210 protein-coding genes and 14 pseudogenes (1 of these 224 running past the window's edge) are annotated in these 227,405 nt (G+C 70.7%); 118 read left to right on the plus strand and 106 right to left on the minus strand.

Annotated features, from left to right (window positions below; genetic code table 11):
* Positions 1-316: 316 nt before the first annotated feature.
* A complete protein-coding gene (locus OG472_RS00005; protein WP_405940584.1) occupies positions 317-538 on the minus strand; it encodes a hypothetical protein in 222 nt (73 codons plus the stop codon).
* A 281-nt stretch (positions 539-819) separates the two neighbouring features.
* Between OG472_RS00005 and OG472_RS00010 the strand changes: the two genes are divergently transcribed.
* A complete protein-coding gene (locus tag OG472_RS00010; RefSeq protein ID WP_405943125.1) occupies positions 820-3,318 on the plus strand; it encodes a Helicase associated domain protein in 2,499 nt (832 codons plus the stop codon).
* Positions 3,319-3,381: 63 nt separating this feature from the next.
* Here OG472_RS00010 and OG472_RS00015 read toward each other — a convergent pair whose 3' ends face one another.
* Complete coding sequence (locus OG472_RS00015) at positions 3,382-4,059, minus strand: DUF6308 family protein (protein WP_405940585.1); 678 nt, start codon at positions 4,057-4,059, stop codon at positions 3,382-3,384.
* 99 nt (positions 4,060-4,158) lie between these two features.
* Positions 4,159-5,034 (minus strand): nucleoside triphosphate pyrophosphohydrolase family protein, encoded by an 876-nt coding sequence (locus OG472_RS00020; protein ID WP_405940586.1) that lies wholly within the window; start codon positions 5,032-5,034, stop codon positions 4,159-4,161.
* Positions 5,035-5,176: 142 nt separating this feature from the next.
* On the opposite strand from OG472_RS00020, the gene OG472_RS00025 reads away from it, so the two are divergent.
* From OG472_RS00025 to OG472_RS00040, 4 genes are all read left to right on the plus strand, one after another.
* Positions 5,177-5,419 (plus strand): acyl carrier protein, encoded by a 243-nt coding sequence (locus OG472_RS00025; RefSeq protein ID WP_405940587.1) that lies wholly within the window; start codon positions 5,177-5,179, stop codon positions 5,417-5,419.
* Entirely contained in the window at positions 5,416-5,844 is a 429-nt protein-coding gene (locus OG472_RS00030; protein ID WP_405940588.1) for a helix-turn-helix domain-containing protein, read from the plus strand. Before OG472_RS00025 ends, OG472_RS00030 begins: the two co-directional genes overlap by 4 nt.
* The gene (locus tag OG472_RS00035; RefSeq protein WP_405940589.1) at positions 5,841-6,752 is read left to right on the plus strand and encodes an ImmA/IrrE family metallo-endopeptidase; all 912 of its coding nucleotides are present in this window, start codon (positions 5,841-5,843) and stop codon (positions 6,750-6,752) included. The genes OG472_RS00030 and OG472_RS00035 overlap by 4 nt, the downstream gene beginning before the upstream one ends.
* A gap of 80 nt (positions 6,753-6,832) precedes the next feature.
* Positions 6,833-7,678 (plus strand): hypothetical protein, encoded by an 846-nt coding sequence (locus OG472_RS00040; RefSeq protein WP_405940590.1) that lies wholly within the window; start codon positions 6,833-6,835, stop codon positions 7,676-7,678.
* A 15-nt stretch (positions 7,679-7,693) separates the two neighbouring features.
* On the opposite strand, the gene OG472_RS00045 is transcribed toward OG472_RS00040, so the two are convergent.
* Complete coding sequence (locus OG472_RS00045) at positions 7,694-8,728, minus strand: nucleotide kinase domain-containing protein (protein WP_405940591.1); 1,035 nt, start codon at positions 8,726-8,728, stop codon at positions 7,694-7,696.
* Between the two features lie 49 nt (positions 8,729-8,777).
* Here OG472_RS00045 and OG472_RS00050 point away from each other — a divergent pair, with 49 nt between their 5' ends.
* Positions 8,778-9,179: a hypothetical protein gene (locus OG472_RS00050; RefSeq protein ID WP_405940592.1), complete on the plus strand. Its 402-nt coding sequence runs from the start codon at positions 8,778-8,780 to the stop codon at positions 9,177-9,179.
* 109 nt (positions 9,180-9,288) lie between these two features.
* Here the strand turns inward: OG472_RS00050 and OG472_RS00055 are convergent, their stop codons facing one another.
* Positions 9,289-9,852, minus strand: coding sequence for a hypothetical protein (locus OG472_RS00055; RefSeq protein WP_405940593.1), 564 nt, complete (start codon positions 9,850-9,852; stop codon positions 9,289-9,291).
* A gap of 238 nt (positions 9,853-10,090) precedes the next feature.
* On the opposite strand from OG472_RS00055, the gene tap (OG472_RS00060) reads away from it, so the two are divergent.
* Positions 10,091-12,217, plus strand: a complete 2,127-nt coding sequence (tap, locus tag OG472_RS00060; protein ID WP_405940594.1) for a telomere-associated protein Tap — start codon at positions 10,091-10,093, stop codon at positions 12,215-12,217.
* Between the two features lie 7 nt (positions 12,218-12,224).
* On the plus strand, positions 12,225-12,779 hold the full coding sequence (tpg, locus tag OG472_RS00065) for a telomere-protecting terminal protein Tpg (protein ID WP_405940595.1): 555 nt from the start codon (positions 12,225-12,227) through the stop codon (positions 12,777-12,779).
* A 172-nt stretch (positions 12,780-12,951) separates the two neighbouring features.
* On the opposite strand, the gene OG472_RS00070 is transcribed toward tpg (OG472_RS00065), so the two are convergent.
* Positions 12,952-13,494: a hypothetical protein gene (locus tag OG472_RS00070; RefSeq protein WP_266608984.1), complete on the minus strand. Its 543-nt coding sequence runs from the start codon at positions 13,492-13,494 to the stop codon at positions 12,952-12,954.
* 20 nt (positions 13,495-13,514) lie between these two features.
* On the opposite strand from OG472_RS00070, the gene OG472_RS00075 reads away from it, so the two are divergent.
* Positions 13,515-14,393, plus strand: coding sequence for a hypothetical protein (locus tag OG472_RS00075; protein WP_405940596.1), 879 nt, complete (start codon positions 13,515-13,517; stop codon positions 14,391-14,393).
* A gap of 253 nt (positions 14,394-14,646) precedes the next feature.
* On the opposite strand, the gene OG472_RS00080 is transcribed toward OG472_RS00075, so the two are convergent.
* Complete coding sequence (locus tag OG472_RS00080) at positions 14,647-15,981, minus strand: XRE family transcriptional regulator (RefSeq protein WP_327167127.1); 1,335 nt, start codon at positions 15,979-15,981, stop codon at positions 14,647-14,649.
* A gap of 259 nt (positions 15,982-16,240) precedes the next feature.
* Here OG472_RS00080 and OG472_RS00085 point away from each other — a divergent pair, with 259 nt between their 5' ends.
* Genes OG472_RS00085 through OG472_RS00115 form a run of 7 tightly spaced genes read left to right on the plus strand, consistent with a single transcriptional unit; the run spans position 16,241 to position 22,717 of the window.
* Positions 16,241-17,419, plus strand: a complete 1,179-nt coding sequence (locus OG472_RS00085) for a radical SAM protein (protein ID WP_331723248.1) — start codon at positions 16,241-16,243, stop codon at positions 17,417-17,419.
* 16 nt (positions 17,420-17,435) lie between these two features.
* A complete protein-coding gene (locus OG472_RS00090; protein ID WP_331723249.1) occupies positions 17,436-18,389 on the plus strand; it encodes a radical SAM protein in 954 nt (317 codons plus the stop codon).
* Positions 18,390-18,423: 34 nt separating this feature from the next.
* Positions 18,424-19,185 carry a creatininase family protein gene (locus OG472_RS00095; protein ID WP_331723250.1) on the plus strand — a complete coding sequence of 254 codons (762 nt, stop codon included), beginning with the start codon at positions 18,424-18,426 and terminating at the stop codon, positions 19,183-19,185.
* A gap of 56 nt (positions 19,186-19,241) precedes the next feature.
* Positions 19,242-20,444, plus strand: coding sequence for an arylsulfotransferase family protein (locus OG472_RS00100; protein ID WP_331723251.1), 1,203 nt, complete (start codon positions 19,242-19,244; stop codon positions 20,442-20,444).
* The gene (locus OG472_RS00105; protein ID WP_405940597.1) at positions 20,441-21,403 is read left to right on the plus strand and encodes a glycosyltransferase family 2 protein; all 963 of its coding nucleotides are present in this window, start codon (positions 20,441-20,443) and stop codon (positions 21,401-21,403) included. The genes OG472_RS00100 and OG472_RS00105 overlap by 4 nt, the downstream gene beginning before the upstream one ends.
* Complete coding sequence (locus tag OG472_RS00110; RefSeq protein WP_331723253.1) at positions 21,390-22,115, plus strand: class I SAM-dependent methyltransferase; 726 nt, start codon at positions 21,390-21,392, stop codon at positions 22,113-22,115. The genes OG472_RS00105 and OG472_RS00110 overlap by 14 nt, the downstream gene beginning before the upstream one ends.
* A 23-nt stretch (positions 22,116-22,138) precedes the next feature.
* Complete coding sequence (locus tag OG472_RS00115; RefSeq protein ID WP_266608999.1) at positions 22,139-22,717, plus strand: ATP-binding protein; 579 nt, start codon at positions 22,139-22,141, stop codon at positions 22,715-22,717.
* 155 nt (positions 22,718-22,872) lie between these two features.
* On the opposite strand, the gene OG472_RS00120 is transcribed toward OG472_RS00115, so the two are convergent.
* The 5 genes and pseudogenes from OG472_RS00120 to OG472_RS00140 all read right to left on the minus strand — a co-directional run.
* Positions 22,873-23,595 (minus strand): Ku protein, encoded by a 723-nt coding sequence (locus tag OG472_RS00120; protein ID WP_331723254.1) that lies wholly within the window; start codon positions 23,593-23,595, stop codon positions 22,873-22,875.
* 204 nt (positions 23,596-23,799) lie between these two features.
* The gene (locus OG472_RS00125) at positions 23,800-25,008 is read right to left on the minus strand and encodes a hypothetical protein (RefSeq protein WP_331723255.1); all 1,209 of its coding nucleotides are present in this window, start codon (positions 25,006-25,008) and stop codon (positions 23,800-23,802) included.
* Between the two features lie 642 nt (positions 25,009-25,650).
* A complete protein-coding gene (locus OG472_RS00130) occupies positions 25,651-28,746 on the minus strand; it encodes an ATP-binding protein (RefSeq protein ID WP_405940598.1) in 3,096 nt (1,031 codons plus the stop codon).
* Positions 28,747-28,782: 36 nt separating this feature from the next.
* Positions 28,783-29,175 (minus strand): hypothetical protein, encoded by a 393-nt coding sequence (locus OG472_RS00135; protein WP_405835037.1) that lies wholly within the window; start codon positions 29,173-29,175, stop codon positions 28,783-28,785.
* Positions 29,176-29,460: 285 nt separating this feature from the next.
* A pseudogene (locus OG472_RS00140) lies at positions 29,461-29,586 on the minus strand (double zinc ribbon domain-containing protein); the annotation flags it as partial.
* A 647-nt stretch (positions 29,587-30,233) separates the two neighbouring features.
* Here OG472_RS00140 and OG472_RS00145 point away from each other — a divergent pair.
* From OG472_RS00145 to OG472_RS00155, 3 genes and pseudogenes are all read left to right on the plus strand, one after another.
* Positions 30,234-31,625 (plus strand): annotated as a pseudogene (locus OG472_RS00145) (PHP domain-containing protein); the annotation flags it as partial.
* 61 nt (positions 31,626-31,686) lie between these two features.
* Positions 31,687-31,905 (plus strand): DUF6368 family protein, encoded by a 219-nt coding sequence (locus OG472_RS00150; protein WP_405834716.1) that lies wholly within the window; start codon positions 31,687-31,689, stop codon positions 31,903-31,905.
* A 353-nt stretch (positions 31,906-32,258) separates the two neighbouring features.
* A complete protein-coding gene (locus tag OG472_RS00155) occupies positions 32,259-32,474 on the plus strand; it encodes a DUF6207 family protein (RefSeq protein WP_331723258.1) in 216 nt (71 codons plus the stop codon).
* On the opposite strand, the gene OG472_RS00160 is transcribed toward OG472_RS00155, so the two are convergent.
* From OG472_RS00160 to OG472_RS00175, 4 genes are all read right to left on the minus strand, one after another.
* A complete protein-coding gene (locus OG472_RS00160; RefSeq protein WP_331723259.1) occupies positions 32,471-33,028 on the minus strand; it encodes a hypothetical protein in 558 nt (185 codons plus the stop codon). The genes OG472_RS00155 and OG472_RS00160 overlap by 4 nt on opposite strands.
* A 269-nt stretch (positions 33,029-33,297) precedes the next feature.
* The gene (locus OG472_RS00165) at positions 33,298-34,140 is read right to left on the minus strand and encodes a replication-relaxation family protein (RefSeq protein ID WP_405943126.1); all 843 of its coding nucleotides are present in this window, start codon (positions 34,138-34,140) and stop codon (positions 33,298-33,300) included.
* Complete coding sequence (locus OG472_RS00170) at positions 34,052-37,570, minus strand: tetratricopeptide repeat protein (RefSeq protein ID WP_405940599.1); 3,519 nt, start codon at positions 37,568-37,570, stop codon at positions 34,052-34,054. The genes OG472_RS00165 and OG472_RS00170 overlap by 89 nt, the downstream gene beginning before the upstream one ends.
* A gap of 7 nt (positions 37,571-37,577) precedes the next feature.
* Positions 37,578-38,012, minus strand: a complete 435-nt coding sequence (locus tag OG472_RS00175) for a hypothetical protein (protein ID WP_331723261.1) — start codon at positions 38,010-38,012, stop codon at positions 37,578-37,580.
* A gap of 386 nt (positions 38,013-38,398) precedes the next feature.
* Between OG472_RS00175 and OG472_RS00180 the strand changes: the two are divergent.
* Positions 38,399-38,506, plus strand: a pseudogene (locus tag OG472_RS00180) (IS5/IS1182 family transposase); the annotation flags it as partial.
* A 3-nt stretch (positions 38,507-38,509) separates the two neighbouring features.
* Here OG472_RS00180 and OG472_RS00185 read toward each other — a convergent pair.
* The 3 genes from OG472_RS00185 to OG472_RS00195 form a co-directional block, all read right to left on the minus strand.
* Entirely contained in the window at positions 38,510-38,809 is a 300-nt protein-coding gene (locus OG472_RS00185; protein WP_033220913.1) for a DUF6506 family protein, read from the minus strand.
* Between the two features lie 165 nt (positions 38,810-38,974).
* A complete protein-coding gene (locus tag OG472_RS00190; protein WP_331723262.1) occupies positions 38,975-40,456 on the minus strand; it encodes a helix-turn-helix domain-containing protein in 1,482 nt (493 codons plus the stop codon).
* Between the two features lie 3 nt (positions 40,457-40,459).
* Positions 40,460-40,732, minus strand: coding sequence for a hypothetical protein (locus OG472_RS00195; RefSeq protein ID WP_405826948.1), 273 nt, complete (start codon positions 40,730-40,732; stop codon positions 40,460-40,462).
* 615 nt (positions 40,733-41,347) lie between these two features.
* On the opposite strand from OG472_RS00195, the pseudogene OG472_RS00200 reads away from it, so the two are divergent.
* A pseudogene (locus tag OG472_RS00200) lies at positions 41,348-42,365 on the plus strand (IS110 family transposase); the annotation flags it as partial.
* On the opposite strand, the gene OG472_RS00205 reads toward OG472_RS00200, so the two are convergent.
* Positions 42,362-42,790: a hypothetical protein gene (locus OG472_RS00205; protein WP_331723264.1), complete on the minus strand. Its 429-nt coding sequence runs from the start codon at positions 42,788-42,790 to the stop codon at positions 42,362-42,364. The pseudogene OG472_RS00200 and the gene OG472_RS00205 overlap by 4 nt on opposite strands.
* A 480-nt stretch (positions 42,791-43,270) precedes the next feature.
* On the opposite strand from OG472_RS00205, the gene OG472_RS00210 reads away from it, so the two are divergent.
* Positions 43,271-43,873, plus strand: a complete 603-nt coding sequence (locus tag OG472_RS00210) for a hypothetical protein (RefSeq protein ID WP_405826949.1) — start codon at positions 43,271-43,273, stop codon at positions 43,871-43,873.
* Positions 43,874-44,049: 176 nt separating this feature from the next.
* A complete protein-coding gene (locus OG472_RS00215; protein WP_405940600.1) occupies positions 44,050-44,439 on the plus strand; it encodes a hypothetical protein in 390 nt (129 codons plus the stop codon).
* Positions 44,440-44,519: 80 nt separating this feature from the next.
* On the opposite strand, the gene OG472_RS00220 is transcribed toward OG472_RS00215, so the two are convergent.
* The 9 genes from OG472_RS00220 to OG472_RS00260 form a co-directional block, all read right to left on the minus strand.
* Positions 44,520-44,765: a hypothetical protein gene (locus OG472_RS00220; protein WP_405826951.1), complete on the minus strand. Its 246-nt coding sequence runs from the start codon at positions 44,763-44,765 to the stop codon at positions 44,520-44,522.
* A gap of 505 nt (positions 44,766-45,270) precedes the next feature.
* On the minus strand, positions 45,271-46,008 hold the full coding sequence (locus OG472_RS00225) for a dienelactone hydrolase family protein (protein ID WP_405826952.1): 738 nt from the start codon (positions 46,006-46,008) through the stop codon (positions 45,271-45,273).
* Positions 46,009-46,354: 346 nt separating this feature from the next.
* The gene (locus OG472_RS00230) at positions 46,355-48,571 is read right to left on the minus strand and encodes a pentapeptide repeat-containing protein (protein ID WP_405826953.1); all 2,217 of its coding nucleotides are present in this window, start codon (positions 48,569-48,571) and stop codon (positions 46,355-46,357) included.
* Positions 48,572-48,808: 237 nt separating this feature from the next.
* A complete protein-coding gene (locus OG472_RS00235) occupies positions 48,809-49,264 on the minus strand; it encodes a cysteine hydrolase family protein (RefSeq protein WP_405826954.1) in 456 nt (151 codons plus the stop codon).
* Between the two features lie 148 nt (positions 49,265-49,412).
* Positions 49,413-49,982, minus strand: a complete 570-nt coding sequence (locus OG472_RS00240) for a restriction endonuclease (RefSeq protein ID WP_405940601.1) — start codon at positions 49,980-49,982, stop codon at positions 49,413-49,415.
* 231 nt (positions 49,983-50,213) lie between these two features.
* The gene (locus OG472_RS00245; protein WP_405940602.1) at positions 50,214-51,026 is read right to left on the minus strand and encodes a pentapeptide repeat-containing protein; all 813 of its coding nucleotides are present in this window, start codon (positions 51,024-51,026) and stop codon (positions 50,214-50,216) included.
* Between the two features lie 253 nt (positions 51,027-51,279).
* The gene (locus OG472_RS00250) at positions 51,280-51,894 is read right to left on the minus strand and encodes a DUF402 domain-containing protein (protein WP_405834718.1); all 615 of its coding nucleotides are present in this window, start codon (positions 51,892-51,894) and stop codon (positions 51,280-51,282) included.
* Positions 51,895-52,838: 944 nt separating this feature from the next.
* Complete coding sequence (locus tag OG472_RS00255; RefSeq protein ID WP_405940603.1) at positions 52,839-54,215, minus strand: hypothetical protein; 1,377 nt, start codon at positions 54,213-54,215, stop codon at positions 52,839-52,841.
* A 170-nt stretch (positions 54,216-54,385) separates the two neighbouring features.
* Positions 54,386-54,604, minus strand: a complete 219-nt coding sequence (locus tag OG472_RS00260) for a hypothetical protein (protein ID WP_405826958.1) — start codon at positions 54,602-54,604, stop codon at positions 54,386-54,388.
* 218 nt (positions 54,605-54,822) lie between these two features.
* Here OG472_RS00260 and OG472_RS00265 point away from each other — a divergent pair, with 218 nt between their 5' ends.
* Together OG472_RS00265 and OG472_RS00270 are read left to right on the plus strand one after the other, a co-directional pair.
* The gene (locus OG472_RS00265; RefSeq protein WP_405834719.1) at positions 54,823-55,566 is read left to right on the plus strand and encodes a 2OG-Fe(II) oxygenase; all 744 of its coding nucleotides are present in this window, start codon (positions 54,823-54,825) and stop codon (positions 55,564-55,566) included.
* Positions 55,567-55,714: 148 nt separating this feature from the next.
* A complete protein-coding gene (locus tag OG472_RS00270; protein WP_405826959.1) occupies positions 55,715-56,605 on the plus strand; it encodes a hypothetical protein in 891 nt (296 codons plus the stop codon).
* A gap of 428 nt (positions 56,606-57,033) precedes the next feature.
* On the opposite strand, the gene OG472_RS00275 is transcribed toward OG472_RS00270, so the two are convergent.
* Positions 57,034-57,657, minus strand: coding sequence for a LysE family transporter (locus OG472_RS00275; protein WP_405826960.1), 624 nt, complete (start codon positions 57,655-57,657; stop codon positions 57,034-57,036).
* A 37-nt stretch (positions 57,658-57,694) separates the two neighbouring features.
* Positions 57,695-58,507 (minus strand): helix-turn-helix domain-containing protein, encoded by an 813-nt coding sequence (locus OG472_RS00280; protein ID WP_405940604.1) that lies wholly within the window; start codon positions 58,505-58,507, stop codon positions 57,695-57,697.
* An 801-nt stretch (positions 58,508-59,308) separates the two neighbouring features.
* Here OG472_RS00280 and OG472_RS00285 point away from each other — a divergent pair.
* Both OG472_RS00285 and OG472_RS00290 read left to right on the plus strand, forming a co-directional pair.
* On the plus strand, positions 59,309-60,427 hold the full coding sequence (locus OG472_RS00285) for a DUF6192 family protein (protein ID WP_405940605.1): 1,119 nt from the start codon (positions 59,309-59,311) through the stop codon (positions 60,425-60,427).
* Positions 60,428-60,431: 4 nt separating this feature from the next.
* Complete coding sequence (locus tag OG472_RS00290) at positions 60,432-60,860, plus strand: RacP protein (RefSeq protein WP_405826963.1); 429 nt, start codon at positions 60,432-60,434, stop codon at positions 60,858-60,860.
* Between the two features lie 404 nt (positions 60,861-61,264).
* Here OG472_RS00290 and OG472_RS00295 read toward each other — a convergent pair whose 3' ends face one another.
* The 3 genes from OG472_RS00295 to OG472_RS00305 all read right to left on the minus strand — a co-directional run bounded on the left by OG472_RS00295 (position 61,265) and on the right by OG472_RS00305 (position 62,765).
* Positions 61,265-61,648, minus strand: a complete 384-nt coding sequence (locus OG472_RS00295; RefSeq protein WP_405826964.1) for a hypothetical protein — start codon at positions 61,646-61,648, stop codon at positions 61,265-61,267.
* 191 nt (positions 61,649-61,839) lie between these two features.
* Positions 61,840-62,214: a hypothetical protein gene (locus tag OG472_RS00300; RefSeq protein ID WP_405826965.1), complete on the minus strand. Its 375-nt coding sequence runs from the start codon at positions 62,212-62,214 to the stop codon at positions 61,840-61,842.
* Between the two features lie 149 nt (positions 62,215-62,363).
* Positions 62,364-62,765, minus strand: a complete 402-nt coding sequence (locus tag OG472_RS00305) for a hypothetical protein (protein ID WP_405826966.1) — start codon at positions 62,763-62,765, stop codon at positions 62,364-62,366.
* 427 nt (positions 62,766-63,192) lie between these two features.
* Between OG472_RS00305 and OG472_RS00310 the strand changes: the two genes are divergently transcribed.
* From OG472_RS00310 to OG472_RS00325, 4 genes are all read left to right on the plus strand, one after another.
* Positions 63,193-64,947 carry an immunity 49 family protein gene (locus tag OG472_RS00310; RefSeq protein ID WP_405940606.1) on the plus strand — a complete coding sequence of 585 codons (1,755 nt, stop codon included), beginning with the start codon at positions 63,193-63,195 and terminating at the stop codon, positions 64,945-64,947.
* 480 nt (positions 64,948-65,427) lie between these two features.
* The gene (locus tag OG472_RS00315; protein WP_401614857.1) at positions 65,428-65,703 is read left to right on the plus strand and encodes an isoamylase early set domain-containing protein; all 276 of its coding nucleotides are present in this window, start codon (positions 65,428-65,430) and stop codon (positions 65,701-65,703) included.
* A 67-nt stretch (positions 65,704-65,770) separates the two neighbouring features.
* Positions 65,771-66,151 (plus strand): hypothetical protein, encoded by a 381-nt coding sequence (locus OG472_RS00320; RefSeq protein ID WP_405940607.1) that lies wholly within the window; start codon positions 65,771-65,773, stop codon positions 66,149-66,151.
* Positions 66,152-66,319: 168 nt separating this feature from the next.
* Positions 66,320-67,330 (plus strand): quinone oxidoreductase family protein, encoded by a 1,011-nt coding sequence (locus tag OG472_RS00325; protein ID WP_401614854.1) that lies wholly within the window; start codon positions 66,320-66,322, stop codon positions 67,328-67,330.
* Between the two features lie 359 nt (positions 67,331-67,689).
* Here OG472_RS00325 and OG472_RS00330 read toward each other — a convergent pair whose 3' ends face one another.
* A complete protein-coding gene (locus OG472_RS00330) occupies positions 67,690-69,048 on the minus strand; it encodes a DUF4157 domain-containing protein (RefSeq protein ID WP_405940608.1) in 1,359 nt (452 codons plus the stop codon).
* Between the two features lie 608 nt (positions 69,049-69,656).
* Between OG472_RS00330 and OG472_RS00335 the strand changes: the two are divergent.
* Positions 69,657-69,846 (plus strand): annotated as a pseudogene (locus tag OG472_RS00335) (hypothetical protein); the annotation flags it as partial.
* A gap of 472 nt (positions 69,847-70,318) precedes the next feature.
* Here the strand turns inward: OG472_RS00335 and OG472_RS00340 are convergent.
* Positions 70,319-70,627: a DUF6247 family protein gene (locus tag OG472_RS00340; protein ID WP_405826969.1), complete on the minus strand. Its 309-nt coding sequence runs from the start codon at positions 70,625-70,627 to the stop codon at positions 70,319-70,321.
* A gap of 269 nt (positions 70,628-70,896) precedes the next feature.
* Positions 70,897-71,550: pseudogene (locus tag OG472_RS00345) on the minus strand (transposase family protein); the annotation flags it as partial.
* A 366-nt stretch (positions 71,551-71,916) separates the two neighbouring features.
* Here OG472_RS00345 and OG472_RS00350 point away from each other — a divergent pair.
* Positions 71,917-72,282 (plus strand): hypothetical protein, encoded by a 366-nt coding sequence (locus OG472_RS00350; protein WP_405826970.1) that lies wholly within the window; start codon positions 71,917-71,919, stop codon positions 72,280-72,282.
* A 133-nt stretch (positions 72,283-72,415) separates the two neighbouring features.
* Here OG472_RS00350 and OG472_RS00355 read toward each other — a convergent pair whose 3' ends face one another.
* Both OG472_RS00355 and OG472_RS00360 read right to left on the minus strand, forming a co-directional pair.
* Positions 72,416-73,186: a hypothetical protein gene (locus OG472_RS00355; RefSeq protein ID WP_405826971.1), complete on the minus strand. Its 771-nt coding sequence runs from the start codon at positions 73,184-73,186 to the stop codon at positions 72,416-72,418.
* A 514-nt stretch (positions 73,187-73,700) separates the two neighbouring features.
* A pseudogene (locus OG472_RS00360) lies at positions 73,701-74,011 on the minus strand (transposase family protein); the annotation flags it as partial.
* A gap of 233 nt (positions 74,012-74,244) precedes the next feature.
* Here OG472_RS00360 and OG472_RS00365 point away from each other — a divergent pair.
* From OG472_RS00365 to OG472_RS00385, 5 genes and pseudogenes are all read left to right on the plus strand, one after another.
* Positions 74,245-74,654, plus strand: a pseudogene (locus OG472_RS00365) (spore-associated protein).
* A 299-nt stretch (positions 74,655-74,953) separates the two neighbouring features.
* Complete coding sequence (locus OG472_RS00370) at positions 74,954-75,790, plus strand: helix-turn-helix domain-containing protein (protein ID WP_405826972.1); 837 nt, start codon at positions 74,954-74,956, stop codon at positions 75,788-75,790.
* Positions 75,791-75,872: 82 nt separating this feature from the next.
* Positions 75,873-76,343, plus strand: a complete 471-nt coding sequence (locus OG472_RS00375; RefSeq protein WP_405826973.1) for a cupin domain-containing protein — start codon at positions 75,873-75,875, stop codon at positions 76,341-76,343.
* Positions 76,340-77,059, plus strand: a complete 720-nt coding sequence (locus tag OG472_RS00380) for an SGNH/GDSL hydrolase family protein (RefSeq protein ID WP_405826974.1) — start codon at positions 76,340-76,342, stop codon at positions 77,057-77,059. The genes OG472_RS00375 and OG472_RS00380 overlap by 4 nt, the downstream gene beginning before the upstream one ends.
* Positions 77,060-77,337: 278 nt before the next feature.
* Positions 77,338-77,526 carry a hypothetical protein gene (locus tag OG472_RS00385; protein WP_405826975.1) on the plus strand — a complete coding sequence of 63 codons (189 nt, stop codon included), beginning with the start codon at positions 77,338-77,340 and terminating at the stop codon, positions 77,524-77,526.
* Between the two features lie 289 nt (positions 77,527-77,815).
* On the opposite strand, the gene tpg (OG472_RS00390) is transcribed toward OG472_RS00385, so the two are convergent.
* The gene (gene tpg, locus OG472_RS00390) at positions 77,816-78,370 is read right to left on the minus strand and encodes a telomere-protecting terminal protein Tpg (protein WP_405834720.1); all 555 of its coding nucleotides are present in this window, start codon (positions 78,368-78,370) and stop codon (positions 77,816-77,818) included.
* A 688-nt stretch (positions 78,371-79,058) separates the two neighbouring features.
* Between tpg (OG472_RS00390) and OG472_RS00395 the strand changes: the two genes are divergently transcribed.
* From OG472_RS00395 to OG472_RS00410, 4 genes and pseudogenes are all read left to right on the plus strand, one after another.
* Positions 79,059-79,583 (plus strand): peptidylprolyl isomerase, encoded by a 525-nt coding sequence (locus OG472_RS00395; RefSeq protein ID WP_405826976.1) that lies wholly within the window; start codon positions 79,059-79,061, stop codon positions 79,581-79,583.
* A 1,244-nt stretch (positions 79,584-80,827) separates the two neighbouring features.
* Positions 80,828-81,472, plus strand: coding sequence for a hypothetical protein (locus OG472_RS00400; RefSeq protein ID WP_405826977.1), 645 nt, complete (start codon positions 80,828-80,830; stop codon positions 81,470-81,472).
* Positions 81,473-82,172: 700 nt separating this feature from the next.
* The gene (locus tag OG472_RS00405; protein WP_405826978.1) at positions 82,173-82,580 is read left to right on the plus strand and encodes a hypothetical protein; all 408 of its coding nucleotides are present in this window, start codon (positions 82,173-82,175) and stop codon (positions 82,578-82,580) included.
* Positions 82,549-82,928 (plus strand): annotated as a pseudogene (locus tag OG472_RS00410) (transposase); the annotation flags it as partial. The gene OG472_RS00405 and the pseudogene OG472_RS00410, both read left to right, overlap by 32 nt.
* Before the next feature lie 15 nt (positions 82,929-82,943).
* Here OG472_RS00410 and OG472_RS00415 read toward each other — a convergent pair.
* A complete protein-coding gene (locus tag OG472_RS00415) occupies positions 82,944-83,435 on the minus strand; it encodes a hypothetical protein (protein ID WP_405826979.1) in 492 nt (163 codons plus the stop codon).
* Positions 83,436-83,662: 227 nt separating this feature from the next.
* On the opposite strand from OG472_RS00415, the gene OG472_RS00420 reads away from it, so the two are divergent.
* Complete coding sequence (locus OG472_RS00420) at positions 83,663-85,216, plus strand: alpha/beta hydrolase (RefSeq protein WP_405826980.1); 1,554 nt, start codon at positions 83,663-83,665, stop codon at positions 85,214-85,216.
* A 641-nt stretch (positions 85,217-85,857) separates the two neighbouring features.
* On the opposite strand, the gene OG472_RS00425 is transcribed toward OG472_RS00420, so the two are convergent.
* On the minus strand, positions 85,858-86,373 hold the full coding sequence (locus OG472_RS00425; RefSeq protein WP_401614918.1) for an SRPBCC family protein: 516 nt from the start codon (positions 86,371-86,373) through the stop codon (positions 85,858-85,860).
* A gap of 140 nt (positions 86,374-86,513) precedes the next feature.
* Between OG472_RS00425 and OG472_RS00430 the strand changes: the two genes are divergently transcribed.
* The 3 genes from OG472_RS00430 (at position 86,514) to OG472_RS00440 (ending at position 88,561) form a co-directional block, all read left to right on the plus strand.
* Entirely contained in the window at positions 86,514-87,416 is a 903-nt protein-coding gene (locus OG472_RS00430; RefSeq protein WP_401614915.1) for a helix-turn-helix domain-containing protein, read from the plus strand.
* Between the two features lie 387 nt (positions 87,417-87,803).
* Positions 87,804-88,403: a helicase associated domain-containing protein gene (locus OG472_RS00435; protein ID WP_405940609.1), complete on the plus strand. Its 600-nt coding sequence runs from the start codon at positions 87,804-87,806 to the stop codon at positions 88,401-88,403.
* Positions 88,328-88,561 carry a hypothetical protein gene (locus OG472_RS00440; RefSeq protein WP_405835038.1) on the plus strand — a complete coding sequence of 78 codons (234 nt, stop codon included), beginning with the start codon at positions 88,328-88,330 and terminating at the stop codon, positions 88,559-88,561. Before OG472_RS00435 ends, OG472_RS00440 begins: the two co-directional genes overlap by 76 nt.
* Positions 88,562-88,877: 316 nt before the next feature.
* On the opposite strand, the gene OG472_RS00445 is transcribed toward OG472_RS00440, so the two are convergent.
* Complete coding sequence (locus OG472_RS00445) at positions 88,878-89,963, minus strand: lytic polysaccharide monooxygenase auxiliary activity family 9 protein (RefSeq protein ID WP_405826981.1); 1,086 nt, start codon at positions 89,961-89,963, stop codon at positions 88,878-88,880.
* 336 nt (positions 89,964-90,299) lie between these two features.
* Between OG472_RS00445 and OG472_RS00450 the strand changes: the two genes are divergently transcribed.
* The gene (locus tag OG472_RS00450; RefSeq protein WP_405826982.1) at positions 90,300-90,476 is read left to right on the plus strand and encodes a hypothetical protein; all 177 of its coding nucleotides are present in this window, start codon (positions 90,300-90,302) and stop codon (positions 90,474-90,476) included.
* On the opposite strand, the gene OG472_RS00455 is transcribed toward OG472_RS00450, so the two are convergent.
* The gene (locus tag OG472_RS00455; RefSeq protein WP_405940610.1) at positions 90,477-92,831 is read right to left on the minus strand and encodes a glycosyltransferase; all 2,355 of its coding nucleotides are present in this window, start codon (positions 92,829-92,831) and stop codon (positions 90,477-90,479) included.
* Positions 92,832-92,931: 100 nt separating this feature from the next.
* Positions 92,932-93,480 (minus strand): hypothetical protein, encoded by a 549-nt coding sequence (locus OG472_RS00460; RefSeq protein WP_405940611.1) that lies wholly within the window; start codon positions 93,478-93,480, stop codon positions 92,932-92,934.
* A 95-nt stretch (positions 93,481-93,575) separates the two neighbouring features.
* Between OG472_RS00460 and OG472_RS00465 the strand changes: the two genes are divergently transcribed.
* Positions 93,576-93,920: a hypothetical protein gene (locus OG472_RS00465; RefSeq protein WP_405940612.1), complete on the plus strand. Its 345-nt coding sequence runs from the start codon at positions 93,576-93,578 to the stop codon at positions 93,918-93,920.
* Positions 93,921-94,234: 314 nt separating this feature from the next.
* On the opposite strand, the pseudogene OG472_RS00470 reads toward OG472_RS00465, so the two are convergent.
* The 3 genes and pseudogenes from OG472_RS00470 to OG472_RS00480 form a co-directional block, all read right to left on the minus strand.
* Positions 94,235-94,566 (minus strand): annotated as a pseudogene (locus OG472_RS00470) (HNH endonuclease family protein); the annotation flags it as partial.
* A 108-nt stretch (positions 94,567-94,674) separates the two neighbouring features.
* Positions 94,675-95,529 carry a class I SAM-dependent methyltransferase gene (locus tag OG472_RS00475; protein ID WP_405940613.1) on the minus strand — a complete coding sequence of 285 codons (855 nt, stop codon included), beginning with the start codon at positions 95,527-95,529 and terminating at the stop codon, positions 94,675-94,677.
* Positions 95,530-95,670: 141 nt separating this feature from the next.
* Positions 95,671-95,961: a hypothetical protein gene (locus tag OG472_RS00480; protein WP_405940614.1), complete on the minus strand. Its 291-nt coding sequence runs from the start codon at positions 95,959-95,961 to the stop codon at positions 95,671-95,673.
* A gap of 681 nt (positions 95,962-96,642) precedes the next feature.
* Here OG472_RS00480 and OG472_RS00485 point away from each other — a divergent pair.
* The 3 genes and pseudogenes from OG472_RS00485 to OG472_RS00495 all read left to right on the plus strand — a co-directional run.
* Positions 96,643-97,578 (plus strand): PIG-L family deacetylase, encoded by a 936-nt coding sequence (locus OG472_RS00485; RefSeq protein ID WP_405940615.1) that lies wholly within the window; start codon positions 96,643-96,645, stop codon positions 97,576-97,578.
* Between the two features lie 480 nt (positions 97,579-98,058).
* Positions 98,059-98,859, plus strand: coding sequence for a maleylpyruvate isomerase family mycothiol-dependent enzyme (locus tag OG472_RS00490; protein WP_405940616.1), 801 nt, complete (start codon positions 98,059-98,061; stop codon positions 98,857-98,859).
* A gap of 437 nt (positions 98,860-99,296) precedes the next feature.
* A pseudogene (locus tag OG472_RS00495) lies at positions 99,297-100,004 on the plus strand (IS5 family transposase); the annotation flags it as partial.
* Positions 100,005-100,039: 35 nt separating this feature from the next.
* Here the strand turns inward: OG472_RS00495 and OG472_RS00500 are convergent.
* Positions 100,040-100,602 (minus strand): annotated as a pseudogene (locus tag OG472_RS00500) (hypothetical protein).
* A 155-nt stretch (positions 100,603-100,757) separates the two neighbouring features.
* A complete protein-coding gene (locus OG472_RS00505) occupies positions 100,758-101,258 on the minus strand; it encodes a hypothetical protein (protein ID WP_362241918.1) in 501 nt (166 codons plus the stop codon).
* Between the two features lie 895 nt (positions 101,259-102,153).
* On the opposite strand from OG472_RS00505, the gene OG472_RS00510 reads away from it, so the two are divergent.
* Positions 102,154-102,639, plus strand: a complete 486-nt coding sequence (locus OG472_RS00510; protein WP_401614744.1) for a hypothetical protein — start codon at positions 102,154-102,156, stop codon at positions 102,637-102,639.
* Here OG472_RS00510 and OG472_RS00515 read toward each other — a convergent pair.
* The 3 genes from OG472_RS00515 to OG472_RS00525 all read right to left on the minus strand — a co-directional run bounded on the left by OG472_RS00515 (position 102,632) and on the right by OG472_RS00525 (position 104,631).
* Complete coding sequence (locus OG472_RS00515; protein ID WP_405943259.1) at positions 102,632-102,865, minus strand: hypothetical protein; 234 nt, start codon at positions 102,863-102,865, stop codon at positions 102,632-102,634. The genes OG472_RS00510 and OG472_RS00515 overlap by 8 nt on opposite strands.
* An 831-nt stretch (positions 102,866-103,696) precedes the next feature.
* Positions 103,697-104,386 carry a hypothetical protein gene (locus OG472_RS00520; protein WP_405940617.1) on the minus strand — a complete coding sequence of 230 codons (690 nt, stop codon included), beginning with the start codon at positions 104,384-104,386 and terminating at the stop codon, positions 103,697-103,699.
* On the minus strand, positions 104,383-104,631 hold the full coding sequence (locus tag OG472_RS00525; protein WP_405940618.1) for a hypothetical protein: 249 nt from the start codon (positions 104,629-104,631) through the stop codon (positions 104,383-104,385). Before OG472_RS00525 ends, OG472_RS00520 begins: the two co-directional genes overlap by 4 nt.
* A gap of 107 nt (positions 104,632-104,738) precedes the next feature.
* Between OG472_RS00525 and OG472_RS00530 the strand changes: the two genes are divergently transcribed.
* Positions 104,739-105,398: a C40 family peptidase gene (locus OG472_RS00530; protein WP_405943127.1), complete on the plus strand. Its 660-nt coding sequence runs from the start codon at positions 104,739-104,741 to the stop codon at positions 105,396-105,398.
* Positions 105,399-105,420: 22 nt separating this feature from the next.
* Here OG472_RS00530 and OG472_RS00535 read toward each other — a convergent pair whose 3' ends face one another.
* The 4 genes from OG472_RS00535 to OG472_RS00550 form a co-directional block, all read right to left on the minus strand.
* Entirely contained in the window at positions 105,421-106,248 is an 828-nt protein-coding gene (locus tag OG472_RS00535; protein WP_405826991.1) for a hypothetical protein, read from the minus strand.
* 547 nt (positions 106,249-106,795) lie between these two features.
* Positions 106,796-107,050 carry a hypothetical protein gene (locus tag OG472_RS00540; RefSeq protein WP_405826992.1) on the minus strand — a complete coding sequence of 85 codons (255 nt, stop codon included), beginning with the start codon at positions 107,048-107,050 and terminating at the stop codon, positions 106,796-106,798.
* Positions 107,051-107,137: 87 nt separating this feature from the next.
* Entirely contained in the window at positions 107,138-107,281 is a 144-nt protein-coding gene (locus OG472_RS00545) for a hypothetical protein (RefSeq protein WP_405940619.1), read from the minus strand.
* Positions 107,282-107,478: 197 nt separating this feature from the next.
* Positions 107,479-108,699: an alpha/beta hydrolase family protein gene (locus tag OG472_RS00550; protein WP_405940620.1), complete on the minus strand. Its 1,221-nt coding sequence runs from the start codon at positions 108,697-108,699 to the stop codon at positions 107,479-107,481.
* Positions 108,700-109,142: 443 nt separating this feature from the next.
* Between OG472_RS00550 and OG472_RS00555 the strand changes: the two genes are divergently transcribed.
* Both OG472_RS00555 and OG472_RS00560 read left to right on the plus strand, forming a co-directional pair.
* Positions 109,143-109,751 (plus strand): ferredoxin, encoded by a 609-nt coding sequence (locus OG472_RS00555; RefSeq protein ID WP_405940621.1) that lies wholly within the window; start codon positions 109,143-109,145, stop codon positions 109,749-109,751.
* A gap of 689 nt (positions 109,752-110,440) precedes the next feature.
* Positions 110,441-111,136 carry a hypothetical protein gene (locus OG472_RS00560; RefSeq protein WP_405940622.1) on the plus strand — a complete coding sequence of 232 codons (696 nt, stop codon included), beginning with the start codon at positions 110,441-110,443 and terminating at the stop codon, positions 111,134-111,136.
* A 287-nt stretch (positions 111,137-111,423) separates the two neighbouring features.
* Here the strand turns inward: OG472_RS00560 and OG472_RS00565 are convergent, their stop codons facing one another.
* From OG472_RS00565 to OG472_RS00580, 4 genes and pseudogenes are all read right to left on the minus strand, one after another.
* Positions 111,424-111,651 carry a hypothetical protein gene (locus OG472_RS00565; RefSeq protein ID WP_405940623.1) on the minus strand — a complete coding sequence of 76 codons (228 nt, stop codon included), beginning with the start codon at positions 111,649-111,651 and terminating at the stop codon, positions 111,424-111,426.
* A gap of 158 nt (positions 111,652-111,809) precedes the next feature.
* A complete protein-coding gene (locus tag OG472_RS00570; protein WP_401614768.1) occupies positions 111,810-112,250 on the minus strand; it encodes a hypothetical protein in 441 nt (146 codons plus the stop codon).
* Positions 112,251-112,444: 194 nt separating this feature from the next.
* Positions 112,445-112,837: a hypothetical protein gene (locus OG472_RS00575; protein WP_405826996.1), complete on the minus strand. Its 393-nt coding sequence runs from the start codon at positions 112,835-112,837 to the stop codon at positions 112,445-112,447.
* A gap of 122 nt (positions 112,838-112,959) precedes the next feature.
* Positions 112,960-113,307, minus strand: a pseudogene (locus tag OG472_RS00580) (serine/threonine protein kinase); the annotation flags it as partial.
* On the opposite strand from OG472_RS00580, the gene OG472_RS00585 reads away from it, so the two are divergent.
* On the plus strand, positions 113,278-113,694 hold the full coding sequence (locus OG472_RS00585) for a MarR family winged helix-turn-helix transcriptional regulator (protein ID WP_405834722.1): 417 nt from the start codon (positions 113,278-113,280) through the stop codon (positions 113,692-113,694). The pseudogene OG472_RS00580 and the gene OG472_RS00585 overlap by 30 nt on opposite strands.
* An 801-nt stretch (positions 113,695-114,495) precedes the next feature.
* Here OG472_RS00585 and OG472_RS00590 read toward each other — a convergent pair.
* Entirely contained in the window at positions 114,496-115,053 is a 558-nt protein-coding gene (locus tag OG472_RS00590; protein ID WP_401614772.1) for a carboxymuconolactone decarboxylase family protein, read from the minus strand.
* 132 nt (positions 115,054-115,185) lie between these two features.
* On the opposite strand from OG472_RS00590, the gene OG472_RS00595 reads away from it, so the two are divergent.
* Positions 115,186-116,049 (plus strand): AraC family transcriptional regulator, encoded by an 864-nt coding sequence (locus OG472_RS00595; protein WP_405826998.1) that lies wholly within the window; start codon positions 115,186-115,188, stop codon positions 116,047-116,049.
* Positions 116,050-116,199: 150 nt separating this feature from the next.
* On the opposite strand, the gene OG472_RS00600 is transcribed toward OG472_RS00595, so the two are convergent.
* The 3 genes from OG472_RS00600 to OG472_RS00610 all read right to left on the minus strand — a co-directional run bounded on the left by OG472_RS00600 (position 116,200) and on the right by OG472_RS00610 (position 119,585).
* Positions 116,200-117,081, minus strand: coding sequence for a helix-turn-helix transcriptional regulator (locus OG472_RS00600; protein ID WP_405940624.1), 882 nt, complete (start codon positions 117,079-117,081; stop codon positions 116,200-116,202).
* A gap of 69 nt (positions 117,082-117,150) precedes the next feature.
* A complete protein-coding gene (locus tag OG472_RS00605) occupies positions 117,151-117,945 on the minus strand; it encodes an SDR family NAD(P)-dependent oxidoreductase (RefSeq protein ID WP_405827000.1) in 795 nt (264 codons plus the stop codon).
* Positions 117,946-118,613: 668 nt separating this feature from the next.
* Positions 118,614-119,585: a helix-turn-helix transcriptional regulator gene (locus OG472_RS00610; RefSeq protein ID WP_405827001.1), complete on the minus strand. Its 972-nt coding sequence runs from the start codon at positions 119,583-119,585 to the stop codon at positions 118,614-118,616.
* Positions 119,586-119,682: 97 nt separating this feature from the next.
* Here OG472_RS00610 and OG472_RS00615 point away from each other — a divergent pair, with 97 nt between their 5' ends.
* On the plus strand, positions 119,683-120,318 hold the full coding sequence (locus tag OG472_RS00615) for a TIGR03086 family metal-binding protein (RefSeq protein WP_405827002.1): 636 nt from the start codon (positions 119,683-119,685) through the stop codon (positions 120,316-120,318).
* Between the two features lie 337 nt (positions 120,319-120,655).
* On the opposite strand, the gene OG472_RS00620 is transcribed toward OG472_RS00615, so the two are convergent.
* Positions 120,656-121,099, minus strand: a complete 444-nt coding sequence (locus OG472_RS00620) for a hypothetical protein (RefSeq protein WP_405940625.1) — start codon at positions 121,097-121,099, stop codon at positions 120,656-120,658.
* 65 nt (positions 121,100-121,164) lie between these two features.
* Here OG472_RS00620 and OG472_RS00625 point away from each other — a divergent pair.
* A pseudogene (locus tag OG472_RS00625) lies at positions 121,165-121,599 on the plus strand (winged helix-turn-helix domain-containing protein); the annotation flags it as partial.
* Positions 121,600-121,836: 237 nt separating this feature from the next.
* Here the strand turns inward: OG472_RS00625 and OG472_RS00630 are convergent.
* On the minus strand, positions 121,837-122,370 hold the full coding sequence (locus OG472_RS00630) for a DUF3887 domain-containing protein (RefSeq protein WP_405827004.1): 534 nt from the start codon (positions 122,368-122,370) through the stop codon (positions 121,837-121,839).
* 440 nt (positions 122,371-122,810) lie between these two features.
* Between OG472_RS00630 and OG472_RS00635 the strand changes: the two genes are divergently transcribed.
* Both OG472_RS00635 and OG472_RS00640 read left to right on the plus strand, forming a co-directional pair.
* Positions 122,811-123,197 carry a hypothetical protein gene (locus tag OG472_RS00635; RefSeq protein ID WP_405940626.1) on the plus strand — a complete coding sequence of 129 codons (387 nt, stop codon included), beginning with the start codon at positions 122,811-122,813 and terminating at the stop codon, positions 123,195-123,197.
* A complete protein-coding gene (locus tag OG472_RS00640; RefSeq protein ID WP_405940627.1) occupies positions 123,194-123,334 on the plus strand; it encodes a hypothetical protein in 141 nt (46 codons plus the stop codon). The genes OG472_RS00635 and OG472_RS00640 overlap by 4 nt, the downstream gene beginning before the upstream one ends.
* A 396-nt stretch (positions 123,335-123,730) precedes the next feature.
* Here OG472_RS00640 and OG472_RS00645 read toward each other — a convergent pair whose 3' ends face one another.
* A complete protein-coding gene (locus tag OG472_RS00645) occupies positions 123,731-124,243 on the minus strand; it encodes an EF-hand domain-containing protein (RefSeq protein ID WP_405940628.1) in 513 nt (170 codons plus the stop codon).
* A gap of 332 nt (positions 124,244-124,575) precedes the next feature.
* Here OG472_RS00645 and OG472_RS00650 point away from each other — a divergent pair, with 332 nt between their 5' ends.
* Positions 124,576-125,754 carry a CapA family protein gene (locus tag OG472_RS00650; protein WP_405940629.1) on the plus strand — a complete coding sequence of 393 codons (1,179 nt, stop codon included), beginning with the start codon at positions 124,576-124,578 and terminating at the stop codon, positions 125,752-125,754.
* A gap of 407 nt (positions 125,755-126,161) precedes the next feature.
* Here the strand turns inward: OG472_RS00650 and OG472_RS00655 are convergent, their stop codons facing one another.
* A complete protein-coding gene (locus OG472_RS00655) occupies positions 126,162-126,704 on the minus strand; it encodes a hypothetical protein (RefSeq protein WP_405940630.1) in 543 nt (180 codons plus the stop codon).
* A gap of 1,508 nt (positions 126,705-128,212) precedes the next feature.
* Complete coding sequence (locus OG472_RS00660) at positions 128,213-128,560, minus strand: hypothetical protein (RefSeq protein WP_405827012.1); 348 nt, start codon at positions 128,558-128,560, stop codon at positions 128,213-128,215.
* A 268-nt stretch (positions 128,561-128,828) separates the two neighbouring features.
* Between OG472_RS00660 and OG472_RS00665 the strand changes: the two genes are divergently transcribed.
* The gene (locus tag OG472_RS00665; RefSeq protein ID WP_405940631.1) at positions 128,829-128,963 is read left to right on the plus strand and encodes a hypothetical protein; all 135 of its coding nucleotides are present in this window, start codon (positions 128,829-128,831) and stop codon (positions 128,961-128,963) included.
* A gap of 50 nt (positions 128,964-129,013) precedes the next feature.
* On the opposite strand, the gene OG472_RS00670 is transcribed toward OG472_RS00665, so the two are convergent.
* The 4 genes from OG472_RS00670 to OG472_RS00685 form a co-directional block, all read right to left on the minus strand.
* On the minus strand, positions 129,014-130,213 hold the full coding sequence (locus OG472_RS00670) for an SMI1/KNR4 family protein (protein ID WP_405940632.1): 1,200 nt from the start codon (positions 130,211-130,213) through the stop codon (positions 129,014-129,016).
* A 103-nt stretch (positions 130,214-130,316) separates the two neighbouring features.
* Positions 130,317-130,871 (minus strand): telomere-protecting terminal protein Tpg, encoded by a 555-nt coding sequence (gene tpg / locus OG472_RS00675; RefSeq protein WP_405827015.1) that lies wholly within the window; start codon positions 130,869-130,871, stop codon positions 130,317-130,319.
* A 95-nt stretch (positions 130,872-130,966) separates the two neighbouring features.
* A complete protein-coding gene (tap, locus tag OG472_RS00680; protein ID WP_405940633.1) occupies positions 130,967-133,075 on the minus strand; it encodes a telomere-associated protein Tap in 2,109 nt (702 codons plus the stop codon).
* 116 nt (positions 133,076-133,191) lie between these two features.
* Positions 133,192-133,797, minus strand: coding sequence for a hypothetical protein (locus tag OG472_RS00685; RefSeq protein ID WP_401614730.1), 606 nt, complete (start codon positions 133,795-133,797; stop codon positions 133,192-133,194).
* A gap of 673 nt (positions 133,798-134,470) precedes the next feature.
* Between OG472_RS00685 and OG472_RS00690 the strand changes: the two genes are divergently transcribed.
* Positions 134,471-135,091 carry a hypothetical protein gene (locus OG472_RS00690; protein ID WP_405827018.1) on the plus strand — a complete coding sequence of 207 codons (621 nt, stop codon included), beginning with the start codon at positions 134,471-134,473 and terminating at the stop codon, positions 135,089-135,091.
* A 610-nt stretch (positions 135,092-135,701) separates the two neighbouring features.
* Here OG472_RS00690 and OG472_RS00695 read toward each other — a convergent pair.
* From OG472_RS00695 to OG472_RS00720, 6 genes are all read right to left on the minus strand, one after another.
* Positions 135,702-136,346 carry a response regulator gene (locus tag OG472_RS00695; protein WP_401614726.1) on the minus strand — a complete coding sequence of 215 codons (645 nt, stop codon included), beginning with the start codon at positions 136,344-136,346 and terminating at the stop codon, positions 135,702-135,704.
* Positions 136,298-137,605 carry a histidine kinase gene (locus OG472_RS00700; RefSeq protein ID WP_405940634.1) on the minus strand — a complete coding sequence of 436 codons (1,308 nt, stop codon included), beginning with the start codon at positions 137,603-137,605 and terminating at the stop codon, positions 136,298-136,300. The genes OG472_RS00695 and OG472_RS00700 overlap by 49 nt, the downstream gene beginning before the upstream one ends.
* A 22-nt stretch (positions 137,606-137,627) precedes the next feature.
* A complete protein-coding gene (locus OG472_RS00705) occupies positions 137,628-138,503 on the minus strand; it encodes a CPBP family intramembrane glutamic endopeptidase (protein WP_405940635.1) in 876 nt (291 codons plus the stop codon).
* A 135-nt stretch (positions 138,504-138,638) separates the two neighbouring features.
* Complete coding sequence (locus OG472_RS00710; RefSeq protein ID WP_405940636.1) at positions 138,639-139,109, minus strand: flavodoxin family protein; 471 nt, start codon at positions 139,107-139,109, stop codon at positions 138,639-138,641.
* A gap of 145 nt (positions 139,110-139,254) precedes the next feature.
* The gene (locus tag OG472_RS00715; protein ID WP_401614718.1) at positions 139,255-139,908 is read right to left on the minus strand and encodes a CE1759 family FMN reductase; all 654 of its coding nucleotides are present in this window, start codon (positions 139,906-139,908) and stop codon (positions 139,255-139,257) included.
* Positions 139,905-141,005 carry an LLM class flavin-dependent oxidoreductase gene (locus OG472_RS00720; RefSeq protein WP_405940637.1) on the minus strand — a complete coding sequence of 367 codons (1,101 nt, stop codon included), beginning with the start codon at positions 141,003-141,005 and terminating at the stop codon, positions 139,905-139,907. Before OG472_RS00720 ends, OG472_RS00715 begins: the two co-directional genes overlap by 4 nt.
* Positions 141,006-141,205: 200 nt before the next feature.
* Here OG472_RS00720 and OG472_RS00725 point away from each other — a divergent pair, with 200 nt between their 5' ends.
* From OG472_RS00725 to OG472_RS00760, 8 genes are all read left to right on the plus strand, one after another.
* On the plus strand, positions 141,206-142,120 hold the full coding sequence (locus OG472_RS00725) for a DUF4344 domain-containing metallopeptidase (RefSeq protein WP_401614714.1): 915 nt from the start codon (positions 141,206-141,208) through the stop codon (positions 142,118-142,120).
* Between the two features lie 284 nt (positions 142,121-142,404).
* Positions 142,405-142,989 carry an ECF RNA polymerase sigma factor SigK gene (sigK, locus tag OG472_RS00730; RefSeq protein WP_405827024.1) on the plus strand — a complete coding sequence of 195 codons (585 nt, stop codon included), beginning with the start codon at positions 142,405-142,407 and terminating at the stop codon, positions 142,987-142,989.
* Positions 142,986-143,732, plus strand: a complete 747-nt coding sequence (locus OG472_RS00735; protein ID WP_405940638.1) for an anti-sigma factor domain-containing protein — start codon at positions 142,986-142,988, stop codon at positions 143,730-143,732. Before sigK ends, OG472_RS00735 begins: the two co-directional genes overlap by 4 nt.
* A gap of 157 nt (positions 143,733-143,889) precedes the next feature.
* Positions 143,890-144,321 carry a hypothetical protein gene (locus OG472_RS00740; RefSeq protein WP_401614708.1) on the plus strand — a complete coding sequence of 144 codons (432 nt, stop codon included), beginning with the start codon at positions 143,890-143,892 and terminating at the stop codon, positions 144,319-144,321.
* Between the two features lie 349 nt (positions 144,322-144,670).
* The gene (locus tag OG472_RS00745) at positions 144,671-145,459 is read left to right on the plus strand and encodes a peptidoglycan recognition family protein (RefSeq protein WP_405940639.1); all 789 of its coding nucleotides are present in this window, start codon (positions 144,671-144,673) and stop codon (positions 145,457-145,459) included.
* A 334-nt stretch (positions 145,460-145,793) separates the two neighbouring features.
* Complete coding sequence (locus OG472_RS00750) at positions 145,794-147,275, plus strand: lipase family protein (protein ID WP_405940640.1); 1,482 nt, start codon at positions 145,794-145,796, stop codon at positions 147,273-147,275.
* Positions 147,276-147,351: 76 nt separating this feature from the next.
* Entirely contained in the window at positions 147,352-148,797 is a 1,446-nt protein-coding gene (locus OG472_RS00755; protein ID WP_405940641.1) for a hypothetical protein, read from the plus strand.
* 167 nt (positions 148,798-148,964) lie between these two features.
* A complete protein-coding gene (locus OG472_RS00760; protein WP_401614701.1) occupies positions 148,965-149,747 on the plus strand; it encodes a lysophospholipid acyltransferase family protein in 783 nt (260 codons plus the stop codon).
* A gap of 18 nt (positions 149,748-149,765) precedes the next feature.
* Here the strand turns inward: OG472_RS00760 and OG472_RS00765 are convergent, their stop codons facing one another.
* Positions 149,766-150,677, minus strand: a complete 912-nt coding sequence (locus OG472_RS00765) for a LysR family transcriptional regulator (protein ID WP_401614699.1) — start codon at positions 150,675-150,677, stop codon at positions 149,766-149,768.
* 70 nt (positions 150,678-150,747) lie between these two features.
* On the opposite strand from OG472_RS00765, the gene OG472_RS00770 reads away from it, so the two are divergent.
* The gene (locus OG472_RS00770; protein WP_405940642.1) at positions 150,748-151,686 is read left to right on the plus strand and encodes an NAD-dependent epimerase/dehydratase family protein; all 939 of its coding nucleotides are present in this window, start codon (positions 150,748-150,750) and stop codon (positions 151,684-151,686) included.
* 13 nt (positions 151,687-151,699) lie between these two features.
* Positions 151,700-152,584: an aldo/keto reductase gene (locus OG472_RS00775; RefSeq protein ID WP_405940643.1), complete on the plus strand. Its 885-nt coding sequence runs from the start codon at positions 151,700-151,702 to the stop codon at positions 152,582-152,584.
* 21 nt (positions 152,585-152,605) lie between these two features.
* Here OG472_RS00775 and OG472_RS00780 read toward each other — a convergent pair whose 3' ends face one another.
* Together OG472_RS00780 and OG472_RS00785 are read right to left on the minus strand one after the other, a co-directional pair.
* Positions 152,606-153,349: a class I SAM-dependent methyltransferase gene (locus tag OG472_RS00780; RefSeq protein WP_405940644.1), complete on the minus strand. Its 744-nt coding sequence runs from the start codon at positions 153,347-153,349 to the stop codon at positions 152,606-152,608.
* Positions 153,350-153,533: 184 nt separating this feature from the next.
* A complete protein-coding gene (locus tag OG472_RS00785) occupies positions 153,534-154,310 on the minus strand; it encodes an SDR family NAD(P)-dependent oxidoreductase (protein ID WP_405940645.1) in 777 nt (258 codons plus the stop codon).
* A gap of 34 nt (positions 154,311-154,344) precedes the next feature.
* Between OG472_RS00785 and OG472_RS00790 the strand changes: the two genes are divergently transcribed.
* Positions 154,345-155,289 carry an NAD-dependent epimerase/dehydratase family protein gene (locus tag OG472_RS00790; protein ID WP_405940646.1) on the plus strand — a complete coding sequence of 315 codons (945 nt, stop codon included), beginning with the start codon at positions 154,345-154,347 and terminating at the stop codon, positions 155,287-155,289.
* 78 nt (positions 155,290-155,367) lie between these two features.
* Here the strand turns inward: OG472_RS00790 and OG472_RS00795 are convergent, their stop codons facing one another.
* On the minus strand, positions 155,368-156,354 hold the full coding sequence (locus OG472_RS00795) for a ScbA/BarX family gamma-butyrolactone biosynthesis protein (RefSeq protein WP_401614687.1): 987 nt from the start codon (positions 156,352-156,354) through the stop codon (positions 155,368-155,370).
* A gap of 460 nt (positions 156,355-156,814) precedes the next feature.
* Between OG472_RS00795 and OG472_RS00800 the strand changes: the two genes are divergently transcribed.
* The 6 genes from OG472_RS00800 (at position 156,815) to OG472_RS00825 (ending at position 163,046) form a co-directional block, all read left to right on the plus strand.
* Positions 156,815-158,101 carry a cytochrome P450 gene (locus OG472_RS00800; protein ID WP_401614685.1) on the plus strand — a complete coding sequence of 429 codons (1,287 nt, stop codon included), beginning with the start codon at positions 156,815-156,817 and terminating at the stop codon, positions 158,099-158,101.
* A 183-nt stretch (positions 158,102-158,284) separates the two neighbouring features.
* Positions 158,285-158,962: a ScbR family autoregulator-binding transcription factor gene (locus tag OG472_RS00805; protein WP_383577403.1), complete on the plus strand. Its 678-nt coding sequence runs from the start codon at positions 158,285-158,287 to the stop codon at positions 158,960-158,962.
* Positions 158,963-159,195: 233 nt separating this feature from the next.
* Positions 159,196-159,873, plus strand: a complete 678-nt coding sequence (locus tag OG472_RS00810; RefSeq protein WP_405940647.1) for a TetR family transcriptional regulator — start codon at positions 159,196-159,198, stop codon at positions 159,871-159,873.
* A gap of 239 nt (positions 159,874-160,112) precedes the next feature.
* Complete coding sequence (locus OG472_RS00815) at positions 160,113-161,000, plus strand: BTAD domain-containing putative transcriptional regulator (RefSeq protein WP_401614681.1); 888 nt, start codon at positions 160,113-160,115, stop codon at positions 160,998-161,000.
* Between the two features lie 103 nt (positions 161,001-161,103).
* On the plus strand, positions 161,104-161,790 hold the full coding sequence (locus OG472_RS00820) for a ScbR family autoregulator-binding transcription factor (protein WP_401614679.1): 687 nt from the start codon (positions 161,104-161,106) through the stop codon (positions 161,788-161,790).
* Positions 161,791-162,212: 422 nt separating this feature from the next.
* The gene (locus OG472_RS00825; protein WP_405827034.1) at positions 162,213-163,046 is read left to right on the plus strand and encodes a BTAD domain-containing putative transcriptional regulator; all 834 of its coding nucleotides are present in this window, start codon (positions 162,213-162,215) and stop codon (positions 163,044-163,046) included.
* Between the two features lie 54 nt (positions 163,047-163,100).
* Here OG472_RS00825 and OG472_RS00830 read toward each other — a convergent pair whose 3' ends face one another.
* On the minus strand, positions 163,101-163,877 hold the full coding sequence (locus tag OG472_RS00830) for a MerR family transcriptional regulator (protein ID WP_405940648.1): 777 nt from the start codon (positions 163,875-163,877) through the stop codon (positions 163,101-163,103).
* Between the two features lie 252 nt (positions 163,878-164,129).
* On the opposite strand from OG472_RS00830, the gene OG472_RS00835 reads away from it, so the two are divergent.
* From OG472_RS00835 to OG472_RS00855, 5 genes are all read left to right on the plus strand, one after another.
* Entirely contained in the window at positions 164,130-165,311 is a 1,182-nt protein-coding gene (locus tag OG472_RS00835; protein ID WP_405940649.1) for a serine hydrolase domain-containing protein, read from the plus strand.
* A 407-nt stretch (positions 165,312-165,718) separates the two neighbouring features.
* Positions 165,719-167,035 (plus strand): helix-turn-helix domain-containing protein, encoded by a 1,317-nt coding sequence (locus tag OG472_RS00840; protein ID WP_405940650.1) that lies wholly within the window; start codon positions 165,719-165,721, stop codon positions 167,033-167,035.
* 68 nt (positions 167,036-167,103) lie between these two features.
* Positions 167,104-168,066, plus strand: coding sequence for an SRPBCC family protein (locus OG472_RS00845; protein WP_401614669.1), 963 nt, complete (start codon positions 167,104-167,106; stop codon positions 168,064-168,066).
* Positions 168,067-168,164: 98 nt separating this feature from the next.
* Positions 168,165-169,082, plus strand: a complete 918-nt coding sequence (locus OG472_RS00850; RefSeq protein ID WP_401614734.1) for a 4'-phosphopantetheinyl transferase family protein — start codon at positions 168,165-168,167, stop codon at positions 169,080-169,082.
* A gap of 119 nt (positions 169,083-169,201) precedes the next feature.
* Positions 169,202-171,244 carry a condensation domain-containing protein gene (locus OG472_RS00855; RefSeq protein WP_405940651.1) on the plus strand — a complete coding sequence of 681 codons (2,043 nt, stop codon included), beginning with the start codon at positions 169,202-169,204 and terminating at the stop codon, positions 171,242-171,244.
* A gap of 51 nt (positions 171,245-171,295) precedes the next feature.
* On the opposite strand, the gene OG472_RS00860 is transcribed toward OG472_RS00855, so the two are convergent.
* Positions 171,296-172,117: a BTAD domain-containing putative transcriptional regulator gene (locus OG472_RS00860; RefSeq protein ID WP_405940652.1), complete on the minus strand. Its 822-nt coding sequence runs from the start codon at positions 172,115-172,117 to the stop codon at positions 171,296-171,298.
* Between the two features lie 248 nt (positions 172,118-172,365).
* The gene (locus OG472_RS00865; RefSeq protein WP_405827039.1) at positions 172,366-172,545 is read right to left on the minus strand and encodes a hypothetical protein; all 180 of its coding nucleotides are present in this window, start codon (positions 172,543-172,545) and stop codon (positions 172,366-172,368) included.
* 363 nt (positions 172,546-172,908) lie between these two features.
* On the opposite strand from OG472_RS00865, the gene OG472_RS00870 reads away from it, so the two are divergent.
* The 4 genes from OG472_RS00870 to OG472_RS00885 all read left to right on the plus strand — a co-directional run bounded on the left by OG472_RS00870 (position 172,909) and on the right by OG472_RS00885 (position 176,951).
* Positions 172,909-174,123, plus strand: a complete 1,215-nt coding sequence (locus tag OG472_RS00870) for an aminotransferase class V-fold PLP-dependent enzyme (protein WP_405940653.1) — start codon at positions 172,909-172,911, stop codon at positions 174,121-174,123.
* Positions 174,124-174,273: 150 nt separating this feature from the next.
* Positions 174,274-175,848, plus strand: a complete 1,575-nt coding sequence (locus OG472_RS00875; RefSeq protein WP_405827041.1) for an acyl-CoA carboxylase subunit beta — start codon at positions 174,274-174,276, stop codon at positions 175,846-175,848.
* Entirely contained in the window at positions 175,845-176,078 is a 234-nt protein-coding gene (locus OG472_RS00880; protein WP_405827042.1) for an acyl-CoA carboxylase epsilon subunit, read from the plus strand. The genes OG472_RS00875 and OG472_RS00880 overlap by 4 nt, the downstream gene beginning before the upstream one ends.
* A gap of 66 nt (positions 176,079-176,144) precedes the next feature.
* Positions 176,145-176,951: an SDR family NAD(P)-dependent oxidoreductase gene (locus OG472_RS00885; RefSeq protein ID WP_401614655.1), complete on the plus strand. Its 807-nt coding sequence runs from the start codon at positions 176,145-176,147 to the stop codon at positions 176,949-176,951.
* Positions 176,952-177,043: 92 nt separating this feature from the next.
* Here the strand turns inward: OG472_RS00885 and OG472_RS00890 are convergent, their stop codons facing one another.
* Positions 177,044-178,042, minus strand: a complete 999-nt coding sequence (locus OG472_RS00890) for an AMP-binding protein (RefSeq protein WP_401611368.1) — start codon at positions 178,040-178,042, stop codon at positions 177,044-177,046.
* Positions 178,043-178,363: 321 nt separating this feature from the next.
* On the opposite strand from OG472_RS00890, the gene OG472_RS00895 reads away from it, so the two are divergent.
* The 4 genes from OG472_RS00895 to OG472_RS00910 all read left to right on the plus strand — a co-directional run bounded on the left by OG472_RS00895 (position 178,364) and on the right by OG472_RS00910 (position 181,612).
* Entirely contained in the window at positions 178,364-179,182 is an 819-nt protein-coding gene (locus OG472_RS00895) for an NAD(P)H-binding protein (RefSeq protein WP_401611369.1), read from the plus strand.
* 170 nt (positions 179,183-179,352) lie between these two features.
* Positions 179,353-179,988: a hemerythrin domain-containing protein gene (locus tag OG472_RS00900; RefSeq protein ID WP_401611371.1), complete on the plus strand. Its 636-nt coding sequence runs from the start codon at positions 179,353-179,355 to the stop codon at positions 179,986-179,988.
* Positions 179,985-180,479, plus strand: coding sequence for a DUF1772 domain-containing protein (locus tag OG472_RS00905; RefSeq protein ID WP_401611373.1), 495 nt, complete (start codon positions 179,985-179,987; stop codon positions 180,477-180,479). Before OG472_RS00900 ends, OG472_RS00905 begins: the two co-directional genes overlap by 4 nt.
* 134 nt (positions 180,480-180,613) lie before the next feature.
* Positions 180,614-181,612, plus strand: a complete 999-nt coding sequence (locus OG472_RS00910; RefSeq protein ID WP_401611375.1) for an AraC family transcriptional regulator — start codon at positions 180,614-180,616, stop codon at positions 181,610-181,612.
* Between the two features lie 68 nt (positions 181,613-181,680).
* Here the strand turns inward: OG472_RS00910 and OG472_RS00915 are convergent, their stop codons facing one another.
* The 6 genes from OG472_RS00915 to OG472_RS00940 form a co-directional block, all read right to left on the minus strand.
* On the minus strand, positions 181,681-182,289 hold the full coding sequence (locus tag OG472_RS00915; RefSeq protein ID WP_405940654.1) for a 4'-phosphopantetheinyl transferase: 609 nt from the start codon (positions 182,287-182,289) through the stop codon (positions 181,681-181,683).
* An 87-nt stretch (positions 182,290-182,376) separates the two neighbouring features.
* Positions 182,377-183,213, minus strand: coding sequence for an alpha/beta fold hydrolase (locus OG472_RS00920; protein ID WP_405827044.1), 837 nt, complete (start codon positions 183,211-183,213; stop codon positions 182,377-182,379).
* Positions 183,210-183,683, minus strand: a complete 474-nt coding sequence (locus OG472_RS00925) for an SRPBCC family protein (protein WP_401611378.1) — start codon at positions 183,681-183,683, stop codon at positions 183,210-183,212. Before OG472_RS00925 ends, OG472_RS00920 begins: the two co-directional genes overlap by 4 nt.
* A 97-nt stretch (positions 183,684-183,780) precedes the next feature.
* Positions 183,781-185,307: an FAD-binding protein gene (locus OG472_RS00930; protein ID WP_401611379.1), complete on the minus strand. Its 1,527-nt coding sequence runs from the start codon at positions 185,305-185,307 to the stop codon at positions 183,781-183,783.
* Positions 185,308-185,320: 13 nt separating this feature from the next.
* Positions 185,321-186,883, minus strand: a complete 1,563-nt coding sequence (locus OG472_RS00935; RefSeq protein ID WP_405940655.1) for a flavin-containing monooxygenase — start codon at positions 186,881-186,883, stop codon at positions 185,321-185,323.
* A gap of 10 nt (positions 186,884-186,893) precedes the next feature.
* Positions 186,894-187,790: a class I SAM-dependent methyltransferase gene (locus OG472_RS00940; protein WP_319732791.1), complete on the minus strand. Its 897-nt coding sequence runs from the start codon at positions 187,788-187,790 to the stop codon at positions 186,894-186,896.
* A 206-nt stretch (positions 187,791-187,996) separates the two neighbouring features.
* Between OG472_RS00940 and OG472_RS00945 the strand changes: the two genes are divergently transcribed.
* The 3 genes from OG472_RS00945 to OG472_RS00955 are packed head-to-tail and all read left to right on the plus strand — an operon-like array spanning position 187,997 to position 189,998.
* The gene (locus OG472_RS00945) at positions 187,997-188,251 is read left to right on the plus strand and encodes a hypothetical protein (RefSeq protein ID WP_030390264.1); all 255 of its coding nucleotides are present in this window, start codon (positions 187,997-187,999) and stop codon (positions 188,249-188,251) included.
* 11 nt (positions 188,252-188,262) lie between these two features.
* Positions 188,263-189,249 (plus strand): 3-oxoacyl-ACP synthase III family protein, encoded by a 987-nt coding sequence (locus tag OG472_RS00950; protein WP_401611382.1) that lies wholly within the window; start codon positions 188,263-188,265, stop codon positions 189,247-189,249.
* Positions 189,246-189,998, plus strand: coding sequence for an SDR family NAD(P)-dependent oxidoreductase (locus OG472_RS00955; RefSeq protein ID WP_401611384.1), 753 nt, complete (start codon positions 189,246-189,248; stop codon positions 189,996-189,998). The genes OG472_RS00950 and OG472_RS00955 overlap by 4 nt, the downstream gene beginning before the upstream one ends.
* A gap of 196 nt (positions 189,999-190,194) precedes the next feature.
* Here the strand turns inward: OG472_RS00955 and OG472_RS00960 are convergent, their stop codons facing one another.
* Positions 190,195-191,100 (minus strand): BTAD domain-containing putative transcriptional regulator, encoded by a 906-nt coding sequence (locus OG472_RS00960; protein WP_383577043.1) that lies wholly within the window; start codon positions 191,098-191,100, stop codon positions 190,195-190,197.
* Between the two features lie 294 nt (positions 191,101-191,394).
* Here OG472_RS00960 and OG472_RS00965 point away from each other — a divergent pair, with 294 nt between their 5' ends.
* From OG472_RS00965 to OG472_RS01020, 12 genes are all read left to right on the plus strand, one after another.
* Positions 191,395-192,606, plus strand: coding sequence for an aminotransferase class I/II-fold pyridoxal phosphate-dependent enzyme (locus tag OG472_RS00965; RefSeq protein WP_405827046.1), 1,212 nt, complete (start codon positions 191,395-191,397; stop codon positions 192,604-192,606).
* Between the two features lie 41 nt (positions 192,607-192,647).
* Positions 192,648-193,901 carry a beta-ketoacyl-[acyl-carrier-protein] synthase family protein gene (locus tag OG472_RS00970; RefSeq protein ID WP_401611388.1) on the plus strand — a complete coding sequence of 418 codons (1,254 nt, stop codon included), beginning with the start codon at positions 192,648-192,650 and terminating at the stop codon, positions 193,899-193,901.
* Entirely contained in the window at positions 193,898-194,758 is an 861-nt protein-coding gene (locus OG472_RS00975) for a MaoC/PaaZ C-terminal domain-containing protein (protein WP_401611390.1), read from the plus strand. The genes OG472_RS00970 and OG472_RS00975 overlap by 4 nt, the downstream gene beginning before the upstream one ends.
* Positions 194,755-196,371, plus strand: coding sequence for an AMP-binding protein (locus tag OG472_RS00980; RefSeq protein ID WP_401611392.1), 1,617 nt, complete (start codon positions 194,755-194,757; stop codon positions 196,369-196,371). The genes OG472_RS00975 and OG472_RS00980 overlap by 4 nt, the downstream gene beginning before the upstream one ends.
* Positions 196,368-196,625 (plus strand): phosphopantetheine-binding protein, encoded by a 258-nt coding sequence (locus OG472_RS00985; protein WP_401611394.1) that lies wholly within the window; start codon positions 196,368-196,370, stop codon positions 196,623-196,625. The genes OG472_RS00980 and OG472_RS00985 overlap by 4 nt, the downstream gene beginning before the upstream one ends.
* A 45-nt stretch (positions 196,626-196,670) precedes the next feature.
* Positions 196,671-197,714 carry a hypothetical protein gene (locus OG472_RS00990; RefSeq protein ID WP_405940656.1) on the plus strand — a complete coding sequence of 348 codons (1,044 nt, stop codon included), beginning with the start codon at positions 196,671-196,673 and terminating at the stop codon, positions 197,712-197,714.
* On the plus strand, positions 197,707-198,591 hold the full coding sequence (trpA, locus tag OG472_RS00995; protein ID WP_405940657.1) for a tryptophan synthase subunit alpha: 885 nt from the start codon (positions 197,707-197,709) through the stop codon (positions 198,589-198,591). Before OG472_RS00990 ends, trpA begins: the two co-directional genes overlap by 8 nt.
* Before the next feature lie 75 nt (positions 198,592-198,666).
* The gene (locus OG472_RS01000; RefSeq protein WP_030721055.1) at positions 198,667-199,041 is read left to right on the plus strand and encodes an ectoine synthase; all 375 of its coding nucleotides are present in this window, start codon (positions 198,667-198,669) and stop codon (positions 199,039-199,041) included.
* A gap of 58 nt (positions 199,042-199,099) precedes the next feature.
* Positions 199,100-200,245: an acyl-CoA dehydrogenase family protein gene (locus tag OG472_RS01005; RefSeq protein ID WP_405827051.1), complete on the plus strand. Its 1,146-nt coding sequence runs from the start codon at positions 199,100-199,102 to the stop codon at positions 200,243-200,245.
* A 5-nt stretch (positions 200,246-200,250) separates the two neighbouring features.
* Complete coding sequence (locus OG472_RS01010; protein WP_405834726.1) at positions 200,251-201,003, plus strand: N-(5'-phosphoribosyl)anthranilate isomerase; 753 nt, start codon at positions 200,251-200,253, stop codon at positions 201,001-201,003.
* Positions 201,000-201,722 (plus strand): indole-3-glycerol-phosphate synthase, encoded by a 723-nt coding sequence (locus OG472_RS01015; protein WP_401611400.1) that lies wholly within the window; start codon positions 201,000-201,002, stop codon positions 201,720-201,722. Before OG472_RS01010 ends, OG472_RS01015 begins: the two co-directional genes overlap by 4 nt.
* Entirely contained in the window at positions 201,719-202,555 is an 837-nt protein-coding gene (locus OG472_RS01020) for an alpha/beta hydrolase (RefSeq protein WP_405827052.1), read from the plus strand. Before OG472_RS01015 ends, OG472_RS01020 begins: the two co-directional genes overlap by 4 nt.
* A gap of 129 nt (positions 202,556-202,684) precedes the next feature.
* On the opposite strand, the gene OG472_RS01025 is transcribed toward OG472_RS01020, so the two are convergent.
* The 3 genes from OG472_RS01025 to OG472_RS01035 all read right to left on the minus strand — a co-directional run bounded on the left by OG472_RS01025 (position 202,685) and on the right by OG472_RS01035 (position 205,484).
* Positions 202,685-203,320, minus strand: a complete 636-nt coding sequence (locus OG472_RS01025; RefSeq protein ID WP_383577067.1) for a DUF6875 domain-containing protein — start codon at positions 203,318-203,320, stop codon at positions 202,685-202,687.
* Positions 203,317-203,919, minus strand: a complete 603-nt coding sequence (locus OG472_RS01030; RefSeq protein WP_401611403.1) for a hypothetical protein — start codon at positions 203,917-203,919, stop codon at positions 203,317-203,319. Before OG472_RS01030 ends, OG472_RS01025 begins: the two co-directional genes overlap by 4 nt.
* A 170-nt stretch (positions 203,920-204,089) precedes the next feature.
* The gene (locus OG472_RS01035; RefSeq protein ID WP_401611405.1) at positions 204,090-205,484 is read right to left on the minus strand and encodes a pyridoxal phosphate-dependent decarboxylase family protein; all 1,395 of its coding nucleotides are present in this window, start codon (positions 205,482-205,484) and stop codon (positions 204,090-204,092) included.
* Between the two features lie 315 nt (positions 205,485-205,799).
* Here OG472_RS01035 and OG472_RS01040 point away from each other — a divergent pair, with 315 nt between their 5' ends.
* The 7 genes from OG472_RS01040 (at position 205,800) to OG472_RS01070 (ending at position 216,469) form a co-directional block, all read left to right on the plus strand.
* A complete protein-coding gene (locus OG472_RS01040; RefSeq protein WP_401611406.1) occupies positions 205,800-207,269 on the plus strand; it encodes a multicopper oxidase family protein in 1,470 nt (489 codons plus the stop codon).
* Positions 207,270-207,477: 208 nt separating this feature from the next.
* The gene (gene metK, locus OG472_RS01045; RefSeq protein ID WP_405834711.1) at positions 207,478-208,686 is read left to right on the plus strand and encodes a methionine adenosyltransferase; all 1,209 of its coding nucleotides are present in this window, start codon (positions 207,478-207,480) and stop codon (positions 208,684-208,686) included.
* 151 nt (positions 208,687-208,837) lie between these two features.
* On the plus strand, positions 208,838-209,818 hold the full coding sequence (locus tag OG472_RS01050; protein ID WP_405827055.1) for a carbohydrate kinase family protein: 981 nt from the start codon (positions 208,838-208,840) through the stop codon (positions 209,816-209,818).
* Complete coding sequence (metH, locus tag OG472_RS01055) at positions 209,815-213,279, plus strand: methionine synthase (protein WP_405940658.1); 3,465 nt, start codon at positions 209,815-209,817, stop codon at positions 213,277-213,279. Before OG472_RS01050 ends, metH begins: the two co-directional genes overlap by 4 nt.
* Positions 213,280-213,307: 28 nt before the next feature.
* Positions 213,308-214,270, plus strand: coding sequence for a methylenetetrahydrofolate reductase [NAD(P)H] (gene metF, locus OG472_RS01060; RefSeq protein WP_405940659.1), 963 nt, complete (start codon positions 213,308-213,310; stop codon positions 214,268-214,270).
* Positions 214,271-214,275: 5 nt separating this feature from the next.
* A complete protein-coding gene (gene ahcY / locus OG472_RS01065; RefSeq protein ID WP_405940660.1) occupies positions 214,276-215,694 on the plus strand; it encodes an adenosylhomocysteinase in 1,419 nt (472 codons plus the stop codon).
* Between the two features lie 157 nt (positions 215,695-215,851).
* Positions 215,852-216,469 (plus strand): anthrone oxygenase family protein, encoded by a 618-nt coding sequence (locus OG472_RS01070; RefSeq protein ID WP_401611416.1) that lies wholly within the window; start codon positions 215,852-215,854, stop codon positions 216,467-216,469.
* Positions 216,470-216,607: 138 nt separating this feature from the next.
* Here the strand turns inward: OG472_RS01070 and OG472_RS01075 are convergent, their stop codons facing one another.
* From OG472_RS01075 to OG472_RS01085, 3 genes are all read right to left on the minus strand, one after another.
* On the minus strand, positions 216,608-217,105 hold the full coding sequence (locus tag OG472_RS01075; protein ID WP_401611418.1) for a DUF1772 domain-containing protein: 498 nt from the start codon (positions 217,103-217,105) through the stop codon (positions 216,608-216,610).
* Positions 217,106-217,267: 162 nt separating this feature from the next.
* The gene (locus OG472_RS01080; protein ID WP_405940661.1) at positions 217,268-217,927 is read right to left on the minus strand and encodes a nuclear transport factor 2 family protein; all 660 of its coding nucleotides are present in this window, start codon (positions 217,925-217,927) and stop codon (positions 217,268-217,270) included.
* A gap of 189 nt (positions 217,928-218,116) precedes the next feature.
* Positions 218,117-218,314 carry a hypothetical protein gene (locus OG472_RS01085; RefSeq protein ID WP_405827060.1) on the minus strand — a complete coding sequence of 66 codons (198 nt, stop codon included), beginning with the start codon at positions 218,312-218,314 and terminating at the stop codon, positions 218,117-218,119.
* A 200-nt stretch (positions 218,315-218,514) separates the two neighbouring features.
* Between OG472_RS01085 and OG472_RS01090 the strand changes: the two genes are divergently transcribed.
* Together OG472_RS01090 and puuE are read left to right on the plus strand one after the other, a co-directional pair.
* Positions 218,515-219,231, plus strand: a complete 717-nt coding sequence (locus OG472_RS01090) for a hypothetical protein (protein ID WP_405940662.1) — start codon at positions 218,515-218,517, stop codon at positions 219,229-219,231.
* Between the two features lie 251 nt (positions 219,232-219,482).
* Positions 219,483-220,397, plus strand: coding sequence for an allantoinase PuuE (gene puuE / locus OG472_RS01095; protein WP_405940663.1), 915 nt, complete (start codon positions 219,483-219,485; stop codon positions 220,395-220,397).
* 2,292 nt (positions 220,398-222,689) lie between these two features.
* Here the strand turns inward: puuE and OG472_RS01100 are convergent.
* The 5 genes from OG472_RS01100 to OG472_RS01120 all read right to left on the minus strand — a co-directional run.
* A complete protein-coding gene (locus OG472_RS01100; RefSeq protein ID WP_405940664.1) occupies positions 222,690-223,145 on the minus strand; it encodes a transglycosylase SLT domain-containing protein in 456 nt (151 codons plus the stop codon).
* 2,070 nt (positions 223,146-225,215) lie between these two features.
* A complete protein-coding gene (locus OG472_RS01105; protein WP_405827064.1) occupies positions 225,216-225,968 on the minus strand; it encodes an ASCH domain-containing protein in 753 nt (250 codons plus the stop codon).
* Between the two features lie 386 nt (positions 225,969-226,354).
* Positions 226,355-226,600: a transposase gene (locus tag OG472_RS01110; RefSeq protein ID WP_405827065.1), complete on the minus strand. Its 246-nt coding sequence runs from the start codon at positions 226,598-226,600 to the stop codon at positions 226,355-226,357.
* A gap of 370 nt (positions 226,601-226,970) precedes the next feature.
* Complete coding sequence (locus tag OG472_RS01115) at positions 226,971-227,291, minus strand: hypothetical protein (RefSeq protein ID WP_405940665.1); 321 nt, start codon at positions 227,289-227,291, stop codon at positions 226,971-226,973.
* 97 nt (positions 227,292-227,388) lie between these two features.
* Positions 227,389-227,405, minus strand: partial view of an Ohr family peroxiredoxin gene (locus OG472_RS01120; RefSeq protein ID WP_401614576.1) — the final stretch only. 439 nt of this gene lie beyond the right edge of the window; the window shows 17 of its 456 coding nt (coding positions 440-456); the start codon falls outside the window, past its right edge; it ends in the stop codon at positions 227,389-227,391.

Here is a 227,405-nt window from a genome sequence, read left to right on the forward strand (position 1 = left end):
ACCTGAGCGCTGGCGCGCTCAGGATCGACGCCCTTCGCTGCGCTCCGGGCAGGCTTCGCTGACGCTTCGCCAGATTCCCCGCGCGAGCGCGGGAATCGACGTCCGCAAGCGGACGTCCAGAGAGAAGGGCTGGCGCAAGCGCCAGCCCTGGTGGCGCTGACGCGCCACCAGATGTCCGCGCAAGCGCGGACATCGAAGGGGTGTCCGCTGACGCTCCCACCCCTTCAGGTCCTTCCGGCTCCGCCTCCAGGACCAAGCCCGCTGTCGCGGGCCGGCTGGCAGCGGTGACGGGTGGGGTGGCTTGTCACTGTGCTCGTCACTCCCAATAGCAGCCACTGATGTAGACGCTCGACAGGCCCGCAGTGTGCTCATTGAGCTGGACGTCCCAGCGGTCAGCTGCCTCGGCGTATGCGGCCTCCACTTCTTCGGACGGTCGGCAGCAGTGGGTTGTCGCCACTTCCTCCCACACCATGCGGATCCTGGCTGCTTCCTCCACCAGGTGCAGAAGGCGTGTCGTGTCCTGTGCACTGCGCTGCATGGCACTCCCCCATCGGTGTGTCGGCGCATCCATCGTCCACGGGTGACCCACAGCTGCGGTAGAGACCGCTCGTTTCCGGTACGGAATCCGGTGATGTCTTGTTCCGGACGCCGTCGTGGGTGTAAGCGCGGTACAGTCTTCAGTGTGCATCACACCAGAAGTGATGCGTGTAGCTGTGTAGGATCCCGAGAACATCGCTATTCCCTCCCCGGCGGGTCTGTCCGCCGCTTCGAGTTCATTCGAGTTCAGCGGAGTGCCGAGTGCAGAAGTCTGGTGACATCGTGCTGCGTCCTCATCAGGAGGAGGCGGTGGAGGCCATTGTCCGGGGGCTGGATATTCCGCCGGGGAAGCGGATTCCGGAGGCGGGTCTGCGGGCAACGGTGGTGGCGGCGTGCGGGACGGGGAAGACGTTCATGGCGGCCGCGGCGGCGCTCCGGCTGGCGCGGCACGGGCGGGTCCTGGTGCTGCTGCCGACGCTCGATCTCCTGACACAGACGGTGCGGGAGTGGCGGCTCGCCGGGCACACCGGGCCGGCGGTCGCGGTGTGCTCCCTCGAGGACGACCCGCAGCTGTGGCAGCTCGACGTACGGACCACGACATCGGCCCCGCAGCTGGGGCTGTGGCACGGGCGCGGCCCGGTGACGGTCTACGCCACGTACGCGTCGCTGCCCGTCATCACCGAGGCCCACGAGGGTGCGTACGGGCTGCCGATGGACGTGTTCGACCTGGTCGTCGTCGACGAGGCGCACCGGACGTCAGGTTCGGCGGGGAAGGCGTGGGCGGACGTGCACCGCCAGGACGTGATTCCGGCGATGCGCCGGCTCTACATGACCGCCACCCCCCGGGTCTGGATGGAACGCCCGCCCCGCACGCGGGCCCAGGAGCGGGAGATGGAGGAGGCCCGCCGGCTCGCGGAGGAGAAGGAGCGTGAGGAGGCGGAGGCCGAGGGGCGGGCCTACGTCAGCAGGCCACGCTGGGACCGGCTGCCGAAGGAGCTGGCGTGCTCGATGGACGACCCGAAGGTGTTCGGGCCCGTCGTCTACGAACTCTCCCTCGCCGACGCCATCTCCCGCGGACTCTTGGCGAAGTATCAGATCGTTGTCGCCGAGCTCACCGACCCGGTCGTCACCCCGGACCGGCTCCTGGGTGAGGAGCGGTACGAGGAGCAGCTGCGCGGCCAGCGCCTCGCCGCCATGCAGACCGCTCTCCTGGAGACGATGGCCGCCCACGGGCTGCAGACCACGATCACCTTCCACCACCGCACCGTGGAGGCAGAGGCCTTCGCCGCCGGGCTCGACCGCGTCGCCCGCCGGCTCCACGCCGTCGACCCCCTGCGGCATCCGGAACGGGTGTGGTCGGGATGGCTGTCCGGGGAACACGAAGGCACCCACCGGCAGACGGTACTCGCCGACTTCGGACGCCGGGCCGGCCGCGCGGTGCTCTCGAATTGCCGGGTTCTGGGCGAGGGAGTCGACATCAGAGCCACCGACAGCGTGGCCCTGATCGACCCCAAGGGGTCTGCCGTCGACATCGTCCAGGCCATCGGGCGGGCCCTGCGGCAGAAGCCCGGTGAAGGAAAGATGGCCACCCTCATCGTCCCCGTATTTCTACGGAAGGATGAAAAGCCTGAGGACATGCTTTCGTCCAATTCGTATCGGCCGCTGGTTCGAGTTTTGGCGGGACTACGGGCGCACGATGAAAAGGCTGTGGAAATGCTTGCTATTCCACAGGAGAACCAGAAAAGGATCGTAGACCCGTCTCGGCCGGTCGGGAAGGCGCCGGAGGAGGGCGAGGAGGAGTCACGGCTGCTCCTCCGGTTCGCGACGCCGCGGGACCCGGCGCTGATCGCGAAGTGGATCAGCTACCAGGTGATCAACACCGAACGCCAGGACTGGCGCCGGGGCGCTGAAGCCGCGCTGCGCTACCGGCAGCGGGAGGGCGATCTGGAGGTCCCGTACGAACACGTCGAGACCGCGGGAGCCTTCCCGCTGGGGCGGTGGCTGTCCGACCAGCGGCGCACCTACCGGGCCGGGACCATGACCGGCGAACGCGCGGCCGAACTGGAAGAACTCGGGATCGTCTGGGACACCGCCGACGCATCATTCGAGGCCAACCTCGGCGCGGCGCGGGCCTACTACGAGCTCCACGGGACCCTGGCCGCGCCGCGGGGCGCGGCGATCATGGACGTCCAGGTCGGACAGTGGCTCACGAACATCCGCCGGCCCGGCGGGCTCGGGAAGGACCCGGTACGCGCCGAGCGGCGGGCAGCGGCGCTCGCCGCGATCGACCCGGACTGGAACCCGGGGACGCTGGGATGGACGGTCGACTGGCAACGCCACCACGCCTACCTCACCCAGCTCCTCGCGGGCGGCGCCCGCCTGACCTCGATCATGCCGGGCGTCACCCGGCATGGCGAGGACGTCGGACGGTGGCTCGCTTCGCAACGGCGGGGCTGGGACCGGCTAAACGAGGAACAGCAGCGCCGACTCGCCACGCTCGGCGTGAAGAAGACCCCACGAACCCGCAAGACGGCAGCGAAGACCGCCGTGGCGTCCGGGCCGCACGCGGGCGGCGAGGCGTTCCAGAAAGGCCTCCAAGCCCTCCAGCAGTACATCGAACGGGAGGGTGGGATGCCGGGGCGGGCCGTCGTCGAGCGGCTCCCCGACGGCACCGAACACCGCACCGGCATCTGGCTCGCCAACCAGAAAGCCCGCCGCGACCGACTCGACGCCACCCAACTCGCAGCCCTCGCCGAGCTGGGTGTGGAGTGGGCGCAGTAGCCGTGTCGAACAGGTTATGTGGCGCTGCTGCCTTCTGATGGCCCCGAACTCGGCATGGCGGAGTCAACAAGGACAGGCGTGGCCCTCCGCCCGGTGCCTCATCCACAGCACCACGTCGCACACCCGCAGCGCGCTGACGCTCTCCGGCACCTCGGCAACCTGGCGCAGCGCGAGCAACTGACGGTGCAGGGCTCGGTCGTCCGCGCGCAGCGCGGCATGCAGCGCAAGCCAGAACGAGGGGCGCGGGCGGCCCAGAGCGCAGCGCACCACCTTGTCGTAGACCGGCAGCAGCCGCGGACGCTTCCTGGCCAGGAGCTTCCCCGCGATCACCCATCCGACGTCGCGCTGGTCTTCGAGCAGTTGCCAGGCCCGGGCCGCCGGCGAGCCTTCGGCCAAGACCGCGGCTGTGGCATCGGCCATATCGATGTCTTTGGGGATGGCCTGCAGCAGACCGGACAGCCGCTCGCCGAGAGGGCCCTCCAACATGTCCAGCGCGACCGGCACTGGAACGGTCACCGACAAGGTCTGCACCGCGACCAAGTCCTCCGCCGTGATCCGGTCGGCGACCTCCGGCAGGTCTCCCCCACCCGCCAGATGCTCGAACCGGCTGCCGGTGAACGGCAGCGCACCGGGCGGAAGATTGATCCCGAAGTAACGCCGCAAATCCACGACCGCCTGACGAGCGGTGATGTAGCCGTGTATCCGTTCCGCGCACGGCGGCGGAAGGGTGGAGCTGGGCATTAGCGACTCAATTCCAAGCAGCGATGTGCCGTCGCGTGGCCTTCTCGAGGTGACCGCCGACCAGGAGGCCTCTGATCACCTCGGCAGGGCGCGTGCGGGTTACTGCTCGACCGTCAAGGTCTGCCGGTCCAGATCAAGTTTCAAGGTCCCGCCGCCTTGGGTGCGCAGTTGACGCCAGGCGGCGTACCCGGTCGTGATCGCCAGCTCCCAGTCTGCGGCGCGCAGGACACTGACTTCAAGGTGCGAGGTCATGGATGCGATGGTTTTGAGGAACTCGTGGTCGATGTGGCGAACGTTCTCGAAGTAGCCATGGCGAGCTGCGTAGGAGAACACGAGGGCGGAGATGCCCTCCTCAATCGCCATCGCACGTCCGCCGTCTTCGGCCTCGTCGGTCTTGGGGTCGCTCTTGCGCTTGCAACCCATGAGAAAGCGGGAGACAGGGGACCATCCGAGGACGGCAGCATGAGCCAGGTGGAAGACATCATGGAAGCGGTAGTCGTCGTCGATGTGGGAGGCGTCGGTTAGGGGGTCTCCGCAGCGCACGCCGTCGCGGGTAAGCACGGCAACAGTGCGGCCGTCGCTCTCGCGTTGCTGGAGGGTGAAGGTGAGGGTGGCCTGCCGCGGGAGCTGCTCGGTCTCGGGGAAGCCGGTGTCGAAGACGATGCGGTCGCGCTGGGGGGTGGGGTGCCACCGATCGCCGATCTTGACGAGATTGGCGGCCGCGACATCCTCGAGGTCGAGGTCGAATCGGTGGGCTAGCGCGGCGATGTACCAGAGGACGTCGCCGAGTTCTTCGCGCAGGTGCTGCTTGCCTGAGGCGAGGCCGGGTCCGTCGCGCAAGCGCTTCTTGTAGGCGGTGGCGAGGGAGCCAACCTCGCCGACAAGGCCGAGCAGCGGCACCGTGACGGGATCTGTGCCAGGGGCGGACTCTTGGAGGGTCTTGATGGCAGCTTGCTGGTAGCGGTTGAAGTCCACAACTTCCTCCTGTCGGAAAATCCGGCATCGAGGTCGGAAAATCCCGACCCGTGTCGTATGCTAGAGCAGCGCTGCTGGAAAATCCGACGAACGGGAGAGTCTCCTGAACGCGATCGAGCCGTCCTTCGAGGACATCGTCACCGTGGTCGTGGAGTTCCTGGCCGAACTGCAGGATCGAGATCCCGATGAGCTGCGGATGGAGCTGGAGGAGGCGGGCGAGGAGCTGCCGGTCGATTCCATCCTCGTCGTCGAGATCCTGACCCGCATCGAGGAGCGATACGGGATCAGCGTCCCCGCGGACGAGGAGGCCGCCCGCTCCACCCGGTCGGTACGCACCTTCGCGGCCACCGTCCTGAACGTGATCAACGAGAGGCAGAAGTCATGAACCCCCAGCCCGCCGAACCCCGCAGCCGCGACCCGGAACTGGAACTGCTCGGGGAGCGTCTGCGCAACACCCGCGACTACCTGGGCATGTCGCAGCAGCACGTCTCCGACATGACCGGCATCCCCCGCTCGGCGGTCAGCGACATCGAACGAGGCGCCCGCCGCGTGGACAGTCTGGAACTGAAAAAGCTCGCACGCCTGTACATGCGGCCGGTGTCCTACTTCCTCGACAAGGAGGAGGACGTAGACCTCGGGGCGCACGCGCTCGCCGGACTGCCCCGCGCCCTGGTCGGACTGACCGACGGCGACTGGGAGGAAGTGCTCAGCTTCGCCGAGTTCCTGAAGTTCCGGCGCGCTGGTGAACAGGAGCAGGCAGCGGAGCAGGGGGCAGCCAGTCCATCGCAGGAGCAGGAGCGCCTCGAGTGAACTGGGACGTGGCACACCAAATTGCCGCGATGTCAGCGGTCAAGGCGCACCGCGACCTTGGTGCGGATCGCAACGCGTACATCGACGTGTACGCCGCGCTATTCCGTGCCGGGGTCGTCGGGATGGCACGGCCCATGCCTCGGCTGTTCGGGGTGTATGCCTCGCCACAAGACAACGGGCCGGCGGTGCTGCTGAACGCGAGCCTGGACATCGTGGCGCAGCGGCACACCGCGGCGCACGAGCTTGGGCATCACTTGTCCGGGCACGGTACGGCACTGGACGAGGAGCTGGACCGTGCCCGTAGGTGGGGGGACGGATCCTGGCCGGACGAGGAAAAGCTGGCGGAGGCGTTCGCGGCGTGGTTTCTGATGCCGCTGCCGGCAGTTCAGGCCGCATTGACGCGAATCGGGATAGGCCACCCCCGGGTTCCAGAGCACGCCTACAGGGTGGCCCGCTGGCTGGGCACCTCCTATGCGGGGACCGTGAATCATCTGCACCGGCTGCGGCTGGTGACGCGGGCGCAGAAGGCCGAATGGCTGCGGGTCAAGCCCGCGGCCATCAAAGCAAACCTGGCAGGCGGTGCGGCACCTGGCAAAGCCCACGTCCACGTCATCGATACGGGCGCCCACGGTGCCACCGTGCGTGTCGACGCAGGGGACCTGATCGTTCTTGGCGATACCGGGGCCCGCTTCGATTGGCTGCCCCACGAGCTCCAGGCGCCCCAAGATGTGGCCGGACAGCTCCCCGTGCGCGAAGACCCGGCCACCGTGGTGGCCGCGGAGGTAACCGGCGCGTTCACCGGGGCAGCCTCGGTCACGGTGCGCGTTCCCGGGGCCGCCGAACTGCTGGGATTCACACTGGAACGCCAGGCCCCGCGCGTTGGCGTCCAGAACCTCTGGCCCACCTGACGACTTCGTCCGGCGCACTTCCCGACACCGCTCCACCTATGAGACTCCCCTGCTGATCGACGCGCACATGAGGAGCATCGATGCTGTCAACTTTCGTTGTCCAGGGAACGAATACCTCACTGGCCTGGAAGGCCGCCTGCCTGGAGCTGGATAGGCCCGGGAACCCGAAGCGGGACGCCTTCCACACCGTAGTCCGGATCGAAGACGCCGCCACGGAGGACCCGCAGCTACGCGCCGAGTTCGACAGGATGCGGGAGGAGACGGGCTATGCGCCGATCGAGACAGTGGCCAACACCCTTTTCCCCGCACAGCTCGCAGCCGTCTCCCACACCCCTGCGGATCTGGTGCGCCGGTACCAGGAGATCTACCCGCGGATACGGCGCATCGACCGGGCCAACGCGACCGGCACCTACTTCGGGCGCGTCGTGGCCTACCCCGGACAGGACGGCCCCGTCGATCAACTGACCACACTGATCGATCGGATCCGCCGACAGGCGGCAGGCAAGGGGCCGATGAGCGCCGCATACGAGATGGACATCGCCCATCCCGACGATGTGGACCAGGACAGCACAAACGGCACGGACGGCAACGGCGGGGCGGCGACCGGCGCGAGCGCCTGGTCCACGTCGATACATGCCGCCGGGAAGGACAACGGGATACGGGGGTTCCCCTGCCTGAGCCACTGCTCGTTCCAGTTGCAGCGCGGCCGGGTCCTGCACGCGGTGGCTCTGTACCGCAGCCACTACATGGTCGCTCGTGCTTACGGTAACTACCTGGGGCTGGGCCGGCTGCTGGCCTACCTGGCCCAGCACGCCGGGGTGCACCCCGGCAGCCTGACCGTGGTCGCCGGGCACGCTCAGATAGAAGGGGACATCAAGGCGTTGCGGCCTGTACTCCAAGGCCAGGGCCGCCTCCAGCTGGCCTGAACCACGCGAAGGCTGTCAAGCCTGGGGGGCCTGAGAGTTGATGCCCCACTTGGGCGGGAACCAGGCCGTCAGCTGGGCACCATCGGCGCGGTACAGCTGCTTGATACGGCTTCGGCCACTGATTCCGACGATGTCCGGGTGGACCACACGTGCGTACTTGTCGACCTCGCAGAAGAGGTTCTGGCAATCGATCAGCTGCAGCGGGCGCCCCCGTAGCCCCGTGAAGGTGAGCCCGAGGCGGGCGAAGTGCTCCTGCTGCGTGTCGGACATATAGCGGATCGCTTCGGCTTCGATGCCGCCTGCGGCGGCGCCGAAGCACTTGCGGATGCCGTCACGGGCGCCTGGCCCGGGAACGACGAAGTCCATTTCGGAGAACGACAGCCCGGCCGCGTAGTTCAGGTCGATCAGGTATTGGTAGGCCAGGAATGGGCCGAGTGCCGGAAAGCTGAGCAGCACCTGGTACGCCTCACGCATGGAGGCAGCCTTCCGAACCCGCTCCGGCGCCCCCTGGCCCATCATCAGTTCGACCAGACGCAGGTGATTACGGTGCTTACGCTGCTCACCCAGTTGCGGCGGCGGAGTGATGTAGGCGGCCGAGTACAACCGCTCCCCGGCCGTGAACGCCCGCGACAACACTCGGTCCAGAGACCGGTAGTCGTAGCGGTGCCAGGCGACTTCACCCAGGTGCTCCTCCAGCAATTGCCAGGTCTGAATCTTGTTGAAGAACTTGAACAGCAAGGTACGGAAGAACACCTCCTGCCATTCCTGGTCTCCGCGATAGGACACATGGCCGATCAGATATTGGCTGACCCGGTCGGCCGCCCGGAAGCAGTTGGTGAACCGGTGCTGCGCGAGCACAGGGTCAGGAACCGCCGGCTTCGGCGCCTCCCCCAGCCGCGACAGGTACACCTGCTGCCGGGCAGCCGCGAACCGCCAGTAGGTGTCGAACACCGGCGTGGGCTGCAGCACCCGCCCCGCAATCCGCACCTTGGCGGGAGGATCGAAGTCTTCCGCCGGGCGGCTCGCTCGGGCTTGCAGCATGGTCACCATGAGGTCAATATATATTGAATATAGATTCAACCGCCAGAGGGGACGAGGCATGGAACTGCTATGGCGCACCCAACGCAGCAACGCTCTCGTCACCTGGCCTGACGCCGTCAACGAGCGCTTGGACCAGTTGGTGGCTGCAGGGCTTGCAGCCGGCGAGAATGCCAACCGCTCCCAACTGCTCGCAGCCCTCGTGGTTCAAGCTGAACTCTCCCCCGCGTTCGTCTCCGAGGTCCTGCAGTCTTACCGCAGCCTGAGCACAGACGCCCTCGACGCGGCCAACCGCTCCGCTGCCGAGCAGTGGCCGCAAGTCCGCCGCACCGGACCACGCCGCGAGACGCGCCGCCCTCCCGCCCGGGGCAACGGCCAAAGCACAGGGCGCAGCGAGGACTCCTTCACCATCAACGACGCACCCCGCGGCCCCGACACGCCTAATCCCGAGGTTCACGCTTAGAAGGATGGTGAACTCACCGCATGGCCCACGTGAGGCATGAGAGCCAAGCGGAACAAACTGGGGCACCGCTGACCCGCCCACTCCTGGAACGCCGCTGTGGTGCGTGCCGTTACCTGTCCTGCGCGGTCAGGAGCAGGACCAGGGCCTTGGAACGGGTTGTCCCGAGCGCGGTGGCCACCGCTTCGGCAGACATACCCTCGTCGCACAGCACGCCGGCAGCCTCCCGGCCCACCCGGGCCGCGATCCGCTCCAGCACACCGGCAGCGCGCAGCGCGGCCAACGGCGTGTCCGCGGCCGTCACGGTCAGCTGCCCGGCCATCTCGACCAGGAGCGCGACCAGCGGGTCGGGCAGCGGCACCGCCACGTCGCGGACGACAGACAGGTGCGCGGTCCAGTCCGCAAGCGGTCCCGAGAGGTCGATGTCCGCTTCGTACAGGGGCTGGTCGCCGATCGTGTCCCAGTCGAGGGGGTACTGGGCGGCGCTGCGCCATCCGCACGCGCACACGGCCCGGAGGGTCTCGGCGCGCGGGCGGCGGGCCCGGCCGTCGTAGGCCGACCAGTGCGTACTCGACGGCACGTTCGGCCCGCTCCCGACGTCGAAGTACACCGGGCCTGGCTCGCTGCCGCCGACGAGTACACCCGCCGCGCCCGCGTGCGCGTCCCCGAAATCCACCGTCCACCAGTCCCAATCCAGCGCACCATCCTCTCCTACGTTCCTGCCGACAGGCCGGCCGGATCCCGTCTGCGACCTTGCCCCGTCCGCGCACGCGCCCACACCTGGGCAGTCCCAACAACCGGGGCGGTTGGGTACCGGGCCCCGCCACACATCCCGAAAACACGACACCCCGATAGGGTTAAATCCAATATCCTGGTGGGGTTAATTTTGCTAGGGTTCGGGGTGGAGGTGGGCCATGCCGAGCCAGGAAGAACTGTTCGACGCGGTGGACGCGCTGCTGGAGGGCGAGCCGCAGTTGCCGTCTCCGGCGGAGCGGGCGCGACTGCGTGAAGCCGCGGGTGTCACGCAGGCCCGGCTCGCGGCCGCTCTGAAGTCGACACCGCAGACGGTGAAGAACTGGGAGAACGGCCGCTCCGAGCCGCGGCCACCGCGGCTTCAGGCCTACCTGCGACTGCTGGACGGCTGGGCCGAGCGGTACCCCGCGCCGGCCGCGACCAAGTCCGCGTCCGCTCCGGTTCCCGTGCCCGCTCCGGTTCCGGAGGCGTTCACCAGCCCCGTGGAGCAACCCACCGAGCCGGCCGGACACGCCGCGGCCGCCAGCCCCGCTGCACCGGGTCCGGTCGTGAAGGCACCCGTGGAGGCGGCCAAGCCCTCGGCTCCGTCGCGCCGCCCGGCGGGGAAAGCCGCTGCGCAGCCGGCCGTCGACCCGCGGTTCCTGCACGGCCCGCTCGCGGTCCTGGACGGCGACAGCTCTGCCTACGGCGTGGACGGGATCGTCCTGGACTGCCCGGCCACCACCATTCCGCAGCTGGTGGAGTGGACGCTGCAGGAGTCCGGGCTCGGCACGCCGCGGTTGAACCGCAACGGCAAGGACTCCGACCCCCTGGTCGTCCTCACCGCGGCGGCCGCCGTGAAGCTGGGGCTGCCCGAGCGGCTAGAGGGCCCGGAGGCCCGCCGTTCGCTGCGGCTGCCCGACGACCACCCGGTCGTCAAGCAGCTCGCGAAGGCGAAGTGGAAGCTGACGCAGCGCGGCTTCGGCCCGTGGGCGCGGATCTACCGGCCGGCGCAGGCCGGGCAGCGCCAGTGCGTGCAGCTCGCGATCCTGTCGTGGGAGGCGCTCGATGCCCGGTCCTGGCCGGGGGTCGCAGGCATGGAGCCGGCCGAGGTCGCCCGGGTGCTGGGCACGTACGCGGCCCGGGTGATCACCCCGCGCGGCTCCACCGCCACCTCCGGGCTCGAGCTCATGACCGCGTTGCGGCCGCCGACCCGCGCCCTGAAGAACGAGACCACCGGCGCGTGGGAGTCCGCCTACAACCCGGGCTCGCTCGGCACCGAGCCGATGGACCCCGCCCCGCCGGAAGCCCCGCAGGAGCACCCCGTCGCGCAGGGATGGACCGGCGGCTTCCTCGACGAGGAGGCCTACCAGTGGGTGCGGGACCCTCAACTGCTCACCGACGAGGAGTGCCTGCTGCCGTACGCGGTCGGCCTGGACCTGAACACCGCGTTCCTCGCCGCGGCCGCTCGCCTGGTCGTCGGCCTGTCCGCACCCGACCACTTCCACCGCCCGACCTTCAACAAGAAGATCCCCGGCTCCTGGATGGTCGACCTCTCACACATCGAGCTGGACCCGCGCCTGCCCTCGCCGTTTACCCCCTCCGGGCAGCGGCCGACCGGGCCGGCCTGGTACCAGACCCACACCCTCGCTTACGCCCAGGAGCTCGGCCACGACGTCGCGCCGATCGAGGCGTTCCTGCGCCGGGAGACGGGTGCGTACCTGGATCCGTGGCACGACCGCCTCAAGACCGCGTACGTCGACACGCTCGCCGATCTGGGTGTGACTGCCGAGCTGGACGACCGGCAGTTCCTCGCCGCGATGGAGCAGCACAAGCAGGTGGATCCCGGGATGGCGGCCGTACTCGCCGCGATCAAGGCCACTGTCAAGGGCGGCGTCGGCAAGCTCCGCGAGCGCCCCCAGGGACGGCACTACCGGGACGGGGAGCGGTGGCCGGCGCTGGAGCGGCCGACCTGGCGCCCCGACATCCGCGCCGCGGTCATCTCCAAGGCACGGGTCAACATGCACCGCAAGATGGCCAACACCGCGAAGGCGACCGGCCAGTACCCGCTCGGCGTGCTCTCCGACTGCGTCGTCTACGCCAGCCCCGGATCCTCCCCGCTCGACTTCCTGCCGTACACCACCTCCGGCAAGCCCCTCCCCGGCTCCTTCCGCCTCGGGACGACGCCAGGCCTCGCGAAGCTCGAAGGCCTCCAGGAGATGGCGTGGGCCGTCGACCTCATGGAGAAGGGCCTCAACCCGGCCCGGCACATCAAGGGCGGCGACGCCGTCCTGGACGAAGGAGAGTAGGTAGACCGTGGGGGACATCGATGACGCCCTGGAGCGCGCGGGCCGGGAGACGTTCACGCGGGAGCCGCCCAAGACGCTGAAGGGCCGCATCAACTTTCTGATGGGCAAGCTGAAGACCACCAGGGCCGTGGCCGCCGAGCTCGGCGTCAGCCAGCGGTCCATCGAGCGCTACCGCACCGGCGAACGCAAGACCCCGCCCAAGGCGATCACCGACCGGATCGACACCGCCGTACGCGCCCGATGGCAGCCCAAGGTCCGCGACCGCCGCCGCAAGGAAGCCGCCACCCGCACCGGGATCACCGTCGAGACCCGCGCCCGATTTGGATACACCGCGCCCATCGGCACCACCGACGACGGCCGGATGCGACGCCTCACCGTCCACCTCCCGCCCGCGTACGCGCAGCGCCTGTTCGACGCCCAGCAGCAGGGCGCCCAGGATCCGGAACTGCGCGCGATCGTCGCCGAAGGACTCCAGGACATCTACTTCAAGGACGGCGGAACCCGCGCCGACCAGCTCGAAGTCGAATTCACCGACATCGACTACATCGACGTGTCGTTCTGAGAGGAAGGGGTGGCCGGCGCACTTGTAAGCCGGGGCCGCCGTGGCGGTGGGAGCGGCCGGCGCCGCCACCGCAGCCACCGCCGCGCGCTTGATGCGCCCCGAAGCGCGCCGCGCACGGCGCCCTCCTTGACGCCGTCTCTACGTGACCGCGGCCCTGCCGGAACCTGCCCGTTCAAGCAGCTTGGGCAGCGGCTGAGCCGAAGACGTCGTCGAAGGGGTGGGCGCGGTGTGTGCTGACGAGGTGGTAGGCGCCGCTTGAGTGGCGCAGGGCGTGGTCGGTGTAGTGGAGGACTTCGGCGGGGGTGAGGACTTTGAGGTCGCCGAAGACGTAGTAGAGCGGGGTGGGGGCATGGATGGCGGTGAAGTGGAGGCCGGCGTTGATGGTCGTGGCACTGATCGAGTAGCGGCTCGTGTCGGTGCTGGGCATGCGGTCTTTCGCGTCGATGGTGACGACGTCGGCACCGCGGGCGGCAATCAGGTCGGGGAACTGCCTCAGGGCGGAGCGGGTACAGCGCAGGGCTTCGCGGACAGCATGGGGGTAGGTGCCCTGTCCGCAGGGGTGGACGGTCCAGCCTCTGGCGCGCAAGGCGGCGGCGACTCGCTGTTCGTGCAGGTCCCCGACAGCCTTGCGGTGCTGCCACTGCGTCACGGTGGTTCCCCCTTCGACGAGTTCTGCATGCGTGATACGAACTGCCTTCTTTTCGTATTCCCTCATCTCTGGCTATGATGCCGCACATGGAGGCATACGTTGACCCACGCTTTCGTCCCACGCTGTGGCCCGGAACACCCGTTCCCGCACCGCAGTTGAGCCCCCTCACCGACGCGCGGGCAGAGGGCGAGTGGATCGTCTGGAGCCCCCGGCTCCGCTCCCCCGGCGATGGCACGGTGTCGCTGCCCGAGGACTTCTACCTGCGCGAATTCATGGAGCTCGACCCCGCCGACCTCGAGGCGGTCGCCGCCATGATGCGCGCCTACGGGCATCTGGGAGGCCGCGTCGGGTCGTTGAGCCTCGACGTCGAGGAACACGATCACTTCACCGCGCTGACGGACAGCCTCCACCCCGAGCGCGGCCCGTTCGCCCTTCACGGCGAGCTGGCGACGCTGTTCGTCTCCGAGGCTCAGGACGCCATCGCCACCTGGCTGGCTCTGCGTCACGAGGGCGGACTGGACGCACTCGTCGAAGCCGAGGCCACCGAAGAAGAGCTCGCCCGGTGGCAGGCCGCCAACAGCGACAAGGCGGAGACGTGGCCGCGCGACCTCAACCACATGCGCGAGGAGCTGCTGGCGCTGAAGGTCAGCGACCTGGCCAGCACCCTCAACGCGGCTCTGGAGCCCTTCAGTATCGGCATCGGCGGCCTCGAAGACCGCTACCCCACACTCCTCGCCGTGGCGTTCCTCCAGCTCTACAACCACCTCGCCGAGAACGCCACCATCCGCGAATGCGCCAACGAGAACTGCCGGCGGCCCTTCGTCCGGCAGCGCGGCCGTGCCGAGTACGGACAGAACCGCACCACCGGCGTCAAGTACTGCACACGCGAATGCGCCCGCGCCCAAGCCCAGCGCGAACACCGGCGCCGCCGGAAACTGCAGCCCGCCCCAGACCAGCCCAGCTGACATGTGCGAGATCCGGGCCGAGCCGCTGCACTGGCCCCGCCCCGAGTGTCACCACCGACCGCCGACCCAGGGGCCGCCTCCTCCGGTCCCGGCCGTATCAGAAGAGGACATGGCGGGCCCCTCGTGAGCGCGTCGCGAGGTCTTCGCGTCACGCCTGTGGCAGCTTTCGTTGGACACCTGCGAAGCCCCGACACCCCAGTGCCAGGAGCAGGCTGTTCCGGCTGATGGCCTGTGTTCGCGGCCGGGCGCGTCGTCAGGCAGCGGCAAGGGCCAGGAGTTCCGGGACACCGGCCGCGGTGCGGTAGGGCCGGAACTCGGGCACGAGTTCTTGGACGAGTCGTTCGCAGCGCGGGGCACCGATTCGGCGGGAGAGCCCGAGGGCCTCTCCGGCGGCGTGGGCTGCCAGTTCAGGTTGCTTGAGCTTCAGGTGGCTGGCCGCCTGGTAGGCAAGGAAGATGCCTCGGGTCTTGTCACGGGCAGCCGGCAGGAGAACTTGGCCTTCTCCGATGAGTTGGTGAGCGCGGGCGGCGTCGCCGAGGTCGAGGAGGGCCTGGCCGGAGTCGACCGCGAGGTCGGCTTCGGACATCCACGCGCACCATGCTGGCAGAGGCCGGCCGGACGATGCTCCGAGGTGGTGCTCAGCTGCCGCCAGGGCGCGCAGGGCGGGCTGCTTCTCCTGCTGGGCAGCGAGGGTGCGGGCGAGGCGGAGGTGGAGGAGGGACCGGGCAGCGGGGTGCTGGGTGCGTTTGAGCGCGTGCTGGAGGATTCCGGCGGCGGTGGCGTGGTCCTTGCGCCATGCGGCCTGGTACGCGAGGTCACCGAGCATGGCGGCGCCGAGGTCGGGGTCGTCGGTGGCGTGGGCGCTGTGGAGTCCGGCGATCCAGAGTTTGCTGGCGGCGGCGTGGTGGCCGTGGTCGAAGCGGTGCCAGGCGACGGTCTGGGCGAGGGTCGCGGCCAGAGTGTGGAGGCGCAGGCCGGTGGTGCGGTCGTAGCGACTGTGGGCGATCAGTTCTGTGACGGTGACGAGGTGGGCATCCAACAGGGCTGATACGTGTTGGCGTTGTTCGGTGACCAGGCTGTTGAGCTGACGGCTGGTGTTCTCCAGCAGGGTGACCGTGTCCTGGCCGACGAGTCTGCCGCCCTCCGACTGCGCGGCGAGCGCGATCCCTCCGCTGGTGGCCCAGGCGGCGGCCAGGGTGGTGAGGGCGGTGCCGGAGATGGTGAGGAAGGTGCGGCGTTCCAGGCGTTCCATGGCTGTGTTGAGGGCCTCTCGCAGGGCTGTGACGGTGCTGGACGGGCCGAGGGGGACGACGCCTCCGTCGCTTCCGGGCAGCCAGTTCGGCCAGTTGTCGGGGTCGACCAGCTCGACGGGCAGCCCCAGCGCTTCCGCGATGTAGACCTGCGTTTCGGCTTCTGGGGTGACCGCCAGGACCTCCCATTTGCGTACCCGGTGCTTGTCTGTGCCCGAGCGCAGGCCTCGCCGCTGCGCCGCCGCGCCGATGAGGTTCGCCAAGTCGACCCGGGTCAGATTCTTGAGCGCGCGCCGGTAGGCCAGCGGATGCGAGTGCTCGGTCACGTAGTCAGTCAAGCACTCTCTGTCTTCCACAGGGTGTGGTTCCCGAGGCGGGACCCCCGCGGGACCCCCGCCGGACCATCGCGTTGGACGTACAGCTGACCGAAGCTCGATCTTCCGAGCGATCGGACCAGTCGGCTCGGCCGGTGCCTGGTATTGGCGCCTGTCCCCCTCGCCATTGAAGGGACATCTCATGCCGTTTTCCACCGTTGCCCGCCCAGACGGCTTGCCGCGCACCTACGGAGGTTGTCGGTCCGGGATTGCGGCGGCCGTGATGCTGCAAACCTCGCCGTACCTCTCCAGCGTCCGTCCGGGCACCGGCCCGGACCTGGTGTACCTGTCGGACAGCAGCGGGCCCCAGGCCCCCGTCGGCGCCCCGCCCCTGGGGAGCACCGTGTTCGGGGTTGTAGGGCTGGACCGGGTGATCGTGTGGCAGGACGATGCCGTGGTCCTTGAGCTGCTGCGGTACGCCTCCGAACGTCCCCACGACAGCGGTGAGCTCTCGGCCCGGTTCGGGGCCGGCCGCGTGGAGGCGGCGGTGGCGCGAGGGTGGCTGCAGGATCCTGTCGAGCTGTGCCGGTCGTACCGGGTCGAGTCCGGGGAGATCGAGGTGACGGCCCACTGCAACTGGGGGTGCGTCTCCTGCCCGGTGGCGGCCGACCCCAAGCCTCGCCGGACCATGCCGATGGGCCTGTTCGAGGAGATCGTCGGCAAGCTCGCCGCGGCCGACGCCTCGTACGTGACGTTCCAGTTCTTCAACGAGCCGACCCTGGACCGGTACTTCTCCCGCCGCTTGGAGGTCCTGTCCCGTCACGGGATGCCGTTGGCTCTGTACTCGAACGCCTCCGCGCTGACCACGGCGAAGATCGAGGATCTGAAGCAAAGCGGGGTGCTGAAGGATCTGATCGTGAACATCCCCTCGGTCGACGAGGCCGAGTTCGCCGGGCTCACCGGGTCACGGAGCTACCAGCACACGGTGGGCAACACCGAGGCTGCCCTGCGCGCCGGGCTGCCGGTGCAGGTCGTCGTCAACGGGGTCGGCGCGCGTGGGGAGCGCAACCTCGAAGGGGTCGAGCGGCACTTCGTTCCGCTTGGCGCGCAGGTGTACCCGAGCCTGACGTGTGACCGGGCCGGTGAGCTGGGCGGCGAGTACGCCCAGGACGTCCAGGTGGAAGGGCGGCTGACCGGCTGCGGCTGGCCGGTGCAGCACGTGAACATCTCCGTGACCGGGGCCCTGTTCCTGTGCTGCAACGACTACTACCAGCGGGAGGTGTTCGGGCACGTCGGGGACGGTTCGATCGACGAGCTGATGTCCGGCGAGCGGGCGGTCGCGCTGCGCCGCAAGGTGTTCGGCGTCGACGAGGCCCCGGAGGACTTCCTGTGTCGGCGCTGCCACAACCAGCTGCGCGACTTCCCCGGCAGGGACTTCAGGCCGATCGCGACCTTCGGATAGGAAGGGGGAGGCTCCTATGCATAATCCGGTGCGGATCTGGTACGTGGCCGGCCAGCGGCTGTGCAATCTGGCCTGCGACTACTGCGTGTCCATCGGCGACTGGGCCAAGAGCCGTCGCCACGACTGGAAGAACCCTGAGGACCGCGAGGTCTACGACAGGGTGGTGACCTGGATCGGGACGCGCCCCTACCCGGTGAAGGTCCGGCTCGGCACCCTCGGCGAGCCGTTCGCGAGCCCCCTCTTTCTGGAGAAGGCAGCCTGGCTGACCCGGCAGAGCGGCGTCGAGCATGTCGAGCTGGTCTCCAACGCGGTCCTGCTGCCCCGTCGGCTGCCCAGGCTGGAGGCAGCGGCCAACTTGGGCAAGCTCTCTCTGTGGCTGACCTGGCACGATGGCCAAGCCGACCTTGGCCGGTTCATCGCCGCCGCGTCCTTCGCACAGGAGACCTTCGGCTGCTTCGTCGTCGTCAACGCCCTGCTGTTCGAGGACAACGTGGACGCTGTGGCCCGCGCCGAGGAGGCCGCCCGCGCAGCCGGGCTGCGGTTCAACGTCGACCTCGGCTACGACCCGACCGCCCCCACCGACCCGCAAGATCCGTCCCATGCGGTTCCCGCCCTCAAGGCCGGCAGTGCCCTGGAAACCCTGGCCCGCCTCGGCGGAAACCGGGCGCTCGCCGAGACCGCCCTGATCGCACTGACGTCCTGCCAGGGCATGCCCTGCAGGGCCGGCCACGACGCGGTGTTCATCGACATCCATGGCCAGGCCTACCGCTGCTCCAACTATTCAGCCCAGCAACGCCCGCCGCTGGGCAGCGTCCTGACCGACGGCTTCGAGCTGCCGCTGCGTCCCGACCCCTGGGCTCCGTGCGCGGCCGCCGGCGGCTGCGGCAATAAGGAGGACTTCCTCAACCTCCAGATCGCCGCCCCGCTGCGCCCCGAGACGGTCCCCAGCCTCGGCTGGACCGACGCCTGATCCACCGCACTGCTCTGGAAGGGAATCCGCTCTCGTGCTCATCAGCGACCTGGTCTGGCCCGACCTGCAACCCGGACCCGAAGACCACGTCATCGTGCCCATCGGCGCCCTTGAACCGCACGGCCCGCACCTGCCGCTCGGCTCCGACACCATGATCAGCGACCACTTCGCCCACCAGCTCGCCCACGACATCGGCGGTCACGTCGCCCCCACCCTCGGCTACGGCGTGGCCACACCCTCCCAGCGGCTCGGCGGCACGTTCCCCGGCGTCATCAGCATCAGCGGCGCCACCTTCACGGCGGTGGTCACCGAGGTCCTGGCCTCTCTGGCGCGTCACGGCTACCGCCGCATGGTCCTGGTCAACTCGGCCATCGACAACATCAGCTTCCTGTGCGAGGCCGCCCGCGACCTGACCGAACGGACCCCCGGCGTGCGGGTGATGGTCGTGAACTGGTGGGACGTCGTCGGCGAGGACTTCCGTGACGCCCTCGCCCGCGAGAGCGGCACTGCCCGCCGGGATGACCACCATGCCGGGATGGTCGAGTCCAGCCTCGTCATGCACATCAACCCGCGCACCGTCCGCACCGGCCGGCTGCCCGTCGACGGCGGCATGGAGCAGCCCCGCCGGATCAGCTACCACCTCTACCCGCAGCCAGCCGACACCGCGACCAGCAGCGGCATCGTCTACTCCGCAGCCGGGGCGGGCGCCGAGCTCGGCGATCGGGTGGCCTACCAGGTCGCCCGGCAGCTCGCCGACGCCGTGCGCCGCGAGTTCGCCGCACCCCTTCCGTCATGACCCCGGACACCGCCCGGGCCCGCCCGGGAACGTCTCACAAAAGGAGAGCCACTTCGATGCCGTCTTCCAGCGACCAGCTGTACGTGTTCTCCCCATCAGCTTCCTATCCCCGCCCGTTCGCGTGCGTCATCGACGACCGGGCGCGGCTCGTCCACGCCTGGTCCAGCCCCATCGGCCAGCCCGACATCGAGACCAGCCCGCCGTCCTACCTGCGGGGCTGGAACCACGTCGAGGTCGGGCCCGACGGCAGCCTGTACGCGATGGTGCCGCTGCACGCCCTGCTCAAGCTCGCCCCGGACTCCGCCCTCACCTGGCGGGCCGATCTCCCCGCCCATCACGACCTCGCCCTCAGCCCCGCCGGTGAGATCTACGTCCTGACCGAGGAACCCCGTCCTGTGCCCTGCACCGGCGGCTCCCACGTCCTGCTGGACAATTCCGTCACCGTCCTCGGTCCGGACGGGCAGCTGCGGGCCGCGCATTCCCTGTACGAGATCCTGACCACCGACCCCCGGTTGGAGGCTCTGATCACCGGCGTGATCGACGAGCATCGCGCGGCTGGACGGACCGCGGACCCTGCCGCCCTCGCCCCGCGGCTGGAAGGAGCGAACGGCTGGAGGCGCGGCCGCGATATCTCCCGCCTGCTGCGGGCCCGGCCCGGATCGCCCAGCGACATCCTCCACACCAACACCGTCGAGATCCTCACCACCGGCCACCCCGCCGGGCTGTGGGCGGCCGGGAACGTCTTGGTCTCGCTGCGCAACCTGAACCTGATCGCCGTTCTGGACCTCGGCGCCCGCGCGGTGCGCTGGTGGTGGGGGCCCGGCGAACTGTCCGGCCAGCACCAGCCCTCCGTGCAGCCCGACGGCACGATCCTGGTCTTCGACAATGGCCGGGGCCTCGGCCGATCCCGCGTCCTGGAGATCGACCCGCTCGCCCAGGGCATCACCTGGCAGTACGAGCTGGGCCTGTTCTGCGAGATGGCCGGCGGCTGCGAGCGTCTGGACGACGGAACTGTCCTCATCAGTGACGCTCAGGCCGGCCGCGCCCTGATCGTCGACCGCGACGGCCGCGAGCGGTGGACGATTCATGTCTCCACCCGCGCCACGTCCGCCGGACGTTCCCGCGCGGAGTTCTACCGCCTCTCCGCGATACCCCGCCGCGCCGCCCGCTTCTTGGGTGCCGGTGACCGGCCGGCCCGCACCCTGGCCGAGTCCCAGGTCAGCTGCCACGTCCGCCAGAGCGTCCAGGGTGCCCTGTGATCAGCGTGATCGTCCCGACGCGGGACCGCCCCGGGCCGCTGCACCGCGCCCTGCGCAGCCTCGCCCGCCAGACCTACCGCCGCTTCGAGGTCATCGTCGCCCGCGACGGCGGCATGCCCGTCGAGCAGGTCATCGCCCGCTGGCAGCGCGAGATGCCCATCACCCTCCTCGACGGCGACACCCCGCATGGGGTCTCCCATGCTCGCAACCGCGCTCTGGCCGTGGCCCAGGGCGAGAACGTCGCGCTCCTGGACGACGACGACGTGTTCCTGCCCCACCACCTCCTCGCCGCCGACGACGCCCTGCGCACCGGCCGGGCCGATACCGTCTACGGCCAGGCCCTCGTCAGCCCCACCTGGATCGAGGACCTGCCCCGCGGCGCCCACGGCCTGCCACGCAAGGACTACCCCTTCGACGCCACCTTCCTCGGGGTCGCGAACACCATTCACACCGGGTCGATCGTCGCCCGCAATCCTGCCGCCGACCCGGTTCGCTTCGACGAGACGCTGCAGCACTGCGAGGACTGGGACTTCCTCCTCGCCCTCCACCACACCGCCGGCCATCGCTTCGCCCGCCTCGACAGCATCACCAGCGTCTACCACCAGGTCCCCCGCCCCGGCGCGGTCGCCTCCGCCTACCGGACGAGCCCCACCCCCTTCACCCTCGCCCGTGACACCCTCTACCGACGCTGGCCGGCCGTCGGAGGCCTCGCGGAGGAGTACCGGCAGTGGTTCCGCGACTTCGACCAGCGACTCGATGCCCGCATCGCCCTGGGTTTGCCCGCCTCGGCCCACGTCTACGAACACGCCGTCCGCGGCCTGCATGCCACGTTCACCGCGCACCGCCCGCCCGACCCTGCCCTCCTCGAGGGTCTACTCCCCCACAGCCTCGCCTCCTGGCCGAGGCAGAGTGCCGAGGCCGACATCTCGCTGAAGGGGGCTGTGCATGGATCCCGCTGACGCACCGTACGACGGCTTCGCCGACACCTTTGCCCGCGAGGCCGCCGTCAGCCCTTACAACGCGCACTACGACCGCCCCACCGTCCTCGGTCTCCTCGGCGACGTGAACGGCCTGCGCATCCTGGACGGCGGCTGCGGCCCGGGCCTGTACCTCTCCGAGCTCGCCGCGCGCGGAGCCGACACCGTCGGCATCGACCAGAGCGCGGACATGGTCCGCCTCGCCCGCGAGCGCCTCGGTTCGCTCGCCCAGATCCGCCAGCATGACCTCGACGCGCCCCTCACCTGGGCAGCCGACGCCAGCTTCGACATCGTCCTGCTCGCCCTGGTCCTCCACTACGCCCACGACCGCGTCCGCACCCTGACCGAGCTCACACGCGTCCTACGGCCCGACGGGAGGATCATCATCTCCACCAGCCACCCCACCGCGGACTGGCTTGCAGACGGCGGCAGCTACTTCGACGCCCGCCACGTCGAGGAATCCTGGTCCGACGGCATGACCCACCGCTACTGGCGTCAGCCCCTCCAGGCATGGTTCGACGAGTTCACCGCCGCAGGCCTCGCCGTCGACCGTCTAGTCGAAAACCGACCCGCCCACTCGATGGTCCGCCACCACCCGACCGTGTACGAGAAACTGGCCCACCAGCCCGGGTTCATCGCCTTCCAGCTCCACAAGCCGCCAGGTGCCCCTGATCTCCGTCCTGACCAGTCGTGATTGCCTGCATCGGAGTGCCGCCCATGCAAAACCGCCCGACCCTCGTCGTAGTCAGCGGCCCTCCCGCCACTGGGAAGACCACGCTCGCCCGCGCCCTCGCCCAGCAGCTGGGCTGCCCGGCGGTCATCCGCGACGAGATCAAACAGGGCATGGTCATGAGCACCCCAAATCACCAGACCGCTGGCGACGACCCTCTCAACATCCCCACGCTGGACGTCTTCTTCAAGACCATCACCGTTCTCCTTCAGGCAGGGGTCACCCTCGTCGCGGAGGCGGCCTTCCAGGACCGGCTCTGGCGACCAGGCCTGGAGCCCCTCCTGGGCCTCGCCGACCTGCGCATCATCCGGTGCACCACACCCACCTCGACCATCACCGAACGCATCACCGAGCGCGCCCGCACCGACAGCCACCGGGCGGCCCACGGCGATGAGGCCCTGCTCGCCGACATGGAAGCCGGCACTTACGACCCCGAGCAGTTCAAGGCCATCAGCCTCGACGTCCCGACCTTGGTCGTGGACACATCGGACGGCTACACGCCCGGAACCTCCGAGATTCAGGCATTCCTGCGAACACCACAACCGTCACTCAACCCTCGGCGATAGACCCTCGCCAGGATGAGTCCGTACGGGCTACGCCGACGGCCCCGACGCACCTGAAAGCTGGAGATCCGTGCGACCCGTGTGCCTGACCTCCCCTCGATCGGCAACCCACACAGGGCTTGGGGAGGTTCCCTGGCCGCGCCGCGACAAGCGGGGAATCAGGGCGAGCAGCTCTGGGTGCAGGCAAGCACGGTAGGGAAGTTCAGGGAGCCCCCAACAGTGCGGGCGCTACCGATGGTGCTGTCCGGGTTCGCGTTCCGTGCGGTGAACGGCGAGGGCATGGCCTCGATGAGCTGCTCGGCCATCTGTACTTCTTTGGCGGTGCCCTTGGACTTGCCGGGCAGGCCTGCTATCTCGTCCTTGGGGTTTCGGATCTCGTCGGCCCAGTGGAGGGTGTGCAGGGTCAGAAGGCCGTCCTCGGCCTTCACCGCGACCAGGTACTCGTGCTGTCGCATCACGAACGTCGCGATCCCTGCTCGGCCGGTCTTGGCGAGGGCCTGTTCGAGGAGGCTGTAGACCTTCTCGTACTCCTTGCCGCGCGGGCCGAGGTAGTAGGTCTTGTCGAAGAAGATCGGCTCGACCTCTTCCAGGTCGACGAAGCCGGTGATCTCCAGGGCCTGGGAGCGGCCTGGGGCGATCTCGTCGAGTTCCTTCGGCTCGACGAGGACGTATTCCGCGCCGGTGTCGTAGCCCTTGACGATGTCGCCGAGGTCGACCTCTTTGCCGGTGCGTTCGTTGACCCGTCGGTTGCGGATCCGGTCGGAGGTGCCGCGCTGGAGCTGGTGGAAGTGGATCGTGTGGCCGTCGGTGGCCGTGTAGAGGCCCACGGGCAGGCTGACCAGCCCGAATGACAGGTTTCCGGCCCATACCGGTCGTGCCATGGCCGTCACCGCCTTCCGCTCCCGTCCTGGACTTCCAGCTCACCGCCTCCGGGTGGTGTGACTGAGCAGCGTAGATGGCCCCTCTGGCCAACTGTGCGCTCAGAGCACCATGACTGCTCAGTCGATGACGCCCGGCCACGCCATCGGCGCCTTCCTCGCGCCGCAAGGTACGCCGCCGGCCTCCCCTACCGGCGGACGCGAAGGTCACGGATGCTTCGCGCCCTTCGGGGTCGTCGTATCGGTCTCCTTCGTCGTTGTTTTTCCTATGAGGTCCGTGTGGGTCGTCGTGGTGTGGGTGTGCTCGTTTCCTTTCGTGTCCTTGTAACTGTCCGTCTTGACGTTGGTGGTGCCTTCCGGCGTCTTTGTGGTGGTATCGGTGTGGACGTGCCCATCCGATACCCAGGCGCTACCCTTCTCCGAGATGCCGGTCTTTGTGTCGCTGATGCTGTAATTGAGTTTGCCGTCCGCGCTCCTCCAAAAATCGTCCGTTGCGATACGCGTAGTGTTCCCGTTCTTATCCGTCCAGGTAGTTGTGCTGGTCTTCGAGCCGTCCTCGCTCTTCGACGTCACGGTCTCCTTGGTTTGGCCGTGGTCCTGGGACCTCTGATGTTCGTTTCCCCTGTCGTCTGTCCATCTCTCGGTGCCGCCGCGCCCGCTCTTGGCCTGACTGTCTCCCCGGTACCCGTCGCCGCGGTCCGAACCAACCGGGCGGGTTGATTCCGACTGCCGGTTATCCGTCTTCTGCGTCCAGTCCCTCATCTCGCCCATCGCCACTGTGCCGGCGGCCTGAACCGCGGGCCCCTCCACGGACCGAGCACCGGCGCCCACGAGGGCTTCGGGGACCCCGCCCACTGTGACGTCGCCATTCCCTCCGCCTTCAGGTTTCGCGGTGGGCTCCTGGTCCGGTTCAGGGGTCGCTTCCGGAGCGCCGCCACCTTTCACATCTGAGGACGCACCGAGCTCCGGGCGCTCACCCTGGTGGGCACCCCCGTCCCACGAGGCTTCCGGCGCGGGGTCGGTGGCCTTGTCCGTCGGGTTCTCGGCACCCGGCGTTTGCTGGGGCCCACTTGATGAGGATCCGGCGTCTATGCCGGTGTCCGGATAGGTGGTGGAGGATCCGGCGTCTATGCCGGTGTCCGGATAGGTGGTGGAGGATCCGGGGTCGCTATCACCGGGGTAAGGACCTGTGCCCTCGATTCCGGGGTGCGTATCTCCCGTATTAGGCCCGTCCGGCGTAGCACTCTGTCTATCGGGCGCCGGGGGCCCTTCCGGCGTATGCTCGCTCGATTCGCCAGCGCGTTCGGGTTTCGTCGCGTCCGGCTGGTTGGTGCCGAGTTCCGGTCGTTCGCTTTGGTGAGTTCCGCTTCCTGAGTCGCTTCCCGTTGGCGTACGGTCCGCCGCGTCCGGCTTCATGTCCGAGGTGGAGCCGGCCAACTCGGGCCGCTCGGAGCGGGAGGAGACATCGGACGTCTGTTGCGATTGCTCGGTTGTGGTCGAGCGCTCCGTTTGACCTTCGGACATGGTTGGTTGCCTCTGATCAGCCGCGGAGGAACTTGGTCATGAAGGATGTCAACTGAGACAGATCGGACGGCGCCATCGCCTGCGGTGCCAGTGGTTGAGAAGGGAGCGAGACAGGATCCGACCCCGCCGCGTGGAGCCGGGCATCTTCAAGCCTTTTATCTGGCAGCTCTGTTGAATTCCCTGGTTCCCGGCCGGCACGCGGGTTGAACTGATGGGACAGTGTGGGATTATCGTAACCGCCTAGCCGTGCCGCCTCGCCCTCGTGTGGTGCTCCAGAGATGTCGGGTGATGTGAGGTCAACTCCCTTTGTCAGGTATCCCTCACTTGACCGCGACTCCGTCGATCCCCATGTTGGCAGCGAGGTGCCAGATTGGGCGGAGTCCGCCAAAAAGCTTCCGCTCCAATGTTTGCCCCCGTCTTTCGGAGGACCTAGGCCGGCAGCGCGGTTCATTGCTTCGGTTTGTTCTTCGTTGCGTTGTTTGGTCTCGGATATGGCTCTATCGTTCTCAGCGCGAAGTCTGTCGAGACTTCCCATCACAGACCCGCTTCCTTCAACACACGTGCCAGGATCCGTCGTGTTGTTCGGGGCACCTTGCGGCGGTCGTCGGCGAGCATCTGCTGTTCGAAGCAGAGGCAGACCCGTCGGGCTGTGGTGTCCAGTTTCTTCCTTGCTTCCTCCGGTGCGTCTTCGGTCGGGAACTCGACGAGTTCGTACGCTGCGTCCTGGCAGACCTCCCAGGTGCGAACGCGCCGCTTGTCTTCGGAAGCGCCGTCGTTTTGGTCCGCTTCGCTCCACAGTGGGTGGTAGCGGCGGCCGGCGACGAGGTCGGCCACGGCGGACCGGTAGAGGCACAGTGGCGGGTCCTGGGTGCATACCAGGTGGCATGCCGGGTACGGCTCGAACTGGCGGGCGTGGAGGCGGTGGACGGTGGCCTTGAATGCGGCTGTCAGGGCGGGGGCGTTCAGCCCCCCGGTGTCGAGCCGGTCGAGGAGCATGGCGCGCATCCGGGCGCGGAATTCCTCGGTGTCGGTGTAGGTCCAGGAGCGTTGTGCTCCTCGTCGGGTGGCCAGCCAGTCGGTTCCGTGGCCTGCGTAGGCGTGCAGGAGGTCATCCAGCGGGACGGCGGGTGGGCGTCTGGCGCCGATGGCCGTGGTGAGGTCCTCCCACAGCCGGGCCAGGGCTTCGGGCTCGTCGGCCGTCGTGGTCATGATGCGCGACAAGGTGCGTTGGACGTATTCGTCGTCGGCGAGTGCTCTGGCCGCTGCGCATGCGACCTGGGAGGGGCAGGTCTCGGCGCAGAACGTGCGTGACCTGTAGAAGTCGGTGTAAGAGCCCGCCTGCCTCCAGTTGTCCATGTGGGCCTGGACGTCATCGTCCGGGGGCGGGTGCGGGGCGAGCGGGTCCTTCACGGCCGGGACCTGGACGAGGAGGGGGGCGTCGTCGCCGCCGCTGAAGACTGCGGCTTCGCCGACTCCCAGGGTGGTGAGTGCCTTCGCCTGCACCTCGTCCATGGCCATGGCGCCGGCCAGGACCGCACGGTCGTCCGCCGAGATGATCCGGTGGGCGATCTTCAGGTTGGTGTTCTTGATGACGTCGGGGGCGAGACGAACGGGCACCTGGTCGGCGATGACGACTCCTTGTCCGTAGGCGCGGATCTCCGACAGCAGGTTCGAGAAGGTTTCCACTGCCTGCCCGCGGGGGTTGGCGGACTCCTCGGACGAGGGCGAGGGCACGTTGGCCAGCAGCCGGTGGGCCTCCTCCACCACCAGCAGGTGCACGAGGTCGCGCGACTGTCCCTGAACGCGCCGGTACTCGGCCAGGCGGATCAGAAGCAGGCCGGTGAAGAATGCCTTGTCCCCCTCGTCGCCGAGAGCTTCGAGTTCCACGACCGTGGGGCGCTGGAAGAGAACAGCGACGGGCAGCGAGCGCGAGACGTCGAGCATCGCGCCTTTGGCACCTCTGCGCAGGGACTCCAGCCGTGTGACCAGGGCGGCCCGCATGTCGCCTGCGATGCGTTCCTCGTATCCGAGCGTAGGAATGACTTCGCTGACCTTGGCGATCAGATCGGAGAGGGTCGGGAATGCGTCCGAGGGATCGGCCGCCGTGTCCAGCCGGCTGTTTGTGTTGGCCCGCAGGTCCCATCCACGATCGACGTACACCTCGTGCAGGCAGTGCTCGAGGATCTGAGGCAAGGGCGCCCACATGCCGAAGGATGCAGTGAATACCGCCCGCAGGAGATCGAGGTGCTCGCTGACCGTTGTGCCGACCGGCACCTCGAAGGGGTTCAGCACGAACGGGCCCACAGTCGCCTTACCTGCGGTGAAGATCTGCAGGTGCGGCCCGAGGACGGGATGGGCGAGCAGCGACCGGTACTCGGCCTTGGCGGGTTCAATGACCATGAACGGCACACCGTGAGTGCTGATCTCCAGCAGCAGCCCCATGATCGTGTTCGTTTTTCCCGATCCGGTCGTCCCGGGAACGAAGACGTGACGGGTGAGGGACCGTAGCGGGACCTGATAGCGCCCGGGCGTCGTCCGGTGGTGGTTGAGGACCTGTCCGACGAGCAAGTGGGGTTCCTGTGTGCTCACGGCCGGCGCCACGATGTCGAACCGCGGCACCGGAGTGATGGCGAAGCCCAGCGTCTCGATATTGGGTAGGTGCACGTACGCCGCCAGCTGCGCCGAGCTCAGCAGGGTCTGAGCCGCGAAGGGGTGCTGGTAGGCATTGGGGCCAGGCCGCTCGGGATCATCCGGAAGCGCCCAATGGACCCCCAGGTCCACGACAGCGGGATGCTCGATGGTCCGCACCGGTTCGGGGACCGACGTGGCGCCCGAGAACACCGCCCGCCAGGCACCGCTGACCGCCGCCAGGTCATCAGGATGCTCTCCGAACAGATAGACGCCCGTGCGCCACCCCCCGCGGGCCTGGGCATCGGCGAGGGCATTCAGACGCGCCTTGAGCAACCTCAGGTAGTGCTCGGCCAGGGGACTGCTCACACCGACGGCCTCCACGGCACTGGAGACCATCCGCATCTCGTTGAGAACCCGGTTACGGTCAGCGCTCAGCTCTGCCGCGCCCAAGGGCTGCGCGAGCACGAGCGCTGCCCAGGTCTGCCCCTCTACCGACCTCAGGAGCCGGTCCACGGGCAACCCGCCGTCACGAGGATCAACCGATGGCCCCCCAGGCACGCCCAGGGCAATCGCACTGCACGCCAGTGCCGGCGTGGCCACACCGGCGGCCGATACGTCCACCGCCGGGTAGCAGCCGCCGAGTACGGACAGGAGCGTCACTTGTCGAGCGTCCGCGAGCGTGTCGTCCTCGTGTGGGCCGGCCCAGGTGCCCAGGCGGACGGAGACGCCTTGCCGGGTACCGTCGAGCAGCAACGCGATAGGCGTGCGCGCACCTGCGAGCGCTACAAGTAGCGGGAGCGTGGGTGGCTCGAACTTCGTCGTCTCGTCGCGCCCCTCCCCCTCCCCACGAATGGCTTGGGGGATGGGGGCCTGCACCGGCTGCCCGATCCTCGTCACCCGTACAGCGCGCCGGGCGGCGAAGGGAACCGCGGTGCCGGTGCTTAGCAAGGGAGGGGTGATCGCGAGGCGCTGAAGGTAGTCGACTGCCTCGGTGCTCACCGGGTCGCTACTCATCGAGACGGCCTCCAACTGGGATCAGGGCTCCGGCGGCCAGTCCGCGGGCGGTCCTCCGGTATCGGAAAGGCCGCTGATCACAAGGGTTACGATGCCGATCACGACAGCCAGCGCGATGAGGACGATGATCACCCGAGCCGCTATCAGCTGGCCCCGGTAGGCCTTGTTGTGTACCCGGGCATGAGTGGTCAGGTTGCTGAGCTCATCAACACGCAACGTCCCATCGCGCCATCGGCCGGCAAGCTGCACTTCGTCTCCATTGCTCACCGAGCCCGAGAAGGACAGCGCCCGCATCTCCACCGGGATCGGCTGGAGCGCGTTACCGTCTGCGTCGTGGCGGGTGAGGCGGAAGTGCCAGACTTCCTCGCTCCCGCCGTTGCCCCACTGCTCCCGTTGCGTGCGGAAGTCGTTCACCACCCCGGTGTACTCCCCACGAGTACCTCTTTGGGGTGCCTGCTGCTGGGTTCCGCCGGTGCTCCATCGCGGCGGGTTGCCAGGGTGAGGTGGGGTGTGGCTGTCCGGGCCTGGGTTCTCTCGACGGGGGCCTGTCTCGGGTTGCCCATCTCGTGTTCTGCTGCTGTTCCATCGCGGGGGGTCGCTGCGGGGCGGGGTGCTGCCGCCGTCGAAGGGCGGCGGGTCAGCGGGAGGTGGGAGCGCGGCCGTGTGCGGTGTCGGGCCGGTCGTCGCACCGCAAGCCGGACAGATCTGGGAACCTGCTGGTACTGGCTCGCCGCATGTCGCGCAGGGCCTGGTCAGCGGCCCCTGGCACCGCTGGCAATAGGCGGTACCAGGGGGATTCTCGTACTCGCACACACTGCAACGCATGGCATTGATCCCTCAGCTCCACGCTAATCCCGCAGGCGCGGACACGCGTGTCGAAGGCCCTGGGGCCCCCTCAGCGCTGGATGACGGCAGAGGCGGAGCCGGTCGAAGGGGGCGGCGCAGGCCGCGTCCCAGCCTCCGCCCGGCCGGTAGCGGCATTGCGCCGGGTGCACGCGGACGCCCGGCGCCGGGACCAGCTGGGACAGGCGCCACCTTCCGCTGCCCCGGTAGCCGTTGGAGAAGGCGGGTGCCCCACACGCCGGCTACCGCCAGTCGTGGTACCGGTTGTGCCGCAGGCAGATGAAGGTATGCGGGAGCCGCCAGGACCTCTCATCGAAGCCAAGCAGTGAGACCACACGCACCCCGAACCATCACCAGGCATGCCAACAGGACAACCGAACGGAACACCGCGAATCCGGCAGAACCTAGAAGACAGCCTGATCAGGATGATCCACCCGCTACCCTGCGGGCCAAATATCACGCTCAGGGGCCAACCAGCGTCCTCAAGGGCCAACTATCCCGCTCAGTCTCACCGGTGATCGCATCCCTACTTCGGAGTAACGGATTCGCGCTGTTCGATTTTAGTTCGATACCGTGGAGGGAGAAGTTCCGGCCATATCGGCTGAAACTGTTCGTTCGTGGAGGTGGGCATGCGTTATGGCGTTCACCTCCACGTGGCGAGTGGCTACTCGGCCCGCTACGGCGCCTCCCACCCCCGCGACCTGGTGCGACGGGCCGCCGAACGCGGGATCGGCGTGCTGGCGCTGACCGACCGGGACACCGTGACCGGCGCGGTGCGTTTCGCGAAGGCGGCCACCGCCGCCGGGATCCGGCCCGTCTTCGGCGTCGACGTCGCCGTCGCCCCCCACTCCCCGCCCCGCACCGGCTCCACAGGAAGGTCCCGTACGCCGGTGCGCGGTGGCGCGCACGTGGTGGAGCCGCCGCTGCGGGTCACGCTGCTGGCGCGGAGCGCCTCGGGGTGGGCGCGGTTGTGCCGGCTGGTGTCGGCCGCGCATGCGGGCGCCGGGGACGGGCCGCCGGTGGTGTCCTGGGAGACGCTCGGGCAGTACGCCGATGAGGAGCTGCTGGTCCTGTTGGGGCCGGTCTCCGAGCCGGTGCGCGCCCTGTCGGCGGGTCGGCCGGACCTCGCCGAGCGACTGATTGCGCCGTGGCGGGAGCTGGTCGGTGCGAACCTGCGGTTGGAGACGGTGTGCTGGGGTGTTCCCGGTACGGGGCCGGGTTCGCTGCGGCTGGCCGCGCGCACGCTCGGTCTCGCCGACCAGCTTGGCGTCCCCGCGGTGCTGACGAACGCGGTGCGGTACGCCGACTCCAGCCAGCACCGGATCGCGGACGTGCTGGATGCGGGCCGGCTGCTGCGGCCCATCGACCGCCGAAAGCTGGACTGCGGTGAGCGCTGGCTGAAGGACCCCGCCACGATGCGGGTCGACGCGGAGCGGATCGCGGACGCCTCCGACGCCGGTCCGGGGCGCGCTGCCGCGCTGCTGGCGGAGACAGTGCGTGCCGGGGAGGAGTGCGTCCTCGATGCGGTCGCTGATCTGGGGCTGGGGCGGCCGCACTTCCCCGAGCCCGAGGTCGTCGGCGCCGAGCCGGGGCCCGGCGGGGCGATGCGGCTGCTGCGCCAGCGGTGCGAGGCGGGCATGTTCGCCCGCGGTCTGGACCGGGACCGGCGTGCGGTCGGGCAGCTGGAGTACGAGCTGGGGGTGATCGGGAAGCTGGAGTACGAGGCGTACTTCCTGGCCGTTGCCCAGGTCGTCGCGGATGTTCGCGCGATGGGCATCCGGGTCGCGGCCCGGGGGTCGGGGGCCGGGTCGATGGTCAACCACAGCCTGTTCGTGGCGACGGCCAATCCGCTCGACCACGACCTGCTCTTCGAGCGGTTCCTGTCGGTGCGGCGCCGCTCGCTGCCGGACATCGACGTGGATGTGGAGTCCGCGCGCCGGCTGGAGGTCTACAACCGGATCATCGAGCGGTTCGGCACCGACCGGGTCGCGGTAACGGGCATGCCGGAGACCTACCGGGCCGGGCAGGTTAACCACATCCTGCTCGGTCACCTCGCTCGCGTTCGCCCGACGGCTCAACGCGGTGATCGATTTCGACGGCGTCCTCGGATTCATCCCGGGCGATCGGATGCACGAAGCCGCAGACCTGGCCCGAGCGCGGGCGCTGGTGGCGTCGCTCCCGGGCACCCTCAGGGAAGTCTCCTACGACACTGGCGGTGGCGACCGCTGGATCCGACATGTCGGCGACCGGGAATTCCTCACTGCCTGGCTGCAGCACCCAGACTTCCACCTCATCAAGTAAGCCCGCCCATGCCGCACCGCACTTCGGCATGACTCCCTCCAGGTTGACACTCACACCGGCCTCCAACTGGGCACGTTCATCCGTACCTCACTGAGCACTCTCATGAGTACGCGGACAGACGCCCGCCCCTTGAAGCGGATCGCGGCCTCTCACGGACAGCCGCCCCGGTGGCTTCGGCGGCGGGGTACGTTCGGAAGTACGGGGTGCGGCCCTGGCCACCAAGGCCGCGACGGGGGTCGCACCCCGACATCGCGAGAGCGTCCTGCCAGCAGTGCCCGCCATTCCAATACCTCGTGTGGGTGGAGCAGAGGTCGCCGGCAAACCGCCCCACTTCCAGCGCCGTCGCAGCGGTCATGAAGCCAATCAACGAGCAGCACATCGCGGAGCCCGGCCTGGTGGTGCTGGACATCACCGGCGGGGACGAGGACACCGTCCAGGCCGTCATGGCTGCGCTGCAGGAGCGCTGGGCGACTTCGGGCATCGGCCCAGTGCGTCGGGATCCCGGCGAACCCGGGGTGCGCGCCCGGGTCTACGCCGACGTCCTGCGCCCGGGGCGGGAGGGCCCCTAGTTGGCAGTCTGGGCAAGCCCTGCGTCGGAAGGGCTTGCCCAGACTCTCCTAAGGCTTGCCCAGTGCTGAGCGCGCCCACAGCGGCCGGCCCTGGCCACTCCCACCGCAGTGGGCGCAGCGTCCCGAGCGTGCGATGCCGGGCGCGCCGATGGTTCGTCGGCGTCGAGCAGGAGCCTGGTCAGCCCCCTCAGGTGGTCCTTGTGCAGGGCCAGGTCCTGGCGCTTGCCGACCATGACGTCCAAGGCGATGTCCGGGCCGAGAGTCCGGGAGTCCCAGCTGATGCCGTGGGTGGCAGTGGCGATCATGTCGTGTATTTCACTCGCGGTCCGCGCCCCGGTCAGCTGGACTCGCGACGCGAGAATGACGTCCGATGCCTGGGCGAAGGACAGGATGCCTGCGGGCCGGGCGAACGGCCCGCTGGTGACGACCGGGTCGCGATGTGTGCCTGTGAGCCGGGCCATCGCGTGCCACAGGTAGTCGCCCGGCCCGTACGGCCAAGCCGCTGCAGCCGCGGGGTCGAAGTCCTCGCTCTTGTCTTGCTTCTTTCGTCTCATGACTCCGGTGTACGGCCGACGAGGTGGTGTCGGCCGGCTCGAAGCTGCCACCTCCCAGAGGGTGACGCGGCGGCTTCGGGGGGCGTCCCGCCCTGCGGCCCGGCGCCGGGCAAGCCCTCCGTTCGGTACGGCTTGCCCACCTGGCCCGTGACCGGTCGGCGGTCCGAGCGTGACCGATCCGCATCCCGCGATCCGTCAAACAGCACGTCAGCGTCGTGACCGACCCGTGCAACTCCCGACCGAGCCGGTGACCGGTCATCGGTCACCTGTCATCGGTCAGCCACAGCCTCGCTGGGACCCCGGGCGGACCGTGACCGACGCCGCCCTGCCGGCGAGCCCCGGCCGGGTGGGCAAGCTCGGTTCGGGGTGGCTTGCCCAGGCTCCCCTTGGGCTTGCCCAGCGCCGGTCAGCGGCCGACCGCTTCGGGGTAGCGGGCGCGGCGCCGGTCCGGGTCGTCGACGCCGATCTCGTGCGAGGGCTCGCCGCGCTGGAGGCCGAGGCAGGGTGTTCACCCACACCTCGATGGTGATGCCCTGCACGTCGGCGGTGAGCGCCTGCAGGCGGTTGTCGAGCAGATGCTCCGCCTTGCCCGCCAGGACGACGTGCAGCCGCGGGAAGGTCTTCGAGCGGGTGTAGCGGTGGCGCTGCCAGAACGGGTACGTCCCGCCGATGGTGCCGCGGGCTCCCTCCCAGACGCGGGGCCCGGCGTAGCGCTCGTAGTCCCAGACCTCCTTGGCGAGGCGGGCCTGGGGCATGCTGCCGTTGTCGAGCTCGAAGAGGCGCACCTCGCTGGTCCTGGTCGGCACGGCGAGGACGGCGTCGGTGTTGAAGCTCAGGCCGGTCTCCTTGATGGCGTGGTTCACCTCCACCTGCCAGTCGGTCAGGTACTCGCGGCGGCCGAGGACGGTGTCGGTGTCGGTGTCGGTGTCGGTGTCGGTGTCGGTGTCGGTCACCGCGACGGCGTGCGGGCCGAACCCGGCTCGGACGGCCTTCGCTCCGGTGCCAGCCTTCGGCCGGAGTTGGTCACTGTGATCCTCGACGTCGGTTCTGAAGCTCTGTGAGTGCCTCCGCGGCGTGGGGGTGCCCGGCCTCGACGGCGGTTCGGTAAAGATCTTCGGCTTCCGCCTCCCTACCCGGCTGGTGCGAGAGTAGGAAAGCGAGGTTGCCCGCAGCCAAAGCGTCTCCTGAGCTCATGGCGACGCGGAACAGCTCCTCTGCCTCGTCATCGCGGCCTTGTTCAGACAACAGCGCTGCGAGCGTGTTGGCGGCGCTGCCGTCTCCCGCAGCGATCGCGTGTGTGTACACGGCCTCGGCATCCGCCTGCCGTCCCTGTTGCCACAGGAGGAGGCCGAGGTCGTGGAAGGCATCTGGGTGCCCGGCCTCCATGGCTGCGCGGAAGAAGCTCTCGGCCTCGGCTTCACGGCCTCCTTGTCTGAAGAGCAGGAGGCCGAGGTTGTAGAGCGCCTGTTCGTCTCCGTCCTCCGCGACAGAGCGGAGCAGGACTTCGGCTTCGGGTTCCGCCTGCTGTCCGCCCTGCCAGACCAACAGGACGGCTAGGTTGTGGCGCGCATCGTCGTTTCCATCTGCCACCTCCTGGCGATAGAGCTCTTCGGCTTCGCCTTCGCGGCCCTCTTGCTTCGACAGGAACAGAGCCAACTGGGAACGAGCATGGTCGTCGCCTGCCGCGATGGCAGCGCGGAAGAAGTTCTCGGCTTCAGGCTCCCGCCCTTCCTGCTTGCACAGGAGTATGGCGAGGTTGAGGATTGCGTCTGTACCGCCCGCCTCGATGTCAGTGCGGTAGAGATCCTCGGCTTCGGCAAGACGCGCTTCCTGCGTGGACAACAGGGTGGCCAGGTTCAAGACAGCGTAGGTGTGGCCCGCAGCGATGGCGTCGCGGTATAGCCGTTCGGCTTCTTCTCGACGTCCTGCCTGGGTGCTCAGAAGCAGAGCAAGATTGAAGCCAGCGGGTGTGTACCCGGCTTCCAAGGCGTGGCGGTAGAGGTGCTCGGCTTCCGTCTGACGCTCTGGCTGCGAGCTGATCAGCTTGGCAAGATTGTGGGCAGCCTCGGCCATTCCGGCGCCCATGGCGGTTCGGTAGAGGCCTTCGGCTTCGGCTTGCTTGCCTGGATGCGACGCCAGGCTTGCGGCGAGGTTGTAGGCACATCTCGGACTCCCCTCGGCGACTCCTTGGCGGTACAGAGCCTGGGCTTCCTCCTCACGCCCGGGCTTTTCCTGCAGGAACGTGGCGAGGTTGAAACGGGCATCGGGATCTCGGGCAGCGATGGCCTCGTGGAAGAGCCGTTCGGCCTCGGCTTCCCGGCCCGGCTGCTTGGACAGAACTACGGCCAGGTTGTTGAGGGCGTAGACGTTCCCCACCGCTATCGCGCTGCGGTAGAGCGCTTCCACCTCCGCCTCTCGCCCCTCCTGACCTTCCAGGAAGCCAGCAAGATTGTGGGCCGCGTTGACGTCGCCAGCCTCTATCGCAGTGCGATAGAGCTCCACGGCCTCTGCCTCCCGGCCATCCTGGCCAGCGATGAGCAGAGCAAGGTTGTTCGCCGCTGGGACATTGCCGGCCCGAATGGCGCGGCGGTACAGCTCCTCGGCCTCCGCTTCCCTGCCGCCCAACCGTGCCAGGAGGATGCCCAAAGTGTTGCAGGCTCTGACATCTCCACGGCCGACGCAGGTACGCAGAATGTTTTCGGCCTCGGCCTCCCGTCCTTCCTCGCCGGCAAGGAGGGTGCCGAGGCCTATGAGGGCATCCTTACGACCCTTGCGAAGGACACGCCGGTAGAGCTCCTCAGCTTCCTGCCCTCCGCCTTCCCTGCGGGCCAGGATCCCGGCGAGGGCATACATGGCGTCGACGTTCCCCACCGCTATCGCGCTGCGGTAGAGCGCTTCCACCTCCGCCTCTCGCCCCTCCTGACCTTCCAGGAAGCCAGCAAGATTGTGGGCCGCGTTGACGTCGCCAGCCTCTATCGCAGTGCGATAGAGCTCCACGGCCTCTGCCTCCCGGCCATCCTGGCCAGCGATGAGCAGAGCAAGGTTGTTCGCCACTGGGAGATTGCCGGCCCGAATGGCGCGGCGGTACAGCTCCTCGGCCTCCGCTTCCCTGCCGCCCAACCGTGCCAGGAAAATACCCAAAATATTGCAGGCTCTGACATCTCCACGGCCGACGCAGGTACGCAGAATGTCCTCGGCCTCGGCCTCCCGTCCTTCCTGCTGAGTCAGCAGGAAGCCAAGATCCACCATGGCTTCGGGATAGGTGGCGGCAAGCGATCTCCATGCCATCTCGGCGATGTCGAGTTCATCCGCGCTTTGCGCGGTGCGGCCGATACGGACGAGCCCTTCATCCGTAGCGTGCTTGAGAGCCGTCAGCCATGTGAGCCGGCTGACGGGGGTGGCGGTGTGGTCGATGAGGTAGTCAAAGACATGCCAGTAGTCGGCACGGCTAGTGGGAAGGAGGAGGCTGGTAACTCCGCAGCGAATCTCGGCTGCCCATGCCACTGCTTCTTCCAGTGACTCCGGACGCAGAGGCGCGCCTCCCGCAGCGGAGAGATGCTGGAAGTGGAGCGCAATGATGAGGAGCAAGGGGTGGGGCGGCGGGATCCCCGTACGCGCTAGGTCGATCGCTGCTGAGACCAGGGCAGCTCCGCGGGCATGAAACGCGGCAACATCCCGCGCTTGAGTGAGCTCGCTCAGGAGACGAGGTCCTGCTGCGAGGTACTCAGCAATGCCGTAGGGGCCGTGGCGGGCTACGGCCTCCGAGATGCGGGAGTCCTCGAAAGCCCCAGCGCGGTCTACTTCGTCGACTGACCAGATCCGGCTGACTGTGACAGGGGTGACTGTGTTCAGGACCTGGGCGCCAATCAGAGCACTCTCAGCTCTTACCGGGTCGGAGGCAGCAAGGTCGCGGACGCGAGGGCTGAATATGTCGTACTGCTGCAGTCGCATAGTGGCGACCACGGGAATGTGTAGGCGGATCAGTTCATCGAGCAGCGAGAGATCGAGTCCCTCTGGTCCCAGGAAACGCTCGAGGTCGTCCAGCCACAGGACGCAGGGCACACCGGCGTGTTCGATCACTTCCACGATGACCGGCAGATCCTTGCCGCTGCGGGGCCGCGCAACTCTACGGTTCGAAAAGGTTGTCCGTACCGCCTCGTAGGCGCTTCGTGTCTTGCCAGCGGTGGAGTCACCGATCAACAGCACTACACCGCCGTCTTCCCCAGCACGGCGCAGCTGCTTGGCCAGCGAATGGTCGAAGTCACGGCGTACGTATGGGGGAACCACGCTCCCCTCACTGTCGGATTCGGAACGGTGAGTGCCAGCTTGCAGCGGGTCCCACCGGTCGGCCTGGGGCCAGCGGTCCGGATTCTGAAGGTAGCGGGGCACCGTCACCCCTGAAGCGGTCACAGTGATCGGCCCACTGATCGTTCCGGCCATCACCACGTTGCCCCGATTGGGGCCGACGATCGTGTTGGCGTTCCCTTCCACGACGTCGCTGGCGGCCGGCTCATCCACAGGATCACGCGGGGCTTCGGTCACTGGCGGTTCACCCCTCAGGGTCGCCAGGAGGAGAGGGAGGCGGCGTGGTGAAGCTGATCGGCCCATGCACGTCATCTGCCATGAGCAGGTTGCCGTAATTGCTGCCGCGGACGGTGTTGTGAGTCTGGCCCTCGCTGCTGCCACGACTGTGCCGTTGCTGCCACGCCAGGAGACTCTGCCGGAACTCGGGATCCTCATCGGCGCGCAGTTGAAGTGCGGCAGCCAGGTCCTGTGCGCGAGCACCATCGGTGGGGCTGTTCTGCAGTGCCTGCAGCTCGTTCACCCCGGGCGCCGGCTGCACGGACTCAACGCCGCCTTCTGCGTTCCGTCGCTGGAAAGGGCGATGAACGAGTTCCGTGAGGGCGACCCAGCCCTGGGCTGCAACGGCACCGCCAGCCCCGCCAGCCAGCGCGAGCAAGATCTGCACTGTGATCGGATCCATCACCAATCCCCCCACAGCCCGCTGACACCCCTCCCACGGATGCAGCAGGCCCACAGGCGCCGAGCGGTAGTGACACATGCACAGCGCGGGCGTTTCAGCCACTGTCTCATCCACCGCCTTGTGCAGGCTCTCTACCCGATGTCCCACGACATCACACGAACTACTTGTTGGGGCCGCCGTGCGCCTGCTCGCGAACCGCGAGACCGGCACGTACCGGCGCTGCGCCCTGAGTCCGACGGACCGTGCACAGGCTCCGTGAGCAGGCAACCCGTGATCCCGCCTCGGTCGTCGTCAGGCCACCGGCACTGATCAGCAGTCAGGCAGGGGGTTAGGGCCTGTCCGACGGATCATGTGACCTGTCCCGGGTTCAAGTCGTTGGCATGTCCATGGGGCGGGGAGATCTCACGAATGAGGAATGGTTGCGGCTGAAGCAGCATCTGCCGAAGTGCGGGCAGCGGGGCGGGCGTTGGGAGAGTCATCGCAGGGTGATCCACCCGTCACGAGAAAATCGCGTGCACCTGATCGACCGCTTCGGGTCCGTAGCCAACCGCGCCCACGGGGACGGCGCCGTTGATCGCCTCGATCACACGCCCAGCCCATACCGGCCCGAATCCCCCGCACAGTTCAATCAGCTGCACGCCCTCGCCCACCAGGCGGCGCGCGGCCTCGATGCCCTCCTCGGGCTTCTCCACCCCGACGAACACACTGCGGCACGTACCCGTGTCCACGACGCTGACATCGCCACCTGCCGCGCTGCCGTCCGCCGTGTAGATGAACCCCCAGTGTGTGAGCGCCATACGTATCGACCTCCTGTGATCGTCAGAGCCACCAGCCAAGCAGAGCCAGGGCGGGAATGGCCTGGAACGGAGACAAGCCGTGAGTGATCTACGCCGCACTCCGGATGCCCGCACCGTCCAAGTACAGCAACACGGCCCGCTAGCGCATGATCCGCCGGACAGCTCCTAAGCAGCTCTGCCCGAGCGGTGCGGCCCCAGATCGTCAGCAATGTGGTCGAGCCCTGCTTCGCTTTGGTTGAGGATCTGCCGGGCTCTGGAAAGCGCGATGTCGATGTCGTCGTGGTCGGGCGCGGCGGGAACCTGGCCGGTCCCCGTCAAGAGTTCGAAGGGCTCAAGGCGCTCCTGCGGCCCGCTGGCGTGCTCGAGCTCGGAGCGGAGAACTGCGATCTGCTCTTGGAGTCGCAACGAAAGTTCTTCGGCCCTGATCCTGGCTTGCTGTGCGCGCTTGAGCTCTTCCTTGGCTCGCTCGGTTTGCTCTTGGGCCCGACGCAGGCGGTCTGCAAGGTCGACGTAGGAGGGTGATGTGTCGCGCAGGCGGAATCGCATTTCTTCGAAGGTGGCGATGTCCACTTGGAGCTTGCCGATCATGGCCATGAGAATGATGGCCAGCTTCTGTGCGTTCTCCATCGATTCACGCAGAGCCTGCTGCTGTTCCAGCGACGCCGTGAGCCGCTCGTACACCTCCATCTCACGTGAGCCGGTTCGAACGACTGCGCCGCGCGAAACCGCAGGCCCCCTTGAGCTCGGCTTCATGGCTCGGTCCCACAGGGACATGGCGTGGGCGAGTCGGCGTTCGGCGACTGCGGGAGGGGCGACTGCCCTCACCAGGGCGACGACGAATTCGTGGGGAGGGATCCTGCCAGCGAGGTAGTCAGAGATCCGAGGTTTGGACATACGCAGCCTTCGGCTCAACTCGAAGGTTCTGATGCCAGCCTCGTCCACCAGGTGGCGCAGAAACGCCGCGAGATCGTGCGCCTCGCGGGTGGCCGCCCGGATGGGGCGGCGCGGTCGGCCCCTGTGGCCCACGTGTTTGCGCTCGAGTGGGGCACTGTGTGCGCCGGGCTGCTCGATGGCCGGGCGAATGCGTCGGAGGGCTTGCGTCCAGTCCTCATGGCGGTGGGTGGGGACCTCGCATGCGGTCAGGTAGCTGCGCATCTGACGCTCGGAGATCGGCAGCGTCCTTCCCAGGCTGATGCGATGCGCGGTCGATCGCGGGAGAATGCCGATGCCGCCAGCCTCTCCTTCCATGGAGCGCATGGTCGGGCGGCCTGCCCACAGGTGCAGGTCACGCAGGCTGTTGCGCAGGTCGTCTGCCGTGGCGCAGAGTTTCGGATCGGGTGCGTGGTAGCTGTAGCGGGGCAGGATTGAGGCGTAGCGCGCCTTCTTCCACAGAAGCCGCGCCTGGGCCACGTCTGCGTCGCAGGCCGCTCCGGGCGGTGTTGAGGCCATGACGTAGACGAGAACGGTGCTGAGTTTGGGCACGCCAGCTCCCGAGGCAGCCCGCTTGAGGGTGGATGGTGACAGCTGGGCCACAGATGCGAGCTGGCCGTAGGTCACCTGAGAGGCGGCCCTGAGGGCGCGCAGGAAATCGGCTAGGGCGGCGTGCTCGGGGACACGCCGGTCCACGGGCTTTTCGGGGCGCGCCACTGCCTACTTCTCCGGTCCCAGCAGGGCTCGCAGCGCGGCGCCGAACCGTCCGGCCCCTCCGGTGACGGTAAGGAGGACGACGCTCGAGCCGATGGCTCCGGATCCACCGATCAGCCACAGCACGTCGGCGACGGGCATGTGGAGAACGGCCAGCAGAGCGGCGGTGACGAGGAAGGCAATGATGACGGCTGCATGAGCGGGACCGAATCCGGTCGCGGCCTGGGGCGACGGGGGCGGGGAAGAGCTCGCAGGGGAGGAAGAGCGGGAACGAGGCATGGCGCAATCTCCTGATCGTGCGTCCTGCCGACAGGGATCGCATGCCGACAGGACGAGGGCTACTGGCTCCAAAGGCGTTGCTTCACAGGGCGGTTGGCGCCGCCGGATGTGATGCCTGGAACTGAGCATCCCAGCTACTGAGCCGTTCGTGGATAGCACCAGAAGAGGGCGCGGGCGGTTGGCTCATGGGCGTCCCGCCCCGGACTCTTTTCCCCGCTGGCAGGTTCTGGCACACCACCCCCTGCAACCAGGGAGGACGTAACGAGTACCGCTCCGATGCGACCGGTTGGGCCCGCTCGTTGGCTCGGGCGCGTCCCAGTTGCACTTGCCTGCGCCAAGGTCCGATGAGACGGTCTCTAACGTGGCAGGCGCCTCACACGGCACCCCGCCCGTCATCCCTGATTGCTACTGGCTCCAGCCTCGGTGAACAGGGACAATCGCAGGCCCATGTTGGCGCATGACCTGCAGTGCACGAGACAGGCACCTCCGCCGACGCGGTGGGTGCCTCTCTCATTTCCTAACTCTTCGCGGATCGCGCCTCATAGCCAGTGCGGGCCTCATGAAGCGGCAGCGTGTGGACGACTCAGCCAAGCATCGCCCCCAACACCATTCAGAGCCTCGATCGGTGCCCTGCCGCTGGCGGTCGCGAGGGACATGGGCTGCCCGATCGCCTACCTTCCGGGCCTCACGATGCGGCGGATCGCCGACCTCTACCCAGGTGAGGCGAAGACGGATGCGATGGACGCGTTCATCATCGCGGACGCCGCCCGGGCAATCCCTCACACGCTGCGGGCGATCGACGGCGAGGACGAGACGATCGCCGAGCTGGAGATGATCGTGGGCTTCGACGACGACCTGGCCGGCGAAGCGACCCGCGTCGCGAACCGGCTGCACGGCCTGCTAACGCAGATCCACCCGTCGCTGGAACGAGTGCTGGGGCCGCAGTTGCAGCACCCTGCCGTTCTATCGCTGCTGGAGCGGTTCGGGTCACTGGCCCAAATCCGTAAGGCCGGCAGGCGCCGACTGGTCACGCTGTTACGGCCGAAGGCCCCGAGGATGGCCGAGCGGCTGGTCGACGACATCTTCACCGCCCTGGACGAGCAGACCGTCACCGTTCCAGGCACCGAGGCGGCCGCTCTGATCGTCCCGAGCCTGGCCAGATCACTGACCGCGGTCCTTGACCAGCGCAAGCTGCTGGCCGGGCAGATAGAGGAACTCCTGGAGGCCCGCCCTCTTTCCAAAGTCCTGACGTCGATGCCTGGAGTCGGCGTCAGGACCGGAGCCCGGATTCTGATCGAGGTCGGTGACGGCAGCACTTTCCCGACCGCCGGCCACCTCGCCGCCTATGCCGGTCTCGCCCCGGCGACCCGCAGTTCGGGGTCGTCGATCCGTGGCGAACAGCCGTCCGGAGGGGAAACAAGCAGATCAAACGGGCCTTCTTCCTCTCCGCGTTCGCGGCCCTGGGTGCCCGGCATCGCGGGCCTACTACGACAGGAAGATCGCCCAGGGCAAGCACCACACCTAAGCTCTGCTCTGTCTCGCCCGGCGCCGGGCAGATGTTCTCTTCGCGATGCTCCGCGACGGCACCTTCTACGAACCGCAGCCGGTCCGGGCCGTCGCTCCGCAGCCCTAGACCATGGCCAGAAGGTGATCCGTGGGGCCGTAGTCGATCTTCCAGTCGGCATAGACCCCACAGAATCCGTCCTTGATGCACCACAGGCCCACGGTCACCCAGCGGACCGATCCGTCGTCGCCGAGTGAGAACGCGACCGCGGCCTCGAACTCCTCTCTCCCGCAGGGGCAGCCGGCCGCACCGGGCTCGCCGTCCTCCCAGTACTCCTCGTTCCAGTACTCCTCGCTATCGGCGATGAACGCGCGGCTGCCGCAGCCAGAGCACTCCCGTTCCGCTCCGAACGCATTGACCAGCACGAAGAACACCCGGCCACCGCACCCACACACGGAAGGAGCGATCTTCACCGGGCGTCCGTCAACCGCACCCCGGAGGAACCCCGCGAGCTCCGTGGGGACACCCTCATCAACCTGATCATCAGCATGCACGGACACATCGTTCCAGATGCCCCGGAATCACACCCGACCAGCTTGACCAAAGAGATAGGGGCCCCCGGCCGGTTCTCCACAGGCAGACGGAACCGCCCGCCTGCTGCCGGTCCCGCCAGGCGTGCCGATCGGTGTAGATGGATTCGGCTTGGGGCGATCGAGGTGGACGCGCTCCCCGGATGCACACTGCGGCTGTACACCGACGGAGTGGTCGAATCCCGGCTCCGGCCCGTGGAAATCGGGATGGAGCGGCTGCGCACTTGGCGCAGCTGGGGGCTGCGGGTCGCTGCCGCGGTCACGAGCGCTCGGCCCGTGCAGCCTGTGCCCTGCGTTCCTTCTCGTCATCGGCCATGCCCGCAGTGTGCCCGACCGCGCCGCCCGCGTGCGGCCGTTGGTCCAGTGACAGCGAACCTGGACCGAAGTCTTGCTGACCCCGTCGCGCCCTTCGCAAAATCCGGGCCCGGCCCGAGAATGGGCGCCATGGCCGACAACACGCTGTGGGTAGGCGTACTGACCGCGGGCACCGCGGTGGTGGCGAGCTGGGTGACCAGCCAGGGTACGGCGCGTGCCGCCCGGATTCAGGCTGAGACGACGGCGGCGGTCCAGCGGGCGGATCAGCGGCGCACCGCGCGGCGCACCGCCTACGCCGACGTCATCGAGCAGGCGCAGAGGATGGGCGACCTGTACTGGAAGGTCAACGACGCCCACGCAGAACCGGATCCCGAGTCGCGCACGGCCATGCTCAAAGACCTGCGGCTACGGTTGCGCGACGCGTACGCGACGCTGCGCCACCTCGTACGAGTGGTGGAGCTGGAGGGGCCTCAGGAGGCCGCGGCGGCCGCCGACCGGCTGCGGCGCTCGACGTCTGACAACTACCAGGCGCTGGAGGACATGATCGGGGGCGAAGCGGACGCGATCCAGCGGTTTAACGAGTGCTACGCCCCTTTCTGGGAACGGGTCGTCGCCCTCGTGGCCATCGCGCGGGAGGTGCTCCAAGAGGGTGCCGTCCCGGCGCCGGTTCCCGCACCCGCCCCCCGGGCACGCCGGCCATGGCTCAGGCATCGGCCGGGGGCAGGAGGATGAGCAGGCCCGTCACCCGTCAGTTGTTCGCGTAGGGATAGCAGTCGGTCCAACTTCGGTGGCAATTGGTCCAGGTTCGATGTCAGAGGACAGCGCAGCACGCCGCGTGCGGGTCCGGCCGTGACGGCGGGGGCGCGGGCCTGATACGGTCCGCGCCCGAGACGAGAGGCGACGCCCGCATGGCCACCGCACCCCGCCAGGTCCCCAAGACGTATCCCGCCGGTACCGGCCGGCCCACCGAACGGAAACTCACCGACGAGAAGGTCGTCAGGACGGTGAACGTGGCCGGGACCGTGTGGGATGCGGGGAAGAAACGCGCTGGTCAGGACGAGGTCTCGATCTCCCATGCCGTCGGGCTGTTCCTCGAGGCGTACGCCGCCGGCCTCCTGGACCTGGACGCCATCACCGCGCAGCTCGACGCGCTCGCAGCCGGCGAGGACCCTGGAGCTGTACCCGGCGTCGGCGCGTGGACGGAGGAATCGCCTCCCGCCTTCCCGCACCCCAGTTGGAGCAGCGGGGACGGCGTCCCGCGCGCACTCGACATCCTCGACGCCGAGGACAGGCCCTGACCTGCACACTCGTACGCCCCGCCCGGAAACCCGGGCGGGGCGTTTGTCGTTCACGAGCAGGCCCGTCATAGGGCCGCGGGTCATCGCCGGCGGGCGGCGACCGCGACGCCGACCGCCGCGGCCAGAGCCCCGGCCACCGTCGCCACCGTCGCGATCGGCCCCGTCAGCGACGGGTGGGCGACGCACATGTAGCCGGCCGTTGCGAGGACCAGGACGCCGAGGATGACCAAGCACAGCGTCAGGAGCGGGTCCGTGGCCGGCTGCTGCGGCGGCCGCGGGGGCCGCTGCTGCAGGGTCTGGGGCTGCGGGTCGGTAGCAGTGGACATGAGGTTCCCTCCCGGTAGGTCTCCGCGGATGGTCCACGGACATGGTGCTGCACACCTCTCCGGGGGTTGCAGTCTGCGCACTCCGGTGAGGGGCAAACAGCACAGTGCGGGAGCCATGGGATAGCGGCGCAACCTCACCTCTGCGCGGCCGAGGGCGGTCGACCGACCGGAACAGACCTTCGCGCAGACGTTTCCACGTGCGGCCGCGCGCGAGGCGGGCCCCGGCCAACTCCCCTTGCGACCAGCGCAGGACACTGTCCCGGTGACTATTCGCCGCGCCCTGGGCACAGGCCCCCGAGCCTCCGTCCTCTCCCCCGAACCCCGCAGGACCCGCCTCGCCGCCGAGGGGGCCGAGCCGGCTCCCCCAACCGAACCTGTACCTGCGCCCGAACCCGCACGCGGCCGCCGCACACTCGGCGAAGGCCCCGCCCATCGCTGAGGCGTCCGGGAAGGAACTGTCAGTGCCCGACGCGGACCAGGCCTGGTGCCAGGCTGTCTGCCTGGGTCATGCCTCCAAAGCCTCCGTCACGGGCAGGCACTCGGCGAGCAGGTCGACGACGTCGCGCCAGGCTCGCCGTGCGTGCTGTGGGTGGTAGCCGACGCCGGGGACCGTGGGGTGGCCGACCGGCGGGTGGTGGAAGGCGTGCAAGGCGCCGCCGTAGACCGTGAGGCGCCAGTCGACGCCCGCGGCCTGCATCTCAGCGGTGAACGCGTTCCGTTGCGCGGGCGGCATGATCGGGTCTTCCGACCCGACCCCGGCCCACACCGGGCAGCGAATGCGCGCCGCCTCGCCCGGCCGGCCCGTGGTAGTTGCGTTGACTGTCCCGATCGCGCGCAGGTTGACGCCGCCGCGCCCGAGTTCCAGCCCGACGGCACCCCCGGTGCCGTAGCCGACGGCGGCGATCCGGTCGGGGTCGGTCCGCGGTTCGGTGCACAGCACGTCGAGCGCCGCATGGCCGATGCCCCGCATCCGGTCGGGATCAGCGAGCAACGGCAGGCAACGGGCCAGCATCTCCTCGGGGTCACCCAAATAGCGCCCTCCATGAAGGTCGAAGGCCAGCGCTACATAACCCAGCTCGGCGAGAGCGTCGGCCCGGCGGCGCTCGACGTCGCTGAGCCCCATGCCCTCTGGTCCGAGCAGCACCGCGGGCCGGCGGTCGACACCGGCCGGGAGCGCGAGGTGCCCGATCATCGTCAAACCGTCCGCCGGATATTCGATCGTTCGCGTCGAAATCGTCGTCATGAGACTGGACTGTAGTGATCATCGAGGCCGGTCCGGCCGGTGTTCTGCCGCTGGCCGAACAGCGCGCGTGTCCCTCTGAAATAGGGGGGCCGGGCTCAGGGCTTCAAGATCATCCCGTTGCCCCTCTGGCACGTATCTCGGTCACACCCCCAAATGCCGAATCCCCGTGAACACCTGGCACGACAGCCTCGCCGACACGCCTCCGGGACCGAACCGCCCAGCCCGGGCGGGCACCCGGGGGCAAACCCACCCGCCGAGGGACGGCGCCCACTCCAGGAACTGCCCCGCCGGCGCCTGAGGAGACCCGACACCCCCGGCAGCACCAGATCCTGTTGCTGAGCCTGGCTCAGCGTTTGACGCGTCCGCGTACCGCGAGGACGGCCAGGGCGAGAAGTGCTGGTTCGAGGAGGCGGGAGGCCATCTCGATGTAGGTGCCGGCGGTGGTGAGGTCCTGTCCGCTGGATCGGAACACGACCGAGTTGAGGGTGACGCTGAGGGCCTTGTCGAAGCGCTTGACGGTGAGCCTGTCCCCGGTGGGGTTCTTCAGGTCCTCCTTGTCGATGACGAAGCTGACCCTGCCGCCGCCAGCCGGAATGGTGCCTGTCGCCTTCTGCTTGGGCCCCTCGGCGGGCAGGCCCCACAGCATCAGCACCAGGATCGTCACGGACATCGCGGCCAGCAGCCAGGTCAGGGCGCGGGAGGCGCGCAGGCCGTAGCCGGAGAGCAGCCAGTAGGCGTGCAGGAGTCCGCGTTCGCCGGGCGGGGTGCCGGTGCCGTCGTCGCGGCGGTCGTGGCGGCGCATCTCCATCTCGCCGTAGTAGAAGTCGGATGCCCCGGGCTCGTTCTTGCCGTCTTCGAAGGCCTTGCGTAGCTGCCGGTAGGTGGCGGCCACGTCCTCGGGGTCGGGGGTGAGGGCGGCGTCGGGGTGTCCGGGGCCGGTACGCCAGGCGTACGGTGCGGGCGGCCGGTTCGGGTCCATGGCGGGCTGGCCGGCGCAGTGGGCCCGCCAGTGGTGTTCCTCGGCCAGCGTGCGCCTGCGGGTCCACCGTGCTGGCAGGATGCCCCGACGGTGCCAGCCGCGGGGGGTGGTGGCGAAGGTGCAGCGGCCTTCCAGACGGAGCTGGTCGAGGTGGAAGGCGCCGGCGAAGAGGCAGTCGGACAGGTCGATGTCGGTCAGGAGCAGGTGCGCGGCGTCCACGCCCTGGACCGACGCAACCCTGACGCTAGGGGAGCCGGGGAGCAGGCCTTCGTCTACGGGCCCGCGGAAAAGGCTGAAGCGGGTGGGGTGGGCGGCGACTGCGACCGGGGCCGACAGGACGGCATCCGTGAGGTTCACGGAGGCGTATCGCAGGCGCAGTGTTGCGGTCGATTCCCACCGTGTTCGAACGCACGACACGCTGGGCGCAGCGATCTCCAATGTCACGGGCGCTTCGAATATCGCGCCCGATAGGCCGACGCCGTGCGCGGCCACCAAGGGCCCGAACCACGACAGGGTTGTGAATCTAGCGTTGCCGAACCTGGCCATGTCGGCAAATAGCGCCCCGCTGAAGACGGCCTCCCCGGCGAACTGGGTTTCTTCGAATGCGGCTTCCCCGGCAAATCGCGCCCAGCCGAATCCTACTCCGCCGGAGAACTGTGCCCTGTCGAAGCGGACCTCGCCGCCGAAGGAGGCCCCCATGAACACCGTCTCCCCGGCGAATTGGGCCCCGTCGAACGTTGTGTCGAGGGCGAAGTGCGTCCTGTCGAACCCGGCTGAGCCGCTGAACCGTACTCTTTCGAAACTAACGTGGCCGTCGAACCGCGCCCTATTGAAGCTGGCTGCGCCGCCGAACTGAGCCCCGTCGAATCCGGCCCCGCTGCCGAACCGGGTCTCGCCGAACTCGGCATCCTTGGAGAACTGTGCCATGTAGAAGTCTGAGCCGTCGGCAAAGTACGCCATCTGGAACACGGCGGATCCTGAGAACTGTGCTGCATCGAACTCCGCTCGCTCGGAGAATTGCACTTCGCTGAACAAGGCGGGATCAGAGAAACGTGCCCCTCTGAAGGTCGCGCATGCACCGAACTGGGCAGCGGAGAATACGGCGAGCGAGGAGAAGTGACTCTGGTCGAACGAGGCCTCCTCGGAGAACCGTGTTCCGGCGAACTTGACGTCGCCCGAGAATTCCGCCCCGCCAAATATGGCCTCTCCAAAGAACTGGGCGCCGTCGAATCCGGCATCTCCAGTGAACCGCACGCCATGGAAGACAGCGTCCCCGGAGAACTGCGCTCCCTCGAAGCGCGCGTCGTGAATGTGAGGTATTCGGGTGGTGGCGTCGCGCAGTGGTTCTAGCAGCGTTAGGAGGAGTGATTCGGTGAAGGGGGTACCGCGATGGTCGATCCGAGCGCCCGGCGCGAGGGTGGCGAGGTAGGTAGTGCGGTCTGGATCGGTCAGATGGGCAAGGCACGCGGTGTTGCCGGGTACATGGATGCCGGGGCAGCCGACGGGGTCCGTGGTTGGGTCAGCGCCGTACGCGCAGTGCCGCCAGGACGGTGTTGTCGGTATCGGTGACGGTGGTGTGCTCATGTGGTGGCGACTCCGCGGGCATCTCTCATGGATGGGCATTGAGCAGGCCGTGCGCCTGGCCGTGTGTTGGCACTGCCATCGTGAGAGGAGTTCGCTGGTGATGTGGCTGGTTCTGCTGAGGGCGTGCGTGGAGCATGCAGATTTTGGTTTCTGTAGTCACCAGGTTTCTCCCCACCGCAGGTCACAGCCGTGCGCAGGCCCCGGTGAGGGGTGGTTCCCTTCGTACTCCCGATCCCTTCAAAGCTCGGTCCGGGGCCGGCTGGTGATGCTCAGAAGCGTCGCGTCGTCAGGAGGTTCTGGGTGCTGCCTGCGAGGAGGCGGGGCATAGCGAGTGTGGGCCGCCGGGTCGGAGTTCAGCACGGTATGGATCCCGCGCTCTTGAAGCAGCTCGGGCAGCGGGCAGCGGCCAGGGAAGAACGCGCTAGGCGCCGACTTCTCCACCAGGAGATCGTCCGCACCGACGGCAAGACCGTGCCACAGCCGGTCTCGCAGAGGACCAGTGCCGCCGGCGTTGCGGAACATCTCGGCGGCTTCGGGTCCGTGGAATTCGTCGCCGACCGGGGTGCGGTCAACGCGGGCAGGAAGGACCCAGACGACCGTTCCTCCGGCAGACCGGAGGCGCTGGGCGAGGCGCTGGATGTTCGGGACGATGCCGCGGGCGTAGGGGTTGGCGCCGACGAAGAACGGCACCATGTCAATGACCACGAGAGCGGTACGGGTGGGATCGTGTTCGTGTACGCGTACCGGCGCCCCCGTCGTTCCTCCTGGCGCCGGTACTCCCGCTCATCGATGTGCCAGGCGTGGAGGAGGGCCTTGGTGTCAGGCATGACAACTGCTCCTGTCAGTCGTGGTCGGGCTGGAGCTTGCGGTTGGTGCCGGACCGTCCGATGTCCAGGTCCAGGTGCGCTGTCAGGGGCGTACCGCTGTTCCAGAAGCCCAGCAGGTCGACGTCGAAGAGCACCAGGCTGCGTCGGGCGGCGAAGGCGCGGGCCTGCTTGGTGAACTTGCACGAGGCGACGAAGAGCGGGACGTCCGCTCCGTGTTCGTCGCGGACGGTGCCGTTGAACTTCTGGAGGTCCGGGCTGCCGACCGTGCGGTGCTTGGCATACCGCTTGCACTGCACCACGATCTTCCTGCCGTCCGGCAGCCGGCCGATCACGTCGGCGCCCAGATCGTTCGCGCCGCCCACCCGGCGGACCTCGGTGCACCCGTCCCGGCGACACAGCTCCGCGACATACTCCTCGAACTCGCGGTCGCCCAGGAGCCAAATCGCCTCCATCGACCGCAGTGCCTGGACCCGCGCCTGCTCCGCGAGCCGGATCTTCTCCGCCTCGGCCTCGCGGCGCCCGGCGCGCACCAGCGTCCCCGTCACACCCCCTGCGGCCAGGACCGCTAAGACCACCAGCAGCACCGTTCCCGTTCCCGTGCTCTGTCCCCTCCGTGGATCCGGCTGTCCGTGCGCTCTACAGCTCCCCAGCCGCGCGCGGATCCATCCGGGTGTGCTGCTCGGAACACCTGAAGTCATTGATTTCAGTACCGCGTCGGCGCTGTGGGAGGACAAGGACGCACTGGGCAAGCGGCCAGCCCATCGCCGATCGGGCACCCGGGCAAGCCGCCTGGAGGGGAGACCCCGGGCCCCCCTCTAGCTACACCTAGCTGGCTTGGCCCCTGAAGCCGCCTTCTTCTTCAGCTCGGGGTCACTTGCCAAATGCGCAGGCAGGGCAGTGGTTGCGTCAATCTCCGCAAGCATCAGCTGGTTCTTCTTGACGATCGCGGTCTCGAGATACGCGCCATTGAGCCTCGCGCAGGTCAGGTCCGCCCGGGTCAGGTTTACGTGGTCCATGATCGCGGTACGTAGGTCTGCGAAGCCCAGGTCCGCGCCGTCCACAATTGCCTGCTTCATGCTCACGTTGTACAGCTCCGCGCTGGTCAGCACCGCGCCGGTCAGGTTCGCGTGCTTCAGGTACGCGAAGTTCAGATGCGCATCGAGGAGAAACGCGCGGGTCAGGTTCGCCTCGTGCAGGTTTGCACGGTCCAGGATCGTGCCAAAGAGGCGGGCGTCCGTCAGATTCGCGTCGCTCAGGTGCGCGTTGGTCAGGTCCGCGTTGGTCAGGTCCGCGAACGTCAGATTCGCTTTTGGCAGCTGGGCGAAACTGAGGGCGGTGTTGTGCAGGGTGACGCGCACTCCGCCGTCGTGACGGCTGTCCCTGTGCGTGAGGACGGCGAGTGCGGCGGTGGTGTCACTGGGGAGTGGTGCGTTGATGTGCTTGGGCAAGGGCCTCGGCTTGGCCCCTGGCTCCGGTCTCGGGTTGTGCGCACGGACGAAGGTGGAAACGACGTTGATCACGGTGGGCTGATCGCGGTGAGAGTCCTGCATGACCCGCTGGAGACCATAGAGCCCGCCCAGACGCACCTCTTCGGATTCCCTGTCACCGAGGAGCTCGACAGCGGCCATGTACCGATCGGTGATGTGCCCAGAAACGCGTCACCGTGCGGCAGCTCATCCAACGAGGATCCCGAACCCGACGGGCCCCCGAGGGCAGAACGCGCGAGGACCGGCCGGCGCCCAGCGCCACCAGTCTTTTCAAAGACCTCGCGCGGTCGGAGGTGTCGTAGGGGTCACCACGGCACCGACCGGACCACACACGTCCTGCCCTGGGCTGGACAACGCCGCCCCAGGCCCCTCAGAGATCCAGAACCTCTAATTACTAACGAATTAGAGGTGTCGTCGACGCGGACAGGCTTGCCCAGTAGGGCTGACCTGGCACAACGGGCGGTGTCCGATTTGCCGGGCTCCCACTCCCGGTCACACCTTCGGTCCCCCGCTGAAAGCAACCGTCCAGGCAACCGTTCAGCCCCCTTCCGGTGCAACCCTCTCCGCGCCTGCTGTGGGCCGGGGAAGGCAGGGGTTGGCCAGGCCGGCTCCCACCTCCAGGCCGCCCACCGCTCGGCCTGCGCGAAGATCCCGGAGCGTTCGGCGAGCATCGCCAGGACCTCACCGCGGGCGGCGTCGACGGCCTGGTGCTCGGTGTCGGAGACGATGCCGAGCCGTCGCACGTGGGCGTACTCGTCTTCGTCCTCCGCTCCCAGCGGGTGAGATCGGGCGTGACCACCAGGTCCACGGTGAGGTCGAGGGTGTCGAACCCGTCCGTGGTGCGGCGGGTGGGGTGCTCGAAGTTGACGTACCAGTTCCTCACCCTGCGCCCGTCCCCGTCGGGCACGAAGAAGGCGTTGACGCTGAACCAGGCCGCGGGCGGCTTCCACAGCAGCAGGTCGGTCTCCTGCCACACCGCGCCCGCGAGCTCCCACTCCCCCGTCGCCATCGCGTCGAACGCCTCCGTGCGCACCGACCGGTCCCCCTCCGCGCGGGCCTGCGCGTACAGGGCGGGCCACCGGGCCTGCGCTCCGGGCACGCAGGCGGTCACCAACGCCTCCCCGGTGTCGGCCACGACCCGCAGCGCCTGCTCGCTCCACACCCGGCCCAACCGGTGCACGTCACGCCGCACGACCGTCTGGCCCGTCTCGAAACCGCGCACCGCGCCCTCCTCCGGTCCGGGACCGTGCTGTCGGCCTGGCCTGCCCACCTCAGCCCACCCCGGCCGGGGTGGGCAAGCCGCCGTCCGGGGGTGGCTTGCCCAGCCAAGCCTTCGGCTTGCCCACCCGACAGATCGGTCACCGGGGCAGGCATGACCGATCGCCTCGGTCCATCGGTCAAACCGCACGTCAGCGCCCGTGACCGACCCATGCAACTCCCCCGCCGACCGGTCACCAGCCCTCGGTCAGCCGCAGCCTCACCGGGAGACTCCGCAGCGGAGCCACGACCGACGCCGCCACGCCCCTCGTACTCCGAACAGGGTGGACAAGCCACCGGCCGAGGCGGCTTGCCCAGGGTCCCCTTGGGCTTGCCCACTCCCCCGGAACACCCCGTTGCGGCAGTGCGCGCCGGGTAGCCTCCGGGCTCAATGCGCTGAGCTTGGGGGTGGGCGTTGAAGTTCACGATCGACACCGAGTCCGACTCGTACGAGGACGCTGATGGTCGGCGTGAGAATGACGTGGCTATTCGTCACTCGTGTCAGCACCAGTGCGTCATGGCCTGTCAGTGTGAACTACCGCTGACACTCCCCCGCAGACCATCACCCACCTCTCAGCCAGCTACATGCGGTCAGCCCGCCCGCTTCTACGCAGCCGGATGGCGATGCGATCCGCACCGACCGCGCAGCTTCTGGTGACCCCAGGCCCTCCCGCACCCTCAAGACGTTGATCCGAGTCAGTAGGCGCCGTACGGGCTCCAGCCCTGGAGGAACGGTTTCAGATCGTCGGCGCGGGGTTCGGGGATCTCCGGGAGCCGAAGCTGCTGAAATATCGGATGGGCACGCGCCACGTGTTCCGTGGCCCACAGCATCCACTCTTCAGCCGCCGTTCTTTCCGGTCCAGGCCGAAGCGTCGCCACGTGCGCACGGGCGGCTTCCAAGTAGTCGCCCAGGCGCGTCGCGCGGCGCCAAGCGGCCTCTTGCGAGTCCAGCTGTCGGACTCGGTAGTCCCCGGCGTACTGGTCGCGGGCCTCGGCCATCGCGGCTTCCCAGCGCAAGCGCCTCTGCCGCGCCTCCTCGAGCTCGGCCAGGCGCTTACGCTCGGCCGCCTCACCGCGCAGTCCGATCTCGTGGACGATCTCTGGGAGCTGCTCCTCCAGGAGATGCTCCGTGCTGTCGACCCACTCGGACCCGTGATGCCACTGGCCGCCACTGAGGGCAACGCGCAGCCGCTCAGACGGCCTGTAGTCGTACCGCGGGATCCTGATCCATGAGGACTTCTTGGCTTCTGCGAGCTCCTTGTCCGTCGGAATGTGTTCGCTTCGCTCCTTCTCCTGCAGCAGCCGGAATTCGATCGTCTGCCCTTGGGCTTTGATCGTGAAGTGCGCACAGGCAGGGAGGCGACGGTGAGGCAGCGTTGTCGCGCCAACGGTGCCAGCAGCACAGGTATGACCGTGACGTTCGGCGGCAGTGAGCAGCGCCTGCACGATCCGTAGAGCGCGTTGCTGGACTGACCGTGTCAGCCCGAGCGGCTGGGTCGCCTTCTGCATAGCCCGGACGACAGCATGCGGATGGGTCAGCCGTGCCGGCACCGCCACCGGTTCGAGAACGGCCAGGCGCCACGCGGGAATGTCCACAAGCTTGATCTCGACGCCCCCCTGGCACCGCCCCCAGTGCAGCTCCTTGGCCTTCGGGATCCGTCCAGATCGACTCGCCGAGGCGGCACGGCTCAACCAGGCGTCGGCGTCGGGGCCCGACTTCAGGATCCTGCCACCGGCTGCCTCCAGCTCCTCCAGGAGCTGGTCGGTGTACGTCTTACGCGGCTGCGGCGGAACACCGGGCGACGAACGTGGGGCAGTGGCTTTGGGCAGCCGGGGGATGGGAAGCGCTCGCGCCGGGGCTTTCGGCGCCGGGTAGGTGCCATGTGCCAGGTAGTGGCGTCCTGCGTCGGTCAGCACCGCATTCCACACCCCATCGCGCCTGGCTACTTTGGCTAGCCCTCGGTTCTGCAGAGCCTGACAGCTGGTCTTGTAGGTGGCGGAGGTCCCCTCGGGGCAACCTTTTCCGACCCACTCCAGCACCGCCAGCTGCCGTTCGTTGAGTGTCTGCTTCATGCCGCGCGCCCTCTACCGGTCGACGAGTTCGGGCCGGATGCTGCCAGGGACAGAACCGGTCGGTGCGCCGTACCGGAGCTGATTAGCCCGAAAGGATGTGCTCGCGGGCGACCCGAGCCGGACTCGTCAACCGGCTGCAACAGCCGAGGCAGCTGGCCTGGCCGTTGTGGTCACCCCGCGGTTGCGGCCGGGCCCCCGCCGAACCGGGGCACGTCATCGACAGCCGCGTCCAGGCGCAGGCGCACGTACCGGATCGGGTGACGGTAGACGCCGCCCCGGTCGACGGAGGTGTCGGCGCTGATCTCCGCGACGAGTTCGGGCCGGACCAGGGTGGTGTCGAGGACCCCTTTCCGCCGCGTTGGGTCGTCCTGCTTGCTTTGTGGGCTCACCCCGGCCTAATATCGTCATCATGACGATAACCGCCCGGTGGCCCCCTTCCTGCAGGCATTGACTCCAGGGGCTTCGAGTCCCTCCACGGACTTGAAGCGCACAAGTACGTGGCCCGCGGTCCCGCCGTCCACCTCAACGCGCTGCCCGCGGCCGTTCCGGGCGGTGGGGCCCACGACCACGTTGGGATCGACGACGGCCTCAGCACGGAGAAGTGATCATGTTCGAAATGCCGGTAAACCCCTTTGAGCTCTCCGAAGAAGCGCTGAGCCGAATATCTGCCGATGACTCATGGACCCCGATCGAGTCGGAGATCCCAAAGGCCAACGCCAAGGTGATTCGCCATTTCCTCACTCCGGCCGAAGTGGAGGCATTCGCGACCGAACTGGCTGCCCAGCGCTTTGCCCCGGTGGGCCGAGACGGCATTGCCGCCAACTATGCAGAGGGAGATCCGGTCGCTCATCTCCGCGCCACGGCCGAATCCACCGTCCTGGCGGCTGAATTCTACCGCAGGCTGCGGACGCTTCTATCGCTTGAAGTGGGATCGGGCGATCCGACAGATTCGGACGGAAGGCCCTGGAGGCCGACGGCCGTCAATCCGCGTATGCGCTTCATCACGTACGAACACGGCGGATTCATTGTCCCGCACTACGATTCGCCCTATTTCGCCCCCGACGGAAGGCGCACTCTCCTGACGGTCGTCGTCTACCTGTCGTATGAGGCCGTGGGCGGAGAAACGCGGTTCATCGCCGATAAGCAGAACGATCTTCCCTTTGCGCAACGTGACTTCTCTGACTGGCCGCGGCTCGCGAAGCCTGAGGAAATATTGAGTGCCCACCGCCCCGAACCGGGCGATGCGCTCCTCTTCTGGCATCGGACACTTCACGACTCGGCCCCGCTTCTTGAGGGTACGAAAACAATACTCAGAACCGACGTGCTCTACGAGCCCGTAGATGTGCCTTGAGCAGCGGCAAGGCCACCGTCGCGTTGTCCCTCACCCCGGAGACCGACGTCCGGCACGCCGTGATCGCCCACCTCCGGGCCGGGCGGCATCGGGCCCTGCCCGCGGCCGGGCATCGAATCCACTCGCACCGAACGGCAGGGATAGCAGCATGATCAACGGGAAGATCCGCACCGACTGGGTGGAGACGGTGTCTCAGGACGGCCTGCACCTGATGCAGACGCGCTTGGAGGTGAGAGTTCCTACGTCTGAGGGTCGCAAGTTCATCACCTGCGGTCTGGCCCGGAAGACGTACGTGGTGAAGGACGGTATTGCCTGTCGGGTTTCGTCCTACACACTCGGCCGCGACCTGGGCAGCCCGGGCAACTACGACTTCGAGATCGTTTCCGCGACGGGGGGCCCTGCGATCCAGAGGTTCTTCAACTGTGACGGCGTGCCGGCCGAGATACGCGAGGGCGCTCTGTTCGACGCGCATGAGGGGCTTGACGATGGCGAGTACATCGTCCGGATCGCGGCGGGAATGACGACCAGCTGGGACGGCGGGACGGGACAGAGCATCGAGCTCCCTGTCCCGCGCCACGAGCTCGCATTCGTCGTGGTGGGATCCGCACCCCAGGAGGTGCGCGCGAGTACCGGCGGCCCGTGGGCGGCGCGGCCCTCCGTGGAGATCCCCGTGGTCGATTGGCGCGATCAGCCCACGGCGGAGGCGGCATGGGAGGCCTACCTGAACGGGAACAGAATCAGTCTAGATGCCTACGGGATCTTCTCCCCAAAGCATCTGATGAGGAATCAACGGGATACCGCTCTGGAGATTCTCCGGAGCGAGGGCTACTCCATACCGCGACCGCGAACCCCCGAACCCGCCGAGACGCCGGGGACCTGGCTGGGCCACTGGGGTGGAGCATGGATGCCGGCCGATGTGCTCGCGGCCCTTCACACCGTGCCGGACGACACCGCGCAACGTGCGTGGTATCAGGGAGCGAAGGAATCCCTGGACATCGCATGGGATATGCACGTCCTGTGGACCACCGACGTGTTCTGACCGGGCCCGCGCTCCGTCCATGACCACCGTGGCGAGCCATCGGCAGTCACCCTGCACCTTGTGGTGCTGCCGAGTACCGGCCGCGGCCCGGTCCGCCTCCGGCCTGACTGCCGGTCGCGGCCCGGGCGAGGATGTACGGCAGCACCACAAGGTGCGCCCGCGAGGTTGCGCCAGCGCGGCATCCGCCACCGCATCGCCCGCATGGCTTTGTTCACTTTCAGCAGCAGCGTTTGTCGATGAGTTCCAGGAGCGGTTGGTCATCAGCCGGCTCGAAGATGTTCACGAGAAGGGAAGGCAGCGCCATGTCGCTGACGCGGTCAGGCCGATCGGCACTCGCCGACCGCATAGGCCGCGGCGTTGCCGCGATTCGATCGCGTCAGGGCGTCAGAGGCGTTCCAGCCGCTCAGGCAGACACAATTCCGGGCACGTCACATGAGCCGACACAGCTGGATGATGGCGAAGACCAGGAGCGCGATACCGCAGCATGCCTCCAGCACGCGTACGGCCACTGGCGGCAGCGCCCTGCGCAGCACCACGATGAGCCCCGCCGAGATCAGACACCAGAGCACTGAGGAGGCCATGAACCCGGCGAAGAAGACGCCCAGCTCCGACGCTCCGCCCGGTCCCAGTACAGCGCCCACCCCGCCGGCCGCGCCCGACCAGTAGACAACGTTCCATGGGTTCGCCAACGACATGCCCGCCCCCACAGCCATGGCCTTGCGGTCCTGTCCTCCCTGCGGTTCCGTCATCGGGTCTGGTCGTCCCTTTCGCGCGGATGCGTCGCGCAGGCCTACCACCCCCAACCACGCCAGCAGCAAGCACCCGGCAACCGTGAGCGGCACACGCAAGGCCGGCACGGCGAACAGTGCCCCGGCCCCCGCCAGACCGAGGGCCGCCCAGACGGCATCGCCCACCAGCGATCCGACCTGGACCGCGAAGGCCGGCCCGAACCCGCCCCGGATCCCGCGCCGTAGCGACTCGCTGAACACCGCACCCGGTGCCGCGTTGAACACCAGCCCCAACCACAGAGCCACCATGAAGATCTCGATCATGGCGGCCACTGTGCCGGGGGTTCTCCGTGCGGTCTTGTCAGATGTTGATCTGGGACAGCCGACGGAACCGACCGGGTGTGATGGCATACGCCGCAGTGAAGTGGCGGTGGAAATGCGCCTGGTCGGCGAAGCCCAGCAGGTGAGCGACGTCGGCGACGGGCTCGCCCTTGCGCAAGCGGCGCCGCGCCTCGGCCAGCCGGGCCGACAGGTGCCAGGCGTAGGGCGGGGTACCGGTGGCACGGGTGAACGTCCGGATCAGGTGCTCCCGTGACATCCCCGCTTCAGCGGCCAGCTCGGCCAACCTGGGCACGTCGGACAGGTCACGCAGGCGGTCAAGGACCGCTGCTATCCGGGTGTCGGCGGGCTCGGGAGCACGCGCGCGCCGTCCCGCGGCCAGGTCGATCAGCCGCGACAGCACAAGTTCCAGCTGCTCCTGGAGCAGAGCTGCGGATTCGGCCGGCGCGGAGTGCCCGTCAGCCGTGAACTCGCGGAAGGCCTTGGCGGCAGCAAGGAGCTCGCCGCGAAGGTAGGGCGAGCGGACGACCGGGCGTTCGAAGTCGACCAGGTCCTCGCCGGTCAGCGATTCCACCAGCGCCGGCGGGACGTACCAGCTCACGGCCGTGAAGCAGGTATCGGGCGGGGCCTGCGTGGTGCACGACTGGACCTGGCCGGGGTTGTAGACGGTGACCTCGTCCAGGCACACGTCGAACGTGGTGCGATCCAGCCGGACCCGCTCCAGGCCACAGAGGTTGACGCTGATCACGTACTCATCGTGGCTGTGCCGCGGAAACCCTCCCGAGGCGGGCCGCACCACCGCCAGCTGACCTCCACCCCATTCCGTGTCTCGCATGCCCAAAAACTACTGCAGGGCATGGACATGGCCGGACGGGGGCGGTCCGCGGCTCCGTCCAGACGGAGTTCGCCGCCCACCGCACCGTCCGGTACGTCACCCCCACAACTCGACCTTGGACATCTGCGGCATGACCAGGACCCTTCACCAGAAGCACCCCGATACTGCCCTGGCAAGTACCCCAGTGCCGTCAAATCTCGTGCACATCACCCGACCATGGATCCGGGTGCCTCCCGAACCCATGAGCAACTGACGGCACTACTCGTGAATAGGTACCTGTTCTATATCCCGGTTTTCGAGGTGTCCGGAGCTCTAGCCTGTAGTGGTGTCCGAGGGTTCCGGGCGGCTCGGGGTGCAGGTGTGCGGAGGCTGTGGTGACCGGTTGAGGCCGGCCGCACGGCCGGACGCGCTGTTCTGCTCGGCGGCGTGTCGTGCCAGGTCGTGGCGGCGGGATCGTCGCTTGCGGCGCCGGGTGGTGGCGGAGTTGAACAGGGCGGGTCGGGTGGAGTGTCCCGAGTGCGGGACAGCCTGGGTGGCCGGGGTGGATCGACGTTCAGACGCCGTTTTCTGCTCGCGGCGGTGCCTGATGAGGGCTTGGCGGTCGCGGAACGAATCGTTCGGAGAACGGTCACAGTGACCTGTCCACGAACGCATCCGAATTGGGCCTTCGGTCGGATTCCGGTTTTTCCAGTCATCCGTTGTGACCTTCGGCAGGTGGGTTCGACTCTCGGTTACGACAGCGGGCCGCGTCTTGTCACGGCCGAGGGGGCGTGCCCCGGCCCGTTCAGGGTGGTGAGAACCATGCCCGAGAAGATCGAGAGTGCCGACAAGGTCGGCAGCGTCAGCGCCCACCGTTACGAGCAGATCGTCGCGGAGCTGCGCAAGATCGTGGAGGCCCAGACCCGGGGTCAGTTCGCGATCGGGGACTACGCCTTGGAGATCGAGCCCATGCGAGAGCAGGGCCCGCAGGACAGGGGCGAGGAGTTGTTCACGGTCAAGGACTCGCTGTTCCGCTTGGCCGAGGACATCGGCTTGTCCTACTCAGCCGTGAACGGGGCCCGTTGGGTCGCTTCGCGGTGGCCCAAACAGCACCGGCAGGCCCGCGTGTCCTTCACGGTGCACCGAATCCTGGCGGCTATCTCGAACGAGGAGGAGCGGTTCACCGCGATCCTCACCCCACCGGGCGGGAAGGCCCGGTGGACTCCCGACGACGCGTCGCGGAGGGTCGGCCGTCAGGTCGAGAGGCCGATCACCCCGCAGGAGAAGGTCAGTGCGATCCACACCCTCGCGAGGGACGAGGCAGTCGCCGCGGTCGTCACGGGTGACCTGCTGCGACGTCCGTCCGTGGTCGCCCAGGTCCGCCAGGAGGACCGGATCAGCGCGGCCCACGCGCTGGTCGAGGACGAGCAGATCGCCGCGGTCGTCACTGGCGACCTTCTCAAGCGGCCCACGGTCGTCGCGCAGGTCCGGCAGGAGGACCGGGTCCGGGCGGTCGAGGAACTGACCCGCGACGAGGGTGTCGCCGCGACGGTGACCACGCGCCTGCTGCGGCGGCCGGACGTCGCCTTCCGGGCGATGTCGGACGACACCGCCCGCCACCAGGTCAACCACGCTCAGGTCGAGCGGGGCCGACAGGCCCGCGAGGACTTCGAGCGCACGAGTCCGGTCGCGCCGGCGGTGAAGCGGATCGACCGCTCGGTGGAGTTCCTGGGCCTGATCACCGCCTGCCACGCGTTCGTCGCGGCCTCCGGACGGGTCGTTCCCGGGATGCGGGACCGCCAGCTCAGCGACGACGAGAAGTTGATCATCCACGAGAACGTCGCCCGAGTACGGGCGACGCTCGACTGGATCGAAACGGCCGTCGATACCGGCAAGGTCGACGTCGACGGCGAGCTGACCCGCCTGCTGCAAGGCGAGTAGTGGGATGCCGCGCGCGTCGCAGCGCCGGTCACCGGCGGCCCAGCGGCACGCCGACACCGTCCGCTTCATCCTCTTCGAGGCACGGCCCGCCGGCCTGGCCTTCAACCAGTTGGTCAGGTCGAGCGAGCTCTCCGCCCATCAGGCCCGCTCGGGCCTGGCCTGTCTTCGGGACACCATCGCCGAACACGGCTGGCCGCCCCTGATCTGGACGAGAGCGGACGGCTACAAGTTCTGTTCCGACCCCACCGAGCTCCAGGCCTACGAGGTTGCGGTCATCCGCGAGAAGCTCACCGAGATCCGCCGGTTCATCACCGGCGTCGTCGCCCCGCACGCCGTCCTGCAGCCCAAGGGCCGGTGGATCCGGCACCTGAACACCCAGCTCAACTCCGTCGAGTCCACGCTCGATGTGATCGCCGACTACATCGACGCGTGACGCGGTGGGGCCGGCCGCTTCGCGGCTGGCCCCACCCCCGTGGAGGGAGGGGAACGTTGGTCCGGCGCCGCTGTTACCCCTCGGACACCTACGACGACGAGTGGGCCCTGATCGAACCGCTCCCTCAAGTAGGAGCGATGACAATGAACCCCGTCATGTCACCGAAAGGCGTGACTTGACGGGAGAGACCCCCCCGCCAGTGGAGGCAGCCAACGACCATCCACGAGTGCGGGGCAAAATCACCCTCCGGCTCCATCTGCTCCTCCCGACCGGACCCTCCCCGCGGGGCGCGGGGTCGACCTCGGCCACTGCCCAGTGCTCCGGGGGTGGAAGCGTTTGACCTGGCCCGGTGCGCCCTTCCGGCACCTCGCGAAATCAGCCACGCTGGGGTGAGCGCGGAAAGCTCAGCCGAACCGCCGACATCGGCCCATGCGTTGGGTAAGGCGCCAAGCGCCGTAGCGAACAGCACTCAACGACCACAGCGACGACCAATAGACGGAGAAGCTCATAAAGAACAGGATCGCCACACCGAGCACATCACCGACGGCGGCCGATGGCTGAATTTTGAACAGTAAGACAAAAATCAGCGCAGCCGCGACCAGAGAGGCTGCAGGTGCACACACCGCCAGTACCTTCCATACACGACCGCCGCGCGTGACCAACCGTTCAAACCCAAAGGCAACAGGAAAAACGAGAAGACTTGCGGCAAACCCCACACCAGCGGCAACCAGAACGACTTTGGCGTAATCCCTGGCGATAAAGTCATCGTCAATGAAAAAGACTGCCACAATCGGTAGGGTAACGACCATGAATGCCAATACGATGACTGCTGTCGTAATGGCGATGGACAGTGAGTGCCGAAGGACCGCCCACCCTCGAGACTCAGGATTATAGACAGGTGCGGGGTTTTCGAAGGCGGCGGTGACGTGTGGATTCGTCGGGGGTTCGCCAGGCAAAATTCACTCCTTCACGCTGGGTCTCACAGTCCCTGACGCATCCGCCCGCCTCCGCGGTTGCTGCGGGACGGGCCGACGGGCCGGTCCGGTCCGGCGGTGGCGGAGCGGGGCGCGGGCGAGTACACCGGTACGGGCCCCGCGGGCAGCAGGCCACGGCCCGCAGTGCGCGTCACCCGGCCGGTGCACGGCTTCGGGCCCGTCCCCAGCGGGCGGCTGCCGGTCAGGCTTGCCACCTCGCACAGCAGCACGGCCACCTCCGCGGCTGCTTTCGCCTGCGCCCGCAACTCCTGCGCCCGGTGCCAGGAACCGGCCGCCTCCACCGCCTCCACGAGCACGATCAGCAGCGTCAGCACCACCGCGGCGCCGCCGCCCCGGCCCGCGAGCGGCGCATGCTCCAACGCCCGCGCCGACTACCGCCAGCCCGCGCGGGCGCGGCCTCCAGACAACGGCACCGGGAGCGCGGGCGGCCTGCTCGAAGGCATCGGCCGCCGCCCGGACACGGTCGCGGACCAGGGCCGGGGAGTGGGTGGCGGCCACCGCCAGGAGGTCACCGAGCGCGAGCGACGTCACTGGCGCCGGAGGCTTGTCCGGCGCGGCCCAGGAGTGCGGACGCCTCCCGGATCCGGTGCCCGGCCAGCGCCCAGTCCGCGGGGGCGACGTGCGGAAAGAAGCGCTCACGGACCCACGGCAGCGACAGGTCGTAGGCGAGCGTCGAACCCGCGAACCACACCGGGCGGGAGCTGCAGACCGCTCGGTCACCAGGCAGCGCGGCCGCGTACCCGACCAGGGCGCCGTCATCGCCCGGGCGCTCGCGGACGCGCAGTCCGGTGTCGCGGAGGCGCTCCAGGAAACCCGCGTCGCCCTGCGCGAGCGCGGCCGCGGTCCGGACAGTGCGCTGCAGGGACTCCCGGGCGGTCTCGACCAGGCCGCGACAGGCGGCCTTCTCCACCTCGCCGTGGAATGGGCCGGCCGATCAAAGCCCTCATAGTCGCGTAAGTCGACTTACGCGACGCCGGTAGAGCGGCCTGAGGCCGAGCTCGGAGCGTGGCACGCGCCCGCGCACCGGCCGGCGTACCGGCAGCCGCACAGCTGGGTGAACGCGCATGGCGCGGCCGACCGGGGAGGAAGCGGACCACCCTCACGTGTCACACAGGGAACCGACAGGGCTCCCCGGTGCGCTGGTTCGTATGCCGAGGCGGCTGGCGATGCCCAGCGGGTCAGAGTGCTCCGGGGACTGGGCAGGCCGTGAGAAGCAGTCGGGCGCGGTTCCGGAGGGCTTCGTCCTCCCGGAGCTCACCGGACCATCCCCGCGGGCGCGGGGTGGACCAACCGCGGGCCTAGGCTGGACGCAGAGATTCGATCAAGGAAGCAGGGTAGTGCGAATAGAGCGTCACCAGGTGGGCGGCGCCGTCGTGTCGGCGGCACTCGAGGACTTCACGAACCGCATCGGGGGTCAGGTGCGGTCCATGTCGAGGGGCGGCCGGATGGCCACCTACGAGTGGCAGTCGATCGCCGACGAGTTCCTCGACTACCTGGGCGCCCTGTCCGTCGAGACGCCCGGTCTCGACACCGCGGAGGCCAAGATCGCCCTCAAGGACGCCTCCGAGGCCGCGGCCGGCGCCGTCGCGTACGCGGCGTACCACCCGCACTGCGGCTTCAACGTCTTCCTGGAGTACGTGAACTTCGGTATGAGCTACGACCCGGGTGATGACGCACCCGAGGAGAGCGTCACGCCTGGGGAGTGGATCGACGCGCTCTGCCTGTCGGCCCTCAGGGACAAGGCCAAGTGGCACGGCGAGGAATTCACCTTCGCCCGGCAGAAGTTCGCCGAGCAGGCGAAGGGAACGCCCGCTGGCGAGCTCGCCACGGGGTTGACGGCCGTGGCCCTGGACGACGCCGGCGACGGCGAGTACCCGCCGAGCACGCAGGCCAAGCTGGCCGCCGTCGACGCGGCCCTGGACCGGATCCGTACCCGTGCGGCGGAGACGGGCGAGCCCCTCCTGGACCAGCCGAACGGCCTGGCGCTGCGGACGCTGCGGACGCTGGCCGCCGAGGACCGCCCGGGCTTCGACGCCGCACTGGCCGAACTCCTGGTCAGGCACAGCGCTCTGCACGGTCCGGCGGACTCCCCGAGCAGCCTGCTCCCGCTCGTGCCCATCGCCCTGGCCGCGATCGCGTACCGGACCCTGGGCTGGGCACCGGCTGTTCGCACCGACTACCTCCCGCACGCGCTGGTCACCGGCTTCGAGAGCCGGGGGCCGCGAGTCGGAGGGCTCGGCCGGAACCGGCGTCCGGACGCGGTCGCCGCGCTCGCCGCGGGCCCGCTGGTCGTGGAGCGGCCCGCCTGTGAGCGCGAGGGGATCGCACGGATCGAGGCCATGTACGAGGAACACCTCCACGAAGCGTTCGCTCCCGTCGACGGCAAGCCCCTTGCTGTCTGGCATCTGGGCAGCGTGCTGGAGGACCAGCAGCGCCTGTTCCAGTGGCGGGCGGGAAATCCCGGCGACGTTGCGGACGCCCAGCTCGCCACTCTTCGCATGGCCTCTCAGATGGGGGCGGCCCTGTTCCGCATCGCGCTCGCGGAGCCGGACACCGAGGTTGAGGTGTCCATCGGCGGGCGCACCCTGCGCTACCCCGCCAAGCGGGGCAGGGAAGCCGGTGCCGGGTACTGGCAGGCGGCCACCGCCTTCGCCCTGATCACCGGCGCACGCGAGGACCTCGCCCCGCTGGTCCTCACCGGCCCCACCTTCGCCCGCCCGGACGGCTCCGCCTTCACCGCGTACCGCGAGGCCCTCCACGCCTATCTGAAGGGCGCCGACCCCGAAGCGGCCGCGCAGCGGGCGCTTCACGAAGCCGAGAAGGCCAAGGACTGGGGCTTCGCGATGCCGCCGGCCGTGCTGCTCTCTCAGCTGGTGGAGGGCGACGAGGAGAGCTTCAACCTCGCTCTGGCCGACGCGCTGGAAGCCCACCGCGCGTACTACGAGGTCGGCGACCGCTCCGACTATCCGGAGGTCTCCGTCAACCTCGACGTCCTCGCGCTGGCCTGCCACGCCCGCCGTCGCGGCTGGAACATCCGCGTCGAATCCCCCTACCTCCCGCAGGACCTCCTGCGAGCCGCCGAACCCTGCTAGGCCGTTTGCTGACCAACGTCGCCATCGCGGAACTGGGCGGACCGTTCCCCACCGACATGCCCAGCTGGCTCTGGTAGATGAGGCCCAAGAACTGTCCCTCGGCACGCCGTGCGCCACCGCGCCGGTCTTCCAACCAGTCACGCTTCGGGAAGCCTTCCGTCCTCGGCTCATACACGATCTTGTCGTGAAAGCCTTCTGACACATCCGAGTCAGCCGCTTACGCTCGCCAGCAGGTTCGCCGGACCCTGGCAATCGCCACCAGCAGCGACCTCAGCTGTGACGAGCAGGGGAACAGCGATGCCGTCACGGACACTCAGCGGGCCGTTCCCGACGGGAGGCCGGTGTGACACGCGTGCGTGGGTCCCGGCGTGCCGTGTGTGGCGGGCGGGTGACCCAGCGGCGCCGTCAGCGTGAACCGCTCAGGCACTGCACCGAGCATGGTCCCGTAACTCCGGTCCCCCTGTCTGTCAGGAGCCTTTCGTGCTGGAACGCGCCCTTCGCAAGAACACGGCCACGGTCACCTTCGTCCTTCCCGCCGGCATGCCTCCGGCGGAGGTGAGCGTGGTCGGTGACTTCAACGACTGGCGTCCCGGAGTCCATCCCCTGACCCCGCGCAAGGACGGCAACCGGGCAGTCACCGTGGACCTGCCCACAGGCCGCAGCCACTCCTTCCGCTACCTCGCCGCCGGCGGCCACTGGTTCAACGAGGAGGCCGCCGACGGCCAGGACGGCCCCAACAGCCTCATCCACACCTGAACACCGCCCTACGGACCCTTCACCCCCGGGCGCGGAAAGCCATGCGCTGCCGTTCCAGGGTCGCGCCATGAATGATCAGGGCGAGGAACTACTGGCCCGCGTCCGCACGGTGCTGTCCGACGCCGGCTTCGAGGAAATCGCCCCCGGCTCCGAAGGCGTGCACCTGATCCGGCACGCCCGCGGAGTCATGGTCGGCTGGCTACCCGAAGACACCAGCCCACCTCCCCGGCGGCGCGGCCCCCACCGCCGCCGCCCCTCGCCCCACGATCTGCCCGGACTCCGGCACGCCTTCGGCCTCGCCATGGCCGCAGCACTCCGCGCAGCCGGCCTGACCGTGGAGACCCGCGGCGATGAATGGCTCCTGGTCCTCTTCGACCACCCCGCCGGCCCCCCCACCCCCGAAGGTGGCGGGGCCGGCGGGCTGAGAGCGTCTACGGGGCGGGGGTGACCTCCACGTCGGTGCCGCCGCAGCCGGCAGCGATGTCCAGCAGCCGGTCCCGCTCCAGCTCGTCCACCGCGAGGTTCTCAGCTCTCGGCGGGGGCGGCGGGCTGGTCTTGCCGGGAATCGGATCGCCATCAACGGGGTTGGTGGGGGATGAGCCGATATTGGAGGGTCATGCGAGCGATTCAGGTGTACGAAGTGGGCGGTCCCGAGGTGCTGCAGGAGGCCGAGGTGGACCAGCCGCGGCCGGGTCCGGGCGAGGCGGTCGTGGAGGTCGCCGCATCCGGGGTCAACTTCCTCGACGTCTACCACCGCGAAGGCCGGTACAGCCTCCCGCTGCCCTTCACCCCGGGCGCTGAGGGCGCCGGCACGGTCGTCGAAGTTGGACCCGGCGTCGCTGACGTCGCAGTCGGGGACCGGGTCGGTTGGGTGGAGATTCCCGGCACGTATGCCGAGCGGGCCGTCGTGGACTCCTCCCGGCTGGTGCCGCTGCCCGACGATATCGGCTTCGAGACAGCCGCCGCCGTGCTCCTGCAAGGCATGACCGCGCACTATCTCGTCAAGGACGCCTACCCGGTTCAGGGGGGCGACACGGTGCTCGTGCATGCGGCTGCTGGTGGCATGGGGCTGCTTTTGACCCAGCTCATCACCCATCTCGGCGGCAGGGTGATCGGCACGACGTCGACCACGGCGAAGGCCGAGCTGGCGAAGCGTGCCGGGGCCGCTGAGGTGATCCTTTCCTCCGCAGTCGACGATCTCGCAGCCGAGGTGAGGCGGCTCAACGGCGGTCAGGGACTGCCGGTTGTCTTCGACGGCGTCGGCGCGCACACCTTCGATGCGAGCCTCGCCAGCCTGCGAACCCGCGGCCATCTCGTGCTCTTCGGCGCGGCAAGTGGTGCCGTGCCGCCGTTTGATCCGATTCGGCTCGCCCACGGCGGTTCGCTGACCCTGATCCGGCCCAGCCTCGGGGACTTCATCGCCGATCGGTCCGAACTGCTCCGACGGGCCGCCGATGTGTTCGAGTGGGTGCGCTCCAAGGCGCTTGAGGTCACCGTAACGGGCCGCTACGCGTTGTCCGAGGCCGCCCAGGCCCACAGCGATCTGGAGGCTCGGCGTACCACCGGCAAGCTGCTCGTCGTACCCGATGCGGCCGCTATTGGACGCCGCGGGGAGACGCAGAGCTGATCGCGGGTGACGAGGTCGGGGATCTTGGAGACTGAGATGTCGAGGGCGTGGCCGACCGTCATCGCCAAGATCCCCGACAGCGTCAGGCACTCAGCAGGCCAAGATCAAGTTCTGGCGGGTTTCTGGCGTATCCGGGTCACACCCCTTCAAGATCCCTCAGCCGAGGCCTGGCTCACCCGTCCACAGCCTCCCGGGACAGAACACCTAGTCGCTGCGCGACGACTACCCCTTGCCCTTGAGTCCGTTGCGCCTCTTCCGGCCCGACCCGCGCGTCTTCCTTCACAGCCTGGCGCGGTTGCCCGAGGTTCGGCGGGCGTGGTTGCGCGGGCTTCACGGGCGGGTTCGGGCGGTCTCCTGGCCTAGGCGACGTTCGGGTTGGCCGGCTGTTCTGAGCCCGCCGTCACCCGGCGGCCCTTGCCGCGCTTGACGAGGACCACTGTCTTCATGGTGACCCCCGGGTAGTTCGGGGTGTAGTACGCGCCCGTCCAGTAGTCGTGGAAGGAGGCCACCGTGCCGATCGTGTACGTCATCGGGTTCGCGGACGTCTGGCCGCTTCCGGCGAAGGCCTCCATCGTCACCGTGTCCTGGCCGTCCATGCCCACCACCGCTGCGGCGTGGTACTGCGACATGATCTGCTCCCCGGGGTTCATGGCGAGCATCAGGTAGGACTGTCCCACCACCGGGCTGGCGTCGCGGTCCGTCGCCCCCTGGAAGTCGCCTGCGCGGTCGCGGTTCTGCTCGTCCGACATGCCGAAGGCCTTGAGCCCGGCGCTCGTACGGACGTTGCTGTTCGCGCCGTCGGCCAGCTCTCCGACGGCGTTGTGCATGATCTCCTCCGCCGTGTGGAGGCAGTCGTCCAGGATGTTCCGCGCCAGCTCGTGCTCCTGGTACAGCTCCGTGCCGCCGAAGAGGGCCTGCTGCGCCGTGCTTGTCGGGCGCAGGGCCGGGGAGTAGGACCCCGCGGGCGCGTTGACGCGGATCCAGATCGACGTGGCGTCGTCGCTCGGGACGGCGAAGACGCCGTTCGCCGAGACCGTCATGTGCTGCTGGTTCGGGCCGGCCTGGGCCGCCCAGCGCTGGACCGACCTCTGGGCCGCCCCCTGGTCGGCCCGGCCCGCCTCCTGTGCGTGCTGCTCGGTCCTCGGCGCCGCCCCGCTCATGGCGCGGCGCGCGTTGCTCTCCGCCTCCCGCTCGAAGCGGTCGGAGGGGTCGGAGACCCGCAGGCCCGCTCCGTTGTCCGTACCCGCCACGGGGCCCTGGCGCTGCTGGATCACGTGGGTGAGTTCGTGGGCGAGCGTGAGCTTGTCGGCGCCGCCTTCCCCGATCACCACGTGGTTCCCACTGGTGTACGCCCGAGCGCCCACCTCGGCTGCCGATGCCTTCGCCGCGCTGTCGTCGTGGATGCGGACGTCGGAGAAGTCGGCGCCCAGCCGGCTCTCCATGTCCGCGCGCGTGCTGCCATCCAGCGGCCTGCCGCCGGCCCGCACCACGTCGTGGACGGCCGAGCGCTGGACCGGCGCCTCCTCCGCCTCGTGGCCGCACCCCGCACCGTGCCGGTGCGGCTGCTGCTTCAGACGCTGGGCGACCACCGCGTTCCCCACCGTCGCCTGCAGCCCGAGGAGCCCGGAGGCCTGTGCGGGTGGTGCGGTGACCGGCCTGCGGACCGTCGACCGGGGGTCCTCGGTGGCGTTCGACCTGACCTTCGCGTGGTCCTGCACTGGCGCTTCCTTCGTCGGAGAATCGGAGCCGTGCGTGATGCCTGTGTCCTGCGTACGTCTCGCGTACGTCCTTGTCCTGGATACGCCGGGCGACCCCGCGGACGCCAGGTACCCGAGGGCAGACTCGACCGGCCGTGAGGGCAGTCTCAGTTCCTCCTGAAGAACTCGACCTCCACCGGCGCCACATGACGGCCCGGGGTGAGCCCCGCCGCCTCACGGATCACCAGCCGCACCGACACCACGTCGCTGTACCCCGTCTGGATCGTCTGCGGGCCCGGCTTGCCGGCGAGGGTGAGCCCCTTCGTCCGTACGGTGCCGTCCGCCGGCCGTCACCACCAGGTCGAGTTCGCGGGTGTCCCCGGCCGGCCCGCGCCACCGCCCTGGTCGCCCTCGCCCAGGACCTCCCCCCAGCGGTCCTCGGACCGATGCTCGGCCTCCACCCCGTCACCGCAGCCCAATGGCGACAGCGAGCCGCCACCGACTGGACCGCCTACCTCGGAGTTCTTGTCGATCACCCGAGGCCTGACGGTACGACGGGCTGACTACCTGGTCGTAAAGGTCGGTTGTGAGCCTGGTACGACGGCTCGTCGAGCTAGAGAAGAGGCGACGTGACTACTCTTCTGACACCCGCGACCCCGCTGACCGGTGCGATCGTTGCGGCGCCCAGGCATATCTGCGCGTCGTCCTGCTGAGCCGGGGTGAACTGCTCTTCTGCGCCCACCGCGGTCGCAAGATCGGGCCGGAACCGCGGAAATACAGGGTGGGACCGAGCGGCTCACGGTGACCGTGTCGGCAGCAGGTTCAGGAGGAGCAGCACGCAAGGGCTCCAGGTCCCAGTCCATCGCCAGGACCGCTTGCCGTTGGCCGCCGGGATCCAGGCGGTGTTGGCCAGCGCCATGATGCGGCCCGTGCCGCCCTTGTACGCGTAGAAGGTGTGATGTGCCCGTGACGGCCGTCCCTGCTGTCACGCACTGAGCATCGTCGCCGCGGTACCGCCGCGGCGGCCAGGATCTAGCCGAGCCAGACGATGTCCAGGACGGACAGGTGCCGCAGCGCCCGGTTGGCGAAGTAGATGACGGGCAGGCGGCCGGCGGACGCGATCCGGACGTCTTCGCCTTCGGGGTCGTCGGGGTCCCACTGGCGGAAGCCCCATGGGTCGGCCGCGGCGGCGTCGAGGAGGTCCCAGACCGTCTCTTCGGCGTGCTCGGGGAGTTCGCGGCGAGGACCTTCGCGGCCGGGGTCGAGAGGCGGACCGCGTACGGGGGCAGGCTCACCGGCGCCGCCGGCCGCGCAGCTCGGCCATGTCCATGAACCCGGACCCGTCGTGGCCGGACTCCACGAATCCGTCGACCGCGGGGGCGGAGGCGAGCCGGGCCTGCCAGACGTGGACGACCTCGTAGAGGGTGTTCAAGGAGAAAGTCCGGCGCGACTCCTCCAACGCGGACGCCCACTCCCGCTCGAAGGCCGGCACCCACCGCTCGGCGCGCCGATCGGCCCGGAGCTGGGCGAGGAGTTCGGCCGGCGCCCCGGGTGCGGGCGCGTACGGGGCGGCGGGGGTGTGGTCGGGCTGGGCGCTCATCGGCTCCTCCTCGGCGGAGTGCTACCGCCACGTAGAACGACGGGAGCCGGGCCGTGAAGGTCCGGGCGGACGAGGAAGTCCGAACTGCCGTCCCGGGCACCCGCGGCGCAGCGGCCCTCTTCGCCGGGTACAGCGGGGTATCGCGCGTTCGGGCGAGCTCGGCGTGCGCACTGTACGAGCCGGGCGCAGTCTGTCCGCGCCGGGCAGCCACAGCGGCGGCCCACGGACGAAGGAGGCGTCATGGCCGACAAGCCGGATGAGACAAAGGTGTGCTCGACGCGGGCGCGGACCCGTCGGTGTTCGGCGTTGTCCTCCTCCTGGCCGCGCAGGAGGGGACGTCCGGCTCGTCTGCGGTGCGGGACGATCAGGCCGGTGCCCAGGTAGGCGCCGTCCGCGATGACCGTCGTCCCGGCCGCCGCGGCTGGCAGACCGGACTCACGCCAGACGTGGGTGTCGACCTTGTTCCCCGGGGCCGGGCGGGCGCTCGCGACGACCAGGCGGGTTTCGGCGTCGATGATGACCTGCACGTTCGCCGAGAACCGGTAGTTCCTCGATGAGGCGCCGACCGTACGGTCCCGGACCGGGATCAGGGTTCCGTCCACGATCCACAACCGGTCCGCGTCGGCGACCGGCCTCGGGGCCGGCTCCAGCGCCAGCAGCGGCCGCAGGCGCTGGATCACCCGGCAGACCGCGGCCGGGGAGATCCCGAACAGCGGTGCGAGCTGCCGCATCGTGAGGTTCCTGTGGTAGTAGGCCGCCACCAACAGGACTCGGTCAGCCAGCCGCAGGCACCAGGGCCGGCCACCACCGGTCCCGTTCCCGCCGCGCTCCCGCACCACGTTCACCAGCCTCGCGAACCGGTCCATCCGCAAGCCGGTGAACGTCTCCACCCCCACCGACTCAGCCCGCAACACCCCACCCATGCAGGCAAAATGCCCAAACCTGAGCCTTCTGGAACACCCTTTGGGCCGAGGAGGATGGGTTCGGTGAGGCGGGAGGCCATCTCGATGTAGGTGCCGGCGGTGGTCAGGTCCTGGCCGGCTACGTAGGCCCAGATAGAGAAACGGTTGTAGCCGGATTCCGGGAGCGACCGCGGGCGGCTGCTCTGGGAAATGTCGACGAGAAGCAGGAACAGGGTTCTGCGCGTTGCAGGCCGAGGCCGATACGAAGGGCCCCACCTGGCAAGCCGTTGAGGCTTCTGATCTTGCCGGACACCCATTCCTTCCATGGCATCCCCGACTACGCTTGCCATGGTCACGGCCAAGATCGAACGAGGGGGGGGTACACCCATGCCGTACGAGACCGGCGCCAAGGTGAAGCTGACCAGGGATGTGCAGCTCACCGCAAACGACACGGCGGCCAGGATCGGCTTCCCCGGTCCGCTGTGCCTGGCCGAGGGCTTGCAGGGCATCGTCACGGGCTCGGCAAAGGAAGCCAGCGGCGTGGCCCAGGACGGGCTCGCGGAATTCGAACGGCGAGTCCGCGGCGTCCAGTTCGATGGCCACACGGCCGGCCTGATCGACAGTCTCCGTCAGCAGATCATCCGGCACGGAGGGCTCGACGCCGGAGTCGGCGCTCAGATCAGATACAAGGTGCGCTTCGAGAACGGGTTTGTTCTGGGCGGTCTTGAAGAAGGCTGGCTGACCGAAGCCTGAGTACCTGCCACCGCGCCCCCGCCGGCTGACGGGGGCGTCGCGGTCTCTGGAGCCCTTCTCACCAGCCTCGCCCGAATGGCGGACGGAAATCGGCGAAGAAGCCTCACCGGCCACCGTGCCGGTGCGGTCCTCCTCAGCCCGGGTATGCGATCGAGCCCAGCGGCGGGCAGGGAATGAGCATGGTGCCGGCGCCGGGACGTTCGACGAAAGCCCGGGCCTCGGCGGCCCGCAGGCGCTGGGAATCCAACTCGTCGGCGTCCCAGGCGTCGCGCCTAGCACGGGCGTAGTCCCACGAGTCGTCAATCAGACTGAGGCTGGTATTGCCGGAGCTGCGCTGGAACTCCGCCTTCAAGGCTGCCTGTTGGAGTGCGGTCTGGGTCGCCGCGAGGTCGATGCGGGTGATCAGGACGCCGAGGGTGTTCGGTTCCCGGGTCGGCATGGGGGCCTGCGGAAGCGGGGACACCCCCGTGTCGAGACGGCCGATGTTGTCAACGGCCGCTGTCTGGGCGTCCCGCACCATGAGCTGCGTTTCCTGGTGCAGCCAGAAGAACTCGTCGAGGTCCGCCTGAGTGATGCGCATCCGCTGGTACAGGGCCCGGAAGCGGGGATCGTCGTGCAGCGGACGCAAGGGAGCGACGTGAAGCGCCACGCAGTCGTTGTAACCGGCTGCCACCGCGGCGTCGAGGTGGAAGATTCCCTGGTCCGCCTCTCCGCGTAGGACGGCCATGACGCCGAGGCTCGAGTGGCCGGCGGCGACGAGCCACGTGCCGTCGGGGCCGAGCGCCGTGGCGCGCGCGACGACGTCGTGGAAGCCCGCGGTGCCCACCGCGGCGGGACCATTGGTCATGGCCTCAACCAGCAGTTCGTGAACACGGGCGGCCAGTGAGTTGACGGTGTCGACCATGGATCTCCTCGAACCTCGGTGGTGAAGAGCGTAACGGGTGTTGATTCTCTGGCAACTCCCGTGAACATGACGGGCGGACGGGGTGAGCGGTTCCTGCCCGGGCCGGGCCGTGGCCACGAGTGGCATCGGCGTCTGGGCCTGCTCGACCGCCGCGTCGCTCTTGGCAGACAGCCGAGTCCACGCTCACGTCCCAGCAGGTCGGTCCATCTCGTCGCCCCCGGCGGTCAGCAGCAGTCGCATCGGGGTCGCGCAGGACTCGCAGTAGATGGCCATCGGCCCCGTCGAGGCCCGGCGTGGGCGAGACCCACGAAGGGCACCGGTCCTTCCTCCTGGGGTGGCTGGCCCGGGCGCATGGCCGGCTCCGCGGCGATTCGCCCGCGGTCCGGGCGATGCGGATCTCGTCCGGGGCGCAACCCTCAGCTTCGCGCTGGTGGGGCTCGTGGCGGACCGGCCACATGTCGCTGTCCGGCCACAGCACTGGCCCGCCGACATGACTGAGCCTTTTCCAGCCTCGGTTTGAGCAGGTGAGGTGGAGGGTGAGGACGGCTTGGACGAGGCCGGTGATCCGGGTTGTCGAGCATCGCAGCTTGCGTAGTAGCCGCCAGGTCTTGGGGGTGGCGATGGCGGGTTCGACCAGGGCTCGGATCTTGGCCTGCGAGCGGTTCACGGCCTGCTGGCCACCGCGGGAAAGGTTCTCCCAGCGGCCTCGGTAGGGCACACAGCCGGGCCCGCACCCTGGTAGCCCTTGTCCGCCCAGCAGTTGACGTCTGCTGCGGCGAGGGCGGTGAGGATGCCGTGTCCGCGTGCGGCTCGGATGTGGTGAAGCCGATCCACGCGATCACATCGCCAACCCGGACATCTGCGCGGAGCCCGCGCTGGCCGGAGCGCGTCGTCGAAGCCGACGGACGGCAACGCACCGAAGGCCGACACCAGACGGTGCCGGCCAGGCGCTGGGCGGGCGCGGGCCAACGCGCTCGCCGGTTTCCTGCGGTTCGGGCTTGCGACCAGTCGCCGTCAGGAGGACACCGCCGTCATCCGGTCGGTGTCGTCGCTGCGCACTGTCTACTGATGGGGCACGGGCCGCAACCGGGCGGGGACTAATACTGGGCTCCGCCGGCCCTCGCCGGCCTGCCGCCGGGGGCGCAACGTCCCGCGGCCTGCAGCCCGCGGCCGCCATCGGCTCGCTGGGCACCGTCTACCTGACGTACAACGCCTCGAACGGCAAGAACTGCGTCGCGACCATCCGCAACAATCCGGGTGCGGCCGTGGACATGGCCCTCTGGATCGAAGTTCCCGAAACCTGGGGGGCGAGGACTACGGCCGGTACACGTCGTACGCGGGCCCGGCCTACGTGTACGGCAAGGGCCACTGCGTCGACTGGGGCGGGGGCATCAGCAACGTGCACGTGCAGGTGTACAACTCCAACTGTGGCGCGCTCAAGGAACACCGGGTCACCGAGGTCCGCTGACCCGAGCTCCTCCTGACCGCGGCGTTCCGTGCCGTCGTGCGGTCGTCGGGGGCAGGATCTGCGACCCGCCCACCGCACGGAAACCGCCGCGGTCCGGCTCGCCCCGGCAGACTCGCCGAGTTCTGCCGGGGCGGGGGTCCCTGATAGGCCCTGTTCTCGTTTAGCTACGGCCAACGGGCATGTAGCGCTGCGTGACGGGGTGCCGGTAAGAACCGCGTCACCGTCACCAGCCGCAAACGGCGGTGATCAGTCCTTGGATGGTGATCTTCCTGGGCTGGGCGGCTCGTACACTGACGAAAATGGAGGACCACACGGCCACCGGGATCGGTGCACGTCCGGCGCCCGTCTTGCGGCAGTACGTCGACTCGTATGTCGGCTTCGACCTCCGCGGGCTCCCGACGGGGGTGCACTGCGGCCCGCCGGGCCGCGCGCTCACTGCGGTGATCAGCCTGTCAGATCCTTTGGAGGTGGCGGCGGGCGTTGACGACGGGTCACCGGTCACCCGATTCGGCAGCGTGGCCGGCGGTCTGATGTGCCGGTCCGTCGCGATTCACCACGACGGACGCCAGCAAGGTGTTCAGGTATCGCTGACACCGCTCGGGGCCCGGGCCATCTACGGCATGCCGTCCGCCGAGCTCGCCCACCGACTGGTCCCGCTTGACGAGCTTCTCGGAGCGCTTGCCGTCGAGCTGGTCGACCGGCTCCGATCGGCGACGACATGGGCGGCGCGGTTCACCGCGCTGGATGAATTGCTGCTCCGGGCTGTCGGTCGTGGCGCCTGCGGCGACCATGTGCGCTGGGTGCGCCCGGAGGTAGCCGAGGCGTGGCGCCGCCTCGTCGCCGCGCGGGGTTGCGTCCAGGTTGGTGCGGTCGCCGCGGAACTCGGCTGGAGCCGTCGGTACCTCACCGAGCGGTTTCGCGGTGAGGTGGGCCTGTCGCCGAAGACCTTCGCCCGAGTCTTGCGCTTCGAGCACGCGCACGAACTGGCGGCGGTGCAGGACCCGCTCCCGTGGGGCGATGTGGCAGCCGTCTCCGGCTACGCCGACCAGGCCCATCTCGTTCGGGACTGGCGCGAGTTCACGGGCCGATCGCCGACGGCCTGGCGTCGCAGCGAAGTCCTCCTCGGAGCTGGGTAGCCGCCACCCGTCTGCCCTTCGCGTCGGCTTCTCTTCCCTTTTCTTCAAGACCGCCCGATCGCTGTCGTGGACGATCGTCGGCATGAGACTCGTCAACCACGAACGCAATGCCATGGACCTGCGGACCACCCCCGTGCACCTCGGACTGGGATCGAGAGCGAAACCCGTCGCGGGCTTCACCTGGGACCCGGAGGTGCTCCAGGCCTACAGCGCCGCGGTCGCGGCAGACGGCGCCGAGGGCCGGATGGTGATGATCTTCGACGGCGACGGGCTCGGCGACCATTGGGAGAGCCACCCTGCAGGCGACGAACTGGTCGTTTGCCTCAGCGGGTCCGTGACGGTCACCCGCGACGTGGACGGGGTGCCCGACCGCGTTCTGCTCGGGCCGGGCGAGGCCACCATCAACCCGGCCGGGGTATGGCACGTGGTCGACATGGAGGGGCCGACGTCCATCCTGGCCATCACTGCGACCCTCGGCACCGACCACCGTCCTCGGACCGGCACCCGCCCGACCGAACGCGTCGGCACGCCCAGCCCGGAGGAAGCGCCGTGACGACACGCATCGCGTGCCTCGGCGACAGCCTCACCCGCGCGCAGTTCAGCGTCGACTACCTGGATCCACTCGGACGACGCCACCCTCCCGGTGACGTGCAGCTTGCCCGTTTCGGCGCCAACGGCGACTTCGCCTACAACCTCTTGCAGCGCCTCGATGCCGTCGTCACGAACCCACCCGAAGTGATCACCGTGTTGATCGGGACCAACGACGCCCGAGCGAGCCTTGCCGGCTACCCCGTCGAGCAGGCCATGAAGCGCAAACAGCTCCCCGATCGCCCGTCGGCCGGCTGGTTCCAACAGTGCCTGGGAGCCGTCGTCGCACGGCTGCGAGCGGAGACCGACGCGACGATCGGTCTGCTGTCGCTACCGGTACTCGGCCAACAACTCGACGGAGCAGCGGCACAGGCATCGCAGGCGTACAGCCGGATGATCGCCGAGGTCGCCGCCACCAACGAGGTGGCCTACCTTCCGCTCCACGAACGCCAGATCGAGGAACTGCGCCAAGCGGACCCGTCGCCGATTTCATACCGGGAGGTGACGCCCGCAGCGGTCGTCGGCGTCCTCGTCCAGCACGCAGTGCTGCGCCGCAGCCTCGACACGATCTCGCGGCGGCGAGGTCTCGTGCTCACGACCGACCACATCCACCAGAACAGCCGCGGCGCCGCCCTTATCGCTGAGGTCATCGACGCCGGTTTGCTGACCCAGAGCGCGTAGCTGGTTCCGGCGCCCGGCCAGTCGGATGCCATCTACCGCGGAGGCGGCATCCGATCCAGGCGGTGAACGCCTACGGCATCCGGCTCGTCTGGCTGCGTGGCCACCGCGAGGGCACCTGGGTCACGGTCCCGTGGCGGCTGCTGTCGTCCACGCGACCCCATTCGGCGAGCCGGTGGCTCTGTCGATGACGAGGAGCAGCGTTTCTCGGGCGGTCCGGCGGGAAACGCGTCGGCGTCCACCTCGCCCACCACGAGCACGGCTTTCTCAAGACGGTCCACGTGGACGACAAGATCCTCGTCATGGTCCTCAACCACCAGGCCGGCGAGCTGGACGATGCGGGACCCGCTCCGGCGGAGGTGGCGGTACTGCGCACCGTCGACGCCTGCGGCAGCCACACCGACCACGACGGCCACGCCTGGTGGGCGCTCCTCGACGCCCAACCCCGGCCGAAGAAGCACCTGGCGTAGCACCACAGGCCAGAACCCGGTCTGCCCCGGCGGTTGCCGGAGTGGGACTGGATGCTGCCGACCGGGGCGGTGACCGGCGACGTGTGACGGCAGCCGGGTTCCTGCCCGCGGTCGGCAGCGCCACGGGGGCTGGGAGCAGCCCATCCGAAGGCGGATCCCCGCAGTGGCTATTGCACCCCTCCGCCGGGTGCAGTGCGCCGTTGACGCACTCGAACGAGACGGCATCCCACCCGGCCAGAGTGCTCGCGTCCGGGTGTACTGCTGCCGGGGTGTGGCCCGGCGGCGGGGTTCAGAAGGAGACGTCGAAGTAGTCGATGTCGGTGAACTCGACCCGGAGCTGGTCGGCCCGGGTCCCGCCGTCCTTGAAGTAGATCTCCTGCAAGCCCTCGGCGACGATCGCGCGCAGTTCACGGTCGGCGGCGCCCCGGGCGCGGGCATCGAACAGACGCTGGGCGTAGACGGCGGGGAGGTGGACGGTGAGGCGGCGCACCCGGCCGTCGTCGGTGGCGCCGACGGGGGCGGTGTAGCCGAAGCGGGCCCGGGTCTCCACCGTGATGCCGGTGCTGGCGGCGGCCTCCTTGCGGCGCCGGCCCCGTACCACCGGCTGCCAGCGCGCCCGCACGGCCGCGTCGATACGGTCCGCGACAGGCCTGGGCGGGGTCTTGCGGTCGCCCTTGCGGTAACGCTCCACCGACCGCTGGCTGACCCCGAGCTCCGCGGCGACCGCGCGGGTCGTCTTCAGCTGCTTCAGCAGGAAGTTGATCCGGCCCTTCAGGGTCTTGGGCGGGTCCCGCGTGAACCCTTCCCGGTCCGCACGGAGCAGGGCGTCATCGATGTCCCCCACCAGCTGCATTGCCTTCCTCTCGGCCCCATACGGGCGCAGCGCCGGGGCGGGGGTGCCCCCACCCCGCTCCCGGCCGCTGGGCTGGCCGCCGCCGTGTGCAGGGCGGTCTCTCATCGTCCGTCGTGGTGGCAGTCTGCCGGACCGCGGTGTAAGGCCGCCGTAGAAGCTGCTCGCTTCGAGCTGCGAGAGGTCGAAGGAGATGAATTAGGTCGGCCGCCGGGCGGCCAGGGCCGGGGCGCTGCGGGCGCGGGCGGCGGCGCTGCAACGCCTGGAACGACAGCCGGCCGACCGCGGTGTGCCAGACGACGAGCTCGCTTGAGGACCAGGCCGCCGGGGCGCTGCCCGGCGGCCGCCACCAGGTCCGACCACTGCGGTCCTGGACCAGCGCCCCTCGCCGGCCTCCTGTCGTTGGCCATTCCCGCCGACCACACCACGCCCTAGACTGCGACCGCTCCAAAACCTGGCGATCATCAGGAGGGCGCGCAAGATGAATCGAGCACTGATCAGCGCATTTGCGGCCGTGACGTTAGTTGTGTCCGGGGGAAGTGCCGCCACCGCTTCCGACGGCGCTCCGCCGCGCACCACGCACGGCCCTTGCCAGTACACACAGACCCCGGACGAGCCGCCCGCACGTCATGTTCCGCTGCCGCCTGACCCGCGGCGCACCCCTAGCCGTGGCACGGTTGACATGGCTGTTCCGACCAGCCAGGGTCCGCTCCCGCTGCGTTTGGACCAGGCCAAGGCGCCGTGCACGGTCCAGAGTTTCCTGCACCTGGCACGGCATGGGTTCTACGACCGGACGGTGTGCCACCGTCTGACGGCGTATCCGACGCTGAAGGTCCTGCAGTGCGGCGACCCGACCGGGACCGGTGAGGGAGGGCCCGGGTACAAGTACAAGGACGAGCTGCCGGTGGATTTGCCACCCGCACCGACCGATCCGACCGGCGCGCGCCGTCTGTACGGGCGCGGCCTGCTGGCGATGGCCAACGCCGGTCCGGACACGAACGGCTCACAGTTCTTCGTCGTCTACGGCGACTCCGCACTACGCCCGAACTACACGGTGTTCGGCACGGTCGGCTCCGACGGCCTGGCAACACTCGACAAAACCGCCGCCGGAGGAATCGAGCCGACCGCGGAGGACCCGGCACCGGTCGACGGCACACCCGTGCTGCGGACCGAGCTGCTCCGCGTCCGGCCGTCCTGCTGGCATTGACTCCCAGCGGCCCGCGCCGAAGCCGCGGCCGCTGCGGTGGCGTCTGTCCGGGGGCCCACGGTGGGGGTGGGGGTGGTGGAGCGGCAGCGGGCCGTCATCGGGGAGACCCACAGCCGGGACGCGGGCGCGGGCCGTGCGGTCAGCGGCGTGGTGAGGGCGTGGAGGGTGGCGTCCACGAGGCGGCCCATCAGGGCCGTGCCGGTGGCCTGCTTCCAGGAGGTGTCGGCCGTCAGGCGGTTCAGGTGCTGGGCGACGGTGTGTGTGCTGTCGCTCTCGCGGATGTTCTGCATGCGGGCGGCCGGCAGCTGCCACTGGCGTGAGCCGACCAGGAGACCCGCTTCCCGCGCCGGCAGGATGTCCATGACCAGCGACACCATCTGCGAGTGCGCGGCCGGGTGCACCCTCAGCTGCTCCAGGGCACGGCCCGGTCGCCGCGGCCGAGGATGACTTCGCAGACAGGGACACAGCAGCACCGCGTTGCCGCGCGCATGTTGCACGCGACAGGGCCGACCCGCGCCCGCCGGGCTGGCCCTGTCCGCATTCCCGGCCCCGCACCCCCGCACCCCCGCACCCCCGCACCGCTCCGTGAACCGGTTCACGGACCTCCACATCCCCGACCCCACCCCATGGCGCTCCGCACAGGAGCGGGTAGCCGTGGCCCGGCGGCGGGTTCTCGCGGCCCGGGAGTCCTGCAACGCTGTGGAGGGCGATCCGCCCGAACTCCGGCCACACCCCCGCCATGCCGGCGTTGTCGGCGCCGGCTTCGTCGATCGCCTGCAGCAGGCGCAGCGACCGCTCCCGGTCCGCCTCCCGGCGGGCCGAGCCCTCCGGCCGCCCAGCGGTGTCCGGCGCCGGCGGAGCGGGGGCGCGGAGGGTACAGGGCACCCGCGCCACGCGCTGGCCAGCGCCACCGTTGCGGCCAGCAGGCACAAGGACAGGACGACGGTCTCGTACCCGGCCCTGTCGGCCCACGAGCCGCACGCGCCGCCGTCCCCGCCGGCACAGCGGCGCCGGTACAGCGCCGCCTGCCCGTCATCACCACCGCTCCCCCGTCCAGCGCCTACCGGCCGCGTCCCGCAACACTCGAACCACCGGGCCCGTCATCACCAGGCTCTTGCGTCACCACCATGTCCCGGTGCTGTAAGGGAACTGGGTTCGGGGCACCCGCCCGCCCAGTCGGCCACTAGCGTGCGGCCATTGGGCCCAGCAGCCCAGCCGACCACCACACCCCGGGAGACGCTGCCATGCCCATCCTTGGTCCCCGCACCCTCCTCGCCACGATCGCCCTCGCAACCACGCTGACGCTGACCGCCTGCGACCCCGCAGCCGAAGCCGAAGCCCCTCCCGCTCCTCCCGCCCCTCCCGCCGCCTCCGCCACTGTCTCCGCGCCCGCCTCCTCCAACTCGCCCGCCGGTTCGGGCAAGCACACGCTGGCCGAGGCCGCCACCGCCGGCGGGCTCACCAAGGCCACCGGTGCCAGCGCGGTCTCCGATGTCCCGGTTGACCCGGGCGAGATGCGTGACGGCATGCACCTGGTGGTCGCTGACTACAACCGTGCCGGGCAGACCTCCGGCCGCCGCATCCTTTTCGTTGGCGTCGACGGCGTTCCCGAGGACCCGAACAAGCGTCGCGAGCACCTTTGGCGCGGCCTGATCGACTACGCGCTGCAGAACGGCTCCACCGGCACCCCCACCACCGCCAAGCCGTACCAGCCCGGCCCATTCGGCGGATCCCTCGAGTGCCTCAGCCTGCCCGAGTCCGCCAACACCACCGACGTCATCTGCGGCTGGTCCGACACCACGACCGCCGCTGTCGCACTCTTCCCCCGCACCACCCCGGCCGACGCCGCCCGCCTCTTCGCCGCCATGCGCGCCGACCTCGAACACTGACCGCCCCGTCTACCGCACCCCCATGGCAGGGGCGTCGCGCAGGCAGCGGCGCCGCTGGTGATCCACGCCAGGGTGCGTTCCACTATCCAGCGTTTGGGAATGGCCTTGAAGCCCTGGCTCTTGCGGCGGCCGGGGTGATCGGGGATCTCCAGGTCGAGGCCGAGGGTCCGGCGGCTCCAGAGCACGAGTTCGCCGTCGTAACCGTGGTCCGCCCAGACCTTGGTGCCCTGCGGCCTTGATCGACTGCGCGTCGATGATCGCGGCCGTCGGCTGCTCGGAGCGTCCCGCGCGGCGGCGGACCTCCTTCACCAGCGAGGCTCCGTAGCCCTCGGCGAGCTGCGGCGATCATGGCGGTCTTCCTCATGGTGGGGTTCCCTCCCTGAGGCGGTGTCAGCGCACCGCCGTGGCGTGAGCAGCGGCTGGTGGGTCCCGGGAAGGGGGCGGTCGGCTGCCTCACTGGAGATCAACGGCGGGCTGGCGAGAACGGCATGGCCGGCCCCCGCCCGTTCCAGCGGCGCCGCACCCGCTCAGCCGCATGGCCGCGTCCCGTGACAGTCCCACCCCCAAGGGGCTGCGCGGCCTGCGGCTCGGCGGTCCCCACGATGGGGCCCGAGCGGGGTGTCCTCGCACGGGTACACGGTGGACGACTGTGGTCGATGCCGGTGCGCTGCGGTGGTCAACGGGCGTAGCGTGGTGGGGTATGAGCGAGGTTGTGGAAGCCAGGGGCCCGAAGGTTCCGCCGCCTCGGAAGAAGCCGGTGGAGCCGCCGCGGCCGCAGCCGGCGACGAAGCCGAAGTCGCTCACCGGGGTGCCGCCTAGGCTGGTCGTCACCAGCCGGCGGGCGAGGGTGCTGGCGTTCCGTGCGGACCAGTGGGCGGCCAAGAAAGCCGCTGCACAGGCTGCGCTGGCCGTCGCCGATTGGGACTACCCGCTGCTCGACGAGCACGACTTCCTCAAAACGGTCCACGGCCTCGTCCACACGGCCGTGGCAGCCAGCGGACAGAGTGCTCGCGTCCGGGTGTGGCGCCGGTACGCGCGGGTCACAGGTTCAGAAGGAGACGTCGAAGTAGTCGATGTCGGTGAACTCGACCCGCGCCGCCGGGCCTGACGGCGCACCGATCTACGTGATCCTCGACAACCTGTCTGCCCACAAGGGCACCGGCATCCGCCGCTGGGCGAAGAAGAACAAGGTCGAGCTGTGCTTCACCCCGGCATACGCGTCCTGGGCCAACGCCATCGAGGCCCACTTCGGACCGCTCCGACAGTTCAACATCGCCAACTGCCAGCCGCCCCAACCACACTGTTCAGACCTGGGCCGTGCACGCTCACCTGCGCTGGCGCAACGCCAACGCCCGCCACCACGACGTCCTGGCCGCCGAACGCTGTGAAACGCGCCCGCATCCGCAGCAAGAAAGGCATCCGTTGCGGCGGACGCCCCCTCAAATCCGCGGCGTGATCCCACTCGGCGGACCTATGCGGTCATTGGACTAGACGTACCGCAATTCTCAGTCACGGTGCCGTCAGGCCAGAACTGCAGGAGGAAGCACGCCCCCACGAGATCGCTTGTGGCTGCCTCCCATGGAAGTTCCTCAGGGGCTTCACGTCGGCTGATTCGCAGCCGCCAACGGCCAGGCGATGATAGGTGCGGTCCCTTGTCCGAGCCCGCGTCGCTTTGATCCACGAAGAAGCGCGCCGTGGGCAGATCCAGCGACATGCACACCTGATCAGGCCAGTACCCTTCATCGATCTCAGCGGATCCGTCCCACACCTCGACCCGCAGCCGCGCTTGGATGATCAAGCTGTCAGCCGTCTCCAGGAACACCGAGCCGGAACTGGCATGGACCCAATCGCTTCCTGGTAGGCGGTCCGGCAGTCCTTCGCCCGCACACGCTTCATCAACCAGACCAAACATGCCATCCACGACATATACGTCTTGCTGCATGGCGATCGACATCAATGCCACCCAGATCTCCTCCTGTCAACAAGAAGGCGTACCAACACCGCACATCATGATCGCAAACCGCCATACGCCGCACGGTCCAACCCGGCGAACCTATGCGGTCACAGCACTAGCCAGGCCGGGGTGGTGCTGGCACCACCCCGGATACGGGCAGTGGGGTGGTCGTCCGGTGGGCCGGGTTCTCGGAGGATCGGGGTGTACCGAACCGCTCCGACCGGGGGACCACTCACATGCACCTCTTCAAGAAGCCCGCGCGGTGGGCCACGGCCGCCGCGTGCGGGCTGCTCGCTTTCGCCGCCCTGCCCGCGTCGCTGGCGAGCGCCGCCGGGGCCGGGGCGAAGGGCGGCGCGCCGGCCGTGCCCGCGCGGTACGCGCAGCAGCGCCTCGACTGGCAGCCGTGCCAGTCCGGTGCGCTGGAGTGCGCCTCCATGACGGTGCCGCGCGACTGGTACCACCCGGGCACGGGGGCGGACCTGACCGTCGCGGTGTCCCGGCACCGGGCTGCGGACCCCGCCGCGCGGCGGGGCGTGCTGATGATGGCGGCCGGCGGGCCGGGCGCCTCGGGGCTGGGCCGGCCGGCGGGGCTGGCGGCGTACTCGCCCACGGTGGCGGCCGCGTACGACGTCGTCAGCTTCGACCAGCGCGGGGTCGGGGCCAGCACGCAGGTGGTCTGCTCCGACCAGGACGTGGTGGACGCCCTGTTCACCAGCGGCGACCTGCGCGACCGCTCTCGCCGGGCCGTGGACGCTACCGTGGACCGGGCGCGGAACTTCGTACGGGACTGCGAGCGGCGGTCGGGCGATCTGCTCCCGTACATCACCACCGACCAGGCCGTGCACGACATGGATCTGTTCCGGGCGCTGCTCGGCGAGTCGAAGGTGTCCTACTACGGACCCTCGTACGCCACCTTCCTCGGCGCCTACTACGCAACCGAGTTCCCGCACCGGGTCGACCGGGTGGTACTCGACAGCAACATCGGCTTCACGGGTAGTTGGCAGAAGTTCCTGACGGGCCAGCCGATGAGCTTCCAGCGCCGGTTCGAACAGGACTTCCTGCCCTGGCTCGCCGCGAACGACGCGACGTACCACCGGGGCCGGACCGCCGAGGAGGCCAAAGCCTCGTACGAGCGGCTGCGGCGCGCGCTGGGCGAGCACCCGCTGGACTTGGAGGGGACGACGGTCACCCCCAACCACCTCGACGCCGCCGCCACCTCCATCATCTACAGCGGCGACCGCTTTCCCGATCTGGCAATGCTGCTCGATGTCCTGGAGCACCCGGAGGCGGCTCCGCCGGCCGCCCGCAAGGCCCTGGCCGAGAAGCTGAAGCACCCGCTGGGGGCGCAGTTCGCGGCAGACTTCTTCTCCGTCATCTGCCAGGACACCCCGTGGAACCACGACAGCGCCTTCTGGGTCCGCCGCAGCGCGGCCGACGGCGCCGCGTACCCGATGGCCGGGGCCCGTGAGCTGACCTTCGCCTCGGTCTGCGCCGCCTGGCCGCGTTCCCAGGCGCCCCGGGTGCAGGTCACCGGGCGGGGGCTGCCGCCGATCATGATGCTCAACTCGCTCCACGACCCGGCCACTTACTACGAGGGCGCGCTGCGGGCCCACCAGGGGACGGCCGGATCCCGGCTGATCACCGTCGGCGGCGGCGACCATGGCGTCTACCAGTCGCACAACCCCTGTGTGGACGCGTACGTCGAGGGCTTCCTCGTCGACGGCCGGATGCCGACCGAGGATGCCTCGTGCGAGGGCAAGCCGCTTCCCGACCCGACCGCTAGCCGGTAGGTCGTCTCCTTCGGATCTTGCCGGTCAACCCTTCTCGAACACCTTGTTCAGCGACCGAAGCGCCCCCTGCTGAGGCCTGCCTGTCCGGCACTGGATACGCAGCAGCCGTCCACACCGCCTCACTCCTGCGCCCTTGAGGCTCCGACCACTCCCTCGGCCAGGGCGGGGGCTCTGCCCGGGGCGGATCAGTCCTGGAACCGCTCGGTCTCGGAGATCCTCGCGACGTACGACCGGACCTCGTCCGACTCGGGCACCCGCGGCCGGGGAAACCCACCCGGGGTGCGAGAAGGCCGGCCGGGGCCGAGGGCCCCATGCGGACGCAGGTTGCCGCGAGGACCACCACAGCGGCGAGGAGCAGCGTCCAGGCGGGCCGGGCCGCGTAGGGCGGCGGGCGAGGCTGGCGGGCCCCTCGTGGCCCGGGGCCGGCAGTTCGCACCCTCGCAGGACCGGTTGTCGCGGCCCCGGACGTCGATGCGGTGGCTAGGTGGTGCTCGGCATTTGGGGCGATCGCCCGGCAGCGGAGCGCGGCGTGCAGAATGTCGTCGGTGATCACCGGTGGCCGGCCGCCGCGGTTGCCTTTGCGGGCTGCGGAGTACCTGCGGATCGCGAGACGGTCCAGGTGTACCGCGCCGCGGGGTCGTTCACCCGGCCGGTGTTTCGGCGATCCACTGGGCGAGGGAGAGCAGGGTGGTTTCGACGCTGCTGGTCATGTAGTCGCGCAGGGCGTCGAGGTCGCCGCGGGTGGCGCCGAGCACAGGGTCGAGGCGCAGGAGTTGCCAGGACTGCTCGACGACGGTTCCACGTCCCTGGGGGTGGCAGGTCCAGCTCCATTGCACGATGCCGTCCTCGGCACCGCCGACCACGAAGGCGAAGGAGGCGCCGGGGTCGGCCCTTACGACCTGGGAGCGGGTGGTCCACTGCTTGCCGTCCTTGTGGTTGCGGCCGCTGAACCAGGCACCGACCCGGGGGCCGGCGCCCTGGTCGAACGTGACGTCGCTCGCGTTGGGGCTCCAGCGTCCGATGGCGGACACGTCACTGACCAGGTCGTAGACACGGGCGGGCGCGGCAGCGACCCAGGCGCGCCGGGTGAAGCTGAAATCCGATGCGTCCAGGACCTCGAAGACGTCGTGTTCGCTGGTGGTGGCGCTGGCGTGCAAGGTGTCCTCCTGGACAGGTGTGGTGGGGTCATGTCGGCAATGCCTACGTCACCACCGCTCCCGCCGGGCAGCCAGACCCGCTGGTGCCTATCCGCGCCAGGGTCAGGCTGTGCGGTCGGGCCCGGCCCATACTCGGATCCATGAACGGAAAAGTGCGGCTCGGGGAGTTCCTGCAGACGCGGCGCTCGCAGCTGCAACCGGAGGATCTCGGTATACCCGGCTACGGGGAGCGGCGCCGTGTGCCGGGTCTTCGACGAGAGGAGCTGGCGTCGCTGGCGGGTGTCAGCGTCTCGTACTACACCCGGCTGGAACAGGGGCAGTCCTTGAACGCCTCACCGCAGGTGCTGGACGCGATCGCCCGGGCCCTGCGGCTGGAGGAGGCCGAGCGCCTGCACTTGCACGACCTGGCCCGGTCGTCGGCCACGGACTCAGGCCGAGGCCGTCGGCCCGCCCCGGAGCGGGTGACGGAGGCGACCGGCCAGCTGCTGGAGGCACTGGCCCACGTCCCGGCCATCGTGACCGGCCGCCGCAGTGACGTCCTGGCATGGAACCGGCTGGGCCACGCGCTGTTCGCCGGACACCTGGACCCGGGCGCCCCGGACCGGCCGGCGGATCAGCCGAACATGGCCCGGCTGGTGTTCCTCGACGCGCACACCCGTGACCTGTACGCCGACTGGCCTGCCAAGGCCAGGGCCGTGGTGGGGAATCTGCGCCTGGTGGCGGGCCGGCACCCGGACGACACTACGCTCCACGCGCTCGTGGGTGAACTGAGCTCGAAGAGCGCGGAGTTCGCCTCGATGTGGGCCGACCACCGCGTCACGGCGTGCGCCGTCGCGACCTACGAGATGCGGCACCCGCTGGTCGGCCCGCTGACCGTCACCCAACAGACCCTGAGTCAGGGCCTGGGTCCGGACCAGGGGCAGAACATCGTGGTCGCCACCACCGAGGCCCACTCGACTGCGCGGACCACGCTGGCCCTGCTCGACCAGGTCACGCCGCAGCACGACCCGGCGCGACAGGGAATCCGGGCCGGCTCCCGCTGACCTGGCGCACCCCACAAGCCCCGCAACCCCCAACCCCCGCATCGGCGTACCGCTGCCGCATGCCCGAAAACAGTGAAGGAACCGTGTTCAAGAACAAGTTCACGTTGTCCAAGACCGCTGCGGCACGTCGTACTGACCGCGGCAGCGGTCGTCGCGGCCACCCCCGGCGTCGCGTCTGCCGCCTCCGCCCCACTGAGCTGCGCCCGCATCGCCGCGCACCGGTCGCCGGCAGCGCCACACCCCCACCGATCAGCGCCACAGCAGCAGCGCCCAGCACGACACGACGGTTGGAAATCTTGAACATCGGAATTCTCCCCAAGTCATCAGGAGGGGTGGGATTTCGGCCCCATCTCGCCCGAGGATTTCCCCGAAGAGCACCTGCTTCAAATGAATGCCACCCCAGTCGCCCCGTCATGTCCCCGAAATTCGTGTCTTGACAGCCGCCCCCGCCCATGCCGGAGAGCACCCGCGCAGCCTGCCCCCTGGCAACGGGACAGGCAGGCCCCTACCGATGCCGCGTACCGCTACCGGCAGCGTGAGGGGCACCTCGACGTCCCCTACGAGCACGTCGAGGTGGTGGGGGCGTTCCCGCTGGGGCGGTGGCTGTCGGATCAGCGGCGCATGTTCCGGGCCGGGGCCATGACCGGCGAGCGCGCGGCCGGGCTGGAGGAGCTGGGGATCGTCTGGGACACCGCCGACCACGGGTTCGAGACCAACCTCGCCGCCGCCCGCACCTACTACGAGCTCCACGGGACCCTCGCAGCCCCACGGGGGGGCCATCATCCCCGACATCCAGGTCGGGCGGTATCTATCGAACATCCGCCGCCCGGGCGGGCTGGGCATGGACCCCGTACGGGCGAAGCGGACGGACCGCGGCGCTCGCAGCGATCGCCCCGGACTGGAACCCGGGGGTGCTGGGGTGGACGGTCGGCTGGCAGCGGCGCTACGCCTGCCTCGCCCAGCTCCTGGCCGGAGGCGCCCGCCTGACCGCGATCGTGCCGGGGGTGACGCGGCACGGCGAGGACATCGGCCGGTGGCTGGCCACCCAACAGCAGGGCTGGGACCGGCTGAACGAGGAGCAGCGGCGCTGGCTCGGCGAACTCGGCGTGAAGAAGGCCCCACTCGCCCGCCAGGCGGCGGCTTAGACGGCTGCGGTGTGCGGGCCGCGCGCGGGCGGCGAGGCGTTCCAGAGGGGTCTCCAGACCCTCCAGCAGTACATCGCGCGGGAGGGCGCCCTGCCGGGGCGGGCCGGTGTGCAGGAGATGCCGGACGGGGACATTCGCCGCGTCGGGGTGTGGCCGGCCAATCAGAAGCAGCGCCACGACCGGCTCGACCAGGCGCAGCGTGCCACTCTGGCCGAGCTGGGCGTGGACTGGCCGGGTAGCGCGCTCCCGCCCGGGACCGACCGCCGGGGATCGACCGCCTGGAGGAGGCGGTCGATCAGGAGGTGCGGTGGCTCGGCTACCGCAGGATCACGTCGGACACGGACAGGAAGAACTCGCCGGTCATGCCGCCGTTCTCACCGTTCGGGGTGTCCGGTCCTCCGTGGCCGCCCCAGATGTCCACGATCGCCGCCCGGCCGGTCCGGCGCGGGATTGAGGCGAACTCCCAAGCGGTGGATTCCTCTTCCCGGGGCGCACCGTGCACCTCGACCAGGAAGGGAATCGGCTCCAGGTCCTTCCAGCTCAGGCCTTCCGAGGGAACCCAGCCGGGGCGGGTGATGAACCACCGGTGGGACCAGCTCTCGCCCTGGTGATACGCCATGTAGTCGTAGGTGAAGGTCTGGGTGGGGGCCGAGGTGTCCAGTTCCGTCACGGGCCAGTCCCCGAGGGTGTCGTCCGGGGCCAGATCCAGACCGCGGAACGCCGGGTTCCCCGCGGACGCAAGGGTGCTGCCCTCGAAGAACTTGCGGTACTCCAGGTACTTCTGCGCGTCGTTCCACGGGTAGTCGGCGAGCATCCTGTCAGCCCCCGGCACCACTTCGTGCCAGTCGGTGCTGGTGTTGACGCGGCGCGCCTCGGCGCAGATCCGTGAGGGGTCCAGGTCCCGGATCGCGGCGCCGGCCCGGCTGCGCGGGTGGTTGGCCGTGCCGTGCCGCGGATCCACCGGGCCGGTCTCAGGTGTCTTCTCGCGGGGCAGGCGCACCGCCCACTTCTCCAGGCCGGCCCGCTCCGAGCCGATGGCGACCACATTGGTGAACGGCGTGAACTGATCGCCTGCCTTGGCACGGATCTTGACATGGAGCTGCCCTGTCGGCTCCTCGTCCCCCAGGTCGACCCAGTGGGAGTTGGACTGCATCCAGTTCCATGAAGACCAGTGGAGGAAGACCGTCTGCCGCAGCTCGTCGTTGAGCCACACCTCGTACAGGTGCGGGTAGGGCGCGTCGCCCTCGTTCCAGTCCGCCGGTGGTGGCCAGGCCTCATGATCGGGGGCGTTGTCCCCGATCTGCCAGCGCAGGCTGATCCCGTACATCGTGTACTTGCCGTCATCGCGGTACCTGATGTCCGCGCGAAGGTCGGACGGAGCAGTCGTCTGGAAGTTGCTCACGGCGTCCCCTTCTCCTCGATCGAATCCATCCCTGAGGCCATCACCACGGAGCAGCACACACAACCGACAGTTACAGGCCGTGACAGAAAGTCACTGTAGATCATCCGGGGCCACCCGGACAGACGGATCACGGCCACCCAAGCCGAACATTCAGCCCATCAGGTGCCGTTCCAGACCTCTGGAACGGCCGCTCCCGCCCGGGGCCGAACGCACGGCTTCGGCGATCGCCAGGTGCACGGCTCCTTCGAGTCGGGCGGCGGCCAGCAGCGGCGGCGTTTCGATTCGGGCCCAGGAGGCCGTTCAGCAGGGCGGCGGTCAGCGGCTTTGGGGTTCGCGGTGCTCGGACGCGGGTCGGTCCGCCCGCTCGCCGGCGTACATCAGGACGTGCCGGGGGTGGTCCTCTACGAGGAACACCTGCGGTCGGGCTGGTGGTTGCTCCCCCGGCTGCTGGGCATCGCCCTGATCTGCGCGGGGGTGCTGGCCCTCGCGCGGGCCGGGGACGACGGGCCCTGACTACAGGTCGCGGTGCACCTGTGAGGGCCAGATGTGGTCCTGCGGGCTGTGCGGGATCGGTGCCGAGGCGTGGGGCGCCCAGGCCGGGTCCGCCTCGTAGCCGCCGTGCGGCTCCGCCGCGGGACCGTCCCAAGCCCCGGCAACCTGCGGCGCCCCGGGCGCGGGCGGGCGGCCGTACGGAGGGGCGGAGGGCCGGGACGGCACCGCGGTCAGCGGCTCGGAGGGAGTGGCGGGTACCTGCAGGCTGCCGTAGCGCTCCATCCGCTGCCAGCGCAGTCGGGAGCCGGCGACGGCGGTGAAGACGGACTGGATCACCACCAGGTACATGAGCTGGCGGTAGACGAACTGTTGCAGCGGCAGGCTCCACAGCGGGCCCGGCCGCTCCCCGTCCAGGCGGAACGCGTACAGGCCCATCAGGACCTGGAGGAGCAGGAACGCCGTCCACAGGCCGAGGATGCGCAGGGGGTCGAGGAAGACCAGGCCGTAGACGGCGAAGACGTCCACGACGGGCGCGAGCAGTGGCAGCAGGACCTGGAACATCAGCAGGTAGACCAGACCGCGTCGCCCGAGCTTGCCGGCCTGCCCCCGCTGGGCGAGGGCGCCCCGGTGCTTCCACATGGCCTGGAGGGTGCCGTAGCACCACCGGTAACGCTGCTTCCACAGGGCACCGAGCGAGGCGGGCGCTTCCGTCCAGGCCTTGGCCCGCTCCTCGTAGACAACGCGCCAGCCGTCCCGGCACAGGGCCATGGTGAGGTCGGTGTCCTCGGCCAGGGTGGTGTCGCTGACACCGCCGACCCGCAGCAGTGCCTCGCGGCGGAACGCGCCGACGGCGCCGGGCACGGTGGGCATGCACTCGGCGAGGTCGAACAGGCGGCGGTCGAGGTTGAAGCCGACGACGTACTCGATGTGCTGCCAGCGTCCGAGCAGCCCGCCCCGGTTGACCACCTTGGCGTTGCCGGAGACCGCGCCCACCCGGCGCTGGGCGAAGGGCTGGACGAGCATGCGGACGGCGTCCGGTTCGAAGACGGTGTCGCCGTCGACCATGACGAGCAGATTGCAGGAGGCGGCCGCGATACCCGTGTTGAGGGCGGCCGGCTTTCCGGCGTTCTGCTGCCGGATGACCCGTACGCCGGGCAGCCGGAGGGCCTCGGCGATGTCGGCGGTGCCGTCCGTGGAGCCGTCGTCGACGACGATGACCTCGAGTTGGTGGTCGGAGGCCACGAGGGAGCGGACGGCCGCCTCGATGCCGGCGCTCTCGTTGTATGCGGGGACGATGACGCTCACGGGTTCGGTGACCGGAGCGCCCCAGGGCCTGCGGCGCATCCGTACGTGCCGGCGTGCGGCGACGAAGACGGCGACCGCACGCAGCAGGCTGATCGCGCCCGCTGCCCACAGCAGCCACATGAGGGCTTCGAGGATCCAGTCGCTGGTACGGATCGCGGTGATCAGGGCGAGGCCCTGCCACCGGTCCGTGGTCGCGGCGGGCTGCACGGCCCCCCGGAGGGCGACCGCATCGCCCACCGTGGCGAACGTCCAGCCGGAGGCCTTCAGCCGCGGCACGAGCTCTTCGAGCGCGGCGACTGTCTGCGTGCGGTCTCCGCCCGCATCGTGCAGGAGCACGATCTGCCCGGCGGTGTCCTTGGGGGTGGCGCCGGCGACGATCTGTTCCACGCCCGGGCGTCGCCAGTCCTCGCTGTCCAGGGTCGTCAGGACGGTCAGGTACCCCTCCTGCCCGGCCTGGACGACGGCGCTCCAGTCGGCGTCGTCGAGCGCCTTGCCGGTGGAGGAGTACGGCGGGCGCAGCAGCGGCGTGGTGACGCCGGTGGCGCCGGCGATGACGAGCTGGGTCTCGCGCAGTTCCAGGGAACGCCGCCAGGCGGAGGCGGCGCCGAGATCGGTGTGGGTGAAGCTGTGCAGGCCGATCTGGTGGCCCTCGTCGACGATCCGGCGGGCGAGGTCGGGATTCTCGGCGACCCGGGTGCCGACGGTGAAGAAGGTCGCGGGCACGGCGTTGCGGCGCAGCACGTCGAGGATCTTCGGGGTCCAGACGGGGTCGGGGCCGTCGTCGAAGGTCAGAGCGATCGTGCGGGCCGCCGGGGCAGCGGTGCGGGCCGCCTTCCCCTCGATCACCGGCCCGCCGGAGCTGATCTCCGCCGGTACGGACGTCCCCGGATCCTGCTCACGGTGAGCCCCGTCGGGGGTGGAGTCGAACAGGTGCTGGGTGTAGCCCTGGAGGAGCAGCGCCGCCGAAAGGGTGAGCACCAGGGTGGTCAGCAACAGCCAGTGGGTGCGCAGGGGGACGTTGCGTACGGTGCTGTGCCTGCCGTGGGGGCGGCGGCGACGGTTCTTCGACAAGGGGTGGGACTTCCTGCCTGCTGCGTGGGGCGGTGCGGTGCCGGCTGCCTGCACTGTGCTGGGCCTGTCCGGTGTGACGGACGTGGCGGACGTGGCCGGCTCAGGGACGGCCGGTGGACTTGCCGCCCCCCTGTCCGGGGGGAGCGGTGGCGCGGCCGCGACCGCGAGGCGACGGAGCGGGGTCTGCCGGTCCGGTCGCGGCCTTCGTCGGGCCCTGGCCGGTGCTGGGCGTCCCCTTGTCGGTCACGGTCGTGGCGGCCGGGGAGGGTGCGGCGCGGCTGTGCGAGGCTGCCGGGGCGGGGCGTGTGCTGCTCGCCGGACCGCGGGTGGAGGGGCCTGCGGTGCCGGCCCCTGCCGTGCCCCCGGGCAGGGGGGTGTGGGGAGCCTGGGCGGAGGGCAGGAAAGGCGACTGGAAGGTGGGGCCGCCCAGCAGGGTGCTCATGAGCAGCACGACATAGGCGACGGCTGGTACCACCAGCAGGTAGCCCCAGCGACGCACCCGGCGCTGTCTGCGCCCCGACGTGTCGACGAAGACGGGGGGCTCGGCGGCGGCCGGGACCGGCTGCACCTGTGCCGTGCCGTACGCATCGATATCACCGGGGAAGAGCTCCATCGTGTCCTGATCCGGGATGCCGAGGGGTGGGTGCATGCGTGGTGGCCTCTGGATCGGGAAGCGGAGCGGACTGATGCCGGGGGCGCGCTCGAGAGGGCGCCCCATGCCGTTCAGCGCTGGAACCACCTTCCGTGTCACTCCCGGTGCTGAACCGGTCCCTTTCCGTGCGGTGGCGACCGGGATGCCCCGGTCGGCGCCGATCCACCCGCTCCGCCCTGGTTGACCGGCCGGCCGGGCGCTTCGTCCCGTTCGCCCTGGCAGACGAGGCCGTACTCGCCGGTGCACTGCTCGGCGCCGGGCTGGCCGCTTCCCTGACCGTCCTGATCCTCGCCGTGCCCGGGATCCGCCGCGCCGACCGCCAAGGCGTGCTGGACCGGAGGCGGCGCAGCGAACTGTGGTCGCTGCCGAACGCCGTCGAACGCCGGCTCGCTGTCCCCCTCCTCGGCGCCGGCGACGGGGCACACTCCGGCGCCTGAGCACACAGCCAGGGACCGGCTCTACATCCCCACGGGTCAGCGAAGACGGTCGGCGCTCAGAGACTGACCACGGCTGATCAGCGTGCCCGGCGTCCGGCACACCCGCAGGTCACACCGCAACAGCGACGGCAAAGGCGGCCGTCGGCGCATACCACCCCTCCTCCGCCCCGGACTGCACACCAAACTGATCACCCCCGCCGGCCCCACAGCGCACGTCGTTGGACCCGCCCGGGCATGCCGCGGTCACGAGCAGCCGAGGAGCACGGCGAAGAGCCGCCACTTGTCGAGGCGGCGGCCCTCACCTTCGGGCTGTCCTATGGGGCGGGGGTGAACTCCACGTCGGTGCCGCCGCAGCCGGCCGCGATGTCCAGCAGCCGGTCCTGCTCCGCCTCGTCGACCGCGAGCCCCCAGCGGAGCTTGGTCGCGGTCCACTCGGCGCCGTACCGGCACAGCGCGTCCGCGGACGGCGGCAGCCACTCCGCCGGGTCCTGGTCGGCCTTGCTCTTGTTCGAGCGGGCTGTCACCGCGACCAGGGAGGCCGGCTGGCCCTGGTCGTTCGCGTACGCCTCCCGCCGGGCCGGGGGCCATCCGCCGCCCCTGAATCCCAGGCCTCGGCGAGCGGGATCATGTGGTCGATCTCCAGGCCCGGCCGAGGGCTCGCCGGACACCTCCACATCCCCGGTCTGGAAGCGGAGGCGGGTGAAGGCTGGCCGATGTCACTGAACCTTGACCGGCCAGCCGCTGGGGCCATATGTCAGCGCGCGGTGACCGAATACGCGGCGAGCGCACGGTTGCCGCGCGGCTTGGCGATGGCCCGGAGAACGTCGGCCTGGCTCAGGACGAGCTGTCTCACCGGCTCGGGCAGCGCGGCCAGACGCTCCTCCGTTCCGACCAGGTCGAGGCAAGCAGCGATTTCCCAGTCACCGTCCTGAAGGTCTTCGGTATCGACCGACCTGCCGCCGTCAGCTGTCCAGCCGGCCTCAGGCAGGAGCCGCAGCAGCCCCTCGCGGGAGAAAGCCGTGCGGACGTTGCCCTGGCCATGCGATCCTGCGGCCTCGGCCTGCCCCTGGATCAGCACGGCGAGCAGGTGCGCCAGCTGGTCGCCAGATGCAGGCGTCAGGTCCCACTCGGTGAACCACAGCCGCCGCGCCCACGGCCGTACCCGGGCCAGTGTGTCGCGCAGTTGTCCGAGCGATGCGAAGTACCAGGAGCAATGTGCGAGCACCACGTGGTCAAAGGTGCTTTCGGGGAAGTCGACTGATCGGTCGAGGACGTCGGTGCCGAAGCGGAAGTCGATGCGCGGCCCGAGAGGGCCCGCCGCGAGCCGGGCTGCCGATTCCCCGAGCGTGACCGGCGTCCCATAGGAGGGGTCGGCCACGTCAATGGCCACCACGCGCCCATGGGGGCCAACCGCCTCTGCAAGGACGGCGGTCATGTCGCCCTGGCCGCAGCCCAGTTCGAGAACAGTGGAGCCTGGTGCGATGTGCCAGCTCGCCACGAGCGCGGCGCGGTGGCGAGTCTGGGACAGCTGGATGTCCGGGCTGTGATCGGCGGCGGCCATGCCGGCTGCGAGCGACGGGGCCTTGGCGCGGAGATCGGAGTGATTCACAAAGTCCTTGGTGATACTCGGCGGTCGGTGCGAGCCGATGGTATGAGACGCGTGGGCAGTGGCGCCTGCGACTTCCTGGGCATGTGCTGTGGTGCCGCAGTCTGAGCAGATTGGAAGCACGCGCTCACGGCCCGGGGCGGATCAGTCCTGGGGCCCAGGGCCGTCGGAGATCCTCGCAGCGTACGAGCGGATCTCGTCCGGCTCCGGCACCCGCGGCCCGGGAAACGTACCCGGAGGGCGTGGCGGCCGGCCGGGGCCGAGGGCCATGCGGACGCAGGTGACCGCGAGGACCACCACGGCGGCGAGGAGCAGTGTCCAGGAGGCCGGGCCGCGCAGCCCGGCCCAGGGGCCGGCGTAGTGGTGGACGGCCCAGCCCGCGGCGCTCAGCGCGGGGCCGAGCGCGGTACCGCTGTAGAAATGCCGCGGGTCCACCGCGGATTCTCCCTTCCACCCGGGGGTCGCGTTCCACCGGGTCGTACCCGTGCTGACAACGCTCCGCACCCGGGAAAGGACCCGGCCCCCCGGCAGCCCGCCGTGCCGGCTTCCTGGCCCCCGGGGAGCAGCACCGGGCACCCCAGCCCTGCCCGTGCCTACCTGGTGCTTTGCGCGTCAGAAGCACCCCCTCTGCGCAGCGTCATGGGCGGCGGTACCACGGGCTGGTCCAGCGCTTGCGGCCGGTTCATGGCGCTGCGCGCCCAGCAGGGTGCCCGTTGCCCACTCGCCGCTCCGGTACTGCGGGACGATCCGTGCTCGCCTTCGTCCACCGATCGGCCCGCCCATGTCGCGAGTCTGGCGGGCTCACTCGTAGCATCGTGCACAACGTGCGGGATGCGCATGGCGCCGCTCGTGGCAATTTGGCGACGAGTGAGTCCGCCGAAGGGGTCCGAGGTGAGGTCCGAACCGCTGAACGAAAGCGCGTATGCGGGTCCAGGGGGCACCAACCCCGCGCCACGTGGAGTCCGATGGCGCCAATCGCCGGTTCTTCCGGTGGCTCTGGGCCTGCTGCTTGGCTCGATCGCTTCCTTCCTGCCGACCGGGACCGCACATGCGCACGACGTGGGGGCCCGCCGGGGCGTGGAGCCGGACACGCAGTGCCGGCCCACGATGGTTGGCGTGGCACACCAGGACGATGACCTGCTCTTCGTCGGTGCTGAGGTCCAGAGACTGATACGCGCCCGGTGCTTTGCCGGCACCGTCTACCTGACGGCCGGTGACGCCGGGCGCCCGTTCACCGGCGACGACTCCTACATACTCCGGCGAGAACAGGGTCTGCGTTCGGCCTACGCGCTGATGGCGGGAGTCCCGAGCCACTGGCGCCGGGCCGATCTTACGGTGCGGGGCCGCAGCCTCGTGTCCTTCGTCCTGAACGGCCGCCCCGGCGTACGGCTCGTCTTTCTCCGGTTGCCCGACGGATTCTCGAGGGGTGTCGGCAGTCCGCAGTACTCTCAGCAGAGCCTGCTGAAGCTGTTCCGCGGGCAGATCGCCTCGATGAGGCCGGTGGACGGCACAAGATCCTTCACGGCGGCGAACCTGACCTCGGTGCTGTCCGAGGTGCTCACGCTACGCAACGCGGAACGCGTTCTGACACTGGACTACGACAGCGCCACGTTCGGGGTCGGCCCGCCTCATCCGGCCGATCACAGCGATCACGAGATGGCCGGGCGGATATTCAGGCGGGCGGCATTCGGCTCCCCCGCCCGACCTACCGTGACACCGTACATCGGCTATGGTCTGCCGCTCCTGCCGCCAAACCTTACAGCGCGCCAGCAACGCGACAAGAAGGCTGCCTATTACGCCTATGCCGCATACGCAGGGTGTATCACACTGCCCTGCTCCTCCCGGTTCACCCTGAGCCGGAGCTTTCGTCTGTGGATGGAGAGGGAGCACCGCAGGCTGCACCGGCAGCCCCGTCCCGGGGAGACCTTGTCGGTCATCGGTCGTACTCCTGCGCGGACAGCCGTCGAGCACTGCCTCACGCGCAGCGTAGGGCAGGCCACTGACGACACCGTGAAGACGCAAGACTGCGCTGGCAGCCGCGACCAACGCTGAACCTTTGACCGCGGCACCATCAGGACCGCCGGAACCACTGCCTGCCTGACTACCGCTCCAAGGTTTGGACTGGCAGCCTGCGACGGATCGGACGACCAGACCTGGTGGCGCGATGCCGACGGCAGGATCGGATCAGGTACACAGTGCCTGCACTTGAGGAGTGCTGGTCGAACGGGAGTCACCTGAACTCCAGACCCGACCGGTCCTCCCCCCGCCATCGTGACCTCCGCGTCCATCACATCGAGCGGCAGCATGACCGCGCGCACCGGGTGGACGTCACGTCGCCGAGGTGCCCGGCCGCACGGCGAGGCCAGAGCACCCACAGGCACGACGCCTGGCGTACCGCCACGACCAGTGTCCTCGCGGCAGTGCGCAGCTTGTCACCCGAGCGGTGGGAGGCGAGGACGTCCGCAATGGCCAACCGGCGGCGACTGTGAAAATCGCTGTCCGATCACCGGAGCACGGTGATAGACATCCGGCGTGGAAAAGAATCTTGAGTTCCCTGACCTGTTGCGACTGATCGATGAACGGTCGACCGCCTTCCGCGCCGTGGTCGCCGCCGCGCCCGGTCTCGACGCGCAGGTGCCGTCCTGCCCCGGGTGGACGCTGTTCGATCTGGTGAAGCACCTGGGTGGGGGGGACCGTTTCTGGGCCGCCATCGTCGGCGCGGGGTCTGCCGACGCTCCCCCGGCCGAGGCCGTCGCCGCGCGCGCCGCGCTGGAAGTGCCGCAGGAGCGTGAGGCCCTGCTGGCCTGGCTGGACGCGTCGACGCAGCTTCTGCTGGGCGCCCTGCGCGCGGCGGGACCGGAGAGCGGTTGCTGGACGTGGTGGCCCGCGTCGCAGTCACCGCAGACCGCCGGCGGCACCGCCCGGCACCGGGTCCAGGAGACCGCGGTGCACACTTACGACGCCCAGCTCGCCGGGGGCTCCCCGCAGCCGCTGCCGGTCGAGCTGGCACTCGACGGTGTGGAGGAGTTCCTGTTCACCGTCTGCGCAACGCCGAGTGCCTGGCCGCACAAGCCCACGGCCTTCGACTTCCACGCCGCCGAGGGCCGCTCCTGGCGCCTCACCGTCGACGGCGACGGCGCACGCATCACCCGCATCCCCGCGCCCACCGCCGCGACCGGCGAAGACTCGGACGCAGCCGGCGCCTCCGTCCACGGCACGGCCAGTGAGCTGGTCCTCTACCTGTACGACCGGATCCAGGCCGACTCCTTGCACGTTGACGGAGATGCAGGGCTGCTCGACCTGCTCCGCGCCTGGGAGCCGGAGGAGAAGTAGGACGTAGCGGGGACGGTTGGCCGCGCCTCGAGCCGGTAGGACACGACTCTTCGCCAGGTTCGTCAGTCGCGGCACCGGGCTCAAACCCGCGAGGCGGCCTCGGGGCGTCACCAAGCCGACCGTCTACCTGGATGGCGGTGCGAATTTGTCCGTCCCAGCGATCACGAGAAGCGACGCGACTGCCGTCGTCCCGATCTCGTCGAGATGTCAGTCGATCGGGTGACTGCGGCGGCGGCTGTGCATGAGAGCAGGGCCTCTTGGTAGCTCGGCTCGAAGGGTGTCGAATCCAACGTGCGGTCCAGTGGGCCCTGTTGTCGCATTTCTACGGCAACGCGGGAGTGGGGTCCACTTCAGCCACTCTCGCGTGTGACTGTCTGGCTCGCAGGTTCGGGAACGCCAGAGACCACGGGGCGCGCGAGCGTCGGTATCCCACCGACATGTCGGACGCCGAGTGGGCGGTGGTCCGGCCACTGCTGCCGGTGCCGGGCTGGCTGCGGGGCCGGGGCGGGGCGGGGCGGGGCGGGCAGCCGGAGGCTTATTGCCACCGCGCGATGCTGGACGCGATCCGCTACCTGGTCGACAACGGCACGAAGTGGCGGGCCATGCCTGCCGACTTCCCACCGTGGGACCGGGTCTGCGCGTTCTTCCGGCGCCGGCGCAATCACGATCTGGTCCGCGAGTTCCACGACCGGCTCCGCCGCCTGGTCCGCGAGCGGGCCGGGCGGGACTCGGAGCCGGGCGCGGGCGTGATCGACTCGCAGTCGGTCAAAGCGGACGCGGTCGTCGGCTCTGACGGCCGCTGCTTCGACGGCGGCAAGCTGATCAACGGGCGCAAGCGGCACGTCGTGGTCGACACCCTTGGCCTGCTGCTCGCGGTGATGGTCACCGCAGCGGATGTGGGCGACCGCGCCGCGGCCCAGGTCCTGCTCACCCAGGTCACTGCCGCGCACCACCTGCTGGCCCTGGTCTGGGCCGACGGCGGATACACCGGCAGCCTCGTCGAGTACTGCCTCGCGGCCCTCGCCCTGGTCCTCGCCATCGTCAAACGCAGCGACGACATGCGCGGCTTCGTCGTGCTGCCCAAGCGTTGGATCGTCGAGCGGTTCTTCGCCCACCTGATGCGAAGTCGCCGTCTCGTGCGCGACTTCGAGCGTTCCATCGCCAGCGCGGAGGCGATGGTCTACTGGTCGATGACGATGCTCATGACCCCGCGTTGCCCGGCCACGTCCTTCGCGAGCGTGAATCGGCCAGGTGCCGGCTCGGTCAGCCAGCCGCGCGCCGTCAGCCGCTTGGCCTTCGATCGCAGTGCCTCCACCTTTCCCGGTACGGGGTCCAGGCCGAAGCAGGCGGCCATCTCCTGCCACGTCAAAGCTCCTTGACCGAGTCGGTTACGGTCGCTGAGGGCCTGCAGGATGCGCTGGTAGTCCACCGACAGCGCCGACCAGGCCAGCCCCGCGCGCCACACCGGCACCACTGTTTTGGCTTCGCCGCCTCCGCCGGTTCGGGCCGCGCCGGCTGCACACCGGGAGCCGGCAGACCCTCGGAGGCGGCGGGGCCGACGACGACGTCGTTGCCCGGGGCCAGTCCCTCGCCAACGCGTGAGCGGGCGATGACCCACTCGTTCCACTCCCGCTCAGCCACGGCCGGCCCGGCCTGGAGGCGGTCGGCCTCCTCCCGCAGATCGTCGACACGACGGCGAGCGGTGAGCTCACGCTCTTCCAGCAGTCCCCCGACCGACGGCATCCTCGACCTCCAGCAAAGCAACGACACGACACGTCACCACTGCCACGAGACCGCCGACCCTATGCCTGACCAGCGAGAACGCAGTCCTCAAGCCTGGAAAGACAACAACCTCCAAGGCAGCTGCGTTCCGACAGGATTCGCCACGCGACTCGCCGTCAGTGTCCCAGCAGCGCCTTGGCCGCCACGATGATCAACCCGAGCACGAGGTTGACGGCCACTTCGGCGACCAACTGGCGGCGGGTCGCGCCGCCCCGGACGGCGCTGAGGCAAGCCCACGTGACCTGCTGCGCCACGGCGACGCCGAGAGCGAGCCATACGCCGCCGCCCGAGTCCAGCCCCAGGAGCGGGCTCACCGCCACGATCGCAGCAGGCAGGGCGGCGGCCTCGACGATCGGCCACTCGTGCCCGGCGACCAGACGGATCTCGCGTCCGCTCCACGGCTGGCCGACCAGCCGTTCGCCCGCGAGGTGCGCGTAGACGTGCGCGGCCCAGAACACCAGGCCCGTGACGACCAGCAGCATCACGAGCTGGAATCGCGAATAGTGCCCCACGGCCCCGGCGGTGGCCAGTACGGACGCGGCAAGCAAGGAACCGTAGACGGCGCCCGCGCAGTCGGTCTTGGACTGCCCGACACGTGGGGTAGTGCGCAGCCTCACCCTCACTTTCCCACCGTAGATGCGGGGCACCGGCCCTGCATGTCGACCTTCTCCGGGTGGGATGTGTCCGACCCCCATGGGTTCTCCCCGCGGGCGCAGGGTCGACTGGGGCTGTGGCGTCGCGCCGTCGTGGGCGTGCGGACCATCCCCGCGGGCGCGGGGACCGCGGCCCCGACCCGGAGCCGGCATGCCAGGGGCCGCGGCCGCGAGTGTGGTGGAGCCGGAGCGGGCGGCGGCCGGGAAGACACGGGGCGGGAGGCGGCCGGTGGCGCCCGGCCCGGGGGCCGGCGACGCCGTAGAGGACGATCCGCTCAACACGGCCGCACTCCCAGGACCTCAGACCGGCCCGTCCCCCGCGTCCCGCCCGGCGGGAAAACCCCGACAAACGGCGACCGCGTGTCGAAAGTGCCAGAGGTGTGCCGCACACCAGACACCGCACACCACAGACCCCCACCACCAACCACCCGGCCAACCACGACCCCACACCCCCCTCCCCCAACCACCAACCGGAACCCAGACGGGGTCCTCCCATCCTCCGCGGGCGCGGGCGGCACAACCCAACCCCCGGCAGGCCGGGACATCACGGCCCGGTCCACCGAGCACGACACGAGGCCCAGCCCGCAGCCCGCACCGGGAGCCGCCGCCCACCGGCCGCGCCCCGTAGCCCTGGCGGGCGCGGTCCATTGCCGGCAGGCAGGGACCGCAGCCCCGGCCGGAGCCGGCACGCCGGGACCGCAGCCGCGGGAGCGAGCGGCGGCCGGTGCGGGGCCGGCGGCGGGAGCGGGACCCGGGGCCGCGGCGGGGACCCGCCGGGGGGCGCGGCCGGGGGCCCCTACTCTCTTTGGTCAAGGGAATCGAGACTGCGTTGGATCGAACGGCCAGGCAGCATGGCGGTGTGGCTGATCTTCTGTGGGATGACGTGAGCTGTTTCTTCGATCCGGACCTGATGGGGTCGCTGCCGGACGTGCGTGTCCCGGGCTGCTCGGTGGAGGATTGGCAGGCGGTCCTCGATCTTGTCGAGGCCAGGGGCTGGAACTGCCAGTACTCCGAGGGCGAGACGGTGATGCCGGTGCCCCGGGCGGAGACCGTGCTGTCCCGCCCGGCGGACGCTGAGTGCCCGGACCTGCGGGTCTGGCCGACTTCCGACGTGCTGGCGATCTTCCGTTTCAAAGACGACGAGGTCATCGACTTCGACGTCGACCTGCGGGAGTTGCAGGGCCAGGAACGACTCGATGTGTTCTGCGGCTTCCTCCGGGAGATCGGGCGACGCTTGGCCAAGCCGGTTCTGATGGATCCGGAGGGCGACTACGGCCATCCGGTGCTCGGCTTCGATGTCGAGGCCGATCGGGTCGTCCTTCTGGCTGAGCCGCTGGTCATGTGACCGCGGCCGCAGGCCGGGACTCGTAGAAGGTGCCTTCACGGAGCATCGCGAAGAGGACATCGGCCCGCCGTCTGGCGAAGCAGAGCAGAGCCTGCGACGAGGCGGGCGCGGCGGTGTTGGCGGCACCGCAGTCACGGCGGCGGCGGTGCGGGTGCCGTCGCTCTCCCCATGAGCCGATCAGGAGGCCCGCTTCCCGCTCCGGCAGGACCTCCCGCAATATCGCCACCTTCCGGGAGTGCGCGGCAGGCTGCACCTTCAACTGCTTCAACCCACGGGGCCGGTTACCGGGGTCGAGACCGCAGGGAACCGTCACGCCCTCGGCCAACGGACCCCAGACACGCTTCACGTCCAGGATCGCGGGCGCAGCCCACGGACCGGCGGCCTCCCCGTCCCCCGTACCGGCGGCGCGGCGGCGGGCGGCGGGCGGCGGGCGCGGCGCAGGAGCGGGCGCGGGAAACCGGCGGGCGGGCGCGGGCCCACGGGACACCGGCCGCGCCCATGCGCGCGGCCAGCACGTCCCCCGCCGGTACCGCGGCGCCGGCCGCGCGTGCATGAGCCGGAACGGGAGCGGCAGTCGACGCCCGGGCGGGCACGGCCGGGGCGGGCGCGGGGGTAGCGGGCGCGGCGGGGCGGGCGCGGCCCACCGGTCACCGGCCGCGGGTCCAGGAGCGGCGCCGGCCGAGGCAGTCGCTACCCGGGCAGGCGCGGACGAGGCGCGCGGCCGGGGCGGGCGCGGCCGGTCCACACCGACCCCCGCCCGGTGCGCATCGGCCAGGATCCGGGCGACATCGACCCCGGCAGCATCCAGGCGGCCCATCGCAGCCGCGATCTCCAGCCACGCCGGAGACGCCAGGATCGTGTCCCGCACCGGGCCCTCCGGCATCGTCGTGCGCAGGAGGCCGGCGCACCGGTCAGTGCGCTCCACCTCGATACGCGCCGTGCTCGCAGTGACGGCCTGATGGGCGGCGGCAGTCATCCGGCCCACCTGCGGCAGGAACACCCCCAGGTCGACACCCGCCTGCTGCAGGCCGATAGACCGGCGGGGCCGGCCGGGGTGTCAGTGGCCCCGGCTAGGGTCCTCTTTCGACGGGGTCGGTGGCGAAGCCTCCAGCACGGGAAACCCAACGGCATTAACCTCCCGGTCTGCGCGGGGGTGGCCACGGCCTAACCGGCGGCCGGGGAAAAAGGGCCACGCGAACGCTTGCCAGCGCCGGCCCCGTCCCAACCCGGGGCCATCAGCGGCAAGTCCGCACCCTGCATCAGCACGGCCAGGACGTCGTCGCCGAGATGGCCGCGCAACTGGCCCGCCGACCAGCCGGGGGTGGCGGCCGTCCTGCCGGGCCAACGTGGCGAGGATGTGGATGTGGTCGGTGGCGTGCCGTACGGCGATCCACCGGCAGGCCTGTTCGTCAGCGTGTTCGGCGATACCCGCGGCGTGCACCATGGCGGCGGCGACCTGCGCCCACCGGTCGTCGAAGAGGACCGGGTTGTCGGGGTGGTTGCGGACCGAGACGTGCCACACGTGCTCCGCCGGCCGTACGCCGCGCCGCGCTTCGACGGGAGCGTCCAAGAGCAGCGCCAGGTCCGCGCGCGTGATGCGGTCCGGGGCGCGGGCCGGGCACGGCGGGTCCGGGTTCCAGGCCGCGACGAGGTGGGGGGCGGTGTGCTCGTCGTGCTCGCCGGGACCGAAGAGGTAGTCCAGGAGCTCGGCGGTCGTCGACCCGCCCGGCGCCTTCTTCGGCATCACGAGCGGGGGTGCCTCTCCCGCATCACCGCGCACGTGGCCGTATCCACCCGGGCCACCGCCCCCAGTGCCTCCTCCAACACCCGCACGGCCGCGTCCGGGAGGCCGGCACCGGGAGTACCGGCGGGGGTCAGGGCGCGCAGAGCGGTGACGGTCTCGCGTAGGTGCGCCCGGGCCGCGACCAGCTCGCACAGTACGTCCCCGGCGTCATGGGAGACCGGTACCAGGACCTCCTGCGCGATCGCCATCACCTGCCGTCCCGCCCACGACGCGGGCGACATCCCCTCCCGGCCTGCAGCTCAACGTCGGCGGCAGCGGAGCCGGTGCACTGGCTCTGCGCCGGGCGGCCGCCCGGATCGGCACCCCGTACGCGTACGGGGGCGGCGGACCCGGCGGCCCCGGCCGGGGCTTCTGCGACGACGGCAACGGCTTCCTCCGCGGCCGCTGCTCCTCCTCCACCGTCGGGTTCGACTGCAGCAGCCTCGTCCAGTACGCCTACTGGCCCCGCACCCAGCTCCCCCGCACCGCCGCCGCGCAGTACGAGGCCACCGCCCACCGGCCCGTCGCCCGCGGCGAGCTCCGCCCGGGCGACCTGCTCTTCTGGGCCCGCCGCAACGGGTTCATCTGCCACGTCGGCTTCTACGCCGGTGACGGCCGCGTCCTCCACGCACCCCGCACCGGCCGCAACGTCGAGGTGGTGGTCCCCCTCGACACCGCCATGCCCGCCACCGAATACCGCGGCGCGACCCGCGCGTGGCGGGTGTGCAGGTTCCCGTTGGACCTGGCCATTTCCCATCGTTCTGGCTTCAACGTATCCGGTTGCAAGAACTGGAAGATCCTCCGCGACTGCCTCCAGGAGACGGCCTCCACCACGCCCTCCAGCCGTCGCCACCATGCACAACCTCGCCATGGCACGGTGAAACAGCAGGTCAGACACCACTCAGACCTGCCCGACCCCGGCCTTCTGCAACACCCTTCAAGGCCTGCTCTGGGCTCAGATCATGTGGGGGCGTGAGCGCGCTGCCGCGTCGGCGGGGTCAGTTGGGCAGCTGTACGTTCCAGGTGCGGTTGCCGGCCGCGTGGTGGTTGACTTGCACGGCCTCCTCCGGGTTTTCCGCGTCGAAGGCGGACGTGACGCGGTGCACCATCTCGTCGCTCGCCCAGAACGGCTCGGCCTTGGTGAAGCGTCCGCCCTGCTTCTTGCGGACCTTCCAGCGGAACCGGACTGTGTAGTCGACGAGGAAGTAGCCGGCCGACATGCGTGTGGTGGTGGAGAAGCCGGGGTTGTCGACGAAGGTGATCCGGTCGGCGGCGTTGATGATGTTGCCGTCCTCATCGTTGTACGGGGGGTGGAAGGGGCCGTCCACGACCCAGGCGCGGCTGGACTTCTTGGGCCGGTAGTTCACCGACGCCGGAATGATCTGGCGGCTTTCGTCGGAGACCTCCTGCCAGAAGTCGTACGCGTCTGCCGCGGGCGTCTGCATCCCGTCCGCGCGGCGCAGCGTTGCCGTCTGTTCGAAGCCGATGTTGTTGTCGCCGTTCAGCGACTGCTCCTCGTCTCCGTCGTAGCGGGAGGTGAAGACAAGGGTCGGGTTGCCGATCTCTTCCTCGACCTGCTTTTCCTTGCCCTTCACCGAGGGCGTCGCGCCGGCCTTGCCGCTGCGGGTGGCCCGGGTGGCCGCTCCTGCCTCGGTCTTCTGCTGGTTGGCCGGGGGGCTTTCGCCACGCTCGACGACCTCGTCCTGGGTGCGCTTTTTGCCGCGCGTACCGGGAGCGGCGTGCGGCACCTTTGGCCCGGCCGGGCCCTGCGCGATCATCCGCCCGAGCGTCGCATTGCCCACCGAGCGCTGCATGGCCATGGCCATGGCCGGATTGACCGGTCGGAGTTCCGGCGCGACCCGCTGGCCCCTGTCTGGATCCGCTGCGCGCCGGTTCGCGTTCGTCGCGACCTCGGCCTCTTCCCGGTCCTTGCGTAATGGCACGGCGCACACTCCCCGCGTGTAGACAGTCTGCCTAAAGGACGCTACTGGGATGGCCATAGGCGCAGGAGAGGCACAACGCCACCGCTGGGGGCAGCATGAATGCCCGCGAGGGCCAACCGACTGGGATGAGACAGGCGCACGTCGCCTTCTGCCCCACCGCAAGTCCACCCGGCCCGGGCAGGATGTTGACCACGCATGTGACTGCCGAGGTGGGGGTGGTAGCCCACCTCGGCAGTCGCCCCCGCACTCGCTGGCGGTGATGGTCGGCGTGAGAATGACGTGGCTATTCGTCACTCGTGTCGGCACCGGTGCGTCACGGCCTGTCAGTGTGAACTATCAGCTCGCTGGGGCCACACCGCTGACACCCAGCTGAGGATCTCCACTGGCACTCCCCCGCAGACCATCAGTGATAGGGCCCTCTCGTGCCCGACTACACCTCGTTGAAGCCACGCGACGCGTCGTAGATGTCAGCCTCGATGACGACCACCCAGAAGCTCGTCACGACGTAGTGGACCATTACGCGGTCTTCCCAGGCCGCGCGCGTCACGGCGTCGCTCGTGTAGGCAAGGTGGCTGTCGGCGCCTTCGGGCTCGGCTGCGATCCTGGCAACGAGACGCAGGAACTTCTCCCGGTCCGCGGTCGGCATGTAGTCACGGAACCGCACAACCTGCTCGGTGAACTGCACGCGTCTCTTCATCGAGGCAGGATTCTATGGACATGGTGAGGTCCCCTGCCGGGGATATCGGACGGGACCTACTCGCCTACAGGTAGCTCAGAGGGCGGCTTTCTCCCGGGTGTCGTCCCCGTCGGTCTGGCCGTGGGTGAGGATCGGCAGCAGTGTCTCGGCGGCGTCGCATCCGGTGCACGTGACCGTGCCGGGCCGGCCGAGCGCGTCGAGTGCCGCCGTCGTCTTCACCGGCACCGCGTGCTCGGCCGCGAGCGCGCACCCGTTGGTGTCCTGGCCCGCTCGGACATGGGCCCGAGGCCGGGCCCCGGGACTTTGCCGGAGCCTGGCCGGTGCGTTTTCTCCGCGCCGAGGGGCGTCCCGACGGTCGCGTGAACCACGGCACGAACGGCGGCGCAACTCCGTCCCGGCGCGGGTCCACGGTCCGGTCAGGCTGCGGCGGCGAGGGTGTCGTCGAGCCAGTCGTAGATGCGGGCGATGGACAGGCGCATCGCGCCGGGGTGGCAGTGGGCGCCGGCGCCTTCCTCCGTGGTGAACTCCATGAGGGTCTTGGGGCAGGTCAGGTGGTCGTAGAGCTGCTCGGGCTGGCCCTTGAAGAAGATGTCTTCTTCGGCGTTGCACACGAGGGTGGGGCACTGGATCCGCTCGGCGATGCCCCCGGCGAGGGTGTGGTCGAGGTAGGAGGCGTTGAAGGCGCGGGGGGTGTCCACTCCCATGACGTACATGCCGTGGTTGATCGCCCAGCGTGCGATCGGGTCGCTGGTCATGGCCTGCTCGAAGGCGGCGTCGAGTTCCGGGGCGGACGCGGCACGCAGGAGGCGCTCGGCCTCCTCGCGGGGGCCGGGGATGTTGCGGACGGCGATCTGGCCGAGGTCGTAGAGGCCGTCGACGGCGATCAGCGCGGCCAGACGGTGCTCGAACGCGGCGGCCCGGGGGGCGAGGATGCCTCCCATGCTGACGCCGAGGAGCGCGATGCGGCTGTCATCGGCCTCGGGGAGGGTCTCGGCGAAGTCCACGACGGGAGTGATGACGTTCTCCCAGTCCGGGCGGAAGACCAGGCCCTGGTGGTGACGCGGTCCGGGCATGCCGGGGCCGTCGAAGGCCAGCACGTTGTAACCGCGTTCGACACCGGCCATCGCCCCGAAGAAGTGCAGTTCCTCCGCGGTGCCGTCGAACCCGTTGTGCATGATCAGTGTCGGCCGCGGTGTCCCCGAGTCGTCGACCCGGTAGAAGTAGCCGGGCAGCGTGGTGTCCTCGTAGGGGATCTCGACCGGCTCGATGACCGGGGTGAACAGTGCCGCCGCCTCCTTGAAGCAGGCCACGGAGCGGTCGTATGCGTGATCGTGACGCGGGTCGCAGGGGTGACCGTGCAGGAAGAACTCCGCCGACCGGTAGTAGTTCGACGCACGCAGGAACCCGTCCCGGGCACTGACGCGGTGACCGGCCGCCAGCGCCTTCTGCGCCTCGCCCGACACGCGGTCCGCGGTGGCCATCCACTCGACGTACCAGCTGTCGTAGTCGCCTTCGGTGATCCGCTCACCGGTGGAGACCACCTCGCCGAAGTCCGCACCGCCGTAAGCAATGTGACTCATCGACCGCAGGGTCTCGTACCAGAACTGGACGTTATTCGGGAACAGCAGCGGCTTCATCGAAATCTCCTGTGTCATCTGAAGGTGGGGATTGACGCCTCTTGGTCCATGGCGAGCCTGCTCGCCCGGCCCTTCGCCGCGCTCTCGCGGTGCGTTCTTCGGCGTGATCCAAGATTCCGACGGGACGGTGTCCACCTTCCAGGCCATACGCAGACGATCACTGTCCACCCATGTCCGCTCCTGCCCGACCCGCTCCGGAGCACGTACCCGAGCACCACGGCGCGGTATCCGGGCTGACGTCACACCGCAGCACCGCGTTGGCGCGCGAGTGCCGCACACGACAGGGCCGACCCGCACCCGCCGGGCCGGCCCTGTCCTCATTCCCGGCCCCCGCCCCCGCCCCCATGGCGCTCCGCCTGCACGGGCGCGGGTAGCCGTGGCCCGGGAATCCGGCGACGCCACGGCATCCCTTTCCACCCGCGCCGTCTGACAGGATGCGGACCATGAGCTACTGGGACCCGCTGCCGGCCGTCCGGGCTGCGGAGACCGGGCTGCTGCCCGCGCCGGACGGCGGCACGTGGCTGCCCGCCCCGGGGTACCGCGGCGACTGGTGGAACGCCCGCCCCGAACGCTGGGCAGAACGCGACTGGCGCAATGTGCCGGGGCCGTTCTACGGGGCCGGGACCGACAACTGCTGGATGGGCCGGCTGATCGCCCCCGCGCACGTGCTCTACGACGACGAGTGGGGCGCCGAGTTCGTCTACCGGCAGCCCCGTGACACGGCACAGGCGCTGGCGCTGCTGGGCGCGGTCGCGCAGGACCCGATGGCCGGGTACGCCTGCGACGGTGACGACCACTGGACCCCGGAGCTCATCCGCGACTGGTGGAGGGAGCGGGGCCGGGTGCGGGAGTGGGCCGCGGCCCTGGATCGTACGTGGTCCGTCTCAGACCGGGCCGCGGAACGCGAGGCGGCCGGCGGGAGCCGGGAGTACGTCGCGTACATCGACGGAGGCCTCGCGGAGGACCTCCGCCACTACCTCTTCTGGCTGTCCGAAGGCCGTCCGGCCAACCCCGGCGAACCCTTGCCGACCCTCTCCCCGCGCGGGGCCTAGCAGGGGGGCGGTGCCCGGGTTGCGCGCTCGGCAAAGGCTCGCCCCATGGTGTTGCGGCGGACGTGCCGTCTCGCGCAGCGCGTCGGCCGGATCGGTCGGCTACGGGGCGTGCGGTCCGCCGGCGGCGGTGATCCGGCGCGGGATTTCGCGGTAGCCCGGCCAGTTCTGGCTGCGCCCGAACCAGTCCATTTCCACGACATGATGCAGGTGAGCCCGCATGGTCCGCAGTGCCGTGTCCTTCGCCGCTGCCACGTGCTGCGCGCTGTCGTCGCCGCCGGTGGCATTGTCGGCCCTTCAGCCGGTCGAGGCCGGCACCGGTACTGAGATCTCTCGCCTTTGTGTCGGTAGCCGTGGCCCGGTACGTCCGAGAGTCCGGCAACGCCTTGGAGACGATCCGCTCGAACTCCGACCACTCCCCTGGCAGGCCGGTCCCCGTCGCAGCCCGCTTCGTCGACCGGATCCCGTCACCGGATACCGCTCCATCACCGGCCCGGCACTGCCGTGCTCACCGCATCACAAGGCAGGGGTGACGCCACCGCAGTCGTACCGCCCGCACATGCACTCTTCGCGCCGGCGTACGTCACACCGTGTTGGACCATCCCGTCGGCCGAGTCCTCGGAGCGATCCAAGGCGCAAGGAGCGGTCTGGCCGGGGCGCGGCCTTGTCGGAGTACGAAGGCGGCCGGGACGATGGTGGTGACCGGTTTCTGGCGGCTGATGGGGGCGCGTGGGGTGTTGGCCGAGGAGTTTGGATATGCGGTTTCGCCAGGCCCGGCAGGCCGGGTGCCCGGTGTGAGGGAGAAGATCGCTGAGGGAGACAGGCATTGGCGCAAGCTCCGCCGTTCCAACGCCGTGTGTGCCGCTCTCTTAGCCGCAGGGGTGTGTGGTGCGCTCTTCAGCTCGGTGCTGGGTGTTGCCGTCGTCGCGGCCGTGGCAGTGGGCCTTTGCGTCGGCGTCGCGGCTTGGCCGTCCGAACTGCCGGCCCGCCGCCGAGAGGCGATGGAGATGGTCCGCCGACGTCCGTGGCAGGTGTGGCCGTGTCGGCTGGAGCCCCTGGGCAGTGACGCGTCCTCGCCGATGGTCACTGCCGATGTCCTACTGCTGGCCCCCGACCGGACCGTGGCCGCTGCCCTGCGGGGCTTGATGCCACGGCCGGACTGGCTCGCGATGACGGACGGACGCGGCCTGCTCTGGTTCTGCGGCGACCTGCGCGTCGGGGGCTGGGTCGCACGGCCCGCCGACGTCGTGGGCTCGCTGACCTGGATGGACAGAGTTGATCCGCCTGTGACGATTGCGGAGTCGGCGCCCCATGACATCGCCTTGAAGGACGTGGTGATTCGCGCTGCCACCAGCACGCCGGTCTGGAGCCTCCTCTTCGACCTGTAGGTCACACCGTCTCAACGCTGATGCCGATGCCGATGATGTTCTCGGGTGCCTGGAGCGGCCCGGGGCGCGCGCGCTGGATCATGGTCGCATGGGGGCGCTGACGGCTGTCATATGGCGGGGCAGGGCGGAAGCGGGCCGCCATCGGGGAGGCCCACAGCCGGGGCGCGGACGCGGGCGGCGCGGACGGCGGCGTGGTCAGGCAGTGGAGGGTCACGTCCACGAGGGCGGCTGACCAGGGCGTGCGGTGCCCGTGGCCTGCTGCCAGGAGGTGTCGGTGGTGAGGCGGTTCAGGTGACGGTGTGGGTGCCGCCGCTCTCGCCGACCCGCTGCTTGCGGGCGGCGAGCAGCGGCCCCTGGCGTGAGCCGGTCAGGAGGCCCTCTTCCCGCTCCGGCAGGACTTCCCTGATCATCGACACCATCTGCGAGTGCGCGGCCAGCCGCACCTTCAGCTGTTTCAGGGCACGGGCCCGGTTGCCGAGGTCGAGGTCACGGGGAACGTCCAGGCTCTCGGTCAACGGGCCCCAGGCATGCTTCACGTCCGGGCTCGCGGGCGCAGCCCATAGCTCGGCCGCTTCCCCCCGTACCGGGCGGCGCGGCGGGCGCGGGGGTGGCGGGGTACGGCGGCGGTCAGATGACCACCATCTCGACGCGAGTGTGTGTGGGTGATTCCCGATCAGCGGCGGCCGGTGGCCAGGATGACGAGGAACTGACCGCCGCCCGCCTGGATGTCGGCGGTCACCGGCATTCCCGGTACCAGTCGGGAGAACCGGTCCACCAGCCAATCCGCCGCTTCTTGGGCGTCCTTCCTGGTCGGACAGCGGCCCACGATCTCGCGGCCCCCCTTGCGCTCCAGCCTCTCGGCGACGGCGATCAACGGTGCGGGTTCGACTACGTACAGGCGCTCCGGCCAGGCGATGACCACCTTGACCGCACCCTTGCGGGTGTTGCACCCGCGGTGCGCGAGCCGCTCGGCCACCTTGGCCTTCCGGTCGGCGGTCCGGCTGTCGACACTGGGCCCCCGCGGGTCGTTCACCGACTCGTCGGGGTCGACCGGTTCGTCACACACCCAGCACTGCCAGCCGTCGCGCTCGGCCACATCATCAAGGAGACTCATCCGAGCAAAGTAGCCTGCCCGGCCGCCACCCGAGCACCACGGCCCTGGCAAGGTCTCAACACCGACAGACCCCGCGCCCGCACCGGGGCCAGCCCCTGGCAGCACTTCGCCCCGCCGCATGACGACGGGGCGAGGCATCAGGGCCCGGGTTTAGCCAACCGCGTCCCAGCCGGGTCCTTTCGGTGTGAGCGGTGTCAGTTCTTGACGGGGTTCATGCAGAGCACGAACTTCTCCTGGTCCCACTGCTGCGCGAGGAAGACCTCGCCCGAGTCGCCGCACTTCTCGACGTCGAAGGTGCCGTCGACGACCTTGACGACCTTGTAGAGGTCGGCCTTCTGGGCGGAGCAGTCCTGGGTCTCCACCGTGGGGTCGTTGTCGGGCCCGGTCACGGTGACGCAGTCGCCGGCCTCGGCGTGCACGGGGATGTCACCGCTGATGTACCCGATGCCGAACTTCACGGCGAGGGCGACCACGATGGTCACCACGACACCGAGGATCTTCTTTCCCCAGCCGCCCTTCTTCTTCGCGGGCTCGGCCGGCTCGGCAGGCGCGAGCGGCTGGTCGGGGGCGGCGGGAGGAGTCGTCATCTGGGCTTCCTTGGGGGACGTGTACCTGATCAGACGCGAACGCTACATGCGCCGGAACAGGCAAAACGGACCCTGAAGATCCACTTCCCGATCAGTTGTGGACTCGTGATTCTGGCGCGCCGTCAGGCGAGGCGGCCCATCTGCTGGCGGTCCAGGGCGCGGCGGAGGTCGACCGCGAGGGCGTGGTACGGGCCGTAGGCGCGCTCGGTGTCGTAGTGGAGGGAGTGGAGCTGCTGGTGGCCCGCCGCGTGGTCGCCCGTCGTCAGGAGGAGCAGGCCGATCCGGCGGCGGACGTCGAACGCGCGGGCCGGGTCGGCGACGAACGCCGACTGCCCGTTCTCGTAGTACGGCAGGACCGCCCGGTACTCCGTCAGCGCGGCCGCCTCGCCCAGCTGCTCCAGGCACTGCGCCGCGTCGAAGCGGAACTGGAGGGCCTGCGGATCGCCCGCGCCCGCCGCACGGTCCGCCGCCTCGAACAGGCCGGCTTCGTCCGCCGCCGCCCCTCGCCCACCGACAGACGCGCCTCGCTCATCGAACCGACAGCGGCCAGCCACGCCCTGCGCCGGGAGGTGGAGCGGGACCGGAGCCGACTCGAGGACCTCTCGGCCACGGGCCTCTCGGACGACGAGCGCGCCAACGCCCTCGCCACCCTGGAACGCCTGGAGCACAACCTCGTACGCGCCGGCGCCCAGCCCATGGAGCCGCATGGAACACCGGAACCCGCGAGGCACAGCCTGATCGGTACGCGGGCCCCGGACAGGCACACGGGTGCGGATCGCCGGCAGCCGCCCTGCCGGAACCGTGATCACCCGGCAGGAGTCGGCTGGCGATCGCCGACAGCGGTTCGAGGTGACTGATGCGGTCCTTTCCGAGGCACGTATGCGGCGGAACCCCTCGACTGGTACCGCTGAAGTCACGGCCTCGAACCGACTGGCCGGGGCTCTCGCGAATCCGGCTCGCCTGCAGGGGCCCAGCTGCCCCTGCACCACCCCAGCGTTCGGCGGGCTCCGGGACCAGAGGGCGGCCACCGTGATCGCGGGAGAGTCCGCCCACACCGCGGTGCCACCGGATGTCGCGGTCAGGCCGCACCTGCCGACGCTCGGCCGGCCGAGGCGTCGGCGGCGGCTTTCGCCTGCGCGCGGTGCCAGGCGGCGGCCTCCACCGCGTCCTGCGGTCCTGGCAGGGGCGGCCTGTTGCCGGTGGCCGGGGACGGCCGCTTCGACCGGGGCCCGCCCGGGGCCGGGGTGGTGGGGGCGGTTGGTGGAACGGGAGCGGGCCGCCAACGGGGAGACCCGCAGCCGGGACACGGACACGGACGCGGGCTGTGCGGACGGCGGCGTCGTCAGGGTATGGAGTGTGCGGGCCATGCCGGGCCGGGCCGGTCAAGGGCGCCTACGGCGGCGCTCTGCGCCGGCCTTTCGGCCACCCGGACATCGACCAGACGGGGCGGTTGCGGTTGCGGTCGCGGCTGGGCGTGCGCAACGTCATGGTGTCCCCGGCCGGGACAGCCTCTGAGTACCCGACGGCGGACGCCGTGCGAGCCAGGACCCCTGGCGGGGTCCTGGCTCGTGCGATGCGAGTGACCTCACCCGAACCGCCCTTTGATCACAAACAGATACGCGTCCTGGTGAGGGCCCCTCGCGGGTTCGCGCCTCGCGTCAGACCACCTCGTGTCGGCCGTGCCTCAGCGCCACCGACGGGAAGTCGACAGGTACCTGGAGGGCGACGTTGATGTAGTTGGTGAACAGGTTGAGTGCGACCTGTCCGATCACCTCGACGATGTGCTCGTCGCTCCAGCCCTGATCACGGACGGCCTGCACGTCCTGTGCCGTGACCTGCCCGCGGTCCTCGACCAGCTTGAGTGCGAAGCCGAGCAGCACGGCGGTGCGGGGGTCGTCGGATGAACCGGTCTGCGCGGCCTCCAGCGCCTCGCGGGACACCCCGGCCTTGCGGCCCAGCGCGGTGTGCGCCGACAGGCAGTATTCGCAGGCGTTCCGGTTGGCCACCGCGACGGCGATCTGCTCGCCGAGGGCCGGGCCGAGCGTGCCGCCGGCGAAGGCACCGAACGATCCCCACATGCTGGCCAGGGCCGCGGGTGAATGGGCCACGGCGCGGAACATGGCCGGTATCACGCCGAAGGCGGCGTGGATCTCGTCGAACTGCTCCTTGACCGCTCCGGTCGCGGACTCGCGCTCGACGAGGGGGACGTGGGACATGACTGCTCCTCGGTTCAGGAATGACTGCTTCGCGACGGTCGAGGCGAAGTAAGATCATCCTGCTGAAGAGTTCTGGACGATGAGGTTCATATCGTCTCGACTTCTTACCAATTCGTCTGCCACGATGAGCCCATGGTGCCCCTCGACCGGATCTCGCCCCTGCTGGAGAAGTTCCGTGTCCGCACTCGGCTGTTCCACGCCGGCCCGCTGTGCGGCGTGACGACCTTCGCCGCGCAGCCCGGGCGCGGTTTCCTTCATGTCCTCAGGCACGGCGAGATGGGGGTCACCCACCAGGGTGTCGGCGGGCGCCTGGAGAGGTTGCAGATCGACCGACCCAGCCTGCTGTTCTACCCGCGTCCTCTGGAGCACGCGTTCCACAACGCCCCCACCGAGGACTCCGACTTCGCTTGCGCCACCCTCGATTTCGACGGCGGCCCGGCCCATCCGCTGGTGCGCACTCTGCCTCCCGTCGTCGTGCTGCCCCTCGAGGACGTCGATGCACTCGGCCCCGCGCTCGATCTGCTGTTCGCAGAGATCGACAACGTTCGGTGTGGGAGTCGGGTATTGGCGGACAGGCTGTTCGAGGTGGTCCTGATCCAGCTCTACCGCTGGATACTCGGCCACGCCGACGAGGTCGCGCTGCCCCGCGGCCTCCTCACGGGCCTCTCGGACGAGCGTCTCGCCCGGGCGCTCACGGCCATCCACGAGACACCGGGTGGGCCGTGGACTCTGGCCGCGATGGCGCGGGAAGCACGTATGTCCCGCAGCTCCTTCGCCGCCCGCTTCAAAGAACTGGTCGGACAGCCACCGGCCGACTACCTCGCGCAATGGCGGGTCACCGTCGCGCAGGGCCGGCTGCGCGCCGGCGCCTCGGTGGCGCACACCGCAGCCGAGCTCGGCTACGCGAACCCGCCGGCCTTCTCCCGAGCCTTCTCCCAGCGCGTAGGGCACTCCCCGCGTGCCTGGCTGGCAGCGGACGCCGGCGCCACGCCGTGAACGAGCGCCTCAGCTCGGCTCGCCGAGGGCCGTCCTCCTTCTGAGTCCCGGCGGCGCCGAGGCGGCCCGTCGCGGCCGCGATCGGCCACGGCGGAGACGCACTGACGTAGCTTCAGGGCGCCGGCGGTGAAGCCCTGACTGCCCGGAAGGTCAGCGCGCGCGGTCGTCGGCCGGCATCGGGGAGGGGGCCTCGGTGGCCCAGGCCAGCAGCATCCGCAGGGCGTCGTGCGAGGGGCTGCCCGGCTCGGCGGCATATGTGATCAAGGCCTGATCGGGGTCGTCCGTCGCGCGCAGGGTCTCGTAGGCCAGTTCCAGATCGCCTACCACCGGATGGTGGAACCGCTTGGTTCCCGAGGTCTTGTCCTGCACCGGGTGTTCGGCCCACCAGCGGCGGAAGTCCTCGCTCTTCATCGACAGTTCGCCGATCAGGCTTGCCAACCGGGAGTCCTCGGGGTGCCGTCCGGCGTCCAGGTGGAGGTAGGCCACGTTCTCGCGGGCGCAGGAGGTCCAGTCGGCATACAGTTCCCGGGACGTCTCGTCGAGGAAGGTGATCCGGGCGATGTTGCGCTCGGCCCGGTCCAGGGCCGCGTAGTCGCCGAAGAGGGCGGCCGCTGCCGCATTCCAGGCCAGTACGTCCATGCGCCGGCCCATCACCATCGCCGGCATGTCCACCAGATCGTCCAGCAGTCGCTGGAGCATGGGGCGCACGCGTTGCGGCCGGTCCTGGCGCCGGGGAACGTTCCGGGCGGAGGGCTGCGGTCGGGCGAGGCGGTGCAGGTGCCGTGTGGCATCCCCGTCCAGCCGAAGTGCGCGGGCGAGGGCGTCGAGTACCGCGCCCGAGGGGTTGGGCACGCGGCCCTGTTCCATCCGTGTGTAGTAGTCGACGCTCACTCCGGCGAGCTGCGCGATCTCCTCGCGGCGCAGGCCCGCGACCCGGCGCCGGCCTCCGAAGTCCGGCAGGGCGACGTCTTCAGGGTGCAGGAGGGCGCGGCGGGTTCGGAGGAATTCGCCCATGTTGATCGCTGTGCTCATACGACGATTGTGGCCGGTCGTGACGGGTGGCTGCCTGGCCCTGTCGGGGCCAGGCAGCCACGCCTGCCGTCAGGAGGCGGGGAGCGCGTTGACCAGGCCCCCGTCGACGGTGATGTCCTGGGCGGTGATGTACGAGGACCGCGGGGAGAGGAGGAAGGCGACGGTCTCGGCGATGTCCTGGGCCTGGCCGAGCCGCCGCAGCGGCACCTGGGAGCGGATGGCATCGTGCGAGGCGGGGTCCGGGTTGGCGGCATCGAACATCTCGGTGACGATGTAGCCCGGGCTGACCGAGTTGACCCGGATGCCGCGCTCGGCGAGATCACTGCCCAGCGTGCGGGCCAGATTGTGGACGGCGGCCTTGGTGGCCGCGTACACGGGTGCGACGGCCAGGCCCCGGTGCAGTGTCCACGAGGCGTTGATCACGATGGAACCGCCACCCGCCGCGTCCAGCAGCGGCAGAACCTTCTGGACCGTGAAGAACACGCCCTTGAAGTTGACGTCGACGCTGAGATCGAAGTCCTGCTCCGTGACCTCGCCACTGCGCTGGAACACTCCGACCCCGGCATTGGCGAACACCCCGTCCAGACGTCCGTGGCGTTCACGGATCAGGGCGGCCAAGCGGTCGAGATCGGCAAGGCTGGCGGAGTCGGCCCGGACCGTGAACAGCCGGGCACCCTGGTCGGAGACCTTGGCCAGTTGTTCGGCCGCGCGGTCGAGGCGGGCATCGTCGCGGCCGGTGATGACGATATCGGCGCCGGCTTCCAGGAGCAGACGCGCGGTGGCCAGGCCCATCCCGCTGGTTCCGCCGGTGATCAGGACGACGCGGTTGCGGAAGCCGGTCACATCACTGTTGTTGTCGGTCATGACCACAGCCTCGCCACCGGCCTCCAGGCCAACCAGGCCCAGATCAACCTGGGTCTCCCAGGGCCCCCTCCCCCTCCCCCTCCCCCTCCCCCTCCCACAGACAGCCTTCACCACACCGCCTTGGCCGTCCGACGACGTGGCGTACACCACCCGGCCCCGAAATCAACTCCCGGCCGAGGCAGCACTCGCCCCACATCCCCGCTGACAGACCGGCCGGGTCGTCGTCGGCTGCTGCGTCGATCGCCTCCAGCAGGCGCCGCGACCGCTCCCCGTCCGCCTCCTGGCGCACCGAGCGCCCCGGCCGCTGCGCGTGGTCCGGCGCCCGCGGAGCGGTCTGTGGAAGGTGCAGGGCCCCCGAGCGCCACGCACCCGCCGGCACCGCCGTCCCGGCCAGCAGGCTCAGGGACGGGCCCGCACTCTCGTGCCCGGAGCGGTCGGCCCACCAGCCGCACGCGGCCGGCAATACCCGCGCCTGCACGCCGGCGCCGGCAGGCGCTGCCTGCATCGCGGTCACACACCCCCGTCCAGTTGATACGGCCACCCCCGGCCGGGCCCTGAGTCCGGGTTCCGTAACCCGCGACCGGACAGACCGGAGAGACCGGGCACGGCCGGCGACTGCTGCCCGGCATGGGACAAGGGCTCACACCCCGAAAGCGGTTCGCCATCGGCTACTGGCCGTGGGGTTCGTACGGTTCATCCTCCGCGTACATTCCCGTGAGTTCGGCGGCGATCCGGGCCAGCCACTGTCGTACCTCCGGCGGCTCCAGTACCTCGACCCCCGCTCCCAGCCCGGCCAGATGTCCTGCCAGGGCCTTGGCGGCCGGGCCGTCGACCCACACCTCGGTCCAGCCGTCGGGCAGCGGACCGCCGACGCGCACGCGGCCGCCGAGGAACCGTTGCAGCAGGGCCAGCGTGTCGGGGTGGACGCGGGCCCGGGCGGTCACCGCGTACATGCCGTCCTGGAAGGCTCCGGACAGCGCCTGCCAAGCCGTGGCGAGGTCGAAGTCGGGCGGCCGGACCACCGGTTCGCCGGTCGGCTCGACGGAGGTGACCCGGCTGAGCCGGAAGGTGCGCAGGCCCTTGTCCGTACCGGCGACCAGGTAGTCCACCCCCGCCTTGGCCACGAGCCCGAGGGGGTCGACGGTGCGTTCGCCGACTGGTTTGCCGACGCCCGCGTAGCCGAGGCGGACACGGATCCCGTCCACGACGGCGCCCTGGAGCGCGGAGCGGTGGGCGGCATCGGCGGTGACGGCGTTGCGGGACCAGTCCGTGGCGTCGACGACCCCCGCGCGGGTCGCGGCCTGGGCCTGCGCCCGCATGGTCGGCGGCAGGGCCCGGACCAGCTTGCGCAGTGTGGTGCGCAGTTCGGGGGTGGCCGACAGGGGGCCGGTGACGAGGAAGAGCGCCCGGGTCTCGTCGGCGGTCAGTCCGGTGAGGTCGGTACGGGCCCCGCCGACGAGGGACCAGCCGCCGCCGCGGCCGCGCTGCGAGTAGACGGGGATGCCGGCCGCGGCCAAGGCCTCCAGGTCTCGGCGCGCGGTGCGTTCGGACACCTCCAGTTCGGCGGCCACTTCGGGGACGGTGACGCGGCCGCGTTCTTGGAGGAAGAGCAGGGTCGCCACCAGCCGGTCGGCTCTCATGTGCCCTTTTCCTCCTTCGTGGGTGCCGCGTCGTCGCCTTTCATTCTCTTCGGAAAACAGGCCAGAAGATGGCCACTTTTGCTTACAGGATGAACCCATGAACAAGATCGAGCAGCTCATCGAGACCCCGTCCGACTCCACCGGTACCGTCGCCGCCCCCTTCTCCTTCGATCCGCGGACCGACCTCGCCGCGGCCGTCGAGCTGGCGGGCCGTACGCTGGCCGCCGTCCGGCCCGAGCAGTACGACGCCCCGACCCCCTGCGAGGAGTTCGATGTACGGCGGCTGTCGAGCCACCTCGTGGCCGTCGTCCGCCGGATCGCGGTGATCGGGCGCGGCGAGGACCCGTTCAGCGTCCCCTCCTTCGCCGATGAGGTCGCCGACGGTGCGTGGGCGGAGGCCTGGGTGCCGGGTGCCCGCGAGGTTGCGGAGGTGTGGGCGGATCCGGGCATCCTCGGCCGGCAGCTGCGCCTGCCGATGGGCGTCCTGCCGGGCGCGGCCGCCGCGGCCGTCTACACCCACGAACTCACGGTGCACACCTGGGACCTGGCCAGGGCGACCGGGCAGGACCCGGACTGGGACCCGGCTCTCATCGAGCGTGTGATCGGCGTCGTACGTCGCGCGCTGCCGGCCGAAACCCGCGGCGGGCGGATCCCCTTCGGCGAAGTGGTGACCTTGGACCCCGGGGCCCCGGCCATCGACCGGCTGGTGGCCTGGGCCGGACGCCGGCCCTGAGTGCCCCGCGCCAGCCGGCACCACGGCCCCGGCGGCAGGCCTCCGCCTCACCCCTACCGCCGCGAACTGCGAAGGATTCCAGGGCTGTCTCCGCTCCCACGGCGGAGGCGACGTGAAGAGCATGAACAGCACCTTCCAGGCTGAATGGCGCCAGTGTGCCGCCATCGCCAGCGCCGTCGCATCGCCGGAAGCTTCGGCAAGGGCTGACCACCCCGTTTGATGAGCGGCCCCTGCCCACCGCCGGGCAGAGGGCCGCGCCCCGCCTGCTGCCGCTGCGAACAGGAGGGCGGTGGAAGGGGAGGCGGGTGCGTTATGGAGATGCCGGTGAGGAACATGATCAGGACCAGGACTCCGGAGGCCCGGCACCCAGCGAGCCGGCTCGGACAGGATCACCCACGCGCCCAAGCAGGTCAGGATCGACTTCGCGGACCAAGCCCTCCGGCATCGACGTGCTCAGGAGGTCGGCCCACCGGTCGGTGCCCTCGGCCTTGATGCGCGCCGTGTTCGCAGTCACGGCCTGATGGACCCCGGCGGTCATCCGGCCCATCTGCGGCAGGAACACACGCAGGTCGACGAGCCGGCGGGCCAACTGCGGCCAGTCCACGCCCTGCAGCAGCACGGCCAGGATGTCGTCGCCGAGGTGGCCGCGCAGCTGGTCGGCCGACCAACCCGGGGCCATCTTCTCCGCGCCCTCGCCGAGTTCCTCCTCCTTGCCGGTGAGGCGTTTTGGGGTGGCGCGGCGGACCGCGTCGGAGATGGTCATCACCAGGCGGTAGGCCATCGCCGCAGTCTGCGCAGGGTGGGGGTCTGACTGCGGAGAGACAGGCTTTCCGTGAACGGATCCGGATGGAAGCGGCCGGCATGTTCGCCGGCGGTCTGGGAAATCCGCGATCGCGAAGGAGTTACGCGTATGCGTCCGGTCGGTTCAGCGGTGGCGGCAGTCGTGGCAGGAAAACGGTCAGCCGGCTCTGCGTTCACAAGGAGCTGCCTGCGGGCCGAAGTTGAGTAAGACCTTGTTCGCGGTCCTCGAGGAGGAGCCGGCCAAGGGGCCGGTCGCTCACGGGTCGCCGGACCAGAGGTGGACCCTGGCCCCGATCAAGACACTCATCGGGCGAAGGTTCCACAAGAGTATGACCCTGTCGGGCATCTCCCAGATGCTCAGGCGGCACGGCTGGAGTCACCAGGTGCCTGCCCGCCGTGCTCTCGAGTTGCAACGTGGAAGCGGTGGCCGGCTGGGTAAAGGACACGTGGTTGCTGGTGGAAGCACCGCGGCGGCGCTCGCGCCTGGTCGATGACGCCGCCGACCTCACGGACCTGGGCCAAACGCGGCCACACCCCCGTCATCCGGGCCCGCGGACGCTCCCAACGCCGCTACTCCGTCGCGGTCCTGACCTGCTGCAAAGCGGGCGAACGCTCCCGCCTCGGCTACCGGCCCAGACGGCACCGGGACCATAAGCAAGGTGGCCGGCGCAGCTTCACCGCCCAAGCAGCCGGCCAAGGCCCTGCACGTGGATTGATCTACGAGACCGGCGCTCCTGTCCAGAGGAAAAACAGACCGGCGATGCTTCCGTCCTTGTGGAAGGTCACGCGGAACTCCGCAGGTGTGCGTTCCATGCGCAACGGCACATTGACCGCAGTGAACTCGCCGACTGTGATGTCCTTGGGATCCCCGTGTGACCGATAGCGTCCGAACTGATTCTGGAAGGTCTTCCATGCCGTCGCGAGGGTGGCTGGGGGCAGTTGTGTACGCATCGTCGCATCGAAGCGGGCTGTGGCCGCGGTGAAGTTGCCCTTCACGATGTCGTTGAGCGTCTGAAGGGCGATCCGGTCGTATCGAGTCTGAGCCGGGGTTGCTGCCGAGGCCGAGCCCGCGACCGTCGTGGTTACGTGGGCCTGTCCCGCAGCCAGCGCGAAACCGTTTGCTCCGGAGCCGACGCCGGTGGGAGCAGTGGTGGGTGCAGCGTGTGCGGTGGTGGTCAGTGAGGCGCCGCCGACGGCGAGCAGTGCGGTGATCAGCAGGGGGGCGAGGCGTCGGGTCCTGGTGCCGGTCATGGAGAAGGGCTCCCTACGAGAGGTCGTGGAGTGCGGGGGTGCGGATACGGTGGGGCGCGTTGCCGTCCGCCGTCCTACGGCGTCATCCGTCACTCCATTGCGCCCCACGCACGGGTCTGCGGTCACGGCACTGAATTTCGGGGCTTGACACATCCGGCACACTGCCCCATCACCGGCCGTAGGCGATACGTCACGCCCGGCTCACCGCGGGGCCTTTCCCCACTGGGCGCCAGGCAGCGGGTGTGAACAGGCACGTCCATGGCGGCCGGCCGTCTTCGGGATTGGCGCCCGACGGCAGCAGCTTGGTCACCTCGTGACAGCCATGATCACTACGGCTGGGCAGCGTGTACAGGGGACACCCGTCCCGTCCTGGCTGACGCCCATCTGGAGCCACCACCGCCCCCATTCACAAGGCTCACCCCCGCCCGAGTCCGCCGGGGGTGCAGGAACCTCCGCGCGAAGACCGGCACGCCAGCCCGTGCACCGAAACCCAGCCGACCGGCCCCGGCCGCCCGCCCGGCTCGAAGAACCAGCGGACCGCCACCCGCTACGACGTCGGACGCGTCCTCGCCACCGGCGTCCTCATTGCCATGACGCGGACGATGTTGGATAGCCGCATGGTGAGGCGTAAGAAGGAGAAACAGAAGCGGCCTGCCTGGGGCATTCCGAAGGGGATCGTGCTGTTGGCGACGCCAGAGGGCTGGCGCCACAGCGTCCTCACCATGGAAGGCGGCATGCTCTGCGGGCGTCTCGACGTGCCGATCAACACCGACCCACCCGACGCGCGGGCCGTGGCGGCCCGGATGGTGACGGAACGCACACCGTGACGGCCGCCGCCAAGGAGGAGGCCACCCTCCAGCCGCACCGCGGCCGGACCGGCAACCTCGACCCGTACCGCCGTCAACACCGGGCCGGCACCCGCCTCCAGAGGCAGCACCGCGTCCGTGTCTTCAGGGGCGGATGACATCGCATCCACCCGGGACCGCGTGGTCGCCTACATCGAAACCTGACCAGGGGTGCCATCGCCCGCCTGCCGCCGCGTTCGGCCGGCGCCATCGCCGGTCATTGCCGCGATGGCGTTGTGCCACGGCTCAGCTCAGCCGGGCGGTCGCGTTGGCCGACGCGTCGCGCTCGTACGCGGGGCCAGCCCCGGGGCGATGACTGCCACCCGCGAGTTGGGGACGCGAGGAGACCAGCCCAGCCCGAGGAACCTCGCGGATCTCGCGTCCGTGGTCGTCCGGGGTGCAACTTCAGACCCCGGTCCCGTCGTCGGCGGCCCGTCAGCCCCCCCCCCCCCCAGTTCCTCAGCTCGTGAAGAAGGCCAGACGGTCGCGTATCCGCAGAGCCGCCGGTCCCCCGGTCAGCTACCGGCCTCCGCGTGGAGAGCCCGCGCCATGGGAGAGGAACCGTCGGTGACGAAGGAACGGATCTGTGCCAGGTAGGCGTCCCGATCGACACGGCCGTCGCCGTCCTCGTCCAGCGCGTCGAACGCCGAACGGGCATTGTCAGCGGGGTTGCCCAGGGCATGGCGCAGCCGGGTGAACTCCGCCCGGTCGAGGTGGCCGTCGCTGTCAGCGTCGGCCAGGTCGAACAACGATCCCAGAGCCGGCCTGCACACTTCGTCGAAGGCCTCCTCGCCCGCCCACGCCTCGTACTCCGTGAAGGTCACCCGGCCGTCCTGGTTCGAGTCCATCGACGCGAACACCCTCTCGTGCGCGGTGCGTGCCAAGGACAGGAGCGGGTCGTCGCCGGCCCGGCCCAGGGCCGCTGCCGCGCGTTCGGGCCGGGCCAGGTACTCCTGGCGGGAGATGACCCCGTCGCCGTCGACGTCCAGCATCGAGAAGATGTGCCGCTTGGCCGTGATGGTGTCCACCCGGACCCTCTTTCCTGCGCAAAGCCGGAGAAGCAGCGGGCGCCGCTCTCCCCCGGAAACGATCAACCCGGCACCAGGTCACCCGGTGCCGGCGGCCCGGCATCCGCTCCGGCGAAACCGAGATCCAACAGGCGGGACGCGGTAAAGACCAGGTGAGCCCCGCCTTTCACTGGGTCTGAGATCGAAGCAGGCACTAAGACCGGGGCGCGCTTCCAGTCACCGCCCGCCCCAGCGCCGTCCGGCAGGCCGTTCGTGCCGGGGGCTGCCCAGTGCGTCACGGGGGTCCGAACGGCGCACAGCCGCTGGAAGGGGGCCGGGCCTACTGTGGAGGAGTGGGAGCGAGCGGCAGCCCTGCGACGGACCGCGAGGTCACCGTCTGCCTCGCCGGCGACGTGATGCTCGGCCGGGGCATCGATCAGGTGCTGCCACACCCGGGCGACCCGCAGCTCGCCGAGCCGTGGGTGACGGACGCACGTGCGTACGTCGAGATGGCCGAGGCCGCGAACGGACCGGTACCACAGCCCACCGGCTACGACCGGCCGTGGGGCGACCTGCTGCAGGAACTCCGGGCCACCGGGCCGGACGCCTGGGTGCTGAACCTGGAGACCAGCGTGACCCTGGCCAACGGCTTCGCCCCCGGGAAGAGCGTCCACTACCGCATGAATCCGGCGAACCTGCCGTGCCTGACCGCCGCCCGGCCCGACGTGTGCGTACTGGCCAACAACCACGTCCTCGACTTCGGCCGCGAGGGGCTGGCCGAGACCCTCGACAGCCTCCGCGCCGCCGGGCTGCGCACCGCCGGTGCGGGCGGCGATGCCGCCGAGGCATGGCGGCCGGCACGGGTGGCACTGCGGCCCCCCTCGTCCCGCGCAGGGTCCGCGTCCCGTCGCGGGCCGCGCCTCCTCGTGTTCTCGGTCGGACTCCCCTCGAGCGGCATCCCGCCCGACTGGGCGGCCACCCCGGACCGCAGTGGCATCGCCCTCGCCTGCGCACCCTCGCCGGCCGCCGCGGCCGACCTGGTCGCCCGCATACGGGGCGCCCGCCGGACCGGCGACCTGGTAGCCGTCTCGATCCACTGGGGGTCCAACTGGGGCTACCGGGTCCCGCCCGAGCACATCCGCTTCGCCCACGACCTCGTCGACGGCGGCGCCGACCTCGTCCACGGCCACTCCTCGCACCACGCCCGCCCCTTGGAGGTCTATCGCGGCCGGTTGATCCTCTACGGCTGCGGAGACCTGGTCGACGACTACGAAGGGATCAGCGGTCACGAGCAGTACCGCGACGACCTCCGCCTCCTCTACACGGCCCGCCTCGACAAGGACACGGGGGCGCTGCGAGGACTGCGCCTGACCCCGTTCCAGGCCCGCCGCCTCACGCTGCACCGGGCCCATCTCCGCGACGCCCACTGGCTGCACGCCGCACTCACCCGGCACGGCGACCCCTTCTCCGCGGCGCTCACCGTCGGCAGCGACGGGGCGCTCACCCTCGCCTCGGGGATACACGAGGTGTGACCTCAGTGACCTCAGTGACCTCAGACTCGCATCCCGCATCCTGCGTCCCGTGCAGCGACGGCCCCTTGGGAGCAGCCCGTACTCCGGCCGGGTGGCCTCGGGTGAGCAGCAGCCGGACGGCCTTCTCCCACGTCCACTGCCCGCAGGCCGGCCGGATCCCGTCTGCGACCTTGCCCATGCTCCTGTTCGAGCGGGCCGTCACCGCGGCTGGAGGCCGACTGGCCCTGGTCGTTCGCGTACGCCTCCCGACGCGCCGCCGTCCGAGCAGAAGCGCCAGCTGGCGGGGAGCGTCACTCGAAGTGCGCGGTATCCCTGTCTGGTCCCGGTGGTTGAGGGGTTCGGGCCGGCCTGCCTGTTGGGGCGGTTGTGGTCTGGCAGGAGCGCGAGTGCCCCGGTGTCGATGGGTGTCAGGAGTGAGTGCCGGCCTTGCTCCGCTTCATGTAGCCGTCAGGAGGACACCCCGCGTCCGGGCCCTCTGTGGGGCACATGCTGGGATCGTCTGTGTCTCCGAAGTCCCCGTAGAGGTAGACCCAGACCGTGCACGTCGGATCCTCGGTGAAGGACAGCTGAAGATCTTTGCCACGTGTGGCGCTCTCGTCGGGGACGGAGAGGCCGTCGCCTTTGGGGCTGGCGTAGAAGGCCCAGCGGCCGCTGGACAACTTCTCGGGATGGGCGCAGTCAGCCATCGCTTTGACCTTGTCGAATCCCGTTCCGGTGAAGGTGTGTTCCTTCGAGAAGGTCAGGGACGTCCCTGCTGGGCTGGTCCACGTCCCTACCAGCTGCTCCTGCGGAATCTTCGCCGCGTGGACGGCTGCGCCGTACCCGCAAGACGCTGTGAGAACTACCCCGGTTGCCGCGAGAACCGTCGCCCGCCATCCACGCATGTCCACAGACCTCTCCCCAGAGATTGGATGCCCGGCCTGCGGCCACACTCCAATATATTTGAACATGCTCAAAAAATGCAGCTTCTTTCGGGGTCGCCGCAGGCGACACCTCCCAAACCGGCCGTACGACGGGGTGGAGGCCGAGCATCGGCCCGAGGACCGCCGGGGGCAGGTCCTGGGCCAGGGCGACGAGGGCGGTGGCGCGGTCGCGACCGGTCCCATCGGGATCCGGCCGACCTGCACCGCCAACGCCGCGTCCGCCACCCGACTTCGGCCATCAAGTACCTGAGGCTGAGGGTGCACGCCCGCATGGGTCTGTCAGGCAAGCTGATCCCTGGTTGACCGGGGTCGAGGGGGAGCGGTGTCGCGGAAGGTCTGGTTGTGGGCAGGTGCGGGATGGCTGGCTCTCGTCTTGTTATGCGGCGCATTCACTCTCTACCTGGATGAATCGGAGGATCCTGGTTCGAGGTCACCGCACTGGGAGCGGGCTCCCGTTCCCAGTGGCACGCCTTCGCGCTGTCCCGACCCAACCGCACAGGCCAGGGACGTCCCACGCTCCTGTACCTACTGGGAACGCGGCTGACTCGCCGTTTGACGTCCTGCCTGAACTCGCTCAGTACGAGTTGTCGAGCTGGTCTACGAGGAATCGAAGCTCACGAGCTCGGCGCCGGGACATGCCGTGTATCACGGCATCCAGGAACTCCCGTGCTTCGAAGGGGCTGCCGCAGCATTCCCACACACTGCAGCCGCCATCCCCGTACTCACTCCAGAGGTTGCGGTACGGGTCCTGCACGAACCCCCGCCAAATGCTCACGGACTCAGCCGTGACACCAGGCCACAGGTAGTTCCGGCTCCACTCGACCCTGGCAACCTCGGCAAGAGCAGACGCGGACAGGCCAGCGATCGAGGGTCGATGGGAAGGCAGGTGCCGCGGCCGCTGCTCGGCGCGGACGCGCCCAGGCCGCCTACGCGGCATGGGCCTTTCTGTAGAACGTCATGGGGTGATGCTGCCAGAGACGGCCGCGCCGCGGCACCTGAGTTCGTTCGTCGCGGCTTCGTCCCCTTCTTGTGGTGTGCGGGGCGGCGGTACACCTCGCCGGGCAACGAGGATGCGTACGACGTCGTCGCGGGTGCCGGTCCGCCGCGCGGGCGCCCGCCCCGCCCCCGGCGCGACCCGCGCCTCCTCCGGCCGACGGCGCGCCAGGAGACCGGCCGTCCACGCCGCGACCGTCGGCTTCCGCAACGCTCCGATCGCCGCGGCGAGCTGCCTGTCCCCCGTCTTAGTGCCTGTTTCTGAACCCCAGAGCAGCAGGTCAACCAGCCATTGCCCGGAATGCGAAGCTCGGAAGCGTTCGCCGAACGGTCACCGTGACCGTTCGGCGAACGGAACTGCTGGGGTGTGTGGGACGCGCGGGGCGGTCTTCGGGGAGACCTTCACCCGGAGGTCGGCGAACGCGGTCGGTGGACCGACTCAGCCTTGATCGTTCTCAAGTTGCCCAGCAGCAACTTGGCTCTCGACTCACCTGGTACCAGGCTACCGACCCCGCAGAGTCCGAGGGCTCAGAAATAGGCACTCAGCAGTACGTCCGGGCCTTCTTGACTGCGGGTTCAGCCTGCTGGGGGTCGGAGGTCACGTTGAGCAGCTGCTGCGCCTCCCTCAGGGCGTCGGCGAGGGGCTGGAACTTGGCGTCCGCCAGGGCAGCCGCCCTGGCCAGTTCCTCGGCGCCGACGAGGCGCGCCACCACGATGTCGAAGGCCTGCCCGCCGTCGGTGCCCGGCATCCGTTCCGGCAGTCGGCTCACGGCCGCACAGGCCAACTCGGCGTCGGTGCCCTGGACCTTGCCGGACGCCGCCCCCGACTGGCAGGCCGTCAGAGCCAGCAACAGACCGGCCGCGGCCACAGCAGTCGTCGGACGCCTCATCAGTTCCCCCCGCTCGAAGACTTTCGGCCATCCTCGCGGGCTTCGCTTAGGGGGGCATAGTCCAATCCCGGCCAGCTTGCACGGCTACCGACCCCGCAGAGTCCGAGGGTTCAGAAACAGGCACTTACGGGCCTTGCCCACGTGCGCGTCCCGGCCCTTGCTTGGTGAACTCCGGCAGCCGCAGCCCGTACGACTCCACCGCCACCGACTCCACATCCATGCCCGGAAAGCTCCCGCCCTGCGCGTCGACCGGCAGCACAAGACCAACGTGGCCGACGGCACCCGGCCCGAGCTTCGCCAGTACACCGACGAGATCGAAGACGTCCGCGTCCTGTACTTCATCACCGCACTGTGCACCGTCATCGCCTCGGCCGGCACGTCGTCGACGGCGGCGCGAGCGTGACACCCGGCGCACCGGGCGGACGGGCAACCGGGCGATCGCCGGCCGGGGGCTCACCAGTAGGCGCCGTCGTCCCAGGGCCGGAAGTCCGCGAACTCGACGGGGTCGTCGTCCTCGTCCAGGGTGGCGAACCCATGCGTGACCAGCGTGCCGCGTTGCCAGTCGAGGAGGGTGTCGATCAGGCCGCCGTCGAGTGGCGGTCCCTGGCCCGCGTGGCGGGGCCAGACGATCAGCGGCCAGGTGTCGGGATCCCCTCCCTCGGTGAGCCAGCCGAGGTAGTCGCCGTCGATGGAGTTGGCGAAGGGGAGGAAGCCGCCGGGCTCGGGCCAGATGGCCAGTGGGTACCAGCCCGCGTCGTCGTCCTTGAGCTGCCGGTAGGCGTCCGCCGTGTCCTCGACGTGCGTGAGGAAACGCCGCTCGCCGGTCCGGAGCGGGGTGTGGAAACGCAGCCACCCGCTCCAGATGCCGGCGCCGTACCCGTCCATCAGCCGCACGTACTCCCCGGGCAGCCGTGTGCCCAGCTCGGCGAACAGCCCCTCCCAGGAGCCGTTGCCGAGGTACGGCCGCTCGGGTGGCGGCGACAGCAGCCGCAGCCCGTCCAGCCCGGTGCCGGTCTCCAGCGCGATTCGGCGCTCGGCCTCGGTGAGCCGGGGCGGGACCGGTGCGGGCGGGATCCACGCCTCGGCGTCGGGAAGGAAGGCGGTCCGCGCGACGGCGCCCGGCAGCGGGCCCAGCAGCGGGCCGGGAGGGGAAGGGAGCTCCCAGGTGTCACGGACGGTGTGCCGCAGGTAGTCGGTGAGCGTCAGGTCGTACCGGTGCCACCGGAGCAGGCCACTGCCCGGCACCGCCCCCGAGTGCTGCACCACCACGGTCCACTGGTCGGGGTCGGCGGAGGCCGAGGTGTCCCAGAACAGTACGTCGCTGCCTCGCGTGCAGCCCCAGGCCAGCAGGCCGCCGGGCTCGGGGTGGAGCACAGGCCGCTCGGCCTCGGGCAGGTTCCGCGCCTCGATCCGCGCCTTCCGGTGCGTCGCGCGCAGCCACTCGCCGTAGTCGAAGCGGTCCCGCTGGACGCATGGCACGTGGATCCACACGTACTGACCGAAGTCCAGCGGCCCGTACCGGTCGGCAAGCCGCTTGTAGTCGGCCGGCAGCCGCAGTCCGAGCCAGTGCTCGACGGCCGCCCAGTCGATGGGTACAGCGGAGAGCGGGTGCTCGGCGGAAGGGGTGGCGAACGTGCTTATGTCCGATGTCAATTGCTGTCCTTCCAGCGTGCGCCATGTGCTCGGCAGATTCTTCCGTCTCCGCGGACCAGGCGGACTCAACGGCTCGCGTCCGGGTGTGGCCCGGCGGCGGGGTTCAGAAGGAGACGTCGAAGTAGTCGATGTCGGTGAACTCGACCCGGAGCTGGTCGGCCCGGGTCCCGCCGTCCTTGAAGTAGATCTCCTGCAAGCCCTCGGCGACGATCGCGCGCAGGTCTCGGTCGGCGGCGCCCCGGGCGCGGGCATCGAACAGGCGCTGGGCGTAGACGGCGGGCAGGTGGACCGTGAGGCGGCGCACGCGGCCGTCGTCGGTGGTGCCGACGGGGGCGGTGTAGCCGAAGCGGGCCCGGGTCTCGACCGTGATGCCGGTGCTGGCGGCGGCCTCCTTGCGGCGCCGGCCCCGTACCACCGGCTGCCAGCGCGCCCGCACGGCCGTGTCGATACGGTCCGCGACAGGCCTGGGCGGGGTCTTGCGGTCGCCCTTGCGGTAACGCTCCACCGACCGCTGGCTGACCCCGAGCTCCGCGGCGACCGCGCGGGTCGTCTTCAGCTGCTTCAGCAGGAAGTTGATCCGGCCCTTCAGGGTCTTGGGCGGCTCTTTGGTGAAGGCCTCCTGGTCGGCGCGGACGATGGCGTCCTCGATCTCTCCCACAGCGGTTCAGCTCCTCGGCACAGAAGTCCGTCAGGTTCAAGTGGCCTCTCGGCCGTGGCCTGCGGCGATGGGGCGCCGCAGGCCACGGCCCGGTTCTATTCGCCGTCGTCGAGGACGGCGTCGCCGCCCTTGATGTGGCGGGCGGGGTTGAGGCCCTTCTCCATCAGGTCGACCGCCCACGCCATCTCCTGCACCCCTTCCAGCTTGGCCAGGCCGGGGGTGGGGCCGAGGCGGAAGCCGCCCATGAGCGGCTTGCCCGAGGCGGCGTACGGGAGGAAGTCCAGCGGCGACGGGCCGGGCGAGGGGTAGACGACGCAGTCGGAGAGCACCGCGAGGGGGTACAAGCCGGTCAGCTTGACCATGTTGGCGAGCTTGCGGTGCATGTTGACGCGGGCCTTGGAGATGACGGCGGCGCGGATGTCGGGGCGCCAGGTCGGGCGTTGCATGGCGGGCCACGGGTCGCCGTCCCGGTAGGTGCGGCCCTGGGGGCGTTCGCGGAGCTTGCCGATGCCGCCCTTGACCGTGGCCTTGACCGCGGAGAGGACGGCGGCCATGGCCGGGTCGGTCTGCTTGTGGACCTCCATCGCCGTCAGGAATGCGGCGTCGGTGAGATCGGCGGTGACGCCGAGGTCGGCGAGGGTGTCCAGGTACGCGGTCTTGAGGCGGTCGTGCCACGGGTCGAGGTAGGCGCCGGTCTCCCGGCGCAGGTAGGCCTCGATGGGGTGGACGTCGTGGCCGAGTTCCTGGGCGTAGGCGAGGGTGTGGGTCTGGTACCAGGCCGGACCGTTCGGCCGGGTGCCGTCCGGGGTGAACGGCGAGGGCAGGCGGGGGTCGAGCTCGATGTGGGAGAGGTCGGCCAGCCAGGAGCCGGGGATCTTCTTGTTGAACACCGGCCGGTGGAAGTGGTCGGGGGCGGACAGGCCCACCATCAGGCGGGCGGCGGCCGCGAGGAAGGCGGTGTTCAGGTCCAGGCCGACCGCGTACGGCAGCAGGCACTCCTCGTCGGAGAGGAGGGCGGGGTCGCGGACCCACTGGTAAGCCTCCTCGTTCAGGAAGCCCCCGCTCCAGCCGGAGTTCACGACGACGGGGTGTTCGGCGATGGCCTCCGGCGGCGCCGGGTCCACCGGCTCCGAACCGAGACTGCCGGGGTTGCGGCCCGACACCCACGTCCCGTTCTCCTGCACGGCCCTGGTGGGCGGGCGCAGGGCGGTCATCAGCTCCAGCCCGGACACGGCGGTGGAGCCGCACGGGGTGATGACCCGCTGGGCGTAGACGCCCAGGACACGGGCGATGTCGGCGGGGTTCATGTCGGCGACGCCGGGCCAGGAACGGGCGTCGAGGGCGTCCCAGGACAGGACCGCGAGCTGCACGCACTGCCGCGCGCTCCCCTCGGCCTTGCCGTAGACGCGCGCCCACGGGCCGAAACCGCGTTGCGTGAGCTGCCACTTCGCCTTCGCGATCTGCTTGACGACCGGGTGGTCCTCCGCCAGGCGCAGCGAGCGGCGCTCCTCGCGGCCCTCCAGGTGCTCGGGCAGGCCGAGCTTCACGGCGGCTGCGGCGGTGAGCACGATCAGCGGGTCGGAGTCCTTGCCGTTGCGGTTCAGGCGCGGGGCGCCGAGACCGGACTCCGTCAACGTCCACTCCACCAGCTCGACGATGGTGGCGGCGGGGCAGTCCAGCACGATCCCGTCCACGCCGTACGCGGCCCCGTCACCGTCGAGCACCGCGAGCGGGCCGTGCGGGAACCGGGAATCGACGGCTGCAGTGGTGGCGGGCCCGGCGGCCTTCTTCGCGGCGGGGCGCCGCGGCGTCGCCGCCGGGCGGACCGCGGGCTCGGCAACGGCCGCACTGCCGGGCGCGGCTGACGTAACGGCCGGGGCTGACGTAACGGCCGGCGCGGGGGCGGCCGGGGCGGGCCTGCCGGACAGTGCTGCGGGCACCGTCACGCCCGGGCCGGCGGGGTGCTGTGCGGCCCAGCCGTCCAGCAGCCGCTGATACGCCTGACGGCGCGGCGGGCGCGGTTCCGACCTGCCCGCTTCCCAGTTCTTCACCGACTGGGTCGTGCTCTGCAGGACCTGGGCGAGACGGGCCTGGGTGATACCGGCCGCCTCGCGCAGCCGGGCCCGCTCCGCCGGCGGCGGCATCGCGGGCTCACCGGTGAGCAGGTCATCCACGGCCGCGAACAGCTCTTCCTCGGTTGGCATACCTCAACCCTAGCATGCCTTAACCTTGGATTTACGTTCCCCTTAACTCTGGATTTAACCATTGACGGTTGTTCGGTTCGCGCTCACGGGCGGCGCGCGTCGCGGTGTTTTTCCCGTCAGGGCCGCAAGCCCGCTCGCCTGAGTGCGATCTCGGACAAAGCCGCGACGACTTGCCGGTCGCCGCGGCGCCAGGCGTCGGCGAGGCCGCCCGGCGGGGCGGGGATCGCAGAGAGGTCGCCCGGCGGTCCGGTGAGGGCGCGCAGGGCGAGGAGGTCGGCGCCTCCGGGTGCCTCGAGGAGACGTCGGATGACGGCGCTGCGACGGATCCAGCGCAGGCGCAGGGGAAGCCACAGCAGTAGTACGAAGGCCACGGGGAGGACGATCAGGGCTACTGCGGCCAGGGTGGCCACCTGGCTGACGGTGTCCTGCAGCGACTGTCCTGCGTCGGCGAGCCCGGTCCCGGCGTCGGCCGCGGACTGGAACGGCTTCTTCAGGAGGTCGCCGACCAGCGGCACGTTCGAGGCAGTGTCGCCGGCGTCGTCGAGGGCCGTGGCGAGGCTTTCGCCGGAGCTCTCCACCTTGCGTCCCGGCTCGGCCAGCAGCATGATCGCGCCGTGGACGGCCAGGGCGAACCACACCGCGGCGGCGATCAGGACCACGGCGATCAGGTCCGCGAGGATCTGGCGGTTGCGCCGTGCTGGGGTCTGGGCGTAGAGAAGCATCGGCTGCTCCTGTTCCGGTCATGGCGTCGGGGAGGCCGGCCCGGCCGGAGGTGTGCGGTGCTGGCGGCGAGGCTCGGCCGGTTGCCCGACCGTACGTCGGACTCGGTCCTTCCCCTGGTGTTCACGGGCACACGTCTGCGACACGGTGCCGGGTTGGCGCAGCGCCGGTGGCGCCGCCAGGTGGAGGACGAGCATGGCGCCGGCGGAGTGTTCGGGGCGGCCGGACCACCACTCCCCCGGTCCCGCACCGTTCGTGACGACACGCCAAGAGCCCGGGCGACCGGCACGCATGGTCGGGGGGCTTGGCGGTCGGCATGAGTGACACGGCTTTTCGTCAACCACGTCAGCAACAGGTGAGCAGCCACTGTCGGTGGCAACCACCAGGTCGCTGAGCCTGCGCCACTGACATTCCCCGCACACCATCCACCAGCAACCGCCGGGTTGAGGGCGGCGCTGCATGCCGCCGCCCAGGCCGATGGTTTCGGCCTCCAGGGCCAGCCCGCCAGCGGGCTGATGCCACCTCACGCGTTAACCGAAGCGATCGAGTGAAGTTGGCATGTTTCCACCACTTGGTGATCAATGCGGCCCCTCCGATCAGTAGATTCCCCACGATCGACCTCACTCGCTCAGGGGCCCGATCGCAACGAACGCTCATGGACAGGAGTAACCAGCCATGACCACACACGGGTTGAAGCGGCAGATGTCCGCCCTCACGACCGTACTGGCACTGGGCATCGCACTGCCGTTCGCCCTCGCCGCGCCCGCCCAAGCCGCACCGACCATGAGCATCAGCAAGAGCCACGAAGGGACCTTCACGCGAGGGGGGCAAGGCCTCTACCACATCGCACTGACCGTCAGCGGCGATGGCGGCGCCAACGACATTACGGTCACGGACCACCTCCCGACCGGCCTCACGGTCGACAATCTCGGAGGCGACTTCGCGATCGCCTGTCAAGCCATCAACAGCGGTACGACGGTACAGTGCGGAAACTTCTCCATTGCGAATTTCACTACCACACTCGATGTTGTCGTCAACATCGCCAACGACGCACCATGCTCCATCATTAACACTGTCACGGCCACCTCCCCGAGCATTGGCTCCGCCACGGACAGCGACCAGACCACGGTCGCCGGAGGCGGCTGCAACGGTGAGGGAGGCGAGGGCGGCTCGATCCTGCCGATCAACCTCAACGGCGCCCTCACCCTGTTCAACAACATCAACACCAGCAGCAACATCAACAGCCCAGGCGCCAGCAACACCAACAACCAGGCCTTCGGTTTGAATGCGCCCTGACCTTGAGCCAGCCCTTTCAGTCGCCGGCTGAAGCGCGACGGCGACCCCTCGGGGTACGTCTTACCGGCTATGACGCACAAACGCGCAAGCCGCCATGGGCGGATCACGAACAGGCCGTGGGCATCGGTCTCCCCAGCCGCTGCCGTGTAGGCGGCGGCCGGGGAGGGGGCACCTCCCAGACCGGGCCGAGCCACGTACAGGGTTCACCCGGCGGGCAGCTCCAGCCCCGGTCGTCCACCCGTCAGAGGCGGACGGGTCTGCGACGGCGGAGCCTAAGGTGGACTTGGGCGGGGGCTCCTCCTTCAGGAAGGGCTGGTAGGTGTCCCATCGGCGCTCCACCGTCCCCAGTACGGGGAGGTTGATCCGGGCCCCGCGGTCCGCGGCGCCCGCTTGGGACTCGTCGTACATCCCAGTCCGCCTTGACCTCTCCGCTCTCGGTGCCTGCGGCCCTCGGCGCCGCGGGGGCGGTACCAGGACTACCGGCGGTTGCTGCACATGGAGTTGAAGGTTGCCCCGTCGCCTCGGCTGACCCGTCTGGTCCGTGACCTGACACGAACGTAGGCGGTCAGAAGTCGCCTCAGCAGGGGCGTGCCTCTTGCGGCCCGCGTGGCTAGCGTTTCAGGTAGGCCAGGACGGCCAGGACCCGGCGGTTGTCGTCTGCGGAGGGTTCGATCCGGAGTTTGGTGAAGATGGCGGCGGTGTGTTTGGCGACGGCGCTCTCGCTGATGAACAGGGTTTGCGCCACGGCTGCGTTGGAGCGGCCCTCGGCCATCAGGGCCAGTACGTCCAGTTCGCGCGGTGTCAGCTGGGCGGTGGTGCCGCGGGCGTCGCTGCGGGCCAGCAGCCGTGCGATGACCTGCGGGTCCATCACCGTGCCGCCCGCCGCGACGGTGCGTACCGCGTCGATGAACTGGGTGGTGTGCGTGACCCGGTCCTTCAGGAGGTAGCCGATGGCGCCCTGGCCCCCGGCGAGCAGTTCGTGGGCGTAGAGCTGGTCGACGTACTGGGAGAGTACGAGGACCGGGAGCGCCGGCCGGGATCGGCGTGCTTCCAGGGCGGCTTGGAGGCCCTCGTCGGTGAAGGTGGGTGGCAGGCGGATGTCGACGACGGCGACGTCCGGTTGTTCGTCGAGGAGTGTTCTGAGCAGGGCGGGGCCGTTGTCGACCGCGGCGATCACCTCGAATCCGTGTTCCTGGAGGGTGCGGGTCAGTCCGTCCCTGAGGAGGAAGAGGTCTTCGGCGAGGACGACGCGCACGGTATCTCCAGGGTTGCGGTGGTCGGGCCGCCCCGCGGGCTGTGCAGGACGAGGGTTCCGTCGAAGGGGTCCAGGCGGCGGCGTACGCCTTGCAGTCCGCTTCCGCCGGGGTCGGCGCCGCCGCGCCCGTCGTCGGTGACCGTGACGCGCAGGGCCCCGTCGGTGTGGCTGAGGTGGATGCGGACCTCGGGGGCGCCGGAGTGTTTGGCGGCGTTGGCAAGGAGTTCCGCGACGGCGAAGTAGCCGGCGGATTCCACGGCGGCCGGGAGCCGGCCGGGCAGGGCTGTCTCGATGTGTACGTCGAGGTGGCTGTCGAGGGCCAGTGAGCGGACCGCGTCGCCGAGGCCGCGGTCGGCGAGGACGGGGGGCAGGACGCCGTGGACGAGTTCGCGGAGGTCCTGGAGGGCGCGTTGGGAGGTGGCGCGTACCTCGTGCAGGAGTGCGCGGGCGGCCGGTGGGTCGCGGTCCAGGAGGCGGGTGGCTTCGTCGAGGGTCATGCCCAGGGCGACGAGGCGGGCCTGTGCTCCGTCGTGCAGGTCTCGTTCGATGCGCCGTAGTTCGGCGGCCTGGACGTCGAGGATGTCGGCGCGGGAGCCTGCGAGGTGTTCGATGCGGCGGGTGAGTTCGGTGGTGTGCGGGGCGGCCAGCAGGCGTCTGCTCCAGCGTGCGTGGAGTCGCAGGGTGGCGGGTGCCAGTTTGAGTCCGGCGGCGATGGATCCGAGGCCGAGCAGGAGTGCGGCGAGCATCGCCGGGGTGGAGTCGACCGGGATGAAGGCGTACCAGTTGCCGTCGCCCAGGAGCCGCCAGACGAAGGGCTGCACGGCCGCGCCGAAGAGGCCGTACTCGACGAGGGCCAGCGGCACGGTGGCGAGCAGTGCGCCTGTCCACGGCTCGGCCCAGGCCCAGCGCAGGTCGTGCCAGAAGCCTTCGTCGCCGAGGAGGGCGCGGGCCTGCCGGTGGCGGCCGGCGGTGTTCCCGGGTGGCGCCGGGCGCGGTGGCAGTGGTTGTGGTGGGCTGATCACGGTTGCGGTCCAGCGGGCGGCCCAGTCGCGGTAGCGGTCGGAGATGCGGCGCAGGGCGGCTGCGGCGGGCGGGAGCAGGAGGAAGCCGATGCCGACGGGCAGGAGGAGCAGCGCCCCGACCACGAGGGTGCCGGCTCCGGATACGGCGAGCGCGGCCAGCGAGAGGAGCTGGCAGCGGCCGATGTCGGTGAGCGCGGCCCTGAGGCCGGTGCCGGGGCGTGTGTCTGCCTGTGCCATGCCTGCCTGTGGTTCCGTCATGTCAGCGCGGTCCGTGCGCTGTTGCGGCGGTGATCCTATCCGGTGTGGTCGCCGCCCGGCGGGTGGAGGCGATCCACGGGATTGCTGCGGCCAGGCAGGCGGCGCCGAAGATCGCCATCGGCGCTGTTGCCGGGGATGTTTCGTCGGTCACGAACAGCATGCCGAGGTTGACCAGGGTGTGGAAGGCGCCCGCGAGCAACAGCCGGTTGCTCCGTACGCGTTCCAGGGCGAGGCCGAGGATCACGGACATCGCGAGGGTGGCGGCCAGGAATCCGGCTGCGTAGGCCGGCCCCTGGGCGAGGGCCGGCACGTGCCACAGGCCCCAGGCCGTCCCGACCAGGACGGAGGCGGTGACCGGGCCGAAGCGGGTGCGCAGGAGCGGCTGGAGGTAGCAGCGCCAGCCGATCTCTTCGGCGCAGGCGCCGAAGAGCTGGGCGGTGACGAGCAGGGTGAGGGGGTGTGTGAGGGCCTGTGGGCTGGTGGTGGGGAGGGAGCCGGAGGTGAGCAGGGCGCCACCTGCGCACAGGGCGATGATCAGGGCGGGGGTGAGGAGGAGGGCCGTCCGGCTTCGGGTCGGTGTCCGGGCCTGGTGGTCTGCCGGTGCGTTGCCGGGGGCGGGCAGGGTGCCGGCGAGGCGGTCCCTGGTCCGGCGGGGCCACAGCAGTGCCACGGCTGCGACGGCGAGGGCGGGGCCGAGCTGGGTCAGTTGGAGCACCTCGGGGGGTATGCCGGTCGCGGGCTGGAGGGCGCCGCAGAGTCCGGCCGCCAGGAAGGCGACGGCGAGGAACACTCCTGTCTGCGCCGCCCATCCGCTGCGCGGTGCTCGCCGCCCCTGCCCCTGTCGCTGTCGCTGTCGCTGCTGCTTGTGGTCCGGCATGTGGTCCGGCCTCCCCGTGGATCGCCGGGGCGCGGCTGTCGCGCCCCGCGTTCGACTCTGCCGGTCGGGGTCGGGGCGGTCCTTGCACGTGGGTGCCGGAGGGGGTGTATCCAGGTACACCTTCTCGGGGGCGGGTCAGGCTGTGGTTGTGGGGTGGTTCTTGCGTGCTCGGGCGAAGGCGCGGGCGGCGCTCAGGTCGTCCTCGTCCGGGCGCTGTCGGTTGATGCCGCCGATGAGGTTGAACGGCGGCCACGTGTCGAGGGCGCGGCAGGTGAAGGCGGGTTCGACGGCGAAGCCCTTGGCGTGGAGGAGTCGTGTCAGGGGGCGGGTGAAGGGGGCGAACGGCAGCTGCGGCAGGCCGCTGGTGGCGAAGACGAAGGCCCGCCCCGACGAGGGCGGCAGGGCGCGGGCGAATGCGAGCAGGTCCGGGTGCATCCGCTGGGAGAAGACGCCGGAGCCGAAGCCCACCAGGTCGTAGCCTGCCGGGTCCGTGGCCGACGCCTCCTGCGGCGTGAGCACGCGGGCGTCGAGTACGTCGGCCATCGCCTGCGCCACGCGTCGGGTGTTGCCGTGGGATACGGAGGTGCATACGAGCAGAGTCTTCATCGGCGTCCCCTTCGTCTGCGGCTTCGTCTGCGGCTTCGTCTGCCGCCTTCCGTAAGGGGAGACCGGGCGGAGCCGCCGGATGTGACAGCCCCTGCGCTGGTGAGGGGTTCTGCGTGAGCGGGGGCTGGTTGCGGGGCGGCTGCGGTCATTCGGCCCGTAGTGCGGCCAGGCGCTGTTCGAAGGGCACGATCTCGAAGCCCGCGGCCGGTTTCACCGATGTGATGGCCCCTGTCGGTGAGCGGGGTGCGAGCACGGTGGCGGTGTCGGGGTCCCGGGCGGCGTCCCGGGCGGCGGGTGCCATGAGGTGTGCCAGTTCCGCGCCCGCGCGGGCGATCCGCTGTGCCAGTCCTTCCTGGCCCCAGTCTTCCGAGGCCGCGTATACGGCGGTCGGCGGGACGAGTGCGCGCAGGTGGGTGAAGAGTGGGCGCAGGGCGTGTTCGGTGACCAGGGAGTGCCGGGCCGTGCCTCCGGTCGCGCCGATGAGGACCGGCTTTGCGGTGAGGGCGTCCTTGTCGATGAGGTCGAAGAACGATTTGAACAGGCCGCTGTAGGAGGCGGCGAACACCGGTGTCACGGCGATCAGGCCGTCTGCGGCCGCCACTGCGTCGAGTGCGGCGGCCAGTCGGGCGGGCGGGAAACCGGTGACGAGGTGCTGGGCGATCTCGGTCGCCAGGTCCCTCAGTTCGATCACTTCGGGCTCGGTGTCCGTGTGGGCGAGTGTGGCGGCCGCGAGGCGGTCGGCGAGCAGGCGGGTGGAGGAGGGCGAGCTCAGGCCGGCCGATACGACGATGAGCTTCATGCCCGCGTCTCCTGCTTCGTGGTGTCCCGGGCCGCCGCCACGCGGGCGGGGTGGGTCGGCGCGTCCGGCACACCGGCCGGGCGCAGGTTCGCGAATTCCTTGCGCAGCACCGGTACGACCTCTTCGCCGAGGAGGTCGAGCTGCTCCAGGACGGTTTTGAGGGGCAGGCCTGCGTGGTCCATGAGGAAGAGCTGGCGCTGGTAGTCGCCGGCGTAGTCCCGGAAGGAGAGGGTGCGTTCGATGACCTGCTGGGGTGAGCCGACGGTCAGCGGCGTCTGGGAGGTGAACTCCTCCAGGGAGGGACCGTGGCCGTAGACCGGTGCGTTGTCGAAGTACGGGCGGAACTCGCGGATTGCGTCTTGTGAGTTCTTGCGCATGAAGACCTGGCCGCCGAGTCCGACGAAGGCCTGTTCGGGGGTGCCGTGTCCGTAGTGGGCGTAGCGCTGCCGGTAGAGGTTGACCATCTGCTCGGTGTGGGAGGCGGGCCAGAAGATGTTGTTGTGGAAGAAGCCGTCGCCGTAGTAGGCGGCCTGTTCGGCGATCTCCGGTGAGCGGATGGAGCCGTGCCATACGAAGGGTGCGACGCCGTCGAGCGGGCGCGGGGTGGAGGTGAAGGACTGCAGGGGGGTGCGGAATTTTCCCTTCCAGGTGACGGTGTCCTCGTCCCACAGGCGGCGCAGCAGGGCGTAGTTCTCCACGGCGAGGTCGATGCCGTCGCGGATGTCCTTGCCGAACCAGGGGTAGACCGGTCCGGTGTTGCCGCGGCCCATCATGACGTCGACGCGGCCGTCCGCGATGTGCTGGAGCATCGCGAAGTCCTCGGCGATCTTCACGGGGTCGTTGGTGGTGATCAGTGTGGTGGAGGTGGACAGGATCAGGTTCTGGGTGCGTGCGGCGATGTAGCCGAGCATGGTCGTCGGTGAGGAGGGGACGAACGGCGGGTTGTGGTGCTCGCCGGTGGCGAAGACGTCGAGGCCGACTTCCTCGGCTTTCTGTGCGATGGCGAGCATCGCTTTGATGCGCTCGTGCTCGCTCGGCAGGCGTCCGGTCGTCGGATCGGCTGTGACGTCACCGACGGTGAAGATCCCGAACTGCATGACTCCCCTTCCCAAGATTGTTTACAATTCAACCATACTGCGGAACGAGGGGTGAGCCCGGGGTATTCCCGAGGGGGCGCGGGGCCGCCCCGGGCCGGCCGGTGCCGCTTTTTCACCCGGCCGGCGCACATGCGCGGGCCGGGGCGGCACCGCGGCAGCAGGCTGGGGCGCAGGACGTACCGCGCCGAGAGGTGACAGCGGTGAGAGCAGCCAGGATGCGGGCGGTGGCCGCCGTCACGGTCGCGGCCGCGTCCGTGATCGCCGCCGCCACGGGCTGCTCGTCCACCGGCAGCGGCTCCACCGGCCCGAAGACGCAGAACGCGGCGCAGTCCCCCGCCGCCCCGGCATCCGCGTCCGCGTCCGCCTCGAAGGGCCACGGCCGGCTGATCCCGCGCTACGACACCGGCAGGACGGCCCAGGACCGGCGGATCCAGAGATTCCTGCAGGACAACGAGGTCCTGGAACGCATCGCCGGCTTCGTCAACGACCGGATCGCACTGTCCTACGACGTGCCCGTGATCGCGAAGAGCTGCGGCGGGGCGAACGCCTCCTGGGACCCGCAGGCGAGGGACATCACGTACTGCTACGAGCTCGTCGAGGAGACCAGGCCCATCTTCCAGGAGCAGGCCGCCCGGGAGGGCTCCGGCAGCCCGGCGGAGCGGGCCGCGGCCGTGGACGACGACATCATCGGGTTCTCCAACGGCGTGCTCCTGCACGAGCTCGGCCACGGCCTGGTCGACATGTACGACCTGCCGATCACCGGCAAGGAGGAGGACGCCGTCGACCAGCTCGCCACCCTGCTGCTCGCCACCGGCGGCGAGCGGCACATCGACTATGCGGTGAGCACCCTCAACACCTTGGGCGCCCTGGCCGACGCGCAGGAGGCCGGTGACCTCTCCGGCCTCTTCTCCGACGAGCACTCGCTCAGCGCGCAGCGCTTCTACAACGAGATCTGCTGGCTGTACGGCTCGGACCCCGAGGCCTTCAGGTCGGTCGTCATCGCCGTCGGCAACCCGGACGGCGTGCTGCCCGAGCTCCGGGCCGAGGGCTGCCGGCACGAGTACGAGCAGATCAAGAAATCGTGGAGCAGGCTCCTCGAGCCGTACCTGAAGTAGCCGGCGCGCCGTCCGGTGGCGCGGGTGCAGCGGCTGGGCGGTGGATGCCGGTTTCGCTCGATCGGATGACGGGCGGGATGCGGCGTTGCCGATCGGGGCAATCCGCACAAATGCCCGCTACGAAGAAGAGGTGAGACCAGCGGATCACCATGGCCGGCCCCAGGGCGGGGCCGGTCCTTCTTCTCGGCGAAAGAGCTGTCGATGGCATCGAGGCACAAGGGCGGGCGTGGCCGCCGCGGCGCCGGGCCGCGGCACGGCACCCGGCGGCGCGGGGCGGGGCGGCGGTGACACAGCCCCTGCGGTTTCACGGTGCGGACGCGGGCGGGCCGCGGCTGCAGGAGGTGATGGAGCGGGTGGGCCACGGCGACAGGGACGCCTTCGCCGTCCTGTACGACGCGGTCGTCGCCACCGTGTTCGGGATCGTCGTCAAAGTCGTCCGGGACCGGGCCCAGGCGGAGGAGGTGGCGCAGGAGGTGATGATCGACCTGTGGCGTCAGGCCGCCCGCTACCGCCCGGAGCAGGGAACCGTCATGACGTGGGTGGCGACGATCGCGCACCGCAGGGCGGTGGACCGCGTCCGGTCCGCCCAGGCCTCCTCCGACCGCGAGCACGCCACCGCCGTACGCGAACGGCACCGGCCCTTCGACGAGGTCGCCGAAGAGGTGGAGAGCCGGCTGGAGAGCGAGCAGGTGCGCCGCTGCCTGGACAGCCTGACCGAACTCCAGCGCCAGGCCCTGACCCTCGCCTACTACCGGGGCCTGACCTACCGCGAGGTCGCGGACCGGCTGGGGTCCCCGCTCGCGACCGTCAAGACCCGGATGCGCGACGGACTGATCCGGCTGCGCGACTGCATGGGGGTGACCGCGTGAAGCACGGCGAACACCTGCACACCCTCACCGGCGCGTACGCACTCGACGCGCTCACCGGTGAGGAACTGCAGGCCTTCACCGCACACCTCGGGCACTGCGCGGCCTGCGCCCGGGAGGTCGGCGAGTTCGAGGCGACGGTGGCGCAGCTGGCCGCGGCGGCCGGCCTGTCCGCACCCGCCCCGATGAGGCAGGCGGTCCTGCACCGCATCGAAACCGTCCCGCAGCTGCCCCCGCACACCCGGCCCGCGGCGCCGGCCCGGCTCACCGCACTCCTCAGGCGCAGGGCCGGAGCGTTCGCCGCCGCGGCCTGCGTCGCCGTGGCCGCGGCCTTCGGCGGACTCGCCGCCTACCAGTACCAGCAGGCCGAACAGGCCCGTACGCAGGCCCGGCAGGCCACCCGTCAGGCCCAGGAGCTGACCGCCGTCCTGGCCGCCCCCGACGCCCGGACGGTGCACGGACGCACCACCACCGGAGCGAGCACGTCCGTGACCACCTCGGCACTGCGCGACCAGGCCGTCTTCGTCAGCAGCGGTCTGCCCGCCCCTCCCGCCGGCAAGACCTACCAGCTGTGGTTCGACGACCAGGGCACCAAGCGCTCCGCCGGCCTCGTCCACAGCGACGGCGCCGTCGTCATGCAAGGACGCCCCGACAGCGCCCGCGCCGTCGGTCTCACCCTCGAACCCGCGGGCGGCTCGCCCGAGCCCACCACCAGCCCCCTGCTGCGCCTCCCCCTCCCCGCCTGACCGGGGAACCGGACCAAGGCGCCGATGCGTCCCCATATATGTCGGTTTGATGTTTTTCCAATCCCTCTGGCGGACGGTACCGAATCCCTTCACAAGCCCCCTGCGGAAGCAGGGGCCGAGCATCCGCTCATTCGTGAAGCAGAAGGAGGTGAGACCCATGACCGTTTCCGTGCGGACCCGCAGCCTTCTTGCGGGCGCGGCCGTGGCCGGCCTGCTCTCGGGCGGCGCCACGCTCGCGGCCACCGGCACAGCCGCCGCCGCTTCGACACCGGCATCGGCATCGGCATCGGCGGCCACTGCTCTGAACGGCGACCGCGACCGTGACCGGCACGACCGGGACCACAAGAAGCACCGGTCGGACCACCACGAACGCTGCTCGTGGACCAAGGGGCACTGGGCCAAGACGTGGGGCAAGGGCCACTACGAGAAGAAGTGGCACCACGGCACCTGGCATCCCGGCCACTGGGACCACCGGGGCCACTGGCACCCCGGCTGGTACGGCCACGGCTGGTCCCAGAACCACTGGGTGCCCGGCCATCACGACACCCACTGGGTGCCGGGGCACTGGAACTGCCACAACAAGTGGTGACCGGTTCACCTGGCCCGCAGGGGCTCCGGGCACCGCCCGGAGCCCCTCTCGCCTTTCCGGCAGGCACGGCGGCAACCGCTCGCTCGGGCAGCAAGGCCCGACGGTAACCAGCCCGTGAGTAGACCCGTCCCGCATCTGCCCGGACGCAGGCGGTGCGGGCCCCGTACGCCGCCCTCCCCGGCGGCTCCCGCAGGGCGGCCCCGTAGCGGCTCCGCTCCCCCGCGGCGGCGCCGGGCCCCTGTGCGCCGCGGCCGGCCGGGGCCAGTCCGTCCGCGGCCCGGTGTGTCTGCGCGGCCCGTGGGTCCGGGGTCCCTTCAATGGACAGCCTCCTACGGAAAACGGGCACCGTATGACCTTCTCCGCACTGCACACCCGCCGGTCGGTCCTCACGGGCGGCTTCACCCTGGCCGCCGCGGCGGCACTGCCGCTGGCCGCAGCCGGGCGCGCGCACTCCGCGGCCGCCGGGCCGGACGTCATCGGCTGCGCCGCCTGGGGTGCGCGGGCCCCGTCCGAGCCCGTCGTCGTCCTGGCCAACCGCCCGGAGCGGATCATCGTCCACCACACGGCCACGGCGAACGTGACGGACTACTCCAGGCAGCGCGCCTTCGCCCTGGCCCGGGCGATCCAGACGTACCACATGGACGCGCAGGGCTGGATCGACACCGGTCAGCACTTCACCGTCAGCCGCGGGGCCTTCGTGCTGGAGGGCCGCCACAACAGCCTCGCGGAGCTGCGCGCCGGCACCCGCCAGGTGCGGGCGGCGCACTGCATCGGGCAGAACACCGTGTCGATCGGCATCGAGAACGAGGGCACGTACACCTCGCAGGCCCCGCCGGCGGCGCAGTACGCGATGCTGGCCGACCTGTGCGCCCACATCTGCAGCCAGTACGGCCTGCCCGCCTCCGAGATCTACGGCCACCGCGACTTCAACGCCACCTCGTGTCCCGGCGACCGCCTCTACGCCCTGCTCCCGGCCCTCCGCAAGGACGTCGCCACCCGCCTCGGCACACCCCTGCAGGACCCGCAGGACCCGCAGGCCGATCCGGAGTCGGACCGGGTGTGGGACCTGGTCCGGCAGGCCTCGAACCCGCCGGCTGCGGCCTACGCGGAATACCTTCCGGCAGGCCTCCTGCCCTGACCGGGGGCGGCGCCCGCACCGAACAGCCGGCCCCCGGCCCTGCGGCCGGGGGCGGCACGCGTCAACACCGTGGCCTGCGGCTCATCCTTGGGGCCGGCCGATTCCGCGTGGCGGGCACGGTACGGCCGTACCCGCCCGGCAGCCCGTGGAATCGGGGTCCTGAAGCCCTTCGGCGGTCCTCCGGAGGCGGATCAGGCATGCCCGCGGCCTGACGCGTGCGCGCGGTGGATCACTTTCGGTGCCAGCATGCCCGGCGAAAGGGGGGCGGCGCGGCGAACACCGCACAGGGATGAGAGGGAGGACCGTGACACCTCAGACTGTGACGCCTCAGACGGTGGCAGCGCAGACCGTGGCAGCGCAGACCGTGACGCCTCGGGCGGCCGGTGAAGCGGCTCAGCCCATTCCGGGGCAGAGCAGGCCGGGCGGCCCCGGGCCCGGAGCCGTCCCCGCAGCCGGTGGGCCCCCGCCGGCGGGACCCGACGCGGAACTCCTGGTCGCGGCGTCCGTACTGCTGGCGGATGCGGCCCTCACCGCGAAGCGGGCCGGTGCGGAACTGACCGGGGCGCTCAGCAGCTGGCGGTTCGGACCGGCCGCCCTGCGCCGTCCCGGGTGGGCGCTCGGCACGGCGCTTTCATGCGCCAGGGCGCTGACCAGCCCTTCGGGGCTCGGGTTCGGTCCGAACGGCGGGCTCGCCGGGGAGCTGGCCCGGATGGCGGGGAGCGTGACCTACCGCCGCCCGGCCGCGGTGTCCATGGCCGTGGACGCCTTCGCGCTGCGGATCGAGGCGGCGGTGGTGGAGCACCCCAACCTCGGCTCGGCACCGGCGAGGCGGCTCACCGACGCCATGGTGGAGGGGAACCGGTGGGAGGCCCTGCGGGCGCTGTACGCACTGGTCGAACGGCTGGGCGTGACGCGCGCCCTGACGACCGTCAGCCCGGTGATCATGGAGTTGCTGGCGCTGCTGGGGCTGCTCGACGAGAACCCGGTCAACGACGGATTCTCCTGGGTGACGCTCGCCGGCGGAGTGCCGACCACGGATCCCTTCCTCGGACTGCCCAGTTCGCTGCTCGCCCGCCTCAACCCCGGCCCCGGGCGGGCGGAGCGGACCGAGCCGGACTCGATCCTCGCGAAGGTCCTGACGACGTCCCGCAACGACATCGTCAGCTACATCAACGACATCGGTGCGCTCGGCAACCACGGGCTGGTGCTGCTGCGGCGCGTCGAGTGCGCCGACGGCCGCGTCAGGTACGTGCTGCTGCTGCCCGGTACGAGCTTCGTCCTGCCGAGCAACAGCACCCCGCAGGACCTGATCGGCGCGTTCGACGGGTTCCTGCGCTCCGACACGACGTACACGCGCGCGGCGCGGAAGCTGCTGCGGCGGGCGGGGGTGCCGGCCGGGTCGGAGCTGATGTTCGTCGGGCACAGCCTGGGCGGACTGACGGCGATGAACCTGGCGATGGACGTGGAGCTGGCGTCCGCCTACCGGATCACCCACGTGGTCACGCTCGGCTCCCCCATCGACAACAAGCGCCCGGCCGACCACACCACCCGGGTGATCAGTCTGGTCAACAAGCACGACGTGATCCCCATGCTCGACGGGCGCGGGCCCGCCTCTCCTCACGACATCCCCGCCGGCTGGGTCGAACTGACCTGGCTGGACGAGTCCTACGACTATCCGCTGTCGCACGCGCCGCAGGCGTACTCCGACAGCCTGCGCGGGGAGATGGTGCACCACCGGGACCGGGTGAACGAACTGATCAGGGCCTACGACGGCGAAGTCGTCGGGAACCAGCCGTACATGCTCCGTGACAAGTGACGAGCGACAAGTGACCAGTGACGAGCGACGAGCGGCCGGTGACGGGCGAGTGCGCGACCATGAGGGAGAGCGACCGATGACCCATGCCGACGGCCCGGCCACGGCGGCGGCGCGGCCCGAGACGGCCTGGCCCCTGGAGAACCTGCTGTTCAGTGCCGCGCTGGTGGCCCGGCGGATGCCGTGGGCGGACCTGCCCGCGCGCACGCTCGGTCTGGACGCGCTGACCCTCGACGGGCTGACGGACCGGCTGATGGCGCACCTGAGGAGCGGCCGGGACGGGCGTCCGGTGCGGCTGCGCACCCCCTTCGGGGCCTTCCTCGTACCGCCCACCCGGGCGGACGCGCAGAGCCTGCTGGCCCGTGCCGACGACGCCGGGGCGCTGGGCACCCCCTGCGGTCTCGCGGCCGACGGACGCCGGTACGGGCTGTCGCCGCACGTGGTGCCGGCGGGCGCGTGGGAGGTTCCGGCGCACGGCGGCGCGGGTGCGCTGGGCACCCTGGTGGCCGAGCAGCTCCCTGCGGTGACCGGTGCCCGGCGGGAGGACGGCACCCTGGACCGGGACCGCTGGCAGGCCGGCATGCTGCGGCTGAGCCGGCGCGTCGTACTGGGCGCCGAGGCCGCCGAGGACACCCTGCTGAGCGAGATGGTCTCGGCGGCGGCCGCCGCCGCGGGCGGGCGTGCGTACGAGGGACGGGCGGCGGCCCTGCGACGGCGGATGGCACCGTACCTGGCCGACCCCGAACCCGGCTGCCTGGCCGGCCCGATGGCGGCCGGGGCCCAGGGCGGGCCGGAGCTGCTCCTGGCCGTGGCGCACGCGCTGGCCCTGGTCTCGGCGGCCACCGGCGTACCGGCGCTGAAGGCCCTGACCCTGCTCGGCGCGAACGGGGACGCGGACGCGGACGCTTCCGGAACGCGCGCCGATGCCACGGGGAACGCGCCGTCGGCCGGGGAGGCGATCGGCCAGGCCGCGGACCGGGCCCTGGACCGGGCCCTGGAGCAGCACCCTGTACTGACCGCCGTGGTGTATCCGGTCCGCGCGCCGTTCGGCGCGCAGGGCCTGGTGATCGGAGCCGGGGAGGAGATCCTGTACGACCCGGCGCTGTTGGGCCGGCGGGTGGCGGGCGAGCGCACGGATCCGGCGTGGGCGCTGTGCGGGAACCCGTCCGGGTGCGCCGTCGCGGGGTTCGCCGTGCGCGTCGGCCGGGAGGTCGTCCGCGCAGTCGCCGGCGCGGTGCCTCCCGTGGTTCCCCGTGCGCGGTTCGCGGTGGACTGCCCGCCCGGCACCGCCGGTTCCCGGGCCGGGGCCGTGGCCGCGCCGCTCTCCGCGTTCGGGGCGCGGGGGCGGGCCGGCGCGGAGCGGCTGGACCGGCATGCCGAGGCCCTCTGCGCGTGCGCAGCCGACGCCGGCTGGAACGGGAGCGAGGCGGGCGAGCGGTTCCGCATGGTCCTCCTCGCGCACGCCGACCGGTGTGCGCGGGCGGCTGCGGACGTGCGCAGTGCGGCGCGGTGGCTGGCGGACTGAGGGCCGTACGCGGGGCTGCTCCCGCCCCGGGCCCCCGAACGGAGGACTTGAGGCGGTTTCCGTCCCGGCCGGCCGTGATCAACAGGGCTCGCGGCCGTTGAACCGGCGGAACACCGTCTCGCGGGCAGCGAGTCGGCCGTCGTACGAGGTGAGGGTGGGGTCCGGGCGTGAGGGACAGCGTGGTCGAGATGATCAGGGCGACCGGGGCGGAACTGGGCTCCGCCCGAAGGCTGCTCGGCGAGGCCGGCGGTGTGGCGTGGGACCGCCTCCTCGACTGGCTCGTCGACGACTACTTCCGGGTGGTCGCGCTCGGCCTGGAGAACATCCCCGCGCAGGGCCCGGCGGTGATCGCCGTCAATCACTCCGGTGCCTGGGGCCTCGACGCGTTCGTCCTGGACAAGGTCCTGGGCAGGGCGCTGGACCGGCGCGTGCGTTTCCTGGCGGCTCCGTTCGTCTTCCGCACTCCCATCCTGGGGCGGCACGCGCGCCGTAACGGTGCGCTGCCGATCGGTCCGACGGCCGGTGTCGAGCACCTCAACGCGGGGCAGCTCGTGGGGGTGTACCCGGAGGGCATCGCGGGTCTGGAGAAACCGTTCACCGAGCGGTACCGGCTGCGGTCCTTCAGCCCCGGCTTCGCGGTCGCCGCCATCCGCTCGGGGGCTCCGGTGGTGCCCGTCGGGATCGTCGGCGCGGAGGAGGCGTGCCCCAAGCTCGGCGAGGTGCCGACCCTTGCCCGGCTGTTGGGCGTGCCGTACTTCCCGGTCACCACGCCGTTCCCGCTGCCGTCCAACTGGACGATCACCATCGGGGAACCGATCCCGGCGCCGGCCCGTCCCGACGGGCTGGCCGCCCGCCGGGACGCCGCCCGGGCGCTGAGCGAGAGGACGCGTACGGCCGTCCAGGAGCTGATCGACCGCGAACTGGCCGATCGGGAGCACCTGTTCGACTGAGGAGCCGGCGGGGCGGGGTCAGCTTCCCTTGTGCTGCCGGATCGCCTGTTCGCGGAGGGCATCGATGAGCGTGGTGAGGTGGGGCCGGTCGCGACGGCTGAGTGCGGCGACGCCGATGTGGCGGATCGGCCCCGGCGAGGTGACGGGGACGGTGCACAGGCCGGGGATGTGCGGGGCGAGTGCGATGGAGGGGATCAGGGAGATTCCCATGCCTGCGGCGACGAGCGAGCGGGCGAAGAAGTAGTCGGTGGTGGTTCCGCGCACGTGCGGATCGAAGCCGGCGCGCTCGGCGTAGCGGCGCAGGTACGCCTCGGTCTTCAGGCAGCCGAGCACCCAGGGTTCGGCTGCCAGTTCGGCGAGGTCGAGGGCGTCGCGGCCGGCGAGCCGGTGCCCGTGCGGCAGGACGACGTGCAGGGGGTCTTCCAGGAGCGGCGTCCACTGCAGGCGGGAGCCGGCGCCCGGCCCGACGGGGAGCGGGCCGTCGAAGTGGTAGGCGAGGGCGAGGTCCACGGCGCCCTGGCGGACGAGGGGCAGGGTGTCCTCGGGTTCGCCCTCCCTGATGTGGAGCACGGCGTCGGGGTGGGCTGCGGTGAGCCGGGTGAGGGCGGCGGGCAGCAGGAGGCGGCCGCCGCTGGTGAAGGTGGCGACGGTGAGTCGGGTGCGGCCGGTGCTGAGCCGGGTGACCTGCTGTCGGGCGTGTTCGAGCTCGGCGGCGACGGATTCGGCGGCGCCGACCATGATCTGGCCGGCCTGGGTGAGGGTGACGCCGCGGGTGCTGCGGGAGACGACCTGGGTGCCGAGGCCGCGCTCCAGGGCGGCCACCTGCTGGGAGACGGCCGAGGGGGTGAGGCGCAGGGCCGTGGCCGCCCGGTTGAAGCTGCCGTGCTCCGCCACCGCCCGCAGGACGCGGAGCCGTTGCACATCGATCAACAGTTTTCCTTCATACGTATCCAGCAGGTCGGGACTTCTGCTGATGACGATAGGTCTCCAGGATGGGGGCATGCAAAGGATCTGTGTCATCGGCGGAAGCCGGTACTTCGGAAAGCTCCTGGTGAAGCGCCTGCAGGGGGCGGGGCACCGGGTCACGGTGGTCAACCGCGGTTCCACGTCGCCGCCCGCCGGCGTGGAGCACCTCGTCGCGGACCGCAACGACGAGGCCGCCCTGACGGCCGCGCTCGGCTCCCGCACCTTCGATGTCGTGGTGGACCAGGTCTGCTACACCCCGGTGCAGGCCGCCGTCGCCGCCCGCGTCTTCGCCGGCCGTACCCGGCGCTACGTCATGACCTCCACGATCGAGGTCTACGACCCCGCGACCGCGGCGCTGCCGGCCGTGCCGTGGGGCACGCCGGTGCCGGAGGAGAGCGTGGACCCGGCCGTCTGGCCGGTGGCGATGGATCTTCCCTGGCACGAGGACGCGTACGTGGAGGCGCACTACGCCGAGGGCAAGCGGCAGGCGGAGGCCGTGTTCGCCCGCGCCGGCGGCTTCGGGTTCGCCAGTGTGCGCAGCGCCCATGTGCTCGGCGGCGGCGCGCAGGAGTTCACCGGCCGGCTGGCGTACTACGCGGGGCGCATCGCCAGGGGTGAGGAGATCGCCGTGCACGCGCAGCCGCTGCCCACGGTCTTCATCCACCACGAGGAGTTGGCGGACCTGCTGCTGTGGGCGGCCACGGCCGGCTTCACCGGTGCGGTCAACGCGTGTTCCGACGGCCCGCTCGATGTCTACGGCTTCGCCGCGGCCGTCGCCGCGCAGGCGGGCCGGGAGCCCGTGTACCGGACCGTCGCGGCGGGCGGGCAGGCTTCGGCGTTCTCCTTCGACCGCCATTACGCCATGGGCAACGCGCGTGCGAAGGAGCTGGGGTTCTCCTTCTCCCGCACCGGCGACTGGCTGCCCGGCGCCGTCGCCGAAGCCCTCACCGCCGAACCGTCCCCCACCGTCTGAGGATCGGGCCGCCATGCAGTACCGCACCATCGCCGGCACGGTCGTCGGCGCCATCGGCCTGGGCGCCATGCCGCTGTCGATCGAGCACCGTCCGGACGAAAGGCAGGCCATCGCCACCGTCCATGCCGCCCTCGACGCCGGCGTCACGCTCATCGACACCGCCGACAGCTACCACTGGCACGCCGGCGAGGCCGGCCACAACGAGCTGCTGATCGCCCGCGCCCTGGCCCGCTACGGCGGCGACACCTCCGGCGTGCTGGTGGCCACCAAGGGGGGCCGGGGCCGTCCCGGCGACGGCAGCTGGACCGTCACCGCCACCCCCGCCCACCTGAAGCAGGCAGCCCAGGCCTCGGCCAGGCGCCTGGGCGTCGAGGCGATCGGCCTGTACCAGCTGCACAAGCCGGACCCGGCCGTGCCGTGGGCAGAGTCCGTCGGCGCGCTGCGCGAGCTGCTCGACGCCGGCACGATCCGCGCCGCGGGAATCTCCAACGTGACCACCGCCCAGATCCGCCAGGCGCACCGGATCCTGGGCGGCGCTCTCGTCTGCGTGCAGAACCGGTACTCGCCCGCCGTCCGTGACAGTGAGCCGCAGCTGCGGCTGAGCACCCGGCTGGGGCTGGCGTTTGTGCCGTGGAGTCCCCTGGGCGGCATCTCCCGCAGCTCCCTGGACGGCCCCGGCGGCCCCGGCCGCCCCGCCACCGCCTTCCACCGTGTCGCGGCCGGGCGCGGGGTCAGCCCGCAGCAGGTCGCCCTGGCCTGGCTGCTCGCCCGCTCCCCGGCCGTGATCCCGGTACCGGGAGCCAGTCGCCCGCTGTCCATCACCGACTCGGCCAGGGCTGCGGAGCTCACGCTGAGCACGCAGGAGCTGGCGCTGCTCGAGGATGCGCTGCCGGGCTGAGGCGGGTCACGGTGTGGGGTGTCAGGCGCGGCAGCGCAGCATCTCCAGCGGGGGGTTGGCGTGGAAGTCGGCCCAGAAGTCCGCACCGAACGCGCGGAGGCCGGCCTCCGACACCGTCAGCGGGACCCAGGTCAGCTCGCTGAACCCGGCTGCCTGCAGGCTCTTCTCGTAGACCTCGCGGCGCGGGCGGTTGGCGACGAAGGAGACCGGCTGGTCGAGCAGCGCCGTGGTGCGCACCTGCGGCCCGGTCTCGGCTTCCTCGCCGGTCAGGACGGAGAGGAAGCCGTACTTCTCGGGGGTCGGCCCGTCGAAGCGGAAGTCGGGCGACTGGTTGAGCAGGAAGAACTCGCCGCCGGGCTTCAGGCTGCGGTGCGCGTTGCGGCACATCCGCTCCGTGGTGGCGATGTCCTCTGCGTAGTTGAGGAGTTGGACCGCCAGGCCGACGTCGAAGCGCTGGGCGATGGGCCGCAGTTCGGCCACGTCGCCGACCTCGTAGCGGGCGCCCAGCGGATCGCGCTCTTCCAACTGCTGTGCGACGGAGACCATTTCGCCGGAGACGTCGACGCCGAGGACCTCCTTGGCGCCGCGCCGCTTGAACTCCCTGCTGTAGAAGCCGGTGCCGCAGGCGAGGTCGAGGACCGACTTGCCGCGTACGTCGCCGACCAGGGCGAGGAAGCTGGGGACCACTACGTACTGTTCCAGCGGCAGGGCCTTGAACCCCTCGTAGGCCTCACCGATTTCGTCGTACTGCTGCTGCGCGCTCATGGTGGTGTTCTCCCCGTTTCGGCATGTCCGGCCGCGGTCCCCGGTCCCCGACTGCGGGGCGTGCCGCGGCTTGTGACTGGCAGTCTGTACGGGTGCGGGCAGGCCGTCGTACTGGCTGAAGCCACAAAGATCGGGGCGTCGTCCCGGTGTGGTGTACGGCGGGTGCGTGGCGGCGGGCGGGCGGCTAGCGCGTTGTCCAGCCGCCGTCGACCGGCAGGGTGGCGCCCAGGACGAAGGAGGCGCGGTCGCTGCAGAGCCAGGCGGCCGCCTCCGCGATTTCCGTCGGGTTCGCCATGCGCGGGAGGGGGGCCGACCGGAGGAGGACTTCTTCCATCGCCGGGTTCTGCCGGAGCCAGTTGTCGATCATCTCGCTGCGGGTGGAGCCCGGGGCGATGGCGTTGACGCGGATGCCCTGGGCGGCGTATTCGCAGGCGGCGGCTTTGGTGAGGCCGAGGACCGCGTGCTTGGAGGCGATGTAGGTCGCCGTCACCGGGGTGGCGACCAGGCCGGCGGTGCTGCTGTTGTTCACGATGGAGCCGCCGTCGCCTGCGAGCATGGCGCGGATCTCGTGGCGCATGCAGTTCCAGACGCCGCGGACGTTGGTGTCCATCACGGTGTCGTAGGCGTCCTCGTCCAGCAGGTGCATCGGCCGGGGGGTCACGCCGATGCCGGCGTTGTTGAAGGCCGCGTCGAGGCGGCCGTAGGCGGCGACGGCGGCCTCGACGGCGCGGGCTACGTCCTGGGTGCGGGAGACGTCGGCGACCACGTACTGGGCCTGGTGGCCGGCGGCGCGCAACTCCTGGGTGAGGGCGGCGAGTTGGGGTTCGCGGCGGGCCACCAGGGTCACCGAGGCGCCTTCGCGGCAGAATACGCGTGCGGCGGCCGCGCCGATGCCCGCGCTCGCGCCCGTGATCAGCGCCGATTTGCCCGCCATCAAAGAGTTGCTGGTCTCCCGGGTCATCGCGCGACCGTAACACGAGGGGATGGAGGGCGTGATGACGGAAAGAGTCGTGCTGGTGACCGGCGCCAGCGGATTCGTCGGTTCCGCGGTGGTGCAGCGTCTGGCGCAACAGGGCGTGCCCGTAAGGGTGTTGGTGCACCGGGCCGAGGTGCCGTCAGGAGTGGGCGTGGAGAGCGTACGGGGGGATCTCGTGCGCTGCGGGTCGGTGCGCGGGCTGTGTGACGGTGTCGGCGCCGTGCTGCACCTCGCGGCGCGGATCGGGGGCACGCAGGAGGAGTGCCGGGCCGTCAACGTGGAAGGGACGCGGGCGCTGCTGGCCGAGGCGGAGCGGGCCGGGGTGCGGCGGATCGTGCAGCTGGGGACGGCGGCCGTCTACCGGGACGGGGCGCACCGGGGTGCGGTGGAGGGGGAGCTCGCCGAGGAGCCGGAGTCGGTGACCAGTGTGACCCGGCTCGTCGGTGAGCGGATGGTGCTGGCGGCGGGCGGGGCGGTGGTGCGGCCCCACCTGGTGTACGGGCGGGGGGATCGCTGGGTGGTGCCGTCGCTGGTGCGGCTGCTGGCGCGGCTGCCGCACTGGGTGGACGGCGGGCGGGCCCGGATGTCCATGGTGTCGGTGGACGCGCTGGCGGGTGCGATCGCGGAGCTGGCCGTACGGGAGGAGGGGGTGGGGGGTGTGCTGCATGCGGGTCACCCGGAGCCGGTGAGCGCGCGGGAGCTCGTGGGGACGGTGGCGCGGGAGCTGGGGCTGCCGTTGCCGAGGGGGGAGGTGGACCTGTCCGGGGCCCTGGAGTTGCTGGGGGGCCCGGAGGGTCCGGATCCGGTGGTGCGGCGGCAGGTGTCGCTGTTCGCGGTGGACCACTGGTACGACAGCGGGCGGTTGTGGGGGCAGCTGGCGGCGTCCCCGGGGGCGCGGTTCTCGCAGGCGTTCGGTCAGTACGCCGACTGGTACCGCGGCGCGGAGCGGATGCGTCGCCGCTGACCCGCAGGGGGTTCGGGGGGCGGTGTGGAAGCGGGTGTCACCGCGGGGGGTGCGGGTGCCGTGGCGGGGGTGCTGGGGTCATGCCAGGGGGTGCGGGCCGGGCCGGTCCTGGGCTGCGCCGGTGACGGTCGAGGTGAAGACGGTGCGGCCCTCCTGGTGGCCGGTGACCTCGACGCGGCCGGGTGCGGCGAGGGTGGCGTCCACCCAGCAGGGGGCGTCCAGTTCGGCGTACTGGTGGAACTCGGTGGACAGGCCGGTGGGGGTGAACGTGCCGGGATGGTGGAGCCCGCACGCGGCCTGGCGGGCGGCCTCGACCAGGACCATGCCGGGGTGGTGGTCGTTCGCGTGCTCGAAGAGGATCGGGTGGTCGAGGTCGGGGTTGAGCTGCCAGCGGCCGGGGCGGTCGGCGGGTGCGAGGACCACGTCGAAGGGGGCCAGCCGGCCGGCGGAGGCGGGAGGCACGGGGGTGCGGCGGGGCAGCGGAAACGCCAAGCCGGCGTGGCCGCGCTCCCCGCGCAGCCGGCGGTAGGTGGCGGGGGCGACGCAGGTGAAGCGGGCGGTGCCGCGGGCGGCGAGTTCGCCGTTGCGGTGGATGTCGACCTGGAGGAAGCCGGAGAAGCGGCTGCCCTTCCAGGTGAAGTCCGTGCACGTGGCGGTCATGGCGAGTTCGCTCGGTCCGCGGCCTATGCGCAGCTGCTCGGGACGGGAGGTGAAGTCCAGGCTCCAGAGGAGGACGTTGTGGCCGAGGGGAACTCCGTAGACGGCGTGGCAGAGGTAGAGCCCCGTCTGTCTGATGGTCTCGCCGGCCTGTACCGGGTCGTGGCCGCCGCCGTCGGCGCTGGTGAAGAAGGTGTGGGCGCGGGGCCACTGCCCGGTGAGGGAGAAGGTGTCGTCGCCGGTGCGGTCGCAGCCGGTGAGGAAGACCTCGGCGAGTGAGCTGCGGTGGACGTACTCCCTGGGCACCGTGGTGGTCAGTACCGGGGCCTCGTTGCAGCGCGTCCAGGGGTCTCCCGCTCCCCGGAGCGGGAGGACGGGAGCGTTGTTCCGGATCGTCAGCATGGTCATGGGACCTCTCCCGCAGAGCCGTTTGACGGATGGGACGGGGTGCGTACGCGAGACGCAAGATACGTACTCTCCGGTTTTGTTTGCAAGGTGCGGAAGGAGAGTGGATGTCGCTCGTGCACCGGTGGCGGGTGCGGTCGCAGAGGGCGGTGCGGGGGCGCCGTGACGTCGACCAGCGAATATCAGGATGGCGGCCGTCGGCCGTGATGTGAGGGATCGCGGCCCAAGTGGGAGAAGGCCTTCCGGTCATCTGCGCCGGTCCGGCAGGGCTTCGTCACGTGTTGTTCAACGAGCGGGGCGCGAGTCGTTCTTGAGCGATCGTCATGCGGCAGGACCTGCCCTGCAAACCATTGGCAGGCGGGGTGGTGCAATGCCAGAATCGGGGCCGCCGCCGGTCATCAAAAGAACCGGATGGATGGTTTTTGAACGCAGGGTGTCGGCAGCTCGCTGCACCCTGTGACCGATGTTCGCCACCATCCGGGAGAGCCGTCAGATGACCCGTCAGTGCCCCATAGCGATCGACCTCTCCGGAGCGGACGTGCACGCCGAGGCGGCGCGCATCCGGGAGCAGGCGCCGGCGACGCAGGTGCTGCTGCCCGGCGGGGTGAGAGGCTGGGCCGTCAACCGGCACGCCGACATCCGCAGGCTGCTGGTGGATCCGAGAGTGTCGAAGGACGCCTACCGGCACTGGCCGGCGTGGATCGAGGGAGAGGTCGGCGCCGAGTGGCCGCTGGCGATCTGGGTCTCGGTGCAGAACATGATCACCGCCTACGGCGAGGAGCACACGCGCCTGCGCAAGCCGGTCGCCGCCGCGTTCACCTCGCGGCGCGTGGCCGCCCTGCGACCGAGGATCGAGGAGGTCGTGGACGGGCTGCTGGACGGCCTGGCCGCGCTGCCGCCGGGCCGGGTGGTCGATCTGCGGGCGGAGTTCGCGCACGAACTGCCGACCCGGATGGTCTTCGAGCTGTTCGGCATCCCGGAGCGGTCGTGGGCGCCCCTGCACAAGATCATCAGAGGGTTCTTCGACACGACGATCACGGTCGAGGCCGCACAGCAGAACGCCGTGGACATGGACGTGACGATGGCCGACGTGGTCGCGTACCGGCGGGCGCACCCGGGCGACGACATCACCAGCGTGCTGATCGCCGCCCGGGACTCGGGCGGTGAGGAGGACGGGGCGCGGCTCAGCGAGAAGGAGCTGGTCGACAACCTGATCCTGCTCTTCACGGCCGGGTACGAGACCACCGTCAACCTCATCTGCACGGCCCTGCACGAACTGCTGTGCCGCCCGGACCAGTTGAAGCTGGTGCGCGAGGGGCTCGCCTCCTGGGAGGACGTGGTCGAGGAGGCGCTGCGCATCGAGCCGCCGGCCTCGTACGGGCTGCTGCGGTTCGCGGTGGAGGACATCGACATGGGCGAGGGGGTGGTGATCCCGCAAGGGGACCCGATCCTGGTGTCGTTCGGCTCGGTCGGGCGGGATCCCGGCCTGCACGGGGCGCAGGCGGACCGGTTCGACGTCACGCGCGCGACGCGCGGACAGCACCTCTCCTTCGGTTTCGGGACGCACTACTGCCTGGGCGCGACCCTGGCGCGGACCGAGTGCGCGATCGCCGTGCAGCGCTTCTTCGAGAGGTTTCCGGAGCCGGTTCTGGCGCCCGCGGAGAGCGGGGAGCTGGCGCGGGTGGCCTCGTTCATCTCCAACGGACTGCAGGAGCTGCCCGTGGTGCTGGGGGCCGGGAGAAGGGGGTAGGTGAGGCGGAAGGGAAGCAAGTGACGGAAGAGAGCGTGGGGTTTTTGTGGAGAGGTGACGGATTGTGATGCCCGGCTGGATAGAGGTCCTTGACTAAAATACGGACCTTCTGGTTGGTTTTGATGGGGTGGCGGATCCTGTCAGGGGGTCCGTCAGGCACAACCCCTGGACAACGGAGGCACCGTGGCACGGCAAGAGCGTGCGGTACGTACGCGTCGCGCGATCTTGGAAGCGGCGGCGGCGGTCTTCGACGAGCGCGGATACGACGCGGCCACCATCGCCGACATCCTCGCCCGGGCGGGGGTCACCAAGGGCGCCCTCTACTTCCACTTCTCCTCCAAGCAGGAGCTGGCCCAGGGGGTGCTCGAGGAGCAGTTCGCCGAGGGCGGGGTGCCGCACCGGGAGAGCAAGCTCCAGGAACTCGTCGATGTCGCGCTGGTGCTGGCGTACCGCATGAAGCACGAGCCGATGCTCAGCGCGGGGGCCCGGCTCTCCCTGGGCCCGGGCATGCGCGACATCTTCGGCGGGGGGTCCGTGCCGGGCTGGATCGAGTTCACGCGCGCGCTGCTCAGCGAGGCGAAGGAGCAGGGCGAACTGCTCCCGCACGTCGATCCCGCCGAGACCGCCTGGATCCTTTCCGCCTGCTGGACCGGCGCCCAGATCTTCTCCCAGACCCTCAACGACCGGACGGACCTCGAACAGCGGGTTGCCGCCGTCTACCAGCACATCTACCCGAGCATCGCCACGCCGGCGGTGCTCGCGCGGCTGGAGATGGGGCCGGACCGGGGGCGGCGGGTGACCGCGGAGATGGGGATCGCGGCCGGCGGCCCGGCACAGGAACCCGAGCCGGCGCTGCCCTGAGGCCGCAGCGTCCGGCGCGTGGTGAGGACGCGCGGGGTTGGGGTACAAGGCTCTGGAGGTCCGGCCGCGGGGCGGGTCGGTGCGCGTCGGCCCCGGCACGTCGCCTCTAGCCCGTCGGCCCCGGCGCGTCGGCTCCAGCAGGACGCGAGCCGCGCTCCGGTGCGGCCGCGGACGGTGGGCGACAAGATCTTGTACCCCCTGGGCAAACCGCATTGACGGTTTGTGGAGACTCCATGGCCAAGCAGGAGCGTGCGGCCCGCACGCGAGAGACTCTGATCCGTGCCGCTGCGGAGGTGTTCTCCGAGCAGGGGTTCGTCACCGCGTCGATCGCGGCGATCAGCCGACGGGCCGGCGTGAGCGCCGGCGGGCTGCACTTCCACTTCGAGAGCAAGACCGCGCTGGCCCGGGCCGTCGAGGACCGGGCGTCGCAGGCGGTGCGGCGCATCACCACCGACAGGTGGGGGGTCGCCGTGGCCCCGGCCGGGGCGGTGGACGGCAACGCCCTGCAGGTACTGGTGGATTCCTCCCACGCCCTGATGGCCCTGCTGGCGTCGGACGTGGCGGTACGGGCCGCCTTCGGGTTGTGCGCGGACGTCGCCCACCTGAGCGAGATCGACCTGCGCCGTCAGTGGCGCCTGTGGGTCGAAGCCGTCACACGGGCGGCGGCGCGGCACGGTGCGCTGGCCGACGGGCTCGCCCCGCAGGACGCGGCGAGCGTGGTGGTGGCTGCCACCGTGGGGCTGGAGGCCCTGGGGGCCCGCGAGCGGGACTGGCTCGCGCCCCCACCCCTCACCCGGTTCTGGACACTGGCACTCCCCCGGCTCGCGGCCGACGGGACGCTGGGCGGGCTGGCGCCGGAAGGCTCGGCAGGACATGGTTCTGCCGCGCACGAGGACTCCGTACCAGACTGAATGGTCTGTTTGAGGAGCTACGGGAGCCATCTCCAGGGCCCCGGTCGGGGGCGATCAAGGGATGCGGGGCATCGGTCCAGGATGCCGGAGGGCAGGTGAAATCCCAGTTGAGAGTGGGTTTTTGAGTGACCGTCAGGGTGCGTTGATCTCCAAAACAGCACAACCGGTTTGATATTGACAAACCGTCGGTCCTGTTTTCTACTGGCTGTGCGACTCATCCAAGGACAGGGGAGTACGGCGTGGACATCGATGTACTGGGCGCGTTGGCTGTGCGGGAGAACGGGATCTCCATCACGCCGACCGCCCCCAAGCCCCGGCAGGTCCTGGCGCTCCTGGCCCTCCATGCCGATCAGGTGGTGCCCGTATCGGCGCTGATCGAGGAGCTGTGGGCGGGTGAACCGCCGCGCAGCGCGCGGACGACGCTCCAGACGTACGTCCTGCAGTTGCGTGCTCTCATCGCGACCGCTCTGGAGCGGGGCGCGGCCGGCGGCGCGGAGGCCGGTGCGCATCCCGGGACGGATTCCGGGACCGGTGCAGGTCCCGGCGGGGCCGTGCGGACCGCGAAGGACATACTCGTCACCCTGCCGGGCGGCTATCTGCTGAGCAGTGGCGGCGGGGTGCTGGACGTGCGGGAGTTCGACCGGCTCGCCGGGAGCGGCTACCGCGCCATGGACGCGGGCGACTTCCCCGCCGCGGCGCGGCTGCTGCGCGAGGCGCTGGCCCTGTGGAGCGGGCCCGCCTTCGCCGACGTGCAGAGCGGGGTCCAGCTGGACATGGAGGCCAGGCGGCTGGAGGAGACGCGGCTGTGCGCCCTCGACCAGCGGATCGAGGCGGACCTGCGGCTGGGCCGGCACCGGGAGCTGCTGGCCGAACTGACCGTGCTGGCGAGCCGGTACCGCACGCACGAGAACCTGCACGGCCAGTTCATGCTCGCCCTGCACCGCTCGGGCCGGCGCGGCGAGGCGCTGGACGTCTACCAGCGGCTGCGCGGGACGCTGGTGCGCGAGCTGGGGCTGGAGCCCTCCGTGGCGCTGCGGCGCCTGCAGCGCTCGATCCTGATGGCGGGTCCCGAGAGCCTGTCCGAGCCCGGCGTCGAGCCCGGGGGCGAGCGGCTCGTACGGGTCTGAGGTGTGTGAGGTCTCTGAGGCCTTCGGGGCCTTTGCTCCCCGGCCTGTCAGGGGCCTTCGGGGGGCGGGGGCTCCGCCGGTGGCGGCGAGAGGGGACGGCTCGGTGCAGGAGAGGTCGGAGCGAACCCGTCGGCGGCTGGTCTGCGCCGCGGCCGAGATGTTCCACCGCAACGGCTACGCCAACGCGACGCTGGACGAGATCGCGGGCGCGGCCGGGGTGACGAAGGGGGCGCTGTACTTTCACTTCGCCTCCAAGGACGAGCTGGCGGAGGCCGTGCAGCAGCGGGGGCACACCCTGCTGCACGACGCGGTACGGGCCCTGCGCGAGTCGGGGGCCTCGCCGTTGCAGGCGCTGATCGACATCACGCACTGGCTGGCCGCAACGCTGCACGAGGATCCGGCGATCCCGGCGAGCTTCCGGATCACCAAGGAGTGCGGGGCGGGGCCCCGGGGGCCGGCCGGGGCGCGGCCGGCGGTGGTGGACTTCCACTCGGCGTGGATCTCGGCGGTCTGTTCGCTGCTGCGGCTGGCAAGGGACGCGGGTGAACTGCCGGCGGCGGAGCGCGGGTGGCAGGGCGCGGAGGCGCTGGTGACGGCTGCGGCGTGCGGGATCGAGGTCATGTCCGGTACCGGGATGCCCTACCGGGAGCTGCAGCGGAGGGTGGCGGCGATGTGGGCCCTGCTGCTGCCGAGCCTCGTGGACGGCGAGCGGGTACGGCAGTACCGGGCGCAGGCGCGCGATGGCGCGTCGGCCGGCACCGGGGCCGGGGCCGCCGCGGCGGGCGTGTAGCTCGCGCAGACGTCAAAGGACCGGTACGGCAGCAGAGTTGGCCGCCCGGTATGGGGCGTGCCGTGTCGTGGCTTCCCCTTCGGCGGGCGCTGCCGGGACGGTTTCGGGTTCGATGCGGGATTCGGGCGGGTGCACGGCTGCGGCCGGTGCGGGTGCGTGTGGCGGTGAGCGCGCGTGCCGGTGCTTGTGCGTGCCGGTGCTTGTGCGGTCCGGGGGATGTTTCCAGACGTTCGGGGAGCGCTCTCGGGGAGTGTTCGTGCGGTGTTCCGCCCGGTGCGGCCGTGATGGCCGCGGCTGCGGGGCGGGGCTTGGAGAGGGGCTCGAAGGGAGCTTGAGAAACCGGTGACATCGTTCAGGGACCGCTACCGTGCCCCGAGTCGAAGGCCGAACAACGAGGGACTCGACGACGTGCGGAGGAGACGGTGAAGATTCAGGTGCTGGGTCCGTTGAGCGCCGAGGTCAACGGGGGTTCGATCGTTCCGAGCGCACGCAAGCCGCGGCAGATCCTCACGCTCCTCGCCCTCTACCCGGGCCGGGTGATGCCGGTGCCCACGCTCATGGAGGAACTCTGGGGCACCAACCTGCCGCAGAGCGCGCTCACGACCCTGCAGACGTACATACTCCAGCTGCGCCGGCGGCTGGGTACCGCCATGGGACCGGGCGCAGGCGCGGGGGGCGCCGGTGGCGCGAAAGAGGTCCTCGTCACGCGGCACGGCGGGTACCTGCTGCAGATCCCGCCGGAGGCGGTGGACGTGCACGAGTACGAGGGCCTCGTGGCCCGCGGCCACAGCGACTTCGAGCAGGGCGACGACGAGAGCGCGGCGGCCCTGCTGCGCGCGGCGCTCGCGCTGTGGCAGGGGCCCGCGCTGGTCGACGTACGGGTGGGCCCGATCCTGGAGATCGAGGTGATGCGGCTGGAGGAGAGCCGGCTGGTCACCGTGGAGCGGCGGATCGATGTGGATCTTCGGCTGGGCCGGCACTCGGAGCTGCTGGCCGAGCTCACGGAGCTGATCGCCCGGCATCCGCAGCACGAAGGGCTGCACTCGCAGGCGATGGTGGCGCTGTACCGGTCGGGCCGGCAGGCGACGGCCCTGGACGTGTACCGGCGGCTGCGGGGCCGGCTGATCGAGGACCTGGGAGTGGAGCCGTCGCCGCAACTGCAGCGCCTGCACCAGGCCATGCTGGCCGTCGACCCGGCGCTGGACGTGCAGGCGGGGCCGAAGCGGGGGTCGACCTTCGACCTGTACGCCGTCTGAGCCCGCTGCCCGGGGTCACGGCGGTGGCCGTGGCCGTGGTCGTGGCCGTGGCCGTCATTGATGCGGGATGTCGATGCCGGCTGCGCGCAGGTTCGTCTCGACCAGGGTGTTCAGCCGGGCGATGGACGGTGCCTGGTCTTCGCGGTGGTGGTTGACCAGGGCGTACCGGGAGGCGGCGTCGGGCCGGTTCCGGAAGCCGGCCGGCGCCGTCAGCAGCGCGCCGTTGGCCAGCAGTTTGCCGGTCAGCGCGGACGCCAGTTCCTCGATGCGCGGGTCGTCCGGGTCCCAGGACCTCGCGTCCCAGCCCCTCTTGGTCAGCTCGACGTGCTCGGGGTCGTCGAGGACGTCCTCGAGGCGGGCCAGGAAGCTGTCGAAGATCTCCGGAACCAGGGCCCGGGCCAGTACCAGGGCCTCCCGCTGGCCGGCCAGGTAGTCGGGGGCGAAGCCGAGTTCGGCGAGCCGGTCCAAGGCCGTGCAGGCCCGGTCGGGCAGCAGGACCCGGTCGCCGTGGGCGAGCCGGTGCAGGGTGTCGCGGCGTGCGCTCAGGTCCTCGATCCGTTCGGTGAGCCGGCGGTGGACGTCGTCCAGGGCGGCGGCGAACCGCTCGGGATCGGCGTCGAGCAGGTCACCGATCTCGGCCAGTGGCACGCCGGCCCCGGCCAGGGTCCGGACCCGGACCATGCGGAGCAGGTCGGCCGACCGGTAGCGCCGGTAGCCGGAACCGTCACGTTCCGGCTCGGCGAGCAGGCCGAGGCGGTGGTAGTGCCGCACGGTCTTGATCGTGACGCCGACGAACGCCGCCGCCTGGCCGATCGTGAGCCCGTCTGCCATCGGATCAGCGCGCCTGCGGATCGTGGGCGGCGTTCAGGTACGGGTTGTAGTCGATCACAGGGGCGAGGGTAGCGCGCATCGGCTCGGTCCACGGTCGCGAGGGAGATTGACCTTGACCTTGGGTCAGGGTGCACGCTCATCGCACGGCCGCCTCGGAAGGGCCGGAGGCCACCGGGCCTCCAACTCACGGGGCCACGCTGCGCTTTCGAGCCGTGCCGGACGCCTGCCCATCGCGAGATTGAGGAATGACCCATGAGCGAGTCCCTCCCCACCACGAAGAACTCCGCCGCCGCCGTACCGGAGCGCCCGGAGCTGCAGCAGGCCATCCGGGAGATCGTCGGTTCCGGTATCGCCGGGGTGACGCTGCGCGTGCACGACGAGCGGGGCGAGTGGGTCGGCAGTGCCGGTGTCGCGGAGCTGGGCGAGAGCGCCGGGCCGCCGGTCGACGGCCACGTCCGTATCGGCAGCAACACCAAGACCTTCACCGCGACCGTGGTGCTGCAGCTGGTGGCCGAGGGCGCGATCCGGCTGGACGACCCGGTGGCCGGCCACCTGCCCGGGTTCGGGCTGGACCGGCGGATCACCGTGCGGATGCTGCTGCAGCACACCAGCGGGGTGTTCAACCACACCGGCGAGCTCCTGGAGGACGGGACGGTCGCGCACGGGATCCCTTCCACGATCGCGGGCCGGGAGTGGGTGGAGGGCCGGTTCACGACCTACCGGCCCGAGGAGCTGGTGCGGCTGTCGTTGTCGAAGCCGGCGCGGTTCGAGCCGGGGACGGGCTGGAGCTACTCCAACACCAACTACGTGCTGGCCAGGCTGCTGGTCGAGAGGGTCACCGGCCGCTCGTGCGCCGAGGAGATGCAGGAGCGGATCCTGGGACCGCTCGGCCTGTCGGGAACGTCGCTGCCCGGCACCGGCGTGGAGATCCCCGAGCCGCACGCCCACGCCTACTACCGGTACGAGGACGCCGGCCGGCAGGAGACGGTCGACGTCACCCGGCAGAACCCCTCCTGGATCTCCGCCGGCGGGGACATGATCTCGACCACGAAGGACCTGCACACCTTCATCTCCGCGCTGCTGGGCGGCAGGCTCCTGCCGGCCCCGCTGCTGGCCGAGATGTGCACGCCGCACGCCGCGAGCGGTTTCGGACTGGGGCTGCGCGTGCAGGAGGTGGGCGGGAACGGCGCCACCGTCTTCTTCCACAACGGCGGCGCGGCGGGCCATGCGGCGCTGATGTACAGCACGCCCGACGGCGGCAAGACGCTGACCGCCGCGCTGAACTATGTGGACGACGCGGCGATGTCGCTGGCGGCGGCGTTCCAGAAGGCGCAGGCCAGGCTCGTCGAGGAGGTGTTCGGCGGCGGGCGGGCCGGATCGGCTGACGGTGCGGCCGCCTCGGCGGCGGCCGGGGCGGCTCGGCCGGCGGGCTGAGCACCCGCCCGGGACCCGTACGCCGGTCGTGCGGGCCGGGGCTATCTCCTGGGCCAGCCGATGTCGTCGTCCGGGCGGGTCTTCCCGGTCGGTTCGGCGGGCCGGAGGGCGGGGGCCGCGAGCGTGGTGTGGGCTGCGGGCGTCCAGGACGCGCGGGATGCGCACACCGATGGCCTCATCGTCGACTCCAAGGCGCTGAATGCGGGAAGAGCGGGGCGCCGGCCGGGTCCCGGGGCCGGGTTCTGGAGAGTCTGCCTCGGCCGGATCGAGGAACGCTCGAGGAACGCATGACGTGCGCATGAGAGCCGCCGCGAACCCCTGGCAAAGGTTTGCCCGCGTATTGCCGGGCGTCCTACGCTCGTTGGCGGTTCCCGACAGATTTCTTGCCCGCGACCTCAGGGATGCTCATGCTGCGACAGCCCGCGTTCGGACACCGCCTGAGAAAGCTCCGGACGGCCCGGGGACTGTCCCAGACGGCGCTGGCCGGCGAGGGGATGTCCACCGGCTATCTCTCCCGTCTGGAGTCCGGTGCACGCCAGCCGACCGAGCGGGCCGTGGGGTACCTGGCCGGCCGACTGGGCCTGGAGGCGGCCGACTTCGAGGAGCCGGCCACCGGTTCGCTGGCCCATGCGCTCACCCTCGCGGCGTCCACCGGCTCCCCCGACGCCGTCGAGGCTCTGCGCCAGGCGCTGACCGCCGAGGAACACGAGAGCCCGGTCCTGCGCTGGCAGGCGCTGTGGCTGCTCGCCGGTGCCGCCCGCGTCCAGGGCGACCACGCGCTGGAACGGGAGCGGCTCACGCACCTGGTCGAGCTCGGCGAGGAAGTGGGCGTGTGCGAGCTGCGCGTACGGGGCCTGACCCGCCTCGCCCGCTGCCTGCGGTCCATCGGTGAGATCAAGGCGGCCCTGGAGGCCGCCGTCGAGGCCCACCGGATCGCGCTGGGCGAGGAGTTGGGCGTGGAGGACCGGGCCACCGCCCTGCTGGCGCTCGTGTCCGTCCAGGCCGAGGCCGGCCGGATCGGCGACGCGCGCGTGCACGCCGACGAGCTGACCGTTCTCGTCGAGGGCCGCGCCGACGCGCTGTGGGCCGAGGCCATGTGGACGGCCGCCGCCGTCCGGATGCGCCAGGGCGACTACCCGGGCGCGCAGGCCTGCCTGGACGATGCCCTCGACCGGTTCGGCAGCCAGGAGGACCTGGTCCTGTGGACCCGGCTGCGGCTGGCCACGGCCCGGCTGCACCTGCAGAAGCTGCCCGCCGATCCCGGGCAGGCCCAGCGCCGCGCCGCCGAGGCCGAGGCCGCTCTCGCCTTCGTGGGCACACCGGCGCTGCGGCAGGACCTGACCGCGCTCCAGGCCGACCTGGCCTTCGCCACCGGCCGGTACGACGACGCGCGCGCCCTGCTCGCCGCGCTGGCCGGCGACCAGTCGAGGATGACCTACCGCGGCCGGGTACGGCTGGAGATCCTGCGGCATCAGCTGCTGATCCTCGGCGGCGACCCCTGCGGGATCCAGGGCCTGCGGGCGCTGGCGCAGCAGGCTCAGGAGGACGCCAACATCGACCTCGCCGCCGAGATCTGGCGAGTGCTGGCCGACGCACTGACCCCGGCAGGACAGGCAGGACAGGCAGGACAGGTAGGACAGGTAGGTCAGGCCGGTCAGGGCGGTCAGGCGGGCCCGGCGGGTCCGTCGGGCCTGGTCGGCGGGGTCTCGCCCGTCGGGGGTTGAGGAAGGCTCGAGTCCTGTGGTGCAGCCTGGAGGGCATCGCAGGAACGAGCAGGGCGGGGGTGCGTCTCATGTCGTCGCAGCGCGTGCACGCGAGCGAGCAGACGGCGTGGGTGGCCGCCCCGGCCGGCGTCGTCTACGGACTGCTGGCCGATGCGGTCCGCTGGCCCCTTCTGCTGCCCTCGCACGTCCACGTCGAGCGGATGGACTTCGACGGGGTCCGGGAGCGGCTGCGCCTCTGGGACGTGCGGGACGAAAGGGTCCGCTCCTTCCACGTGCGCCGGGTGCTGGACCCGCGCGCCAGGACCGTCGGGTTCGAGCAGGAGGACACCGCCCGCCCGGGTGTGCCCACCACCGGCCTCTGGACGGTCGAGGCGCTCGGCGAGACGGAATCACTGCTGACGCTGCGTCAGGAACGCACCCTGGAGGGGCTGCCCGCCGCCGAGACCGGGCGCAGCCGGCAGGAGTGGCAGGCGGAGCCGGCCGAACAGCTCGCCCAAGTGAAGCAGGTCGCCGAGCGCTGGGAGCGCCTGGACCAGCTGCTGCTCTCCTTCGAGGACAGCGTGCACGTCGACGGTCCCGCCGAGCTGGTCTACGACTTCCTCTACCGGATCGGGGACTGGCCCGAGCGCGTCCCGCACGTGGAGTCGGCCGGGGTGATCGAGGACGTACCCGGCGTGCAGCTGGCCACGGTGGACACCTGCGCCGCCCCCGGCGGACGCACGCTCACCACCCGGTCGGTGCGGCTGTGCTTCCCCTCGGCCGCGCGGATCGTCCACAAGGAGCTGACGACGTCCCGGCTGATCGCCGCGCACAGCGGCGAGTGGTCGCTGGTCCCGGACGGGGGCGGCGTACGGGTGGTCTGCGCCCGGCAGGTGATGCTGCGGGAGGAAGCGGTCGAGGAGGTGCTGGGTGCGGGGAGCGGCCTGGTCGAGGCCCGCCGGTACGTGCGGACGTGGCTGGGGCGGGCCGGTACCGAGACGCTGCGCCTGGCCGGGTGGCACGCCCAGAGCGCCGTCCGGCGGCTGCGGTGACTTCCGGGTTTCGCCGTCCGCGGGTCCACGGGTCCGCGATGAGCGCGGGTCCGCTGTGAGCGCGGGTCCGCTGTGAGCACGAGAAGGAGGTCGTGACCATGGTCCCCGTCCGGTACCGCCCTGATCCGCTCGACGCGCCGGTGCACATCGCCGGTCCCGAAGGCCCCTGGGACGAGGTGGGCGACCGGCTCGACGACGTCGGCCGGGCGGTCATCTGCACGACGTGGGGCCAGTGGCTGGCGGCCGTGCTGCTCGACCCCGCGCTGCGGCCCCTGCTCGGGAGCGACTGGCCCCGCTACCGGCAGACGGAGCCCGCGGCCGGCAGGATGCGGTTCGCCGTCTCGCGGTTCGTGGTCAGGCACGCCGCCGCCGCGGCGCTGAACGTTCCCGTGGACGGCCTGGAACTGGGGTACGAGCCGGGCGGACAGCCCCTGGTGCGGGGTGCGGGCGAGGACCTGGAGGTGAGCCTGGCGCACACCGGTGAGCTGATCGTGGTCGGCGTCAGCCGCACCGGTCCGATCGGTGTGGACGTGCAGGCCGCAGACCGTGACGTCTCCTGCGACGGGCCGGCCGGGCCCCTGTGCACCGTGGCGGAGGGCGCGGCGCTGGCCGCGCTGCCCGAGAGCGAGCGCCGGGCCCGGCTGCTGTGGCTGTGGACCCTGAAGGAGGCCCACGCCAGGGCGCTCGGGCACGGGCACGGGCTGCGGCGCGGCTCTTCCACCGTCGGGTTCGGCCACGACGACCGGGGGCGTGTCGTCCTGGCGGGCGCTGTGCAGGAGGGGGGGCCGGCCGGGGACTGGTCGTTCACCACCCATCTCGTCCAGGAGCGCTACCTGGTCGGCGCCGCGCACCGGCGCCGGCGCGTCCTGCCGGCGGCGGCCCGGGAGGCGCAGGTCGACACCGGTTCGCGAAGCGCTGCAGTCCCGCTCGAGGAAAGGGGGTCCGGGCCGGTGGACCACTTACGCTTTCTGCGACCGGTGACCTCCGGGCGGGGCGAGGGAAGGCGGACGCCGTGAACGCAAGGGAACGTCCCGCGGTGCCCTTCGCGTCGTCCCCGCCGTGTCGTGTCCGTGTCCGTGCCGGCGACTGACGGGAGCGCGGCGGGCGTCCGGGCCGGCTGTGTGCGGGCCGGCCGGTGAGCCGCCGTGACGCCGCGGACGGGCCGGGGCCGGTCCTTGCGGTGGTGCACGAGGCGGGCCGCGGTGCGCCCGGCTCCACGCTCGTCCTCGGCCTGCGCGGGCTGCGCCACGACGCGGACGCCGAGGTGTTCGCCGCCCGCATCGCCGAGCGCCACCGCAGCTTCCGGGTCACCCTGGAGGGCCACGGTCCGGGCCGGCACACCCTGCGCCTCCTGCCGGACGCCGCCGCGGCCGGCCCCGCTCCGCTGAGCGCCGGGCTGCTGGCCGACCTGCTGGGCCCGTACCCGGGCGGCGGCGAACCCCTGGCCCTGGACGGGTACCGGCGCGAGCTGCTCGTGGAGGCCGTCACCCGTCCCGAGGGCGCGGAGCGGTACGTGGAGCAGATCCACTGGAACTGGGCGGGACCGCTCGACCGGGACCGCTTCGACGCGGCCTGGCAGTCCGTCTGCGGGCGGGAGTCGGTCCTGCGGGCCGCCTTCGACTGGACGGCCGTGCCACGGCTCCTGCTGCATCCGTGCGCCGAGGTCGAGGTCGTCCACCGCACCCGCGCCGAGATCGCCTGGCAGGACCTCCTCGACGCGGACCGGGCGCGGGGGTTCGCCCTCAACCGGCCGCCGCTGCTGCGCCTGACCCTGCTGGAGGGGGAGCCGGGGGCGCCCACCCGGATCCTGCTGACCTGCCACCGGGCCCTGCTCGACGAGCGCGGCGTCGGTCTCCTGCTGCGCGCGTTCTACCGCGCCTACCTGGCCGCAGGCGTCCTGCCCGGGGGTGAGCGCCGCCCCGACCTGTGGGACCACGCGCGCTGGCTGGCCCGGCAGAGCGACGAGGGCGCCCGGGAGTTGTGGACGCGTGCGGCGCCCCCGCGCGGCGCCGCGACCGCGCCGGGCCGTCCCGGTGCGGACACCCGCCAGAGCGGTCAGGGGCGCCTGCGCCGGCGGCTGGGCGAACCGTACGGTCCCCGGCTGCGGTCGTGGGCCGCGGCCCGGGGTGCCGGTGAGAGCAGCGCCCTGCACCTGGTGTGGGCGCTGCTGCTGTACCGGGCGGCTGCGGCCGAGGGGCCCCTGCCGGTGAGTTTCGGGGTCCGGCTCTGCGGCGGCGACATCGCGCTGCCCGGAGCGGCCGGTATCCCCGGGCTGCTCGGCAGTGCGCTGCCGATGACGGTGCGGGTGGATCCGGCGGCCCCGCTGACCGGCCTGTTGCAGCAGGTGCACGACGCCCGGCTGGACATGGCCGCCTACCCGTGGGTGTCGGGCGACCGCATCCGCGTGTGGAGCGGGCGGGGGCCGGGCGAGCGGCTCACCGAGAGTGTCATCGTCTTCGACGGCCCGGCCGGGCCGGGGGCCGACGTGGGCCGTGAACTGGCGGCGCAGGGCATCGGCGTGGATGCACCGCGGACCGTCGGGGCCGGAGCCGGGGTGCCCGTCACGGTCGTGGCCCGGCACGAGAGCGGCGGCGCGCTGGTGCTCGACGCCGTCTACGACCGGGCGAGGCTGGCGGACGCGGACGCGGCCGCGGTCCTGGGCCAGTGCGTCGGCCTGCTGCGGGCCTTGACCGATCTGCCGGACCCGGATCCCACCGTCGGCCGGGTGCTGGACCTGCTGGCGGACGACGGGGTCCCCGTCATGGCCGGGCGGCCGGCCGCGGCGCGGCGCGCCGCCGTCAGAACGCTGCGCAGCGGGGCGTCTTCGGCGGACGTGATCTGTCTGCTGGTGGTCCCGGGGGTGGTGGGCGGCTGCTACGAGCTGTTCACGCGGGAGCACCGGGGCCCGCAGACCATCGTGGCGCTGGACCTGGAGGGCCCGCCCGGCCCGGTGGTGCCCGCCGCGCTGACCGCCCTGACCGGTCTGCTGGCGTCGGGCAGGCGGCTGGTGCTGTGCGGGTGCGGTCCCGGCGCGGGGGCGGCGTACGAGCTCGGGCGGGTCCTCGCGCAGGGGACGGGATCGCCGGTGAGCGTGGTCATGACGGGCCTGGGCGGTCCCCGGGGCAGCGCGGACGCGCTCGCCCGGGGGCTCGCGGGGGTGGCGGTGCGGCGCGGCTGAAACGGCCGGACGGCCCGGCCGCCGGGCGGCCGGGGGCTGACCGGCCGGGCGTTACGCGGCGAAGAGGTCGAAGGTGGAGGTGCAGCGCGGTCCGGCGAGCACGTCGAGCTGCGGGTCGACGGCCAGCATGGCCTGGTGCAGGCGCTGGAGTTGCGGTGACGGCTCCACTCCGAGGTCCTCGATCAGCCGGCCGCGCAGCCGGCGGTAGACGTCCAGGGCGGTCGCCTGCCGGCCCGCGCGGTACAGGGCGACCATGACCTGCGAGTGGAGTCCTTCGTGCTGGGGGTGGCGTGCGGTCAGCTCGGTCAGTTCGGCGATCAGTTCGCCGTGGCGGCCCAGCCTGAGGTCGGCGTCGATCCGCCGCTCCACGGTGACCAGGCGGCTCTCCTCGAGGCGCATGACCTCGATGTCGAGGATCGGTCCGACCCGTACGTCGACGAGTGCCGGGCCGCGCCACAGGTCCAGGGCGGCCCGGAAGCGGGCGGCGGAGACCTGGCTGTCGCCGGACTCGAAGGCGGACTGGCCCTCGCGGACGAGGCGTTCGTAGTCGTGCACGTCGACGTCGTCCTCGGGTATCTGCAGGAGGTAGCCGCCGTGCCGGGTGACCAGCACCTCCTTGGCGCCGCCGGGGGCGTCGGGCCCCATCGCGGTGCCCAGCCGCCTGCGCAGCTGGAGGATGTACGTCTGCAGGGTGGTCAGGGCGCTCTGCGGCGGCGCGGTTCCCCAGATCTCCTCCATGAGGGTGGGAACCGGTATGACGCGCCCTGGATAGAGCGCGAGGAGTGACAGGATCTGTCTTGGTTTGCCCGCGGTCGGAACTATGGATCCGCCGTTGACCTCGGCGCTCAGTGGACCCAGAACCTGAATTCTCACGGTCTCCTCCGTACTTCCTTGGCTCTTTTCCTCCGGTGGCCAAGGAGCTGCCCCCGTTCGAGGCACGCTAGCCGGGGTGGATGTGTTCCATCTCTTTCCTGTAGCGGGTTTCGAGCCGCCTTCCACCTGCGGTGCCGTGCCCGGGTGACCTTTTTCTCACGGGTGCCGGGAATGCGGGAAAGGATTCCGTCGTCTTTTCCGTTTCGGGAACTCCGGGGCGGATTCCTGCCGGGCGGATTCCCGGGCGGTCACGGCCAGTCGATAAGGGTGGTGGCGGGGCCGGTGCCGGGGGCGGCCGGGGCGCCGGCCGAGGCCGGGGCGACCGGCCAGTCGATGTCGCCGCCGTCGGCGTGGGCGGCCGCGCCGGCGGTGAGGACGGCGGTGGTGGCCAGGGCGGCGGTGGCGACGAGGCGGGCGATGTTCTTCATGGTGGCTCCTCCGTGGCAACGTTTCGAATGTTTTTGGCAAGTCCTCTGCCAAGAAGATTGGCAACGTCCGCTCGGGATTTGCTCGTCAATCGCTTGAGAAGGACTGGAGCAAGGGGCGCCTGCCGTCTCCCGCGCGGTCCGCATGCCGCTGTGAATCGCTGCGACCTGCGCGGAAGCCGATGGGGCGGGGTCGGCGGGGAATCTTGCCAAGTGTTGCCAAGGGGCCGGAACTCGAGTGCCGCCGGAGCGGGCATTGCCAAAACTGCCAAGCGATAGGCAATGTATTGCCAGACGTTTTGGCAATGCGTGGAAGACAGGGTCGTGGACGTGCCGCGGCCCCGACAGCGGGGGGAGGCCCCTGAATTGAATGCGCCGACGTACGACACGGAAGGAACGGCCCACCTGAACACGGCGGGCACGGGCCGGATGCCGGACGGCGTGCGGGCCGTGCTCGCCGCCTGCACGGCCCGCGACGACCGCTTCGGGAGCCGCGCGCTGGCGGAGCACCTCGGCGCCGTCCTGCACACCGAGGTGCACGAACGACTCGGCGCCCTGCTGGGCGTCCCGGCCGGCGACACGGTCCTGGCCACCGGCGCGGCCGAGGCCTTCGACGCCTTCGTCCGCGCCGCGGAACTCTCTCCCGGCGACCGGATCTGGACCACCCCGTACGAGGGCGTGGCCCGCCTGAGCACCCTCTACGCCCTGCGCGACCGCACCCGTTGCCGGCTGGAGGTCGTCCCGCTGCGGGCGGACGGCGACCTCGACCTGGACTGGATGCGGGCCCACCTCGACGGGGACGTCGCCCTCGTCTCGGTGGTCCACGTCTCCTCGGCCTGCGGAACGGTCAGTCCCGTCGAGCAGGTGGGCCGGCTCCTGGCCCCCCACCGGGCCCGGTACGCCGTCGACGCCTCCCACTCGGTCGGCCAGCTCCCCGTCGACGCCGCGCGCATCGGCGCGCAGCTGGTCACGGCGGACGGCTGGCGGTTCCTGCGCGGCCCGGAGGCCGTGGGCTTCGCCTACGCGGCGCACGGGGTGTGGAGCGGACGCCCGCCGGCGCCCGCCCCGGCCGCCGTCGCCGCGCTGAACGCCGCCCTCGCCCACCATGCCGCCGCCGTGCGCCTGCCCTACGAGGACCTGCTGCCCCGGCTGCGCGCCGCCGTGGAGCGGACGCCCGGGATCGAAGTGCTCGCGCCGGGCCGGGAGCAGGCCGGGATGCTGGCCTTCCGTCACGGCGAGGTGCCGGCCGCGCTCATCCGCCGCGCTCTGGCCCGGCGCGGGGTCGTCCTCTGGAAGACCGTCGCGCAGGAGAACCCGCTCCACCCGGCCGCGCGGGGCGGCGCCACCGCCGTGCGGGCCTCCGTCCACCGCGACAACAGCGCACAGGACATCGACCGCTTCGAGCAGGCCCTGCGGGACGTCCTCCGGGAGGAGCGCGAGGAGCGGGAGTACACCGGCGGCGCGGCCGTGGCCCCGGGTGCGGCGCTGGCCGCGGCCGGCGGGGACCGCTTCGGCGGGCCGCCGCCGTACCGGGGGACGCCGGTCCGCCGCGGCCACCTCACACTGCACCGGACGACCTGAGCCCCGCCCCCCACTGTCAGGCCGCCGGGCCCGCACGCCGGAGCCGCGCCAGGACCGCGTCTCGTACGGGGTCCGAGTGGACTTCCACGGCGTCTTGAGCCGCGCGCGCGACGGTGGCCGCAATCCGGTCTTCAGATCTGGAGGATCCTCATGACCATCATCGACGTGTCCACCCCGCCGGGTACCGACCGTGCCGCGGAACTGGCCGGCATCAAGGCACAGGCCCTGGCCGGTCCCGGCGAGCGGGCCACCGAACAGCAGCACGCCAAGGGCAAGCTCACCGCCCGCGAGCGCATCGGACTGCTGCTGGACGAGGGCTCGTTCCACGAGATCGAGGCGCTGCGCCGGCACCGCGCGAGCGGTTTCGGGCTGGAGCAGAAGCGGCCGTACACCGACGGGGTGGTCACCGGCTGGGGCACGGTCGGCGGCCGCACCGTCTTCGTGTACGCGCACGACTTCCGTATCTTCGGCGGGGCGCTCGGCGAGGCCCACGCGGAGAAGATCCACAAGGTGATGGACCTGGCCGAGGCGGCCGGCGCCCCGCTGGTCTCGCTCAACGACGGTGCCGGCGCCCGTATCCAGGAGGGCGTGTCCGCGCTGGCCGGCTACGGCGGCATCTTCCGGCGCAACACCCGCTCCTCCGGCGTCATCCCGCAGATCAGCGTGATGATGGGCCCGTGCGCGGGCGGGGCGGCGTACTCCCCCGCGCTCACCGATTTCGTGTTCATGGTCCGCGGCACCTCGCAGATGTTCATCACCGGCCCCGACGTGGTCCGTGCCGTCACCGGTGAGGAGATCACGCAGAACGGCCTGGGCGGCGCCGACGTGCACGCCGCGGTCTCCGGGGTGGCCGCCTTCGCCTACGACGACGAGGAGAGCTGCCTGGAGGACGTGCGGCACCTGCTGTCGCTGCTGCCCGCCAACAACCGCGAGACACCGCCGCGTGAGTGGGGCGACGATCCCGCGGACCGGCCTACCGAGGCGCTCGCCGCGATCGTGCCCGCCCATCCGCAGCAGGCGTACGACATCCGCCGGGTCATCGAGGAGGTCGTCGACGACGGCGACCACTTCGAGGTCCAGCCCGGGTGGGCGGCCAACGTGGTGTGCACGCTCGCCCGGATGGACGGACACGTCACCGCCTTCGTCGCCAACCAGCCCGCCCACCTCGCCGGGGTGCTCGACATCCACGCGAGCGAGAAGGCGGCCCGCTTCGTGCAGTTCTGCGATGCCTTCAACATCCCGATCGTCACCCTGGTCGACGTCCCCGGTTTCCTGCCCGGGGTCGGCCAGGAGCACGGCGGCATCATCCGGCACGGCGCCAAGCTGCTGTACGCGTACTGCAACGCCACCGTCCCGCGGATCTCCCTGGTCCTGCGCAAGGCGTACGGCGGTGCGTACATCGTCATGGACTCCCGTTCCATCGGCGCGGACCTCGCACTGGCCTGGCCCACCAACGAGATCGCGGTCATGGGCGCCGAGGGCGCGGCGAACGTCATCTTCCGCCGGGAGATCGCCGCCGCCGCCGACCCCGACGCGACGCGCGCGCAGAAGATCAAGGAGTACACGACCGAGCTCATGCACCCCTACTACGCGGCCGAACGCGGCCTGGTCGACGATGTCATCGACCCGGCCGAAACCCGTTCGGTGCTCACCTCGGCACTGGCCATGCTCCGTCCCAAGTACGCCGACCTGCCGTCGCGCAAGCACGGCAACCCGCCGGTATGACGGCCGGACGGCCGGCCGCCGGGGCCGGAGCGGCGGCGGGGGCGGAAGCGGAGTCGTGGAGGATCACGCGCGGGCATCCCGATGCGGCGGAGACGGCCGCCCTGCTGGCGGTGTTGACGGCCCTGCTGGTCAGCCGGTCGGGCGGGCGGACCGAGCCCGCCCGCACCCGGGCCGCCGGCTGGGACCGAACCGGCGGGCTGCGGCGCGCGGGGACCTGGCGCGAGCGCTGATCCGTCGCGCCCCGAGTGCTCTGCGGCACGCTCTGGACGTCCTGGTGAGCGACGGAGGGAACAAGGATGACGGTCAAGGCGAGAACGCAGGCCCCCGAACGGCCCGTGGCGCTGGTCACCGGGGCGACCAGCGGCATCGGGCTGGCCGTCGCCCGGGACCTGGGAGCGCGCGGGCACCGGGTGTTCGTCTGCGCGCGTACCGAGGCCGCGGTCAAGCAGACCGTCGCCGACCTGCAGTGCGAAGGGATGAGCGTGGAGGGCGCGGCCGCCGACGTACGCGACCGCTCGGCGGTGAAGGCGGTGGTCGCCGCGGCGGTGGCGGTGTACGGGGCGCCGGTGAGCATCCTGGTCAACAACGCGGGCCGCAGCGGCGGCGGTGCCACCGCGGACATCACCGACGAGCTGTGGCACGACGTCATCGACACCAACCTCAACAGTGTGTTCCTGCTGACGCGCGAGGTCCTCAACGCCGGCGGCCTCGGGGCGCAGCCCTGGGGCCGCATCGTCAACATCGCCTCCACCGCGGGCAAGCAGGGGGTCCTGCTCGGGGCCCCGTACACCGCCTCCAAGCATGCCGTGGTCGGCTTCACGAAGGCGCTCGGCAAGGAGCTCGCTCCGACCGGTACCACCGTGAACGCGGTCTGCCCCGGGTACGTGGAGACGCCCATGGCGGCGCGCGTGCGCAGCGGGTACGCGCAGGCGTGGGACACCACCGAGGAGTACGTCCAGGAGCAGCTCGAGTCCAAGATCCCGCTGGGCCGCTACTCCACCCCCGAGGAGGTGGCCGCTCTGGTCGGCTATCTGACCACCGATCTGGCCGCCTCCATCACGGCCCAGGCGCTCAACGTGTGCGGAGGGCTGGGGAACTTCTGACGCCGGCCGCCGGTGGACGGGCACAGGGGAGGGCCGCGGACGGTCGGTCGTCCGCGGCCCTCCCCGCCGCCGGTCCCCCGGCGGCCCTGTTTTCAGAGGACGGTCGGTGGCCCCGAAACGTCCCAGAGGACGGCCTGCGGGGCGATGCGTGCGTCCTGCCAGTCGGCCAGGGCGGGCGCGTCGGTCTGCTCGTCCGAGAGCAGTACGTGCCGCAGGGCCGGCAGGGTGCTCCTGCCGGCGCGCGCCGCGACGGCCAGCCGTGCGAAGGCGGACGGCAGTTGTGTCAGCACCGTCACCTCCTGCTCGGCCAGCAGGCGGGCGAAGGCGCGGGCGTCGCGGGCGGTGTCGCGGTCCACGACGACGGCGCGGGCGCCGGACAGCAGGGGTCCCCAGATCTCGCGCATGCCCAGGTCCAGGCTGAGGGAGTGGAAGTACGTCCACACCTCGTCCGGTCCCGACTCCAGCAGCGGGACCAGGGCGTCCACCCAGGACAGCACGTCCATGTGGCCGACGGGCCGCAGGGTCAGTGCCCGGCCCGGATCGCCGCCCGTGGGGAGCGCCAGGAAGGCCGTGGCCGGCGGGATTTCGCGGCGCATCGCCGCCTCGGGCCGCGCCGCGATGACGAACCTGCCCGCCTTGGCCAGCGGGATCTCGTCGCGCAGCAGTCCGCCGTCGGAGATGACCATCTCGGCGCCGGCGTCGCGCATCAGGAACTCCTGGAGGCCCGCGTTGTGCCCGGGCTCCAGCGGCAGTACGGCCGCCCCGGTGCGCAGGGCGCCCACCACGGCGGCGGGGGTCCGGCAGGTGCGCTGTGCGCGGACGGCGATCACCGATCCGGGTCCCGTACGGCCCGACAGGCGCCCGGCGATGTCGTCGGCGAGCCAGTCCGATTCGAGATAGGTCGTCTGCTCCTCGGTGTCCCGGGTGCAGACCCGGGCCGGGTGGCGGGCGGCCGCGGCCGCGAAGCGGGTGTCGATGCGGTCGAGGCGTACGGTCGGCTCGGCGGCCGGGTCGAGCCCGATCCGTGTGAGCAGAGCGGCCAGGTCGGCGGACAGGTGGTCGAGCTCCGGATGATCCGGAGTGGCGTTCATGCGGCCTCCCAGCGGGCGGGTCGTGACTCCGGGGCCGATGGTGTCGCAGGGGGCCGGAGAACGGCTCAAGTCCTGCCGTACAAGGCGGCTTGACGGCTGGTCAGGAGGGGCTGGACGGCTGCTCGACGGTGTGTCCACGGGTGGTCGAGGATTGCTGGAGAGGCCTGGCCCGCCTGCTGGGGGCATGCCTACGATTCTGGAGCTCACGCCGAAGCCACCCTCTCTCCGTCGCGCTCCGAGGCGACCTCTCGTAGACGCAGGCATATGGAACTGAGCTTTGTGGCTATGGCCCGTCTCGCGAGACTGGACTTGACTGTACTCATGACTCAGAACACGCAGATCACCCTCGTCATCGGCGGTCACGGCAAGACCGGCCGGCGCGTCGCCGAGAAGCTTTCCGCCCAGGGCCGCGAGGTCCGGATCGGTTCGCGCAGCGGCCAGCCCGCCTTCGACTGGCACGAGCCCGCCACCTGGGGACCGGCGCTGGAGGGCGTCGACCGGGTGTACGTGACCTACTACCCCGACCTCGCCTTCCCGGGTGCCGCCGAACAGGTCGGTGCTTTCTCCAAGGTGGCCGTCGCCGGCGGTGCGCGCCGTCTGGTGCTGCTGTCCGGGCGCGGTGAGGAGGCCGCGGAGGTGTCGGAGGAGAACCTGAAGGCCTCCGGCGGCGACTGGACCATCGTCCGCTCGAGCTGGTTCAACCAGAACTTCAACGAGAGCTTCTTCCTGGAGCCCGTGCTGGCCGGCGAGATCGCCCTGCCGACCGGTGACGCGGTGGAGGCCTTCGTCGACGCCGATGACATCGCCGATGTCGTGGTGGCGGCGCTGACCGATGACAAGCACATCGGCAAGACCTATGAGCTGTCGGGCCCGCGCCTGCTCAGCTACAGCGATGTGGCCGCCGAACTGTCCAAGGCCACCGGCCGGGAGATCAGGTACATCTCGGTCACCAACGAGGAGTACCGGGCCGTGCTGCGCGAGAACGGCCTCCCGGAGGAGTTCGCGGACCTGTTCACGATGATCCTCGACGGGCGCAACGCGCACCTGGTGCACGGTGTCGAGGAGGCCCTGGGCCGCAAGCCCAAGGACTTCTCCGAGTTCGCCCGCGACGCGGCGGCGTCCGGGGTCTGGAACGTCTGACGGCACAAGGCCCCTTCACCGTCTGCGCGTTCCCCTCTTTTCGCTCCTTGACCGGGCGGCGACTCTGGTACGGCCGCCGCCCGGTGCTCGGGGTGTCCGGGGATCTGCGCACGACACCGTGCCAGTGCTCACCGGCACCACCCCGCATGACAGACAGGCAGGAGGCTCCCGTGCCGGCTCCCCCGTCGTATTCCAGCGAACACGGGCTGGAACACCTTCCCCCGCACTTCCACGGCTTCGCCCTGATGCACGTCGCGATGCGGCGTGACGCGGCCCGGCTGCGCGCCGCGGCCCCCGCGTGGAGCGGGGCGGGCAGCGCGTGGTGGCAGCGGCTGCGCGAGGTCATCGAGTGGCACCACACCAGTGAGGACGACGTCCTGTGGCCGGGGCTGCGCCGCCGGGATGCCGACTTCGATGCACAGGCGCGTGAACTGCACGAGGACCACGAGGAGTTGGATGCGGCGATGGCGGCCGTGTCGACGGCGGTCGCCCGCCGCGGTGACGGTCTGGTGAGGGCGGCGCAGACTTTCGAGGGTGTGCTGCGCGACCACCTGCGCGATGAGGAGCGGATCGTCTTCCCGGTCTTCGACCGGCTCGGGGAGCGGGCCTATCTGGCCGAGGAGCGCAAGGTCGTCTCCAGTGCCCCGATGCGCGTGATGACGTATCTGCAGCCGTGGATGTTCGACGGTGCGTCGCGGCGCTCGGTCGCGCACGTCTCCGCCACGATCCCGCCTCCCGTCCGGCTGATCGGCGCCACGCTGCTGAACCGGCGGTACGAGCGCACGTTGAAGGGAATCCTGAATTGAGCAGCACGACCACGCAATCGGTGACGCTGGTGGCGGCGACGGTGGGGACGGGGCTGATGGCCGGCCTGTACTTCGCCTTCGACATCTCGGTGATGCCGGGTCTGGGCCGCGGCGATGACCAGACGTATGTGACCGCGATGCGGAACATCAACGAGGCGATCGACAACGGCCTGTTCGGCCTGCTCTTCCTGGGCGCGTTCCTGGCGACCGGGGTGGCGGCCAGGCAGCAGCAGCGCGGCGGCCGGCCCGACGCGGCGCGCTGGGGCTGGCTGGCGTTCGCGCTGTACGGGCTGTCGCTGGCCGTCACCGCGATCGTGAACATCCCCCTCAACAACCAGCTGGCCCGGGCCGGCGCCGATGCGGCGGCGGCCCGCTCGCGCTTCGGGGGCCGCTGGGCGTCCGGCAACGTCGTGCGCACGGTGGCCTGTACGGCGGCGCTGGCCGCGCTGGGGCGCGCGCTGACGCTGCACGGCCGCGCGTCGGCTGCGTAGAACCCCCGCGATCGGCGCCCGCTCTCTTTCCGTCCCCCGCGGGAGAGCGGGCGCTTCGCCGCGTGCAGGCGGCGACGCGGTCAGGCGGGGTGCGGGGGCTTCGGTGCGGCCGCGCGACGCGAGAGGATGTACGCATGGACACGCTGACCGGACTGCTGGAGGGCCCCAAGGCCCGGGGGGCCTTCCTGCTCAAGTCCGTCTTCAACCCGCCCTGGTCGCTGCGCGTGGAGGACCGGGCGCCGCTCTCGGTGGTCACGATGGTGCACGGCGACGCCTGGCTGCTTCCCGCCCTCGGCACGCCGGTGATGATCCGGCCCGGTGATGTGGCGGTCGTGCGGGGACCCGAGCCGTACACGGTCGCCGACTCCCCGGACACGCCGGTGCAGATCACCGTCGGTCCGGAGCAGCGGTGCAGCACCGAGGAGGGTGAGGACGTCACCGAGACGATGGCGCTCGGTGTGCGGACCTGGGGCGACGAGTTCCAGGATGCCGGCTCGGCCGTGATGCTGAGCGGCACCTACCAGGCGCCGAGCGAGATCGGCCGGCGGCTTTTGAGTGCGCTGCCGACGATCCTGGTGCGTCCGGCGGAGGCGGCCGACACCACGCTGGTCGCGCTGCTGGCCTCGGAGATCTCCAGGGACGAGCCGGGCCAGGAGATCGTGCTGGACCGGCTCCTGGACCTGCTGCTGATCGGGGTGCTGCGTACCTGGCTGGCGGCGCCCGGCAGTGGCGCGCCGTCCTGGTACCGGGCGCAGAGCGATCCGGTGGTCGGTCCGGCGCTGCGGCTGCTCCACGAGAATCCCGCGCACGGGTGGACCGTGGAGGAACTCGCCCTGAAGGTGGGGGTGTCGCGGGCTTCGATGGCCCGCCGGTTCACCGAGGTCGTGGGTGAGCCGCCGGTGGCCTATCTGACGGGGTGGCGGCTCGCCCTCGCCGCGGACCTGCTGCGGGAGCCGGATGCCACCATCGCGACGGTGGCCCGGCGGGTGGGCTACAGCTCGGCGTTCGCCCTGTCGACGGCGTTCAAGCGCGTGCGGGGCATGAGCCCCCAGGAGTTCCGTACGGGTGCCCACCCGGTCGCCGCGCCGCAGGCCCCGCAGCAGGCGCGCACGGTGGTGCTGCCCCGGCCCTGACCGCCGGCCGGCCGCCGGCGGCCCGGGCCCGGGTGCGGGTGCGGGGAGACGGGGTTCGGGCCGGGGCGCTACGCGGGTGTTGCCGAGGAGATCAGTGCGGCGGCCGTGGCCCGTGGGGGCGGCGGGGGCCCCTCGCGTGTCACCGCGGTCAGGATCAGGTCCGGGCCGGCCAGCCAGCGGCCCTGGTAGACCGGGTCGACCGGTGGGGGCAGCGGGGGGTGCAGGGTCGCCGCGAAGCCGCCGTCGGGGAAGAGGGTGAGGGTGGCGTCGCGGAAGCCGAGCCAGATGCCGGTGGCCGGGTACCAGGCCTTGTACGCGGCCTCCTTGGCGGAGAAGAGGAGACGGTCCCAGGGGGTGGAGGGATCGGCCGAGGCGAGGTGGGCCAGGTGGGTGCGCTCCGCCTCGGAGGTGATGAGGGCGAGGACGCCCCGGGGCAGTGGGCCCGCCGGTTCCGCGTCGATGCCGACGGCGGCCATCAGGGAGGCGGGGGCCGCCACCGCGGCGCGGTAGCCCTGGCAGTGGGTGATGCTGCCGACCACGCCGGTGGGCCACTGGGGGGCGCCGCCCGGTCCCGGGAGCAGGGCGGCGGCGGGGCGGCCGAGGTCGGCCAGGCAGCGGCGGGCGCAGGCCCGGGCGGTGGCGAACTGGCGTCGCCGGTGGGCGCGTCGGCCCTGCATCAGGGCGGCCTCGGCCGGGAAGAGGGGCGGGCGCCGCGTCGTCGAAGGCTTCCGATGACGTGACGCCCGGGGGGAGGAGTTCCTCGATCATCGTGAGGCGAGCTCGGTGACGGCCGCGACCGCGAGGAGCGGACGCTCCAGCGCGAGCATGTGGCCCGCGCCGGGGACCGTTTCGAAGCGGGCGCCGGGCAGGACCTCGGCGAGGGTCTCGGCCAGCGCGATGTCGATCACCTTGTCGCCGTCGCCGTGCAGGACGACGGCGGGGGTGGTGACCGCCTTCAGTGCCTCGCGGACGTCCCAGCCGCGGGTGCAGCGGAAGAAGTCCGCCCGCACGCGCGGTGTGGTGGCGGCGAACATCTGCCGGTTCACGTCGCGCACGACTCGGTCCACGCCCTTGCCCATGGTGGAGCCGAGCAGTCTGCCGCCCAGCCAGGGCCGGCGCAGGGCCCGGGAGAAGACCTCGCTGCCCATCATCTTCACCTCGCTGTCGGGGGTGTCCTGGCCGTGGGCCGCCGTGCCCAGCAGCACCAGGCCGCGCAGCCGGCCCGCCGAGGGCGAGGTGGCGGCGTAGGAGAGGGCGGCGAACCCGCCGCCGGAGTGGCCGACGAGCACCGCCTCGCGGGCGTCGGTCTCGCCCAGGACCGCCGCGAGGTCCGCGCTCAGGCGCTCCACCGAGACCGGGGTGCGGCCGAGGGTGGAGGCGCCGTGGCCGCGCTGGTCGTACAGCACGACGCGGTGTCCGGCGCGGATCAGCCGGTCGGCGACGGTGCCCCAGGCGCGGCGGGTGTGGGCCCAGCCGTGCAGCAGGACCACGTCGGCGGCGGGGGGTGCCCCGTTCAGGGGGGCCAGTACGGTCACCGCCAGCTCGGCGCCGTCGTCGGTGTGGACCGTCAGTTCGCTGGTGGCCTGCGGGGCGGCGGTCACCGGGGGGCCGCCGACAGCTGCCGGTCCAGCGAGGCGAACGCGGCGAGGGTGGCCTTGGAGTGTTCGGCGCCCAGGTCCGCGACCTTGGCCAGGGCCTTGAGCCAGCCGTGCGGGCTGCCGGCGAAGTGCATCGAGACGCGGGTGCGTCCGCCGGGCAGCGGTTCGAGGAGGAAGGTGCCCGGGCCGCGGAAGACGCCGTCGACGTACTCGATGTCCAGGCGGCGGCCGGGCTCCACGGCCACCGTGCGGGAGGTGAAGCGCAGCTTCAGTCCGCCCTTGTCGACGCCTTTGGTGTGCACGACCACGTCCACCGTGCCGCCGACCTCGTCGGGGGCGCCGGAGACGGCGGTGAACGTGTTGTGCGGGACCCACCACTTCTTCGCGCCGCGGAATTCGGCGACGAGCGCGTCCCAGACGGTATCCGCCGGGGCGTCGATCACCGCCTCGTCGATCAGGTCGTACGTGCTCATCTCAGGGCCTCCACTCGGTACGGGAAAGGCGGTGGGGGCGGGGTTGTCGTGCTCCCCCGCCCCCACCGCCGGGACTCCACAGCCGGCCGGTCTGCCGTCAGGCGAAGAAGCCCTGGCCGGGCGTGAAGATGTTGTTGGGGTCGAACCTCCGCTTGGCGTTGACGAAGCCGGTCCAGCGGTTGCCGAAGTGCTTTTGCCAGTCGGCGCCCGTCATCGGGATCGAGCCCACCAGGTAGCGCTTGGCGCCGCTGGCCACCGCGATGTCGTACAGGCGGCGGTTCTGGTCGATCATGCCCTGGATGTTCGGCTCACCCGGGTTGGGGAAGCGCAGCAGGTCGAAGAGGTAGACCACGGACTCGTTGGGCATCATCGCCAGCGGCCGCTTGATCTTCGAGGTGTAGAAGGGGTAGAAGAGCAGGAATCCGCCGCCGAGGGAGTTCGCGTCCAGCTCCTGCTCGACGAGCTTCATGAACGCCTTGGTCTTCGAGGCGGGCAGGAACATGCTCAGCCACGGCTTGGGCGTGTACCAGTGGCCGCCCTCCTTCAGGTACGCCTCGTAGGCGTCGAGGCGGAACATGTAGTCCCGGAAGGACACGTCCTCGATGACCGCGTCCGCGCGGACGTCCTTGAGGTCGCACAGCAGCCTGGTGCGGTTGGGCGGCGTCGTGTTGTAGGTGGCGCCGACCTCCAGCTTGTAGCGCCAGCCGGAGTTGTCCGGGGTGCGGAGCATCTCGCCGGCGTGGACCTGGAACCGGCCGTCGGCCAGCACCTTCTCCGAGTCGGCGAGGTACTGCTCGACCGTGCTGTAGAAGAGGCTGAAGATGACGGCCCGCTTGGGCGCGGGGATCAGTTTGACGGTGGCCCGGACGATGATGCCGACCTGGCCGCCGCCGGAGAGGGCCGCGTTGAACAGTTCCGGGCGCTGGGAGGCGTTGGCGGTGACGAGCTTGCCGTCGCCGGTGATGATGTCGATCGACTGGATCGTGTCGCACAGCAGGCCGTACTTCTGCACGGTGCCGCCGATGCCGCCGATGCTGATGGTGCCGCCGACGGAGATGTAGAGGTAGTCGGGGAGGGCCGGCGGGGTCTTGCCCGCCTGGAGGGCGGCGTCGGTCAGCTGACCCCACGTCACCCCGGCTTCGACGACGGCGGTGTCGCTGCCGATCGAGATGATCTTCGACATGCCCTTGGCGTCGATGGAGATGCCGCCGGGGACGCGCGCCTGGCCGTAGACCGAGTGGGACTCGATGTCGTTGCCGGTGCCGCCCTGGCCGTTGACGGCGACCTTGATGTTGTTGGTGCGGGCGTAGTCGACGATCTTGACGATGTCGTTGATGCCGCCGGGGCGCAGCACCGCCCACGGCTTGCTCGGGGCGCCGTCGAAGAGGTGACCGAAGTCGTTGGCGAAGGCGTCGACCACGCCCGGGGTCGTCTCCAGGGTCCCGGCCAGTCCCGGCACGGGGACGACGTCGGAGTTGCCGGCGGCCTCGGCGGCCGTCGCCCAGGTCTGGGACACGGCGTTCCAGCCGACGACGGCGACGGCCGTGGTCGCGATGCCGCCGAGGACCCGGCGGCGGGACGGCTCGGCGGCGGTGCCCGCGGCGGTTCTGTGGGTGCTGCTCATCTTCGTACGTCTCCTACTGGTGAGGTACCGGCTTGGTGCTGCGCACCCGGGAAGCGAGCTGGTACTCGCTCAGGTCGAGGCGCTTGGTCCCGCGGCGGAAGCGCCAGGTGTAGGTCGGGAAGACCGTGGTGTTGCGGCCGTTTGCGTCGAGGTACCAGCTCTTGCAGCCGCCCGACATCCAGACGGTGCCCTCGAGGTGCCGGTCGAGTTTGCGGTTGTAGGCGTCCTGCGCCTCCTGGCGGACCTCGATGCTGGCCAGGCCGCGCTGGTGCGCCTGCTTCAGGGAGTCGACGACGTACTGGACCTGCGCCTCGATCATCACGGTCTGCGAGGAGTGGCCCAGGGCGGTGTTCGGGCCCAGGAGCATGAAGAGGTTCGGGAAGCCGGCGATGGTGGTGCCGCGGTGGGCGGCCATGCCGTCCTTCCAGGCCTCGCGCAGCTGGAGGCCGCCCTTGCCCCAGATCCGGCGGGCGACGGGGCGGTCGGTGGCCTGGAAGCCGGTGCCGAGGATGATGGTGTCGACCTCGCGCTCCACACCGTCGCTGCCGACGATCGACTTGGGGCGGATCTCGGCGATGCCGTCGGTGACGATCTCCACGTTGGGCTGCTGGATCGCCGGGTACCAGGTGTTGGAGAACAGCAGGCGCTTGCACGCCACCAGGTAGTCGGGCGTCAGCTTGGCGCGCAGCGCCTCGTCGGGGACCGACTTCTTCAGGTGGTCGCTCGCCATCTTCTGGACCTTCTCGGCGAGCTTGGGGCGCTTCCAGAAGAAGGCCAGGATCTCGCGGCCCCACATGTTGAAGCCCCGCCGGAACTGCTGGTATCCGGGCAGTGAGCGGAGCAGCCTGGTGTGCAGCTCGCTGTTGGCCTTGTCGGGCTTGGGGCCGATCCACGGGGGTGTGCGCTGGTAGAGGTCCAGCTGGCCGACCTCGGGCTGGATCTTGGGGACGAACTGGATGGCGGAGGCGCCGGTGCCGATGACGGCGACGCGGCGGCCGGCCAGGTCGTGGTCGTGGTCCCAGTCCGAGGAGTGGAAGATCCTGCCCTCGAAGTCGTCAAGCCCCTTGATGTCCGGTACGGCGGCCTCGCTGAGGTAGCCGGTGCCGGTGACCAGGAACTGGGCGGTGTAGCGGCCCTGTGAGGTCTCGATGTTCCAGTGCCGCTCGTCCTCGTCCCAGCGGGCGGCCTGCAGTTCGTGCCCGAACCGGATGTGGGGGCGTACGCCGAAGCGGTCGGCCGTGTCGCGCAGGTAGGCGTACAGCTCGTCGCGGGAGGCGAACGTGGACTTCCAGTTCGGGTTGCGGGCGAAGGAGAACGAGTAGAGGTGGGACATGACGTCGCACGCACAACCCGGATAGCTGTTGTCGCGCCAGGTGCCGCCGACCTCGTCGGCCCGCTCGAACACCAGGAAGTCGTCGATGCCCGACTGCAGCAGTCGGATGGCGGTGCCCAGGCCCGAGAAGCCGGTGCCGATGACCGCGACCCGCAGGTGCCGGGTCGGTCCGCCGCCACCGGGATGCGTCTCGGTGCCCGTGTGTGCCCCGCCGTCCTTGGCCGGTTCAAGAATGCTCGTCACGTCGGCCTCCTCAGCGGCGCGTGATGGTGACGCGGAAGTTGTTGAAGAACTTGTCCTCGAGCGTGTACGCGAAGATGTCGAGGTAGCGCTCGAAGCGGGAGACGACCTCTTCGCCCTCCAGGGCCACGGCCTCGTCCCGGCGTTCGGCCAGCAGGACCAGCCAGGCGCGGCAGGCCATCGCGAAGGACTCGCGCTCGTTGACGATCTCGTCGATCTCGAAGAGGCCCTCGGCGGCGGCGGACAGCTCGCTCAGGTGGGGGATGTGGCAGCCCTCGAACTCGGAGCGCTGGAGGAACTTCAGGTCGTCGAGGAGGGCGCGGTTCATCGGCAGCGCCTCGGCGGTCATGGTGTGCAGTACGAACTTGGCGCCCGGGTTGAGGGCGTTCGCGACCTGCTGGAAGAAGTACCGGTAGCGCTTGGTGCGCTCCTTGGGCGGCAGGTTGGAGGAGACGAAGTGCTCCAGGGCGTTGATGCAGAACGCGGCGTCGTACTTCTCGCTGTCGTCCGCGACCTTGTAGTCCGCCCAGCTCTGGACCAGCGTGGTGATCCGCGGGTTGCCGAGGCCGTCGATGAAGGCCTCCTGGGTGCGGGACAGGGTCAGGCCGACGGCCTGCTCGGCGCCGTGCACGGTGGTGAGGCGGTTGAGCATGGTGCCCCAGCCGCAGCCGATGTCCAGGACGCGCTTGGCGCCGCCGGCCGCGACGTTCGCGAGCTCGGCGAACTTGTCGAGCTTGCGTTCCTGCGCCTCGTCCAGGGTGGCGACCAGGTCCTCGCCGTCCTCCCAGTAGCCGCCCGAGTACATCATCGTGGGGCCCAGCAGGAGCCGGTAGAAATCGTTGCTGACCTCGTAGTGGTGCCTGATCGCATCGACCTCGGGGTCCACCGACTTGGGGGCGACCGTTGTCATCCTGATCCTCTTTCCTGCGTGTCCGGCGGGCCGTGTTTTCCGAATTCGCGACCGAGAAAACCCGATGCCCCGCAAGGTGTGCGCAAGAAGGCCGGGAATGAGGATCGGGGGCGGTGTTGCGCCTTCCTTGCGGGGGCGGGGCTTTTATCGCTCTCGAAAACCAGACACGCACTGCCGAGTTGCATTGCCGAGAGAGGACCGACCCCATGTCGCTGCCCACCATCGAAGAACTGGCGAGCCAGCTCGAGGCCGTCTCGGGTGCCGCGGAGGTCAGCCCCGACGCCCCGCTCCAGCACATTGCGGACGTCGACTCGCTGGACCTGATGGAGTGGCTGTACGGATTCCAGAACCAGTACCCGCACATTCCGGCCGACGAGTCCCTCTTCGCGGACCTGGACGACACGACGACGCTGCGTGACGTCTACGCGAAGATCGTCGACCTCGTCCCGGCTCAGGCGTAGCGGGGGGTGACGTGACCGGCTTCGACATCACCGGGTGGGGCATGTCCGTACCCGAACGCATCGTCACCAGTGCCGAACTCGCGGCGCGTTTCGGCGTGGACGAGCACTGGGTGGTCAGCCGCTGCGGGATCCGCGAGCGGCGGGCGGTCGACCCGGGGCAGACCACCGCCTCCCTGGCCGTCGAGGCCGGCCGGCGTGCGCTGGAGAAGGCCGGGCTGACCGGCGCCGACATCGCCCACCTGATCGTCGCGACCGCCACGCCCGAGCAGCCGTCCCCGGCGACGTCCGCGTTCGTCCACCACGAACTGGGGATCTCGGGGAGCGCGCACGACGTCAATTCCGAGTGTGCGGGGTTCGTCTACGGGCTGGTGTCCGCGATGGCGCTGATCGCCATCGATCCCCGGCCGATCCTGCTGATCGGCTCGGACACCCACACCCTGACGGCCAACCCGGCCGACCGTGACCTGTCCATCCTCGTCGGCGACGGTGCGGGGGCGGTCGTCCTGCAGCCGGGTGCGGAGAACCGGGTCAAGGCGTGGAACCTGGGCGCCGACGGTGCCTGCACCGGCTCGCTCAAGGTGCTGGCGGGCGGCAGCCGGATGCCGACCACCCAGGAGACGCTGGACGCGGGCCTGCACTACGCGCAGATCAACGGCAACGAGATCTACCTCAACGCCGTCCGCTACACCGTCCGTACGGTGCGCGAGACGCTGGAGAGCGCCAAGGTGGACGCGGCCGATGTGGACCATGTCGTTCCGCACCAGGCCAACATCCGGATCATCAACTCGATCCTGTCGCACACCGGCCTGCGCCCGGAGGCCCTGATCACCAACCTCCAGAAGTACGGCAACACGGCTTCGGCGTCGATCCCGATCGCGCTGACCGAGGCTTTGGAGGAGGGCCGTATCAAGGCCGGTGACAAGGTCTTGCTGGCCGGCTTCGGGGCCGGCATGACCTGGGGTTCGATCCTGATGGAGTGGGGCGGTGTCGCGGCATGAGCAAGAACGGTGCGGGAGCGCGGCCCGAGTCCCCGGTCGCGCTGGTGACCGGTGCCTCGGGCGGCCTCGGCCAGGCCCTGGCGCTCGAACTCGACGCGCTGGGCTGCCGGGTCGCGGTCCACTACAACAGTGCCCGCGAGGCGGCCGAGGCCGTCCGGGAGAAGCTGGTGAATCCGTCGGTGCTGGTCACCGGGGACGTCGGTTCGTGGGAGGCCACGCAGGCCCTCCACGAGCGGATTTCCGCCGAGCTCGGCCCGGTGGACGTCCTGGTCAACAACGGGGCGATCCGCAAGGACAGCCTGATGGCGATGCAGAACCCGGCGGACTGGGCGCAGGTCATCCAGACCAACCTGATCGGGTCGTTCCACACCGCGCGGGTGTCGGTGCCGCACATGCTGCGCCAGCGGTGGGGCCGGGTGGTCAACATCGTGTCCCCGTCGGGCATCATCGCGACGGCCGGCCAGACGGCGTACTCGGCGTCCAAGGCGGGTCTGATCGGCTTCACCCGTACGCTCGCGTCCGAGTGCGGCCGGCGCGGGGTGACGGTGAACGCGCTGTCCCCCGGGTTCATGATCACGGGTATGACGAACACCCTGCCCGACCGGGTCATCGAGGGCATGGAGGGCAAGGCTCCCATTCCCCGGTTCGTCACGGTCGAGGAGGTCGCCCGCAGCGCCCGCCTCTTCCTTGAGCAGGACTGCATGACGGGCCAGGTCATCAGCATCGACAGTGGCGTGTCCATCACCTGACCCCTGCCTTCCCCTCCCCCGGCCCCGGCCTCCCACCCCCAGGGGAGGCCGGGGCCGCTCGCCGTGCCCTGGGCGGGGCCGCCGCCCGGACGGGCGCACCCGGTGCGGCGGGGGCGGGGGTGCGGGGGGCCGGTCTGGCCTTGGACAGGGCGAAGGCCGCCGCGGAGTTCGCGGCGGCCTTCGGCGTGTGCGGGGGTCAGGCGGCGGGGAAGGAGGTGACGGGGTGGGTGACGCAGCCGTGGTCGGCCAGGGAGCAGGGGCGGGGGGCCGAGGCGCGGTGGTCGATCTCGAAGACGCCCATCAGCAGCGGGTCCAGGCGGGGTGCGGAGCGCGGGGCGAACGAGCGGGGTTCCGGTGTGCGCAGCAGTTCCAGGTAGGCCGCTTCGGTCTCGGGTGCCGGATCGATCCCCAGTTCCTCCGCCAGTACCTCGCGCAGCTGCTGGTAGCTGCGCAGTGCCTCGGCCCGGTTGCCGGCCCGGGTGTGGGCCGCCATCCGGCAGCGGTAGGCGCTTTCCCTGAAGGGCGCCCGGCGGACCGCCTCTTCCGCGTAGCGCAGGGCGTGGTGCTCGTCGCCCAGGGCGGACGAGGACAGGCTCGCGGTCTCCAGTGCCTTAAGGCGCAGCTCTTCGAGCTGTTCGCGCATCGCGTTGACCCATTCGCCTTCGTGTGAGGGCAGGAACGAGCCGCGCAGGTTGGAGACGGCGCCGGCGGCGAGTTGCTGTGCCACGGCGTAGGCGCCCTCCGCGTACGCCTCGGCGGCCTCGGTGACGGCGGTTTCGGCGCATTCCACGTCCACGGCCGCGTCCTGGGGCAGCCGCAGGAGGTACCGGCCGCCCTGGGCGACCAGCGGGGTCACTCCCGGCTGGTCCTGCGGTGTGGTGACGAATGTGCGGACGCGGCTGACGAGGCTGCGCAGGGCGGAGGCCCAGGTGTCGGGCAGCCCTTCGGGCCATATGGTCTCGGCCAGTTGGTCACGGTCGGTCCCGCCGGTCCGCTCGAGGAGCAGGCGGGCGAAGGCCACCTGTGCCTGGGCGCTCGACAGGTGTTGCGGCGCTGCTCCGTCCGGCTCGATCGTGACAAGACCTATGAGTCTGATCAGCACTATGCACTCTCCGAAACGGTCGGCTTCCGGCCGTGTCCCCCTAGCTCGTGCGTTTCAGAGGATACCGGCGGGTCGTCTCCGCATGTCAACAGCGGCCGTCAAAACATTCCTTCGCGAATGAAAGCCGAGGTCCGGGCATTGTCGTTCTCTTTTCGAGTGCGGCCATGGCCTTCCTCTTGCGCCGCTATTGCGCCCCCCGAGTCTTAATGGAATTCCACTAGAGCCCCGCCGGAAGAACGGCAGAGCGCCGATGGAGTTCCGGGTCCGCCGGACGATCGCGACGAGGAGAAGCACGTGAACGCATCCGCCGCCTGGAGCCGACTCGAGCCGAAGCTGGCCTACTTCCGCGACCGGGTCCGGTCTTTGGAGTACGAGCCCAACCGCAAGAACAGCTTCGTCGCCTACACCGTCGAGCGGGATTCGGCGTACGCGGACCAGGACGGCCGCCGGCTGCTGATGATGTCCGGCTACTCCTACCTCGGCCTCGCCGGCGACGAGCGTGTCGTCGCGGCCGCCAAGGCCGCCGTCGACCGCTACGGCACCGGCAACCACGGAGTGCGGGCCCTGGCCGGCACGACCCCGCTGCACGAGGAGCTGGAGGCCGAGGTCGCCAAGGTCGCCGGCCGCGAGAAGGCCCTGGTCTTCGGCTCCGGCTACGCCGCGAACACCGGCACCGTCGGCGCGATCGTCGGACCCGGCGACACCGTCTTCATCGACAAGTACGACCACGCCAGCATCGTCGACGGCTGCAAGCTCTCCGGCGCCAAGGTCGTCCGCTTCCGCCACAACGACGTCGCGCACCTGGAGCGCCGGCTGGCCGCCGCCCCCGACACCGGTGTGCGGCTGGTCATCGTCGACAGCGTGTACTCCATGGACGGCGACATCGCCCCCCTGGTCGACCTGCGCAAGGTCTGCGACGCCCACAACGCGCTGCTGATGGTCGACGAGGCCCACGCGCTCGGTGTCATCGGTGCCACCGGCAAGGGCATCGAGGAGCACTTCGACTACGAGGTGAAGGTCGACGTCAAGCTCGGCACCCTGTCCAAGGCCATCCCCTCCATGGGCGGCTGGGTCGCCGGCTCCGCCGAGTTCATCCACCACCTGCGCTACGCGGCCCGCCCCTTCCTCTTCTCCGCGGCCCTCGGCGGAGCCCAGACCGGCGCCGCCCTGGAGTCCCTGCGGATCCTGCAGCGCGAGCCGTGGCGGGTGGAGTTCATCCAGGAGCAGTCGAAGCGCTTCCGCGACACCCTCAACGAGGCCGGCATCAGCACTGTCGACAGCGAGACCGCCGTCGTCCCCGTGATCGCCGGCTCCGACGAGGCCGCCTACGACCTGGCGACCGTCGCCCGCAAGAACGGTGTCATCGGCCTGCCGGTGGTCACCCCGGCCGTCCCCAACGACCTGGCCCGGCTGCGGATCGCCATCACCGCGGCCCACACCAAGGCCGACATCGACTTCGCCGCCGAGGCCTTCATCAAGTCGGCGCGCGAGTGCCGCATCATCTGACCGCCCTCACGACGACCGTTCACACGCCTTAGGGAGCAGACATGCCTGGACCGTCCAGGGGCAGTTCGGCGCTTGCGCCCGTCGCCATCACCGGCATGGGTGTGGTCACCCCCGGCGGGTGCACCCCGGACGAGCTGTGGGACACGCTGTGGGCCGGCCGGTCCACCGCCGCCGAGCTCACCCACTTCGACCTCGGCCGCCACCGGGTCAGGATCGGCTGCCGGGTCCGCGGCCTCGAGGGCCTGGCCGGGCTGGTCCCGGCCAAGGAGGCCCGCCGGATGGACCCCTTCGCCCACTACGGCACGGCCGCGGCGCTCGCCGCGCACCGCGATGCGGGTTCTCCCACCGCCGAGGCGGGCCGCACCGCCATCGTGGTGGGCAACGCCGTCGGCGGCCGGGCCACCAGCGACCTGGAGTCCGCCCACTTCACTTCAGGAGGCCCGGCCCGGGTCAATCCGCTGATGCCGCTGATGACGATGCCCAACGCGGCCGCAGCCCACATCGCCATCCGGCTCGGCTGGACCGGCCCCGCCCTCACCGTGGCCAACACCTGCGCCAGCGGTGCCGACGCCATCGGCCACGCCCTGATGCTGCTGCAGACCGGCCGCGCCGACCTCGTCATCGCCGGGGGCGCCGAGCACACGCTCACCCCGGTCACCCTGGCCGGCTTCGGCAACCTCAACGCGGTCTCCTTCCGCAACGACGACCCGGAGCACGCCTCGCGCCCCTTCGACAAGGATCGCGACGGCTTCGTGATGGGCGAGGGCGCCGGGTTCGTCGTCCTGGAACGGCTGCAGGACGCGCGGGCGCGCGGGGCCAGGACGTACGGGCTGGTCGCCGGGTACGCCGCCACCGCCGACGCCCACCACCTGGCGATGCCGCTGCCCGACGGCGCGGGAGCCGCGGCCGCCATGGAGGGCGCCATCGCCGACGCCGGCCTCGACCCGGGCGACATCGTGCACGTCAACGCGCACGGCACCTCGACCCCGCACAACGACCGGTCCGAGGCCGCGGCCCTGCGGAAGGTGTTCGGCAGCGCCCAGCCGCCCGTCACCGCCCCCAAGTCGGTCATCGGCCACCTCATCGGCGCCGCCGGCGCCGTCGAACTCATCGCCACCGTGCAGGCCATGCGGCACTGCGAGGTACCGCCCACCGCCAACCACGAACAGCTGGAGCCAGGAATGGACATCGACGTCGTCCACGGCACACCCCGTGCCGTGCGCTCGGGGCCCGCGATCACGAACTCCTTCGGGTTCGGCGGCCACAACTCCTCCGTGGTGGTGACGCCGGTATGACACTGCTGTCGCTGCCCTCCCCCGTCCGCACGCTGACCGTCACCGAAGGCGAGATCACCGACTACCGCGGCGCCGCCCGGCGGGGGCTGCCCACCGCCCGGCCCGGCCAGGCCTCGCCCGTGCACGCCTTCGTCCTGGCCCACACGGTGGCCGAGCAGACCGTCGCCGAGCTGACCGCCGCCGAGCCCGGCCCGGTCTCGGTGGTCCACCTCGGCCAGGACATCCGCACCGTGCGGCCGGTCCGGCCCGGAGAGGAGGTGACCGTACGCCTGGACGTGCTCGGCATACGCAAGGAGCCCCGCGGCGCCCGGATCGCGCTGCGGGTCCGCCTCATCGGCGAGGACGGCCCGGAGCCCTTCGCGGAACTGGTCATCTCCGCCCTGCTGGTGGGCGCGACCCTGCTGGAGCCGTTCGGCGACATCGCGGGCGGCCCCGCCGCCCCCACCGGGCTCGGGGCGGGCGAGGCGCAGAGCGCGGTGCACGAGCTGACCACCGACTGGATCAGTACGTACGCCCACGCGTCCGGCGATCTGAACCCCATCCACCTCGACGAGCAGGCGGCCCGCGGGGCCGGTTTCGACACCGTCATCGCGCACGGCATGAGCGTGGTCGCCCTCGCCGTGGAGGAGGCCGTGGACCGCTTCGCGGACGGTGACAGCGCCCGGGTGCGCGGTCTGGGCTGCCGTTTCTCGGCCCCGGTGCCCCCCGGGATCGGGCTGGAGATCCTCCTGCAGCCCGACGCCGAGGCGCGCGTCGTCCGCTTCACCTGCAAGACGCCCCGGGGCGCGGCCGTGAAGTCGGGCTGGATCGAGCTCGCCCGGCCGGCGGCGCCGCAGGAAGGAGAAGAGCAGCCATGACGACCACCCCGGCCCTGCCGGCCCTGCCGGCCGCCGTGCATGTCGAACTCGGTCTCCTGGGAGGGTTCCTGACCCAGGTCCGCGACCGCCCGCACGCCACCGCCCTCGTCTTCAACGGCGAGGAGACCAGCTACCGCGAGCTGTACGAGCTCGCCGGCCGCGAACGCGACCGCCTCGCGCTGCTGGAGCTGGCCCCGGGCGTGCCGGTCGGTGTCCTGGCCGACAAGTCCCCCGCCGCCGTGGCCCTCGTCCTGGGCTGCCTGCTGGCCCGCCGGCCGCTGCTGCTGCCGTCTCCGGCCCTCGCCGACACGCTCCTGGCCGATCTCTTCGCCCAGGCCGGCTGCGCCCGTGTGCTGGCGCCCGGCGGCCGGGCGGCCCGGGTCGCGCCCAACCCGGACGTGGCGGCCCAGCCGCTGCCGGCCGACGAGGCCGCGGACGTGGCCTTCATGCTCACCACCTCCGGCTCCACCAGCCTGCCGAAGATCGTCCCGCTGAGCCTGGACGCGGTGGACCGCTTCACCCGCTGGGCGGGCAACGCCTTCGGGATCGGGCCCGACCGCACCGTCTTGAACTACGCCCCCCTCAACTTCGACCTGTGCCTGCTGGACGTGTGGACCACCCTGGCCCGCGGCGGGCGCGTGGTCCTGGTCGACCCGGCGCTGGCCGCCCACGGACGCCACCTGCGCGATGTGGTCCTGCGCCACGACGTCCAGGTCGTGCAGGCCGTCCCGATGGCCTTCGGGCTCCTCCAGGACGCGGCCGACAAGACCGGCGACACCTTCCCCGGCGTCGAGCACGTCATGTTCACCGGCGACGCCATCCCCGACCGCACCTTCGCCGCCCTGCCCTCCCTCTTCCCCAAGGCCCGCATCCACAACATCTACGGCTGTACGGAGACCAACGACAGCTTCGTCCACGAGGTCGACACCTCGGCGACCGCGTTCCCGCCCGTCCCCATCGGCCGGCCGCTGCCGGGCGTGGCGGCCCTGGTCCTGGACCCCGACACCCACACCCTCGTCGAAGGGCCGGGCAGCGGAGAGCTGTTCGTCTCCACGCCCTTCCAGAGCCGCGGCTACCTCGACCGGACCCGGCACGCCGACAAGTTCACCGCCCACCCGCTGGGCCTGGACGACAGGCGCTGGTTTCGCACCGGCGACCTCGTACGGCGCGACGCGGCCGGCACCCTGCACCTGAGCGGACGCACCGACTTCCAGGTCAAGGTCCGCGGGGTCGCCGTCAACACGGCCGAGATCGAACGGGTCCTGCAGGAACACCCCGACGTACTGGAGGCGGGCGTCGCGGCCCTGCCCGACCCGATCGCCGGCAAGCGGCTCGTCGCCGCCGTCCACCGCGCCCCCGGCTCCGCGCTGACCGGCCTGCAACTGCGCACGCACTGCGCCCGGCACCTGCCCAGGGCCGCGGTCCCCCACCAGCTCACCGTGACCGACACCCCGCTGCCCAAGACCGCCACCGGAAAGGTCGACCGCAAGGCACTCGACCGGCTCGACCAGCCCGACCGGGCCGGCTCCCCCACGGCCACGCCCGCACCTGCCACGCCCGCACCTGCCACGACACCCGTCGCCACACCTCTCGCCGAAGGAATCCCGTCATGAGCAACATCGACACCATCAAGAACTTCGTCATCACCGAGTTCCTCCCGGGCACCGCGGCCGCCGAACTCGCCGTCGACCACGACCTGCTCAACGACGGGGTCATCGACAGCCTGGGCGTCCTGAAGCTGATCGCCTGGGTCGAGGACCGCTTCGAGCTCGCCGTCGGCGACGCCGACCTGGACCCCAACAACTTCCGCAGCGTCGAGGCGATCGACACCTTCATCACGGAGGCCCGCCGCACGGCGGCCGCCTAGAACCACCCACCACCACCCCGACGAAAGACTGGACGGAGAGCGACCGTGCACGACGCACTCACCGGCCTGCTGGAGCAGCGGGCCCCGGTCGGCCGGGAGACCTGGCGGTCCTGGTGGGACCAGCTCGGCGACGGCCGGCCAGACAAGAGCGAGGTCCTCGCCCTGCTGGCCTCCCTGACCAGCCGGCTCCCGGACCACCAGACCCTGCGCCACCTGCTGGACTCCCTCGCCGAGCGCCGGCCGCCCACGACGGCGACCACCCCCTGGGAGGGCACCGTCAACGTCGTCGGCACCGGCGGCGGGCCCAGGACCTTCAACATCTCCACCGCCTCCGCCTTCGTCGCCGCGGCCGCGGGGGTCAAGGTCGTCAAGACCGGGTCCAGGGCCTACACCAGCTCGCTGGGCTCCGTCGACCTGCTGGAACGGCTCGGTGTCCCTCTCACCTCCTCCTACGCCCAGACCGAGGACACCCTCGCCGCCCACGGGATCGCCTTCGCCGGACCCTTCGTCTACCCGGCGCAGCTGACCCGGCTGGCCCGGACGGTGGCCCCGTACCCGATGAAGCCCTTCGGGCGGTTCCTGAACGCGCTGGGCCCCTTCCTCGCCGACCTGCCCGTGGCCGCCCAGGTCACCGGGGTCTCGTCGGCAGCCCCCCTGGACACCCTGCGCCAGCTCGCCGCGACCACGACGACCCGCCGGATCTGGCTGACCGCGAACGACACCGGCGCGGACGAGCTGCTGCCCTTCGCCACCAACACCGTCCACGGGCAGCACGTGCTGACCCGGGTCATCCGGCCGGGCGAACTCACCCCGGGCGACGGCTCCTTCGCGGACCTGCGGCCGGCTCCCGACCCCGGCGCGGCCGTCGGCCACTTCCTGTCCGTCCTGGCCGGCACGGCCGGCCGGGTGGCCACCCACACGGTCTGCCTGGGCGCGGCCGCCCTGGTGGTGGCCTCCGGCGTCCGCCGGGACTGGCCCTCCGCGGTCGCCCTCGCCGAGGGCGCGGTCCGCTCCGGCGAGGCCCACGACCTCGCACGGCGCCTGGCGGGAGCACCGGCGCCGCGCACACCGGCGGTGGCCCGTGCCTAGCACCGCCCCCGCGGCAACGACAGCCGCTGCCGCCCGCGCGGCTCGGCCGCACCCCGCCGCGTACCCCGCGCCCGCCCCGTTCTTCACCGGCCGCGCCCCGGGCGGGCCGCCCGGGCTGGCCCTGTTCCTCAACGCGGGCGACCCGCCGCTGCCCGTGCTGCACGACCTGGTCCTGATGCTCGATCAGGAGGGGGCGGACTGCCTGGAGTTGGCCGTCCCGTTCCCCGACTCGGTCACCGACGGCCCCGTCGTACGGCGCTCGGCCCGCCGGGCACTGGAGGCAGGCGGCGCCGACCTGGACGACGTACTCGCCTTCATCGCCGGCGTACGGCCCCACCTGGCGCACCTGCGGATCGCCCTGCTCGCCGACTGGAGCCACTCGCTGAAGCACCGGGACCTCGCGGCCACCACCGGTGAGATCGCCTCGGCGGGCGCGGACGGACTCCTGCTGCACGCGCTGCCCCCGCGGCTGCGCGAGGAGCACCTGGAATCGGCCCGGGCGGCCGGGCTGCCGGTGGTCACCACCTGCTACGCCAGCAGCCCGGCGGAGGTTCGGGCCCAGGCCGCCGCCCAGGCGGGTGCCTACCTGTATCTCGTCGCCCACTACGGGCGCAGCGGGACCGCACCGGCGGCCGGACATGCCGCGCTGGCGCAGACCGTCACGGACTTGCGGGCGCACACGACGTCCCCGATCGCCGTCGGCTTCGGGGTCAGCACACGGCAGGACGTGGAAGCCGTCGGCGCGTCCGGCGCCGACGCCGCGATCATCGGCTCCGCCGCGGTGGCGGCCGTGGAGCGGGCGCAGGAGGCCGGTCTCGATGTGACCGGCACCTTCCGCACCTTCGTCCGCTCGGTCCTGCCCGAAGGCCCGCACTGACCTTCCCTACCAGCGGAAGCGAGCTCCACCCCTCAACAGCACCATCCGTGCACCACCTCACACCGGGAGACTGCCATGATCGTTCGCGACATCGAGTCCGTGAAGACCGTCGAGTGGGGCAACGGCCTCAGCCGCCGCTTCCTCCTCGCCGAGGACGGCCTGGGCTACTCGCTCACCGACACCACCGTCCTCGCCGGCACCAAGTCCCGCCTGGAGTACGTCAACCACCTGGAAGCCTGCTACTGCATCGAGGGCTCCGGCGAGGTCATCGAGCTCGACGGCACCTCGCACGAGATCGTCCCGGGCCGGATGTACGCCCTCGACCAGCACGACGCGCACTTCCTCGTCGCCAGCCCGCACGAGGACCTGCGCCTGGTCTGCGTCTTCTCGCCGGCCCTGCGCGGCGACGAGGTCCACAGCCTGGACGCCCACAGCTCCTCCGCCTACTGAGGCGCGCAGCGCGCGCCGCTCGTCCGGAACCGTCAGCCGAATCACAAAGGGGTCCCTCGTGATCCGTTGGAACGCCGACCAGGCCGATCTGCGCGAAGGCCTGGAGCGGTGGGGAGACGCACTCAGCGCAGACCACATCGAACTCGACGAGCAGTCCGCCTTCTCGCAGGACAAGTGGAAGCTCGTGCAGAAGACCGGGATTCTGTCGCTGCCCTTCGACGAGGACCACGGAGGCCTCGGGCAGTCGCTTCTGACCACCATGTACGTGTTGGAGGGCCTCGGCGAGTACAACCGCGACTCGGGCCTGAGCTTCTCGGTCACCACGTCCATCTGCTCCACCGGAATACCGATCCAGCAGTTCGGCACCGTGGAGCAGAAGGAGCGCTACCTGCCCCGGATCTGCTCGGGCGAGGCGATCGGCGCCCACGCCATCACCGAGGCCGAGGGCGGCTCGGACGCCATGGCGATGACGACCCGGGCCGTGCGTGACGGGGACGACTTCGTCATCAACGGCAGCAAGGCCTTCGTCAGCAACGGGCCGGTCGCGGACGTGATCGTGGTCTACGCCCGGACCCATCCGGACGGCGGCCCGCTGGGAACGACGGCGTTCCTGGTGGACCGGAACACCCCGGGGGTGAGCGCCGGCAAGCCGGTCAAGAAGATGGGCTTGCGGACCTCTCCGCTGAGCGAACTGTTCTTCGACGACGTGCGGGTGCCCAGGAGTGCGGTGCTCGGCAGGGTCGGAGGCGGGTTCCTCGTCCTGGACCACGTGATGAAACGGGAGATCCTCTTCTCCTTCATCGTCAACGTGGGCGAGATGCAGCACCGGCTGGAGCGGTGTGTCGACTACGCGAAGACGCGCAAGTCCTTCGGGAAGGCGATCGGTTCGTACCAGACGATCGCCAACAAGATCGTCGACACGAAGATCCAGCTGGAGACCGCCCGCAAGTGGCTCTACGACACCGGGGAGAAGCTGGAGGCGGGCGAGAACGTCACCGTGGACCTGGCCATCGCCAAGCTCGTCACGAGCGAGAGCAATCTGGCCACCAGCATCACCGCCGTGCAGATCTTCGGCGGCCACGGCTACATGTCGGAGTTCGGCCTGGAGCAGGACGTGCGCAACGCGCTGGGCGGCACGATCTACTCGGGGACGAACGAGATCCAGTACAACCGCATCGCCTCGATGCTGGGACTGGGCAAGTGAGCGGCATGCGCCCGCTGTCCCAGACGCTGCTGAAGGTCTGCGGGGCCACGGGCCTCGGTGACATCGAGGCGGCGGCGGCCGCCGGGGCGGACTGCGTCGGGCTCTGGCACGGCGTACCCGGCGGCCCGTCGGAACTGGCTCTGGACGGGCTCGCCGCCCTTGTGGCGGCGGCCCGGCCGGCCGGGCTCCTGCCGGTGCTGGTGACGTTCCTGGCCGATGCGGGCGAGCTGGCCGCGATCGTGCGGCGTACCGGTGTCGCCTGGGTCCAGCTCCACGCCTACCAGCCGCCGGCCGTCGTACGGGCGCTGCGCGAGGCGCTGCCGGCGGAGGTCGGCCTCGTCAAGGTGCTGCACGTCGACGAGGCGGGCGGCTGTGTGGAGCGCCCGCTGATCGGTGCGTACGAGCGGGCCGGCACCGACCTGTTCCTCATCGACACCGCCACCGGGGACGGCCGGATCGGCAGTACCGGCGCCGCCCTCGACCCGGGGCGCCTGACCGCTTTGCTGCCCCGGCTCACCCGTCCCTTCCTCCTGGCCGGCGGTCTGAGCGCGGCGGGCCGTCCCGCCTACGAGGACGTCGTGCGCCACAGCGGATTCCGCGGCATCGATGTGGACACGGCGGCCCGCAACCGGGTGACGGGCCGCTTCGGCGTCCCGGAGATCGCCGCCCTGGCCCGTGCCTGGCGCACCGGCATCCCCCACACCGCCGCCGTCGCCGGCGGCGTCCCCGACCCTCCCCGACTGGAGCTCTCGCGATGACGCAGCAGAACCGGAACGGCTTCCCTTTTCTCGAGGCCCTCCTGGCCTCGCCGACCCCCGTGGTGATGGAGGTGAAACGGCGCGACGCCCACGGCTACGACATGCTCGGCGGCCGGATTCCCGCCGCGATCGTGGAGGCGTACGAGAGCGCGGGCGCCCCGTGCATCTCGGTGGTCACGGGCCGCTGGTTCGGCGGCTCGCCCGCGCTGCTGCGGGACGTGGCCGCCCTGACCGGCCTGCCGCTCCTGCAGAAGGACTTCATCACCAGGAAGGACCAGATCCGCACGGCGAAGGAGCTCGGGGCCTCGGCGGTGCTGCTGACGGCGGCACTGCTGCCGGCATCGAGCATGCGGACCCTGGTGACGGAGTGCCTGCTGGCCGGGCTCACCCCGTTCGTGGAGATCACCACGGAGGCCGAACTCGAAACGGTCCACCATCTTGAGGAGTGTGTGATCGCGGTCAACAACAAGGACATCAAGACCCGCGAGCGGGGCGCCGGCGACCTGGGCCGCTCCCTCGGCCTGCTCCCGGCGCTGCGCGCGGCCGGTGTCGCCTGCCCGGTGAGCGCGAGCGGCATCGACGGCCCGGCGAGCGCCGCCCGCCTCCTGGACGCCGGCTTCGGGGGACTGCTGGTGGGCACCTCGCTGCTGCGCACGGGTTCCCCCGTGGAGTGGGTGGACGCGATGGCGGGCGCCCGGAAGGGGCTGGCCCTGCGATGAACCACTCCCTGACGGGCGGCGCACGCCCCCACACGCTGAACGCCGCGGGCATCCCCCTGTCGGGTCTGCTGGCCCTGCCCGCGGGCCGGGAGGTCCGCTCCACGATCCTGGCCATCCACGGCCGGGGCATGCGGGCGGCGTACTGGAACTCCTTCATCCCCCTCGCCACCGGCCTGGGCCACGCGGTCCTGGCCCTGGACCGGCCGGGCTACGGCGACTCGGCGGACCTGCTGGCCGAGGGCCAGAGCCTGGCCGGCCAGGCGGAAACCCTCCACGCGGCCCTCAAGGAACACGCGGCCGCGCACACCATCGGCGCCGGCGTCTTCCTCCTGGGCCACTCCGACGGCGGCAAGGTGGCCCTGCACACGGCGGCCACCGACGGCGCCGTCCCCCTCCTGGGCCTGGACGCCTCGGGCGTCGGCTACCACTACGACCCGCAGGCCCTGCACTTCCCCTCCACCCTCGGCGGCGGCGCCTCCAAACTCAACTGGGGCCCCCTGAACCTCTACCCGCGCGGCACCTTCCAGGCCAGCCGGACACTGCTGGCCCCCACCCCGGCGCGCGAGAGCGCGGAAACCGTGCGCTGGCCGGGCCAGTACGAGGAACTGGCCCCCCGCATCCGAATCCCCGTCCGCCTCACCTTCGCGGAGCACGAGGCGTGGTGGCACCTGGACGACTCCACCCTCGCCTCGATGACCTCCCTCCTGACCGCGGCCCCCCGGGTGACCCTGGAACACCTGGCCGCGGCGGGCCACAACATCAGCCTCGGCCACGCGGCCACCGCCTACCACCTGCGCGTCCTGGCCTTCCTGGAGGACTGCCTGCGCTCCTAGCCCCCGCACTCCCCCGCCCTCCCCCGCGCTCTGCCACGGGCTCTCGCGGGTGGCTTGTACGCCGAACGGCCGCGCCCCGCAAAGAAGATGGGGGCGCGGCCGGCCGGTCGTCACAGAGGGGGCAGGTGGTCAGGCGGCGACCACCCGGCTCACCAGCTGGTCGCGGATCCGGGCCGGGAGGGCCGGCGCGAACCGCTGCAGGTAGTGGTCCATGTGGGAGTCGTCGCTCACCAGGAAGGGCAGGTCGAAGACCAGGAGTTTGCGGACCGCCAGCAGCGGCAGCGGGGCGCGCAGCGGGCGGAAGGCCTCGTTGTAGAGGCCCGGTTCCTCGCAGACCGGGTGGAACTGGCCGATCATCAGGCCCTCGGCGACGAACTCGTCCTTCGCCTTGCGCTGGAGTTCGTCCAGTTCCACCGAGTCGGTGGGGTCGAAGCCGGGCAGGACCAGCAGGATGGTGAGGAGTTCGCGGTCCTCGGGCGACAGCGGCTGCGACAGGGCCGCGTGGCGGGTGCGCAGCGAGTCGACGGCCATGGCCAGGTTCTCGCATCCGGCGGAGGGCAGGGCCAGGTGGAACAGGTCCTTGCGCAGTGAGGGCTGGGTGTAGGGGCACACGGGTCCGGTGCGGCCCAGTTCGGGGTGGCTGGAGACGAGGAAGTCCCTGCTCCACATGAGGACTTGCAGCAGCACTCCGATGGCTTCGGGCGGTGCTTCGCCGCGGGCGACCTGGCTGCTGGTCCAGGACTGGATCAGGTCGTCTCCCCTCATCGGGGGTTCCTCCACATCGGTCGCAGTACGGGGCCGCCGTCGGGCAGGGCGATGTCGGTGCCCAGGCGGTCGAAGCCGGCGCGCCGGGTCGTTGCCTCGCCGCCCGGTGAGCTGGCCTCCGTGTAGGTGCCGGTGCCGTCGGCATCCGCGCGGGCCGTGATCTCGGCGAGGAGGCGGGACATCAGGCCGCCCTGCTGGCGGCCGGGGCGGACGGCGCCGAAGGAGACGTAGTAGTGCGGGGTGTGCGGGTGGCGTTCGGCCTGGAGGCGGGCGATGGTGCGCAGCGCGTCCGTGTGCGCGCCCAGGGCCCGGGTGAAGGCGGCGTCGAGGGCTTCCTCGTCGGGTTGGGCGCCGGGCGGCAGGAACAGGAGCACCGCGTCGCCGTCGGGGGTGGTGAGGATCCCGTCGTGGGCGGCGGAGAGTTCGACGAAGACCCGGAAGAAGCCGGGGAGGAGCTCGGTGCGCAGCCGCTCGTCGGGGATCATCCAGCGGGTCAGCGCGTCGTCGTGGAAGGCGGCGGACAGCAGGGCGGACAGGTGGTCGTGGGAGGGCCGGTTCGGCCGGGATAAGGCGGTCGGGCTGGACGCGTTCGGGGACAAAGCGGGGAACCTCCGGTCGGAAGGACGAAACAGCAACGGGAACGGGAAAGGGAGGGGGCGGGGCGGAGTGGGTGGGACGGGTGTGTGGGGTGGGGGGAGGCAGAGGGGCTGCGGCCGTCGGCAGTCGGCATCGGCGGTCGGCTGTCGGGGGGCGGGGGCAGGGGCGGCCGTCAGGACGTTGTGCGGCCGTGGGCGGCCAGTTCCTCGACGCGGGCGTGCAGGGTCGGCAGGTAGTGCTCGGACTCCGGCTTGATCAGGACGCTGCGGATCACCCGGGCCGCCTGCGCGTCCCGTACCACGCGCGGGTGGCGGCGTACGAAGGCGTCCGCGTCGGCGCGCAGCACGCTCAGGAACACGGGGTCTGCCTCTGCGGTCATGCCGTCGCGCAGCAGGCGGTCGCAGGCCGCGTCGATCGAGGACAGGGTTTTGGCGGCGGTGGTGGGGAAGTAGGTGACGATGTCGAGGTCCGGGCGCTGGTAGAGGTCCAGTTCGTCGGAGTCGGTCAGCAGGTCGGCCCAGTGCAGGGCGGCCCGGCGGTTCGCGGTGAGGATGCGTCCGAAGCCGTCCGGTGTGAGGGGCAGCAGTTGCAGGGTCAGCCACAGGGCGGCGGCGGCTGCGCCCGCGCGTGAGCATTCCAGGCTGATCTCGCCCAGGTGGAGGTCGGCGTCGGTGAAGTAGGTGTAGGGCGAGTCGTGGGCGAAGTGCCGGCCGGCCCGCGGGTCGGGGAAGAGGACGGCGCCGCAGCCGTAGGGCTGCAGGCCCTGCTTGTGGGGGTCCACGACCACGGAGTCGCATGCGGCGATCGCCTGCCAGGGGGCGGCGTCGACGGCGCCGGTGCCGGCCCGGCCCAGGATGGCGTAGAAGCCGCCGTAGGCGGCGTCGACGTGGACCCGTGCCCCGTACCGGCGGGCCAGCGGCAGGACTTCGTGGACCGGGTCGACGGCGCCGAGGCCGGTGGTTCCGGTGGTGACGACGACGGTGCCGATACGGCCCGTGCGCAGGGCGCTCTCGAGTGCTTCGAGGTCGATGCGGCCGTGCGCGTCGGTGGGGATGCGGTGGCCCTGCATGCCCAGGACGTGGCACATCCGCTCGTGGGTGTAGTGGCATTCGCCGCTGTAGGCGATGCCGCGGTCGGGGTGGAGCTGGCGGGCGACGTAGAGGGCTTCCAGGTTGGCCATGGTGCCGCTGGTGGTGAGGTGTCCGACGTGTGCGTCGAGCCCGAACATGGCGGCGAGGTCGGCGACCGCCTCGCGTTCCATCTCGGTGGTGGCGGGTCCGCCTTCGGCGGCGTGGTTGTTGGGGTTGAAGAGCATGGCGGTGAGGTAGCCGGTGACGGCCGCCGGGTGGGGTGGTTTGACCATCTGTCCGGCGTAGCGCGGGTGGAAGAACGGATAGTTGTGGTCCATCCGCTTGGCGAGGCGGTCGAAGGCCTCGGTGAAGGCGTCGGGGTGGACGCGGTGCGCGTCGTGGGTCTGGTAGGGGCCGAACTGCCCTCCCCACTGCTGCGCCACCGTGAGTGCGCGCGGCAGCCAGTCGCGTAAGTCGTGCAGGTCGTGCAGGTCCACGGGTGCCTCCCCCAGCGGCCGCCCGGTCCGGCGGCACGAGTCGGGCGTACGCGGTCGTACGTACGCATGAGGAGGGTTGCGAAGGCCCCGCAAGGCCCGCGCAACGCCTGACGCCCGCACACCATCTGGGCTCGAGTGATGCGCAAGGCGCGTCTGGTGCACTCGCGGCGCGAGCGCCACGCGGGGTACTGCCCCGCCGGCTGCCCGCAGGCACCGGCACACGGGCCGCCGCATACCGCGGCAGGCCGTCCTCGGCGCGCCCGGTGCCGTTCTCGGGCGTCCGCCCGCACGCACCCTTCCCAGGAGGAAAATCCCATGGTCACCAGACGCAGCTTGCTCGGCGGTGCCGTCGCCGCGACCGGCGCCGGCCTGCTCACCACCGGTGGCCTGACGCCGCTGCTGGGTGCGCGCAGCGCCGAGGCCTCCGCTACGGGGGCGGCCGGGGTCCGGCCGGTCGCGGTCCCGCCGCCGTTCAGTGTGCGGATGCCGATGGCGCCGGTGCTCCAGCCGATATCGACGCTGGGCGGCCAGGACACCTATGCGGTCACCGTCAAGGAGGTGGCGCGGGAGATCATTCCCGGCGTGCAGACGAAGGTGTTGACCTACGACGGTCACTTCCCGGGGCCGGTGCTGCGGGCCCGCAGCGGGCGCAAGGTGGTGATCCGGCACCGCAACACCCTCACCATGCCGGTCTCGGTGCACCTGCACGGCGGCAGCGTCTCGCCGGAGAACGACGGCGGCCCGATGGACACGTTCGCGCCGAACACCTCGCGTACCTACACGTATCCGAACCAGCAGCCGGGCGCCGGCCTGTGGTTCCACGACCACGCGCACCACATGGAGTCGGAGCACGTCTTCCGCGGCCTGTCCGCGGCCTATCTGCTGTCGGACGAGACGGAGCGGTCGCTGCCGCTGCCGTCCGGCCAGTACGAGGTTCCGATCGCGCTGCGTGATGCCCGCTTCGACGAGGCGGGCCAGCTGGTGTATGTGATGGACGACGTGTTCGGGCGGACCACGATCCTGGCCAACGGCCGCCCGAGCCCGTATGTGGAGGTCGCGGCCCGCAAGTACCGGTTCCGGCTGCTGAACTCCTCCAACATGCGTTTCTTCCAGCTGCGTCTGTCGGACGGCGGCCAGATGATCCAGATCGGTTCGGACGGGGGCCTGCTGGAGGCCCCCTTCCCGACGGACACGATCGGGCTGTCCCCGGCGGAGCGGGCGGATGTGGTCATCGACTTCTCGCGCTACCGGGTCGGTACGAAGATCGTTCTGGAGAACACCCTGGGGCCGGGGAGCCCCGACCAGGTGGGCCAGGTGCTGCGTTTCGACGTGGTGCGCACGGCATCGGATGCGTCGCGGGTGCCGGAGAGGCTGCGGACCCTGCCGGCGATGGCGAAGGCCACGGTCGAGCGCAGCATCGTGTTGAGCATGGACGAGGACGGCCGCCAGGAGCCGCGGGGGTTCATGGACGGGCAGGTCTGGGACTACCAGCGCATCGACCAGACGATCGCCCACGGCAGCTCGGAGATCTGGACGGTCACCAACGCCAACAAGATCGTCCCGCACAACTTTCACATGCATCTGGTCCAGTTCCGGGTGCTGGAGCGGGGCGGGGTGGCGGTGGCGCCGGGCGAGGCCGGGCTGAAGGACACGGTCCGGCTGTTCCCCGGCGAGACGGTGAAGCTGCACGTCACCTTCGACACGTTCCGGGGGACGTACGTCTACCACTGTCATCTGCTGGACCACTCGGCGATGGGCATGATGGCCAATTTCCGTATCCGGTAGCGGTGCCCGCGCAGGGGTGTGCCGCTTGGAGGGGAGGTGGGGGAACCGGCCAGGTCCGCTCGACGCGCTCTCGAGGACGGGCCGAGGAGCGGGCGGCAGGATCCTGGGCAACAGACCGTGTCCGGCCGTGTCCCCCACGCCCGACCCCTGACCGATCCGATTGATCCGACCGATCCGACCGACGTGTCCCCACACCACCAGGAGTGAGATGTCCCGCCGTCTGTTCACCTCGGAGTCCGTGACCGAGGGTCACCCCGACAAGATCGCCGACCAGATCAGCGACACGATCCTCGATGCGCTCCTCGCCCAGGACCCGGCTTCGCGGGTGGCGGTGGAGACGCTGATCACCACCGGTCTCGTGCACATAGCCGGCGAGGTCACCACGCAGGCCTACGCCCCCATCGCGCAGCTGGTGCGGGACAAGATCCTGGAGATCGGCTACGACTCCTCGCAGAAGGGCTTCGACGGTGCCTCCTGCGGCGTGTCGGTGTCCATCGGGGCGCAGTCCCCGGACATCGCGCAGGGCGTCGATGCGGCCTATGAGAGCCGGGTGGAGGGCGAGGAGGACGAGCTGGACCGGCAGGGCGCCGGTGACCAGGGCCTGATGTTCGGCTATGCCTGCGATGAGACGCCGGAGCTGATGCCGCTGCCGATCCACCTCGCGCACCGGCTCTCGCGCCGGCTGAGCGAGGTCCGCAAGAACGGGACGATCCCGTACCTGCGGCCGGACGGCAAGACGCAGGTCACCATCGAGTACGACGGTGACAAGGCCGTGCGCCTGGACACGGTGGTCGTCTCGACCCAGCACGCCGGCGATATCGATCTGGAGGCCCTGCTGGCCCCGGACATCCGCGCATCGGTCGTCGAGCACACGCTGCGTCAGCTCGCCGAGGACGGCATCAAGCTGGAGACCGAGGGCTACCGGCTGCTGGTGAACCCGACCGGGCGTTTCGAGATCGGCGGCCCGATGGGCGACGCCGGCCTGACCGGCCGCAAGATCATCATCGACACGTACGGGGGGATGGCCCGCCACGGCGGCGGCGCGTTCTCCGGCAAGGACCCGTCCAAGGTCGACCGCTCCGCCGCGTACGCGATGCGCTGGGTCGCCAAGAACGTGGTCGCAGCCGGTCTGGCGGCGCGCTGCGAGGTGCAGGTCGCGTACGCGATCGGGAAGGCGGAGCCGGTGGGTCTGTTCGTGGAGACCTTCGGTACGCACACGGTGCCCACCGGCCGGATCGAGCGGGCCATCGCGGAGGTCTTCGATCTGCGTCCGGCCGCGATCATCCGGGATCTGGACCTGCTGCGGCCGATCTACGCGCAGACCGCCGCCTACGGCCACTTCGGCCGTGAGCTGCCCGACTTCACGTGGGAGCGCACCGACCGCGCCGAGCAGTTGAAGGCCGTCGCCGGCGCCTGAGCACCCCGGCCCGGCCCGCCCCCACCGGGCCCCCGGCACCCCGCCCCGCCAGCCCTGCCTGCTCCGCCCGTGTCAGGCCCCCCCACACACACCCTGCCCCGCCTCGCCCTGTCTCGCCCCGCCGGCATCAGATGAGTTCACAGGAGTCCACGTGCGTATCGCGGTGACCGGATCCATCGCCACAGATCACCTCATGGCCTTCCCGGGCCGGTTCGTCGACCAGCTGCTCCCCGACCAGCTGGCACACGTCTCGTTGTCGTTTCTCGTCGACACCCTCCAGGTGCGGCGGGGCGGGGTGGCGGCCAACATCGCCTTCGGCCTCGGCAGCCTCGGCCTCGACCCCCTTCTGGTGGGTGCGGTGGGCCCGGACTTCGCCGAGTACGAGGTCTGGCTCAAGGAACACGGCGTCGACACCGGCTCGGTGTACGTCTCGTGCGAGCACCAGACCGCCCGTTTCATGTGCATGACCGACCAGGACACCAACCAGATCGCCGCCTTCTACGCGGGCGCCATGGCCGAGGCCGGCCGTATCGACCTGCGTGCCGTCCATGACCGCGCTCCCCTCGACCTGGTGCTCGTCTCGCCCAACGATCCCGGTGCGATGGTCCGCCACACCGAGCAGGCCCGGGATCTGGACATCGACTTCGCCGCCGACCCCTCGCAGCAGCTGGCCCGCCTCACCGGCGAGGAGGTGCGCTCCCTGGTCACCGGGGCGCGCTGGCTGTTCACCAACGAGTACGAGTCGGCGCTGCTGCGTGAGCGGGCCGGGTGGAGCCACCGGGAGGTCCTCGACCGCGTCGGTACGTGGGTGACCACCCTGGGCGCACAGGGCGTCCGTATCGACCGCAGGGGCGAGCCGGCCGTCACGGTCGGCGCGGTCCCCGGTGTCCGCGCCGAGGACCCGACCGGTGTCGGCGACGCCTTCCGCTCCGGTTTCCTGGCCGCCGTCGGCTGGGGCCTGCCGCTCGAGACGGCCGCGCAGCTCGGCTGCGCGATGTCGGCGCTGGTCCTGGCGACGGTCGGGTCCCAGGCGTACGAGGTCCGGCCGGAGGCTTTGCTGGCCACGGTCCGTACGGTGTACGGGGAGCGTGCGGCGGGGCTGCTGGGGGCGAAGCCGGGGTGGGCGGCATGACGGCGGACGCGCAGGCGCGCGCCGATGCCCTGCGGGAGGCGCTCGCGACGCGGGTGGTGGTCGCCGACGGCGCGATGGGGACGATGCTGCAGGCGCAGGACCCCTCGATGGAGGACTTCCAGCAGCTGGAGGGCTGCAACGAGGTTTTGAACGTGACGCGTCCGGACATTGTGCGCACGGTGCACGAGGCGTACTTCGCGGTGGGTGTGGACTGCGTCGAGACGAACACGTTCGGTGCGAACTTCGCGGCGCTGGCGGAGTACGACATCGCGGAGCGCAATTTCGAGCTGTCGGAGGCGGGTGCGCGTATCGCCCGTGAGGTCGCGGACGAGTTCACGGTGTCGACGGGGCGGCAGCGGTGGGTGCTGGGCTCGATGGGGCCGGGTACGAAGCTGCCGACGCTGGGGCACATCGCCTACGCGAAGATCCGTGACGCCTATCAGGTCAACGCGGAGGGTCTGATCGCCGGCGGGGCGGATGCGCTGCTGGTGGAGACGACGCAGGACCTGTTGCAGACGAAGTCCTCGATCATCGGTGCCCGGCGGGCGATGGAGGCGCTGGGTGTCGGCGTGCCGCTGATCTGCTCGGTGACGGTGGAGACGACGGGCACGATGCTGCTGGGCTCGGAGATCGGTGCGGCCCTGACGGCGCTGGAGCCGCTGGGCATCGACATGATCGGTCTGAACTGTGCGACCGGGCCTGCGGAGATGAGCGAGCACCTGCGGTATCTGGCGCGCCATGCCCGCATCCCGCTGTCCTGCATGCCCAACGCGGGGCTTCCGGTGCTGACGAAGGAGGGTGCGCACTATCCGCTGAGCGCGTCGGAGCTGGCGGACGCCCAGGAGACCTTCGTCCGCGAGTACGGGCTCTCCCTGGTGGGCGGCTGCTGTGGTACGACGCCGGAGCATCTGCGGCAGGTGGTGGAGCGGGTCCGCGGCACGGCGGTGACCGAGCGCAGTGGGCGGCCGGAGCCGGGTGCGGCCTCGCTGTATCAGACGGTTGCGTTCCGTCAGGACACCTCGTACATGGCGATCGGTGAGCGCACCAACGCCAACGGCTCCAAGAAGTTCCGTGAGGCGATGCTGGAGGCCCGCTGGGACGACTGTGTGGAGATGGCCCGGGACCAGATCCGTGAGGGCGCGCACATGCTGGATCTGTGTGTGGACTACGTGGGCCGTGACGGCGTCGCCGACATGGAGGAGCTGGCGGGCCGCTTCGCGACGGCCTCGACGCTGCCGATCGTGCTGGACTCGACCGAGGTCCCGGTCATCCGGGCGGGTCTGGAGAAGCTGGGCGGGCGTGCGGTCATCAACTCGGTGAACTACGAGGACGGTGACGGCCCCGGGTCCCGCTTCGCCAAGGTCACCCAACTGGCCCAGGAGCACGGCGCCGCACTGATCGCGCTGACCATCGACGAAGAGGGCCAGGCCCGCACCGTCGGGCACAAGGTCGCCATCGCCGAACGCCTCATCGAGGACCTGACGGGGAACTGGGGGATCCGCGAGTCGGACATCCTCATCGACACGCTCACCTTCACGATCTGCACCGGCCAGGAGGAGTCGCGGGGCGACGGGATCGCCACGATCGAGGCGATCCGCGAGCTCAAGCGCCGCCATCCGGACGTGCAGACCACTTTGGGCCTGTCCAACATCTCCTTCGGCCTCAATCCGGCGGCGCGGGTCCTGCTGAACTCGGTGTTCCTGGACGAGTGTGTGAAGGCGGGTCTGGATTCGGCGATCGTGCACGCCTCGAAGATCCTGCCGATCGCCCGGTTCGACGAGGAGCAGGTCACCACCGCCCTGGATCTGATCTACGACCGGCGGGCGGAGGGCTATGACCCGCTGCAGAAGCTGATGGCCCTCTTCGAGGGCGTCAACACCAAGTCGCTGAAGGCCGGCCGCGCCGAGGAACTCCTTGCGCTGCCGCTGGACGAGCGACTGCAGCGGCGCATCATCGACGGTGAGAAGAACGGCCTGGAGGCCGACCTGGACGAGGCTCTCCAGACCCGCCCGGCCCTGGACATCGTCAACGACACGCTGCTGGAGGGCATGAAGGTCGTCGGTGAGCTGTTCGGGTCGGGGCAGATGCAGCTTCCGTTCGTGCTGCAGTCCGCGGAGGTCATGAAGACGGCCGTGGCCTACCTCGAGCCGCACATGGAGAAGACCGACGACGAGGGCAAGGGCACGATCGTGCTGGCCACGGTCCGCGGTGACGTCCACGACATCGGCAAGAACCTCGTCGACATCATCCTCACCAACAACGGCTACAACGTCGTCAACATCGGCATCAAGCAGCCGGTCTCGGCGATCCTGGAGGCGGCGCAGGAGCACAAGGCCGACGTGATCGGCATGTCCGGTCTGCTGGTGAAGTCGACCGTGATCATGAAGGAGAACCTGGAGGAGCTCAACCAGCGCAAGCTGGCCGCCCACTACCCGGTCATCCTCGGCGGCGCCGCCCTGACCCGCGCCTACGTCGAACAGGACCTCCACGAGATCTACGAGGGCGAAGTCCGCTACGCCCGCGACGCCTTCGAGGGCCTGCGCCTGATGGACGCCCTGATGGGCGTCAAACGCGGTGTTCCCGGCGCCGTGCTGCCGCCGCTGAAGCAGCGCCGCGTCGCCAGGAGGGACACCCCGCTCCTGGCGGTGAAGCCACAGCCCGGCGGCCGCTCCGACGTCGCCGTCGACAACCCGGTCCCCGCCCCGCCGTTCTGGGGCACCCGCGTCGTCAAGGGCATCCCCCTCAAGGAGTACGCCTCCTGGCTGGACGAGAGCGCCCTGTTCAAGGGCCAGTGGGGTCTGAAGGACGCCGAGACCATCGAGAGCGACGGGCGCCCGCGGCTGCGCGGCTGGCTGGAGCGCCTGCACACCGGCGCCCTGCTGGAGGCGGCCGTGGTGCACGGCTACTTCCGGTGCGTCTCCAAGGGCGAGGACCTGATCGTCCTCGACGAGAACGGATCCGAGCGGACCCGTTTCACCTTCCCCCGCCAGAGCCGCGGACGGCGGCTGTGCCTGGCGGACTTCTTCCGCTCCGAGGACAGCGGGGCAACCGACGTCGTCGGCTTCCAGGTCGTGACGGTCGGCAGCCGCATCGGCCAGGAGACGGCCCGGCTCTTCGCCGCCGACGCCTACCGCGAGTACATGGAGCTGCACGGCCTGTCCGTGCAGCTCGCCGAGGCCCTGGCCGAGTACTGGCACGCCCGCGTCCGCGGCGAACTGGGCATCGCCGGATCCGATCCCCTCTCCATGGACGGCATGTTGCGTACCGAGTACCAGGGCTGCCGCTACTCGCTGGGCTATCCCGCCTGCCCCGACCTGGAGGACCGCGCGAAGATCGCCGGTCTCCTGCAGCCGGAGCGGATCGGGGTGCGCCTTTCGGAGGAGTTCCAGCTCCACCCGGAGCAGTCCACCGACGCGATCGTGATCCACCACCCCGAAGCGAAGTATTTCAACGCACGCTGAGACCGGATGAGTTGGAAAGGAGCCCGACATGCCGGCTGCTCTGGCCGCCACCACCGACCGCCCCCGCACCACGGCGCCCGCCTCCCCGTCAGTGCGCGAGCTGCTGGCGAGGGGCCGGCGGACCTTCTCGTTCGAGTTCTTCCCGCCGAAGAGCGACGCCGGGGAGCGCACCCTGTGGGCGGCGATCCGCCGGATCGAGCCGTTCGCGCCGTCCTTCGTGTCCGTCACCTACGGGGCCGGCGGCTCCTCCCGCGACCGCACCGTGGAGGTCACCAAGCGCATCGCGGCGCAGACCACGCTGCGCCCGGTCGCGCACCTGACGGCGGTGGGACACTCGGTCGCCGAGCTGCGCCACATCATCGGCCAGTACGCCGACGCGGGCATCCGTGACGTGCTCGCCCTGCGCGGTGACCCGCCCGGTGACCCGAAGGGGCAGTGGACGCCGCATCCGCACGGGCTGACCCACGCCCACGAACTGGTCACTTTGATACGGCAGTTGGGTGACTTCACGGTGGGTGTCGCGGCGTTCCCCGAGCGTCATCCCCGCTCGCCCGGCTGGAGCGAGGACATCCGGCACTTCGCCGCCAAGTGCCGGGCCGGCGCCGACTACGCCATCACCCAGATGTTCTTCCACGCCGAGGACTACCTGCGCCTGCGCGACCGGCTCTCCTCTGTCGGCTGCCTGACACCGGTCATCCCCGAGATCATGCCGGCCACCGATTTCCGCCAGATCCGGCGGTTCGCCGAGCTCAGCGACGCCCGCTTCCCGGCCGCACTGGCCCGGCGGCTGGAGGCGGCGAAGGACGACCCGGCGGACGGCCACCGCATCGGTGTCGAGTACGCGACCGTCATGGCCGAGCGCCTGCTCGCCGAGGGTGCGCCGGGCCTGCACTACATCACCCTCAACAAGTCCACCGCGACTCTAGAGATCCATCAGAACCTGAACCTGAACCTGAATGTCAGGAACCCAGCCGCCACCATCACGGAGTAGAACCCATGGACTTCAAGGTCGCCGATCTCTCACTCGCGGACTTCGGCCGCAAGGAGATCACCCTGGCCGAGCACGAGATGCCCGGTCTGATGTCGATCCGCAAGGAGTACGCCCCCTCCCGGCCGCTGGCCGGGGCGAGGATCACCGGCTCCCTGCACATGACCGTGCAGACCGCCGTCCTGATCGAGACGCTCGTGGCGCTGGGCGCCGAGGTGCGCTGGGTGTCCTGCAACATCTACTCCACCCAGGACCACGCGGCCGCCGCCGTCGCGGTGGGCCCGAACGGCACCCCACAGAGCCCGCAGGGCGTCCCCGTCTTCGCCTGGAAGGGCGAGACACTGGAAGAGTACTGGTGGTGCACCGAGCAGGCGCTGACCTGGCCCGGCCATGCGGGACCCAACATGATCCTCGACGACGGCGGGGACGCAACCCTCCTGGTCCACAAGGGCGTCGAGTACCAGAAGGCCGGCGCCGTGCCGGACCCGTCCACCGCCGGCAACGAGGAAATGGCCCTGGTCCTGGGCCTGCTGCAGAAGACCCCCATCGACTGGAGCACTCTCGCGTCCGGGATACGCGGCGTGACGGAGGAGACCACCACGGGTGTCCACCGCCTGTACGAGATGATGGCCGAGGGCACTCTGCTGTTCCCGGCGATCAACGTGAACGATGCGGTGACGAAGTCGAAGTTCGACAACAAGTACGGCTGCCGTCACTCGCTGATCGACGGCATCAACCGTGCCACCGACGTCCTCATCGGCGGCAAGACGGCCGTGGTCTTCGGCTACGGCGACGTCGGCAAGGGCTGCGCCGAGTCCCTGCGCGGCCAGGGCGCCCGCGTGATCGTCACCGAGATCGACCCGATCTGCGCGCTGCAGGCGGCGATGGACGGCTACCAGGTCGCCACCCTCGACGATGTCGTCGAGACGGCGGACATCTTCATCACCACGACCGGCAACAAGGACATCATCATGGCCGCCGACATGGCCAAGATGAAGCACCAGGCCATCGTGGGCAACATCGGCCACTTCGACAACGAGATCGACATGGCCGGTCTCGCGAAGATCGACGGCATCGTCAAGGACGAGGTCAAGCCGCAGGTCCACACCTGGAAGTTCCCCGACGGCAAGGTCCTGATCGTGCTGTCCGAGGGCCGTCTGCTGAACCTGGGCAACGCGACCGGCCACCCCTCCTTCGTCATGTCGAACTCCTTCGCGGACCAGACCCTGGCCCAGATCGAGCTCTTCACCAAGCCCGAGGAGTACCCGACCGAGGTGTACGTGCTGCCCAAGCACCTCGACGAGAAGGTCGCCCGCCTGCACCTCGACGCCCTCGGCGTCCGCCTGACCACCCTGCGCCCCGAGCAGGCCGCCTACATCGGCGTCCAGGTCGAGGGCCCCTACAAGCCGGACCACTACCGCTACTGACCACCCCCGGCCGGTAACCGAAAAGATCGAGCCACCGGCTCTCGAGGCTCGCTCGAGAGCCGGTGGAAAGCCCATGGCCGGGTGTCCCCGGGAGTGTCACGATCGGATGTCCGTGCCGAAAGAGCAGTGCTCCCACCACCCCAGACGAGGATGTCCCATGAACCCCAACCCGGCCGGCAGCCCCCAGCATTACTCCGCCGGAGGCCCGAGCCCGTACCAGACCCAGCCCGGCCCCTACGCCCCGCCCCAGCCCCACTCCCCCGCGCCCGCCGGGCGCGGCAAGGCGGCCACCGCCCTCCTGCTGGTCTCCACGATCCTCATGGGTTTGATGGCCGGCCTCTTCTTCGCCTTCGACGTCTCGGTGATGCCGGGTCTGGCCGCGGGCGACGAGCGCACCTACGTCACCGCGATGCAGAACTTCAACGCGGCGATCGACGGGAACGCAATCTTCGGCATGGCCTTCGTGCTGGCCCTGCTCGCCTCCGCGGCCTCGGCGATCGTCGAGTTCCGCAAGGGCCGCCGTACCGTGGCGATCTGGGTGGGGGCGGCGACGGTGGCCTACTTCCTCGTCCTGATGATCACCTTCTCGGTGAACATCCCGCTCAACAACGAACTCGCCGACGCGGGTGACGCGGCGCAGCTGAGCGACTTCTCGATCGTCGACAAGTTCAAGGGCACCTGGGTCTCCACCAACATCGTCCGCACCCTGCTGTGCACGGCGGCCCTGACGGCCCTGTCCCGTGCCCTGGTCCTGTACGGGCGCGCCACCCGCTGAACCACAAGCCCCCCACACCCCCCGCCTTGTACACATGGCAGCATCGCGAAGTCCCCCGGCCGTCTGGCCGGGGGACTTCGTGTATCCCGTCCGTCCCCGGCCGGCCGGGGGGACGGCCGGCCGGGGAGGGGCGGGGGGTCAGGCGCTCTGGCCGTGCAGGTACAGCGCCCAGGCCAGGAAGCCCACGGAGGCCGTGCACAGCAGGGTGCGCCACACGTTCGCACGGGACCAGGGGCCCTCGAAGGCGCGGCGGACGGCTGCGGGGTCGGGGATCCGGTCGGCGGGGCCGGCCTTCTCGAGCATGTTGTTCAGCGGGATGTTCACCTTGTTGGTGACGCCCATCGAGACGATGTAGCAGACCAGGGCCGCGATCAGCGGCGGCAGCACGTCACGGCCGTCGGAGGGGACGTGGAGGGCCAGGGCCAGCGCGGTGAACAGGAACGCCCCGATGTAGCCGAGGACGAACCAGCCGTTGAGGATGGCCACGTTGATGCGCTGCATGACCTCGATGACCGTACGGTCGTCGGTGCGCTTGAGTCCGGGCATCACGGAGACGGAGAAACCGTAGAAGAGGCCACTGACCAGTGCGGTGGTGAGCGTGGCCGCGATGAGCGAGGCCAGGCGTGCGGTCTCCATCGTGCGTCCCCCTGTTCGTCCGTCCGCCAAGTCTGTCGGTCATCGATTCTTCGGGAACGGGTCATCGAATCGTCAAGTCATGGGGATCATACGGGCGCGGCGGGCTGCGGCGGTGGGTGATTCGAGCCGCCTTCGAGTGGTTCTCGAGCGGCCGGCGCCCCGTCAGGCGGCGGGCGGGGTCCAGTCGGCGGGCAGGCCGGACTGGGACAGGACCGCGGCCAGGCTGTAGTGGTCCCGGTCGAAGACGATCCGGCAGTGGCCGGCGTCGAGGCCGAGGACGGTGGTCATCGGCACGGCGAAGGGCTTGGGCGCGCCCTTGAGATGGCCGGAGTAGAGGGATTGGACGGTGACGCGGTCCCCCTCGGTGCGGGTGGTGCGGACGGTGACGCGGACGTGGTCGATGAGGGTGTCGGCGCGGGCCTTCCACCCCGCGATCTGTCCCCGTCCGCGGAAAGTGACGGCCACGGCCTCGTCGGTGTAGGTGCCGTCGGCGGTGAACAGGGCGCCGAGGGCGCGGGGATCGGTGCCGTTCCAGGCACGGGCCCACGCGGTGACGATCCACGGCGTCTGCCGGCCGGTGCCGCGCGCACCATGCCCGAAGGAGGCGGTCGCGGAAGCCGGGGCGGCGGGGGCGGGGATGGTGGTGGCGGGGGCGGGGGTGGGGGCGGGGGTGGTGGTGGCGGGGGGTGAGGCGGTGGCGGCGTGGGCAGTGGGGGTGGGGGCAGCGGTTGAGGCGGCGTGGGCGGTGATGGTGTGGGCGGTGGCGTACAGGGCTGCGGCGGCGGTCAGGATGGTCATCGTGCGGATCGGGCGGGATGCCATGGCTGTTGCTCCTTGGGGCGGGTGTGTGGCACACAGCCTCATACCGGGCGCCGTCCACTCTCCAGACTCCGCAGGGCCCCGGGAGTGCCCAAACCTGTCCACCCCTGTCCACGCCCGCCCCCGGGACGCGCCGGACCCGCACCTCCCGTCCGGCACCACCGCACCCCGGGCCGGCGGACGGGACTCCCCCTACTTCTGCCCGAGCGGTTCCAGGACCACGGTGCCGGGCAGCGCCGCGGCCATGTCGCAGGCGTAGACCCCGGGCCGCACCCACAGGTACCAGATGCCGGCCGCGACGGTGGAGTCGGCGACGGCACGGCGGAGGCGAGGCGCAGGGCCGCGTCCCCCTTTCGCCCGTGTCCGTTCCGCTTCGAAACCGAACGTCACGCCTCCCACCCTTGCACACCCGATTCTCGCTGCTGCAGCGTTTCCTGACAGGACATCACCGGCGGGCTGCCCCTGGTGCGGCTCCTGCATCCGGGCGCCGTCCGCGGGCCGTTCGGACCGTCTTCGGCATGGCGCCTGGGCGGTGCGGCGGTGCGCGGCGGATGCTGGGGGCGATGCCTCCCACCGTGCAGGAGGGGCCCGTGAACGAGATCGGCCCCCGAGAAACCCGCCGGCCCCAGCCGTCCGGCGCGGCCCGGGCGGACGGAGCGGGCGGTGACGGCGAAGGCCAGGCCGGGGTCATCGGCATCGGGCTCGCCGCTGTCCTGACGTTCGCACTCGCGCAGGGTTCCTGGCAGTGGTTCGCCACCTACATCGGGGTGACACTGTTCGCGGTGGTCTTCGCCTTCCGGGGTCAGCCCGAATGGAGGCCCGGCATCCGGACGGCGTACCTGCGCGCCCTGGTCGCCTACTCGCTCGTCGTCGGGCTGTGCGCGGCGATCGCGCTGGCCCCCATGATGCAGCGCTGGGAGTGGCTGTTCCCGATGCCGGGCACGCGCAGCGGCTGTGAGGGGCTCGGCAGGTACGAGGTGATCCGCACGCGGGCGGCGGTCGCGGGCCTGGCCGCAGGCGACGGCGCCGCGGTGGCGTACGCGCAGGAGGCCCAGCGCCGCAAGGCCGTCGCCGAGTGCCTGGCGTCCACGACGACCCTGTGGCTGCCGGTGTACGGGGCCGGGGCGGCCGTGCTGGTGGGCGCGGGCGCCTGGTCCCTGGACCGCAACCGCTCCAGGAAAACCTCCCGACCGGCCCCCTCCCGACCAGGGACGGGGGCGGGACCGGAGTCGGGGACAGGGGCGGGGCCGGGACCGGAGTCGGGGACAGGGGCGGGGCCGGGGCCGGGGGGCGCGGGACACCGGTAACCCGCCACCCACCACCCACCGCGCACCGGCTGGCGGCTGGCGGCTGGCGGCTGGCGGCTGGCGGCTGGCGGCTGGCGGCTGGCGGCTGGCGGCTGGCGGCTGGCGGCTGGCGGCTGGCGGCTGGCGGCCCACCCTCCTTGCCCTCCCTCCTCCTTGCCCTCCCTCCTTCCTTTCTTCTTCTTTCTGTTGGAGGTCTGGCGTCGCGTCGCGTCGCCGGGGTTGGGGCGGGTGCCGGGGGTAGGGTGCGGGCCGTGTCCGGGGATCAGCGCGACCTCGTCGGTTACGGTGGCGAGCCGCCGCATGCCGCCTGGCCCGGCGGTGCCCGCGTCGCGGTCAGTCTTGTCCTGAACTACGAGGAAGGCGGGGAGCAGAGCGTCCTTGAGGGCGACCGCGCCTCGGAGGGGTTCCTTCACGAGCTCGTCGGTACGCCGCCCGTGGTGGGCGGGCGTGATCTGAACGCCGAGTCGATGTTCGCCTACGGTGCGCGCGCCGGCTTCTGGCGTGTCCACCGCACGCTCACGGCGCATGGTGCGCCGCTCACCGTCTACGCGGTGGGCCGGGCCCTGGAGCGCAACCCTGCCGCGGCGCGCGCGATGGGCGCCGCGGGCTGGGAGGTGGCGGGCCACGGCTGGCGCTGGATCGACTACCGCCACGTGCCCGAGGAGGTCGAGCGCGCCGACATCGCGCGCACGGTCGCCACGATCGAGCGCCTCGTGGGACGCCGGCCCGTCGGCTGGTACACCGGCCGGACCAGCCCCGCCACACGGCGCCTGGTCGCCGAGGAGGGCGGTTTCCTCTACGACTGCGACGACTACTCGGACGACCTGCCGTTCTACGTGCAGGCGGGCGGCCGCCCGCACCTCGTGGTCCCGTACAGCCTGGATACGAACGACTTCAAGTTCCTGATCGTCCACGGCTTCACAACAGCCAACGACATGCTCGCGTATCTCATCGACACGTTCGAGGTGCTCCACGCCGAGGGCATCGAGCGGCCGCGGATGATGAGCGTGGGCATGCACTGCCGGATCATCGGCCGGCCCGGGCGTATCCGCGTGCTCGACGGGTTCTTGAAACACCTTGCGCAGCGGGGCGGGGCCTGGATCGCCACCCGCGAGCAGATCGCACACCACTGGCTCACCACCCACCCACCCCCACCCCCGCGCTGAAATCCTTACGGAAACCCGGAACCGACCCGAAAACCCGCAGCCCCAGCAGCGGGGCAGCCCGGAAGCAAGCCGGGATCCGGGGGGCCGGGGGCCGGGATCCGGGGGGCCGGGGGCCGGGATCCGGGGGGGCCGGGGGCCGGGGGCAACCCGGAGACGACCCGGGCCCGGGACGGGAACCGGAGGTCCGGGGACGGCCCGGGGCTCTGGGAGCCGGAAGCGGCCCGGGAGTCCAGGGGTCCGGCTAGGATCCGGCGGCGGTCCGGGGGGCCGGGAACCTGGAGGCTACCCAGAGCCGGGGGCCCGGAGGTGGCCCAGGGCCGGGGGCCCGGAGGTGGCCCAGGGCCGGGGGCCCGGAGGTGGCCCAGGGCCGGGGGCGCGGCAGCGGCCCGGAGGTGACCCGCGAGCCTGGGAGCCCGGGGCGACCCGGGAACCGGAGGTCCGGGGCAGCCCGGAGCCGGCCCGGAGGCCCAGCAGGCCAGAGGCGACCGCGACCGGCAACCCGGCGGGGGTCCGGGAGGCAACCCAGAGCCTGGGGCCCAGCCGGGGCCCGGAGGCGGTCCGGGGCCCGGGGGCCTGGGATCCGGAGGCGACCGGGGAGCCCGGGAAACCCGAAGGCATCCCCAGGGCTCGGCGGCGACCGAAAAACACGGGGGCCCGCAGCGGCCCAAAAGCACGGGAGGCCGAAGGCGACCCGGCGACCCCGGAACCGGAGGTCCGGAGGCGGCCCGAGGCTCTGGGAACCGGAGGCGGCCCTGGGCCCCAGAGGCAGCCCGGGGGCCGGGGTCCAGGGGTCCAGGGGTCCGGCGGCGGTCCGGGGGCGGGGAACCCGGAGGCAACCCCGGGGTCCGGCGGCGACCCAAAAACACGGGAGGCCGGAGGCGACCCGGCGACCCGGGAGCCGGGGGTCCAGCCCGGAGGCGGCCCAGAGGCCCGGGGACCGGAGGTCCGGAGGCGGCCCGGAGGTGACCCCCGAGCCTGGGAGCCGGAGGCGACCCGGGAACCCAGAGGCAGCCCGGGAGTCCAGGGATCCGACGACGCCCCGGCGGCGGTCCGGCGGCGGTCCGGAGGCCCGGAGGCAGCCCCGGGGCCCGGCCGCGACCCAAATCACGGGAGCCCGGAGGCGACCCGGGGTCCCGGGGCCGGGGTCCGGAGGCGGTCCGGGGGCGGGGGCCCGGCAGTGGCCCGCAAGCCTGGGAGGCGGCGGCGACCGGGGAGCCCGGGAAACCCGAAGGCATCCCCGGGGCCCGGCAGCAACCCAAAAGCCCGGGAGCCCGGGGCGCCCCGGCGACTCGGGAGCCGGGGATCCGGCCGCGGCCCGGAGTCGGTCCGGGGTCCCGGGGCAGGGGTCCGGAGGCGGTCCGGGGGCGGGGGCCCGGCAGCGGCCCGGAGGTGACCCGCGAGCCTGGGAGCCGGCGGCGACCGAGGAGCCCGGGAAACCCGGAGGCAGCCCTGGGGCTCGGCGGCGACCCAAAACACAGGAGCCCAGCGGCCCAAAAGCACGGGAGGCCGGAGGCGACCCGGCGGGGGTCCGGGAACCCGGAGGCAGCCCCGGGGCTCGGCGGCGACCCAAAAACACGGGAGCCCGGAAGCGACCCGGGGTCCGGCCGTGGCCCGGCGGCGACCCGGGAGGCCGGGGGCAGCCCGGAGGCGACCCCGGGGTCCGGCCGTGGCCCGGCGGCGACCCGGGAGGCCGGGGGCAGCCCGGAGGCGACCCCGGCCCCCGGCCCCAGGGCCCGGGGGCCTGGGGCCGGGGGCCTGGGGCCGGGGGCCGGGGGCGGTCCGGGGGCCGGGGGCCGGGGGGGCGTCGTCCACTGGTGTGTCCGGGGTTCATCGCGAAGTCCTGGGTCCGCTTCACCCAGGTGCCGCCAGGCGCCTTGCAGCACGGGCCAGTGGATGTCCCTGTGCGCGGAAAGAGGCACGTTCAGGCCCGTTCCCACGCGAAGACCGGGCCCGGACGGTGAGGCTCTTGCGGTCGAGGGTCCGCGCGCAGACCCGGATCCAGACCTCGCCGTTCCCACCGGGATGCACACGGTCAGGCGGAACCGGGCGGTGTCGCCCTGCTGGTCGGGGATCTCCAGCCAGGCGTACTCGCCGAACAGCCGCGGCCGGCCCCCGGAGAAGGCCGTTGGCCGTCCCCCACGACGTCCACGAGCAACTTGACGGTGATCTCGTTCCCGCTGTCACCCGGAAACCCGGCCACGGCAGCCGGCAGATACACGAAAGACGCCCGGCCGGGAGAATCCCGGCCGGGCGTCTTTCACGTCCGCTGTCCGTCTGCTGTGTACCGGCGGCTTAGTACCAGTGGTTGGCGGACCAGAAGTTCCAGGCGCCAACAGGGCTGCCGTAGCGCTCGTTCATGTAGTCCAGGCCCCACTTGATCTGGGTGGCCGGGTTGGTCTTCCAGTCCGCGCCCGCGGAGGCCATCTTCGACGCCGGCAGGGCCTGGGCCAGGCCGTAGGCGCCGGAAGAGGCGTTGGTCGCGGTGTAGTCCCAGCCACTCTCATGCGAAATGATCTTGTCGAAGGCGGCGAACTGGGCCGGGTCCTTGATCATCTGCTGGGCGATCGCCTTGGCGCTCGTCGGGGCAGCCTGCGCGGGAACCGCGGCAAGCATGGAACCGGCGACGCCCAGGGCGAGGACGGAACCCGCGAGGGCCTTCTTGGAAACGGCGATGCGGCGGATGACGGTGTTGGACACGGAGGAAACCTTCCGACGGGGACAAGGGCGGTCGCGGCATGCCGAAGACATGCGTGAGCCACTCACGCAAAGGAGAGGGGATCCGCAGGCAGCGGGTGAAGCACCCGTGCCGCCCGGCGACACATCCAGTTCTACCGACCCCCCCACCACCCTGGCAACGACCCCGCCTACTAGCCGCCCTCGCAGCCACACCCCCACCACCCCACCCCCCGACACCAGACATCCACCCAGGCCAAACCCCCACCAGAGGGGCTGCAACAAACCCCCCAGGGACTACTACCCCAGGCCGTATGTGACGTGGGCCCTATGGGACGCCTCACCCCCAACCCACCCCAACCTCACCCACCGTCACCACACACCCCCCTTCCATAAACCAACCCAACTCCCGGAACCACACCAAAACCGAAGAACACGGACGGCCCGAAAACCCACCACCCACACCCACCACCGCCCCGCACCCGCCGTGCCCACCGGGCCCACCATGTCACCCGCACCCGCCGTGCCCACCCGGCCTGCCACGCCTTGCCCACCCACCGCACCCGCCGCACCCGCCGTGCCCACCGCGCCCACGGCACCCACCGCGCCTGCCGTATCCGCTGTGCATGCCGTACCCGCTGCGCCTGCCGCGCCGCGCTGCACCTTCCCCACCCGCCGCACCCACCGCGACCACCGTGCCTCCACGTCTGCTGTGCCCGCCGTGCCTGCCGTGCCTGCGGTGCCTGCGGTGCCTGCGGTGCCTGCGGTGCCTGCCGCAGCGTCTCCGGTAGTGCGGCGCGCCGGTCGGGCCGCCCCGGAAGGCCCCCGTCGCTCAGCCGCCACCCCCACCACCGCTGCCACCGCTGCCACCGCTGCCACCGCTGCCACCGCTGCCGAGGACGGCGACACCCCGCGGTGCGAGGCATCACGCGACAGACGAAGGGGCCGGCGGGCGCCGAGCAGGCCCCGACGGCCGGCCCGCAGCGCCACCCCTGCCCGTCCCCGACATAGCTGAACAACATGAGAACGCCATGAACAGCACCGATCCCGGACCGGATCCCGGCCCGGATACCGGCCCACAGACCCACCCCACACAGCTCCCACAACACCACCCGAACCCCACCACCCCGGCAGCCCCCACCCTGCCCACCCACCCGGACACAAACCCACCCGACCTCCGGCGCCGCGGTGCTCGCCGCCGACGCCGACGCCCACGCGATACGCCGCGCTGTGACCACCCGCAAGACGCGACCGCAGCAGAACACAGATCCCCCGTGGTCAACGGGTACGGCGGGCGCGAGAACAGCGAGCGCAGACACGCACGGCATCGGAACGGGCGGGCACGGTGGCAGCGGGAACGGCGCGCGGCGCGGTGGCAGCGGGGACGGCGGGCGCAAACACGTCCGGCTCGGGGACGAGCGGGCGCGGTGGAGACGGGGCGGGGGTGGGGGCGGGCACGGGCGGACGCGGGGAGGGAAGGCGCGGGAACGGGCGCGGTGGTAGCGCAGGAGTAGTGGCGGAGCGGGAGCCGTGGAGCTGTGGGCGGGGTCCGTAGCGCGGCCGGAGCAGGCCGGATGCGCGGGGTACCCGGCTCCGCCAGCCGCCCCGCACTGCGCGGACACCCCCATGTCCGGGCCCGTAGGCAGCAGCCCGGTACGGACAGCCCCCTATGCAGGCCCGCAGGCGGGAGGCCCCAGTGCGGCGGACACCCCCTTAGGCGGGCCCGCAGCCTGGAGGCCCCGGTGCGGACAGCTCCATCAGGGTGTGTCCGCGTCCCGGCGGGGCCTGTGCCGGAACCGGACCGGGGCGCTACAAGTATCCGGTGGCCACGGCACCACACCTGACGACGCGCTTCAGCCCAGCCAGGCCCCTCCCGCCGCGGCACCAGGCCGGCAGCCGCCACCCTGCCAGGAACCCAGCAACGCCAGGCGGGGCGACCACACACCCCAACCAACCGGGTCACCAAGCCGAGTTGATGACGCTCGTTGACATCGGCTGTGGCGGATGTTTCGTGACGGTCATGGCGGCTGGGCGAGGACGAGGGTCCGCAAGAGAGCGAAGGAGGCTCGGCCGTATGGTGCGGGCGTCAGCGGAGATCTGCTCGTCGTCACCTTGCAGCCCAGTCGTTGCTGGTGCCTCCGCGGTTTAGGCAGCGCCTGTCTTGTCGTTGATCTGGAAGGTGATTACGTCGACTTCGTCGGTTCCAGCGAGATCTGGGTAGTGGCCCTTGAGGCCTTCGCGGAGTTCGGTTGCGGTCGTCAGCCCCTCGGCTTGGGCGTCCTGATTGGTGAGGTCGCTGACCAGGCAGTGCCTGATGCCGGTCACCTCTGCCAGCAGGATGACTTCGGGGTCGCTTTCAAACACCAGCCGTGCCGGCCCGAGCTGGGCCGGGTCCCGGAAGCGGGTTGTCTTGGTCTTGGCGCCAGAGCGGACGTCTTCAAGGTAGCGGGGGTTGAACCGGATGATCGGGGGACCGGCCGTCTCGGGGTCTTGGTAGAGCGATGGGTCGAGACCGTTCATGCCTTCCGGCGTCCATCGCTGAGTCAGCGGCATCAGGTCGGCGGCGAGAACGGACCTGGGCCCCGCGGGCGTGGGCACGATGACGCGCATGGTGGGGTAGTAGTCCACGAAGACCTGCCGATCGCGCCCGCACGGGCCGACGACCCCGCGCCCGTGGTTTCCCACGGCAACGATGCAGCGCATCTGGCGGGCGCCCTGGGCTCGCGCGGCTCCCAGAGCCACGAGTTCGGCGCAGGGTCCGCCGGTGAAGTGGTAGAGGTTCACGCCGGCGAACATCCGGTAGTCGGCAGCCATGACCGCGGCGCCCATCGTGTGGATCCCGTCTTCGTCGGGCCCCGCGTCGGTATGCGCGTCTATGGTGCGGCGTGCCAGCTCCACGAGCTCACGCTCATCATCATCGAGAGCTCGTGCAGATGGCGGTACGTACACGTTTTCAGCCTTCCCTCTTGTCAGCAGTCGCCGAAGATCATTCCACGCCACGCAGGTGGGTTCCACAGCATTTCGGCTTGCCTTGACTGGCCCCATGGCGGTCCCGCGGGCAGGGACGGAGCGGCCTGGCTGAGGCTGGTCGTGGTCACGGACGACGATCCCGGGCCGCGGCTCTGCCGTGGCTGTAGTGGACCATTGATGCCGACGGTGAAGACGGCGGCCGGTGTTCTGCACGTCGGTGTGCCGTTCGCGGCACTGGCGACGGATGCGGCGGGCAGGCGCGAGGGCCCGGGCGGTGCAAGGTGCCAGGGCTGCCAGCTGCTGATGAGACTCCTTCACAACGGCTGTGGCGGATATTCGTGACGGTCACAGCAGCTGGCGAGGACGAGGGTCCGCAGGAGCGCGAAGGAGGCTCGGCCGTATGACCGCCGTTTGATCAGCTTGATCCTTGTGACCTGGCCTTCGACTGCGCCGGAGTTCCAGGGCAGGGTGAGGCCGTTCACGACGGCGTCCCAGTCGTTCTGAAGGAAGGCGGCGAAGCCCTGGACCGGTGAGGGCCCGTGATCGAGGGCGCGGGTCATCCAGGCGGTGAGGTCGTCGCCGCGACATTCCGGCGCCCGCCCAGCGGGCGGTGCACCCCGGCCACCGGCCAGCCGACGAAACCCACAAAGCGTCCCATAGGGCCCCGCCTAGGCCACCGACACCCCACCCCCTGAACAAACCAGGCACACCGAGCACGCCGGGCCATTCGACGACGTCTACGGCGGCCTCACCTCCCAGGCCAGCCGACAGGTCCTCCTCGGCTTCCTCCGGAAGGACACGTGACGCTGCCGAGGTCCGGGACCGTACGCGCCTGCCCCTTCGCCGCCGGCTCCGGCTCCAGCCCGGCTCGGCAGGTGGGGAGCCGGCACCAGCGCTCATGGCGGTCGCCGCAGGCCTACCGCAGGGCGGTCACAGGCGCCAGTACGTGCCCGCATGGGAATCGACGTGGACCACGTGCCGGCCGACGCGCACCACGTGGTGGTCCGGGCCGGACCAGGATCCGGTGGCACCGGCTGCGCCGGGGAGCGGGGTCCAGATCTCCAGGAAGGTGCTGCCGTCCGGGTTGGTGCCCCGCTCGACGAGGTTCGCACCCTCCCACCGGAAGGTTCCGGTGTCTTCGCCGGGCTCGCCCGTGAGGTGGTGGAAATGCACCTGGGAGCCGTCGAAGGACGTCGTTCCGGCGAAGCCCCGGCTGTCGGCGTAGTACGACCCGGCCTGCAGCCACACCACTTCACGGTCCTCGAGAAGGGGTCCGCCGTTGCGGCTGATGCCGCGCCGCAGCCAGGCGCCGTGATCGGGTACCGGAACCCCTCCCGCCGGCACGGCCTCAGGCCCGGTCATCGG

The organism is Streptomyces sp. NBC_00207 (assembly GCF_045160965.1).
GTDB lineage: Bacteria > Actinomycetota > Actinomycetes > Streptomycetales > Streptomycetaceae > Streptomyces.

What these genes read in the sequence shown, in the direction of transcription:
- OG472_RS00005 (WP_405940584.1), bottom strand. Translation starts at nt 538, where the DNA reads ATGCAGCGCAGTGCACAGGACACGACACGCCTTCTGCACCTGGTGGAG.
- OG472_RS00015 (WP_405940585.1), bottom strand. Translation starts at nt 4,059, where the DNA reads ATGCCCAGCTCCACCCTTCCGCCGCCGTGCGCGGAACGGATACACGGC.
- OG472_RS00030 (WP_405940588.1), top strand. Translation starts at nt 5,416, where the DNA reads ATGAACCCCCAGCCCGCCGAACCCCGCAGCCGCGACCCGGAACTGGAA.
- OG472_RS00040 (WP_405940590.1), top strand. Translation starts at nt 6,833, where the DNA reads ATGCTGTCAACTTTCGTTGTCCAGGGAACGAATACCTCACTGGCCTGG.
- OG472_RS00045 (WP_405940591.1), bottom strand. Translation starts at nt 8,728, where the DNA reads ATGGTGACCATGCTGCAAGCCCGAGCGAGCCGCCCGGCGGAAGACTTC.
- OG472_RS00050 (WP_405940592.1), top strand. Translation starts at nt 8,778, where the DNA reads ATGGAACTGCTATGGCGCACCCAACGCAGCAACGCTCTCGTCACCTGG.
- tap (WP_405940594.1), top strand. Translation starts at nt 10,091, where the DNA reads ATGCCGAGCCAGGAAGAACTGTTCGACGCGGTGGACGCGCTGCTGGAG.
- OG472_RS00070 (WP_266608984.1), bottom strand. Translation starts at nt 13,494, where the DNA reads ATGAGGGAATACGAAAAGAAGGCAGTTCGTATCACGCATGCAGAACTC.
- OG472_RS00075 (WP_405940596.1), top strand. Translation starts at nt 13,515, where the DNA reads ATGGAGGCATACGTTGACCCACGCTTTCGTCCCACGCTGTGGCCCGGA.
- OG472_RS00085 (WP_331723248.1), top strand. Translation starts at nt 16,241, where the DNA reads ATGCTGCAAACCTCGCCGTACCTCTCCAGCGTCCGTCCGGGCACCGGC.
- OG472_RS00090 (WP_331723249.1), top strand. Translation starts at nt 17,436, where the DNA reads ATGCATAATCCGGTGCGGATCTGGTACGTGGCCGGCCAGCGGCTGTGC.
- OG472_RS00100 (WP_331723251.1), top strand. Translation starts at nt 19,242, where the DNA reads ATGCCGTCTTCCAGCGACCAGCTGTACGTGTTCTCCCCATCAGCTTCC.
- OG472_RS00110 (WP_331723253.1), top strand. Translation starts at nt 21,390, where the DNA reads ATGGATCCCGCTGACGCACCGTACGACGGCTTCGCCGACACCTTTGCC.
- OG472_RS00115 (WP_266608999.1), top strand. Translation starts at nt 22,139, where the DNA reads ATGCAAAACCGCCCGACCCTCGTCGTAGTCAGCGGCCCTCCCGCCACT.
- OG472_RS00120 (WP_331723254.1), bottom strand. Translation starts at nt 23,595, where the DNA reads ATGGCACGACCGGTATGGGCCGGAAACCTGTCATTCGGGCTGGTCAGC.
- OG472_RS00125 (WP_331723255.1), bottom strand. Translation starts at nt 25,008, where the DNA reads ATGAAGCCGGACGCGGCGGACCGTACGCCAACGGGAAGCGACTCAGGA.
- OG472_RS00155 (WP_331723258.1), top strand. Translation starts at nt 32,259, where the DNA reads ATGAAGCCAATCAACGAGCAGCACATCGCGGAGCCCGGCCTGGTGGTG.
- OG472_RS00160 (WP_331723259.1), bottom strand. Translation starts at nt 33,028, where the DNA reads ATGAGACGAAAGAAGCAAGACAAGAGCGAGGACTTCGACCCCGCGGCT.
- OG472_RS00175 (WP_331723261.1), bottom strand. Translation starts at nt 38,012, where the DNA reads ATGGATCCGATCACAGTGCAGATCTTGCTCGCGCTGGCTGGCGGGGCT.
- OG472_RS00185 (WP_033220913.1), bottom strand. Translation starts at nt 38,809, where the DNA reads ATGGCGCTCACACACTGGGGGTTCATCTACACGGCGGACGGCAGCGCG.
- OG472_RS00195 (WP_405826948.1), bottom strand. Translation starts at nt 40,732, where the DNA reads ATGCCTCGTTCCCGCTCTTCCTCCCCTGCGAGCTCTTCCCCGCCCCCG.
- OG472_RS00210 (WP_405826949.1), top strand. Translation starts at nt 43,271, where the DNA reads ATGGCCGACAACACGCTGTGGGTAGGCGTACTGACCGCGGGCACCGCG.
- OG472_RS00215 (WP_405940600.1), top strand. Translation starts at nt 44,050, where the DNA reads ATGGCCACCGCACCCCGCCAGGTCCCCAAGACGTATCCCGCCGGTACC.
- OG472_RS00220 (WP_405826951.1), bottom strand. Translation starts at nt 44,765, where the DNA reads ATGTCCACTGCTACCGACCCGCAGCCCCAGACCCTGCAGCAGCGGCCC.
- OG472_RS00225 (WP_405826952.1), bottom strand. Translation starts at nt 46,008, where the DNA reads ATGACGACGATTTCGACGCGAACGATCGAATATCCGGCGGACGGTTTG.
- OG472_RS00230 (WP_405826953.1), bottom strand. Translation starts at nt 48,571, where the DNA reads ATGAGCACACCACCGTCACCGATACCGACAACACCGTCCTGGCGGCAC.
- OG472_RS00235 (WP_405826954.1), bottom strand. Translation starts at nt 49,264, where the DNA reads ATGGTGCCGTTCTTCGTCGGCGCCAACCCCTACGCCCGCGGCATCGTC.
- OG472_RS00245 (WP_405940602.1), bottom strand. Translation starts at nt 51,026, where the DNA reads ATGGCCGCTGTCGAGCTCCTCGGTGACAGGGAATCCGAAGAGGTGCGT.
- OG472_RS00250 (WP_405834718.1), bottom strand. Translation starts at nt 51,894, where the DNA reads ATGGCGACGGGGGAGTGGGAGCTCGCGGGCGCGGTGTGGCAGGAGACC.
- OG472_RS00255 (WP_405940603.1), bottom strand. Translation starts at nt 54,215, where the DNA reads ATGAAGCAGACACTCAACGAACGGCAGCTGGCGGTGCTGGAGTGGGTC.
- OG472_RS00265 (WP_405834719.1), top strand. Translation starts at nt 54,823, where the DNA reads ATGTTCGAAATGCCGGTAAACCCCTTTGAGCTCTCCGAAGAAGCGCTG.
- OG472_RS00270 (WP_405826959.1), top strand. Translation starts at nt 55,715, where the DNA reads ATGATCAACGGGAAGATCCGCACCGACTGGGTGGAGACGGTGTCTCAG.
- OG472_RS00275 (WP_405826960.1), bottom strand. Translation starts at nt 57,657, where the DNA reads ATGATCGAGATCTTCATGGTGGCTCTGTGGTTGGGGCTGGTGTTCAAC.
- OG472_RS00280 (WP_405940604.1), bottom strand. Translation starts at nt 58,507, where the DNA reads ATGCGAGACACGGAATGGGGTGGAGGTCAGCTGGCGGTGGTGCGGCCC.
- OG472_RS00285 (WP_405940605.1), top strand. Translation starts at nt 59,309, where the DNA reads ATGCCCGAGAAGATCGAGAGTGCCGACAAGGTCGGCAGCGTCAGCGCC.
- OG472_RS00290 (WP_405826963.1), top strand. Translation starts at nt 60,432, where the DNA reads ATGCCGCGCGCGTCGCAGCGCCGGTCACCGGCGGCCCAGCGGCACGCC.
- OG472_RS00320 (WP_405940607.1), top strand. Translation starts at nt 65,771, where the DNA reads ATGAATGATCAGGGCGAGGAACTACTGGCCCGCGTCCGCACGGTGCTG.
- OG472_RS00325 (WP_401614854.1), top strand. Translation starts at nt 66,320, where the DNA reads ATGCGAGCGATTCAGGTGTACGAAGTGGGCGGTCCCGAGGTGCTGCAG.
- OG472_RS00340 (WP_405826969.1), bottom strand. Translation starts at nt 70,627, where the DNA reads ATGAGCGCCCAGCCCGACCACACCCCCGCCGCCCCGTACGCGCCCGCA.
- OG472_RS00350 (WP_405826970.1), top strand. Translation starts at nt 71,917, where the DNA reads ATGCCGTACGAGACCGGCGCCAAGGTGAAGCTGACCAGGGATGTGCAG.
- OG472_RS00355 (WP_405826971.1), bottom strand. Translation starts at nt 73,186, where the DNA reads ATGGTCGACACCGTCAACTCACTGGCCGCCCGTGTTCACGAACTGCTG.
- OG472_RS00370 (WP_405826972.1), top strand. Translation starts at nt 74,954, where the DNA reads ATGGAGGACCACACGGCCACCGGGATCGGTGCACGTCCGGCGCCCGTC.
- OG472_RS00375 (WP_405826973.1), top strand. Translation starts at nt 75,873, where the DNA reads ATGAGACTCGTCAACCACGAACGCAATGCCATGGACCTGCGGACCACC.
- OG472_RS00395 (WP_405826976.1), top strand. Translation starts at nt 79,059, where the DNA reads ATGGCTGTTCCGACCAGCCAGGGTCCGCTCCCGCTGCGTTTGGACCAG.
- OG472_RS00400 (WP_405826977.1), top strand. Translation starts at nt 80,828, where the DNA reads ATGCCCATCCTTGGTCCCCGCACCCTCCTCGCCACGATCGCCCTCGCA.
- OG472_RS00405 (WP_405826978.1), top strand. Translation starts at nt 82,173, where the DNA reads ATGAGCGAGGTTGTGGAAGCCAGGGGCCCGAAGGTTCCGCCGCCTCGG.
- OG472_RS00420 (WP_405826980.1), top strand. Translation starts at nt 83,663, where the DNA reads ATGCACCTCTTCAAGAAGCCCGCGCGGTGGGCCACGGCCGCCGCGTGC.
- OG472_RS00430 (WP_401614915.1), top strand. Translation starts at nt 86,514, where the DNA reads ATGAACGGAAAAGTGCGGCTCGGGGAGTTCCTGCAGACGCGGCGCTCG.
- OG472_RS00435 (WP_405940609.1), top strand. Translation starts at nt 87,804, where the DNA reads ATGAATGCCACCCCAGTCGCCCCGTCATGTCCCCGAAATTCGTGTCTT.
- OG472_RS00460 (WP_405940611.1), bottom strand. Translation starts at nt 93,480, where the DNA reads ATGCACCCACCCCTCGGCATCCCGGATCAGGACACGATGGAGCTCTTC.
- OG472_RS00525 (WP_405940618.1), bottom strand. Translation starts at nt 104,631, where the DNA reads ATGGCGATCGCGCAGGAGGTCCTGGTACCGGTCTCCCATGACGCCGGG.
- OG472_RS00535 (WP_405826991.1), bottom strand. Translation starts at nt 106,248, where the DNA reads ATGGCCATGGCCATGCAGCGCTCGGTGGGCAATGCGACGCTCGGGCGG.
- OG472_RS00550 (WP_405940620.1), bottom strand. Translation starts at nt 108,699, where the DNA reads ATGAAGCCGCTGCTGTTCCCGAATAACGTCCAGTTCTGGTACGAGACC.
- OG472_RS00555 (WP_405940621.1), top strand. Translation starts at nt 109,143, where the DNA reads ATGAGCTACTGGGACCCGCTGCCGGCCGTCCGGGCTGCGGAGACCGGG.
- OG472_RS00560 (WP_405940622.1), top strand. Translation starts at nt 110,441, where the DNA reads ATGGTGGTGACCGGTTTCTGGCGGCTGATGGGGGCGCGTGGGGTGTTG.
- OG472_RS00570 (WP_401614768.1), bottom strand. Translation starts at nt 112,250, where the DNA reads ATGAGTCTCCTTGATGATGTGGCCGAGCGCGACGGCTGGCAGTGCTGG.
- OG472_RS00575 (WP_405826996.1), bottom strand. Translation starts at nt 112,837, where the DNA reads ATGACGACTCCTCCCGCCGCCCCCGACCAGCCGCTCGCGCCTGCCGAG.
- OG472_RS00590 (WP_401614772.1), bottom strand. Translation starts at nt 115,053, where the DNA reads ATGTCCCACGTCCCCCTCGTCGAGCGCGAGTCCGCGACCGGAGCGGTC.
- OG472_RS00595 (WP_405826998.1), top strand. Translation starts at nt 115,186, where the DNA reads ATGGTGCCCCTCGACCGGATCTCGCCCCTGCTGGAGAAGTTCCGTGTC.
- OG472_RS00600 (WP_405940624.1), bottom strand. Translation starts at nt 117,081, where the DNA reads ATGAGCACAGCGATCAACATGGGCGAATTCCTCCGAACCCGCCGCGCC.
- OG472_RS00605 (WP_405827000.1), bottom strand. Translation starts at nt 117,945, where the DNA reads ATGACCGACAACAACAGTGATGTGACCGGCTTCCGCAACCGCGTCGTC.
- OG472_RS00610 (WP_405827001.1), bottom strand. Translation starts at nt 119,585, where the DNA reads ATGAGAGCCGACCGGCTGGTGGCGACCCTGCTCTTCCTCCAAGAACGC.
- OG472_RS00615 (WP_405827002.1), top strand. Translation starts at nt 119,683, where the DNA reads ATGAACAAGATCGAGCAGCTCATCGAGACCCCGTCCGACTCCACCGGT.
- OG472_RS00620 (WP_405940625.1), bottom strand. Translation starts at nt 121,099, where the DNA reads ATGGCCTACCGCCTGGTGATGACCATCTCCGACGCGGTCCGCCGCGCC.
- OG472_RS00630 (WP_405827004.1), bottom strand. Translation starts at nt 122,370, where the DNA reads ATGACCGGCACCAGGACCCGACGCCTCGCCCCCCTGCTGATCACCGCA.
- OG472_RS00655 (WP_405940630.1), bottom strand. Translation starts at nt 126,704, where the DNA reads ATGTTCAAATATATTGGAGTGTGGCCGCAGGCCGGGCATCCAATCTCT.
- OG472_RS00660 (WP_405827012.1), bottom strand. Translation starts at nt 128,560, where the DNA reads ATGAGGCGTCCGACGACTGCTGTGGCCGCGGCCGGTCTGTTGCTGGCT.
- tap (WP_405940633.1), bottom strand. Translation starts at nt 133,075, where the DNA reads ATGCCAACCGAGGAAGAGCTGTTCGCGGCCGTGGATGACCTGCTCACC.
- OG472_RS00685 (WP_401614730.1), bottom strand. Translation starts at nt 133,797, where the DNA reads ATGCTTCTCTACGCCCAGACCCCAGCACGGCGCAACCGCCAGATCCTC.
- OG472_RS00690 (WP_405827018.1), top strand. Translation starts at nt 134,471, where the DNA reads ATGACCACACACGGGTTGAAGCGGCAGATGTCCGCCCTCACGACCGTA.
- OG472_RS00700 (WP_405940634.1), bottom strand. Translation starts at nt 137,605, where the DNA reads ATGGCACAGGCAGACACACGCCCCGGCACCGGCCTCAGGGCCGCGCTC.
- OG472_RS00705 (WP_405940635.1), bottom strand. Translation starts at nt 138,503, where the DNA reads ATGCCGGACCACAAGCAGCAGCGACAGCGACAGCGACAGGGGCAGGGG.
- OG472_RS00710 (WP_405940636.1), bottom strand. Translation starts at nt 139,109, where the DNA reads ATGAAGACTCTGCTCGTATGCACCTCCGTATCCCACGGCAACACCCGA.
- OG472_RS00715 (WP_401614718.1), bottom strand. Translation starts at nt 139,908, where the DNA reads ATGAAGCTCATCGTCGTATCGGCCGGCCTGAGCTCGCCCTCCTCCACC.
- OG472_RS00720 (WP_405940637.1), bottom strand. Translation starts at nt 141,005, where the DNA reads ATGCAGTTCGGGATCTTCACCGTCGGTGACGTCACAGCCGATCCGACG.
- OG472_RS00740 (WP_401614708.1), top strand. Translation starts at nt 143,890, where the DNA reads ATGACCGTTTCCGTGCGGACCCGCAGCCTTCTTGCGGGCGCGGCCGTG.
- OG472_RS00745 (WP_405940639.1), top strand. Translation starts at nt 144,671, where the DNA reads ATGACCTTCTCCGCACTGCACACCCGCCGGTCGGTCCTCACGGGCGGC.
- OG472_RS00755 (WP_405940641.1), top strand. Translation starts at nt 147,352, where the DNA reads ATGACCCATGCCGACGGCCCGGCCACGGCGGCGGCGCGGCCCGAGACG.
- OG472_RS00770 (WP_405940642.1), top strand. Translation starts at nt 150,748, where the DNA reads ATGCAAAGGATCTGTGTCATCGGCGGAAGCCGGTACTTCGGAAAGCTC.
- OG472_RS00775 (WP_405940643.1), top strand. Translation starts at nt 151,700, where the DNA reads ATGCAGTACCGCACCATCGCCGGCACGGTCGTCGGCGCCATCGGCCTG.
- OG472_RS00780 (WP_405940644.1), bottom strand. Translation starts at nt 153,349, where the DNA reads ATGAGCGCGCAGCAGCAGTACGACGAAATCGGTGAGGCCTACGAGGGG.
- OG472_RS00785 (WP_405940645.1), bottom strand. Translation starts at nt 154,310, where the DNA reads ATGACCCGGGAGACCAGCAACTCTTTGATGGCGGGCAAATCGGCGCTG.
- OG472_RS00790 (WP_405940646.1), top strand. Translation starts at nt 154,345, where the DNA reads ATGACGGAAAGAGTCGTGCTGGTGACCGGCGCCAGCGGATTCGTCGGT.
- OG472_RS00795 (WP_401614687.1), bottom strand. Translation starts at nt 156,354, where the DNA reads ATGACCATGCTGACGATCCGGAACAACGCTCCCGTCCTCCCGCTCCGG.
- OG472_RS00800 (WP_401614685.1), top strand. Translation starts at nt 156,815, where the DNA reads ATGTTCGCCACCATCCGGGAGAGCCGTCAGATGACCCGTCAGTGCCCC.
- OG472_RS00810 (WP_405940647.1), top strand. Translation starts at nt 159,196, where the DNA reads ATGGCCAAGCAGGAGCGTGCGGCCCGCACGCGAGAGACTCTGATCCGT.
- OG472_RS00830 (WP_405940648.1), bottom strand. Translation starts at nt 163,877, where the DNA reads ATGGCAGACGGGCTCACGATCGGCCAGGCGGCGGCGTTCGTCGGCGTC.
- OG472_RS00835 (WP_405940649.1), top strand. Translation starts at nt 164,130, where the DNA reads ATGAGCGAGTCCCTCCCCACCACGAAGAACTCCGCCGCCGCCGTACCG.
- OG472_RS00840 (WP_405940650.1), top strand. Translation starts at nt 165,719, where the DNA reads ATGCTGCGACAGCCCGCGTTCGGACACCGCCTGAGAAAGCTCCGGACG.
- OG472_RS00845 (WP_401614669.1), top strand. Translation starts at nt 167,104, where the DNA reads ATGTCGTCGCAGCGCGTGCACGCGAGCGAGCAGACGGCGTGGGTGGCC.
- OG472_RS00850 (WP_401614734.1), top strand. Translation starts at nt 168,165, where the DNA reads ATGGTCCCCGTCCGGTACCGCCCTGATCCGCTCGACGCGCCGGTGCAC.
- OG472_RS00865 (WP_405827039.1), bottom strand. Translation starts at nt 172,545, where the DNA reads ATGAAGAACATCGCCCGCCTCGTCGCCACCGCCGCCCTGGCCACCACC.
- OG472_RS00875 (WP_405827041.1), top strand. Translation starts at nt 174,274, where the DNA reads ATGACCATCATCGACGTGTCCACCCCGCCGGGTACCGACCGTGCCGCG.
- OG472_RS00880 (WP_405827042.1), top strand. Translation starts at nt 175,845, where the DNA reads ATGACGGCCGGACGGCCGGCCGCCGGGGCCGGAGCGGCGGCGGGGGCG.
- OG472_RS00885 (WP_401614655.1), top strand. Translation starts at nt 176,145, where the DNA reads ATGACGGTCAAGGCGAGAACGCAGGCCCCCGAACGGCCCGTGGCGCTG.
- OG472_RS00890 (WP_401611368.1), bottom strand. Translation starts at nt 178,042, where the DNA reads ATGAACGCCACTCCGGATCATCCGGAGCTCGACCACCTGTCCGCCGAC.
- OG472_RS00895 (WP_401611369.1), top strand. Translation starts at nt 178,364, where the DNA reads ATGACTCAGAACACGCAGATCACCCTCGTCATCGGCGGTCACGGCAAG.
- OG472_RS00910 (WP_401611375.1), top strand. Translation starts at nt 180,614, where the DNA reads ATGGACACGCTGACCGGACTGCTGGAGGGCCCCAAGGCCCGGGGGGCC.
- OG472_RS00915 (WP_405940654.1), bottom strand. Translation starts at nt 182,289, where the DNA reads ATGCAGGGCCGACGCGCCCACCGGCGACGCCAGTTCGCCACCGCCCGG.
- OG472_RS00925 (WP_401611378.1), bottom strand. Translation starts at nt 183,683, where the DNA reads ATGAGCACGTACGACCTGATCGACGAGGCGGTGATCGACGCCCCGGCG.
- OG472_RS00930 (WP_401611379.1), bottom strand. Translation starts at nt 185,307, where the DNA reads ATGAGCAGCACCCACAGAACCGCCGCGGGCACCGCCGCCGAGCCGTCC.
- OG472_RS00940 (WP_319732791.1), bottom strand. Translation starts at nt 187,790, where the DNA reads ATGACAACGGTCGCCCCCAAGTCGGTGGACCCCGAGGTCGATGCGATC.
- OG472_RS00945 (WP_030390264.1), top strand. Translation starts at nt 187,997, where the DNA reads ATGTCGCTGCCCACCATCGAAGAACTGGCGAGCCAGCTCGAGGCCGTC.
- OG472_RS00955 (WP_401611384.1), top strand. Translation starts at nt 189,246, where the DNA reads ATGAGCAAGAACGGTGCGGGAGCGCGGCCCGAGTCCCCGGTCGCGCTG.
- OG472_RS00970 (WP_401611388.1), top strand. Translation starts at nt 192,648, where the DNA reads ATGCCTGGACCGTCCAGGGGCAGTTCGGCGCTTGCGCCCGTCGCCATC.
- OG472_RS00975 (WP_401611390.1), top strand. Translation starts at nt 193,898, where the DNA reads ATGACACTGCTGTCGCTGCCCTCCCCCGTCCGCACGCTGACCGTCACC.
- OG472_RS00980 (WP_401611392.1), top strand. Translation starts at nt 194,755, where the DNA reads ATGACGACCACCCCGGCCCTGCCGGCCCTGCCGGCCGCCGTGCATGTC.
- OG472_RS00985 (WP_401611394.1), top strand. Translation starts at nt 196,368, where the DNA reads ATGAGCAACATCGACACCATCAAGAACTTCGTCATCACCGAGTTCCTC.
- OG472_RS01000 (WP_030721055.1), top strand. Translation starts at nt 198,667, where the DNA reads ATGATCGTTCGCGACATCGAGTCCGTGAAGACCGTCGAGTGGGGCAAC.
- OG472_RS01010 (WP_405834726.1), top strand. Translation starts at nt 200,251, where the DNA reads ATGCGCCCGCTGTCCCAGACGCTGCTGAAGGTCTGCGGGGCCACGGGC.
- OG472_RS01015 (WP_401611400.1), top strand. Translation starts at nt 201,000, where the DNA reads ATGACGCAGCAGAACCGGAACGGCTTCCCTTTTCTCGAGGCCCTCCTG.
- OG472_RS01020 (WP_405827052.1), top strand. Translation starts at nt 201,719, where the DNA reads ATGAACCACTCCCTGACGGGCGGCGCACGCCCCCACACGCTGAACGCC.
- OG472_RS01025 (WP_383577067.1), bottom strand. Translation starts at nt 203,320, where the DNA reads ATGAGGGGAGACGACCTGATCCAGTCCTGGACCAGCAGCCAGGTCGCC.
- OG472_RS01040 (WP_401611406.1), top strand. Translation starts at nt 205,800, where the DNA reads ATGGTCACCAGACGCAGCTTGCTCGGCGGTGCCGTCGCCGCGACCGGC.
- metK (WP_405834711.1), top strand. Translation starts at nt 207,478, where the DNA reads ATGTCCCGCCGTCTGTTCACCTCGGAGTCCGTGACCGAGGGTCACCCC.
- metH (WP_405940658.1), top strand. Translation starts at nt 209,815, where the DNA reads ATGACGGCGGACGCGCAGGCGCGCGCCGATGCCCTGCGGGAGGCGCTC.
- metF (WP_405940659.1), top strand. Translation starts at nt 213,308, where the DNA reads ATGCCGGCTGCTCTGGCCGCCACCACCGACCGCCCCCGCACCACGGCG.
- ahcY (WP_405940660.1), top strand. Translation starts at nt 214,276, where the DNA reads ATGGACTTCAAGGTCGCCGATCTCTCACTCGCGGACTTCGGCCGCAAG.
- OG472_RS01070 (WP_401611416.1), top strand. Translation starts at nt 215,852, where the DNA reads ATGAACCCCAACCCGGCCGGCAGCCCCCAGCATTACTCCGCCGGAGGC.
- OG472_RS01075 (WP_401611418.1), bottom strand. Translation starts at nt 217,105, where the DNA reads ATGGAGACCGCACGCCTGGCCTCGCTCATCGCGGCCACGCTCACCACC.
- OG472_RS01080 (WP_405940661.1), bottom strand. Translation starts at nt 217,927, where the DNA reads ATGGCATCCCGCCCGATCCGCACGATGACCATCCTGACCGCCGCCGCA.
- OG472_RS01100 (WP_405940664.1), bottom strand. Translation starts at nt 223,145, where the DNA reads ATGTCTTCGGCATGCCGCGACCGCCCTTGTCCCCGTCGGAAGGTTTCC.
- OG472_RS01110 (WP_405827065.1), bottom strand. Translation starts at nt 226,600, where the DNA reads ATGACCCGCGCCCTCGATCACGGGCCCTCACCGGTCCAGGGCTTCGCC.